Genomic DNA, 230,686 nt, shown 5'->3' with positions numbered 1-230,686 from the left:
CACCAACCTCTCCATACAATGGCACTATTACATTTTCTGTAGAAATAAAATCACTATACTTATTATAATACGCACTTAAATCTATTACAAACCGGCTGATCTTACCACGATACCCTACTTCGAAAGCAGTAATTTTTTCTGGCTGTACAAGAGCTGCTTCCGATTGCACCGGTGCTCCATTGATTACCGAGCTTGCAGAGAATGAATTTTCATAAGCCTCTCGACCTGTAACCGTAACGGTTTGATTACCTGTTACCGCTGCCCCATTGCCACTCAAATCATACGTTCGACGATCACGATCTAGATTGTCTGGCGCCGAACCTACCAAAACTGCACGCCCTACATCTAAACCAATATACAAATCTTGCGTGGTCGGGTTTCTGAACCCTGTTTGCACAGAAGCCCTTAGATTATGGTTCTTATCAGCTCCAAGGGTATACCCGACAGATAATCGCGGAGATAAATTTCCGTCAAATAATTCTGATTTGTCATAACGTAAAGAGCCGGTAAGTTTTAAACGTTCTTCTAAAAGTTTTTTCTGAATCTGCAAATATGCTCCGTACTCTGAATACCGAATAGGACCATCAAAATCTGTGAAGATGGTTCCAAAAGAATTTAACTTATACTCTCTAAAAGAACCTCCAACTTGAATATCAGCAATCTCACTTGTAATATGAGAAAAATTGTAGTTAACATCAGCATGGCGAAGTTGCGTTGCATCTCTAAACTGAGACCCGGAAGACAAGTCGGGATCCCTCGTAACCTCCTGAAACGTTTGTTGAAATGCCAGAGTTCCAGGTACTAATCTACCTGTATCGGCAGTTTGTCTCGCTAGCGCATGGGCATTTTCGGGCAATTGCCCAGCTAAGGTAGCTTGTACATACGCGCCGGCATATTCGCCAAACCAGGTCTGGTCATCTTTCCATTTCCGATTAATATTAATCCCAGTAAATCTAACATCGTAAGAGTCTCCTGCATCTTCATCGGTTAGGTATGCGCGTACAAAAAAGTTGTTGTTCTTGACTTCGATTTTATGCTGCTGTAAGAAAAAATTTCTAATCGAATAACGGTTTGCTCCTTGATAAATAGTTGTTCCTTTACCTATTTTACCTTGGTAAATAATTTCGAAATCATTAGCAAAAGGACGATAATGCATAGCTGCATCAAATTTTACACTTTCAGCCTTATAATCGTTCAATGCCTGTTCTTCGTAACCGGTTCTGCTGACATCTTCATTAGGAAGTAAGTTCTCTGCACCAGCCGGAAGAATTCCAGCAGAGACCAGTGCTACTCCTACGCCACGTATATTTGTACTCACTTCATCACCATACACATTGAGTCCATCATAGTTTGGGTCTGATCGATCTGTTGACGGATCCAAAACATTAATCGTATTGGTTGCGTACCAATCTGTTCCTCTCAAATAAGAGAAATTAGCCTTAGCTGCAAATTTATCTGAAAATGCATGTGCTACACGAATACCATAGTCATAATACTCATTATCTCCAGCCGCTTCTTGTGAAGTAAGTCCTCCTTTAAAATATGCGCTAATCCCTTGATGATCAAAAGGATTTTTACTCGTCATAAAAAGGATACCGTTAAATGCATTTGCACCATATAAAGCAGAGGAAGCTCCGGGCAATAACTCTACACTATTTACATCCAGCTCTGTCATCCCCAATAAATTACCAAGCACAAAATTTAATGCCGGCGCGGTATTATCCATACCATCCACAAGCTGTACAAATCGAGTATTAGCGAAGGTCGCAAATCCTCTGGTATTTATTGATTTAAACGTAAGACTATTGGTATTGACATCAACCCCCTTAAGATTCTCCAGGCCTCCGTAAAAGTCAGCAGCTGGAGTATTTTTTATTTCCTTAATTCCGAAGCGTTCGACACTTACCGGTGATTCAAAAATACGCTCAGGGGTCCTGGATGCTGAAATTACCACTTCATCCAGCTCTGTTCCCTCCTTTAAAACAATTATAAGATCTGTAACAGGACCCGTAATAACTCTATCAGCGGTATCGAACCCCACACTACTGATCTCAATAGTAAAAGGCAGCTCTTGTTCAATGGTAAGTGAAAATAACCCGTCAAAATCGGCCACAGTGCCTACTGATGCACCGACAACCGAGACATTAGCACCAGGTACTGGTTGATTACTCTCGTCGACAATTTTCCCTGAAATAGTTGTTTGTGATGACGCAGCAATTCCTAGACAAAGGAAAAGCATAAACGAAAATGTTCTCATACCCCAAAATGATTTAAGTTATGAGAACAATATACGTTTTTTTAGGTTTCGTTTGAAAAAAAGTTAAAAAACTATGATTTTAACAACAAAACTATTCTACTGTTACTGATTTAGCTAAATTTCTAGGTTGATCCACGTTTTTATCCAACATCACTGCAATGTGATAAGACAACAACTGTAACGGTATTGTTGTTAAAAGCGGAGATAAGAACTCCTCCGTTTCTGGTACTTCTATTACATGATCCGCCAAATCTCTAACTGTTTCATCACCTTCGGTTACAATAGCTATAATCTTACCTTTTCTAGATTTAATTTCCTGAATATTACTAACAACCTTTTCATAATGGCCTTTTTTAGTAGCAATGACTAATACAGGCATCTGCTCATCGATTAAGGCTATAGGACCGTGCTTCATTTCTGCCGCTGGATACCCCTCTGCATGAATATAAGAAATCTCTTTAAGTTTAAGTGCTCCTTCTAAAGCTACTGGAAAATTAAAGCCTCTTCCTAGATATAAAAAGTTTTTAGCATCTTTATAGGTATCCGCAATGAACTTTACATGATCATTAGATTCTAACGCGTGTTTGACCTTTTCAGGAATGCGCTCAAGCTCTTGAAGGTAGTAATGAAAATCACTGTTAGAAATTGTTCCCTTACGTTCGGAAAGCTTCAAAGCGATTAGAGAAAGAACAGTTATTTGAGTGGTGAATGCCTTTGTTGAGGCCACCCCGATTTCTGGTCCTGCATGTGTATAAGCTCCCGCATGTGTCTCTCTGGATATTGAAGAACCAACAACATTACAAACTCCAAAAACAAAAGCTCCTTTTTCTTTAGCTAATTTTATAGCAGCCATGGTATCCGCTGTCTCACCACTTTGAGAGATGGCGATTACCACATCATCCTGATGAATAACAGGGTTCCTGTATCTAAACTCTGATGCATATTCAACCTCTACAGGCAAACGAACCAATTCTTCAAAAATATATTCTGCTACCAATCCTGCGTGCCAAGATGTACCACAAGCTACGATTACAATACGTTTAGCATTTAATAGCTTCGCTAAATTATCGTCTATTCCAGCCATTTTAATGATTCCTTCTGCAACACGCATACGTCCTCTATAGGTGTCGCTGATTGCATTAGGCTGTTCATAAATTTCCTTCAGCATAAAGTGGTCATACCCCCCTTTTTCAATCTGCTCAAGATTTATCTGTAGTTCCTGTAGATAAGGATCTACAAGGCTGTCGTCTTTAATCTTTCTTACCTTAACTTCCTTATTCCGACGTACAATTGCCATCTCACCATCTTCAAGATAAATAGCATTGTTGGTATATTCAATAAACGGAGAAGCATCTGAAGCAATAAAAAACTCGTCTTCTCCCACACCTATCGCTAGCGGACTTCCTAGTCTCGCAACTACGATTTCATCAGGTTTATTTCTATCGAAAACTGCAATAGCATAAGCACCCACCGTTTGATTCAGTGCTTTCTGAACAGCCTTACCAAGCTTTACATTGTCATTTTTCTTTACATCTTCGATCAAATTTACCAGTACCTCAGTATCCGTATCAGACTTAAATGTATAGCCTCGATTAGAAAGCTCTTTTTTGAGAGACTCATAATTTTCAATAATCCCATTATGGATGATTACTAAATCACCAGAATTAGAATAATGTGGATGAGAATTGACATCGTTAGGAACTCCGTGAGTTGCCCATCGTGTGTGACCAATTCCGATTGATCCAGTCGTAGAAATTTCTTGTTCTAATTTTTGTTCCAGATCCGCAACTTTGCCTTGAGTTTTGGATAGTTTTATTTCATTCCCATCATATAAAGCAATACCGGCAGAATCATATCCACGGTATTCTAACCTTTTTAATCCTTTTAAAATAATGGGGTAAGCCTCTCTATGCCCAATGTATCCTACTATTCCACACATGTATAACGCAATTTATTGATTAGTTGTTTAGCGCGCTTTTGTATATAGAATTTCAAGCTTTAACTGCTTCTCTTCTGGAACGGCAGTGGTATTCCCATATATAACCGTTCCCTCATGAGCCACCACAGAAGTGAATGGAATTCTAAAGTCTTCAGCGCCGGACGAAGGTAAAGCTTTAACTCTATTGGTGATGTTAACATTCTGTGAAACCGAAATACCAATAGGTGAGTTTTCATCTAAACCCTCTAAAACTCTAATAAGATGCTGTGTTAAATTTATCTTATAGTAGTCTCCCGCATTATCACTCCCTCTGCTTATCCTACCTAAGTGATTTAATAGAGAGTTGACTGGATCTTCATCGTTATTAAGATTTAGACTCAAATCAAATCCATAATCTGCTAAAACATTTCCTGTTTCCAAATTAAAAACATATAATCTTTCGGGCTCAGACTCACCGCCGTTGACGATGGATTGATCAACATAAAGTTTTAAACTAGCTTCATTAATTAACCATTGTTGCTCTCTTATATAATCAAGTTCTGAAACGGTTGTTCCATCCTCCTTCGTAATTGTCTCATTAAATAATTTAACGGTAGCTATTCCTCCGCTCCCACCTTTGACAAACAATTTTTCATCACCAGTTTCTTTATCACCTTCAGGTATAGCTAATTTTGGTGTTTTTTCAATCTCATTAATAATGTTATTAGAAAAACGGAACTTTAACTCTTTATCCTTTAAGACATAATCTGTAGTATCTCCATCCCCATCTAAATCTGATGCATCCAACTCTTCAAAAGAATACAATACCGTAATATCAGCTTGGGACATATTAAAATACATTAATGTTCCTGCTCCGTTTCTAGGTTCAGCTTTCAGATACAATCCCCTAAAATAATTTCTGAAATTATTAGCATTACTAAGCTCCGCACTTCCTTCTTTGGCTAAGATCGTTTGTTGAAAATAATCAGCAGGAAGCTGGACACGTAGTCTCGGACTCACTCTGGAAATATCAGGGGCAGTGCCCTCATCATCCCCATCAGGCACAGTTATCGTAACTTCATTACCAGACGGCTCAAAAGATTCAACCATTACTAATAATGAATCTTCTACAGCGTTTCTATCAAGAGTTTGACCTATATCATTGTCATAATAAACCATACCATCTTCTGAATCAACTTGAAAATCTTTTAAAAAATAGTCTGATTTATAAACCGACAGCTTAATTGGCATACTTCCATAAACAGAGTCCAACTTATAATCAGTAAGAGTTTCGTTATCACTATTTTGAGCGGTACCAATAACCGTACTTTGATAAGGTAAATTCAGATATACAGATGTCACCTGAGCATTCCGACCAAATGTTGGGTTATCAACTGTGGGTTGTATTTGAGACAATATGCTGTAAGTTGACAATCCATACACGGGATCATCATAAACACCTAATTGATATCCTTGGAGACCACTAGTCTGCACCTTTTCCAATTTTGTAGTGTACGCCAAAGGCTGCATACTGTACACCTCGTCTGTGAAATTCACGTCCCCGATGACATCACTTCCAATCTCACTAAACTCATCATCACAACTAGTAAATGTCGTTACAATAGCTGCAGCACTAATTAGTCCAATTATCTTATTCTTCAATTTCATGTATGTTTATATGTTTGACCTAAGCTAGTACAACATTACTATAAAAATCCTCATAAGCATCAGCAAATTCATCAGGTCTTTTATACGCTAAGACTGGTTGATCAATAGCTTTAAGATGTTTTGTCAGATCTTCAGGGATTTCTTCTGAACCAACAATTATTGCATCCGAATTATCAATTGCAATTTTCATAAGGTTCGAATATGTTGGCTTTGCAAGATTTGCGATCGTTTCATCCTCAATTCCGTCAAATTTAATCTTACTCATCATATTTTTATCCAAGGTACCTTTATAACCATGATCATAAACCGAAGTAACTATTTTACTTTGATTAAATAACGGTTCATTGCCATAGTAATTTCTTAGATACAGAGGCAATAACGATGCTAACCAACCATGCACATGAATAATATCCGGAGACCAATTCAATTTTTTAACTGTTTCAATCACTCCTTTTGCAAAAAAGATCGCCCGTTCATCATTGTCAGAAAATAAATTCCCCTCTTCGTCTGTTAAGGTTGCTTTTCTTTTAAAATAATCTTCATTATCTATAAAATACACCTGCATACGTTCCTTTGGTATGGAGGCCACCTTAATGATTAATGGCATATCAAGATCATTAATTACCAAATTCATACCCGATAAGCGTATGACTTCATGCAACTGATGCCGTCTTTCATTAATGTTACCATATCTAGGCATAAATATCCTGATCTGACCGCCTTTACTATTTACCATTCTGGGTGCTTCAAAAGACATAGATGAAATTTCTGTCTCTGGTAGGTAAGGTATTACTTCTGATGATACATACAATATCCTCTTATCTTTCATATAATCGATACTTTTATCGTCTCCTTCGAATAAATTTTTGCGAAATTACGAAATTTTATGCAGTCTGCCAGTAATATCTTATTTTTGCACGCCTTTAACTAATTAAACTCATGCGGTTACACGAAAAAAGACAGGATATAGAAGAAGATGTTGCACGCATTTTAAAAGAAAAAAAAAGTATTGGATTCGTTCCCACCATGGGGGCTTTGCATGAGGGCCACATTGCTTTGGTGAAAAATGCTTTAGCAAATAATGACTATGTAATTGTCAGCATATTTGTGAATCCTACGCAGTTTAATAACAGTTCTGATCTCGTAAAATATCCACGTACTTTAAATTCCGATCTTAAACTTTTATCAGACACATCGCCTAATCTAATCGTTTTCGCTCCGGCACCGATTGAGGTATACGGTGTTAACCAAAGTGTTCTTTCTTATGATTTTGACGGACTAGAACATGTGATGGAAGGTGAGTTTAGACCCGGCCATTTTGACGGTGTAGGCACAGTTCTAAAGCATTTGTTTCAAATAACCTCACCTACACGAGCGTATTTTGGAGAAAAAGATTTTCAACAATTACAGATTGTTCGCAAATTAGTTTCTATTGAAAACTTACCTATTAAGATCATAGGGTGTCCAATTCACAGACACCTAGACGGTCTCGCCATGAGTTCCAGAAATAAGCGTTTAAAAGATGTCGAAAAAGAAAATGCATCGCTTATTTACAGTGTTTTACAAGAAGTCAAAAGCCATTTTGGCACAAAAAGTGTAGATGAATTAAAAGATTTGGTTGCCGAACGTTTTAAAAATAATGCTTTCTTTAAATTGGAATATTTTCAGATTGCCGATAGCAACACACTGCAACCTATCTTAGAGAGAAAAAATGATTGCAAATATCGAGCTTTTATAGCAGTCTTTGCGGGAGAAGTTCGACTTATTGATAATATTGCCTTAAACTAAAATTAACTACCTTTGTAACATGTTTGTACACGTTGTAAAATCGAAAATTCACAGGGTTAAAGTAACCGGTGCTGATCTAAACTATATTGGAAGTATTACTATTGATGAAGACCTTATGGATGCTGCTAATATCATTGAAGGAGAAAAAGTGCAAATCGTAAATAATAATAATGGTGAACGCCTGGAAACCTATGCTATTCCCGGACCAAGAAACAGCGGAGAAATTACGCTAAATGGTGCTGCTGCGAGAAAAGTGGCTAAGGGAGATGTTCTTATACTCATAACCTACGCTATGCTGGAAATTGAAGAAGCAAAACAGTTCAAACCTGCCATTCTTTTTCCTAATGAGGAAAATAATTTATTAAAATAATTCCTTGAATACCAAACTAAAGAAAATTTTAAAAATAACACTCCCATTAGCTTTGGGAGTTTTTTTAATTTGGTATTCTATTTATTCTGCCACGCCTGACGAACGCCAAATCTTGTGGACAGCAATAACGAATGCTGAGATAGAATGGGTTGTTTTATCCGTATTTCTTGGAATGTTATCCCATATATCACGAGCATACCGTTGGCAATTTTTATTAGATACCATAGGTTCCCGTACTACTTTTTATAACCGATTTTTTGCAGTGATGATTGGTTATTTAGCCAATATGGGAGTGCCACGATCAGGAGAAATATTGCGAGGTGCCACACTCACAACGTACGAAAAAGTTCCATTCGAAAAGAGCTTTGGTACCATTGTATCAGAACGCTTAGTTGATTTTGTGATGCTCCTTTTGATAACAGGAATTGCATTCATATGGCAATTTGATTTGCTTTACACATATTTTGACAAAAAAAATATTAATCCATTTACATCAATTGCAGTCCTGGTAGCGCTATTATTGATTGGAATACTTGTTCTTAAGCTGCTTAAAAAGGCAAACCACAATCTCCTTATCAGAATAAAGTCTTTTGCAGAAGGATTACTGGATGGTATCAAAAGTGTACTGCGCATGAAGAAAAAATGGTCTTTCTTATTTCATACCTTGGCAATATGGATCCTCTATATATTAATGATTTATGTTTCAAAATATGCCGTGTCTGGGACAGAAAATTTATCGTTTCAAGCTATTCTAGCTACATTTGTGGCAGGCTCTTTTGCAATGACGGTGACCAACGGCGGCATCGGTCTGTACCCAATTGCTATCGGTGCTATTTTACTTCTTTTTGACATCCAACAAGCGACAGGAGAGGCACTTGGATGGATCATTTGGGGATCACAAACATTATTGATACTATTTCTGGGCAGTTTATCGTTTATATTATTACCTGTTTTAAACAAAGCAAAATAATTTATATATTGCTCCTTGCTTAACCCTTATGCTATACTTATGAAAAGGATACTACTGTTACTACTACTTATGATTATAGGCACCGCTGTCCATAGTCAGGTCATTTATGAAACCTTTCGCTCTATAAAACTCGATCAAAATCGTGATTTAAAAATTCAACTACCGAGAAATTACGATACGAACGAAAAGAAAATTTACCCCTTGATTATCGTTCTCGACGGAGATTATCTTTTTGAACCGATGGCAGGTAATGTTGATTACTTTTCCTATTGGGAAGACATGCCAGAATCAATTGTGGTGGGAATTGTACAGGATAAAACTAGAATGGAAGATTGTCGTTATGATGAAGCTGAATTTTTACCTGTAAACAAGGGGGCTCAGTTTTTCGAGTTTATAGGGCAAGAGCTATTACCTTATCTCAACCAAACCTATCGCACAGCAGAATTAAAAATTATAGTTGGCCATGATTATACCTCAAATTTTATTAATTATTTTCTTTTTAAAGAAAATCCAATTTTTCAGGCGTATATTAATTTGAGCCCGGAATTAGCTCCGCCAATGGCTGATCGTATTTCAAATATATTAACAACGTCTTCTCAAGAACTTTGGTATTACTTAGCTACTGCAACTAATGATGCGGATAACATTAAAAAGAATCTAATCGCTCTGGATGAAAATCTAAGTGTTATAGAAAACCCCGAAGTTAATTATAGCTTTGACAATTTTAATGAATCCTCTCATTACACCCTTGTCGGAAGAGCTATACCGCGAGCGTTAGAAAGTATTTTTGAAATGTATCGACCTATTAGTAAAAGGACGTATAAGGAAGTTATTCTACCGTTGGAAACCTCTCCTTTTGAGTGGTTAGTTGATTTGTACAAAACCACAGAAAAACTCTATGGTATTAAAAGACAAATTCGTGTGAATGATTTTATAGCGGTTTCTACAGCATTGATCAAAAATGAAAACTGGGATGAGCTTGAACCTCTAGGTAAATTAGCAACCAAAGAACATCCTGAAACGATGCTTGGTCATTATTTTTTGGGAATGCATTATGAACAAATTGGAGAACCAAAAAAAGCTATGAGGGCCTATGAAAATGGTTTTCTACTCAATGAGGTTGCCTTTTTGACCAAAGATTACATGTTAGATAAGGTAAATAAGATTAAAGAAGATTTCGGCTGGTAAGGCTAAATCTATCCTTATGTACAAACTAGTGGGAGGCTCAAAAAAGGAGCCTCCTTTTTTTAACCTGTAATTTTCTAAAAACTAATTCAGTTTATCTTACTTTTATAATTTTAAGAAATATACCCTATGAGTAAAGTGAAGACCACTTTTTTTTGTCAAAATTGCGGCACCCAATATTCAAAATGGCAAGGCCAATGCTCTGCTTGTAAAGAATGGAATACCATTGTTGAAGAGGTCGTTCAAAAAGAAAATAAGAAAGATTGGAAAACTACCGACTCTAAAATATCTAGAACCTCTAAGCCCTTACGAGTATCAGAAATTGACGGGAGTAAGGAAATGCGATTCAACACCGACGACAATGAGTTAAATCGTGTACTGGGCGGAGGATTAGTTCCCGGGTCCTTAACATTATTGGGCGGTGAACCCGGCATAGGAAAAAGTACGTTACTGCTTCAAATTAGTTTAAAACTACCATATAAAACCTTATATGTTTCTGGTGAGGAAAGTCAAAAGCAAATAAAAATGCGTGCAGAACGCATCACTTCAAAAACTGATAATTGCTTAATTCTCACAGAGACTAAGACTCAAAATATTTTCAAACAGATTGAAGTTATCGAACCTGATATAGTAATCATCGATTCAATTCAGACCCTACATAGTGATTATATCGAGAGTAGTCCTGGTAGTATCTCTCAGATACGAGAGTGTACTGCTGAGCTTATAAAGTTTGCCAAAGAGACAGCTACGCCCGTACTATTGATAGGTCACATAACAAAAGACGGAACCATCGCAGGACCAAAAATCTTGGAGCATATGGTGGATACCGTATTACAGTTTGAAGGAGACCGTAATTATGTATACCGCATTTTACGAGCTTTAAAAAATCGTTTTGGGTCAACCGCAGAGCTTGGGATTTATGAAATGCAGGGTAGCGGATTAAGAGAAGTTAGTAATCCTAGTGAAATTCTTATTTCAAAAAAAGATGAAGAACTTAGCGGTACAGCAATTGCAGCTTCGATAGAAGGGATGCGTCCGTTTATGATCGAAGTACAGGCGTTAGTGAGTACAGCCGTGTACGGAACGCCACAGCGAAGCGCTACAGGATACAATCTTAAACGCCTCAATATGATTCTTGCAGTATTGGAAAAACGAGCCGGCTTTAGACTTGGTGCCAAAGATGTGTTTTTGAATATCACCGGGGGTATTTCGATCGATGATCCTGCCATAGATTTGGCCGTGGTTACCTCCATTTTATCCTCAAACGAAGATGTCTCGATACCGAGCAATTACTGTTTTGCTGCAGAAATAGGTTTGGCGGGAGAAATACGTCCGGTAACACGGGTTGAACAACGAATCCAAGAAGCAGAAAAACTGGGCTTCTCCACCATTTTTGTATCTAAGTACAACAAAATATCCCTTAAAAACACTCAAATCAACATACAGCTTGTGGCAAAAATTGAGGATATAGCAGCACATCTGTTTGGATAGTGAAACTAAGGCGCAGGATTTGGATTGTCATTGTGAACCTCCTGTATTGCCTCAATGATACTCCCTGATAATGAAAGCGTTGCACTTCCTGTATTCTCTTTTAATTGCTGTAAATTAGTGGCTCCAACAATTATACTGGTTACAAAAGGTTGACTTTGCACAAAAGCTAATGCCATTTGAGTCAGACTAAGTCCGTTTTCCTTGGCTATTTCATTATAAGCTCGTGTAGCTTCAAAAGACCGTTCATTGTGATATCTTGAGAATTGAGGAAATAAGGTTACTCTGGCATCTTTGGGCATCTCTTCTAAATATTTACCCGTTAGTTGGCCAAAACCCAAGGGAGAATAAGGTAAATAACCAACATCCTCTCTTAGTAGGATTTCTGATAATCCAATCTCATCCTTACGGTTTAATAGACTATAGGGATTTTGAACTGTACTTATCTTGAATTTACCGGCCCGGGCTTCTTCTACATAACGCATTACTCCGTACGGAGTTTCATTCGACACACCAATAGATCGTATCTTTCCTTCTTTTTTAAAAACTTCTAAATTATGTAGTATTTCATTAAAATTATCACTCCATCGTTCCTCCTCGTCATGTTCATATCCCAAAACTCCAAAAAAGTTAGTATTTCTCTCTGGCCAATGTAACTGATATAAATCGATATAATCGGTTTGTAAGCGTTGTAAGCTTTTATGGATAGCATCATCAAACGCTGCTTTGGTAAACCCACCCGTTCTAATATGTTTTACAAAATCACGCGGACCCACAATTTTCGACGCTATCACCACATCCTCTCTCTTATTTCTCTTTTTGAGCCACGTTCCAATAATTCGTTCAGTGCTACCCTGCGTTTCGCTAGTAGCAGGAACCGAGTACAACTCAGCTGTATCAATAAAATTCACCCCTTGATCAATTGCAAAATCCAATTGTGTATGCCCCTCATCTTCTGTGTTTTGTTGTCCCCAAGTCATAGAGCCAAGGCAAATCTTACTAATTTTAATCTTCGTATTGGGAAGTGTTGTATATCTCATAATGGATTTAATCTTATTTACAAAATTCGAATATAAAAATTAAAAAGTTGCAATCTGTAAAATTCATCTTAACTATTAAAGGTTAGAAAACAAGATCATGTAATATTTTTTGGTACGCTTTTTGGATTTTAAAAAATTAATTAGCTATTTTAAAGGCTTATTTTGCAAGCTACATTTTTGCAATAAAGTTTTTTTTATTTCGTTTTAGAATACGTGATATCAAATACGTAGTTTTGATAAATCAATTAATATACCCAAACATTATGAAAAAATTATTTCTACTTGTAATGGTGCTAGGCGCCACACTAACCACTCAAGCTCAAGAAGATTGGAGCGTTCTCAACGAAGTCTTTGATGATGTATACTCGCTTGCAACAGAAGTTGGAAAAGAAACTGACAAGGTAATTGCTCACGGAAATGTTATCTCAATCGTTAAGTCAACTGGTACTACGTCAATTCAAAAGAAGAAAGATAAATCTGTTCCTGTTGAATTTTATGATTATTTCTTATTAACCTCAACAGGTAGACAAATTGCTCTTACCAAAATGGATACTGAAAAAGTTATTGAGAAATTTCAAAAAGTATTGAATAGAGTAAAAACCAGTCTTAAAGAAGATAACAGTAAAGAAGTACAAAGTATTCTAAATAGTCTGTAATACCTTTAACTTTGTTGTATTAAAAATGCCGCTGAATCTACGTAGCGGCATTTTTATTTTATAGTGCTTTCAATAATAAGTTTGCTTAGATCTTATTAAGCAATTTACTAATCTCATCTAATTTTGGCGTAAGGATCACCTCAATTCTTCTGTTTTTAGACTTGCCTTCAGTAGAGTTATTATCTGCGATTGGTGCAAATTCACCTCTTCCCGCTGCGGTCAGATTCTTTGGATCAATAGCGTTATTCTCCAATAGTAACGTCACAATAGCCGTTGCTCGTTTGGTTGATAAGTCCCAGTTATCTTTGATAATTCCCGTACCTAGATAGGGATCGTTATCGGTATGACCTTCGATCAACACGGCTATATCAGGATTTTCACTAAGCACTTTTCCTAATTGATTTACAGCTTGCTTACCTTGTGTTCCTATAGACCAGCTACCTGAGGCAAAAAGAAGTTTATTTTCCATAGAAATATAAACCTTACCATTTCGTTCCTCTACGGTCAATCCTTTTCCTTCAAAATTACGCATAGCTTTAGATATCGCATTTTTTAAAGCTTGCATTTTTGCATCTTGTGCCATAATCAAGCCTTCCAATTCATCTACACGCTGGGACCTTAATTGTAAGTCACGTTCTAATTTTTCAAGTCTTGAACGCTCTGTGGCCAAAGCTTGTTCTTTCTGCTCTAACTGTGCTAATAAATCACGATTACGCTTGCTATTAGCGGCCATTGCTTCAGAGCTGTTTTTTTCTAAGGCATCATACGAATCTTTTAACGCATTGTAGTTTGTCAAAGTTGTTTCATATTTCTGTCTAAGGTCATCACGTTCGGCTCTTGTTTTATTGTAGGCATCATTGAGTTGCTCTGCAGCTAATTGATTAGCGTCAAAATCTCTCTGAAGAGATTTTAAATCATCTTTGGTTTTGCGGTTGTCTCTTTTAAGTCTGGCGTATTTACTTTCTAAATCTTTATGAACTTTGGAAGAAACACAAGAGGTGGCAAATCCGGCAATAAGAGCTAATATTATAATTTTACGTACCATGATTAAAATGTAGTTTTATAATTGGGGTTATGATTTAAATATAATTCAGATCTAATTCTACAAGAATTGGGCAATGATCGCTATGTTTTGCTTCGGATAAAATAACAGCTCGTTTTAAAGCATCTTTGAGTGGTTGTGCGACTAATCCATAATCAAGTCGCCACCCTTTATTATTATTACGGGCATTAGCTCTATAACTCCACCATGAATATTGATGCGGCTCTTTATTAAAATGTCTGAAGGAATCTATAAAACCATTTGACATGAAAGTATCAATCCACTCACGCTCTACAGGTAAGAATCCCGACACATTTTTATTACGCACAGGATCATGTATGTCAATAGCCTTATGACAAATATTATAGTCTCCACAAATAACCAAGTGAGGATGCGTTTCTTTCAATGTGGTAATATATTCTTGAAAATCGTCCATAAACATGAACTTATGGGCCAATCGATCTACATTTGTTCCGCTAGGTAAATACAGACTAATTACTGAAACTTTATCAAAGTCTGCTCTAATGACACGTCCCTCAAAATCCATGTGCTCTATACCTGTGCCATAGGTAACGTTGTCTGGTTTTGTTTTAGAAAGTATCGCGACACCGCTATATCCCTTTTTTTGTGCACTGTGCCAATACAGATACGGGTATCCTGCCTCTTTGAAGAGCTCTAAGTCCAATTGCTCCTCCATAGCTTTGATTTCCTGAAGACATATCACATCTGGATCCGCCTGTATCAACCACTCTATAAACCCTTTATTTATAGCCGCTCTTATACCATTTACATTATAAGAAATTATTTTCATCTATTCGTGTTTACTGTTTCGCTCTTAGAAAAAATTAATCCTAAACTTTTGCTATAGGCCATAGAAGCGACTTATTTAATATGTAGCTCGTAATAAATTGATTTTTTCACTTCAATCGAAACAAAGTATGTAATCTTTCTATTGTACTTAATCAACAAAATAACGAAGCTTTTAGTAGATAAAAAAATGTGTTTAGATAAAATAGTAATTCATCAAACTATAGTATAACATATCAGCCATTTAAATAAAATACACTACTTACGTGCCTCAATCTTGAATAATTTTGTAGATCTTTACTAAAATCCATATATGAAGCTATTACTTTTTCCAGGAATCGTCCTAATACTATCATCCATCTTATTATCATGCTTCCCTAAAAATCAACCGCTTAAAAATGCTGCATATAATTCGAGTGGACAAGGTTATAAGGGCACTATTATAATGTCCAGAAATCCCTCATGTCCTTATTTATTAGTGGTTTCTGGCCTTAAAGACACCTTAGACCCTATAAACTTGAAGGACTTTACAAAAAATGAAATCCCAACTAAGGTTTGGGTAACTTTTAGTAATTTAAAAATGAAAAACAGATGTAATCAAGGGCGCCCGGTTCTTATACAGACTTTAAAAAATAGATCTGCTACTGAACAATAATTTTGACAGCCCTTCCTTTCCTTTTATTTCCAATTCTTATAAAATACATTCCGGTACTACGATAGGATAAATCCAGATCAAAAATAAAATTGTTATTAGCATCAAGCTCCATGTTATCAATAAGTATTACCTGACCCGTGATTGAAAATACAATTATTTTTTCTTCCAAAACATCATCAGGGTTTCCTGTACTTACAATATACTTATTCTTCTCTCTCTCAAAAACGATGATTTCATCACCGGTTCCATTGCTCTCCCCAATCTCTACAGTATAATCATGAGTGGTTCCAAATTGCATTGCTTCGCATGGTTCATTTAAGGGTGCTCCATTATTAGTTTTTACATCGCCTGCACGTATACGCATCAAATGCTTTCCTAATGTACTACTTTGATCTAATGGAAAATTAAAAAATAAATCTGTGTCTTGCTCCTCAAGGATTTCGTTGTCAAAAATCAACTCAGCATCCTCATAGAGATTATTATCATTATAATCTACCCATAACGAAAAGCGTTCCTGGTCTCCTGATGCATACCCCGCTTTTAAGGTAAGAATATACTTCCCCTTTGAACGGTCCATTTTAATAACAAGATCAGTAAAATCTCCATACCCATTATCACAGAGGATATCTACATTAGAAATATTGGCCAGCTCAAAAGAAGTTATTCCGTCTCCAAACTTTTGACAGTCAGACTCTGGCATACACAATCTATGCTCTACGCTTACATTGATAGAATCATTAGACACATCCTCATCATTCCCAAGTGCAGTTCCAATTTGAAAGGTATAGTTGCCAAACGCTGTCATATTTACCGAACTGTTAAACGTATATCGTTCAGAAGTACCTGGAGCTATCGTTTCTGTAAACGTCTCTGTCACTCGACTGCCATTATTAAAAGAATAAAATACCGGAAAATTGGATTGTGCAACCGAACCGTAATTGTAGATCGAAATTGTAACAAACTCATCAGTTGTTAATCCGCCGCCACTTATAGGTGAAACTAACTGAACCACTCCCAAGTCATTGGCATAAATATTCTCTACAACCTTTGATATACAATCATTTTCAACCTCGGCGTCCCCCGCCAGATTTGTTTCTGCATTAACAGTAAAACTTTTATCCTGACTTAAATCTGCCACAGCTGCAAATGTAAAAAGAGCAGTCTCACCCGGGTTGATTGTTCCGGTAAAAATCTCATTAACGGGAGTACTATTATTGATAGTATAGCTAACAGGAATGTTACTTTGTGAAGTAGTTCCGAAATTTTGTATTTCCACCGTAATATTCTCAGCATTGCTAAAGGTAGCTTTTGCAAATGGTGCAGGGATACTTACTATTCCCACATCGTTAGCTATTACATTTGCAATTTTGAAAACACCTACAAAATCTCTGGCATTATCACCGATAGCTTCAAAATATTCACCTATATGATAAAATGTCTGATCATCTATAGGGTCAATAGTTATTTGCGAATAATCCCCATAACGTTCTCCTCCATTGCGTTGTATATCTGTACCAATCACAATGTCTTGTTCGGCAATGGTCATGCTTCCCAACGGATCTCCATCTAATCTCCCGGTATAGCGTAATGAGGCATAACTATCCACTGTAGCACCATTTTCGACAGTTCCCATGGTTGTATATCCCATACCTATATTTCCATATACATCCATAGCCATACTCGCACACCAAGCACTCTTACCATCTGGAGATGCATACGTACCTTCCTGATACACATACCACGGTTGTCCGTCACCATTTTGGCGTAGTTCGTACCATCGAACTCCGGCAACATTATCCAAATCAGGACGATCATCGATATCCACCACAAAATTAAGTGTCACCACATTATAATTACAAAATCTTCGGTAATTTGTTGCATACATGACCGCCCCTTGTAACGCATCAATATCCTGACCTTCAGTTCCCGGTTGAGGTATATTACTAAAAGAGGCTCCTCCATCAAAGGTAGAATCAAATGGTGTTATCTGACCTGAAGTCACATCCAGTACCTCAGCTTCAGTAATCGAAGATAGTTCAGGGCGAATCCAATTAACATTGATGCTCCATAGTTTTAATGCATCTTCATTGACGTTTACCCATTCATCATCCTGATAATAGATTATTTTAGCCTCTCCTCTTGGTGGCAATGTTTGTCCGATCGCATTGAAGGCAGCCGGACTATAAAACCCTCCTATATTTGCACCCGGTAATGGAAATCCCACCATTCTGGCGTTGAGCTCTCCAGCCACCATCTTATCTCGCTCGATGACAAAAACCACCTCGCTGGTTTGTTGCGCTCCCTGACTCTTGTTCGCTGTAACATAATAGCCATCTGACCAAACAGAAAATTTGGTGTAGTCAGGAAAGCTATCCGTAGTAAAGCGATACGTATACCATCCACTATTTACAGGATCGGTACCTTTGGACACTGCAACCAAAAAACCGTTGGGAGTATCGCTGAATTGCGTTATAACAAAACGGTCGGCAAAATTATCGTAAAACACTATGGGGTCTCCCAAAGCTTCTCCGGGAAATAAATTCTCCAACGAGGTCGAGGGTAGCAGCACATTTCCTACTTTATCATGTATTGCAAACGAATAATTCTTAGCACTCACATAATGATTGGGACCAACGGCTCCTGTAGGGTCAGTAGGAGCTCGATTTGCCGAAGCAACAGTGAATTTCTGAGAGGGAGCTTTGCCCGTCCTAAGTGTTCTAAGGCTTTTTTGCTTTACTAATAACTTATCTTGACCTCTGGGGTATCCCTTACCGGGAACAATCTTATTTACATTGGCTCTTCTGGGGTTTATCGGACCTACTCTTGGTTTTTGCGGAATAAGCTCTTTACCTACCAAAGGTGTAATTTCCTTCATATATGTAGCTTCTATAACTAATGTCGCGTTACTTGTTTGTGTTTTTTGTGAATAAGCCACAAAATTTAGCATGAATACAATAATTGCGACAATTTTTCTCAGCTTCATAGGTAGATCATTAAATATCAGGGTTCCGAATAAATTTTTGGATTTAAAAATACAACTAAAGTTTAAATTACAGCGAACTCAACTACATATTATATTCATACACTGGGTAATAAATTCTATCATCTATTATATAGCACAAATCCTTAAAAGACAAAAGCCACGTAAATACGCAGCTTTTGTTTAAAATATATACAATCTATTTACTTATTTGAGCCAATATTCCATATCAACCCGTTCAGAGATCAAAGTTTTTAAATCTTTGATCGCCACACGTTTTTGTTCCATTGTGTCGCGATCGCGGATGGTAACTGTTTGATCTGTCAACGTATCATGATCTACCGTAATGCAAAGGGGTGTTCCATTAGCATCCTGTCTACGATAACGTCGTCCAATTGCATCCTTTTCATCATACACTACATTAAAATTCCATTTTAGTTCATCAATGATCTGTTGTGCTATTTCTGGAAGTCCGTCTTTTTTGACCAAAGGTAACACTGCTGCTTTTACAGGCGCCACTACTGCCGGCAGTTTAAGCACCACTCGGGTTGACCCATCTTCTAATGTTTCATCTTGTAGAGCGGTTGAGAATACAGCCAAAAACATTCTGTCCAGCCCCACCGAGGTTTCTACGACATAAGGCGTATAGCTTTCTTTCAACTCCGGATCAAAAAACTGAAGTTTCCTGCCCGAAAACTCTTCATGAGCCTTTAAGTCAAAATCTGTGCGTGAATGAATCCCTTCTAATTCTTTGAATCCAAAAGGAAAATTAAATTCTATATCGGCAGCTGCATTGGCGTAATGAGCTAACTTATCATGATCATGAAAGCGGTAGTTTTCTTCACCAAGCCCTAAGGATAAGTGCCAATTGAGCCGAGTTTCTTTCCAGTAATCATACCACTTCATTTCATCACCTGGCTTCACAAAGAATTGCATTTCCATCTGCTCGAATTCTCGCATTCTGAAAATAAACTGGCGAGCAACAATTTCATTTCTAAAAGCTTTACCGGTTTGAGCAATTCCGAATGGAATTTTCATGCGTCCGGTTTTTTGCACATTTAAAAAGTTAACAAAAATCCCTTGTGCAGTTTCGGGTCTTAAATATAAATCAGTTGCAGTATCCGCAGATGCTCCTAACTTGGTACCAAACATTAAATTGAACTGACGTACATCGGTCCAGTTTTTAGAGCCTGTATCCGGGTCAGCTATTCCAAGTTCTTCAATTAAAGCTTTAACATCATTTAAATCCTCTTTTTCCAGCGACGCACCCATACGCTTAAGTACTTCCTCACGTTCTGAAAGATACTTAACTACTCTTGGGTTGGTCGCAGCAAATTGTGCTTCATCAAAAGCATCACCAAATCTCTTTTTAGCTTTTGCTATCTCCTTTTGTGCTTTTATATTTAATTTCTCAGCATAGTCCTCAATTAATACGTCAGCACGATATCTTTTTTTAGAATCCTTATTATCAATAAGTGGATCGGTAAAAGCGTCTACATGACCAGAAGCTTTCCATGTGGTGGGATGCATAAATATTGAAGCGTCTAAACCCACTATATTTTGGTGCATAAACACCATACTTTTCCACCAATATTCTCTGATATTTTTTTTTAATTCAGCTCCGTTTTGTCCATAATCATAGACCGCACTTAAACCGTCATATATTTCACTAGAACCAAAAATATACCCATACTCTTTTGCATGGGCTATTACTTTTTTAAATTTATCTTCTTGATTTGCCATTGGACAAAATTAATTCAATTTGCACAAAATAGAAACGAATTGAGTTATTTAATAAGGAAGTTGTTTGATTAATGTACTAAACACAAAAAAACCATCATAATTTTAAAAATCATGATGGTTAAAATGTTGTTTATTCTAAAATTATCTCAATTCGAACTTAGTGTTTGAAATCATTCTTGGTCCAGAGAAAACATTTACCACGTAGTTTCCTTCCATTAACTCACCTTCCATTGCATTGACAAGAACACATACATCAAGGGCGTCATTTTCATAGAACACCTTGTTGCGACCACTGTAAGTTAGTACTGCATCTTCAAAATTGATCGAAATCTTGTCTCCGATTAAATTATTTTTAGGATTGATAACTTGAACATATAATTCTTTATCTCCTTTTTCAGTCAGTTTATTTGGTGATAGTGTAAAACATACTCTTACCTTATCTGCTCTGCTAGCACGTGAGGTATTCGTTATTTTTCCACTATTACGCACTCGTACACCTTCTGCTTTTATACCAGAAGCTGTCAATGCAGAACCTCGCTCTACGATTTCAGCTAATTTTGAGTTTTGGGTCTGTAGGGAATCTGAGAATATAATTCTTTGATTTAAAGCTGTGGAAGTACTATCTAAATCTGTTGTAAGTTGTGAGTTGGCAGCTGTTAAACTATCTGCCAATTTGAACAAACGCTCTCTTTCTTGCTTTAGCTTACCAACCTCTCTTCTATATCTTGAAATCAAAGCTAAATTTGCATCATTATCTTTTACGCTATCCAATAGCACCACGATGCGCTCTTTTGCCTTCAATAAGTGATCATCCATAACTTCATTAAGGGCAATCGCATTATCATACTTTGTAATTAATTCCCCTAATTCACTTTCTATTAAATCTTTTTCCTGTTGAAGAATTGCTTTATTCTGCTTTTCTTCATTATAAAACTTGTAAGAAAAAATGGCCAAAATCAATAGCAATGCTGCTAATACACCGATTAAAATCTTAAGGGTTAAGTTATTGTTTTGAGTAGTCATAGTTAATTTTTAATTTTTGATGGTTACTTTTAAGGTAAATATAATAGTTAAATCGAATTATTAATGTTAATCGTATTATAATATGCTTTGTGATCTTGTTTATTTATTCTATCCTCAGCATTGTGCCGCCTGCGATAACAACTTAGATAGAAACGAACATGTATTGTGCACTTCTTGTCGTTATTACCTACCTCAAGGGAATTTTCACCTAGTTAACGTGAAAAATATCGAAAAAGTATTTTATGATCGTATCAAAATTGAAAATTTTGTATCGCTTCTCGTGTTCGAGAAGGAGGGCTTAGTGCAAAATCTAATTCATAATTTAAAGTATCGCGGACAACAAAAAATAGGCGTAACACTGGGAGCATGGCTTGGATCACAATTACTCAATGCCAAAAATTTTGACGGTATTGATGCGGTCGTTCCGGTACCACTTCACAAAAAAAGATTAAAAGAGCGGGGTTATAATCAAGTAGAGGAGTTTGGAAAAAAGATAGCCCAGCTACTCCAAGTGCATTATATTGATAATGTACTGATCAAGAAAAACTATACGGCCAAACAATCGAAACAAAAAAGAATCATGCGATGGCAAAACTCTGAAGCAACCTTTGGTTTACAAAACCAAGATGTTTTGACAGGAAAACACATCCTTCTGGTCGACGATATCATAACGACAGGTGCTACATTACAAGCATGTATTAACGAGCTAAAAGGTATTGAAGGGATTAAATTTAGTATAGCCACCATGGCTATAACAGAATAGTTTTTTGTTTATAGTAATTAGTTGTTTCTTTGTGAATCAAAACAAAATCGTTATAGCATTCATGAAAAATGGAGTTCTACTAGTCGCTTTAAGCGTTTCCTTATTACTTGCTGGATGTGCCAAAAAAGGTACAATTACGGGTGGCGAAAAAGATAGTATTTCTCCTGAGTTTGTTCGGGCTACACCTCCTAATTTTTCTACAAACTTTGATAAAAAAGAAATTCGAATTTATTTTGATGAGTATATCAAACTTGAAGATCCACAGCAACAGATCGTTATTTCTCCACCAATGGATCCTAAACCAACGATAACACCGTTGGGGGGCGCTAATAAATTTGTAAAGATCAAGTTTCTTGATACACTTTTAGAAAACACTACATACAGTATCAGTTTTGGCGAAAGTATTGTGGACAATAATGAAGGGAATCCGTTGCCATTCTTTAAATATGTTTTTAGCACAGGAGACTTTCTAGACTCTTTGAAAATAAAAGGCTCCATAAAAAATGCCATATCCAGAACACCAGATCCTTATACGACAATAGCGTTATACAAGATCGACGAAAGCTATACGGATTCTATTATTTATAATACAGTGCCTCGATACGTGTCCAGTACATTGGATAGCACCGCGTTTGTGATGGAAAATTTAAAGACCGGTAAGTACAGACTTATCGCCTTAAAAGATGCTGCTACTAACTACACCTATCAACCTAAACAAGATAAAATAGGTTTTTATAGCGATACTATTGCCATTCCTCGTGATACTGCAAAGGTATTTTCTATTAATTTGTTCAAAGAAACACCGGCATTCAAGTTTTTAAAACCAAAACAAAGTTCAAAAAATTCTTTGGTTTTTCCCTATGAAGGAGAAGCAGACAGTACTCGTATAAATATAGTCAGTGCTACACCTGATGAATTTGAGTACAGAACGATAAGAGACCTTAAAACAGACACCATACATTATTGGTTTCGTCCTTACTTTGAGGCTGACTCCTTACAATTTGCAGTTAAAGCTTCAGCTGCTTACAATGATACATTGACAACACGCTTTAAAGATCAATATAAGGATTCTTTGATTGTATCGCCAACCTCTCCAGCAATATTAACTCCCAATGAAAGTTTTCAGCTAGTTGCAAACATACCGATTAGTAAGATTGAAGATTCGCTTATCACGTTTATGCGTGATTCTCTTCCTGTACCTTTTACAACTCAAATCGACACCCTATATAATACCGTGGACTTCAAATTTGATCAACAAGAAGATCAAGTCTATACAATCAATGTATTACCAAATGCAATTGAAGATTTTATGGACAATGTTAATGACAGTCTATCCTTCACCTTCAGCACAAAAAAAATAACTGATTACGGTAAAATTTTTCTGGATTTGGAGAACGTTTCGTCTTTTCCGGTAATTATCCAGTTAACCAACGATAAGGACGAAATAGTTTCAGAAAAGAGCATCGACGAACTAGGCACTGTTACTTTTGAATATTTGGAAGCGGGAAAATATAATATTCGCGTGGTACTAGATCAAAATGCAAATAACCGCTGGGACACTGGTAACTTTCTTAAAGGCTTACAACCCGAAAAAATTATTTACTTTCCTAAAACCATTGATGTAAGAGCCAATTGGGAACTGAGACAAACGTTTATCCTAGACAACCTAGATTAGTTATCTTTTTTTAGGATAGTAAAAGGATCTGCATCCACGAGAAATGGCAATTTAACTCTTGTTTGCTGTATATGTGTTTTATCTAATGTTGCATATAATATGGTTTCCTTTTCAACCGGAGTATTTGAAGTAATTGGATTTCCTAAGACATCATATACCGCAGAATGTCCCACATAATTATATCCCTTACCATCAACCCCCACACGATTTACCCCGATACAATATGTCATATTTTCGATGGCACGTGCCTTAAGTAATGTATCCCATGCAAGCACTCTCTTTTCAGGCCAGTTCGCCATATATATTAACACATCCACCTCACTGGTATTTCTCGACCAAACGGGAAATCTCAGGTCGTAACAAATCAGCGGTTGAATACGCCATCCTTTATATTCAATAACTACCTTGTCTTCTCCCGGAGTATAAGACTTATCCTCTCCTGCCATCGTAAACAGCTGATGTTTGTCATAATATTCAATAGATCCCTCTGGAGACACAAAGAGTGCGCGATTGTAAAAGTTATCATTTTCCTTGATGACTATACTACCTATTAATGCAAAGTTCTTGGCCTTAGCCATACGTAGCATCCATTGTACTGTAGCATCATTCATACCTTCTGCAACAGCACTGGCATTCATTGTAAAACCGGAACTAAACATTTCCGGTAGCACGACTAAATCAACAGTTTGGGCGAGTTTATTTAATTTTTGTTCAAAATTAGTTCTGTTTTCACCTGCATGCTCCCATGATAAATTGGATTGAATTAAGGCTACTTTTAGCGTTTCACTCATAATTAAAATAGTATTCGGTATCAAAAATTAAGATGAAGGTACAAATAGAATTTGAAACCCAAAACGTTTCCATCTGGCTTAACATTTTCTTGTATTGAAATAAAAACTCAATTAGGTTGTGCGATACTCTATTATAGATAACAATATAATGAGTGTGCTTTTTAAATATAGCACAACACGTTTACCGTTAAAAATCACTATCTTTTTTCAATAAAATCCTTATTTTCGCACACTTAACAGAAAGAACGACCTCATGAGCACGAAGTTTCCTGAATACAAAGGACTTGACTTGCCAAAAACCGCAGAAGAAATACTGGATTTTTGGCAACAACATAACATTTTTGAAAAGAGCATTTCCGAGCGTGAACAATCAGCTCCTTTTGTATTTTTTGAAGGACCTCCGTCTGCCAATGGGTTACCTGGTATTCACCATGTCATGGCGCGTGCCATTAAGGACATCTTTTGTCGTTATAAAACTCAGAAGGGTTTTCAGGTAAAGAGAAAAGCAGGTTGGGACACTCATGGCCTCCCTGTTGAGCTTGGCGTGGAGAAGGAATTGGGTATCACGAAAGAGGATATTGGTAAAAAAATTACCGTAGAAGAATATAATGAGGCTTGTAAAAAAGCCGTGATGCGCTATACAGATATCTGGAATGATTTGACTGAAAAGATCGGATACTGGGTGGATATGGAAGATCCTTATGTCACTTACAAATCCAAATATATGGAGAGTGTATGGTGGTTGCTATCCGAAATATATAAAAAAGGATTGCTGTATAAGGGATACACTATACAACCCTATTCTCCAAAGGCAGGAACGGGATTAAGTTCTCATGAACTAAATCAACCGGGAACCTATCAGGATGTGACGGATACCACCGTTGTAGCACAATTTAAAGTAATCAGAGAAACATTACCTGCATCTCTGTCTGGACTGGAAGATAATTTATACCTTCTAGCCTGGACTACCACACCGTGGACCTTACCGAGTAATACTGCATTAACTGTTGGTGCAAAAATTGATTATGTTGTTGTAAAAACTTTTAATCAATACACTTTTGAGCCAATTCAAGTGGTGCTTGCCAAAAGTTTGCTTGCTAAGCAATTCACAGGAAAATACTATGCTGCAGAAGACGCTACAGTATTAGAATCCTACACTTCAGAAAATAAAAAAATACCGTATCAGGTGGTTGCCGAATGTAAAGGCGCTGACCTGGTTGATGTTCGATATGAACAATTATTAGATTATGTACAACCCTATCATAATCCTGAAAATGCTTTTAGAGTTATATCCGGAGATTTTGTAACTACCGAAGACGGAACCGGTATAGTACACACCTCACCAACCTTTGGAGCCGATGATGCATTAGTAGCCAAACAAGCGGTACCCGAAGTTCCGGCGATGTTGTTATTAGATGAAAATGATAACTTGGTTCCTACGGTAGATCTGCAAGGTCGCTTTATAGGTCAAATGGGTGAACTTGGCGGAAAATACGTCAAAAATGAATACTATGATGACGGAGAAGCACCTGAAAAATCTGTTGATGTTGAAATTGCCATTAAATTAAAAACAGAAAACAAAGCTTTCAAGGTTGAAAAGTATGTGCATAGTTATCCTAATTGCTGGCGTACTGATAAACCAATCTTGTACTATCCTTTGGATTCCTGGTTTATAAAAGTTACCGATTTTAAGGATCGTATGCATGAATTGAACTTAGGTATCAATTGGAAACCTAAAGCTACCGGTGAAGGTCGTTTCGGTAATTGGTTGGCCAATGCGAATGATTGGAACCTATCACGCTCTCGTTTTTGGGGAATCCCGCTACCTATATGGAGAACTGACGATGGAAAAGAAGAGTTAATAATAGGTTCTGTTGCTGAGCTAAAAAGCGAAATGGACAAAGCAATTAAAGCCGGTGTTCTTGCTGAAGATATTTTTGCTGAGTTCAAAGTCGGCGACATGAGCGAAGCAAATTACGATACCATTGACCTGCATAAAAATGTAGTTGATAAAATTACATTAGTGTCACCATCAGGCAAACCTATGCAAAGAGAAAGTGATTTAATAGACGTATGGTTTGACTCTGGATCTATGCCATATGCACAATGGCATTATCCTTTTGAAAATAAAGAAAAAGTAGAATCAGGAGCACGTAAAGCTGACTTTATTGCTGAGGGAGTAGATCAAACACGAGGATGGTTCTACACGCTTCACGCTATAGCCACCATGGTTTTTGATGATGTTGCCTACAAAAATGTTGTATCCAATGGTTTGGTTCTTGACAAAAACGGACAAAAAATGTCCAAACGTCTTGGTAATGCAGTAGATCCTTTTGAAACGTTAAAAACCTACGGACCTGATGCCACACGTTGGTACATGATTAGCAACGCGAACCCTTGGGATAATTTAAAATTTGATAGCGAAGGGATCGCAGAAGTGCGTCGTAAGTTCTTTGGCACCCTGTACAACACATATTCATTTTTTACACTTTATGCCAATATTGATAAGTTTACGTATGACGAAGATGACATTCCCTTGCAGGAACGTCCGGAGATTGATCGTTGGATTTTAAGCGAACTGCATACACTTATTAAGAATGTAGATACTTTTTATACCGAATATGAACCCACCAAGGCTACCCGTGCAATTTCAGATTTTGTACAGGAGAATTTAAGTAACTGGTTTGTAAGATTGAGCAGAAGAAGGTTTTGGAAAGGGGATTATCAAAAAGATAAAATATCTGCTTATCAAACACTCTACACCTGTATGGTTACCGTTGCAAAATTAGGTGCACCGGTTGCTCCGTTTTTTATGGATCGCTTGTATAAAGACTTAAATGCCGTTACAAGAAAAGAAAGTTTTGAAAGTGTTCATTTATCATTGTTTCCAGAGTATGATGCATCCTACGTAGATGTTGCATTAGAGCACAAAATGCAAAAAGCGCAAACCGTCTCATCGTTGGTACTTTCTTTACGTCAGAAAGAAAAAATCAAGGTTCGTCAACCCTTACAACGAATCATGATACCTGTACTTAATGAAGCTGAGAGAAAAGAAATACAAGAAATATCTGATCTTATTAAAAGTGAAGTTAACGTAAAAGAAATAGAGCTTATCGACGATGCTTCAGGTATTTTGGTAAAACAGATTAAACCAAATTTCAAAACTTTAGGCCCTCGTTTTGGTAAAGACATGAAGTTGATAGCCAACGAAATACAAGGTTTTGATCAAGAAAAAATTAAAATTCTTGAACAAACAGGAAGCTATGATATAAAAGTTAAAGATAAAATTATTACTTTAGGATCCGAAGATGTTGATATAAGTTCTCAAGACATCGAAGGTTGGCTTGTTGCAAATTCCGGAGCTTTGACAGTGGCTTTGGATGTAACCATAACACCAGATCTAAAGAAAGAGGGTATTGCTAGGGAGTTAGTTAATCGTATACAAAATTTACGAAAAGACAGCGGACTTGAGGTTACCGATAAGATTACCATCGTGTTTGAGAGCAATAAACAAGTTCAGGAAGCAGTTTTAACCAATGATGCATATATCAAAAGTGAAACGCTTACCGAAACCATCGAATTTTCAGAAACCATAATAAATGGTACCGAAATAACGTTTGATGACATTGCAACCCAATTAATAATTAAAAAAAATTAATGACATGGCAGATGATATAAAAGTAAGGTATAGCGATGCTGAGCTTGCTAAATTCAAGGAAATCATTCTTGAAAAAATGCAAAAAGCCAATAAAGATCTGGAACTACTTCAAAGTGCCTATAAAAATGATGGTAATAATGGTACGGATGATACCTCCCCAACTTTTAAAGCATTTGAAGAAGGAAGCGAAACAATGTCTAAGGAAGCCAATACACAATTAGCCATTAGACAAGAAAAATTCGTTAGAGATTTAAAAAATGCATTGTTACGTATAGAAAACAAAACATACGGAGTATGTAGAGTAACCGGAAAACTAATTAATCCGGAACGCTTAAAGCTTGTTCCTCATGCAACATTGAGTATTGAAGCTAAAAATATGCAGAGCTAGGCAACTAGATTTTCCTGAGAATAATAAGTAATGCTTTCTGTAAATGGAGAGCATTATTTATTTTATATCTACCGCAATGAATCATGTGCTTTTACTTAATCTTACTTTATTTTTTACCTTTTCATGTAGCTATGGACAAAGACGTGGTGAAAAAAAATTCTCAAGTGCCGATATAAGCGCAGTGTACATTCAAACTGATTTTGTTTCTACGATTGAAATTTTAAACACTTCAAGAAAAGAAATTAAAATTAAATATTCTTCAGAAGGTGAATATGAAAACATGTTCGTCATTCAATCAAAAAGAACTAAATCTACCTTGCACATATCAGATGATATACAACCCTTTCTTGAAAAACTTAATGATAAGCTCGCTGCACATAAAATAAGTGCTGCAAAGATGACAATTTTTGTTCCTGAAAACATAAGTATCTACTTGATATCTAAGCAAGCTAATTGTATCATTGATGCCAAACTACACTATCTGTTCGCCGAGCTCAATTCCGGAATTGTTAGAGCCAATTACTTTGAAGGAAACGCCGATGTGCATACAATTTCTGGTGCGATTACTTTGTATACCAAGAATGCTACCCTAACCACAAGAACTAATACGGGCAATATTTTGACAGAAAATATGCTGGGAAATCACTCCATAAACCTAATATCACTCAACGGTGATATTAATGTCTATAAAATAAAATAAAACATTATTTTTGTCGCTCTTATATAAGATCGGTGATCTTGTAAACTATACTTATGTCCTTAAAAAAATCAATTTTAGTAATATTCTTAGTCCTATTGATCGATCAGGTCTCTAAAATTTACATAAAAACACATTTTAGCCTATATGAAGAAGTAAAAGTTTTTGAGTGGTTTAGAGTGGTTTTTGTGGAGAACAAAGGTATGGCTTGGGGTTTTGAACTTCCAGGAATTTACGGAAAACTTGCATTGACGCTTTTTAGACTCGTCGCTATAACCGGTATTGGTTATTGGCTATACGATTCTGTACGTAAAAAAAGCCCGGATATTCTGGTATTTTGTATTGCATTAATTTTTGCAGGAGCCTTTGGAAATATCATCGATTCCATATTTTATGGTGTTCTATTTAGTGAAAGTACAAGTATCCAAATTGCAGAATTTTTACCGGTTGCAGGGGGATATGAAGATCTCTTTTACGGTAAGGTGGTAGATATGATTCAATTTACCCTGTATGATGATATCTTGCCAGAATGGATTCCTATATGGGGCGGACAACCATTTTCTTTTTTCGATCCTGTATTCAACATTGCAGACTCTGCGATAAGTATTGGGGTGTTTTTACTGCTTATTTTCAATAAAAAAGCATTTCCTAAAGAGTTTAGTAAAGCAGCCTAATTACTGAGAATTCTTTCAAAATCCTTAATTTTGATAGGTTTAGTGAGATAATCCCTAACAAAATCGATTGCTTTAGCACGATCAACATCGCGAGAATCAATAGACGAACTTACAACATATAAACTATAGCTCTCGACAATTTGATCTTTGATCTTCTGGAATTCTTGCAAAAACTCCCATCCATCCATAATGGGCATGTTCAAATCCAATAAAATTACATCAGGAAATATCTCTTTTTGATTACCGGGAAGTGCCTGAACAAAAAACTCAATGGCTTCTTTTCCGTTTTTAAAAATTAAGATCTCATCAGATAACGCTCTCATCTTAATTATCTTGCTAACAAGATTAACATAAATTTTATCATCATCAATGATGCATATTCTTCCTAATTTTTGGGACATAAGTGTATTACTATTAAAGAATCTAATATACTATAAAGAATCTCCAGATTCAAGCTAATTTCACTCGAATACATAAGTTTTATTGGGGGTGACGCAATAATCAAGTTTTATATCGGTAGATTCTACAAAACTAAATTCTGGTGCTGCTTCAAAAAAAGATAGCCCTACTTTGATCACCTTGTCATTACATTTGGCTAAGAATCGATCATAAAAACCCTTCCCATACCCTATTCTATTCCCAACTGTATCAAAGGCTAACAGGGGTATAAAAACTACCTCAATTTGATCAGAAGCAATAGGTATGCCGTCTACAGGCTCTGGGATATTATATTCATTCTTTATTAAACGGGTGTTATCAGTAAGCAGATAGTTGCTAAGTTGATTCGTTGTGAAATCACTTTTAGAAACCACTACATTTTTATCTTTCCCCTGTAAAACATGTAGTATAAAATCTGTATCCACCTCCTTTTGCTCTTCAATTGACAAAAAAATATGATAGAAACTAAAGCCCCATAAAGGCATTGTTAAGATGCGATTAGCAATTGCTAAACTATTTGACTCTATGGTGCTATTATCCAAATCAGCCCGTAATATTTTATAGTGCTGTCTCAGTGCTTTTTTATTCATTGGCATCCTCAAATAGTGCTGTGGTTATATGAAAAATCGCATCTCCTTTATGGATTATCGGAGCTTCATTCACATTAATAATATACCCCTCATTAGGAGCTTTTACCACGGTGCGCATTTTCCCATATGGATCCGTAATTGTGGCCAAAAACTCTCCTTTTTCAACATGTTTACCACAAGGAATTTTGATATGTAGCATGCCACTATTTTTAGCTCGGACCCAGTAGCTTTTCTTAATAACTATACTTTTGGCTCGGGCATTAGGAATTGAAAACTCCGGCATGAGCATTTCAAGGTGTTTTAGTATTCTCATTGTACCGATCACTCCTTCCTTCGCTATATCCTTATTGCTGTTTTGGGATTTCCCCCCTTCAAAAAGTAAAATTTTAATTCCTTTTTTTGAGCAGGTAGCTCTGAATGAGCCATCAACGTTTTTAGACAACAATGTAAAAGGTGCATTAAACGTTTCCGCCAATTTCATTAACTCAGCATTGGTAGGATCAACCCGAATATGAGCTGCATTAAAACGACTTCCTCCACCGGTATGAAAATCCAGACAATAGTCTGCAACGGGCAAAATCTCATTGGTAAACTGATAGGCAAATTGACTCGCTAACGAACCATTTTTGGATCCGGGAAAAACCCGATTTAAATCACGTCCGTCCGGAAAAAACCGATCCATATTTAAAAAGCCAAAAACGTTTAAAAGTGGAATACAAATAATGGTACCGCACTGGGGTTTATTGATTTTTTTAGAAATAATTTGTCGTACTATCTCCACACCATTTACCTCATCCCCATGAATTCCGGCTGTTATTAAAACAGTGGGACCCGATTTTTTTGAACGCTCTATTATAATTGGAATTTCAACTTTTGTAGAGGTATAAAGATTGGCTATGTTGAAATTAATCGTTCGGCTCTCACCCAATTGTATATGCTCACCTAAGATATTAAGAACATCTGATTTTTTCATAGTAGAAAGAATGAAATTATATACTTCGTTCGATATATCTGATTATTGATTTTGCAATATCCTTTCCTGTGGCTTGTTGAATACCCTCTAAGCCCGGGGACGAGTTTACCTCTAATATTAATGGACCTCGTTCACTTTGCAACATATCCACTCCTGCAACCCCCAACTTCATTGCTCTTGCCGCCTTGATAGCAGCATTTTCTTCTTCTTCACTAAGCGCAATAACCTCTGCGCTGCCACCGCGATGTAAATTAGATCTAAATTCACCGTCCTTACCTTGACGCTTCATCGCTCCTACCACTTGTCCATCAATTACCAAAGCCCTAATATCAGCGCCCTTAGCTTCTTTAATATACTCTTGAATAATCACTCTAGCTTGTAATCCATTAAAGGCTTCTATCACAGACTCAGCAGCATTTTGTGTATCTGCTAATACCACTCCCAATCCTTGAGTACCTTCCAATAGTTTTATGATTAAAGGAGCTCCACCCACATGTTCTATAGCCCCAGACACGTCTTTTGAATAGTTAGTAAACACCGTTTTAGGCAGGCCTAAACCCGCTTTTGACAATATCTGTAAACTACGTAATTTATCTCTTGACTGCACCAGTGCCTGTGATTGTACGGTAGTAAACACATTCATCATCTCAAACTGACGTACTACCGCAGTACCATAAAACGTAATGGAAGCGCCAATTCTTGGAATTACTGCGTCAACGTGATCTAATCGTTTACCTCTATAATAAATTTCCGGTTTTTTTTTCTCAATTACTATGTCGCAATTTAGCGGATCAATTACCTGTACTGTGTGTTTACGTTTTACCGCTGCCTGCACAAGCGCATCTGTTGAAAAAAGGTTTGCGCTTCGCGACAAGATTTTAATGTTCATTATGATTTATTATTATGTGATTGATCTTCTAATTGTGGATCAACTAAAAATTTTCCGCTCAAAAATCGTCTTCCCAGTAAAACCGGAAATCGCATGTCATCTCTTGAAGACAAGGTAAGTGTGATTGGATATGTTTTATTAAACAGACGTATTTTAGTTCGTATAGTATACCGCACTTCTATTTCCCCATTACTACTTTTAACAGCAGTAATATCATAGTTTGTAAAAACAAACTGTTTACCATTATACTCTGGATGTGTGGCATCCAGAAAACTACATTGTAACGTTTCGTCGATCTCTTCTATATCTTTGCAATGAATTGAAGAGGTATAGGCACCTGTATCGATTTTTACGTCGATTTCATTGATTTCCAAAAGTGGGAAATCGGCCTTATCTGTTCTTCCTATTATTCTTTTTTTTACTTCCAAAAAAATGGTGAATTAAATTATCATGACACAAAGATAAACGTGCTTTTCGAACTTATCCTTTTTTTTTTAATCTATGCGGAATCCTTTAATTTTTTAACATAAATTAAACCTTTTGAGCACCTTTTAACATGACACTATATCTTAAATTTACACTGTGAATATGCAGCAACTTCCTCTAGAAATACAATTAAAAACCCTGCCAAGTAATCCTGGGGTGTATCAATATTACGACAAAGATGATAAATTACTTTATATTGGTAAAGCTAAGAATTTAAAAAAAAGAGTTTCTTCTTATTTTACGAAAAAGCATGACAGCCATCGTATCGGGGTTTTAGTAAAAAAAATCCGTTTTATCAAACATATTATCGTCGAAACCGAAACTGATGCACTCTTACTAGAGAACAATTTGATTAAAAAGCATCAGCCACGGTTTAATGTTATGCTCAAGGACGATAAAACGTATCCATGGATTTGTATTAAGAAAGAACGTTTTCCAAGAGTTTTTCCTACACGAAATCTAATCAAAGATGGTTCCGAATATTTTGGTCCCTATACAAGTTTTAAAACGGTAAACACGCTACTCGAATTAATCAAAAATTTATACCAGCTCAGAACCTGTTCCTATGATTTAGCTGAAGAAAAAATTCAAAACGATAAATACAAGGTGTGTCTGGAATACCATCTAGGTAATTGTAAAGGCCCATGCGAAGGTCTACAAGAAGAAAATGAATATAACGAAAATATAGAAGCCATACGACAAATTGTTAAAGGAAACTTTAAAGACTCTTTGCAACAATTTAAAAATCTCATGCATACGCATGCCGAGAATATGGAGTTTGAAGAGGCTCAGCGTATAAAAGAAAAGATTGAAGTTCTTCAAAAATACCAAGCAAAATCCACAGTAGTTAACCCAAAAATTAGTAACGTAGATGTTTTCTCTGTAATATCGGATGAAGCTTATGGGTACGTCAATTTTTTACAGCTTTCCTATGGTTCTATCATTCGATCTCATACCACTGAGATCAAAAAGAAACTCGATGAAACCGATAAAGAACTGCTAGAACTAGCTGTAGTTGAGCTTAGACAACGTTTTAATTCTAATTCAAAAGAAATTTATCTTCCTTTTAAACTTAGCCTTGGCGAACATATTAAAGTTACCGTTCCGCAATTAGGGGACAAAAGAAAAATCCTCGATCTTTCTATTAGAAATGCAAAATATTATCGACAAGAACGTTTTAAGCAAATTAAAATTATTGATCCGGATCGTCATGAAAAAAGATTGATGGCTCAAATGAAAAAAGATTTGAGACTGCCCTCAGAGCCACATCATATAGAATGTTTTGATAATTCAAATATTCAAGGTTCTAATCCAGTCGCTGCTTGTGTTGTTTTTAAAAACGGAAAGCCAAGCAAAAAAGAATATCGCAAGTTTAATATAAAAACGGTGGATGGCCCTAATGATTTTGCTTCTATGGAAGAAGTAGTCTATCGTCGCTACAAACGTTTAAAAGAAGAAGGAGAGCCGTTACCACAACTTGTAATCGTAGATGGTGGTAAAGGACAGTTGTCCTCTGGACTAAAAGCCTTAGATGATCTCGACTTGCGAGGCAAGATTACCATTATTGGTATTGCTAAACGCCTTGAAGAGATCTATTATCCGGGAGATTCTATACCGTTATATTTGGATAAAAAATCAGAAACACTCAAAGTTATCCAACACCTACGTAATGAAGCGCATCGCTTTGGCATTACCTTTCACCGTCAAAAAAGGAGTAAAGCTGCACTGGACACCGAACTTGATAAAATACCGGGAATTGGAGAAAAAACAGTGATTGAGCTACTAAAGACTTTTAGGTCGGTTAAAAGGATACAAAAAGCCTCTATACAAGAACTTGCTCAAATTGTAGGAAATTCTCGCGCAACCAAAATTTATAATTACTATCTTTCTAAAAAGGATCCAACGTGAATCAATCAACTCCATTATCAAAGGTACTTTCGGTTTGCATCCTTGCCATGTGCTATTTAGGAAACTTTACCTGTCTTGCGCAAACCTCAACAGATACTATTGCTAATCAAAAAGATATTAAAGTTGGGATTGTACTAAGTGGCGGTGGTGCAAAAGGTTTAGCACATATAGGCGTTTTAAAGGTCATCGAAGACTCGGGCGTGCGTATTGATTATATTGGGGGTACGAGCATGGGAGCCATCATTGGATCTTTATATGCCGCCGGCTATAGCGCAACGACCTTAGACTCAATTTTTAGATCTGTAGATTTTAACGAACTTATACAAGACGATCTCCCGCGTCGTGCAAAAACTTTTTATGAAAGAGAAGACGCCGAAAAGTACGCCATAACCCTCCCTTTTGATAAATTTAAAGTTGGTTTACCCAAGAGCCTTTCCAAAGGGCAGAATTTTTATAACCTTTTCTCTCGATATACTTCTCACGTAAACAATGTGCGTGATTTTGACAGTCTACCTATTCCTTTTTTCTGTGTGGCTACTAATATTGAAAATGGAGAACAAGTAATTTTGGATAAAGGATATTTACCACAAGCTGTTTCTGCAAGCAGTGCACTTCCCTCCGTTTTTAGCCCTGTCGAAATTGATGGCGTGTTACTAACCGACGGTGGAGTTGCAAATAATTATCCGGTAGAAGAGATCAAAAAAAGAGGTGCTGATATTGTCATAGGTGTGGATGTCCAAGACAGTTTAATGACTGTAAACCAACTTAACTCTGTAACTAATATCATGTTACAAATCAGTAATTTTAGAACCATAAAAGATATGAGGGATAAAATTACAAAAACCGATATCTATATAAAGCCATCTATCGGAGATTTTACCGTTCTGTCCTTTCAGGATACTGAAAAAATTATAAAAGTTGGAGAAGAGGCAGCGCAAAATTCGATGCAATTATTTGAAGAAATTCGGAGTCAGCAGCAACCGAGAACCAACCTTACAAAAACAAAACAGCCAATTTCTAAAACATCAGACACCATACATATTAACAGTCTGCTTGTTTCTGGCAACACGCGCTATACGAGATCCTACGTCAAAGGAAAACTCAAAATGAAAATACCGCTTACTACAACCTATCAAAGACTTAATGAAGGAATTAATAACCTATCAGCGACCGGTAATTTTGATCGCGTAAGTCATCGTCTCATCGATAATGAAACCGGCAAAGGATTATTAGTAAACGTAAAAGAAAGCAAAAACAAAATGCTACTTCGCTTAGCAGTGCATTACGATGATCTGTATAAAACAGCTGCTTTACTAAATGTTACCCGCAAAAGTTTATTTCTTAATAATGATGTTTTATCTGCAGATCTTGCTTTAGGGGACAATATTAGATATAATGTAGATTACTATGTCGATAAGGGTTTTTACTGGAGTTATGGCTTTAAATTTCGCTATAATAAATTTGAAAAAGATATTCCCTACGGCTTTTTAACTGATATCACTGTTGTACCTAATATAGGTATTAATAATGTTGATGTAGAGTATAAAGATTATACGGCTCAAGTATACGCTCAGACTCTTTTAAAACAAGCCTTTTCCCTTGGTTTTGGCATAGAATACAAGAACCTGAACATTTTTACTGAAACGTTTGGTGAAGATGAAAATTTAGTCCCCCAAACCGTGTTTGACGATAGTGATTATATTGGCGCTTTTTCATCATTACGGTTTGACTCTTTTGACAACAAATATTTCCCTTCAAAAGGGTATTTGTTTTCAGCAGATCTGAACGGCTACTTCTATTCTTCAGATTATAACGATAATTTTAATGAGTTTTCTATATTCAAAGCTAAACTCGGATATGCGTTTCCCATATGTCACAACGTCTCTGTTCAAACCGAAGCCGAAGCCGGTACTAAAATAGGGAATACGGATCTTGATTCTTTTGATTTCTTTTTGGGAGGATTTGGCGCTAAGACTATTAATAATTTCATTCCTTTTTATGGGTATGACTTTATAGGATTTACCGGTCAAAGTTTTGCCAAAGTAGGCGTTACCGTTGATTACGAAATATTCCCAAAAAACCATATCAACCTTGCTGCGAACTATGCTAATGCAGGAAAAAAACTTTTTAGCACAGGTAAATGGTTTGAAAACCCTGAATTTACAGGCTATGCTCTCGGGTATGGTTTAGAAACCTTTGCCGGACCCGTGCAGGTCAAGTATTCGTATTCTCCTGAGTTGGGTGAAAGTGAGTGGTTTTTTAGCATTGGCTTCTGGTTTTAATACTTTGATGACACGAATCAGCAAAAAATTTACGACATTTGTAATGTTATGACTCTTTTTTGGCACAACTTATTGATACATCTTCACTACCTTATCAAGCGCAATCCTGAATAAAGGGAACTGTTAATTGATCCCTATTTTCAGAAGAAAGTTTAGTTATTTATTTAAAGTATTGAATTATGCCTTTTTATCATAGCCTGGGTAAGATCCCACCAAAACGCCATACGATTTTTAAAAAACCTGATGGCTCTCTTTATTACGAACAATTATTTGGAACTATAGGGTTTGATGGTATGTCAACAAATCTGTATCACAACCACAGACCCACGCAAGTTAAAGAGATTAAGGGAAGCTATGATGCGGCTCCCAAAATTGCTTTAAAGAACAATATAAAGTCTTATCGTCTCCATGGTTTCAAAATACAACCTGAAAAGGATTATTTAGAAAGTAGAAAAATTGTACTTACCAATGCGGATGTACATATTACGCTTGCTGCACCGCAGGAATCAGTAAAAGATTATTTTTACAAAAACACTGATGCTGATGAGTTACTGTTTATACACAAAGGAAGTGGTCGCTTTATCAGCCATTTGGGTGTCATAGACTTTAAATATGGAGATTATATCGTAGTCCCCAGAGGAACTATCTATCAAATGGACTTTGATACGAGTGACAACAGATTATTTATTGTAGAATCGAGAAGGCCGATTTATACTCCTAAACGATACAGAAACTGGTTTGGACAATTATTGGAACATTCTCCTTTTTGCGAAAGGGATTTGCGACCTCCTCACACCCTAGAAACCCATGATGAGAAGGGTGAGTTTCTTTTAAAAGTCAAAAAGCAAGATGAGATTTTTGATATGATCTATGCGACACATCCTTTTGATGTAGTCGGGTACGACGGTTATAATTTTCCTTATGCATTTTCCATTCATGACTTTGAACCTATTACAGGAAGAATTCATCAACCACCGCCGGTACACCAAACCTTTGAAACCGATGCCTTTGTAGTATGCTCATTTGTTCCCAGACTTTATGATTATCACCCGGATAGTATCCCCGCACCATATAATCACAGTAATATTGATAGTGACGAAGTTCTCTATTATGTTGATGGTGATTTTATGAGTAGAAATGATATCGATGCGGGGCACATTTCATTACATCCGGCAGGTATTCCGCATGGTCCACACCCCGGTGCCGTAGAACGAAGTATTGGTAAAACCAAAACAGATGAACTTGCGGTGATGGTAGATACGTTTAAACCTCTTATGGTGACCGAAGCTGCTATGAAAATTGCAGACGATGATTATCATACCTCATGGCTCGAACATTAGAGGTGGTAGTATCCCTGTGTGAGCTGGACAAACACAAGTTAAACTTAAGTTTCTTAACATCACAATTCTATAAACTATCAAAATTATGCTTAACTTCAGAGTAGATATTACAGCGCATATAAGAGCCATGTGGTAAGGAAGACTCTATGCGAGTATACAAAAATCAAGCATTATTTCAATTCTATTAAAATACAATCATGTCAACACATACAACACCAGAAAATTTAGAGAAAATCATTCCGCAAGCCGAAGATTTTTTACCCTTATTAGGAACAGACTATGTAGAACTATATGTAGGCAATGCAAAACAAGCTGCATACTACTATCAAACAGCCTGGGGATTTGAACCCATTGCCTATGCAGGTCTTGAAACAGGCCTTAAGGATCGTGTCTCCTATGTATTACAACAAGACAGAATTCGATTGGTACTAACCTCTCCATTACAACCGGATGGCGCAATAAACCAACACATTAATGCCCATGGCGACGGTGTTAAAGTTGTGGCTCTTTGGGTTGATGACGCTACAAAAAGTTATGAAGAAACAGTAAAACGCGGAGCTAAATCATATTTTGAACCAAGAACTGACAGCGATCAAAATGGTAAAGTGGTAACCTCGGGAATCCACACCTATGGGGAAACTGTGCATATTTTTGTTGAACGCAAGAATTACAACGGAGTTTTTCTTCCCGGATATACCAAATGGACTAAACCGTATAAAACCGAATCCACGGGTCTTAAATATATTGATCATATGGTAGGAAATGTGGGTTGGAATGAGATGAATAAATGGTGCGAATTTTACGCCAAAGTCATGGGGTTTGCGCAACTAGTGTCTTTTGATGATAAAGATATTTCTACCGAATATACCGCTCTTATGAGTAAAGTTATGAGTAATGGAAACGGTCGAATCAAATTTCCTATCAATGAACCTGCTGAAGGCCGCAAAAAATCTCAAATTGAAGAATATATTGATTTTTATAATGGCGCAGGCGTGCAACATATGGCACTGGCTACAGATAATATTATTGAAACAGTATCATCTTTAAAGGCAAGAGGAGTCGACTTTTTAACCGTACCTTCCAGTTACTATGATACCGTTTTGGATAGAGTTGGCGAAATCGACGAAGAACTTGAACCTTTAAAGGAATTAGGTATTCTCATTGATAGAGATGATGAAGGATATCTTTTACAAATATTTACCAAGCCTGTACTGGACCGCCCTACTATGTTCTTTGAAATTATCCAGAGAAAAGGTGCTCAATCATTCGGAAAAGGTAATTTTAAAGCCCTTTTTGAAGCTATAGAACGTGAACAAGAAGAACGTGGAACGCTGTAACTTAATGTTAATCAGTTTAATTTCACATATTCGCAACTAAAGCGCTAAAAAAACAGCAATTAATATATTATTATATTTATTTAACTAATTTTTTGTTAAATTTCATATTAAAAAAACGTTTTCGGTTGATAAATCAATAAAAAAAGCCCACTTTTGTATTAATAAGTGGAGTGGTTACCATTTATTATGAAAACAATAATTATTCTCATAATTTAAGTTTTTAGTTGGTTAATAAAAGTAAAAGAGAGCTGTGGTGGCTCTCTTTTTTTGTTTTTATATTTTTGCAACATAATTGTATTTTAAGTGTTTATATTAAACCTTACTTTTGGAATGGATATTGCAAATGACTTGATGATCATAGCTTTTAAATCCCAAATCTTTATGAGAAACATTTTTATATTGCTCTTATTCGTAAGCACCACCGCCATATCACAGCAAACCCATCAGGCGTTTCAGGATGGTGAATGGTTTAAGTTTAGAATTCATTATGGATGGTTTACCGCCAGCTATGCCACCTTAGAAGTCAAAAAAGAAATACTTGATGGAAAACCTGTACACCACATCGTTGGTGTAGGTAAATCGTCCGGGATACTTAGTGCCTTTTTTAAGGTAGAAGATTACTACGAAACCTACATCAATAGAGAAAAAGTCATACCCTATCGTTTTATTCGCAAAATAAACGAAGGTGGACATACTAAAGACATAGAAATTAATTTTGATCATGCTAAGAAAAAAGCTTTGGTCCACGACAAAAAACGAAATACCAGACGTACTTTTGACACCAAAGGTGATATTCAGGATTTGATGTCCTCTTTTTATTACTTAAGAAATAATCTTGACACGAGATCCTTAAAGATTGGAGACGAAAAATATGTGGACATGTTTTTTGACAATGAAAATTACAAATTCAAACTCAAGTTTCTGGGCAGAGAAGTCATTAAAACAAAGCTTGGTAAAATCTCGTGTTTAAAGTTTAGACCGTATGTTCAGGCCGAACGTGTATTTAAAGAAGAAGAAAGCATGACCGTTTGGATCAGTGATGATAAAAATCGAATGCCGGTTAAGATTAAAGCTGACATACTCGTAGGCTCTATAGAAGCAGATCTAGATGCCTTTAAGGGCCTAAAGCACCCATTCAAAATTATAATAGACTAATGGAAGAAAACATCCAACCCGAAATTACCGAAAAAATCAAGCAACTTGAAAAAAAATTCAAGAATTCAGGACAGGATTTAGGCGCTTATCTGGATGGCCTGCTACATGATAAATACCTGACTTATTGGGATTATATTCATCTTGACACACTCTTAAGTCTTCAAGTTCCACGAACCCATTTTCCTGATGAAGAAATTTTTATAACCTATCATCAAATTACAGAATTGTATTTTAAGTTAATCATTCATGAACTCAAACAGATCATTGACGATAAACTCCAAACCGCTACTTTTTTTACTGAAAAACTCGTTCGAATAAACCGCTATTTTGGAGTACTTATAGATTCCTTTGATGTTATGATCAAGGGTATGGACAAAGAACAGTTTCTTAAGTTTAGAATGTCGTTGCTACCCGCCAGTGGGTTTCAATCGGTCCAGTTTAGGTTGATAGAAATATACGCTACTCCCTTGCAAAATTTGGTTAGTGCCAAGAGAAGAGATCAATTTGATGAGGATACTGCACTAGAAGATCTTTATGAAAATCTTTATTGGAAATCAGGTGCAACAGATCTCGAAACCGGAGAAAAAACATTAACTCTTAAGCAGTTTGAATATCGATATACCCCCAGAATGATTCGAATTGCCCATCAGGTTGAAAACAATACTGTATATCATAAATATATGCAATTACCAGAAAAAGAACGCAATAACGCTGTACTCATTGATGCTTTGCGTACTTTTGATACCAATGTCAATATCAACTGGCTCTTGATGCATATGGGGGCAGCATATCGATATCTCAACAAAGGAAAAGGAGAAATTTCTGCTACCGGAGGCACAAATTGGAAAAGTTTTTTACCTCCAAGCTTTCAAAGAATCACATTTTTTCCTAATCTTTGGAGTCAAGAGGAAAAAGAAAATTGGGGTCAGCAATGGGTTACCCATCAGTTTAACAACAAAAAACAGCATTAATCAATTGAAGAAGTTTATTTATATACTGCTTGCTATCGCAGTATTTTACTCATGTAAGAAGGAAAATGAAAAAGCAAAAGTAGCCCCTGCTGCTGTTAAAGTTAAAAAAGAACTTCCGCCACCCGTGGTCAAGGAGTTTGGTTATGCTCTCAATGACTATCAGGTGATTAGGGATACCATTCGACGAGGTGACAGTTTCGGTGGTATTTTAGATAGTCATGGCATCACACGAGCTAAGGTTTTTGAAATTACCAATGCGATTAAAGATTCGTTTAACGTTGCACGCATAAGAGCAGGAAAACCCTATGTGGTTTTAAAACCAAAAGACACCACCAAGTCCGCAGAAATTTTTGTCTACATCAACAATAAAATCGATTATACGGTTGTGGATTTTACGGACAGTATTCAAGTTTACAAACGAAAAAAACCAGTTAAACTTGTCGAAAAAATTGCTTCAGGAACTATCCAGAGCAACTTGTCTCAAACCTTTGACGAGCTCAACCTTAGTTTTTTGGTAGCTTATAAACTTGCTGATATATACGCCTGGACTATCGATTTTACCAGACTTCAGGCAGGTGACCGATTCAAAGTTATTTACACAGAAAAATTTATCAATGACACCATTCCGGCAGGGATCGGTGAAATAAAGGCTTCTCATTTTGAGCATCGCGGAAAATCAGTATACGCTTTTAAATTTATCTCTGACAGTACAAAAGGTATTGCCGATTTTTATGATGAAAATGCAGATAACTTGAGACGTGCTTTTTTAAGAGCTCCCGTACAGTTTAGCCGAATCTCCTCTCGCTATAACCTAAAGCGAAGAATTAAATATTATGGCAACAAGATAAGACCGCATCGAGGAACGGATTTTGCTGCACCCATAGGAACGCCAATTCTTGCAACCGCCGACGGTATTGTAACAAAATCTGAGCGCCGTGGTGGCAATGGTAAATATGTGAAAATACGACACAATGCTACCTATGAAACACAGTATTTACATATGAGCCGACAGGCAGTTAGAAAAGGAGAGTATGTGAGACAAGGCGACGTAATTGGCTATATAGGTATGACCGGTAATACCGGCGGACCTCATGTTTGTTATCGTTTTTGGAAAAATGGTCGTGAGGTTGACCCTTTTAAACAGGATCTCCCTGCAAGCAAACCTCTTGCTGATTCTTTACAGCCGATTTTTACTACTCATATTACACCACTTAAATCACAACTGGACGAGATTACTTTCGAGACAGACAACGAAATTTTATAAATTATGACATTACCAACTATCAACCCAACCACCACCAAAGCTTGGAAAGCGTTATCCGATCATTATAATGAATTCCAAGACACTTCTTTGCAAGAGCTTTTTAAACAACACCCTTCACGAGGTGAAGAATTTGCGATTGAATGGAAAAACTTTTATGTAGATTATTCAAAACAGAGAATAAATAATACCACTATCAACTTATTGGTTGACCTCGCTAAGGAAACAGGTTTAGAACGTGCGATCAAAAGCTATTTTGATGGAGACGCTATCAATGTAACCGAAAATCGTGCGGTACTACATACGGCTCTTCGGGCTCCGGCATCACAAACCATTCAACTCGACAATAAAGATATTGTTGCCGATGTTCACGCTGTTAAACAAAAAATGAAAACTTTTTGTGATAAAGTGATCAATGGAGAATTAAAAGGACACACAGGTAAAGCATTTGACACTATTGTCAATATCGGTATTGGCGGGTCAGATCTTGGACCTGTTATGGTTACTGAAGCTTTAGAATTTTATAAAAATCATTTGAAGCTTCATTTCGTTTCTAACGTAGACGGAGACCATATCCATCAATGTCTTAAAAAGATAGATCCTGAAACTACATTATTCGTAGTAGTCTCCAAGACCTTTTCAACACAAGAAACCTTATCAAACGCTAACACAGCACGCGAGTGGTTTTTTAAAAATGCACCACAAGAAGCAGTAGCAAAACACTTTGTAGCCGTCTCAAGTAATATAAAAAATGTCACAGAATTCGGTATTGCCGAAGACACTATTTTTCCGTTGTGGGATTGGGTTGGTGGTCGCTTTTCGCTTTGGAGTGCCGTAGGACTATCCATTGCTTTATCAGTGGGTTTTAAAAATTTTGAAGCGTTATTAGAAGGCGCCCATGAGATGGATGAACATTTTAGGACCACACCTTTTGAAAAAAATATCCCTGTAATTTTAGGATTGTTGACTATATGGTACAATAACTTTTTTGAAGCAGAGAGTGAAGCTGTAATTCCTTATTCGCAATACCTACACCGATTACCAGCCTATTTGCAACAAGGTATTATGGAAAGTAATGGTAAGAGCGTTGATCGTAATGGAGAAAAAATAACGTATCAAACCGGATCAATTATCTGGGGAGAACCCGGAACTAATGCACAACATGCCTTTTTTCAATTACTCCATCAAGGAACAAAATTAATTCCGGCAGAATTTATTGGCTTCAAAAAGTCTCTTTTTAATGATCAAGATCATCAGGATAAGCTTATGGCTAATTTTTTTGCACAAACCGAAGCTTTGATGAACGGAAAGTCAGAAGAACAAGTTAGAAGAGAATTAAAAAACAAAAAACATACGCAAGAAGAAATCGACAAATTAACCCCCTTTAAAATCTTTGAAGGAAACAATCCCACCACCACTATTTTAATTGAACAACTCACTCCCAAAAGTTTAGGACAATTGATCGCCTTATACGAGCAACGTATTTTTGTACAAGGGATTGTTTGGAATATATATAGTTATGACCAATGGGGTGTAGAATTGGGGAAACAACTTGCAAGTTTTATCGCGTCAGAAATAAAATCTGAAGAAATTTTACATCACGATTCCTCTACCAATGCCCTTTTACGTAAATATCTAGAGTAAAGAATAAGGAAGTGCTTTATTTTTCATATTTTTAATTGATTTAAAATCAAGGAGGTGTAGATAATTTTTATTGTAAAGCCATAAACAAACTATGTGAAAATTTTTAACATTTACATAAAGTTGGTTTCAATAAAGATTCGTTCTTTTGCACCGAATAATAAACTCAATTCATTATAATGAAAAAGATTACATTTTTATTTGCTGTAATGTTGATGGCAGTGGTCACATCAACTTTTGCTCAGGGTACGGTTACGGGTACGGTTTATGATGCCGAATCTAACGCTCCGCTTCCTGGCGCAAATATTTTAGAAATGAGAACTTCAAACGGGTCAGTAACTGACTTTGATGGTAAGTTTTCAATTAAAACAAACAAATCTAAAGGTACAATCAACATTTCTTATGTAGGATTTGGATCCAAAAACATCGCATTTGATGTAACAAATGGAGATCAGGATTTAGGTGTTATTAAGCTAAATTTGGACAATTCTCTAGAAGAAATCGTCATCGTAGGTACCGGAGTTGTCGATTTAGCTGAAGACAGAAAGACACCTATCGCTGTATCGACTGTTAAAGGAGAAGACATTCAACTGAAAGCTGCTGGTAACGTAGAGTTTACTGAAACCATTAAAAACATACCGTCTGTGTATGTAGCTAATCAAGCAGGTGGATTTGGTGATAGTCAAATTTTCTTGAGAGGTTTTGACAATACGAATACTGCAGTTTTATTAAACGGACAACCAATTAATAGCCCAGAAGATGGTCGTGTTTATTGGTCAAACTGGGCAGGAATGTCTGATGTGGCGAATGCGGTTCAAGTACAGCGTGGTTTAGGGTCTTCTAAGCTAGCAATTTCTTCTGTAGGTGGGACTATCAACATAATATCTAAAACTACAGATCAAAAAGAGGGTGGATATGTTAGACTTCTAGGCGGAAATGATAGCTATGCTAAAGGTACTGTTAGTTATAATACAGGTCTAAATGAAAGCGGATGGGCCTTTTCGGTATTACTGGATCACTGGCAAGCGCACAGAAAATATGCTGAAGGTACTGCCGGAGGAGGACAAAACTATTTGTTTTCTGTAGGTTATAAGCCAAATGATAAAAACACGTTTAATTTCTTGGTAACAGGTGCTCCACAATGGCATGAGCAAAATTTCTCTCAAGATCTTGAGGTTTTTGAAGAATTCGGTGAAAAGCAAAATAGAAACTCTGGTTTCTTAGATGGAGAACGTTACACAGAAAGAAAGAATTACTATCACAAACCTGTTGCTAACTTAAACTGGGATTTTGATATCAACGAGACTTTGGATCTTTCAACAGTTGTTTATGCTTCATGGGGACGTGGAGGAGGAACCGGTGGTCTTGGTAGAGGTCGAGTTCGAGTAAATGATAATGACAACCAGAATATTGATTTTGATCAAATTGTAGAAAATAATATTGATTCTGCAGATGGAAATGGATTTGGAAATTTTGGAGATTCTTATATCAGAAGATCATCTGTTAATAATCATAACTGGTATGGCATACTTTCAAATCTTAACATAGAATTAGAAGAAAACTGGGCTTTCAATCTTGGATTTGACGGTAGATTATATCACGGAGATCATTTTAGACAAGTTAATGATCTATTAGGTCTAAATGGTTTTACTGACAACTTTAGAACAGATAGACCGGATGATTATGTATTTACAGAAGAATTCAAAGCAGATCCTTGGTCAGCCTTGTTTGATTTTGCGGACGAAGCTAATCGTACTCAATTTGATTATTCAGAAGATATTAACTATTTAGGAGGATTCGGTCAAGCAGAATATTCTACTGAGAAGTTTGCAGTTTTCGTTCAGGCAGCTGTATCAACTCAGTCTTACCAAAGAGAAGGGCGCTTTGTAGGCACAGGTGATGGCCTTGGAAAATCTGAAAAGCTTAATAAGATTGGTTATAATTTTAAAGGGGGTGCTTCCTATAATATTAATAGCCAACACACTATTTTTGCAAATGCTGGATTTTTCTCACGTCAACCATTTTTAGACAATATTTTTGTTGACATACGAAATTCTAATGAAATAGTTAAACCCGAAATTGACAACGAAGAAATCACTGGTTTCGAGGCTGGATACAGGTTTAAAGGTGGAAATTTCAAATTAAATGTTGATGTTTATAGAACTGAATGGGCAAATCGTTTCTTAAATACTAGTGGACCAGAGTTGTCCAATGGAGATTTTACAACGTATAGACTGACAGGTGTAGGCCAAATACATCAAGGAGCAGAATTTGATTTTGAATACAGACCGAATGGTGGAAAATGGAGATTAAAAGGTTATGGTTCTATGGGGAATTGGAAATTTGAAGGGGATTCTCCCTTCACCCTTACCAATGATCAAACTGCAACCATTATAAATTCAGGAAATATTTCCTTAACTGGAACTAAAGTGGGTAACGCTGCACAGACTTCATTTGGAGTTGGTGGCTACTATGATATTTTTGACAATTTATCTGTTGATTTAGATTATAATATCTACGCAGACCTCTATGGTTTTGTTGATCCAGAAGATGTTGTACAGGCTTCAATTGATGGTGATACGTACCAAGCTGATAGATTGCCATCTTATGATCTAGTAGATGCCGGACTTACATATAAGTTCTTTTTAGGTGAGGACAAGCTTACATTTAGAGCTAACGTCAAAAATTTATTTAATTCACCTTATATAAATCAATTAGACTCTTTCGGGTATTACTTAGGAATAGGCAGAACTTGGAATGCTAGTTTACGTTACAATTTCTAAAAATAACGAAAATAATATCTTTAAAACCTCACTCTTACCGAGTGAGGTTTTTTTATGCAATATGAGTATCTTTGAGTAAAATTATATCAACTATGTACGAAGCTATTCAAATTCTTCATTCCTATTGGGCCTATCTAGTAGTCCTGGTAGTGCTCTTAGCAACCATCAATGCGATCATCGGTGTTATTAGTAAACGTGAATATACCCCAAAAGATTTTCGCATCTCTTTATTCGCCTTAATTACAAGTCACATTCAACTTCTAATCGGTATTGTTTTATTATTTGTATCGCCCCTGGTAGTATGGTTTTCGGGAACGCACTCTATGGGTGAAATCATGAAAAACGCCACCCTAAGATTATACAACGTAGAGCATCCTTTAATTATGATTTTGATGATTGCGTTTATCACTATCGGTTACTCAAAACATAAGAAAAAACTGACTTCTACACCTAAGTTGAAGACTTTAGCCATTTTTTATACCATAGCTGCAGTTCTTATGTTATCCAGAATCCCTTGGTCTAATTGGTTTTAATTACGATAGAGCATCTTTAATATTTTCATTGCTCTGTGCTTCTATCTAAACGTCTATGGATTTATCCCAAATACAGCTTATCGCTACCGATATGGATGGCACCTTACTTAATTCTCAAGATCAGGTAAGCACTAGATTTTACGACGTATATCACGCCCTTAACGCTCAAGGTGTAACCTTCGTGGCTGCCAGCGGAAGACAGTATTATAGTCTCGCCCATAAATTGGCTTCTCTTAAAAAGGACTTATATTTCATTGCTGAAAATGGAGCTTTGCTAATGCATCAAGATAAAGAGCTGGGTGTTATCGAAATCAAGAAGGAAAAATATCTTGAATTACTACAGCAGATTCAAAAAATACAAGGTTCGCAACTTATTGTTTGCGGACGAAAAACAGCTTACTTAAATGACCATGGTCCTGAATTTCTTGAGTTATTTTCAGAATTTTATGAGCGCTACGAGATCATAGAAGATTTGACTCAGATAGACGACCAAATATTAAAACTGGCAATTTGTAATATCAAAGGTACTGAAACGCATGTATATCCACAATTGCAACATCTAGAAAGGGAATTAAAAGTAAAAGTATCCGGTAAAATCTGGCTGGATCTTTCCCATACTCAAGCTAACAAAGGAAACGCTCTTCAAAAATTACAAAAACTTCTAAATATAACCGCCGAGCAAACGATGGTGTTTGGAGATTACAATAATGATCTGGAAATGATGGAGGCTGCAACTTATAGTTTTGCGATGAAAAATGCTCATCCCAATATCCTTAAAGCCGCCAACTATAGTACCGAGAGTAACGATAACTATGGTGTAGAGCGCATTCTGGAAAAAGTATTGGAGGCAAAGCTTACAACACAAGCTCCCGTTTAAAATAAATTGAAAAAGCTGTTTTAGCACATACTAAAACAGCTTTTCTATAATGACCTTACTTAAGAATTAATCATTCAGCTTTAAAACGGCCATAAAGGCTTCTTGCGGAATCTCCACATTACCTACCTGACGCATACGTTTCTTTCCTTTTTTCTGTTTTTCCAGTAATTTACGCTTACGTGAGATATCTCCACCATAACATTTTGCTGTTACATCTTTACGTAATGCTTTCACCGTTTCACGCGCTATAAATTTAGCTCCAATAGCTGCTTGGATAGGAATATCAAATTGCTGTCTCGGGATGAGCTCTTTTAGCTTCTCACAAATTTTCTTTCCTATTTCGTAAGCATTATCCTTATGCAATAATGCTGACAGTGCATCTACCGTATTTCCATTTAATAGAATATCAACTTTTACCAGTTTGGATTCACGTAAGCCAATAGGAGAATAATCAAACGAAGCATAGCCTTTGGAAACTGTTTTCAAACGATCATAAAAGTCAAAAACAATTTCGGCAAGGGGCATATCAAAGCTCAATTCGACCCGCTCAGTGGTTAGATAGGTTTGATTTGTAATCTCTCCTCGTTTTTCAATACACAACGACATTACAGAACCTACAAAGTCAGATTTTGTAATAATGGTCGCTTTAATATAGGGTTCCTCAACTCTGTTTAGCGTAGAAGGTTCCGGCAGATCCGATGGGTTATTAACGATGATAACTTCATCGGGTTCTTTGTTGGTAAAGGCATGATACGACACGTTAGGCACCGTTGTGATAACTGTCATATTAAACTCACGCTCTAACCGCTCCTGTATAATTTCCATATGCAGCATTCCTAAGAACCCACATCTAAAACCAAAACCAAGTGCCGCAGAACTTTCAGGGACAAATACTAAAGACGCATCATTTAACTGAAGCTTTTCCATTGACGACCGCAGTTCTTCATAGTCCTCTGTGTCTACAGGATAGATCCCTGCAAAAACCATTGGTTTAACATCTTCAAAACCCCCAATTGCATTTTTGGTTGGACTTTTTGTATCTGTTACTGTATCTCCCACTTTGACCTCTCTGGCATCTTTGATTCCTGTAATTAAATAACCAACATCGCCTGTTTTAATAACCTGCTTCGGAACTTGTTTAAGTTTTAACGTACCGATCTCATCTGCAAAATAACTCTTGCCCGTAGCGACAAATTTAATTTGCTGTCCTTTACGGATTTCTCCGTTCATTACTCTAAAGTAGGTTTCAACACCACGAAAAGGATTATACACAGAGTCAAAAATTAAGGCTTGCAACGATTCATCCGGGTTGCCTTTTGGTGCAGGAACTCTCTCAATAATTGCCGTAAGAATCTCTTCAATACCAATACCGGTTTTTGCACTGGCAGGTATCACATCCGAAGCATCACAACCCAAAAGATCGACGATATCATCGGTTACCTCTTCAGGATTTGCACTAGGTAAATCTACTTTATTCAACACCGGTATAATCTCAAGATCATTTTCCAGTGCTAAGTATAAATTTGATATAGTTTGTGCCTGAATGCTTTGGGCAGCATCAACAATTAGCAAAGCACCTTCACAAGCCGCAATTGAACGGGAAACTTCATAGGAAAAATCTACGTGTCCCGGTGTATCAATTAAGTTGAGTATATACTGTTCCCCTTTATAGGTATAATCCATTTGGATTGCATGACTCTTGATTGTAATTCCACGTTCGCGTTCAAGATCCATACTGTCTAATAACTGTGCCTGTGCCTCACGAGCGGTAACAGATCCGGTAAAATCCAAAAGCCTGTCAGCCAACGTACTTTTACCATGATCGATATGTGCTATAATACAAAAGTTTCTTATGTTCTTCATCCTTCTCTAATTACACCGGTTTAATGCAGATACATTGAACTAGTGATGTATGTTACGTATAGATCCGATTAAAATATTTGTCGCAGCAAAAAGCTGTGATACTATCTGATCTTTCAGTTTGCAAATATAATCGATTTCATAGCATCTTGATCATCAGACGCAATTCATTTATGTTATAAGATACTGATTTAATCTAAACATGACTAAAAATAAAACCGGACAGCAAAAATAATTCGCTATCCGGTGAGAGTGTTGTGTTATGTTGTGTTAGTTTAGAAGGTATACGATAGACTTAAACCATGATACTCACCTGTAATAGGCATTAACCCAAGATTAGGATCTTTAAACAATTTATTTTTATGAAAATAAGGAACAAGAAAACCTGAAGCTGCACCAACCACGCTCCCTACAATCGCATCGGTAGGAAAATGTTGCCCGGCCTTTACTCTTAAATGTGCAGTAGCATAGGTAGAAGCACCGGCAAGTCCATACATAACCCATTTAAAGGCTGAATCCGGATGATAATCTGCATATACCTTAGCCATAAAAAACGTCGCCGTACCTACAAGTGCAGGGTGGCCGGCAATAAATGAGTTTTGAGAGGCCCCTCGTGTTCTCTCAGAGATATCTAATTCTGTATTGTACACATAAGGTCTGCGTCGATCATTAAGCTGATGGGAGGTACTATAGACTACTCCGGTAAATGACATGGCCTGAAGATATAGTAGACTAACGCGTAAATAATCTTTTCTAATTTTAGGATCGAGCCCAAAGACAAGCAATGGTACAGGAACTGATCCATAAAAAATCATATCACTTATTTTTTCGGCATCTTCATCAAAATTACCGGCAGCACCTCGATCAAATCGATTGACATCATTACGGTCTATGCGCATTACCCGCTCATCTGGCACCCGATCTTTGCTATAAATTTTTGTAAAGTTAAACAAAGTAACTCCGGCAGCTACCGCAGTTATCGGAAGTTCGTATTTGAAATTGTAATTATATAAATGTTGTTTTTCTTTCTTTTCAACAAGAAGAGAATCTGTTTGGGCAGCTCCATAAAAAAATGAAAAGAATAACGAATAAATAAGCAGGTTTTTGATTGGCATATAATTTGTTTTATAAGTATGTAGATGCAAAACTGCATGTTTTTAAGAATCAAAGCTCACAAGTACTTGTTAATTTGCACCATTTTAAGAGGAATTGTTAAGTTTTTCGGAAAAGAGATTTTATACGTAGTCTTCCTGAATATTTGTATTTTTGCGGGATAGTGGCTGTGTGTTTTAAGATGTTTGATGAAACAAAGACAAAAGACAGTCGTGTATCTAAATATAAACTAAAGAGAATTTGATTTGGCAAAAATAGGTGATATTAATGTAGGTGAATTTCCGTTGCTATTAGCACCCATGGAAGATGTAAGTGATCCGCCTTTTAGAGCTCTTTGTAAGGAACAGGGAGCTGATGTTGTGTATACTGAGTTTATCTCTTCTGAAGGCTTGATTCGTGATGCCGCAAAGAGCGTCATGAAATTAGATATTTATGAAAAAGAGCGTCCGGTAGGTATCCAAATCTTTGGTGCAAATTTGGAATCCATGCTTAAGTCAGTTGAGATTGTTGAAGCTTCAAATCCCGATATTATTGACATCAATTTTGGATGCCCTGTAAAAAAAGTAGTGAGTAAAGGTGCCGGTGCCGGAATTTTAAAAGACATCGATTTAATGGTCTCACTAACCGAGGCGATGGTGAAACATACCAACTTACCAATCACCGTAAAGACCCGATTGGGATGGGATCATGATTCTATCAAAATTGTGGAAGTAGCAGAACGACTTCAGGATGTAGGGACAAAAGCTATTGCTATCCACGGTCGAACACGCGCACAGATGTATAAGGGTTCGGCAGACTGGGCTCCTATCGCCGAAGTAAAGAATAACCCACGTATGCACATACCGGTTTTTGGCAATGGTGATGTCGATACCCCTGAACGCGCCATGTTAATGCGAGATCAGTACGGCTTAGATGGTGCTATGATCGGACGGGCAAGCATTGGATATCCTTGGTTTTTTAAAGAAGTAAAACATTATTTCAAAACCGGTGAACACCTGCCACCACCTACTATTCAAGAACGTGTAGACGCTGCCAGACGGCATTTGCAAATGGCCATTGATTGGAAAGGCGAAAAATTGGGAGTATTTGAAACCAGACGTCATTACACCAATTATTTTAAAGGAATTCCGCATTTTAAAGAATACAGAACCAAAATGGTTACCAATGATGCATCGCAAGATGTATTTGATGTATTTGAAGAAATTGAGGAGAAATTTAATGACTTTGTTTTTTCCTGATTTCTTACCGATATACTTATCGCAAAAGCTTTTGATTTATTCTACTTGATGCAAGATAGGAGGCGACACCACCTATCGTGGTAATCGTAAGAAATACAACGATAAAACTTAAGGGTGTAATTCGTGTTGGGTATGCCAGGCTTGGTGTAATCATCAGTAATCCATAATGCTGTTGCGCAAGGATTAAAATGAGTCCTAAAAATAATCCAAGTATGGTTCCCAATACCGTCATTAATAACCCTTGATAAAGAAATATTCTCTTTAATTCGGGTAAGGAAGTTCCTAAATTGTATAGCGTCTTAATATTCCCTTTTTTATCAATAATCATCATAATGATTGCACCTGCAACGTTAAATAATGCTATGACAGCTATTAATGTTATCACCAGATAAGAAACTAAGTTTTCGGTATTTAGCATACGATACAAAGTCTCATTGAGTTGAACTCTATTTTTAATAATAGCACGATCTTCAAAAATAGTAGCCAGCTTAGTTACGGCTTCGGACTCTCCTGTCTCATTTTTTAATTTGATTTCGATTGCAGAAACCTGATTTTCTGACAACGCTAATAAGTTGCGTGCCATTCCAATAGTTGAAAACACATATTTTGCATCCAACTCCTCATTCACGCTATAAATTCCTATAGGAACAACACGTTGTTTTCTAAAAGCCTTTGAAGCATCACTTGGAATTCCCTTACCGGGTTTTGGTACATAAATTCCCAAAAAATTAGTATAGGTACGCTCCACTCCCATTCCTAACTCCCTGCTGATCCCATTACCGGCAACAATCTGAAAATCATTTTTACCCAGCCAATCCCCGTAAATTAAAATACTATCGGGAGCTATTACCTGTGCATACGATTCACTTACCCCTTTTATATATGCAGTTTTTGGTTTATTTTTATACTCCAAAAACACGCGTTCTTCCACTACCTCAGCATAACTAGCAATTTCTTCTATAGTGTGTAGTTGCTCACGATCCTTTGGTGTTAAATCAAGTGTTTTTCCGCTGGACGGAGAAATTTTGAGATCAGGATCAAAAAAGGAAGTATATCGTAAACTGAAATCCTTAAGCCCAGCAAAGCCTGAGAGCACAAGAAACAATGACAATGCACCAATTACCACACCCATCGCAGCGATACCTGTTATGATATTAATCGCGTTACTACTTCCCGGAGAAAATAAATAGCGTTTTGCGATGTAAAGTGATATTTTCAAATTCTTAGAAAAATTTTGTAACTAGGTATAGGTCGTATAATTATTTCTATTTTTTCTTACGACGCTCTAACAAATCCGGGTTTTGCAATGGGTTATCGTCCCCTTTGACTGCTTTCTCGATATTTGCAATATATTCTAAAGAATCGTCAATAAAAAAAGATAATTCCGGCATACGACGTAACTGATGTTTGGTACGTAACGCCACTTGATGCTTAATTTGTGATTTTACTGAGTTAACCTCTTTTAGCACTTTATCTCCTTCAGCATGTGGAAAAACACTCATATACACTTTACCTATTGAAAGATCAGTGGTCACAGAAACTTTGGTTACAGAAACCAAAATCCCTTGAACTCCCGCATCACGTAGGGCTTGCTGAATCACATCTGCGATATCTCGCTGTAAAACTCCTCCTATTTTTTTCTGTCTATTTGTTTCCATAATGCAAAAATACATATTAATATGATGAAGATGAATGTCTACGATAATAATCGTAATTTTACCTCAGTGAAATATAAACACATGAATCATATAAACAAAATTGAACACCTGGGTATTGCTGTCAAAGATTTAGACACAGCAAATAAGCTTTATGAAAAACTTTTGGGAGTTGCCCCCTACAAAAAAGAAGTGGTAGAAAGTGAAGCGGTTACTACTTCCTTTTTTCAGGTAGGCGAGAGTAAAATTGAACTTTTGGCCAGCACTGATGAGAATGGACCGATTGGAAAATTTATAACCAAAAAAGGAGAAGGCATCCATCATATAGCTTTTGATGTTTCCGATATCAAACAAGAGTTAAAACGTCTGAAAGATGAAGGGTTTCAGCTAATCAATGAAGAGCCAAAACGAGGGGCAGACAACAAGCTTGTAGCTTTTATTCATCCCAAAAGCTCGAACGGTGTATTGATTGAATTATGTCAGGAAATATCAAAATAATATCAATTCGAACGAAGAAACCTTTTGATTCGCGCACTAAACCATTGATTTTAAAAGTTTAAGTGGTACCCATAAAAAAATTGTACTCAAAGTACAGAAAATGTTTGGCGTGTATCTATCTAATTCTTAAATTTGCGCTCCGTTTTAGGTCCCATAGCTCAGCTGGTTAGAGCATTTGACTCATAATCAAAGGGTCCTTGGTTCGAGCCCAAGTGGGACCACTTCTATAAAGAGTTGTGAAGTTTATGCTTCACAACTCTTTTTTTTATTCTTCGTTTCTCTTTAAAACCTATAGTCTATTTAATTTAAGGGATTCACAGTACTGCTACTTAGAGTGAACTCGAAAGCCATAACAGCACCCTTCTACGCTTAAGTAAATGCTGTCAGGCTCTCCTTTAAAAAAGGAAAAACACTGTTCAAAAAGGGGTCTTTGTCCTTAACACACTGCATATCAATTATTTAAACTTGAATTCAAAACATTCGAATACTTACTAAATTTTTACATCATGGACATACAAAGAACATTAAAAATGGCATTCCTCTTAGGTGGCATTTTAGGTATAACAACAAGTTGCTGTACACGTTTTGCTGATTCCAGGGTGCTTCCTGTAACACTCTGACCTCAATAAACCGGTCAATAGTACTGGGCAGCCAGCGGTCAAATGTGTATGGATTTTTTGGGGAACAACGTAGCTCAATGTACTCAGGCAAATAATCGCTTTGGAATGGCAAATTGTTGCAATTCACCAACACCTTCAACCTGCGTTACAGGTGGTTGGCCAGAGTTCAGTAAATATAATTTCACTTCCAAAAATACTGTTAACGCTGCTTTAACCCGGGATCAAATAAAAAGAGAAATTGATTGTAAAGATCGTCCTTTCACATACACATGGCATTGGGCAGGTGGCAGTGGACACATGGTTACTATTGTTGGTTATTCTGTTGGGGAATGTGATGGTGAGAAATATTTACATGTTCACAATCCCTTACCAGTAAATGTTGGCAGCTCCTATACCATAACATACTACGCCTACGTTGCCGGAAATCCAGGGTCTTCTCACTGGAATGATTATTACGCAATTATACCCACTCGTTAAAAAAAAGATATCATGAAAAAATTACTAATTACAATCATATGTATAACTGGCTTTGAGTATCAAACTATGAACGGACAAGATTTTGATTTCTCAGAGCTCTCGCAAACAACGATAGAAAATTTTAGATGTGTAATTACAGCTGAAAATTACACCTATTATGGATTATCGTCTGCAAAATCATTAGAACAAATAATCATTGATGAACCTATTTATCATTATGGTGTACAATTAAATGCACTGCAACGATATAATGAACAACAAAACCCTGAAGAATTAGTTTCAATGATGGATTTTGTTAGCATTCCTTTAATAGATAAGCAAACTAATGAAGTTGAAACCTTTCTAATGATTAATAAACGAAACGAACAATATCAAACAACCGGCATGGGAAAAATTCCTTTTGTAAAAGAATTTATGGGATTTAAAAAGGAATTCCAAGCAGACCGGGAAATGCGTCTCATAAGAGTGCCGGCAGTTAATATCGCTTACGCAGGAATTGTTGTTGACGGACTACTAAACCTGATTCCCATTTCTTATGTTCAAAAAGATGTCACACCACCTCCGGTATCGGTAATCTTTGCCGAATTAGCTAAAACTATTGAAGGGGGAGAGGATGTTCCTAATTAAGGAATACACGAGTCTCTTTAGATAAAAAAAGACGATACTAACACTAATTTCATTTCAAAATAGCGTTAGTATCGTCTTTATAACAATTACTTTGATACAATAATAAAATCGGATCTTCTATTGATCAGATGTTCATCTTCAGTACATTTTACCCCGTTTATACAATAATTCCGCAATTCGGTTTCACCATATCCGATAGCGCTTTCAATACGTGAAGGGTCAATACCATTGGCAATCAAATAGTCATAGGTAGAGCGAGCTCGCTGATTGGATAACTTATAATTCAACAAATCCGGCCCTCTACTATCTGTATGAGATTCTATACGGATACGGATCTTCGGAAAACTGTTCATTGCTAAAATAATTTTCTTTAGTTCCACCTCTGCTTGCGGAGTAATAGCATATTTAAATGACTCAAAGAAAATAGGGTTTACTTTGATCTTTTCAACGTTCCCTTCTTTTACGACAAATTGATCAAATGAAACCAAAAGCACCAGATTTTTTTTCGACTCCAGATTAGGCGTATTCATCGTTTTAACCACACTGGTATGCTGTGTATAGCCAGGTTTTATAAAAATTATTGTATACTCTGATTCTAAAGGTAATTTGAGACTATATTCACCTTTATCGTTTGCTACAATTTCCTTTTCTAGCACGTTACGCTCGTTATATACTTTTATCGTTGCAAAAGGAATCGGACTGTTAGCATCCTTATCCATAATTTGTCCGCTATATAACTGATACGCCTTGGGTGCTAGAAGCTCATAATAATAGATATCATCATCTCCTTTCCCCATGGCCCGGTTTGATGAGAAATAGCCCGAGGCTACACTTTCATTTTCAATATAGGCGAAGTCATCCATATTACTATTTATAGGTCTCCCCAAGTTGACCGGCATTGTATATTTAGTAAAAGACTTTTGTTCAGCATTAAAAATATCAAGCCCCCCTAACCCATAATGGGTATCGGATGAAAAATAGAGATCTTCTCCTATTACAAAAGGAAACATCTCTCTTCCCGGCGTGTTGATATAAGACCCCAAATTAATAGGAGTTCCCATAGTGCCGTCTGGTTTAATTTCTGACACATAGATATCACTACCGCCAAATCCTCCCGGCATATCGGAAGCAAAGTAAAGGTGTGTTCCACTAGGTGATAATGATGGATGCCCACAAGAATACTCTTTACTATTGAAATTTAGAGACACTACATCAATAATCTTCCCATCCTCTATCGTTCCTTTTAAGATTTGAATATTAGACACCCCGTTTTTATTTACTTTTAATTTGCGCTTGGTGGCATAATTACGCGTAAAATATACGGTTTTGAAGTCTGAAGAAAAGGTCATCGTCGCTTCATGAAATGAGGAATCCATATTCTCGAGAAACTTTTTAGTATTACGTAACTGACCGGTGCTTTGATCAATCATCGCTATGTATGGATCTAGAAAAGGTTGATTGTTCCAAGAATAATTACGCTGCATAAACTTAGTCGTATCCCGACTTGAGGCAAACACAATGCTGTTTTCATAATACGCCGGTGCAAAATCAGATTTGCTAGAATTAATTAGCAGATTCTCGACTCTAAACTGTGGTTCATTCGCTAACAAACTATCTAAGTGCTGCTGTTGAAATTCTATAAGTCGCATACGTTCTAAATTATCTTTGTAGTATGACTTTATCAATGCATCAGCAGCTTCGTACTCTTTGGATGACTTCAGACTCTGGATGTATCTAATAAAAGCAGGCTCATCGACAGCTTCAATATCATCAGCATACAATTTCTCATACCATTCTTTGGCTTTTTTATACTCAGCCACATAAAAATAGCTGTCAGCCAATCCTTTCATGACCTCCGGATCAACTTTTTTCCCTTTAGAGGCCGCTCGTTCATAATATACAATTGCTTTTTTAAATTTGAAATCTTCAAAATAGCCATCAGCTCGTTTGCGGTTACTCTGGGCAAAAGCGGTAATTTGAAACAGTATAACAATAAGTAGTACTATTCTTTTCATTAGAAATGATCGTTTTAAGGTTAAAAGAATCTTGGAGATCGTGCTTTACGCTTTCGATCATGCAGTGTATAGCGTAAAATGATTTCGTGAGATCCGCTGTTATATTTACTTAAGTTACTTATCGAATAATCATAGCCATATCCAACATAAAATGTATTACTGACCTGAAATCCAGCCAGCCCGCTTACCGCATCGTCAAATCTATAAGATGCACCCAAGGTTAACTTTTCCTGAATTAAAAAGTTTGTAGAAATATCAAACGTAATCGGAGCACCTTCGGTTAGTTTAACCATGGTTGCAGGCTTCATTTTTAATTGTGGCGTAATCTGAAATACATATCCTCCCAGTAAATAATAATGTACCGATCGCTCTACCAATATCTCTTCATTATCGTCATATCGTTGAGATTTTATAAAGTTAGAAGCTGAAATTCCGGCATACCATTGTTCACCAAAGATGTAACTTCCCGCTCCTATAATTGGTCGAAGCTTACTTATGTTTTCATTAAAAATAGAATCTTCATTTTCGTAAATTTCACCCTTAGACCAGTCGATAGACAATACATCCATCCCGGCATTCACACCCAAACCCAGTTTTACCGTAGCATTAAGTTTTAAGTGGTACGAAAAAGCGAAATTGATATCAATTTGACTTGAGGGTCCTATTTTATCATTAAAAATATTAAAACCAAGTCCGATCTTATCAAAAAACTTTCCATTAAGGGTCAGCACCTGCGTTTGAGGTGCCCCGTCAATACCCACCCATTGCGAGCGATGTAACAAAGAAGCCTCGATGCGATCATTTGACCCGGCGTACGCTGGATTAATACTCATAGTATTATACATATACTGTGTGTATTGCGGTAACTGTTGTGCATGAGAAACCATGCCATACAAAGCAACACAAAGCAGAAGTATAAGTTGATAACATTTTATGGAATGCATAAATAAAAATTGGTTTTGAGCGATTTGGGAGCTACGTTTTACAAAATTATCTTCCGATATAAATCCATCCGGTTTTTTCTTTAGCTGTAGGATCCACTTTCAGAACATAAAAATAAGTACCGGTAGGTAAAGTTTTTCCTTTTTGAACAACTCCACTCACATTAGACATACCATCCCAATCATTTTTATATGCTTGTGATTGATAAACTAAATTTCCATATCGGTTATACACCTCAAATGTCGATTCTGTATATTTTTCAATACAATCTATGGTCAAGAAATCATTAGACCCGTCATTATTAGGAGTAAACTCATTAAATACCCTTAGACAGCTAATTTCGAGTTCAATTTCTGAACTATTATTGGTGGCATCTTCATCTTCAGGTATAGAAGATTGTACGATTGCAGTATTAGAGTACTCACCCGATTCATTAACCTCTACAGTAATTGTCAATATCGCATTGGAACTTGGTTCCAGCGTAGGAATCGTCCATAGTGAACTGCTTAAATCATAGTTCCCGTCAGTAGCCTTAGCATTAGAGAAAGTAAACCCACTCTGAATTACTTCACTAATTTCAATACTATTAATCGTGGTCTGTCCAAGGTTTTGAACGGTAATGGTAAACACTACTGTTTCACCTGTAGAAGGATTCATGTTATCAACCTCTTTTATTACACCCAAATCCGTAACAAGCGACTCAGCTTTTGATGTTAAAGTAAGTTCATTAGTAGTTTGATCTGTAGCAACATTGCCGGCAGTATCTGTAGCCGTGGCTACAACATCATAGGTGCCTTCAGGTAATTCATTTCCTGCCGGAATCTGTAGTGCCCAGGTACCATCAGTGTTATCGGTTAAATTTCCGTCTCCTTCGGTATAGGTTACGCCGTTAACCGTTACGGTCAACGTATCAGTACTATCGGCCGTTCCTGTTATTAAAGGTGTTGTATCCGATGTTTCCTGCTCATCAACTGTCGGTGTTACCGGCATCGTTGTATTAATAACAGCTTCATCTTGTCCTTCAGCACTGGTTACAGCAGTAGCATTTGTGTAGGTAGCGATTACAGTTAGGGTATTCCCTTCACCGGGGCTACTATATGTCACTCGTATTTCACCTTCAGCCTCCTGAGAAGCTGTAATAGTTTGTGGTGTTCCATTGATAGTAACAGTTTCTCCAACTACCGCTCCTGCAGGTAACGTGATAGTTACATCAATAGCACCTTTCAGTTCAGTTTGATTGATAAATCCATCATTATTAACATCCTCTACAATCACTACAATAGGTGCTTCAACAGTACCAGAAGTAATAGTAATTTCGTCAGTCGTAGCATCATTCGAAACATTCCCAGCTGCATCTGTAGCCGTGGCTACTACATCATACGTACCTTCAGGTAATTCATTGCCTGTCGGAATCTGAAGTGTCCAGGTACCATCGGTATTATCGGTTAAGTTTCCGTCGCCTTCAGTATAAGTGACACCGTTTACTGTCACGGTAAGTACATCTGCACTATCCGCTGTTCCGGTAAGGATTGGTGTTGTATCATTCGTAGCTAAAACATCAACCGTGGGAACCGCAGGGTTCGTGGTATCGATGGTCAGCTCATTTGTCGTCGTATCATTCGAAACATTGCCAGCTGCATCCGTAGCCGTGGCTACCACATCATACGTACCTTCAGTAATTTCATTCCCTGCCGGAATCTGAAGTGTCCAGGTACCATCGGTATTATCAACTAAATTTCCGTCGCCTTCAGTATAGGTTACCCCGTTTACTGTCACGGTAAGTACATCTGCACTGTCAGCTGTTCCGGTGAGGATTGGTGTTGTATCATTCGTAGCTAAAACATCAACCGTGGGAACCGCAGGGTTCGTGGTATCGATGGTCAGCTCATTTGTCGTCGTATCATTCGAAACATTCCCAGCTGCATCCGTAGCCGTGGCTACCACATCATACGTACCTTCAGTAATTTCATTCCCTGCCGGAATCTGTAAACTCCAGGTACCATCGGTGTTATCCACTAAATTCCCGTCTCCTTCAGTATAAGTGACACCGTTTACTGTCACGGTAAGTACATCTGCACTGTCAGCTGTTCCGGTGAGGATCGGTGTTGTATCGTTTGTAGCTACAACATCAACCGTGGGAACCGCAGGGTTCGTGGTATCGATGGTCAGCTCATTTGTCGTCGTATCATTCGAAACATTCCCAGCTGCATCCGTAGCCGTGGCTACCACATCATACGTACCTTCAGTAATTTCATTCCCTGCCGGAATCTGTAAACTCCAGGTACCATCGGTGTTATCCACTAAATTCCCGTCTCCTTCAGTATAAGTGACACCGTTTACTGTCACGGTAAGTACATCTGCACTGTCAGCTGTTCCGGTGAGGATCGGTGTTGTATCGTTTGTAGCTACAACATCAACCGTTGGAACCGCAGGGTTCGTCGTGTCAATTACAAGCTCATTTGTCGTAGTATCATTTGAAACATTCCCAGCTGCATCTGTAGCTGTAGCTATTACATCATACGTACCTTCGTTGATTTCATTGCCTGCCGGAATCTGTAAACTCCAGGTACCATCGGTGTTATCCACTAAATTCCCGTCTCCTTCAGTATAAGTGACACCGTTTACTGTCACGGTAAGTACATCTGCACTGTCAGCTGTTCCGGTGAGGATCGGTGTTGTATCGTTTGTAGCTACAACATCAACCGTTGGAACCGCAGGGTTCGTCGTGTCAATTACAAGCTCATTTGTCGTAGTATCATTTGAAACATTCCCAGCTGCATCTGTAGCTGTAGCTATTACATCATACGTACCTTCGTTGATTTCATTGCCTGTCGGAATCTGAAGTGTCCAGGTACCATCGGTGTTGTCCACTAAATTTCCATCACCTTCAGTATAGGTTACCCCGTTTACTGTTACCGTCAAGGTATCAGCACTATCAGCCGTTCCGGTTAGTATCGGTGTGGCATCATTTGTCGCTAATGTATCAACCGTGGGAACCGCAGGGTTCGTTGTATCGATAGTTAGCTCATTTGTCGTAGCATCATTTGAAACATTGCCAGCTGCATCTGTAGCTGTAGCTATTACATCATAAGTACCTTCGTTGATTTCATTGCCTGCCGGAATCTGAAGTGTCCACGTGTTATCTGTGTTATCCACTAAATTTCCATCACCTTCAGTATAAGTGACACCGTTTACTGTCACGGTAAGTACATCTGCACTGTCAGCCGTTCCGGTAAGGATTGGTGTGGTATCGTTTGTCGCTAAAGCATCAACCGTGGGAACCGCAGGGTTCGTGGTATCGATGGTCAGCTCATCGGTTGTAGCATCATTCGAAACATTGCCAGCTGCATCGGTAGCCGTAGCTACTACATCATAAGTACCTTCGTTGATTTCATTGCCTGTCGGAATCTGAAGTGTCCAGGTACCATCGGTATTATCCGCTAAATTTCCGTCGCCTTCAGTATAGGTTACTCCGTTTACTGTTACAGTTAAGGTATCTGCACTATCCGCTGTTCCGGTAAGAATCGGTGTTGTATCGTTTGTTGTTAACGCGTTTACTGTAGGAATTGTAGGGTTCGTGGTATCGATTACAAGCTCATTTGTCGTAGCATCATTCGAAACATTCCCAGCTGCATCCGTAGCCGTGGCTACTACATCATAAGTACCTTCGTTGATTTCATTGCCTGTCGGAATCTGAAGTGTCCAGGTACCATCGGTATTATCCACTAAATTTCCGTCGCCTTCAGTATAAGTGACACCATTTACTGTCACGGTTAGCACATCTGCACTATCAGCTGTTCCAGTAAGGATTGGTGTTGTATCGTTTGTTGTTAATGTATTTACTGTAGGAATCGTAGGATTGACGATATCTACCTGATATGCTTCGGTATCAGTAACAATTCTGGAACAGATTCCATCGCTTGTTTCCAGAGAAGCATCTATCACCTTATCCGTATCTGCTACCAGATCACTTCCGCTAACGGAAATAGAAAATCTAAAATCACTTCCAACTAAGCCTGTGTATTCTGTCGAATTTATTATTAATTTAACCTCATCATTAACTTTTGCATCTCCACCCGCAGTACCTTCAATAATTACATTTCCTGAGGCTTCGCTGGCATTAATGATATCATCACTAGTGATATTGGCATCCAAAACTAAGGTTGGGGCCAGTGTGTTAGCTTGCACTGTTACAAGCACCGCTTGACGCGCAGACTCTTCTATACATCCCGATTTACTGGTCGCTACATAAAAAGTAGTATTTGCATTCAAAATGGGGGTATCAAAAGATTCTCCGGAGTTTACCGTAGCTAATAAGTTACCTCCTACTATCGCATCATACCACTTTAATTGCAGCGATGCTGGGTTTGCTGTCGCCACCAAACTAGCTGATGCTCCTTCACAAATAGTTACATTTTGTGAGGCAGCAGCTATTACCGGGAGTGCCGGAGTTTTTATAATATCAAATAAATCTAATCGCTGTGTAACAGAAGCGCTCACAAGTGAAGAAAACTCCACTGCTATACGATCTACCGGAGCACCCGGAGTAAAAGGAATTGTTGCTATTTGATTGCTCTGCAATAACGTTAGTAAATCTAGGTTTAAAAGTCCGGAAAGCACTGTAGATTGTACAAGCGTATCCCCGTTATATCCTTTTATAGTAATAGAGTTTGCCACTCCAACCGTTATTAACGAAGGGTCTAATCGCAAACGAATACTAAAATTATCAGTGGCCACAGAAGCCCCTTCAAAATATACAATCTGTTCGATTGAAGATCCTACTGCCAAAAGACCTAAACTTAATTCAGAGTAGGTGGCATCATTACCATCCAAAACATTTTCTGGATTTGTAACGCCGGCTCCACCGATCGTTAAAGCATCAAGATTGAGACCACTACCATCATAGGATGTAAAGCTTGCGTTACCGCAATTATTGGGGTCACTCACATAATAAGCTCCGTACACACCAAGACGTTTTGTTGTATCTAATCCAATTAAGGTACCGAGTCGATTGGTCAGTTTAATACGATTATATGGAAGCGTAGGTGTAATTGCGATATAATAATCGCCTGCAGCATCTACTACTATCTTCAGATTGGACTGTGCAAAATCGTTTTCTACGGCAGAATCTCCACTCAATACCACGGTGGTATTGTTTAAAGCTTCGACGGTGAACTCTTGTTCACCTATAAGAACTAACCCCAAGGCTTGTGCCAATACCCCTCCTAAATTCCCTCCTAATAACGCGGGAAATAGATTATCATCTGTATCTATTTTTATATAAGAAGTTGTATTTGCAGGCAATAAGGATGAAAACTGCATCTCCAACTCACCCGTATAAGCCGGTTGTGCCGGTAAGGGTAGTGGTCGTCCTGAATACGCACGAATTTCTGCTTTTGTAGAGAGGTCTCCATCAATGGCATTTGCAGCTACATCCACATTGGACTCACTAACAACAATATCCGCAAAAACTTGTGTTTGCGCAGTTAAAACATGAATTGAATTAAATAGAAAATATACAGCAATCCATAGCGTATTTTTCGCGAGCGTTTGAATAGTAAAAATTCCTCTCATAGATGTAGGTTTGGTCGTTCATATTATCTTCGTTTAGTCATGCAAGTGGGGTTGCATTTATGATTAAAGCTAATTAGATGAAAATGTCTTTGGGGAAACATTTATATCTCAAAAGTATATGTATAACGCCTGACAGACTAGTATACCCTAAAATTTTAACAGTTAAACTGTGTTAAAATCAATTATTTAGGTGTTTTTTACGGTTTAACCGTAATTTTAAAAAGGGTAATAACGTTGAGAATAATTGTTTTTACTTGTATCTTATTTAGCTCTGTGAAGACGGGCCACATACTTCCCAATAACATCAAATTCAAGATTTACTACAGAACCTGTTTCTAAAGTATTAAACGTAGTATGTTGGTAGGTAAACGGGATAATAGCCACGCTAAATTCTCCATCTTTTGAATTCACCACCGTAAGACTAACACCGTTCACTGTGATAGATCCTTTTTCTATGGTAACATTCCCCTGATCAGGATCATATGTAAATGTATAGTACCAACTACCTTTCGCTTCTTTAACGCTTTTGCAAATACCGGTTTGATCCACATGGCCTTGTACGAGATGGCCATCTAATCTGGCACCGAGCTTCATTCCGCGTTCAAGATTTACCCGATCCCCAACTTTAAGTGAAGACAAATTCGTTTTCATTAATGTTTCTTTGATCGCTGTAACTGTATAGGTATCATTATGAATTGCGACCACAGTAAGGCATATTCCATTATGCGACACACTTTGATCTATTTTTAGTTCACTGGCAAGGGTAGCTTTGATTGTGATATGAAGATTTTCTTTTTCAGACACCAATTGATGTACTTTCCCTAATTCTTCGATAATCCCTGTGAACATAATTGCGAAATATTTAGTTAAATTTGCGAACCGATTAATGGATCCGAATTATAAGACGCAAAAATAATCATAAACACGCTTAAAATGAAGAAAGAAGAAAGAATAAGAGTTGGCATATCAATTGGAGATCTCAATGGAATTGGTAGTGAGGTTATTATGAAAACCTTTGAAGACCCCCGAATGCTTGATTTTTGCACTCCCGTTATTTTTGCTTCTGTAAAAGTGTTGTCCTTTCTCAAAAAACAACTCAAAAGCAGTATTAACCTTCATGGAATTGATACTACCTCTCAAATTCTCGACGGAAAAGTTAATGTATTAAATGTCTGGAAAGAGCCTGTTTCAATAAGTTTTGGAAAAGAAGATCCCGCTATCGGAGCGTATGCTATCAAATCCCTAAAAGCCGCGACCCAAGCGTTAAAAAGCAATGAAATTGATGTATTGGTCACCGCGCCTATTAACAAAGCGAGCATACAAGCCGAAGACTTTAAGTTCCCCGGACATACTGATTATTTAAACCAAGAATTGGACGGAGACAGTCTGATGTTTATGATTACGGATGACCTTAAAGTAGGGCTGCTCACAGACCATGTGGCGCTCAAAGATATTACCCAAGCTATTACACCAGAGCTGATACAGAATAAAATCAATACTATCTATACCACATTGCAGCAGGATTTTGGTATTTCAAAACCTAAAATTGCCGTACTTGGAATCAATCCGCATAGTGGAGACAATGGTGTGATTGGTAAAGAAGATGATGAGGTATTAAAGCCAACCCTTGAAAAAATAAGAGCAGAAAACAAACTGGTTTACGGACCTTATGCCGCCGATAGTTTCTTTGGATCCAATGCCTATACTACCTTTGACGCTATCGTAGCATCTTATCACGATCAGGGTTTAATCCCTTTTAAAACACTATCATTTGGCAAAGGAGTAAATTATACCGCAGGATTGCATAAAGTACGTACCTCACCTGATCATGGCACCGCCTTCGAAATTGCCGGAAAAGGTATTGCCGATGCCGGCTCCTTTAAGGAAGCTGTCTTTGCTGCACTAACCATCTTCAAAAAACGTAATGAATATAAAACCCTCACCGAAAATCCTTTGAAAAAACAAGCGCGAAAGCCTGTGCAGCGAAAAAGGTAAAATCACATTCACTTATTTTATCCATTTTAAACCCTTGTAACTAGTACGTCAAAACAAGGTGCATACCATGTAAATTTTACGTAAACTACAACCGAGTAACATTCTGATATAATTTTATTTACAAAAGTATGCTGGTAACATTTTTTTGTTATCTTTGCACCCGCCTTTACCCATTTGGCAAATGGCCTGAAACTGATGATGAAATGAAACAACTAAAAGCGTATAACATCCCTTTTGTTGGACTGAAGCAAGGAGTACACCAGTTTGAATATCAAATTGACAATACGTTCTTTGAACATTTTGAGTATGATGAATTTAATGCAGCGACGGTAGACGTTCTGCTCGAATTTAACAAGAAAAGCACTTTGTTAGAGCTCAAATTTACAGCTACTGGTAGTGTAAATGTAAATTGTGATGTAACTAATGAACCTTTTGATCTACCCATTAATAATGAATTGATGGTAGTCGTAAAGTTTGGGGAAGTGTTTAATGATGAAAACGAAGAGCTTTTGATCATTCCCTATGGAGCTTATGAAGTCAATGTACAACAATACATTTATGAACTTATTGCTCTGGCGGTACCTTATAAAAGAGTGCACCCCGGTGTTGAAGACGGAACATTAAATTCTGAAGTACTTGAAAAGTTAGATGAACTTAGTCCTAAAGACAAAACAATAAAAGAAAACGATGAGGAAATAGACCCTCGTTGGAATAAATTAAAAAACTTATTAAACGATAAATAATACTTAGCAATGGCACATCCTAAAAGAAAGACCTCAAAAACGAGAAGAGATAAAAGAAGAACACATTATAAAGCTTCTGTACCACAAATTGCTATTGATCCAACTACTGGTGAAGCACATTTATATCACAGAGCGCATTGGCACGAAGGAAAACTATACTATCGTGGTCAAATCGTAATTGATAACACAGAAGAAGAAACAGCTGCGTAAGTAAACTGTTAAAATTCAAACTATAACTCTCACATAAGTGAGAGTTTTTTTGTTTTTAGTTGAATATGTGTCAAAATCCCACTATTTTGCGCCATATTTGCATATAATTTAGTAATTTCAACGGCTTTTTGAGAGCTTGTACTTCTCTAAGCACGGAAACTAAAACAAAGATATGAGTAAAATCTCAGCCGCTATTACAGCAGTAGGTGCTTATGTACCAGATTACGTCCTAACCAATGCTATCTTAGAGACAATGGTGGACACAAATGACGAGTGGATTACCAGTCGTACAGGAATTAAGGAAAGAAGAATCCTAAAGGATAAAGATAAAGGTACTTCATATCTTGGAATCAAAGCAGCAGAAGATTTATTAGCAAAACGAAACTTGGATCCCTCAGAGATTGATATGGTTATCTTTGCGACAGCTACACCAGATCTTCCAGTGGCATCAACCGCTGCATTTGCCGCTTCACAATTAGGAGCTGTGAATGCATTTTCATATGATTTACAAGCAGCTTGTTCCAGTTTTTTATACGGCATGTCTACTGCTTCCAGTTATATTGAATCAGGTAGATATAAAAAAATACTGCTTATTGGAGCGGATAAGATGTCTTCTATAATAGATTATACCGATCGGGCAACCTGCATTATTTTTGGTGATGGTGGAGGCGCTGTGCTTTTTGAGCCTAATGAAGAAGGCCTTGGATTTCAAGATGAATATTTACGAACTGATGGCGTAGGCAGGCAATTTTTGAAAATTGAAGCCGGTGGCTCTCTTTTACCACCGTCAGAAGAAACAGTCGCTCATAAACAGCATTTTGTACAGCAAGATGGAAAATCTGTTTTCAAATACGCTGTTTCAAACATGGCGGATGCAAGCAGTAAAATTATGGAGCGCAATAATTTATCCGGAGAAGATGTAGATTGGTTAGTGGCGCATCAGGCAAATAAACGTATCATTGATGCTACCGCCAATCGTATGAACTTGGACGATAAGAAAGTTTTGATGAATATTCAAAAGTATGGTAACACGACATCTGCTACCTTACCTTTATTATTAAGTGATTTTGAAAAGCAACTGAAAAAAGGAGACAATATTGTATTTGCCTCATTTGGTGGTGGCTTTACCTGGGGTTCTATTTATTTAAAATGGGCCTATAATTCCTAAACAACAACAAAACAAAACACAATACACTATATTATGGATTTAAAAGAAATTCAGAATTTAATTAAATTCGTAGCCAAGTCGGGAGCTAGCGAAGTAAAATTAGAAATGGATGATGTCAAAATCACCATTAGAACAGGATCTGAAGATAGTAAAGAGACTACTATCCTACAACAAATCCCAATGAATACACAAATGCAAGGACATCAGGTGGGACAGGCACCAGCACCAGCTGCTCCGATCCCAACTCCTGCAGCTCCGACAGAAGCTAGTCAGGCTGAAGAGGATAATTCCAAATATATCACTATCAAATCCCCAATTATTGGAACGTTCTATCGCAAACCTTCTCCGGATAAACCTACATTTGTTGAAGTTGGCGATACCATTAAAGAAGGTGATGTACTTTGTATCATTGAAGCAATGAAATTGTTTAATGAAATCGAAAGTGAAGTTTCTGGTACTATTGTTAAACTACTTGTTGATGACTCATCACCGGTAGAGTTTGACCAGCCATTGTTCTTAGTAGATCCATCATAACCCAACTCTTAGATGGCTGTGCTTTTTCTGTTGATTCTGTCAACAGGTACTTCGAAGTACCAAATAATCACAGCATCCAAGATTTTAAATTTAATTAGTTATGTTTAAAAAAATTCTAATCGCAAACAGAGGAGAAATTGCCATGAGGGTGATTCGAACCTGTAAAGAGATGGGTATTAAGACTGTAGCCGTTTATTCGACTGCTGATGCCGAAAGCTTACATGTACGTTTTGCTGATGAAGCCGTATGTATTGGCCCTGCCCCCAGTAATGAATCTTATCTTAAAATGGCCAATATAATAGCTGCAGCAGAGATTACGAATGCTGATGCTATTCACCCAGGATACGGTTTTCTTTCTGAAAATGCCAAATTTTCAAAAATTTGTGAGGAGCATGAGATCAAATTTATTGGTGCCAGCGCCGAGATGATAGAAAAAATGGGAGATAAGGCTACTGCCAAAGCGACGATGAAAGCAGCGGGAGTACCTACGATTCCAGGTAGTGAAGGTATTCTGGATACCTTTGAAGAAACTGAAGCCTTAGCCGATGAAATGGGCTATCCTGTTATGTTAAAAGCTACCGCTGGTGGTGGTGGTAAAGGTATGCGTGCTGTTTGGAAAAAAGAGGAATTACGCAAAGGTTGGGACAGTGCCCGACAAGAAGCAGCTGCCTCTTTTGGTAATGATGGTATGTATATGGAAAAACTCATCGAAGAGCCTCGCCATATCGAAATTCAAATTGTTGGCGATAGTAATGGAACCGCTTGTCACCTCTCTGAGAGAGATTGTTCTGTACAGCGTAGGCATCAAAAATTAACTGAAGAGACACCCTCTCCATTTATGACGAACGAGCTTCGGGAAAAAATGGGAGAGGCTGCAGTAAAAGCTGCAGAGTATATTAAGTATGAAGGTGCCGGTACTGTAGAGTTTCTGGTGGATAAACATCGTAACTTCTACTTTATGGAAATGAATACCCGTATTCAGGTAGAGCACCCAATAACGGAGCAAGTTGTAGATTACGATTTGATTCGCGAACAGATTTTGGTTGCCGCAGGAATTCCTATTTCCGGAAAGAATTATTTCCCACAATTGCATTCAATAGAATGTAGAATAAATGCAGAGGATCCTTACAAAGATTTTAGACCTTCACCTGGAAAAATCACAAACTTACATATCCCTGGTGGACATGGAGTTCGTGTAGACACCCATGTGTACAGTGGTTATACTATACCACCAAACTACGACTCAATGATTGCAAAATTGATCACCACAGCTCAAACAAGAGAAGAGGCGATAAATAAGATGAAAAGAGCGTTGGATGAATTTATTATTGAAGGTATCAAAACCACAGTACCTTTTCACAGACAATTAATGGATCATCCTGATTATGTAGCAGGAAATTATACCACAAAATTTATGGAAGACTTTGAAATGAAGGAGCCTGTAAGTTAAAATACTAAGCCTCAATATTGAGGCTTTTTTTATGAATTTAAGTTATTGGGAATATAAAAGCTGGATCTCTAATGTCGATATCACTGTTATTGGTAGTGGTATCGTCGGGCTTCATTGTGCGCTTCGGTTAAGGGAGCGTTTCCCAAAATCAAAGATTATCGTACTGGAAAAAGGTGTCTTACCCGAAGGTGCCAGTACAAAAAATGCTGGATTTGCTTGTTTTGGCAGCACTTCAGAGATCATAGACGATCTTACTACACACACAGAAGAAGAAATAATTCAACTCGTTCAAAAACGAGTTGACGGACTTCAACATTTGCGCAACACATTAGGGGGTACAACTATTGGCTACAAAGAATATGGGGGCTATGAAATCTTTAGCAAAGATGCCTTAGATAGCTACGCCAATTGTATAGCAAACCTTCCTAGAATTAACGAAATGCTCTATCCGGTCTTTAATCAGAAAGTGTTTTCAGAAAAAAAATCCACTTTTGGATTTAGAAACATTCAAGAGACGCTGATATATAACAATCTTGAAGGGCAGATTGATACCGGCGAGATGATGAGTTCGCTACTTACCAAGGTATACAAGAGTGACATAAAGATATTAAACAGTTGCGCTGTTCTTAAGTTGTCTGAAACCAATAATGCTGTAGCTATTGAAACTGAAAAATTTGCTTTTACATCTAATAAAGTCTGTATAGCTACCAATGGTTTTGCCAAACAACTCGGAATCGATAAAGTACAACCTGCGCGAGCACAAGTACTAATAACCAAACCTATTAAGGACTTACAAATTAAAGGCACCTTTCATATTGATAAAGGGTTTTATTATTTTCGCAATATCGATAATAGAATATTGCTCGGTGGCGGACGTAATTTGGATTTTGACACCGAAAACACGCATCTACCAGGGCAGACTCCGATAATTCAGAATGCCCTTGAAAAGTTGCTTGAAGATGTGGTGTTACCGGCACGCAAAATTGAAATAGAGCACCGATGGAGCGGAATTATGGGAGTTGGGAAACAAAAAAAACCCATCGTAAAACAGTTATCTGACAATGTGTTTTGCGGAGTTCGTCTTGGAGGAATGGGGATAGCCATAGGCAGTGGTATTGGTAAAGAATTAGCGGATTTACTTTAATATTTAACCCATCTTGTAAAAAATGGAAGCTACAAACATCAAAGAGGAACTTCTATTGCATTGCCAAAATTATGTTAATTCAAGACGCAAGCGTTTGACATTTCAAATCACTGATATACAGATGGCTCTGGAGTCAGAGACGAAAAGTTCTGCTGGAGACAAACATGAAACTGGTAGAGCAATGCTTCATATAGAGCGCGAAAAACTTGGCGTTCAGTTAGCCGAAGTCCAAAAACTTGACTTAATTTTATTAAAGATTAGTTTGACACCAGCGTCATTGATAAAATTGGGAAGCTTGGTTTATACAGATAAGGGTCTTTATTTTCTTAGTATTTCTGTTGGTAAAGTTGATACAAAAGGAATATCCTGTTTTGCTATAGCGGCAAATTCTCCAATCGGCAAACTGCTAATAGGTAAAAAAAATAATGACACTATTCAATTTAATGGTAACACCATCGTTATTGAAAACATACTTTAATAATTAAAAAGGTACCGCTGAATTTAGCAAATTTACGTACTTTTCATTCTGACAAACATTCATTTATGAGCTATCGGATTTTTACCCTTTTCATTTGTTTCCTATTTCTCTTTGGTTGTAAGCCTTATGAGACCACGAAAGTTCGTAAAAACCAAATTACCTACGAAAGCTTTAGAGAAAATCAGAGAACATTTCCTTCAGAAGATGGTATCATAAAATATATAGATAAAGGTAACGGACCTGTCATTGTTCTCCTTCATGGTGTCCCTACTTCAGGTTGGCTTTATCGTAAAATGATTGACCCCTTAGTTGCCGGTGGGTACCGCGTTGTAGTTCCGGATATGCTAGGTTTTGGATCCAGTGATTCACCAGAAGGTTTTGAATTATATAGTGAACAAAATCATGCCAGACGATTGCTGGAGCTTATGAACGGATTGGGTGTAGATACGTGGACACAGGTAGTGCATGATGCCGGTGGCGTTTGGACTTGGGAACTATTTAAAAGTCAACCAAATCGTATAGTGAATTTAGTTTTGTTGAACACGGTGTTATTTGATGATGGATTCTATCCAACCATACAATTACAACCGGGAATTGCCTCAAAAACCAAAATGTGGTCATACAGAAAAGGCATTGCAACTAACAACCTCTTCAAAAAGTTGTTTGACGAGGGTCTTCAACAAAATAAACTTAATCATTTGGATGTAGAAGGTTATAAAACGCCTTTAGTCGAAGGGAAAACCGATGCTCTTTATTATTATTATAGTGAGACTTGCAATCAGCTCCCTGATTATAGGACGACTTTTGATAGTATAAAAATCCCAACAACAGTTATTTGGGGTATCCATGACACCATGTTACAATGGCCGCCACAACAGCTAAGTGTTGCAAATAGTTTTGATGTAAAAAAGGAAAATATTCACGTTATTGATGAGAAACATTTTTTACAAGAAACCAAAGCAAAAAAAATCAGCTATATCATTCGGGATTTTCTTAGTTCAAACAAAGCGAAGTAATCCATTGCTTCATTTCTATTCTAAAAATAGTACCGTTTATCAGTTCCTGAATTTGTATGAGTTCTTCACTGCTTACGGCTAAGTCTATTTTATCTGAAGGTGTTCTCAATAAAAAAGTTTTACAAGACGAATGCGCTTTGCAAGCATTGCAATTTTGCGTGCTTAAGCTACTTGCACAAAAAGATGAAAAGTCTTTTAATTCGTTTAACGAAAGTAAAAATCCAGTATTCCTGAAAACTAGTTGGATTTTTGGTAGTAGTGTTTTGCGTTCTCGCGTCCAATAAAATGACATCCCAACTTCATTACTATAAATTTTGTCAACCGTATTCATACCTTTTGATTTTCATCAAAAATACTATTATTTATATTGAATCTAAATAAAAATAAGTTAATTTATATCTTTAAGAAGTAACTGAAGGTTAATCTCATTATTCCATTCGTTCTCACCGATAGCATAAACTGCATCAAATAATTTTTTTTCAAGAATTAGATCACATTTACTTCCAAGATTAAAACCGATAGCGCCAATTTGAATATTATCTTTTTTCAGCGTTGCTTTTAGATGTGTCCCCTCTGCTCCCACACACTTACCCCATCCCGTGTCCTGAACACCTTCTGTCAAAAAAACAGGAGCCATATTCCCGGGTCCGAACGGAGCAAATTGTTTTAATATCCTATAAAACTTAGGTGAAATTTGCGTGAGTTCAAGCTTCGCATCAATCAAAATTTCGGGTGTCATTAAAGCCGTATCCATGCTTTCTTCTACCACAGATTCAAATTTGTTCTTGAAAGCATCATAATGCTCTTCATACAGGGTAAGTCCCGCTGCATATTTGTGTCCTCCAAACTGATCAATATATTCTGTACAAGCCTCTAGCGCATTATAGACATCAAAGCCTTTGACAGAACGCGCCGACGCGGCTAATTTATCACCACTTTTCGTGAAGACTAAGGTGGGGCGATAAAAAGTTTCAATCAACCTAGAGGCAACAATACCGATAACGCCTTTGTGCCAACCGGCATCATATACTACGGTTGTATGCTTATTCTCTTCTTTTTTTTCTTTAATCTGTTGTAATGCTTCGATTGTAATGGACTGATCGGCCGCCTTGCGATCGACATTGTAGGTTTCAATTTCCTTGGCATATGCAACGGCCAATTCGTAATCGGTTTCTGTCAATAACGTAACAGCGTGTAAACCGTGCTTCATTCTACCCGCCGCATTAATTCTTGGAGCCAATAAGAAAACAACATCTGTAATAGTTAAGCTTTTCTTTTTAACTTGTGATAACATGGCTTGAAATCCGATACGCGGAGCTGAATTGAGCACTTGCAACCCATAATATGCCAAGATTCTATTCTCTCCGGTAATAGGCACAATATCCGCCCCAATTGCTGTAGCTACTAGATCCAGATACGGTAGGATAGCTTTTAATGCTCCACCCCTTACTCCATGTATTGCCTGAATTAATTTAAAGCCCACACCACAACCACACAATTCTTTGTAGGGATACGTGCAATCATCTCTTTTAGGATCTAATACTGCTATAGCATCCGGAATATGAGTTCCCGGTCTGTGGTGATCACAGATTATAAAATCAATTCCTTTCTTTTTAGCGTACGCAATTTTTTCAATGGCCTTAATCCCACAGTCCAACGCTATAATCAGTGTAATATCATTATCAGCTGCATAATCAATCCCTTGATAAGAAATTCCATATCCCTCATTATAACGATCAGGAATGTAGTTCGCCACCTGTGGAGTTAACGTTTTTAAGTAAGAAGACATGAGTGCTACAGAGGTAGTGCCATCCACATCATAATCTCCGTAGACCAAGATGTTTTCGTTAACATCTACAGCGTTTTTAATCCTATTTACAGCTTTATCCATGTCTTTCATCAAGAATGGGTCGTGAAGATCGTTTAAATCCGGTCTAAAAAACTTTTTAGCATCATCATAACTTTCCACCCCTCTTCGTACCAGTAGTTCTGCTAATACGTGATCAATTTTAAGAATTTCGGCTAGCTTTGAAGCCGTTTTTTGATCCGGTTTAGGTTTTAATGTCCAACGCATAGTACTGTTTTAAAAAAGTGGTCGATAAAGGTACAAGATTTTAACTGAGAAACGATATTGGTTTTCAGTATTGAAAATTGTACTTTCACCTAACCTAAAAAAACAATCCATGCCATTAGTTACACCACTGCCTGCAGATCATGATCCGGAAACAAAAGAACTTGCTGATTTTTTTAATGAAACGTTAGGGTTTTGTCCAAATTCTGTACTTACCATGCAACGTAGACCGATGATTTCTAAAGCTTTTATCAATCTTAATAAAGCCGTTATGGCCAATGAAGGTCGGGTAACCTCAGCATTAAAAAGAATGATTGCATGGGTAAGCAGTAATGCCACTGGCTGCAGGTATTGTCAGGCACATGCAATTCGCGCTGCCGAACGTTACGGGGCAGAACAGGAACAACTGGATAATATATGGGAATATAAGACGCATCCTGCATTTAACGATGCAGAACGTGCAGCTTTAGATTTTTCACTAGCCGCATCCATGGTACCAAACGCTGTTGATGAGTCTATTAAATTAGAACTATATAAGTACTGGGATGAGGGAGAAATTGTAGAAATGCTTGGCGTTATCTCTCTCTTTGGATATCTCAATCGATGGAATGATTCTATGGGGACAACTGTTGAAGAGGGTGCTATAGAATCCGGAGAGAAATATCTTGGAAAACATGGTTGGGAGAAAGGAAAACATAGCTAATCTATTTCTTTTACCCTCATTACGTTGAAGCCTTTCCCGTTAAAAAATTATAATTCTATAATCTTTTCTTGAATCGCTTTAATCATAAGCCCTGCAGTATTTTTAACGTTGAGTTTCCATAATAAGTTTTTACGGTGACCCTCAATAGTTCTTGTGCTCAAAAACAACTTTTCCCCAATTTCGGCAGTAGTTAATTCTTCTTTGATTAAATGTAACACCTCTAGCTCTCTACTGGTCAGTTTGTAATCTTTACCAAGTACTGGAGTATACTGCTTCTTGTTTTTGAGCCCTTTGAGTAAGGCCTCTGACACATAGGTGTTAAAATAAAACCCTTGATTGTGCACAGATTGTATTGCTTCTTCCAATTCTTTTTGGTTAGTATCCTTCAATAAATATCCGTTGGCCCCTATTTCCATAAGGTAAGAAATCATCCTTTCTTCTTTGTGCATGGTTAGGATGATTATCTTAATGTCAGGGTGAGAATGTTTCAGCTGTGTTATCGTATCGATTCCATTCATTTCTTCCATTTCCAGGTCCAGCAAAATAACATCCGGATCTGTATCTTCAAGCTTTACAAGCAAATCCCGTCCGCTTACAGCTTCCAATACAAGCACAATCCGTGGCATTTTTTTTATTAAAGATTTTATCCCTTCTCTAAAAAGATTGTGATCATCTACTAATCCAAGTTTTATATCATCCATAATCTTTTATTTATAATTTTACGATGCATCATAGGGAATGCTAACGTTCATTCTAAAACCTTTCTGTGTAGAAGGAAAATAAAACTTTCCTGACACGACAGATAATCGACTTTTAATATTTTTAAACCCTAAACCCTCAACCTCTTCCTCCGTATCCGGATTATAACCTTTACCATCATCCTCATATGCAATAACTAAATACTCCTTCTCAGTTTTTATGTTAATTAGAATCCTGCTTGCATTTGCATGTTTTAAAGTATTATTTAATAATTCCTGAACGATTCTATAGCAATTGAGTTCACTAGACTTAGACAAGCTTTGGATGGGCTGGTTATTAAAAGATATACTGACAGCACCTGTATCCTGTATCGACTGAACCAGACTTTGCACAGCCTCTATTAATCCCATTTTTTCCAGAATAACAGGTCTGAGATCCCTGCTGATAGTACGAACGCTCTCGATCATAGTATCTAAAAAACTAAGGCTTTTATTAGTTAAGCTTATAATCTCTGATTTGGGTAAATCCGGTGTAATTTGATTAAAATATAGTTTTGTTGTTGTTAGCAATGCCCCAACATCATCATGTAGCTCTTTGGCTATTCTATTCCTCTCTTTCTCCTGACTCAGTATCGCGGTTTTGAGTAGTTCTTTTTGATATCTGGTTTCTTTCTCCTGATGCCTCTTTTGCTGCGCTAATAATTTACGTTGGTAGAGAATAAAAAAGACAATCACTGCCAGTGATAAAGCAAAAATGACAGCCATTCCAATTACTAAGATTTTCAACGTTATTGCTTCTTCGGATTTACCCATACAGCGATAGTATAAAACATGATCAACACAATATTAACAATGGCATGGAGTCCCCATATTAAAAAACTAGCTTCTGTGGATTTCTCAAATAAATAATTATTGATAAAAAACAAAATCAGATTACTTGAAAAATAAATTAAAAAACCGGAATTAATCCAAAACATGGGATTCTTCTCTAGGGCTGTATACTCAACGTCCTTCAATGTTATGTAAAAAAAACTCAAGGAAAACAGAATCACCAGAATACTTAACAAAGTCGTTATATTAGAGTTAAATACATAAATACTTTGAAAAAAAATCGTGTTGAGTACTGCCAAAACCACAAAAATTACACTTATACCGACTAGCAGCTTTTTAGAAACTAATTGAGATAAAGTACTCCAATATATTCGAATAATCAATAAAAACTCAATGATGGTATACAAATGATAGACCGGTAAGTTATTTATTTTCTTACGCCACAATATGTTTGAAATCGATTCCACGATCAATACTAAAATTAATAAATGAACTAACTTTAACTGGACAGTCGTAAGTAATCTAAATCGTAATACAGATATCAGTAATGGAATAACTACTATAAAAGTTGACACGTTTCCTAAAATAAAGAAAAAATCTTCTCTCATGCATTTACGATTAGTCTATTTTTAAAATTATGGACAAGTTGGAGGACATGGCGTAGAATACTCTATTAACGTTTCTGTATCAGTGCTCTCAATCACACCCATTCTATCTACATTATGCGCTCCCTCATCATGAGTAAACCCTAAGACCGGAGTAAAAGAAATCATATGCTTTTGCTCGACCTTGTTCATATCTACACCCGGATATAAGGTTATTTTTCTTGTAGTGCTCTTGATCTGTTGTATTAACTGAATAACATCATCACTGAGCCAGAAAAAATTCACTCTTACCAAATAATCCTGATCTACTCCATTGTTTCCCCGATCCGGAATATTTTGACAATGAAAAAGATCATCTATCTTATTCATTTCAAGTTTGTCCCAATTATTCCAAATCATTTCTTTGAACACCCCTGGGACGATAGCTGAACTAAAATAGTCACTTCTCTTAGGTCGGCTAATGGAAGGGGTTAAACAAAATCTATACTTTTCATTAGTATTTACCTCTATATAAGGACAAAAGCTAATATTACTCTTCTTGTCTCTTTTTTCAAGAGCCATGCATATTTTGATAGAATTAATGGATGAAATAGCTTTAAAGCTGATAACGTCATTATCTGACATCTCAAAACAGGTTGCCCTATGGTATTGACCCTTTTCTAGTTTATGGAAATGATGAGCTAATTTTAATACATCCTCTCTTTCCCAACGTTGTGTTGAAACTTTGTCTACGGTGATTGTTGCTTCCATATCGACTTACTTTAACTATTGTTTACTCTTTAAATTTAATTAAATTTTAATTAAAATACTGATTTTTAGACTTTTATTACGTATAAATACGTTAGATGTACGTAAAAACAACGTTTCTACATTTTAAGGGTTTCAAGTCTTTTATTTTCTACTATAGTTGTTCAATTTTGATCAAAATACATGTTGAAACACTCTACTTCAATACTTTAAAATTTAAAACTATGAAAACTCACACAACCATTATGATCGTCTTAATCATTTTTAGCCTTTTCTTCTGGGGATGTAGTAAAGATGATGAAACACAAGATCCATGTATCGAACCTTGTAATCCTGTTGGTAGTCCTTATTCACCATTTAGCAGGGATAATGTAATAGCCGAAGGTGAAATTAGGGAATCATCAACAGGTTACTATGTTGATGGTAAACTTATCATAGAAACAGATTCTACAGATCAAATTGTCTTTGATAACGCAAAGCTAGATGTCACTTTTAATAACGATGGTACACTTGCCGCCGTTACAGGTACATCAGAAGTACCCCCCCCAACAAACTATTTTACGTTTATAGAACCTATTCAAGCAGATGTTAATTTTTATAGTGGGAAATACTTAAATGAAAACCATAACTTCAAAATTAAACTGGTCGACGAAAGATTCTATTTTTTATTTCACATTGCAGTTGCTATAGAGGTCACAATTGGTGCTAATGATGACCCCGAGGCTCACAAACCTTTGTCATTAAAACCTCCCGTGGGGGGGCACATCACCTATATTGCTGATTACACAGATCCTATGTACTTTTTTTCCGCAAGTCAAGATGTATTAGGTAGTGGCAGTATCGGGGTTTCAGAGCAAGGCTTTCTTTCTTATGTACCTACCCAAGCTGTTGATGACATACTCTCTTTCTCGGCAAAGTCTGTACGTGGAGGTAGTTTTTCTTTTTGGAAAATATTAGAAGCCAATGGGATGTATTATGAAAACAAAGAATTGAGTGCAGACCTACAATTTGATGAACCCATGCAATCTGATATAGGTTACAATTATAGATCAGGTATTAATGGAGCGCTGGAACTTAGTTTACCCATTAAATCATTTATTTCCTTTGGGTTTCCTATTGGACAAGGAAGTGCTGCCGTGATAGCTGAAGCCTCTGCACAAAACGGCGTGACTGCCAAGGCTTTTATTAATGGTTTAGTTGATCCAGATAGCTCTTGGTGGCCTAACTTAATTCCTCTCAAGCCGGATGGTCAACTTAAAGCCTATGGCTATATCGTTGAAAACGGGAATTTTGATGTGGGCTTAAGCGGTTCTTTTAGTATTCAAATGCCGGAAAAATCGCAGGAAGTCGCCGGTGCTTTACGCTTAACCGAAGATGCATTTACCATGACCGGTAAAGTTACCAGAAACGATGAAGTATGGAGTGCAAAAGCTACCTTCACCAAAGATGAAACTGAATATATTGCTATACCCCCTGAAAACTTTTCAGATCATATTGGTGATCTTGTAGGTCACAAAATTGATTCTACATTTGCTGTGGTAGAAAACGCTATTGAGAATCTTGAAGAGGCAACAAAAGACTACAAATTTGAATTAAGCTTACGAGGTCTTAGAGAAACACTACCTGCTGTCGTATCCAATAGTTTATCAATTATTGATGAGTCTGTAGCTGCAGGTATCGCTGATGGCAGAAGACAGGCAGATACATATCTAAGTCAAAATGGTAGGGTTTTGTGCAGTGATAATATCGCAAGTGTAGTTAACAATGTCACAGCACCTTATAAAGCTGCCCTGATTCGCTTGCGAAATGCAGTTAATGAATCGAACGACAATGACCAAACCAGAATGGAAATTGAAGCTGCATTAAGAGAGCTAGCTGCGTTACACACTATTGATAAACGTGTGGATGTGCGTATAACTCACGGAAATAAAGAGGTAAGAGTTTTAGGAGAAGTAGTTGTGCCAAAATGTACTACTACTGGAATAGTAACCAGATCAATAACTATCAAAGCCACGGTGTTGAATTCCGGACAGGTTAGTCAATTGCTTGAGGCTGCAAATAATGTGAAGTACATTCAGCAAACTAGCGACATCATGATAGCAGCGCAACATATCGTGGACGAATTGCCTAGTATAGAAGATTTACAGAACCTGAAAGATTCTATACAAGAATGTGTAAGTCAAATTTCGGATAACATAGGAGATCTTGGGTTCATAAAAAATAATACTACCAATAAATACACGTATTTTATGGTTATCAATGGAGAAAGAACAGAAGTTTCCGGCTTTGACATTTTTGATAGCTCTGCTGTGATTGATATCGCAATGCCTGAATTTGATCAATGCAATGCGGATAGCGCGTTAGAGAGACTGGTGAACGCTTCAAACTGATTTAATCTTAAATTGTTGATAAAAGGGGGTGCGATATATTTTATCTTACCCCCTAACTGTTTCATCTATTTTTTCCCACCCACCACAATCACAATCTCTCCTTTTGGAGGTTTGTTTTCATAATGTGCAAGCACTTCTTTTACCGTACCTCGTATCGTTTCTTCATGAAGTTTACTTAATTCTCTTGACACTGAAACTAAGCGATCTTCTCCAAAATATTCAACAAAACTAGTTAATGTCTTCAGCAGTTTATGAGGAGATTCATAAAAAATTATTGTTCGTTGCTCTTCTGCTAGCGCTAACAAACGCGTTTGTCTGCCTTTTTTAACAGGCAAGAATCCTTCAAAAACAAATTTATCGTTTGGCAAACCACTATTTACCAGGGCAGGAACAAAAGCAGTAGCTCCCGGTAAACAATCTACCTCGATACCACCCGCTACACAGGCTCTCACCAAAAGAAATCCAGGATCACTGATTGCCGGAGTACCAGCGTCACTGATCAATGCTATTTGCTCTCCCTGAGATAATCGATTAATTATATGTTCTACTGTTCTATGCTCATTATGCATATGATGACTTTGCATGGGCGTAGTAATCTCATAATGCTTAAGTAATTTGCCACTGGTGCGCGTGTCTTCTGCTAAGATTAAATCGACTGTTTGTAAGACTTCGATGGCGCGAAATGTAATATCTTTTAAATTACCTATCGGTGTAGGTACTATATATAGTTTTGACATAAATTTTTGTAATCATCTGCATGTTTTTGCACAAGTGAAAAAGCAAAACATAGAAAAAGGTTTAATATTTACTCGAACTTACTCATCACCAGATCAACAAAGCGTTCTTCATGCGCTTGTTTGCCTTCCCACTGATTGTGATCCGGCTTAACCATTGTCTGAATAAAATCATGAGCTTCCTCTTTACTACTGTAGGTATTAAGTTGAGATAATACCCGGTTATAATCAGCAGAGCTGCCATCAAATAAATGTTTTATAAAAGCTAAGCGATCATTCAAACCAATATGGATGCCTTTTTTTAACTGATCGTGCAATGACTTAGGCTTTTCTTTGGTTTCATTCTTGCTTCCTTTGTCCAATATTGGCAGTCCTTGATGTGCTCCCGTTATTTCCTCAAAGTCGTTTTTTTCATACTGTTGATCTGACAAAAGGGCCTTTCCATAAGACTCCTCCTCATTTGCTCTGACAAAAAGATCTCCAGTAACACGTGCATTGATTTCTTCAATAATAAGTTCCGGTTTATCCGAAATCTCATCAGATTTCACATCCTCAATGCGTATATCATCTTGCTTCTCCGTCACTTCCGGTTCATGGTCAACTGTAGGCTCTATTTCTACTGATGAAAGCGTATCTTTAACATCCTCAACTATGTCCTGTTTAACGCTACTAGACCCCTCTTTTACAGCTTTTTCTTCATTTACAACTGTTCGATCGGAAGGCACCTCATCTACAACATCATTTTTTTCAAGTTGCTCACGAACTTTACCAATAGTAGGTTGTGCACCTTCAAAATGTGTCTCAGCAAAGTTTAAGATCGTTAATTTTTCATATAGAACTCTCGACTGTTCTTGCAATACCTGCAAGTCAGACTTGTTTTTTAACTGTAAGATTTTATGGGCAATACTTATAAGTTCTGCTTCAAGTTTCTTCTTCATAACTTTCTTATTCGCGTTAGCAATGCTGATTGTTTTTTAATAAATTTGCCTGATCTTTAGGCAAAACAAAGACATCAATTGATTTGATGCTGAAAAATACAAAATGTTTCTCGAAAATACAGTAAATCATAAAGAGCAATTTGGTTGGATTGAAGTAATCTGTGGTTCCATGTTTTCGGGTAAGACCGAAGAGTTAATACGCAGGCTCAAACGCGCACAATTTGCAAAACAAAAAGTTGAAATTTTCAAACCTGCAGTAGATGTACGTTATGATGACGAGATGGTGGTTTCTCACGATGCAAATGAGATTCGATCCACTCCCGTTCCGGCTGCTGCCAATATCAGGATTCTTGCTGATACCTGTGATGTTGTTGGGATAGATGAAGCGCAATTTTTTGATGATGAAATTGTAACAGTATGTAATGATCTTGCTAACAAAGGGATTCGGGTAATCGTAGCAGGTTTAGACATGGATTTTAAAGGAAATCCTTTTGGCCCAATGCCTGCTTTAATGGCAACTGCCGAGTATGTTACCAAAGTACATGCCGTATGCACCAGAACCGGAAACCTTGCACAATACAGCTTTAGAAAATCCGCAAATGATGCCCTTGTGATGCTTGGTGAAACTGAAGAATATGAACCGTTGAGCCGTGGGGCATATTATAAAGCAATGCTACGAGAGCGGGTTAAGGAAATGAAGGTGAGTGATCCACAAGAGGTTAATAAGGAATCAGATGAATAGTGGTGTGCAGGAAACAACTTTAGAAATCAACCTGGCTTCTTTAACGCACAATTATACCTATCTCAAAAAGCAAGTACAACCAGGAGTCAAACTGCTTGGCGTAGTAAAAGCTAGCGCGTATGGAAGCAGTGCTGCACAGCTTGCGTTACACTTAGAAAAAATTGGTGTTGATTATTTTGCGGTTGCTTATAGCTCTGAAGGTGTAGCATTGCGCGAAGCAGGAGTTCAAACACCTATTTTGGTATTTCACCCGCAACCGATCAATTTTGAAGAAATCATTGCGCATAATCTGGAGCCAAGTTTATATAGCCTACGCATACTTTCTTTGTTTAAGACGCTTGCAATACAAAACCAACTTACTAGCTACCCTGTACATCTCAAGTTTAACACCGGTATCAATCGTATTGGCTTTGCTACATCTGAAACAGATGAAGTCATTACCGCGCTAAACGAAACAGAGACTCTGAAAGTTGTCTCAGTTTTTTCCCATCTCGCTGCAAGTGAAGATTTAAAGGAAAATGCATACACGCTTAAACAAATTAATCTTTTTAAGACCATAGCAAGCAATATTATTAAAGGCATCGGTTATCAACCCATATTGCATCAAGCCAATACCTCTGGTATTTTAAACTATCCAGAAGCTCATTTTGATATGGTACGTTCAGGAATTGGGCTCTATGGTTTTGGAAACGAAAGTAAATTTGATAAGAATTTAAAGCCCATCGCCTCCTTAAAATCTATTATATCACAAATTCACAGCTTACAACCCGGAGATTCTTTGGGCTATAATCGTGGTTTTGTTGCGACAAAGCTTACACGCTCTGCCACTATTCCTATTGGACATGCTGACGGGATCGGAAGAATTTATGGTCATAAAAAAGGGTATGTCATCATTAATGAACAACGTGCCTATATTTTAGGCATCGTTTGTATGGATATGATAATGGTTGATGTCACTGAAATTGATTGTCAAGAAGGTGATGAAGTTGTTATTTTTGACGAATCTTATCCCGCAAATATCTTGGCTGAACATGCAGGCACAATCTCCTATGAGCTGATTACTTCAATGGCTACTCGAATAAAACGTGTGTTTGTCGAAAAATAACGTAGTTTATCGACTTCCTCCTCTAAATATTTCTTAATTAGTTGGTGATTTATAACAAAAAGAACTTCTTTGATAAAACATTAAAAATTATAAGTATGGGCTTTTTTAAAGACTTTAAATCTTTCTTGATGAAAGGTGATATTATTGCACTTGCGACAGCGGTAATTATAGGAGGAGCATTTAACAAGATAGTGGGATCCTTAGCACAAGACATTATTATGCCATTCATAGGCTTATTTATGGGAGGGCAAAACGTTAATAATATGTTTATTGCTCTTGATGGTAGTAACCATGAGACACTTGCAGCAGCAAAAGCAGCAGATGCCGCGATTATGACGTATGGTAATTTCTTGCAAACCATTATCAATTTTATCGTTATTGGATTCGTAATTTTCATGATTCTTCGTTCTTATGAAAAAACTAAGAAAAAGGAAAAAGAAGCACCTGCAGCACCAAAAGGTCCTACACAAGAAGAAATTTTATTAGAAATCAGAGATGAATTAAAAAAACAAAATTCTTAGAATAATATAGCGTCACCGCTATGCTACATAGTTTTAACCCTAAAACCGTTCTATAAAAATGAGCGGTTCTTTTTTTGTTTTATATTTAACAATTAGAAGAAATAGATAGAAAAGTTATGAAAAAGGGTGAAATAGCTTAATTATTTATCACTTTTGTAATGTTCAAAAGAAGAACATTTCAAACATTTACATCAATATTTTAAAATTTAACAGGTGAAAGTAGCTGTTGTTGGTGCTACCGGATTGGTAGGAACCATAATCTTAAAAGTTTTAGAGGAACGTAATTTTCCTGTAACGGAATTAATTCCTGTTGCCTCAGAAAAATCCGTGGGTAATAAAATTACCTTCAAAGGTAAATCATACACTGTGGTAAATGCCACCACGGCAATCGATTTAAAACCAGCGATTGCGCTATTCTCTGCAGGTGGCGAGACATCCAAAGAATGGGCTCCAAAATTTGCAGATGCTGGTGTTATGGTAATTGACAACTCTTCGGCATGGAGAATGGACAAAACTAAGAAATTAGTGGTTCCCGAAATCAACGCCAACGAACTTACCGCAGAAGATAAAATCATAGCAAACCCGAATTGCTCTACCATACAGATGGTTATGGCATTGGCTCCACTACATAAAAAATATCAGATCAATCGTATTGTAGTTTCCACCTATCAATCAATTACGGGTACAGGGGTGAAAGCCGTTAATCAGTTGGAAAAGGAATACAAAAATGAAAAGGGCGAAATGGCATATCCATATCCGATTCATCGTAATGCTATCCCACACTGTGATGTTTTTGAAGAGAATGGCTACACCAAAGAAGAGATGAAACTGGTTAATGAAACCCAAAAAATACTGAATGACAAATCCATAGCGGTTACTGCAACTGCAATCCGTATCCCGGTAGTTGGTGGTCATAGTGAGAGTGTGAATTTGGAGTTCGAAAATGATTTCAACGAGAACGAGGTTCGTCAAATTCTCAATGAAACTCCCGGGATCGTAGTTCAGGATAATCCAGATACTAATACCTATCCGATGCCTATCTATGCCGAAGGCAAGGACGATGTATTTGTAGGACGTATTCGTAGAGACTATTCCAGAAAGAATTCATTAAACATGTGGATAGTTGCAGATAATCTGAGAAAAGGTGCGGCCACTAATGCTGTTCAAATAGCCGAATATCTAGTTGCCAAAAAACTTGTCAACTAGCTCACATATAAAATATTGTTTAAGTCCATGCTTCAGTGTCGAAGTATGGACTTTTTTATATGGAACCAATGCAAGATACCAGAATGTTACGGCGTAGATCCTTTAATTTTTAATAAATTTGTTAGATATCTTTAAATCATAGTTATGAAAAAAATCTTATGCTTACTCAGTACGATCGCATTAATCGTGAGCTGTACTAACGATAAAAAAGCTAAAAACAACAAACAAGAAAGTGCTGTGGTATATCCCGAAACCAAAAAAGTAGATACAGTTGATACTTATTTTGACACACAAGTAAAAGATCCATACCGTTGGTTAGAAGACGACAGGAGTAAAGAAACTGAAGCTTGGGTAACAAAACAAAACGAAGTTACATTTGAGTACTTAAAAAGCATCCCATTTAGAAATGATTTAAAAGATCGTTTATCCGCTCTTTGGAACTATGAGAAAATCAGTGCTCCTTTTAAGGAAGGTGATTACACCTATTTCTATAAAAATGATGGATTACAAAACCAGTATGTTTTGTACCGTTTTAAGAACGAAGGTGATGAACCTGAAGTTTTTTTAGATCCAAATACATTTAGCGAGGACGGTACTACCTCCCTTGGTGGCGCGAGCTTTTCTAAAGACGGATCTCTGCTCGCTTACTCTATTTCTGAAGGTGGTAGTGACTGGAGAAAAATTATTATCAAGAACACTGAAACAAAAGAAGTAATAGAAGATACGCTCATTGATGTGAAGTTTTCGGGAATGGCATGGAAGGGTAATGAAGGTTTTTACTATTCTAGTTATGATAAACCAAAAGGCAGCGAACTTTCTGCAAAAACCGATCAGCACAAATTATACTACCATAAACTTGGTACAGCTCAAAAAGATGATCAGTTAGTCTTTGGCGGCACACCAGAAGAAAAACATCGTTATGTAAATGGTCAGGTTACCGAAGACAATATGTACTTACTGATTTCTGCAAGTATTTCGACTTCAGGTAATAAATTATTTTTGAAAGATTTGTCAAAACCAAATAGTAAGCTAGTTACAATTCTAGATCATACCGACAGTGACACCTATTTAATCGATAACGTAGGTTCTAAGTTGTATTTGGTAACGAACTTAAATGCACCTAATCAAAAAATTGTTACAGTAGATACCTCAAATCCATCTTCAGATCAATGGACAGATTTTATAGCTGAGACAGAAAATGTACTAAGCCCCGGTAAAGGTGGTGGATATTTCTTCGCAGAGTACATGGTTGATGCATTATCAAAAGTTCGTCAATACGATTATGATGGAACATTGGTAAGAGAAGTAGCACTGCCCGGTAAAGGAAGTGTTAGTGGCTTCAATAGTAAAAAAGAAGAGAAAACGTTATACTATTCTTTTACTAACTATAATACTCCGGGTAACATTTATACCTATGATATAGAAAAAGGTACTTCTAAGCTTTATAAGAAACCTTCTATTGATTTTAACCCTAGTGAGTATGAAAGTACACAAGTCTTTTATAATTCCAAAGACGGTACTAAAATACCGATGATGATCACTCACAAAAAGGGGATCGAATTAAATGGAAAAAACCCTACAATTCTGTATGGATATGGAGGTTTCAACATTAGTTTAACTCCGTCATTCAGTATTACCAATGCTGTATGGATGGAGCAAGGAGGTATTCTTGCGGTTCCCAATTTAAGAGGTGGTGGTGAATATGGAAAGAAATGGCACGATGCGGGTACTAAAACTAAAAAGCAAAACGTATTTGATGACTTTATTGCTGCTGCTGAGTATCTGATTTCGAGTAAGTATACTTCAAATGATTATTTAGCAATACGAGGAGGGTCCAACGGTGGACTGCTTGTTGGAGCAACAATGACACAACGACCTGAACTGATGAAAGTAGCACTACCCGCAGTAGGTGTATTAGATATGTTACGTTACCATACCTTTACGGCTGGTGCAGGCTGGGCATACGATTATGGTACTGCACAGGATAATAAAGAAATGTTTGAGTATTTAAAAGGGTACTCACCTGTACATAACGTGAAAGAAGGGGTGTCCTATCCTGCGACCTTAATTACTACAGGAGATCATGATGACCGTGTAGTTCCCGCACACTCCTTCAAATTTGCAGCAGAGCTACAAGATAAACACGCCGGAGCATCTCCTGTTTTGATAAGAATAGAGACTAATGCTGGTCACGGTGCAGGGACTCCTGTCGCTAAAACTATAGAGCAATATGCTGATATTTTCAGTTTTACACTCTATAATATGGGGTTTGAGGTATTACCTGAGAAAGCAAATACCAATGTAAAAGGTTAAAAATAATTTTTTACTGTAAAAGATCCGTTTTTCTTAAGGAAAGCGGATCTTTTTTTATGTAAAGTTCAATATCTTTGAGTATGCTGACAGTAAAAAACATCTCTTTTGCGTATGACACTCAACCGGTATTGAGAAATATTAGTTTTACGGTAGCCCCGGGACAACATATTGCTGTAATTGGTGCAAGTGGCTGTGGCAAAAGCACCTTATTAAAAATTCTCTACGGACTTCTAGATGTCCATAACGGATCCCTCTTCTGGAAAGATCAGAAAATTCTTGGACCTGCCTACAATCTAATCCCCGGACACGAAAACATGAAGTACCTCGCTCAGGGTTTTGAACTGGCAGCATATCGCACTGTAGCCGATAATATTGGTCAATATCTATCAAATTTTGAACCTCAGCTCAAGCAAGGTCGTGTTCAGGAACTACTTGAAATTGTTGAATTGGTTCCGTATGCAGATACACCGGTCGAATTATTGAGCGGCGGACAGAAACAACGGGTCGCACTTGCAAGATCATTGGCTAAACGTCCGGAATTATTATTATTGGATGAACCCTTTGGCAATATTGACAATTATAGACGTAGTGCCTTGCGACGCAATTTGTTTCAATACTTGAGCAGAAATAAAATTACAAGCATCACAGCTACCCATGATAAAACTGACATTCTTTCTTTTGCCGACGAAACTATCGTGATAAAAGAAGGACAATTGTTACATAAAAAGAACACACAAGCACTATACACAAATCCTGTTGACCACTATACTGCTGCGTTATTTGGAGAAGTGAATACGGTAAGGGTGGAAGCCCTATATCCTGATTATCCAGAGCAAGCTCAGGTTTTACTATACCCTCATGAAATACAGCTTAACGAAGCTTCTTCTTTAAAAGTCAGAATAAAAGCCTCCTATTTTAAGGGTAGTATATTTTTACTGGAATGTGTGTTAGAAAATAGAATCATCTTTATTGAACATCCTCATGCCATAAATACTGGTTCACTGGTTGGTATTACCTTCTCAAAGGCGCTTATTGATGAGCGATTGAACACAAGTGCTTAGTTCTTTTTAAGCATCAAGGTCTTACCGTCAAATTCGGCATAGGTATAATGAACAATCCAATCTCCTAAGTTTACGTAGGTTGCCTTGTCGTCAAGTTCAATCTCCATTGGAAGATGCCTATGTCCAAAAACAAAATAATCTATAGGGCTAGTTTCTAATTTACGTTTACAGTATTGAACCAACCATTCGTTTTCTTCACCCAAAAATGTGACATCCTCGTCTCCTGATATGAGTTTATTTTTAACCGAAAGATATTGTGCCAATCGAACTCCCAGATCAGGATGTAACCAACGGAATAACCATTTTGAGAACGGATTGGTAAACACTTTTTTCATGCGTTTATACCCTTTATCACCAGGTCCCAAACCGTCACCGTGACCTATTAGAAATTTTGTAGTATTGAATGTAAATTCCTGAGGTGAATGAAAAACAGGAATGTTGAGTTCTTCCTCAAAATATCCATCCATCCATAGGTCATGATTTCCTACAAAATAATACACAGGAATACCGGAATCCGTTAATTCTGCTAATTTCCCCAAAGTCCTAGTAAATCCTTTGGGTACCACAGTTTTGTATTCAAACCAAAAATCAAATAAATCGCCTAGTAAAAAAATAGCTGCTGCATCCTTCTTAATCTCCTCTAACCAAGCAACGAACTTTTGCTCTCTGGGAAAACTTTGTTCTGGAGTGGGCGCTCCCAGATGATTATCGCTGGCAAAATAAATTTTCTTTCCTTCAGAAATAGTGAGGTGCTGTGATTGCGTTGATGTCATAAAAATTATAAATATAAGCCAATCTTAGTTATCACTTGCATACCACTCTGCATAAGAGGTTTCAGTTTCCTGAAGTTTTAATGAAAATAATCGTATATTCTGAGGTAATCTCGCCGTTATTTTCTTTGCAAAATCTATAACCATATTCTCACTTGTAGGTTGGTAATCAAGTAAGATTACATTATGTCCTCTGTCCTGAAGTTCTTTGGCAAGTTCAACATGAGGTGTATTTTTATTAAAAACCGTAGCGTGATCAAAAACATCTTCTACTTCTTCTTTTACTATTTTTTTGAGATCTCCGAAATCGATAACCATTCCGAGTTTGACATGATTTATTTCTGTAATGGGTTTCCCAATTACGGTAACACTTAGTTTATAACTATGACCATGAACATTTTTACACTTGCCATCATACCCATACAGTGCGTGACCTGTTTCAAAAGTGAATTGTTTTGTGATCCTGATATTGCTCATTACTAGAATTTTTGACAAAGTTAAGGAACATTCGCTTGTTTTGAACTTAATCAAGAAAGAAACCGCGTATACGTATGCTATATAGTACCAGTCAAATTGCAATAGTCTATGAAGTTACTCTTTGCTTGCTTCAATGTGGTGATAAAAATTCTTGGCAGCCGTTAATGCACTTTTCTCAAGAAGATTTGGCTTATAACTTTGCATTATCAATTTGTTGTCTTTTATAGTCTTCATAGCTTCAAGCGAGAATTGACTAAGCTCATTAAGAAAAAGCTCTAAGGCCTCATCCAGTTCGGATATTTTTTCAAAAACGCGATGGTATAGCCCCTTTTCTAGTGCCCAGTAAGCATTTTGCCATGTTTTTGGACTCCATACCAACCTATCAAATCCCGATGTACCAATACAATCTGTTAAGGGCAGCTGAGTGACCAGCGGAGCCAAACCTTTTTTCATTTGATTTATTTGTAGTGCCGACGCTTCTGTAGCAAACACATAATCGCAACACGCTATCAAACCCAGACCATCATTTACGATCTTTCCATCAACTCTTGCCACAATTGGCTTAGAATATTTAAGTAAGATTTTGAAAAGTTGGGCTAATTGTACTAGTGATGTTTGTATATCTGCTAATGAATTGTGATTAAGTACTTCGGGCAACAGACCCCTACAAAAAAAATCGCTCTTTTGAGATTTCAAAACAACTAAGGATACTTTTCTATCGTATTCAATCTCAACAAAAGCTTTTTCCAAACGTGTTAACAAGACACTATCCAGTTGGTTTTCATTCAGATGCCCAAATTCAATCGTAGCAATCTTATTTTCTACTTTGGTAAATACACTTTCTTTACTCCTCTCCATAGCATCTCGAAATTTAGCATATGTTAAACCGGAATCAATTTAGGACGGATCATTTTTCTAAATTTGATTACCAAAGCTACGCCGCGAACTAATGCCCAAACTACAAACGCAATCCAAATCCCACTTAGCTTAAAACCGAAAGATTCACTAAGGTATAAAACGGGAATGAATGCCAAAAACGTCGCAGCAAGAAGCACGTTTCTCAGGTAACTCATTTCGCCCAAGCCTTTGAAAATTCCATCAAAGACAAAGGCAATTCCATTGATTGGTTGTGCGATCAGAACAATAAAGAAAATGGTATAAAAAGTTTCGAGTACGAGAGGCTCTTTAGTAAAAACCGCTCCAATTTGATAATAAAAAATACTCCCTAATACGCCAAGCACCAGACTTACTACAATCCCATATAATGTAACTTTTTTACTGAGTTGCCACAATGTATTGTATTGTTGAGAGCCTAACAACTTACCGCTCAAAATATTTCCCGCAGCACCGTAACCATCAATAAAAAATGCTGAAAATAACCATATATTTAAAGCAATCGTATGGGCAGCAATATACTCTTTGCCATAATCCGTTGCGTGCGCGTTTGCAAAATAAATCGCTGTGTTGAGTGCGATGGAGCGCACAAACAAATTTAAACTCATGGCTATCAAACGACCCAATTCTTTATTTAAAGGTAGTTTTAGCTTCAGACTCACATTTGTTTTTACCACTAATAGTACAAACACAATTATAGCCATAAGTCCTTGAGATATCAAACTTGCCCAGGCAGCACCCTTGATACCCATCGGTTCAATGAACTGATCTAATCCATAAACTAAAATAAGGTCCAGACCAACATTAACACTTGCACCGATTATGGCCACGATCATCGGCCAAAATGTATTTTGTAAACCTCTGAAAATTCCGAAAACTGCAAAAGTAAATAAGGTTAAAGGAAAACCCCACACTCGTATCTCATAATATTGCACACAATACTCAAGTATAAGCCCTGAGGCATTATAGAGCTGAAATATTTCTTCGATAAAAAAAATGGTTGATACTAAAATAACGACACTCAAGCTCACATTTAGGAAAATAGCTTGTGCCGGTAAACTCTCTACTTCATCTAATCGACCTGCTCCAAGGTATTGCGAAATTATGGCTGAAATCGCACTACGTGTCTGTCCTAAAATCCAGATCAATGCGGACAAAAATGACCCAACAATCCCAACAGCAGCGAGCGACTCGGTGCCAAAATCAGGAATATTACCCACGATGGCTGTGTCAGTAATAGACAGTAAGGGTTCTGCAATACCCGCAACAATTGCCGGTATCGCTAAGCGATTGATATTCTTAAAGCTAATTGCATTTGTTACCATACCAATTCAAAGCAATAAAATGGAAACTCACTCTGATTCGGAAAGAATATTTCTCCCACCTGCTGATATCCTCTTTTTTTATAAAAGCTTTGGTTACGTGTATTTTGGCTAAAGGTATCTAAACGCACGGATTGATAGTTCTGTTCGCGAGCGTAAGCTTCCCCAAACTCCATTAGCTGTTTGGCAATACCATTGCCCCAGTAATCCGGGTGTACTGCTAACCGATGAATATAAAGGTTTGAATTGTTTTCCGTAAGCCAGTCAATGGGTTTATACTCTTCATCCATTACCGGGGTCAAGACGATAATACCCATTAGAACACCATCATTTTTAAATGTGTACATCTCATCACGCTCAATATCAAGTTCAAAACGTTTACGGGTGGGATAATGCTCATTCCATTGATAAATACCATTAGCAATCAAAGCTTTAGCACAAGCCTGTGTTAGCTGAAAAATTTGTTCAACATCGGATAAGGTCGCTTTTGCAATCATTTCTCAAATATAGGAACTTGAGTGTAATTTTATAGAATGAATACTTTAGTTTTTGATAGGTTATTAAATAAAAACGTTTATTTTTGAGGCTATAGCCGGGGATGTAGCTCAGTTGGCTAGAGTGCTTGACTGGCAGTCAAGAGGTCGTGGGTTCGAATCCCATCTTCTCCACAAAAGTTTTTATTTTATTTAGAGTAAAGAAATAGGGTTATCTTATTTTGATAAAGATTTCACGTATAGATTTTCTACTTTATCTCTGGCCCAAGGAGTTCTCCTTAAGAACTTAAGACTTGATTTTATTGAAGGATCAGTAGTAAAACACTTAATATTTATCAGCTTACCTAATTGTTCCCAACCGTAAGCCGCCACCAAATATTCTAAAATATCTGCAAGTTTTATTCCGTGCAATGGATTGTTGGGTTGTTCTTTCATGAAATTTACAATTCAAACGAATATACATAAAAAAACAACCCCCGGCTAACTACTTCCGAGGGTCTCAATTGAAACATAATTGTATTAACACAAACTCAACTTATACTAATTATGATGGTTTCAACTGTTTTTTTATTTCTTATGCTGCAAATATACTATCAAAATGAATCCTACATCTACATTTTTAAATTCGTAATTTAGAATTAACAAAAGAGTAAACAATTGTTAAAACAAATCATTATACCATGTTAATTCAATTCGAATCGTACCAACTATCTTAATGAATACTAATTATAAGACGCTTATTCTTACAAAAAGTTACAATGCAAAAATGATTTATACAAGTTTTAATTAAATCCCCGGGAACCGGTCCCGGAGATTTTGTCGAAACTAAGGTTACATGTTTATACACAAACTCAACTTGTACATGTTATAGTTTCAATCTAGCTAATTCTTATTTACTCTACCTTAACATCAAAACTGACTTCTATATCCGTTTCTCCTCCAAAATCATTACGTTCTGTCCCTACTTTTGTAAGCGGTTCGTGAATTAAAAAAGCAGTAACAATTCCTGATTCGATTGTCACCGGGCTTTGCCACGTAGTTATAATATTAATTGCAACACCATTGCTATCGATTACATCATTTGCCGCACTTTTGATGGACAACCCTTTTACTGTAGAGTTAAAGTAAACCAAATGTTCATCTTTTTCTGCAATTACCTCTTCGGTAATATTATTTACCGCATTGGGATCAGATTCGTCCAAGAATTGTATGGATACCTGATAGTTAGTATCCGCTTTTAGTGTAATAGCATCTATTTTATTTTCAGTCCATACCACCGTCTTAGTTTCTGAGGATCCGGCTTCGGTAAAGTTCAGTTTGACTGTGGTAATTGTTTCTTCTTCATTTATAACTTCCGGAAGATCATCATCGCTTCCACAAGCTGAAAATAATAAGGTTACTCCTGCTCCAAGGATAAGGTTCTTTAAAATGTTCATAGTTTTAAAATTTAAGATTTAAGTGAATTGAAATATTTCTGCCGAGCGCATCTGCGTAATAGCGTTGTCTGTTTAAATAGTCTCTATAAGAGGTGTTAAAAATGTTAGTTACTGAAAGTCCTACTCTAAAATCCTGAGGGTTTTTTAGAGTTAAGGTATAATTAGCCATCAAATCAAAAAGTGTATACCCCGGTGGTGGAGAAGATATATCGACCACCTCTGTAGTAAGTTCTTGGTTTTCAGTAAATTCTACTTCAAAGTTATTGTTAGGGAAATGAGATTGTTTCAATGCTGTTGTATTTATCAAAGAGAGTTCAAGCTGAGATACTGCATATGTAAGCGTAGATCGAAATACAGGTGCGGGCATTTGTGGTAAATCCTCGTTTAAAATTTCATCTTGTCCGCGAATGTATGAAAACGCACTTGCTACGCTCCAATTATTTGTCAAGCTAGCGCTAAGATCCACATCTACTCCGTATAATAACGCATCCGTTTGTCGATATTCCCATACTGGAAATGCGCCTCTAATCGTTAATTCAAGACCCGTGGGCTCTAGCAGTTTATAGTCTTCAATCTTACTAAGGTAGGGTGCTATTTTAACCGATAGGAAATCAAAGAGGTTTTTATGCTCTGAGGTAAAGGAAAATTTAAGTGCTTTTTCCTGATCCAAGTCCAATCTTCCTAGCTCAATAATCGCAGCACTGTGATGTAAACCATCACTGAACAATTCGGTAGGATTGGGAGCTCTCATGGCATATGAGGCGTTGAAAAGTAATTTATTATTATCAGCATATGTATACTTGACTCCAGCAGACGCTGCGATGCTATGATACTCATATATAGGGTTTGTAAGCCATTGATTCCCCTCGTCTCTTATGATAAGATTCGGGAACTCCTGATCGTATCCACGTGCTTCCCAAAAATCCTTTTTATAAAACTTTTTGGCATCTAAATGTATATAATCATATCGAATGCCCAGATCAGCTTTAAGATTATCGTAAAGACTAATTTCTGATATAGCATATACCCCCGCTGTATACTTCTCATAATCCGGAATCAGTCTTCGCACCCCTGTTCTCGGATTTGGAGTATTTGTTTGATACGTCAGTTGTACCCCAGCCGTTTTCTTAAAATTCTCATTAGCATCGAATAAAAAAGAGCTTTCAAGAGCGTGTGTAATTAACTCTAAATCCAAACTCGCTTTGTCACGATCTTCTCCCCGTCGTATATCAAATTCTTTTCTCTGATTTACTTGCAACGCATATTGAAGTTCCAGTTTTCCGAGGTTACGAAATCGATTGTACGCTTTTAGCTTAGCCAGATGATGTTGTGTTTTTTGCTTGGGCTCATTAATTGCATAGGTAAAATCTTCTTCGATGAGTGGTCGATCACTTTTTATTGCACGTACTAAATCACCCACATTCCCGATATGAGATGCCCTTAATATTCCTTGAGTGGCATTATAGAAACTATAATATCCCTCTATACCAAATTGAAAATTGGAGTAGCCTGTTCCAAATGAAAAACTTTGTTCTCTATGCCCCGTATTACTTAAGACATAATCAGGAGCTTCACTATCTCCAAAGTATTTGAGCGTCCCTTGTGCTCTTGCACTCCAACAGTCACTAAGACCAATATTAACCGTAGCATTTGACGCAGTTCCACGTCCATTAGAGCTAGCTGCAAATCCAGCAGAACCAAAAATTGTATCTCTTAGAGTAGTTAGTTTATTTTCTGCAACAACCACTCCGCCAATCGCATTCCCTCCGTATTGCAAAGCACCAGCTCCTTTAATTATTTTTATCTGATTAAACGCATTGATATCAACATTAGGAGCATGCTCTTCTCCCCATTCCTGGTCTTCCTGACGTACCCCATTGTTCATAATGATAATACGACTACTATGCAGCCCTTGAATAACTGGTTTTACAATAGTGTTTCCAGTAGATAAACTTGTTACTCCTGATACTTCTTTTAAAGCATCACCCAGAGATAAACTGCTATAGTTCTCAATATCCTGACTTGATAATTTATCCTCAGACAAACTATTTGTCACATTTTTACCATTTGAAGTGCTTATATCAACCTGGTCAAGATCAGTATAGTGATGCTCCAAATAGAAGTCAATTTCAGAGGTTTTACTCACGTCAATAGTCTTTACCTGGGTAATGCAATCCTGATGGGTAACTGTAAAAGCGTAAGCTGTAGGACAAAGATTCTCTATCCTAAACCTACCTTCGTTATCAGTCGTAAAAACCAAATTATTAAATGATATTCTTGCGTCTTCCAGCGGTAAGCCATCATGAAAATCAATAACCTGTCCTATTAAAACCTGGTTACAATCTTGTGCAATTAGCATCCCGTTACCTAAAAGAAACACAAGTACACATGCGAATCTTTTCATTGTAAAAATTAAAAAAGTGAAAAATCAAAGTCCCGCTAAAATTCGCACGACTGATTTGGAAAATTGAAAAGTAATTAAGCTACCGGAGGTGCTTTATTCTGAAGATTATCAAAACTCGTGTTTGTATAAACAACGACATGATATTGTAAAGGTAGCACCCCAGTATATACGTCAAGTGTCTGAGGAACCCCTATGTCCTGGGATGGCAAATAAGATTCTGCCTTCTGATCTGCAGCAAACTGACAAATTTTACAGTCCACATCATCCACCTCATGATCCAATGCATGTAAATCAGCTATTTGGATACAGCTGAAAAACACTAACAATAGTGACGCAATGATATTTTTATTTGCTAACATTAGTACAAATTAACGAAAAAAATTAGCATCAATTTCATTTTCTACTATGATAATTTGTTAAAGAATTACAAATTTCAAAGTTTCTTCACCAATTTTTATAAGATCCTCAGGCAAAACATCATGCTCCCAGGGATGTTTGGCACCAAAAACATGAGTTGCATTTTTTATGGTAATTAATTCGCTATGTGGTATCCAAGAGTGCAGTTTGAGCGCTTCATTATAGAGCACGGAAGTGTCCGCATCTCCATGTATAATTAAAGTTGGTTTAGTAATTCCTTTTGCCGCTTTTTCTATTGTCAAATGTTTTTCGTTTTGCATAAAATCCAAATAAAAAGAATAAAAATGTGGCATCTTCTGCAAGGTCCTGGCGTTGTCAACATACATAACTCCAGTTTCTTTCCATTCCTTAAGTGCTTCTCCTTGTGGAAATCTACTTTTAAAATCTGACACTCCAGCCCATGTAACTAATTTAGTAATTCTTGTGTCTGATGCTGCTTTTAAGGTTGCAATACCACCACCCCTGGAATGTCCGATCAATACAATCCTCGAAGTATCCATGTGTTGTGCATATGAATTGTCACTATCAAAAATCCAGTCTAACATGCTGTTCACATCCTTAAGTTCTTTGGAATACGTATTGTTGCCAAAACTTAATAAATCCGGAAAATCAACAGGCTGCTTTACCGTGCCCCCATTATGAGAAAAGTTGAATTTAATAAAACAACAGTCATTTTTAGCAAAAAAATTAGCTAACAAGTCCCAAGCACCCCAATCTTTGAACCCCTTGTATCCATGACAAAATAATATCACCGGTTTTGAACACTCCGTGTTTTTAAAAAAAACATCAGCTACCAAAGGTTTATCAAATTCACTGGCTATGATTATATTTTTTACTATTTCCATGGCTAAACTTCTTTTTCAATAAATGGTATATCGGTGGAAAAAATTTCTATAATCAGTTTCTTGAGCTGTTCGACATAAATTTCCAATGTTTCAGAGGTTATTTCATAATCTATTTTACCTCGGACGCTTTGCTTTGTACCAAATTTAAGAAATCCTTCTTTCAAATTTTTAAAAGAAATAATTCCTGCTTCAAAAGGAGTGCTTAATAGTCCGTTCTTTTGTTGCATCAATGCATATGCCAATACTTGAATAATCTTGCTATTATCATAAGTATCTGTCAAACCTTCCCACCCCATTAAAACAACGTCAGCTTTTGTGACTTTTCCGGTTTTATAATCAATAATTCGAGTTACCCCATTAAGTTGGTCAACCCGATCGACTTTTCCTTTGATAAAAATGTCGCTGTCTATTTCAGGAATATCAATTTTAGCCTTCAATGATTGTTCTATAAAAAGTATTTTAAGCTGGTTCCCAGCTTTTACCTGTTTGAGTTCAGATTTTAAGAATTTGAGAATGTAGCGCTTCGCCACTTCAAAAATTAACAGGTTTTTTCCTGCCTTAATGTCCAACGCCGTGTACTCCATTTTGAACTGGGCAGTAACCTCAGAATCAATTTTTGAGATCATTTCCTGAATGGTTTCTTCATTGAGAAATTCACCTTCTAAAGGTTTATAAAAATTTTCTAAAGTATTATGAATTACAGTTCCCAACGTATTTGCAGCTACGGTCTCTTCAACTTCGTCAGTCTCTGTTAAACCTAGGACATATCGATAATAAAAATCAACAGGATTTCTAATATACGTGGTTAACGCAGAAGGTGACAAACCGTAATTGGCAAGCTTGGAAAAAGCAGTGAGCATGTCCTCAGTTTTATCGAATTGTCGCGTCGTGTTAACTATTTTGGGTACATTTGAAGTAACCACTTGTTCTTTAACGATATGATTCGGACAGGTATCTAATACTAACTGGTGCAGGAATCTGCTTTTTTCTCCGCCACCTACTCCTTCGTTCTCGGTATTATACAATAGATAAATATGCTTAGCACGTTGTAACAGTCGATAAAAATGATACGTATAGATAGCATCTTTTTCTTTATACGTTGGTAAATTGTAAGCTTTTTTTAGATCAAAAGGGATAAAAGAATTTGAGCTTTTACCTGCAGGAAGCACCCCTTCGTTAACTGAAGTTAAAATAACAGTTTCAAAATCTAAGCATCTTGATTCCAACATTCCCATCAACTGTAACCCTTGAAAGGGTTCTCCCTCGAAGTCAAGAGTTTCTGAGGCTAGCAAATCCCTATACAGCCTGTGTAAAGCAGCAATGGTTGTGAGATGTGAAAAATCAGATTGTAATGTTTTTAATTTATTGAAGATCACGTAAAAGTGATAGCTATATTCAATCTCCAGTGCGTTCAGTTCAGGATCTAACTTCTCTTTTATCAATTGTATTAAGGTTGAACATTTGATCAACGCACTATCCACCGTGTTCCACGGTTCAAAAAGAAGTTCGATACTATCTGCTTTTTGGTCGCCAACAATATCCTTCAGCTTGGTCGTTGATACATAGACAAGGTTCTCCTTAATAATTGTATTTCGTATTACTGCAGCCTGATCACCTAACAACCAAAATGCAGCAGGAGTGCTTATTATGTTGTTAATCAACTTATAGTACCCTCCTTTCTGCTGAGCGGTTTTATGATACTCAAACAAATACTCAAAAAAGGCTGCGATAGGTGCTTCTTTGAGTGGCATACCCATTGTTATATTGAGTGCCGGTATTGAGTCGGGTAATGAATTAAGTGTGGGTAGCAGTAGCGACTCATCAGCTAATACTACTGCTGTCTGCTCTAGCGCATCTTTGGGGATTTTAGACACTAACTGCCCAACATATTTAGCTTGACCCACATTTTTGGGAACTCCGATAATTTCAAAAGTTTTATTTTGGCTAAAATGTTCTCCAATCCAGTTAAAAGGTTGTTTTTTATAAAACTCCCAAGAATTCTTGAAATTCCTAAGAAATAATGAGGCCTCGTGATAACTGTTTTCCATAAAAAAATTATCCGCATCCCAAAAAATAGTAGCCTGATTTCTCTCTAGCATATATTGGAAGATATGCTGCTCTGCATTATTAAGAGCATTAAAGCCAAGAAAAATATGAGTGTTTGAATGTTGCTGTGCATATCTATCAATTTGCGCAGCTGCCTCACGATACAGTAAGCCTTGATATCCTATGCTTTTTTTAATGAGTTGTTCACTAAAATTTTGATAATATCGATGTAAGCTTTTCCAAAATTGTAAATAATTCTCAACTAAGGGAGTCTTTTTTTCTTGCAGATACCAGTGATTAATGTCTTGAATATTTGATAAATATGAAAAAAAATCTTGGTGATCTACACAATACCGATCAATTTCATTGAAATCATGAATCAAGGTTTGCGCCCAAGCACTAAAATTTTCAAAGCTTTCTTTTTGCTGCTCTGGATAGGTTGTCAGATAAGTTTCATAAAATTCAAAAAGAGTAGCAATTGAATCTATCCCTTGCAATCCTGAGACCTCTTCAATAAAGTCTTCTATACTATAGATTTGAGGTGCAAAAAACGTACGATCTGAATAGAACGAAAGTAGTTCTTTCTTAAGAAACAATCCGGCTCGTTTACTTGGTACTACAAAGATAAGATCGCTAATAGTATCGTACTCTCGATCGATCTGAATTACAACTTCTTGCAAAAATGTTCTCATGTAGTATTTTTGATTAACTGGTAGATGCGGAAGTTAATCAAATATGAGATAACAATAAAAAACAGAACATAAAAAAAGCGTCCCGAATTATCGGGACGCTTTGATATATTTTAACAGTTTATCTGTTGAATTACTCTTTTACCAAGTTAATTTCAACACGTCTGTTTTGCGCTCTACCAGCTCTAGTTCTGTTAGAAGCAATTGGCTTATCTTCACCATATCCAACAGCAGATAATCTAAACTGATCTACACCATTTTCAGTTAAGTAGTTCTTAACAGAGTTTGCTCTAGAATCAGATAATCTCTGGTTAAGTTTGTTACTACCTGAACTATCAGTGTGACCTTCTACAGTAAACTTAGAGTTAGGATATTCTTGTAAGATTGCAATGATATCGTTAAGTACTCCGTAAGATTGTTTCTGGATAGAAGATTTACCTAAGTCAAACAAGATAGTCTTAGCATACTCATTTAAAGTCTTCTGAACTTCTTCAGTTACTTCAGGACATCCGTTGTTTGCAACAGTTCCAGCAACATCAGGACAGTTATCATCTTTGTCTAATACACCGTCACCGTCTTTATCTTCGTAAGGACATCCGTTGTTTGCAGCAGGACCAGCTTCGTTAGGACAACCATCTTTAGCATCAGCGATACCATCACCATCAGCATCAGGACAACCGTTAAGCTCAGCTAAACCAGCAACAGTAGGACACTCATCATTAGGATCCGCAATTCCGTCACCATCAGTATCAGGACATCCGTTGAATTCTGCAGTACCTGCAACATCTGGACAATCATCTTTACCATCAGTGATACCATCACCGTCAGTATCAGGACATCCGTTAAATTCTTTTAATCCAGGAACTTCTGGACACTCATCATCTTTATCATATACTCCGTCACCGTCAGTATCTTTACCTCCGAATGCGAATGTTATACCAGCAGAATGTTGAAAGTGAGTTGGAGGATAGTTGCTTACATCATACTCTTCGAATACGTGCTTGTACGTAGACTGTAAGTTAAAAGCTAAATTCTCAGTTAACCAGAAATTAAAACCTAAAGAACCATTTAATGTTCCAGCACCAATCTCATCTAACCAAGTGTATCCACCACCAACACCTAAATAAGGATCAAACCATTTAGTGTTTAAAGTGTTTTTGAAGCTATAAGAGATCATACCATCTACACCGTAGTACGATAAATCATCAACAGATACCTCAGTACCATCTTCAAGCTCACCTGCATTTTCAATTTTGTTAACTGTACCACCTACAGTAAAAGTAAATCCGTCACCGATATATCTACCCACAGATATTTTGGATACAGATGGAAGGATATTCCAATGATCAGAAGCATTGAAATACTCGTCAAAGATTTCACCTTGATTAGGTAAATCTCCTCCGGTAGGAAAAATGTCAACAGCATTAACGCCAATCGATACTGCCCAAGGGTTGTTTTGATCTTGTGCATTCGCAGTACTGAACCCAAGTACTAATAACGAAGCCACTAAAAATCTGCTAAGATGTTTCATATTCAATAATTTAATTTTTAAGTGTTAATTAGAGCAAATGTAATATGTTAAAAATTACTGTCAAAGACAAAACTAATAAATTTTTCTTAAAAGGCCAGTATCTATCACTGTTTACAAGCCCTTCAAGCAATTTTATCTTTACAATTTTAGATTTAAAAACATAAGATATTTAACCTAATAAACGACAAATTCACATATTTATTTTTAAAATTTTGCTACAAGTATACTATAAATTTCATTAGAAAAAATATTTTTGTAGGAAAAAATGCAGTATTTTATATGAATCGAAGCGCTATTTCTTCATCACTATATACTAGTATTCTATTCTTAATCTTATACCCCATTCTCTTCATAAGCTCCCCATAATCATATATTTGCTCGGCATGTGAGCCTGAATAAGTTCCCGTTTTGTAATCCATTATAGAGACATCAAGGCCTTTTAAAATTATACGGTCGGGACGATATGATTTACCATTAGAAAAAATTTCTTTTTCATTTAAAATCTCATATTCTTCACTAAAATATTCTGACAACTGGGGATGTTTTACGATTTTAATTAAATAGTTCTTCAAAAATTCTTGCTCGCTTTTAGTAATTAAACCTTCCTGTAATGCGCGATCTATTACAACCTCAACATCCTGTGCATACATAACTTTTGACATCAGATAATGCAAAAGATTCCCTTTTTCTATAGCAGCTTTCTGATTTGTATTCCAAAGGAGTCCGGAATTGGTTACAATTTTTACATTTTTACTTCTATTAGAGTAATAAGTATTTGTGGCGTGGGCGCTTTGCGTTACTGTAACTTCTCCTTCGGGAGATGGGCGTTCGAATTCTCCGAAAATATATTCCATCTGATCCGGTTTCCATAAGCCACGTTGTTCTAAGTAACCGATCAATTTTCCGGAAAACTTCTTTGAATTTGGTTCTTTTTTAGCACTCAACTCAAACTTTGACAAGACATATAATTGCTCTTCAGCTCTAGTAAATGCTACATATAAAAGATTAAAAGCATCTAGCTCAAGTTGCGCTTTTCTTTGTTCTACCAGTTCTTGACCATAGGTACTATACTCGGCAATCTCTGAGGAGTAGTTTAATAAAACTTCGGTAAACCCAGCTTCGTTATCTGGAAAAGGGAACCAGGTTTTTGGTTCTATTTCTCTATAAATATCCACGTTAGCGTATGGATAAATAACACATTTAAATTCTAATCCCTTAGCTTTATGAATTGTCATAATGCGTACCGCGTCTTCCCCTTCAGGTGCAACAATACTCAATTTGGTTTTTTTTGCACTCCAATAGGATAAGAATCCAAGTATCCCTTCTTCGTGCTGTTGCTGATATGAAAATACAGTGTCGAGAAAAAACTGAACATAACTTCCGCCTGTTTCATGTAAATTAAACGTACTTACTATATATTCTACCACCTCATAAAAGGGAAGTTTCAATAATTGATTAAAATCAAATTCAATTTGAAATGCGCTCAAAATCGTTGTCCATTCTTGTTGTTCTGCATGAATCGCCTCTTTGATAAACCTATGTGGATCCTCAATCCTATAATGTATTGCCAAAAAATGTAAAAGCTCAGTTTTGGTTATTAAATCTTGAGGATATAAACTCCAGGTAAGCATGGATACAATAAATTGTACTTCGGGTGCATTATTAATGAGTAAGGTTTCAGATGAAACTATAGTAATTGATCTTTCTGTGAGATAGTCCGCAATGTGTGTTCCCTCTCTTTGCCTTCGGGTAAGAATACAAATATCTCTTAAGGCGTATCCTTTTTCACAAAGCTCCAAAATGGTTTCATAGACAGCTTCAGGATACCTTTCATTCTCTTCATCTACATTTTTTGCTTCAATGAAAGAGAGATTTATAAATCCTCCTTCTTTTGAATTGTGTAATTGCTTATTCCCTTCTTCATACAGCTTTGTATGACTTGTATCGCTAAAGTCTTTTGACAAATACGTAAAAAAGTCATTGTTGAAATTTATGATTTCGGCACAACTTCTATAATTCGTTGGTAAATTTAACACCTCTTTATCCGAAGTAGAGAATGGAGTATGTTGCTGAGAAAGTTCGATAAATTGTTCTGCCCTGCCGCCTCTCCAACGATAAATAGCCTGTTTTGCATCTCCGACTATAGTCAGCTTTCCGCGTTTTCCAGTTAAGGTTTCTGTCGTAATAGCATTCTCAATTAGCGGAACTAGGTTGGTCCATTGTAAGGAAGAAGTATCTTGAAATTCATCTATAAAATAATCCCGATACCGCTCTCCTAACCGTTCATAGATAAACGGGGCAGGCTGATCCTGTATAGCATCACTAATTATCTCATTAAATTCTGAAATTAATAAAATATTTCTTTCTTTTTTGATCGCTGTTAACTCCTTATGTATTGCACTCAATATAGAAAGAGGCACTAGATTTTTGAGAATGTTCTGAACAAATTTCAGCTCATAGAACATGTTTTTGGTCGTCAAAAAGGCATTTACAATAAAGGGGCGAATTTCATCAATACTATCTTTTTTGGTTTGAACCAACGTCTTAGTATAGAAATCCGTTGTCTCTATTGCTTGTTTCCACCCGGCTTTAAAGTCTATCGCTCCATTCTTTTCGATCATTTTCTTAAAATGAGCAGGAACATAACCGTCTTTTCCCTTAAAATCAGTGGGATCTAAGCCACTGATCTCTATCAAGTTTAATACTTTCTCGGCAAGAGCTTTTATTTCACTCAGAAGTGTTTCCTGCTGTTGAAGCAGGAGTTTTTGAAAGCTTTTAAAATCCTCAGTACGCTTATTCGAAAGCTTCTCAAGATGTATTCTATCATTTTCACTAAAAAGAAGCTTCGCTACTTTGTTTAGCTCTATGGCGATATCCCAACTCTTGTCGTCATCTAATTTGTTAAAGGCAAAATCCAATATCGTTTGCGTCAGTACCCGATCTTCCCCAATTTTTGCAACCACTGCATCTACAGCTTCACTAACCAAAGTTTCGGTATCCATTTCAATTTCAAAATTGACGGGTATACTTAAGTCATGAGCAAACGTACGTATGACCCTATGGGTAAAAGTATCAATGGTCACAATATCAAAAGCTGCATAATTATGTAAGATGCTCTTAAGGATTTGGTTAGCTTTTTTTTGAAGTTTTTCCGTCGTTAGTCCTGTTTCCTGTGCTAACTCATTGAGTAATCCCTCGTACTTTTGTGATACTTGTTTAGATGCTATTCCTACCAGTGAATCCAGAATTCTGCTCTTCATTTCGGCCACTGCTTTATTTGTAAAAGTTATAGCCAAAATGTTTTTATACGCTTCTTTGTAGTCTGCCATTAGTAAACGCACCAAGTACTCACGTACTAAGGTGTAGGTTTTACCTGCACCTGCTGCAGCGTTGTATACTGTAAAGGAGGAAGTGGATTTCAATTTTTTTTTACTAAAATACTAAACCTCGTTTACCTAGTCGTCCTACTTCCTGATTATTCTGTATGAAAAAACTTAATTCTAGTAATCTGATCGCTTCCGCTTGACGGATAACCACATGCAAACAACAGTATTTGAGCTGATTCAAAGCATTTTTTTATTTTAGATAATTTATAACAGTTAATAGTTTTAAATCCTATACCTAATTGTTAAATTTGAGCTTATTATTTTTTTTAACTTAAAAAGTATACTATGTCATTCGAATTACCGAAATTAAACTACGCTTTTGATGCGTTAGAACCTAATATAGATGCACGTACCATGGAAATTCATCATGGCAAACATCATGCGGGATATACCAGCAAGCTGAATGCTGCTATTGAAGGTACTGATCTTGAAGGAAAGACTATTGAAAACATTCTTATTAATCTTGATCTTTCTAACAAAGCGGTTAGAAATAATGGGGGCGGATTTTATAATCACCGATTATTTTGGGAGGTAATGTCTCCAAACGGAGGAGGAAAACCAAGTGGAGAATTAGCTGAAGCAATTGATGCTACCTTTGATTCTTTTGAAGCATTTAAGGACGCATTTTCAAATGCTGCTGCAACTCAATTTGGTTCTGGTTGGGCATGGTTATGTGTGCATAAAGGTGGTAAATTGGAAGTATGTGCAACACCTAATCAAGATAATCCTTTAATGCCGGAGGTTGGCTGTGGAGGAACACCGATTTTAGGTATTGACGTTTGGGAGCATGCTTATTATTTAAATTATCAAAATCGTCGTCCCGACTATGTGAATGCATTTTTTAATGTAATCAACTGGGAAGAAGTAGCGAAGCGTTATGCTGAAAATAAATAAGAAGCTAGTTAGCGAATATAATAGAGAGACATCAATTTGGTGTCTCTTTTACTTTAAAAATCTGCCGCTTCGATGATAAAGGTTGCTTACCACCCGATGTATGCTCACCCATTACCCGCAGGACATCGTTTTCCGATGCAAAAGTACGAGCTACTGCCTAAGCAGTTACTTCACGAAGGTACCTGCATAAATTCAAATTTCTTTCTACCCGACTTTCCCGATCTTAATGCTATTTACGCGGCCCACTGTCCAGATTACGTAAAACAACTAATAGATTTAACCCTAGACTCAAAGTCCATCAGAAAAATTGGTTTTCCTTTAAGCAAGGAATTAGTTGATCGTGAATTATTAATAGCAGACGGGTCTATCAAGGCTGCTGTCTTTGCTCTGGAGCATGGTGTCGCTTTAAATATTGCAGGCGGCACTCATCACGCATACAGTAATCGAGGAGAAGCCTTCTGCTTACTCAACGATCAAGCCATAGCAGCCAGGTATCTGCAACGGCACCATGCTATTAAAAAAATGCTAATTGTAGATCTGGATGTGCATCAGGGAAATGGAACTGCCGAAATCTTTGCTAATGATACCTCTGTCTTTACCTTCTCCATGCACGGCGCTTCTAACTACCCTTTTAAAAAGGAAATTTCTGATTTGGATATTGCATTACCAAAGGAGACATCCGATAAGGATTATTTGCATATTTTAGAAAATACCTTGCCAACATTAATTGAAGAACAGCGACCTGATTTTATCTTCTACTTATCGGGTGTTGATATTTTATCCAGTGATAAACTTGGTAAAATTAATTGCACCCTTTCCGGATGCAAAGAGCGTGATCGGTTCGTTTTGAGTATATGCAAAGAATATCAACTACCTGTCATGTGCTCTATGGGTGGTGGGTATTCCCCCGATATTAAAACAATCATAGAGGCCCATGCTAACACATATCGGGTAGCTAAACATTTGTTTGACTGATTTTTGTAGCTAAAATTTTATTGTATCTTCGGTGTAAATTGCAAAGAAATATGGAAAAGAAATGTCCCGAATGTGGTGAAAAAATCATTGGGCGCGTTGACAAAAAATTTTGTAGTGATTACTGTCGTAATGCACACAATAATAAGCTCAACAAGGATACTACAAACCTTATTCGCAACATAAATAATCGGTTGCGAAAAAACTATAGAATTCTGGAACAGCTCAATCCTGAAGATAAAATTAGAATCCCCAAAAGTCGGCTTACCTCAAAAAATTTTGACTTTGATCATTTCACAAGTATCTATACCACCAAAACCGGAAATGTGTATTATTTTGTGTATAATCAAGGATATCTCGCGTTAGAAAATGATTTCTATGCATTGGTCAAAAGAAAAAGCTAGTCCTTTAAAAATCTCTCCAATGCTGACTATTCATCTTGAGAGCAGCTTTCATAACGTCCTTTTGACTAATCTGTCCGATTAACCTGCCCTCTTCCAAAATAGGAAAACGTCTCCTTTTAGTTTCTATAAATTTATTTGCAGCATCAAAAATGCTGGCATTACCATCTATAGTCTCCACATTTTTAACCATAAATTTATCTACCGTTGCATCATCAATTGGCATATTGTAATACCTGCTTTCGTTGAGTTGTTTTATACAATCTCCTTCAGAAATAATTCCCAATAATTCGTACCGATGATTCACAACAGGTCCCCCTGATATTTTATGCTTTACCAAGGTTTCAATAACCTCCATCACCGATTGATCCGGAGTAAAGGTTATCAGTTCTCTCGTCATATAATCAGAAACCTTAATTCGAGTTTCATCTTGTTTCTTTGTTTTAGATCGCGCCCCTATAAAACTTATAATTCCCATAATGTATCATATTTAGTTCATCTTAAATATAATGATTTTCAGTCATTTAATTAGTGTTAAAATTGGTTCTTGTAGGTAAAATCTTATTTATTATCTTTAGCTAAACCAAAAGTCAATGAAAAAATACCCCGCATTCTTTTCGACATTGCTTATTTTACTCTCCATTTGGTATATTTTTTATAGCAGTAAACCCCAGTCGATAACAGCGTATGATACTCCGTTAACCGAGTTCTCAACCATGAGAGCTTTGGATCATGTAAAACAACTTGCAAAAGCGCCTCACTATCTAGGCAGTACCGCACATACTGATGTGCAATCCTATATCATATCAGAATTAGACAAGCTCGGACTGAAAACAGAAACACAAACAGGTTTTTCTATATACAAATCGGGCGATATGAGTACGCCCGAGAATATAATTGCCCAAATAAAAGGCACCGATTCCTCGGCAAAAGCTTTATTGCTCTTAACACATTACGACAGCGCAACCCACTCATCTTACGGTGCAAGTGATGCTGGTAGTGGAGTTGCAACAATTTTAGAAGGGCTGCGTGCCTATCTGGCTACTAATCCACAACCTAAAAACAATATCATCATCTGTTTTACTGATGCCGAAGAAATTGGACTCAATGGAGCTGATTTATTTGTAAAAAAACACCCTTGGGCAAAGGATATTGGATTGGTGCTTAATTTTGAAGCCAGAGGCAGTGGAGGGAACTCTTTTATGCTGATGGAAACCAATGGAAAAAACGGTAATTTAATTAACGAATTCTCTAAGGCTTCGGTGCAATACCCGGTTACTAATTCTCTTGCTTATAGTATTTATAAGATGTTACCTAACGATACTGATCTAACGGTTTTTAGAGAACAAGGAGATATTGAAGGCTTTAACTTTGCGTTTATTGATGATCATTTTGATTATCATACGGCTAATGATACCTGGCAAAATCTGGATCTCTCCACACTACAACATCAGGGAAGTTATCTCTTACCCTTACTACGCCATTTTGCTACTACTGATTTATCAAAACTAAAATCAGATAAGGACTATATTTATTTTAATGCTCCGATAGTTAAGCTTGTCAGCTATCCATTCAGCTGGATTCATACCCTTTGGATACTAGCTGTTATAATTTTTATTCTCCTTTTGTTTTATGGCAGAATAAACTATCGTTTGGGTATCAAAGACGGGTTAAAAGGAAGCGCCGCTTTATTATTATGTATTCTATTAGCAGGGGGGCTTACTTATGGTGGTTGGGAGTTGCTCAAAGTTATTTATCCCGCATATAACGAAATTCAGCACGGTTTCACATACAATGGCTACAATTACATAATAGCTTTTACCTTACTCTCTGCTACTATCTGTTTTAAAATATTTGGATACTTATACAAAGAACGTAATCAAGCAAGTCTTTTAGTTCCTGTTCTAATTTTCTGGATATTCATTTCAATACTTTGCGCATTTTATCTTGAGGGAGCCAGTTATTTTATATGGCTAGTATATTTTGGTTTGATTCAGCTATTCGTATTAATTCGACAAAAGAAACCAAACAGTTTGTTAATGGTAGTACTGTCTTTTCCTGCATTATATGTGCTGCTTCCATTTATAGCTAGTTTTCCGGTAGCTTTGGGACTTAAAATGCTTCCGGTAGCATCGGTCTTGACCGTATTATTATTTGCACTTTTACTTCCTGTATTTGCTTTTTATAAAAATCAGAGTTGGTACAGCATCGTATTATTAATTGGTGCCGTAGGATTTTTTATCATTGCCCATAACGCTTCAGACTTTAATGAAGAACGTCAAAAACCCAACAGCTTGGTATATGTTTTAGATCACGATGAAAACAAAGCCAATTGGGCTACCTACGATCATATCTTAGATGCGTATACCTTGCCATATTTCTCTAATGAAAATAAAGATAACACAACACTCAATAAGACAATTATTACCAGTAAGTATGGTATTGGTTTTTCTAAAAGCAGTGAGGCTCCACTCAAAAATATTCCGGCAGCTACAGTGCAACTATTAAAAGATACGCTAGTGAATGACATACGTAGGTTACGTTTACATATTATACCAAATAGAGAAATTAACAGGTTGGATGTATATACTCAAAAGGTAATTAATTTTAATTCGCTCGCAGTTAATGGTGAAAATGCCTTAGAATTAAAACACAAGAATGAAACGTACCATATCTTTACTAAGCGGTGGAATAAAAAGCTATTTTCCTACTATGTGAAAGGAAATGAGCCCTTAGTACTTGATATCGAAATAGATTCGAATACTGATCCAAATTTTATTTTGTTTGAATCTTCTTATGATTTGTTACAACATCCCGAATTTGAAATTGCAGCCCGTACCCCAGCCATGATGCCAAAACCTTTTGTCCTTAATGATGCGGTCATTGTTAAAAGTTCATTTAATTTTGAACTGCTTAAAAAAGTAAATGATTCTATTGTTGAGATTGAAACAGAAGATACACCCACAAATGAATAAAGCACTAAGTATATTAGGTTTAGGTTGGTTAGGTTTACCGCTGGCGGAAGCGTTTTTAGCCAAAGGGCTTACTGTAAAAGGTTCTACCACCTCTGAAACTAAACTTGCAGCTATACAGAGCAAGGGAATTACAGCATTCTCGATTACGCTTTCCGAAACTGCGGTAAAAGGAGAGGTGAAGAGTTTTCTAAAAGATAGTGAAGTACTAATTATTGACATTCCGCCAGGGTTACGACGCGATCCATCCAGTGATTTCGTGAGCAAAATTCAAAGATTACTACCATCTATTGAAGCTTCCACAATTCAACACGTTTTATTTATTAGTTCAACCACGGTTTTTGAGGATGAAAGTAGGTTTCCTGTAGTCACCTCTCAGACAGTTCCCAATAGCGTATCAGAAGCTGGAAGGCAGTTAGCGCTAGTGGAGAAATTATTACAAGCTAATGATAATTTTACCACGACAATTTTACGTTTTGGGGGACTCATTGGTGGGGATCGACATCCTGCTACCATGTTATCCGGCCGAACGAATGTTCAAAATCCTGAAGCTCCGGTAAATTTGATCGAACGAGAAGATTGTATTCAACTTATTTTAAGAATTGTGGAAAATAATGCATGGGGTAAAGTTTATAATGCTGCCGCTCCCAACCATCCTACAAAAGCTGAGTATTACACGGCTGAATGTTTAAAGCGAGAATTGCCGCTTCCAAAATATGATTATATGAGTATTTCAAAAGGTAAAATTATTGACTCCAAAGAAATTCAGAAAGATTTGGAGTATGAGATTAAGTGTCTATAGGGAAGGGCTCACGCATAATACCTGCCCAAAGGTACTAAGGTGCATTTCTGAATTAAATATCAGCTTTTTTTCTCAATATAAATAAATCATATCCCAAATCTATTTCCTCCGTTATATCAAAACCAAATTTTTGATAAAAAGGAATATTAGTCAAAGAGGAGGATCAAAAATTATTGGATTATCTGGAGTTTAAAAAGAAATCTTTAGAAATCTGTATGAGTCTTACAGAAGATTCCCGTGAACAGGTAGGCGATGATCAGCAAAATATAAAGGATACAGGGTATGGTAGCAATACGTTAGGCAAAAACGTGGACGACCTAAGTCATGATACAAGTGTGACTAGTATAATGGCTGCTCTACGAAGTAATGACAAAGGAATCGATGGCATATCGAATGCTATTAAAATAATGCCTTTATACTTCTCAGCCGTTGGGGATTATACCGACAAAGATCTGGCACTAGCGATTCGCTATGCAGTAGATAATGGTGCTCAAATAATAAACCTGAGTCATACTAAAGATTTTTCTATGCAGGAAAAATGGGTAGACGAAGCATTATTGTATGCAAATGAAAACGATGTTTTAATAGTAGGATCTGCTGGTAATGATAATTTTAACTTGGATCAAGAAGGAAGTTTTGACGATCACTATCCCGATGATATCAATGAACAGGGCGAAGAGTTTATTCCAAATTTTATTAAAGTGGGTGCTATTAATCCTCAGGCCAACGATATCAAATGGGAATCATCTAATTATGGCAAAAGTTTCGTTGACCTCTTTGCACCCGGCATGTTTATCAAAGTAATTTATCCTAAAGATAAAACTAATTACGGTGGTGGCACCTCATGTGCCGCACCTATGGTAGCGGGAGTTGCCGGGTTAGTTAAATCCTACTATCCAAAGCTGTCTGCATTGGAGATCAAAAAAATCATCATGGACTCAGGCATTTCATATAACATAAATGTAGAAGTTGAACAAGAGGATGGTTTCAAAAAAACTATCCCATTCTCAGAACTTTCAAAATCAGGAAAAGTAGTAAATGCCTATAATGCCATCCTTATGGCAGAGGAAGTTTCTAAAGCTAAAGAGAAAACTAATTAATATTATAAAGCTCTTCGATTCTCTGTTTTAAAGCGGATCCAGAGCTTGGTAAGGGTAATTCGGCATCCAATAGAGTGCCTTTTGCATCAAACAACAAATATCGTGGTATACCGCTTATATTGGCGAGCTGCAATTCTTTTAAGTTTTGAACGAAAGCTTCGGTGCCTAAGAGATGATATCCGTTTAGTTTATACTTCTGAACTGCAGTTTTCCATTTTACGGCAGCGGTCGGATTATCTACAGAAACATATAAAACTTCAATATTCTTGTCTTTTAAAAAAGGTTTGAGTTCTTCAGTAAATTGAAATTCTTTTATACAGGGAGCACACCATGTTGCCCATACATCTATAAAAACCGCTGTATTTTTGAAGTTCTCTGCAAGAAGTACATCAAACTGTAGCATATCATTTTTATCGAGTATACTAAAGCTATTTGATTCTTCAGTGTATTTAGCCAATGATAAAGGTTTCAATAATTCGTTGTCATCTTTAAATTCAGAAAAATACCTGGATAATGGTTGGGTGTATACACTTTTGGGAAATACGGTTTTAAAAAGGCTGAAAGCTCGTTCATCTTCTTCTATAGAATTCATACCATAATGTCTGTTAAACATTATTGAAACAGCTTTCATCTTTTCCTGCAACTCTTTAGGCGCATACGTATTGTATTGCAACTGATCCTTCCATAGTCCAAATTCAATCTTTTTTCCTACTAAAAGTCCTTCTTCGATAAGCTGAGCTTTGTAAGAGGCGTTGGAAGTTCTGGAAACCAAATCGACGCTTTTGTATGTATCGTCAAACGGATCAAAAGTTTTAAAAATTTGTCTTAAGATGCTGTTGAGTGTATTCACTGATTGTTGTAAGCTATCTTCACCTCTTAAGTGTAATATCACATCTCTGGTAGCACCCAGAAACTTCATGTCACTTTGTGCTTTGGCTAGCGAATAAAATGATTTTGTTATCTTTTCTTGTTCGAGTAAAATGTCAAAAGGAGCGAATAAACTATCTTTTGTGGTTAAGAGATTAGAAAAAGATTGTTCGGCTTGTAGTGAATTTACTTTATCCAGTCCTTTTTCAATTGTAGGTGTTAGATAATTAGTCCCCTTAAATAATAACGATGTTTGCATCTCATTAAGTCCCTCAGCATTATTACCTACAAAAAACAGTGACTTACTACCATCTTGAAGAGTTTTCAAAGAGATAGCGATAGCATCACCAGGTTCGCAAATAACATAGGTTTTAGGAAGAAATTTATTAGGTGCCAGCGTTATGATTCCTGTCGCATCAAGCTCAAACTTTTTCTTAAAGCTTTTATTCATCACAACGACCGTGTCCAACATAAAAAAGTAATGCGCAGGATTGGCATCTACGAAACGACAAAATCCTAGGGATGTACTATCCGGAATAGCGAGTTGATTGCTGTAAATCGTAACCTCTTTAGTAATTTTTGCCTTTGGTTTCGAACTAGTACAGGATACTGCAAGTAGTAAAAAAACTATTGTTAATACTTCTAAAATTTTAAGTTTTCTAAGCATCATTTTAGATCTGGAAAAATTGATAAATCATTAAAAAAACTCGAAACGAGGTGTTTCGTTTCGAGTTCTTGACTTCTTAGCACTTATCCCAACACTCTTGAACAGTACTAACGCAAGAATGGGAACCATTACATGTGCAATGTATTCCTGTTTCACAGTCATGCATTATCACTTCTCGACCTCCGTTTAATGTTCTCAGTTCATCTTTTCCTAATACTCGTGTACCGAGTAATTGCAAGTTGGTTACATTCCTTTTTTTCATCGTTATATTCTTATAAATTAATATTCTCTAAAAATTTTGAGACATTTAGAGCTCCTGTCTATCCTTCGCGAAAGAATATTTTAACGGATTACATTAGGGAAGATATACTGTGTGTTTTAAGAGTATGCTGCCTTGTATAATCACTTAGTTTTATAGATTGGTATCTTACTATCAAATGATAGCCTGTTAAATATAGTACATTCTATTCAATAAAAAAACCTCCAAGTCTAAAACGACTTGGAGGTTTTATATAATAATTTTGAAAAGACTTATCCTTTAAGACTCGCTTTTAAATATTCTCTGTTCATACGTGCGATGTTTTCTAACGAAATCCCTTTAGGACATTCGATCTCACAAGCACCTGTATTCGTACAGTTACCAAATCCTTCTTTGTCCATTTGATTTACCATTGCTAACACACGATCTGTGGCTTCAACTTGTCCTTGCGGTAGCAAAGCGAACTGAGAAACCTTTGCAGAGGTAAACAGCATTGCAGAGGCGTTTTTACACGCTGCTACACAAGCTCCACATCCAATACATGTCGCAGCATAGAAAGAATCATCTGCTTTTTCCTTCTCAATAGGAATAGCGTTTGCATCAATGGTGTTACCTGAAGTATTAACAGAGATATAACCTCCTGCATGTTGTATGCGATCAAAGGAAGTCCTGTCAATTACCAAATCCTTTATTACCGGAAATGCTTTTGCTCTGAAGGGTTCTATGGTGATGGTATCACCATCTTTAAATTTACGCATATGCAATTGGCAAGTCGTTACCAATCTATCGGGACCGTGAGGTTCACCATTAATTTGTAAGGAACAAGATCCGCATATACCTTCTCTACAATCATGATCAAATTCTACCGGCTCATGACCTTCAACAATGAGTTGTTCGTTAAGAACATCCATCATTTCCAGAAAAGACATATCACCATCAATATCGGTAACCTTATACGTTTCTAGTTTTCCTTTTGAAGTGGCATCTTGCTGACGCCATATTTTTAATGTAAGATTCATAATTTTTAGTTTGTTAGCCCAGAGTCAAAAGGCACTAGTTTGCCTTGACCGCCTTAATAAAGGCATTTAACATTTTACTCTGTTCAGTAATTAAATCTTGAATTCTATTAAATTTTTCTGTTGAAATAAAGCTTAGTTCCTGTGCAATTATTAATTGAGTTTCTAATTCTAGCAGTGATCCTCTGGAATAACTCAAAAACTGAACATAACTTTTAGTATAATTTCTCCCCCAGCCTTCGGCTATATTTGAAGAAATTGAAATAGATGATCTTTTTAACTGACTTTGCAATGCAAAAATTTCATCTTTAGGCAACTCTGCACAGATTGAGTAAACTTCTTTGACAATTTCAATTCCTTTTTGCCAAATTAACAAATCTTTATATGATTGTACAGTTCCCATCCAGTGGCTTATGCCTAACTACTAATTCACTTTATTTATAACTTCTTGTTTTTAATTCAATGTTTTCATAAACCAGGTCTTCCTTATGAAGTACGGCATCTTTAGGTGCACCTTTATATTCCCAAGCTGAAACAAACTTAAAGTTTTCATCATCTCGTAGCGCTTCTCCTTCCGGCGTCTGGTATTCTTCTCTAAAATGACCTCCACAAGACTCATTTCTGTGTAACGCATCTTTTGCAAAAAGTTCTCCTAATTCTAAGAAATCTGCTACACGACCTGCTTTCTCTAATTCTTGATTCTTAGTAGCTGCACTTCCCGGAATTTTCACATTTTCCCAGAAATCTTCACGTAATACGGCGATCTCATCAATAGCTTCCTGAAGCTCTTTAGCATTACGAGACATACCACATTTGTTCCACATGATTTTACCAAGCTTCTTGTGATAATAATCAACAGAGTGTTGTCCGCTACCGCCCATTAATTTCTCAATGCGATCCGTAACTTCCTTCTCTGCAGCTTCGAATTCTGGCGAGTCTGTTGGAATTTTTCCTGTTCTAATATCATCGGCCAAGTAATCTCCTATAGTATAAGGCAAAACGAAATACCCATCAGCCAATCCTTGCATTAGTGCAGAGGCTCCTAATCTATTTGCACCGTGATCAGAGAAGTTGGCTTCTCCTGCTGCATAACAACCAGGAATCGTCGTTTGCAAGTTATAATCAACCCATAGACCTCCCATAGTATAGTGTACCGCAGGATAAATCATCATTGGAGTCTTGTATGGATTCTCATCCACAATTTTTTCATACATCTGGAACAAGTTACCGTATTTATTTTCTACGACTTCTTCTCCAAGTTTTATAATTTCAGCTTCTGATGGGTTTTTCATTCCCGAAGTTAATGCTTTCTCTTTTCCGTAACGCTTGATTGCCGAAGCAAAATCCAAGTATACAGCCTCTCCCGTTTTATTGACACCAAAACCAGCATCACAACGCTCTTTTGCTGCTCTTGAGGCTACGTCACGTGGCACTAAGTTACCAAAAGCAGGATAGCGTCGTTCCAAATAATAATCACGATCCTCTTCTGCTAATTGCGTAGGTTTTAATTTCCCTGCACGAATAGCTTCCGCATCTTCTTTCTTTTTAGGCACCCATATACGTCCATCATTACGCAGCGACTCAGACATCAACGTTAGTTTAGACTGATGGTCACCTGATACCGGTATACATGTTGGGTGAATTTGTGTAAAACACGGGTTTGCAAAATAAGCACCTCTACGGTGTGCTCTCCATGCTGCCATTACATTACTTCCCATTGCATTGGTACTCAAAAAGAATACGTTACCATATCCTCCTGAAGCAATTACCACAGCGTGAGCCGAATGTCTTTCTATCTTTCCTGTAACCAAATCCCTTGCAATAATACCTCTGGCTTTGCCATCAACTTTTACTAAATCCAACATCTCGTGTCGGTTAAAAGCTTGTATTTTTCCTCGGTTGATCTGACGGTTCATTGCAGAATACGCACCTAACAACAATTGTTGTCCCGTTTGACCCTTAGCATAAAAAGTTCTTGAAACAAGTACTCCACCAAAGGAACGGTTGTCTAATAATCCACCGTATTCTCTTGCAAAAGGTACTCCTTGTGCAACACATTGATCGATAATATTTGCAGAAACCTCAGCAAGTCGGTATACGTTTGCCTCTCTCGAGCGATAATCTCCTCCTTTTACCGTATCATAAAACAAACGATAACTTGAGTCACCATCACCCTGATAGTTTTTTGCAGCATTAATTCCTCCTTGTGCAGCAATAGAATGCGCACGACGTGGAGAATCCTGATAGCAAAATGTTTTTACGTTATAACCCAGTTCTGCAAGCGTTGCCGCTGCACTTCCTCCTGCAAGCCCCGTACCTACAACAATAACATCAATATTACGTTTGTTTGCAGGATTGACCAGGTCAACTGTGTTTTTATGATTTGTCCACTTATCTGCCAGTGAACCTTTAGGTATTTTAGAATCTAAAATTGACATAATAGCGGTAATTTTTAATGATTAAAATAATGTACTAAAGCAATCACAACAAATCCCAACGGAATAACGATGGCAAATGCTTTTGCAAATTTTGTGGCTGCAACAGAGTATTTATTATTGAATCCGACAGATTGGAATGAAGAAGCAAATCCGTGCCATAGGTGTAACCCTAAAAACACAAAAGAAATCACATACAATCCTGTACGAATCGGACTCTCAAATTTCTCTACCAACTCCCCATAATAGCGAGTTGCATCCTCTGGAGCAAATTCTATGTACTTGTGTACTATCTCGGGCACCCAAAAATCATAAAAATGCAATCCTAAAAAGGCCAATACCACCAAACCGGTGATAATCATATTTCTAGACATCCAAGAAGAGTTTGCCCCTCCATCATAACGAGCATAGCTCACATCTCTGGCATTACGATTACGAATTTCTAAAATGAATCCCATAATAAAATGAAATACTACTCCAAAAATCAACACTGGCTGAAGCAAAAATTGAACAACAAAATTTGTTCCCATAAAATGCGACAATTCGTTAAAAACGTCTGCGCTAATTATAGAAGTGAAATTTATAGTAAAATGTTGTAATAAGAAGAACACTAAGAAAAGTCCTGAAAGTGCCATAGCAACTTTTCTAGCAATTGAAGATTTTATCAATCCACCCATTAGTTAAAATATTTAAATTTTGAAAAACAAAAGTACGTCTCAAACATCTTTTTAACAACATTTTCCTACTTTTATCTAGTATTTATAATCAATATAAAAAACTTAATCCTATTAACACAGTAGTTTTTGACATATTCTGATTACTTCGTTTAAATCAAGCGTGGTACACTTTTAAATTAGTAACTTCAATTCCTATGAATCAACAGCTTTCTAAGCTTCCGGCAAGTCAGACTACTATTTTTACAAAGATGAGTAATTTAGCTCATGAGCATCAGGCAATTAATTTATCTCAAGGGTTTCCGGATTTTCCTGTGGATCCACAACTTATAGAACTCGTATCTAATGCCATGAGAGCAGGCAAAAATCAATATTCACCCATGGCGGGATTGATTCAATTACGCGAACGTATCGCAGAGAAAACGGCTGCTGCCTATGGTTACACCTATCATCCGGAAACTGAAATAACTATTACTAGCGGAGCTACTCAAGCAATCTTCAGCTGTATAGCAGCCTTTATACATCCTCAAGACGAAGTCATAATTTTTGAACCTGCTTACGATTGTTATGAACCATCAATCACCTTGTTTGGAGGAAAAACAATACCAATTCAATTATCGTATCCTAATTATACTATTGATTGGAAGATGGTTGCTAATAGTGTTACTCCCAAAACCCGGATGATCATTATCAATACGCCTCACAATCCTAGCGGAACAGTATGGTCTCAAGAAGATATGGCTCAATTAGAAAGACTTGTGGCAGACACCAATATTCTAATCTTAAGCGATGAAGTGTATGAGCATATTATTTTTGACAATATTGCGCATCAAAGCGTCGCACGGTACCCTAATCTAGCTTCCCGAAGTTTTATTATAGGTTCCTTCGGAAAAACATTTCACATCACCGGATGGAAAACCGGATACTGCTTGGCTCCCTCAGAATTGATGAAAGAGTTTAGGAAAGTACATCAATACAATGTTTTTTCTGGTAATCACCCTGTTCAGGAGGCAATTGCAAGGTATCTAGAGAACCCGTTTCATTATTTGAGTTTACCACAGTTTTATCAACAAAAACGGGATCTTTTTCTTTCTTTGCTAGAAGGATCATCTTTTAAAATGAATCCGACGAGCGGAACGTATTTTCAACTTTTGGATTATACAGCTGTTACTGAGGAAAATGACATAATTTTTGCCGAAAGACTAACCAAAGAACACAAGATTGCTTCGATACCAATTTCGGTGTTCAACACATCCAAACAAGATGATAAGGTATTGCGTTTTTGTTTTGCCAAAACAGATGATACGCTCAAACAAGCTGCTGAAATTTTACAAACCATCTAAACCTTTTACAGGTCAAATTTCAATTGAATTATTTCTACTTCCTCCTTCTTTTTTACTAAAGATTTTGCGGTATTTAAATTGGATAGTGAAATTCCCAGTAAACGAACAGAATTTTTCATTTTTTCCTGATACAATAATTCTTTAGCGGTTTCCAGTATGATAGCTGCGTCGTTCACAAAATAGGGCAGGGATTTACTGCGAGTTTGCAAAGTAAAATCACTGTATTTTATTTTTAATGTTATAGTTCTTCCTGAAACTTTACTGTTTTTTAAACGGCGTTGCAACTCTTCAGCAATACTTTCCAAACGTTCGATCATATAGATTTCAGATGCTATATTTTCTCTGAACGTTCGCTCAGCTGCCAAAGATTTACGTTCTCGATTTGGTTTTACCGGACTCGTATGTATGCCCCGTACAATTTGAAAATAATGTTTACCTGATTTGCCAAAATGCCGATTTAAAAACTCCTCAGTTTTTGATTTAAGATCCAAGCCGGTATAGATACCCATCTCATACATTTTGGCCTGGGTTACTTTACCCACTCCGTAAAACTTTTTTACATCCAGTTTTTCCAGAAATTCGATAACCTCTTCGGGATTAACGGTTTTTTGACCGTTGGGTTTGTTATAATCACTCGCTATTTTTGCTACAAATTTGTTGATAGAAATCCCTGCAGAGGCCGTGAGTCCTACTTGATCAAGAATACGTTGTCTGATATGCTGTGCTATCAAACTTGCACTCGGATTACCCTTTTTATTTACTGTAACATCTAAATATGCCTCATCCAGTGATAATGGCTCTACTAAGTCAGTATATTCAAAAAAAATCTTCCGTATTGCTGAAGAGATCTCTTTATATCGCTCAAATCTCGGTTTTACAAAGAGAAGGTCGGGACATAACCTTTTTGCCATCGCTCCACTCATTGCCGATCGTACGCCATAGACACGTGCTTCATAACTCGCAGCACTCACCACACCACGCTTTTCACTGCCGCCAACAGCCAGCGGTTTTCCTCTCAAATCAGGATTATCTAGCTGTTCTACAGAAGCATAAAAAGCATCCATGTCGACATGTATGATTTTGCGATGATCCACTTACTCTTATGAATTTTGATACTGCAAATTTATAGCTTCTTTGACTAATGTTCCCCGCATCATTACCTACCTTTACGTTAAAATTTAAAGGGTATGAGCAAAATTGCAATTGTTTTAGGCGCTACAGGATTAACCGGACATGCTTTACTACAGCAACTTTTAGAAGATTCGGATTATGACAAAGTAAAACTATTCTCCCGAAGTAGTTCTAATACAGACCACCCAAAGGTTGAAGAATATCTGATTGATCTTTTTAAACTTGACAATTATGCAGATGCGTTTACCGGTGATGTTGTGTTTTGCTGTATAGGTACTACCAAAAGTAAAACTCCGAATAAAAATTTATACAAAAAAATCGATTACGGAATTCCGTTAGCCGCTGCAAAGCTTTGTGTTCAAAATAAAATTTCAAGTTTTATGGTTGTTTCTGCCCTTGGCGCGAACCCTAAAAGTAAAATTTTCTATAATAGAATAAAGGGCGAAATGCAGGGAGCACTATTGAAATTAGCTATCGATAAAACTTATGTTTTACAACCTTCTCTTATCGACACAAAAAGAGAGGAAAGAAGAATCGGGGAGTATTTATTTATTCAATTTATGAGAATAATTAACCCGTTGCTTGCAGGAAACCTAAAGAAATATCGATCTATCAAACCCGAAACCATAGCTAAAGCCATGCGTTGGTTAGATAAAAATGATTACGACAAAGAAATTATCGAATCAGATACGCTGCAGGACATTGCTTTAAAAATGTAATTACATAATCAAACGGATCACATGCAGGAAATTGAACGAAAATTTTTAGTCACTTCTACCGCTTTCAAGAAAGAAGCTCTCACCTCTTACAGAATTGAACAAGGCTTTTTAAATACGGATCCCGACCGTACAGTTCGTATACGCATCAAAGGAAATACCGGGTTTATAACAGTCAAAGGGATTGGGAATGCTTCAGGCACTACCCGCTTTGAATGGGAAAGGGAAATACCAGTCAATGAAGCAGAACAGCTATTGGATCTTTGTAAGGCCGGTAGTATCGAAAAAATTCGATATGAAATCCCCGTAAACCAGCATAGGTTTGAGGTAGATGTTTTCTTTGGAGCTAATCAAGGACTCATTCTGGCCGAAATTGAACTAACTGAAGAAAACGAGTGTTTTAAAAAACCTAATTGGTTAGGCAAAGAAGTTACCGGTGATAAAAAATATTACAATTCTCAACTAAGTAAAAATCCTTTTACAAACTGGAAGAACATCCCTCTTTGAAAATTTAAAGACACAAATAAGGTTGAATAAATAACTTAGTCGTTTACGGAATTTGACAACAATTTTATACAATTGAGATGCATCCAGCAAAAGAATAATTCCTGTCAAGTATAGCCCTGCAGACCATACAAAGGATTAATAAAGAATACGCTCTTAGGTTTTTAGTTTATTTTTGACGCATCCTTTATTAATCAAATACCTTATCAATGAAAATCAACATATTCCTATTTGCTGTATCTTTTTTACTTATTGCCTGTGACAAAAAGATTAAAGCGACAGATCCTTCACCAACAACTGATAGCATTTTAACCTCCAAACCCGTAAGTGCTCTAAAAAAAGAACTAACTGATAAGGGGTTTCAGATTTTCGATTATGTAGATGAAAAATCGGGGGACACTGTTTTGATGCAACAATATTTTATGGTGTTTTTAAAAAGAGGTGCAACTGTTGATCAGGATAAAAAAACAGTAGACAGTCTTCAAAAATTACATCTTGCTCATTTAGGAAAAATGTATGAATTAGGGTATGCAGATATCTCCGGTCCATTTGGAGATGATGGCGACATTCGTGGTGTTACCATCTACAACACCCCATCCCTTAGGATAGCAGACAGCCTTGCTAAGTCTGATCCTATGGTACAAGCTGGTCGCTTAGAAATAGAAATTCATCCCTGGTGGGCAGCTAAAGGTTTTTCGTTACGATAATCTGTGAAGGTTTTTTAGGGTGCTCGTGTGTTCGAAACTTTGAGCGTGCGCGATGCTAAAAAAGTAAAACTTTTATAAAATAAAAAAAGGTGGAAGATCCACCTTTTTTTGCCCCAAATCTACCATGAACTTAACCTACTTATGCTATGGCTCTGCTAATATAAAGCGTTATTTCCTTGTGGAAAAATGTTTTAGACAAACGGTCAAAATACTTGTTGAACTACACAAAATTTAAAAATTTAACACAAATAATTTTTATCTTGTTAATACGCTCTTTCATTTTTTCCTTCGTAAAAATTGATAAACGCACGATTTACGACCCGATTTCCACCCACGGTTGGATAATCTCCTGTAAAATACCAATCTCCAAGATTTTTTGGACATGCTTTATGGAGGTTATCAACTGTTTGATAGATAATTTTTACATCTGTTGTTACTGATTCTTCGCTTAAAAGCTCTGCAATCTTATCACTAACCTCTTGATCTGAAAAGTTTGCATAGATTTCTTTTACATAATTCTGAACATCCGAATCTTCAAAGTTTTCTTGCGATTTACATTTTTCGTATACCTTTTCCACCAAATCATAGTTGCCATCCTCTTTCAGCAACTCAAGAGCTGCGTTAAACGCTATGAGCCCTTCCAAGTTAGCCATATCAATACCATAGCAGTCGGGATAACGAATTTGTGGCGCTGATGATACAACAATAATCTTCTTGGGTTGCAAGCGATCCAGCATTTTAATAATACTCTTCTTAAGTGTCGTTCCTCTTACAATACTATCATCAATAATTACCAAATTATCTTCAGCCTTGACAACTCCGTACGTAATATCATATACGTGTGCTACCAAATCATCTCGACTACTATCTTCTGTAATGAATGTACGAAGCTTTGCGTCTTTGATAGCTATTTTTTCGGTACGTAAACGATGTGATAAAATTTCTTTTAAACGTTCGTTTGTTAGCTGCTCTTTTTCCGCCAGAATGGTTTCGTTCTTCTGCTTGTTCAATTCATCCTGAGCAGCCTCGACCATGCCATAAAAAGAGGTCTCTGCCGTATTGGGAATAAAAGAAAATACCGTGTTTATAGTATCGTGATTAATTTCTTTGAGCACCTGAGGCATAATCAATTTTCCAAGCATTTTGCGTTCTTCATAAATTTCGGCATCACTACCTCTTGAAAAATAAATGCGCTCAAAAGAACAGGCCTTACGTTCTAAAGGCGCTATAATTCGTTGGATCGAAGTCTCTCCGCTCTTTTTTATAATAATTGCTTTACCCGGATCTAATTCCTTTACATTTTCAAAATCAACATTAAAAACTGTTTGTATAACCGGTCGCTCCGAAGCCACAACAACAACCTCTTCATCCTGATAATAGTAGGTAGGTCTAATTCCTGCCGGATCTCTCAAAACAAAAGCATCCCCATGTCCCAACATCCCTGCCATAGCATAACCTCCATCCCAATCACGAGATGATTTTTTCAAAATTTTAGCAACATTAAGTCGTTCTGCGATCTCAGGAGAGGCGTCCACTTTACTAAAACCTTCTTTCTTAAGTTTCTTATATAGTTTGGCTACTTCAGAATCCAGAAAATGGCCAATTTTTTCCATCACAGTGATTGTATCCACTCTGTCTTTAGGATGTTGACCCAGTTTCACTAAGTTTTTGAACAACAAATCATTGTTTGTCATATTAAAGTTTCCGGCAACAATTAGATTACGGTGCATCCAGTTGTTTTGTCTCAAAAAAGGATGAACACTCTCTACACTATTTTGACCAAAAGTTCCATAACGTACATGACCTAACAATACTTCACCGATATAAGGAACATTTTTTTTCTGCCAAGTAACATCATCACTATATTGCGGATTTGCAGTCAACTCCGTATTGATACGATCATTGATCTGAGAAAAAATATCTTGTATAGGTTGTGGTTCACTAGAACGAATTCGGCTGATATAACGTTCTCCAGGTAATGTATCTAACTTGATACTTGCTAGTCCGGCGCCATCCTGACCACGATTATGCTGCTTCTCCATCATCAAGTACATTTTATTTACTCCGTAAAATGCACTTCCGTATTTTTTCTTGTAGTATTCCAAAGGCTTCAGCAATCGGATCATTGCGATACCACATTCATGTTTTAAAGCGTCACTCATTATATATCTAAAATTCTAGTTGTTGTGTTTCCACTTAAATAAAAAACCCTAGTGCATAATGGCTAGGGCTTAAAATATTGCTATGTTAATTCAATTTCGAATTGTGTCAATTCTTTGAATTCCTGTAAGCGTTTTTTTATTTCCTCTCTTTCCAACTCTTGCATGCGTTCGGTTCCAAATTTTTCTACGCTAAAGGAAGCTAAATTGGAGGCATGGATAATTGCTTTTTTCATATTCTCAAAAGAGATGTCATTCGTTTTTGTAAGGTATCCAGAAAATCCACCTGCAAACGTATCCCCTGCACCGGTAGGATCAAAAACCTCTTCTAACGGTAGAGCAGGAGCAAAAAATATTTGCTCATTATGAAACAATAACGCTCCGTGTTCACCTTTTTTAATGATTACGTAGTTAGGCCCCATCTTTTCAATCGCACGAGCAGCTTTAACCAAAGAGTACTCTCCACTAAGCTGTCTTGCCTCTTCATCATTTATCGTTATTACATCTACTTTGGCAATTACTTTACGTAAATCCTCAATAAACATATCTTCCATCCAAAAATTCATAGTATCCAAGATAGCCAACTTTGGTTTTACAGTCATTTGCTCCAGGACACTAAGCTGTACCAACGGATTTAAGTTTCCTAACATCACAATTTCGGCATCTTTATAATGATCCGGAACGATAGGGTTAAAATCTGCCAACACATTAAGTTGCGTATCCAATGTATCTCTGGAGTTGAGGTCGTTATGATATTTACCACTCCAGAAGAAAGTCTTTCCTCCTTTAACAACTTCTACCGCTTCGGTATCGATGCTTCTATCCTGTAACATTTTTAAGTATTCTTCTGGAAAATCCTCTCCCACAACAGAAACAATAGCCGAAGGTATGTTAAAAGTAGAAGCGGCAAGTCCAATAAACGGTGCAGCTCCTCCTAAGATTTTATCAGTTTTTCCAAATGGAGTTTCAATGGCATCAAAGGCAATAGAGCCTACAATCAGTAATTTACTCATAAATAGCGTAATATTTTTTTGCAAATATAAGTTTTAGTTTTTAGAATAGATAAGAAATCAAATAGCTTGCCATTATTACATGGAATATCGATAAAATAAGAGAATTCGCGTTTGTAAATCACCCAGGGAGAAAGATAATTATACGATAAGTTTTTACCGCTAAGACTGTTTAATCAACATACTTTTGCTGCTTTCTGTGAAAAGAAAAAATAAAAAATGTTAAAAAATTGTGAAAAAACAGTAAAGCTGCTTCTCTTTGCCGCCTTAACATAAACTCATACTTAAATGAAAAAATTATTATTAGCTAAACTATTTGTAGTTGCGATCATGTCAACCTTTTTATTTAGCTGCGAAAAGGATTCTAAAGAGCTCACAGAAATCTCCTTAGATTCTGAAGTCATCAAAAATGCACATGTGTGTGTAGAAAAGTGGGATGCAAAACTTAATACAAAAGCAGCAAGTGTCAAAGCTAAAGAATGGGATGCAGGTCAAACAATCTATGTTAAATTCTTAAACGGAAACAATTTCGTACAATCCAAAGTACAACAGTATGCTAAAGAATGGGAACAATTTGCTAATGTAAAACTTGTATTTCTAGCATCAAACAGTAGTACGGCTGCAAACATTAAAATTACGTTCAAAGAAGGTGCATATGCAAATGACGGTGGATCTTGGTCTTATTTAGGAACAGATTCTAACAGTTATTCTCGAAGTATGCACTTTGGATGGTTTAACGATACCACTACAGATAGTGAATTTAGTCGAACTACCATTCATGAATTTGGACATGCGCTTGGGTTAATCCATGAACATCAAAATCCTGTTGCCGGAATCAACTGGGATAAAGAAGCAGTGTATGCGTATTATGCAGGACCTCCAAATAACTGGAGTAGAGCGCAGGTTGATAATAACCTGTTCAGACGTTATGAAGCTAGTTCTTCTAACTATAGTGTGTATGACCCTAAATCTATTATGCATTACCCAATTCCGGCAGAACACACATTAGATGGAGTTGCTGTTGGAAGAAATACAGTTTTATCGAGTACTGATAAATCCTTTATCGGAACTATTTATCCTTTTAGTGGAACTCCAAGTAACGACATATGCGATGGTGTAGCTCCCTATAATGGCAGTACTTCTTATGCTGTTGGTGATCAGGTTACTTATAACGGAGATTTATATGAAAGAACATCCACTGGGTGGAACAACCTTGGTGCATGTGGAAGCAGCCCGGTAGTTGATAAATGTGATGGTGTAGCTCCATATAATGGCAGTACTTCTTATGCTGTAGGAGATCAGGTTACTTACAACGGAGACTTATATGAAAGAACATCCACTGGATGGAATAACCTTGGTCCTTGTGGTAGTTAATACTAACCAACAATAAAACACATGGAATTGTTCAATAAGTCAGTTTCGTAAGAGAACTAAATGCCCTGAAGTAAATTTCAGGGCATTTTTTTATGTAGTATATATCAAAAATCTTTTAAAAGACTTTCTGAAAGTTAAACACATTAATTCTAAAAATTATTCTAAACCCAATATATCTAATAACTCAACAATATTTTGTTCTTCTGTTCTAGCATGTATATAGCTTTTACCAAATTTGTTAATGTGCATTCTATTTAATACAAAAGAAAATTTTTCAGCCTCCAAATTACCTTGCTCGTAGGCCTTTTTCAAATAGGGGTACACTAATAATTTATTGTTTGGCTGTTGGTGTAATGTCACAGTTGCAACCGCCGACCTAGCTTTTATACTTTTGATAGCATCATCATGATACCCATATGCCTCGAGGTATTGCATAATCTTTATAAAATTTTGATCGTCGACATAGTTCATTCTATTGACATATTGCCTGTACGAATAAGAATTTTATCAAAATTATTCTTTTTTAAAATCTCTAGCGCTACTTCTGGATCTCTCGCTTTTTGATCGTCTATAAAAATCTGTTCTAAAAATGCCTCCTTCTTTTTTACCGTGTTTAAGGCTTTAACTGAAACTTTCTGCTCCGATTCATTAGATTTGATTTTTTCTATATCAACCTTCTTAACTTCTTTACATGAACTTGCAAGAAGTAAAATAAACAATAAACTAAAAAATCTAATCATATGTAAGTCTAAGGATTATGAATCACTTCCTCCCAAAATCTGCCGGGATTTCGCCCAAGGGTTTGGCAGCCATTAAATTACTTAACAGTAATAACTTTATTTTCTTTTATCCAATCTACCATAAGTTTTAACACTTTGGAAGAAAAAGTTTGTTCTATCTTCTGATATTCAATTGGCAAACCTGTCTCGCTCTCTTGAAACAAATGATTTAAATCAGGTATTGTCTTTATATTATAATTTTTATTCTTCCCTCTACTTAGAGCTTTATCTATAGCAATTAAATTATCATAAGGGAGTACCTGCAAGTCATGCTCTCCGTTTATTGCCAAAACTGGACACTTCACCTTTTTTAAATGCTTTTCAGGGTTATATTTTACAAAAAAAGTGAACCATGGAGATGACATTTGGTTGACTAAGTTATCGATAAACTGTTGATCGCTAATCTGTGTTGGCTTTTGATATAAAAAATTATACTTTTTTAGTGCATTTTCCAAATGACTTTTCAGCTTCTTTCTCAATTTATTTCTTTTTTTAATTCTTTCTACATAGGAATAAGATTCGCGATTAATTCTTTCAATTTTTGCTATTTCAACATTACTCATTCCGCTTTTTTTAAGCAGTGCTTCTGACTGAGACAACAGTAGTTCTTTACCTTTTAAACCAGGAGAAGCCAGTAAAATTATAAAATCGACTGCATCTCTTTTGTTTGCGACCATCGCCGCTATAATTCCTCCTTCGCTATGACCAATTAAGCCAATTTCTTTGAAATTAAAATCCTTTCTACTAGAAAGATAATCAACGGCGGATGCTACATCATCAGCGAAATCTAGAGTAGTTGCTTTAGAAAAATCTCCTTGTGATTGTCCCACTCCACGATCATCAAATCGTAAAACAGCTATCTTATTTTTTACTAAATAATCTGTAATGACCAAAAACGGTTTATGTCCAAATACTTCAGAATCTCGGTTCTGCGGACCACTACCACTAATTAAGATAACTATAGGAAAGGTTTTATCTATTTCATCAGGAAAGGATAGTGTGCCCGATAAGTTTATACCTTCTTTATTCTGAAAAGAAATAAGTTCACTTTTATAAGTAAATGGTGGAATAGGCTCTTGTGGTCTGTTTACTCTTTGTTCTTGATCTTTTTTTTTAAAAGATTTAAAGGCAATACAGCACCAGACTGTTTAAACGCACCAGAAATTAAGCTGTCATTTTTAACCTTTCCTTCATAAGAAATACCAGCATTTTTAATTGAAAAGGTAATCACTTCTCCTTTTACCAATGTTGTATCTACGGGTATATCTTTTGCGCCTTGCGCAGGACTGTCCATAGTGGATACATATAGACTCCCTTTTTTATGTATCTTAAAGACTAAAGGCAATTTAGTGTTTTGAACTTCTAAAACCCCTTCCCAAATCCCTGTAATAACTTGTGCGTTGGAAACATAATAGCTTACACTACATAGTAGTAATAAAGTGAGTCTTTTCATTTTTTATTCAATCTTTTTAAATGCATTTCCGTTAATAATATCGTTACAAAAGAACTTATTAACCATAATCCCATAGCAATAAGTAAAGCCGCAGATAAGCTTATAAAAATTGATAAAATCAATAGAACTGCAACGGAAAATAAACTAAACCAAAATAATTTTTTCGGAAAATACTCTTGAGCGATATCCCAGTTTTTTTGATTTATCATAGATCTAGGTGTGCGATATCCATATAGGTTATTGATTTTTTTGGCTGGTTTGTATAAAAAGTAAATAGGAATAATCAGAATAACTCCTACAACACTAAGTGATATTATAATTAAAGGATGCATAAAAATAAGTTTGACTAAATTTATTGAAGGGCAAGACTATCTCACTTCCTCCCAAAATCTGCCGGAATTTCGCCCCAGGCTTTGGTTTCCCATTTGACTATTTTAGTTGTATATGCATTGTTTTTTAACCATTGTGTAGCTCGATCTATTAAATCAAAAACCTTTTGATTTTTACTGGTTTTGACAAGTTTGGTTTTACAAGTTTTTTGTCGAACCCAGCTCATGGCGATTCTAGAATCTGTATATAAAATACGATCACTATTTATCTTCTTTAAATAAGCAAGACCGTGTACCAGTGCTAGATATTCTCCAATATTATTCGTCCCCTGATCAAAAGGCCCTTGATGAAAAAGCTGCTTCTCCGTTTGTGTGTCCACTCCCCGATATTCCATTTTACCAGGGTTACCGCTTGAAGCAGCATCTACCGCGATAGAATATAAATTAGGTTCACCAATTTTTAATTTCTGGGCTTCAGATAATACTGGTTTGGCTTTACTTTTTCCTTTATAATCTTCATAATGGCCCTGATATGCTTTTTTAGCAACCTCAAAATTTTCAAAGGACTTATATTTCGCGCCAGCAAAACCATTAATAACTGCTTTACAGTCCTCCCATTTTGTATAGATGCCAGGTCGATGGCCCTCCCAAACTACATAGAATTTTTCTTTTTTAGCCATACTATAGTATACGTAATGGATTTTTATTCATCTTCCTAAACCGTGAGAACTTATCCTGCCAGCATTAAAACCTCTTGAATTTTTTCTATTTACTGTGCGTCTTCGGGATACAATAATTTTTCAATGACTGTGGGAAAATGCTTGTGCTCTAATTTATGTATTGCTTTAGCCAGATCTTTGGCGTTGTCATTTTCAGAAATAGATGTTTTTGCCTGAAATAAGATTGCACCATCATCATACTTTTCATTTACAAAATGGATCGTAATTCCGCTTTCTTTCTCTTGATTATTGATCACAGCATGATGAACATGGTCTCCAAACATCCCTTTTCCACCATATTTTGGAAGTAATGCAGGATGAATATTAATTACTTTGTCCGGAAACGCATCGATAATTTTCTTTGGAAAAATCCATAAAAACCCCGCCAAAACAATGAGATCCGGCTTGGCATCTTTAAGAATATTAAGCACCTCATTTGTTTCATAAAAAGAATTCCTGTCAAAATGTAACGCCTTTACTTTATGTTCATGAGCCCTTCGTAACACCTTGGCTTGTGGTCGATTAGAAAAGACATGTGTAACCTCTGCCAGTGCATTGGCTTTAAAATATTTGATAATATTCTCGGCGTTCGTTCCCGAACCTGAGGCAAAAATTACAATACGTTTCATATCAATAGAGTGCTAGATCATTTATAAGTACAAAAAAAATAATAATTATCCATTTAGACACAGCAAAAACACAATACTTCGTTATATTTGATAAAATACACAGACATTTTTAAGGGATTGTGGGGTTTTAAAATAAAGTTTTTTATTTTTGCCACTTAATTAAAAATTAAAATTAAACATTATGTCAGACATTGCATCAAGAGTAAAAGCGATAATCGTTGACAAATTAGGAGTAGACGAAAACGAAGTAGTAAATGAGGCTAGCTTCACAAACGACTTAGGCGCAGATTCATTAGACACTGTAGAATTGATAATGGAATTCGAAAAAGAATTTGATATACAGATACCAGACGATCAGGCAGAGAACATTGCTACAGTTGGTCAGGCAATATCTTATATTGAAGACGCAAAGTAATAACTTCACCACAAAATATGAGTTTAAAGCGAGTTGTAGTCACAGGACTAGGCGCACTAACGCCTATAGGTAACGATATTAATCAATATTGGGATGGATTAGTGAATGGTAAGAGCGGTTGCGCTCCCATTACTTATTTTGACACCGAAAAATTCAAGACTAAATTTGCTTGTGAGGTCAAAAATTACGTCCCAACAGATTATTTTGATAGAAAAGAAGCACGTAAGCTAGATAAGTTTGCCCAGTATGCGATTGTCTCTTCAGAAGAGGCCATTAAAGATGCTGCCATTGATATGGATAAAGTAGACAAGTTTAGAGTTGGCGTGATCTGGGGTGCTGGTATTGGTGGTTTAGAAACATTTCAGGAAGAAGTAATTAATTACGCAAATGGTGATGGAACTCCGCGTTTCAATCCATTTTTTATTCCCAAAATGATTGCCGATATAGCACCAGGACATATTTCCATCCGAAATGGTTTTATGGGACCCAACTATACCACAGTTTCTGCTTGCGCCTCTTCGGCTAATGCAATGATCGATGCACTTAACTACATTAGATTAGGGCATTGTGATATCATTGTTACAGGAGGAAGTGAAGCTGCAGTTACAATTGCGGGTATGGGAGGATTCAATGCAATGCATGCATTATCTACCAGAAATGATACTCCACAAACTGCCTCAAGACCTTTTGATGCGACCAGAGATGGTTTTGTTTTAGGTGAAGGTAGTGGAGCGTTGATACTGGAAGAATATGAACATGCAAAAGCAAGGGGTGCTAAAATCTATGCTGAAGTTGTTGGTGGCGGAATGTCAAGTGATGCATATCATATGACAGCTCCTCATCCCGACGGTATTGGTGTAGAACGCGTAATGCTTAATTGTTTAAGAGATGCTGGTGTGCAACCAGAAGAAGTAGATGCCATAAACACTCACGGTACATCCACTCCATTAGGAGATGTAGCAGAATTGAAGGCTATTACTAAAGTTTTTGGAAAACATGCACCAAACATCAATATTAACTCTACGAAGTCTATGACTGGTCACTTACTGGGTGCTGCCGGAGCGATTGAAGCGATTTCTTCAATCTTATCCATGAAGCACAGTATTGTACCTCCAACTATTAACCACACAACGGTTGATGAAAACATAGATTCTTCATTGAATTTAACGTTGAACAAAGCACAAAAACGCGAAATTAAGTACGCCATGAGTAATACTTTTGGCTTCGGAGGTCATAATGCTTGTGTGTTATTTAAAAAATTAGACGAGTAATAATGAGTGTTATTCGCAACATATTAAATTCCCGCTCTGAAAAGAACGGGAATTTTTTTTCCAGAATTCAGGAAATACTGGGTTTTAAACCTCGTAATATTGCGAACTATGAAAAAGCATTTACCCATAGATCCCTTAATCTAAAAGACAAAAAGGGAAATGCGGTGAACTATGAACGTCTGGAGTTCTTAGGTGACGCGATGTTGAGTAGCGTAATTGCCGCACATCTTTTTAAAGAAGTACCTGAAGGAAATGAAGGCTATCTGACCAAGATGAGAGCAAAAGTTGTAAGTAGAAAACATCTTAACGAATTAGGAAAAGATCTTAAACTCATTGAACTCGTGCGTACCAATATCCCTAAATCTCAATTTGGGATCAATATTCATGGCAATTTGTTCGAATCACTTATTGGAGCCATTTATCTGGACAGAGGCTTTAACTACTGTGAACGTTTTATACAAGAGGCGGTAATCAATCCATATGTAGACATAGAAAGTCTGGAAGGTCAAATAATAAGTTATAAAAGTCTGTTAATCGAGTGGTGTCAAAAGGAGAAAAAAGATTTTAATTACGAAATCTACGAAGACACCGGTAAAGATGAAATGAAACATTTTGCAGTAAAATTGTGGATTGATAATAAAGTCATCGCAAAAGCAAGAGCCACCTCAAAAAAGAAAGCTGAAGAAAAATCTTCAAAACGGGCTTATTTTGCACTACAATCAAAAATCAATGAGTACTAATTCTTGGAACTTATGACGGTAAAATTCCTTAAACCAGCGTGATTCTGTTGCTTTAAATGAAAAGATATTAACGCAATCGTTTTCGGTGTGTATCTTCACAAAGATTTAAAGTTCTTGGTAAAATTAATTTGTATATTTCCCATTGATTTTAACGAAACAATTCATTAAGTGGCTGTTCAAAGACTCGTTTTAGATACACTTGCAGAAGATGATTATGAACTTATTGCTATTCATTGTTCTCTAGAATCCTATCGATTAGCTTTCTTGTTGAATAAGATGCTCAAAATAAAGCTTTGTCGCAAAGAACGGGACATCCAGTTTAAATATGATGATGTAGTAGCCGATTATCCATTTTATCAGTTTTATGATGAATATCAGTATACAACGTATTCTTTTTTTGCAAATACCTTTCGTCATAAAAGCGTTACTAGCGATGTAGTTAATAGCGGACTTTTTGTTACCGAACAAAATCACACAATTAAATACCTGATTCCCGAATTAAAAAATGTTGATTATTTTTTAAAAATTGAATCAGATGCATCACAGTTTTCAAGCAAGACATTGCTTATGCATATTCAGAATATAATGCAAATTGTCACCGCCTATACTGTCGATTATAACATACTAAAATCTAAGAATAATTTAATCTTTGACTAATGCCAAAACGTAAAAAAACCAAAATTGTTGCAACTTTAGGTCCTGCAACAAGTACAAAAGAAGTGCTTAAAGATATGCTCGATGCAGGAGTTGATGTTTTTAGAATCAATTTTTCACACGCCGATTATGCCGACGTAAAAGAGCGTATCAAAATGATCCGGGAACTAAGCGATGAGCATGGCTATAATACAGCAATTCTTGGAGACCTGCAAGGTCCCAAGCTGCGTGTTGGGGTGATGAAAGGTGATGTCGTTGTAAGCAAAGGGGATACTATTGAATTTGTAACTGGTAAAGCGTTTGAAGGTACGGCAGAGCGTGTTTATATGAATTACGCTGAATTTCCTAAGGATGTAAAAGCTGGTGAAAAAATTCTGTTAGATGATGGAAAACTAATGTTTGAAGTGGTTGCCACTAATGGAAAAGATATCGTACAAGCTAAAGTTATTCAAGGGGGGCCTTTACGTTCAAAAAAAGGAGTAAATCTTCCTAATACAAAGATCTCTCTACCGGCATTGACCAAAAAAGATGTAAAAGATGCCATCTTTGCTTGCGAGCAAAAAGTAGATTGGATTGCACTCTCCTTTGTAAGACATGCTGAAGACTTGATGGAGTTACAGGAATTAATCAAAAAGAACAGCGATCATAAAATTCCTATTATCGCTAAAATTGAAAAGCCGGAGGGTGTTGAGAATATTGATAAAATTGTTTCCTATTGCGATGGACTAATGGTTGCCCGTGGTGACCTGGGTGTTGAAATTCCTGCACAGGAAGTACCTCTAATTCAAAAACAACTGGTGCTAAGAGCTAAAATAGCGCGTATTCCGGTAATCATCGCGACACAGATGATGGAAACGATGATTGATAGCTTAACTCCAACCAGAGCTGAAGTAAATGATGTGGCTAATTCTGTAATGGACGGTGCAGATGCTGTGATGTTATCCGGTGAAACCTCGGTAGGTAAATATCCGGTGCAGGTCATTGAGACCATGTCTAAGGTTATTCGAAGTGTTGAACATTCAGATTTAATAAAAGTTCCGCAAAATCCGCCACATATTAGAACGAATCGTTTTATAACAAAATCGATCTGTTATCATGCAGCGCATATGGCCGATGACATTGATGCGAAAGCAATTTGTACGTTGACCAACAGTGGATACACTGCGTTCCAGATTTCGGCATGGCGTCCTACCGCACATATTTTGGTGTTTACCAGTAACAAACGAATTTTATGTCAACTCAATTTGCTGTGGGGAGTCAAAGCATTTTTCTATGACAAATATGTAAGTACCGATGAGACTGTTGAGGATGTTAATCAACTAGCCTTAACTCGTGGCTTTGTAAGTGAGGGAGATATGTTAATTAATCTGGCAGCTATGCCTGTTTCTGATAAAGGGATGGTAAATACATTGCGTGTCTCTCAAGTCTAGGGGCAAATGAACACATAATACTGGAGCAGTTTGAACAACCGTTTGAGTATACAATTAAAAAAAGCCTCAAATGAGGCTTTTTTGTTTATGTGATTTAGAACTGAATAGTAAAGGTAGTTCCTACACCGACTTCGCTCTTAACTTTAATTGTGCCGCCCATAGACTCGATCTGATTTCTGGTGATAAATAATCCAATACCTACGGCGTCTTCATTTGCATGAAACGTTTTATACATCCCGAATATCTTTGATTTATTCACTTTCATATCAATACCACTCCCATTATCCGAAATCTTCAGATAATTTGCTCCCTCTTCCGAGTATGATTTAATATGAATTACAGGTTGTCGATCCGGATGCTTATATTTTATGGCATTTGTAATTAGATTAAGAAAAATACTCTCCATATACGCAGGAATAAAAGGTATCTCAGGAAGCAAGGTAAAATCGGCAATAATTTCAGTCTTTGTAGAGTTGATTATGTGACTAATACCATTGGTAACTAGCTCAAGTGCTTTGGTAAGACGTACGGGAACTCGTTCTTGCTGATTATTGGTATGAATCGTAACGATTTCATTGAGGTGATCTATAGTGGTGTTAAGGTTGTATGATATGTGGCGTACTTCATTAATTACCTCTTCTCGTTCCTTAGGATTTTCAAGATCATCAATAAGTTGAACTAATAATGATAAATTGCTCGTGTGTGATCGTAAATTATGAGAGACAATATGAGCAAAATTAAACAGCTTTGAATTTTGAGAGGCAATGATGTCCATTGATTTTTGAAGTCTCAATTCTTTTCTCTTGGCCTCATCAATGTCCTGAAAAACCCCTCTGATACCAATTATATCTTTATCTTTTCCATAGACAGGTTTTCCAATCGCTTTTACCCAAAACTCCCTTCCGTTGGAGGTTAGCATTTTAATTTCTGTATTAAACGCAGTACCTGACATCGCACACTTAAAAAATAAATCAGCCGCTTGCTGTTTGGAATCATCGGCATAATATTTAGCCGAATTTTTAAGTGACGGAATATAATTTTCGGGATATTCCAGTATTCTTCTGGTTTCAAAATCCCAATAACTTTGTTTTTTATTGAAATCCACATACCAGCTTCCGGTAGAGGTCATTTCTGCAGTCTCCCGATAATAAAAAATATCTTTTTTGAAGGTTTTTTCAGGTTCGAGTTTTACCTCAAAAAAGAAAATTAATTGAACCAGGGATTGAATATTTACTGGTAGCTCATCATTAGTCGCACACCTGAAAAGTTGATACGCTCCTTCTTTATTAAGTATCCGGATATGTTGTTTAAAATTATGATTGTGCGATCTATATGCTTCAAAATTCTTAGCAAATAGAGACGCGTCTTCTTTGTGTAATAATTGTTCAATAAAATAAGCATAACTCGGAGTGACATCCTTTTTTGAATACCCCAAAGCCGTAAAAAATTTCTTTGACCATACGATTTGAGTTGATGCCGGATCTAATTCCCAGTACCCGGTGTCAAAATCTTTTAAAACATTATCAAAAAGTTTGTTTTTTAGCACAAATCTATTTTAAGTGGTTTATTTATAACAAGATAAGGAATTCTTACTTATTTTTTTCTATTCTATCCAAACGTATTGATAAGGCTCTGGTAGATAATTGTACTTCGATAAATGATAGAGTTAACGAAATCATTAGTGATAACAGGCTTACTCCAAAGCTAATATTAGCTACTTGCAAATAATCTAAGTAAAGAAATGTCATCGTAACAACGCTTCCCAAAAAGCTCAAAATAGCAATCGCTTGCATATGCTGTATCAACCATAATCTCTTTCTCAAATTCTTAATCTGTAATTTAATATTATCTGACGAGGATGCCTCATATTCCTTGAATAATTGTCTGATCAAAGCGGATATTGCTAAGTACCTGGCATTGTACGCTAACATAGTTAGTGATATTGCAGGAAATAGCAGGGCGGGAATACTCATAGTTAGCGTCATGAATAAAATTTTTAATTGTTACAGTGGCTATGCGAGCAATATATTTAATATTTCCTTAGTAACCATACGGGTTAGATTTTTATACTTTTAAATAAAATAATGCACTAAATGGAGTTTATTGATTATTATAAAGTTTTAGAGCTTGATAAGAAAGCTACTGCCGCTGATATCAAAAAGGCATATCGTAAATTAGCCAGGAAATATCATCCTGATCTTAATCCAAACGACGCTGAAGCTAAAAAGAAGTTTCAACAGGTTAATGAGGCCAATGAAGTTTTAAGCGATCAAGAAAAGCGAAAAAAATATGATCAATATGGAAAAGACTGGCAGCATGCTGAACAATTTGAAGAGGCTAAAAAACGGCAGCAGGCACAAGGTAGTCCTTTTGGAAGCTATAGTGGTTCGGATTCAGGCTATTCATATTCAGGCAATTTTGATGACGATACTTTCTCAGATTTTTTTGAAACTATGTTTGGCGGAGCTAAGAGACAACAAGGCCGCGGACACAGACCTCAGTTTAAAGGACAGGACTATAATGCTTCGCTACGGTTAAATTTAGCCGATGTATACACCACGCAAAAACAAACCCTAACTATTAATGACAAAAAAATTCGATTAACGATTCCTGCGGGCGTAGAAAACGGACAAACTATTAAAATAAAAAATCATGGTGCGCCGGGAATTCAAGGAGGTCCTAATGGGGATCTCTATATCACTTTTGAGATTTTAAATACTTCAGATTTTAAACGAGATGGGGCTAATCTATATAAAAATGTTGAACTCAACCTCTTTGATGCGGTTCTGGGGGGCGAGATTATGGTGGAGACTTTTGATGGAAAAGTAAAACTGCAGCTCAAGCCCGGCACACAGAACTTAACTAAGGTGAAGCTAAAGGGTAAAGGATTTCCAAAATATAAAAAAGAAGGGCAGTTTGGAGACCTTTATATAACCTACACTATCAAAATTCCCGAAAAGCTAAGTCCTAAAGAAAAGGAATTGTTTACAACCCTTAAAAATTTAAACTCATGAGAACTACAGAATATATCCTGACCCAAGATTTATGTAACCGGTACAGGGTTGAAACTTCCTTTATCTCCTTATTAATAGAAAAAGAACTTATAGAAGTACATTATGTTGAGGAGCAATATTATTTACATGTGGATCACTTAGGTGATTTTGAGCGTTTGCTGCGCCTGAAAACCGAGCTGGGTGTTAATGTCGATGGAATAGAAGTAATACAACATCTGTTAAGTAAAATCGAAAAGCTGCAGCAGGCTAATAGACAATTGAAAAACCGACTGCAGCTTTTTGAATAAGCTTTTATTTAATTTCAAACATTTCTGAAGCAACAGTAGCTCCATTGGTTATTTGAACTTGATAGGTTCCAACCGGTAAGTAATATTTTTCGTTTTTACGTTTAGTGAGTTCATCATCAGGATACTCTTTTTCATATACCTTTTTACCTTCTTTTGGTATACTTAAATCATAGGGGACATATGTAAGACCCCGATCTGCTTTTGTAGTAAACTCGTACAGCTTCTTACCTTCTTTGGTATTAATAGTGATCACTAATTCTTCTGGTTTTTTAGAATAAACTTTCAATAAAGTCCCCGGTGTTTTAGGAGCTAACCATTTACTCCATGAATTACCCCAATTTTTTGAATAGGTAATATCCGAAATCGGAAAAATATGTAAGGGTTCCGTAAGCGCATTGGTTAAACCTTGAAGAGGCTCAACATTTGTCCGATAAATGCTTCTTCCGTGAGTTCCTATCAATAAATCATTCGATTTTGACTGAATAACCATATCGTGTACTGCAACTGGTGGGAGTCCTTTTGAAAAAGTCTCCCAAGAGTTACCCCGGTCAAAGCTAACATATGCACCATTATCTGTTCCTACATAAACAACATCTTCGTTCTTAGGATCTTCAATAATAACATTTACAGGAGACATCGGGATGGAATTCCCTATAGCTGTCCACGTTGCCCCACGATCCTCGCTACGATATACATACGGCGTAAAGTCGTCCCATCGATAACCATTCAAGGTTACATATACTCTATCTTTAGCATGCTGTGAAGCTACTATTCTAGACACCCATAAATCATTGGGCAAATCTTTTGAGAGTAAGGTCCAGCTACCACCGGCATTATCGCTACGATATACAAAACCATCATCACTCCCTGTATACAAAAGACCAAAATGAAACGGAGATTCGCTAATTGCTGTTAGAGTACCATAGGCAACGTTACCTTTTTTACCGCCACCTGTTAAGTCCTTTGAAATTGCCTGCCAATCTGTTCCCTGATTCATAGATCGCATCAGCTTATTACCTCCCAGATATAGGATGTCTTGATTATGAGGAGACAATAGTATCGGAGTCTGCCAGTTAAAACGATATCGAGATTCCCCTAACTCGTGTTTTGGTTGAATATAGGTAGATTCTCCAGTTGCACGATTAAGTCTATAGTAATTACCAAACTGAAATCCCGTATACACAATATCAGCATTACGAGTATCAACTTGCACCTGCATTCCATCACCTCCCATAATACTTTCCCATGGATACTGACCATTTTGATGCCAAGCTACATCTTCTTCTGCTGTACTGGATCCTACCCATACCCCATTATCCTGCAATCCTCCATAAATATTATATGGTTCTTCATTATCCACTTGTATGGCATAAAACTGTCCAACACTTGGTTGATTTGCTTTTAACCAATTGTATCCATCATCATAGGTAATATTAACACCTCCATCATTCCCGTTAATTAAATGTTTCGGGTTCTCAGGATTTATCCATAATGCATGATGATCGGCATGAACATTCTCTGCGCTTATGCTTTCAAATGTCTTTCCACCATCTTTGGACTTCACTATGGGTACTCCCGAGATATAAATATGCTCCTTGTTTGAAGGATTAACTTGTATTTGGGCAAAGTAATACCCATAACTATAAAAAATATCGTCGAGATAATCCTCGTGTGTTTTTTTCCAACTAGTACCTCCATCATCACTGCGGTACACTTCGGCCCCAATTACAGGTGTATCAAATAGTGCTGCATTCGCATTTTCAAGATACTTCGCCAAGTCGATGGGCTTGACGGTTCCACCACGTACCATATGCTTTACGTTTTCTGCTCTGTATTTTTCCTGAAATCCATTTCGTTTCAGGTACGCATTTAGTTTCTTGTCCTCGATCTCTAAAAAGACCTCCACTGACATCGTTTTAAAGTCTTCTTTAGTCAAGCTCTTGGTGTCTCCCTTCTCTTCTTTTACTTTTCTCCGATTTTGATTGTCATGAACCGCGTACACTGTGTTTTCATCAAATACAGCTATCCCTATGCGCCCTACACCATCACCCACTGGAAAACCACTCGTTTCTGTGCTAATTTTGGTCCAGGTATCTCCCGCATCGATACTTTTGTAAATCGCAGATCCTTCACCATTTCCTTTAAAATTCCACGCTTTACGATCACGCTGCCAAGTCGAAGCATATTGAATTTTAAAATTTTGAGGAGCTACAGCTACATCAATAATTCCGGTTTTCTCATCAATAAAGAGTGTTTTTTTCCAGGTTTTTCCTCCGTCTACAGTTTTATAAATTCCACGTTCTTCATTAGCAGAATACAAATGGCCTGCAACACCGACAATTACCTCATCCGGATTTTCGGCATTTATCACAATTCTTCCTATATGATGTGAGTCAGTCAGCCCAACATTTTTCCACGTTTTTCCTTTATCCTCGGATTTTAAAATTCCAGTGCCCGCATAGGAAGACCTGGACGCATTGTTTTCTCCTGTACCTACCCAAAGTGTTCCTGATTCCCAATGTACAGCGATATCACCCACATTAATAGTTTCGGCAGTATCCAAAACAGGTGAAAATGTAGTTCCATTGTTATTGGTATACCATAATCCTCCTGAAGCATATCCTACATAAAACTCTGTAGGCTGTTTGGGATTTACTGCAATGTCTACTACACGCCCACTCATTACAGAAGGTCCAATGTTCTCAAAAGGGATGTTTTTGACTAATGATGTTTTTTGGAGATTTTGTTTTTGTATAAGTGCTTGTTGCTGATCTTGTGCAGAGGTTGATGGTTGTTGTGCTTGTATAACACCTACAAGTGTCATCAATAGCGTTGCGGTCCAATTTAGTTTCATGAATGATTTGTTGTGGATAAAGTAAAAAGGATACATACTACATACCCTCTAAAAATTGGGCTAAGTTGTATCGTATCTTCTCTCAATATCTTAGGTTTGCATAGAATATTCTTAATTTTAGCGTATGAAATTATGTAATGTTAAAATAATGTCAAAATTTTTAGATATTGTTTAACAATACGTATTTATAGAATATAATCTGAGCCTAGTGGATCTGAAAAAAAATGAAAGTTATTTTGACTTCCCCTAGCGTATATAAATTAATAGATAATTACTAAAAAAAGAAAATGAAGTACGATCCAATTGATAAGCGTCTATTTATCAAAAACAGAAAAAATTTTATGGCTCAAATGAAGCCAAATAGTATTGCCGTTTTGAACAGTAACGATATATATCCTATCAGTGCTGATAGTACCATGCCTTTTGAGCAGCATCGTGATATCTTTTACCTTAGTGGTGTTGATCAGGAAGAGAGTATTTTACTGCTTTTCCCTGATGCTCCTAAAGAAAAACATCGCGAAATACTGTTCTTAAAAGAAACAAATGATCATATCGCTGTTTGGGAAGGTGAAAAACTTACTAAAGAAATGGCTTTTGAAACTTCAGGTGTAAAAACTGTATATTGGTTACAGGAGTTCGAAAAAGTTTTTTTTGAAATTATGACGCAATGTGAAACCGTCTACGTAAATACCAACGAACATTATCGAGCCAACGTAGAAACCGAAACTCGTGAAGATCGTTTTACCAAATGGTGGAAAGCAAAGTATCCTGCCCATACTGTTGCAAAAAGTAATCCTATTTTACAACGTTTACGTTCTGTAAAAGATCCCATCGAACTAGATCTTATGCAAACTGCGTGTAATATTACTGAAAAGGCTTTTAGACGTGTATTATCCTTTGTAAAGCCCGGAGTGTGGGAATATAATATTCAGGCAGAAATTATGCATGAGTTTTTAAATAATCGCTCTAAAGGTTTTGCGTACACCCCAATTATCGCCAGTGGTAACAACGCAAATGTTTTGCATTATGTGCAAAACAATCAGGAATGTAAGCCCGGCGATCTAATACTCATGGACTTTGCGGCAGAGTACGCTAATTATGCAAGTGACTTATCCCGTACTATTCCGGTTTCAGGAAGCTATACAAAGAGACAGAAAGAGGTGTACAATGCAGTGTTACGGGTAAAAAATGAAGCTACTAAATTATTAGTGCCTGGTGCCTACTGGGAGTCGTATCATGAAGAGGTAGGTAAATTGATGACTTCAGAATTATTGGGTCTAGGTCTTTTAGATAAAGCAGACGTACAAAATGAAAATCCAGACTGGCCAGCATATAAAAAATATTTTATGCATGGTACATCTCATCATATAGGATTAGATACTCATGACTACGGTATTCTGACTGAGTCAATACAAGCAAATATGGTGTTTACCGTGGAGCCCGGGATTTATATTCCGGAAGAAGGCTTCGGTATTCGACTTGAAGATGATGTAGTCGTTCAAGAAAAAGGAGAACCAATCAATTTAATGGAGAACATTCCTATTGAAGCAGAAGAAATCGAAAGTTTAATGAATCAAAAGTAACTGCTTTTTATTTCTATAATTTTAAACCCTTATATCCTAAAAATATAAGGGTTTTTCAAATACTAACTCGGCGGTATATCCGTAAGGTATTTCACGTGAATTTTTATAGCTTCGTAAATCAATAACACACAATTCAGTATTTATGAAAAAGTTACTCCTCAGCACATTTATTATTCTGGTATTTTATGCTTGCGCCGAAAAGAAAGAGTCAGCCTTAGTCGGCACCTGGCAATTAAGCGAAGTTTTAGTAGATCCCGGTAATGGTCAAGGCTCCTTTCAAAAAGCAAACCAGAATAAAGTAATTACTTTTCTGGCAGATGGTACGCTAAAGAGTACTACTTCCTACTGTCAAATGAGTAAGGATGCAACCATAGGCACTGCCGGATCGTATTCAATGAACAACTCAAAGCTTATGATCACTTGTGACACTACCGAATCAAGTATTAATTTTGAATTAAAAGATGGTGCGCTTATTTTAGACTATCCAATACAGTGTATTGAGGCTTGCAAGGAGAAGTATGTGAGGGTAAAGTAAAATAGTTGACTTTTACTATAATCATCTGACAACAATGTCAAGTCTATAATATTTTCAAAACCCACTCATACGCAAGTCGTTAAGCAATTTTAGAGATCAAGATATAAAAAAGCCGACCATAACAGTCGGCTTTTCAATTAACACTTGTTCCATTAAAGTTTAAAGAATTATTCTTTTACAATCTTTTCTATGTATTGTGATCCATTCTCTTTGTCGATTGCTTTAATTACGTAAATACCCTGAGGAAACGATTTCATGTCTACTTGCAGAATTGAACTTCCAAAGTTCATAACCGCTTGTTGTGTATATACTTCTCGTCCTGTTACATCGGTAATCGATATAAGTAAAGAACTTCGGTTTTTTGTGGTAAAGCGAACACTTAGTCTATCAGTCACAGGGTTTGGCGAAGCTACAATTTCAACACCTTCTATAGTATCGGCTTCAGTCAATAATTCGCTTTCGTAGTCAGTAGGTTTATCAATACTTCCACTTGCTTTTTGCAACGGAATGGTTTCTCCAGACTCCAAGCATACAATAGCGTCCAAATCATACCCGTCTGCAAACCAAGGAAACTTACTGCTATCGCTGGTGTCAACTACTTTTATAAATTTTGCACTACGCAAACCACCACTAGCCAGATCAAAAGCGCCGTCCTGACAGGTACTTCCAAGAGATACAAACGTTTCTCCATCTACAGAAGCAAAAACCTCAGCTTCTTCCGGAAAATAATGACAAGAAATATTGTCTCTAAATCCAGTAGATTCATACACCATAAATTCGTCGCTGTCAACATTGTCAAAAATTTCATTATTCAATTCAATAGTAATAGATCCACCGAATCCTAAACTCACAAAATTAAAATAACGTCGCTCATTAGGGCTACCCAATGCTTTCTGAGCGCGACTACGATGATAGGCTACACGGCGTCCATCTTTACGAAGGCCTTGATCGAATGCTACCATAGAGCCTCCAATACATTCATTTTCTACTATTGGTGGCGTCAATAAAAATCGGGCAGATACCGGTAAATGATCAGAGGTATTAAAAGCATAATCATTATCATATACATCATAATGTACCGTGACCGAATTTTCCAGATAACTTTCATCCAATTCATTTGTAATAGCAATGTGATCGATCATATTTTCTCTAAAAATAAAAGAGCGTAGACCTGCATCGCTGAGAGCTGATGATACTATGGTATAATTTGAACTATCCTGTATATATCGTTCATAACTTGATATAGTCGAACTAATATCTGCAACCGTCTCATCGACATCATCGTTATAGTCACCTAACAAAATAACTTTATTAGTAGCAAAATTAGCGTCTAAAGAATCCTTCAGCACCTCAACATCATATTTCCGCATATCGTAACGTGCCTGAGCATCAGTGCCACTGTTTGCTCGCGCATGTAATGCCACCAAATCAATACGCTCGGTGACTCCGTCAACTGTCACATCAGCAGTCATCAGAAACGGTAAACGACCACTTGCAAAAAATCGGGTGGTTTCATTTGGATAATCAGCTATTGCACTCGCATCACCCCCATTGTACAATGGATGTATTGTGGTAAACATAGCTCGGGTTGATACTACATTTACGGTTTCTGTATTATATATAAATCCTAATTTTTGAACATTTGAAGTAGAAGATGGATTTGAAAATGCATCCGATAAAATAAAATCATATCCCGGCAGCGTGCTTACCAGTTCTGCAAATAGTAAGTCATCTGCAATTTCTTGGACGGCATAAATATCGGCATTTAATTTTTTTAACACTACAGCTGTACTGTCTCGTTGTATAGCATCAGACATAGGGTTGTTTCCTACCGGAGAATTGGCTTCATCGCCAAACCATTCAATATTCCAAGTAACAACGTCAAAAGTTTCCTCTTTCGGAAAACTAATAGTATCACCTGGCGGAATAAATTCTAAAGCACAAGGCATATCGTCGGCATTACGAGGTAAGAGTTGATAAAATTCTCTGAAACGGCCTACGACTCCTGTAATCTGCGGACACGTAATTGGCTGTACTTTACCTACCAGCGTAGTTACATCATTATCTATACGTAGCTCTCCTGCTCCATTTGCATCGGTTAACGTAAAGTTGGCGTTTCCAAATAATAAATCTCCCGGATTAGGAAAGCTTGTATTTTGCACCACTACCAATTCTCCCGGATGATTGGCGAGTTCTGATAGTATAATGGGTAAGGGGGTGATAGGTTGCTGAGGTTCGCCATTGTCAACTACATCAACTACCGAGTCAATCTGCACCTGATCATTAAAAGCAACTCGCGTACCCGTAAGGGTTATTGAGTCACCAACCTGAAATGTATCTCCGGATTGAATCACCTGATCAAATACGGCTATACCCCCCGTAGCATCTTGAATAAACGCCGGTCCTCTAAAATTATCTGTTGCCGTAAGTACACCTGTAATCGTAACCGGAGTACCGATCGCTGCTGCACGAGCTGCGGCAATAGAAATAATCTCGCCCGGAACTACGATGACGCCATCATTGGATACTCCCGGTGTTGGATCCTTGACAACATAGGTTTGGGTATTACGGGGTCCGCCCGTTCCATTTGGCATACGCTGCAGAGATTCTCCATCCTTATTACCATTACTATTCTCATTCAACTGAGGTGCACCTTCATTTAATAAAGCCAACAGCTCTACATCATCAGCATCGTCTGTATCATAAACAATGGCATCAATAAGATTCGTAGTTGATAGTGCGGTCCCGTTCGGAAAACTACTAGCGTTATCAAAATATAAAGCTACAGCATCAGCTCCATTCTGAAAGCTATTACCCGGCACTACTAAGTTTACATTAGCCACATTTGCATTTCCTAAAACAAAATATCCCTCGGCATTTGTAGAAAAACCATCCAGATCAAAGGCATTATAACTTGTATCCCCGTTTCCATTATAATTAACCAATACATAACCATCTAATGCAGTGTTTCCAACCCCACCATCATATAGTTCTATAAACTCTAAGGCATCAGAACCTTGGGTGTCTGCATCGAGCTCATTAATGATGAGCGCGACTTCTTCCGTAGCATTCGTATTTGATGTCCCCGGAGTAGGCACTGCCTGTGTATAGGAACTCGTATTTCTTAATCCGCCGGAACCATTAGGAAAACGCTGCATAGAATGCATATCCTTGTTACCTTTAGCATCCTCATTAATTTGAAGCTCTCCCATAATAAGGAGTGTCAAAAGCTCGGCATCATCCGCATCATTAGTGTCATAAACCAGCGCATCAATAAGATTGGTAGTGGTAATTTCACTTCCATTAGGAAAATTGGCGGCATCAGCTTTGTAAAGCGCTACAGCATCGGCTCCATTTTGTACTCCGTTTCCGGGAAAAGTAATTGTTACATTGTTTACACCCGGGTTTCCTAATACTAAATATCCATTCGCATTGGTCGTAAATCCGGATAAATCGAATGCGGCATAAGATTGGTTATTTGACCCATTATATAAGACAACTGTATAACCATCTAACGCAGTGTTGCCCATACCACCATCATACAATTCAATAAATTCAAGTATATCAGAACCCTCAGTATCCGCATCTACCTCGTTAATCAAAACTACAACTTCTGCAACCTCATCTACAACTTGATTTTCACCACCAGGAGTATTGATAGCTTCTCCCGGTTCTGCATTGGCAAGAGGGAAGCTTGGTAATCCTTGTCCGTCAAAATCATTGCGTCTCCAATCCGAAGTAGCATCGGTGTCCGTACCATTAGGAAATCTAGAGGCTCCGCCCACAGTGAATGTACTGCCATCGAAGGACTGTGATAATGTTACGTTGCTATAATTAACATCAGCGGTTCCACCGTCATTAACTCCCACGGCATCTACTATTTGTTCCCATGGAGTACTGTCGAACACGCCATCATCATTAGTGTCTAAATCATCTCCCGGATTTCCTGTAAAATTCTTTACCAAAAGAAGTGAAAGGGTTCCGTTTTCGAACATATTTGCCGCAAAGTCGGTTGTAAAATAACCTAATGCATCTGTGGTTCCCAGTGGAATTACTTCGTCAATCATTCCCGCTGCATTACTGTCTCCTTCTATTTCCAGTACGGTATACATACTTAGATCTGTAGACGGTCCCGCTAGAATTTCGATAAATTCGTCAGTATCCGATCCCGTGTGATTCAGTACAAATTCATTGAGAACCGGATCGATTACCACCGTACCAAAGGTTTGATTCGTATTTACAGCACCGTAAGTATTTGTATCCAATGCTTCCCAAGTGAAATCGGTATAATTTGTTCCATTACCCGAAAGTTGTAACGAACTCCCCACCGCAGTGCTACTTGTTTCTGAAACTACAATATCAACACTTGTAAGACCCGATGCAGGTCCATCTACTGCTGTAAATACACCTTCATAACTCAAAAACTGAACAACAGTATTCGAATTATCAACTAAAGCAACGCCATCCGGAGCACCGTTCTGTAGACCGTTGGTGGGTAAAGTTTCGATCACCGTTCCATAACCATTTTGCTGATCCGAAATACTACCTGACAAGGCGATGGTGTTGTACATTTGACCATTAGAGCCATTGTATAAAACGAGGCTCCAACCGCTGAGATCTGTATCGGCGGGGGCGGCTATTTCGATAGCTTCGTCAACATCGGTACCTGAATTGTCGTAGTGAATTTCGTTTATAAAAACGGATTGTGCTGTACTACTCATTGTACAACATAGGGTAATGCTTACCGCAAGGGTGAAGAGTAATTTAAGATTCATTGTGTGTGTGTTTAAGTATATATTATACCACGGCAATTTTGAAAATCACAATAAATTTGGGTAGGTTTTTAGGTTATGAAACCTTTAAGCAATTAAGGTACTGTTTTATTGCTGAAAAATAAGTCATTTTAATGTAACTTTAAGGATATATATACAGGAAAATGATCACTATAGCCGCCTTGATAATTGGGTCCAGCGTAGGTACGAAAAGGGCTTCCTTTATATCTGCCTTCAAATACTCTAATATACTTTCTGTCAAATATATCAGCATGATCAAAACTATGTTTTCCTCGCTGAAATTTATGGAATGAATGACTTATGATTATCTGATCAAACAAATTCCATTGACTACGATAACTCAAACTGCCTCGATATCTAGTGTGTAATTTCATCATTGGGTTATAAAGATCTTGCTGAACCAAGTGATCCTTTACACTTTCACTATTAGGGTCGTCATTAAAATCACCCATGACGACAATTTTAGCTTCCGCATCATGTGCTTGAATTTGTGCTATAAGTTCTCTGTTTTTCTGAGCTGCTATAATTCTTTTATACGCAGTGTTTTCAGCCCCATCTCGGCGAGACGGCCAATGATTCACAAGAACATGAATTTTTTCTTCATTCATAAATCCTTCAACATGTAAGATGTCACGAGTATAATCCCTTATTCCAGGTTCATTATCAACGAGTACTGTAACTGTTTTAGAGGTTATGACCTTAAAGTGATCTTTCTGATATAATAAGGCAACATCAATGCCTCGTTCATCCGGAGAATTGTAATGAACAATACCATATTGATTAGACACCATTTTTTTAGTTGCTACCAAGTCTAGCAACACCTTTTTGTTTTCGACCTCAGCAACACCAACGAGAATCGGTGGTTTAGAGCTTTTAGATGTCCCAATCCTTGTAATAACCGAACTTAGCTTGTACAATTTCTTTTCATAACGCTTGCGGTTCCATCTGCGTTCAGAATGTGGAAGAAAATCGTCATCCAATGTTTTGAGATCATCCTCTGTATCAAACAGATTTTCGAGGTTATAAAAAGCTAGTGTGTATAGTGAATCGTTTTTAGTTGAACGAAATAATGGTAAATCCATGTAGGAAGAAATTATAAGAAACTCCTAAAGTACAAATTCAAACCCAGACAATGTTGTACCTTTGATAACTAATTACGCACTTATACGTGCAAGTAGATTAAAGCAAAATCGATGCTAGAAAAAAAAGACTTTGAGTACGAGAAAGCCATACTTATTGGTATCGTTACAAAACATCAAAACGAAGAAAAACTTAACGAATTCTTAGATGAATTAGAGTTCCTTACCTATACCGCCGGTGGAGAAGTGGTCAAACGCTTTACTCAAAAAATGGATATGCCCAATTCTAAAACTTTTATCGGTACCGGTAAAATGGAAGAGGTGCAAGCATATGTTGAGCAACATGATATTGGCACTGTAGTTTTCGATGATGAGTTAACACCTGCACAACAGCGTAACATAGAGCGTATTTTAAAATCGAAAATAATTGATCGTACGAATTTAATTCTTGATATTTTTGCGCAACGTGCGCAGACAAGCTATGCGAGAACTCAGGTAGAGCTTGCTCAATATCAATATTTACTGCCTCGACTTACCGGGATGTGGACACATTTGGAACGTCAGCGTGGGGGTATCGGAATGCGTGGTCCGGGTGAGACAGAGATCGAAACGGACCGCCGTATTGTGCGCGATCGCATCTCCTTATTAAAGAAAAAAATGCTAACCATCGATAAACAGATGGCTACACAGCGAGGTAATCGTGGTCAATTGGTACGCGTAGCCTTAGTGGGATATACAAATGTTGGTAAATCAACCTTAATGAACGTCATTGCAAAGAGCGACGTTTTTGCTGAAAATAAACTGTTTGCTACTCTGGATACCACGGTACGAAAAGTAGTCATTGGGAACCTTCCTTTTTTACTAAGCGATACCGTCGGGTTTATAAGAAAATTACCTACCCAGTTAGTAGAGAGTTTTAAGAGTACGTTGGATGAAGTTAGAGAGGCAGATTTGTTGCTTCATGTCGTAGACATATCTCATCCTCAATTTGAGGATCATATTGCTTCTGTAAATAAGATTCTGGAAGAGATTGCAAGTTTGGATAAACCGACAATTATGGTGTTTAACAAGATAGACGCGTATTCCCACGCAACTATCGAGGCAGATGACCTTACTACAGTTCGTACCAAAGCACATTATACGCTTGATGAGTGGCGCGATACCTGGATGAGTAAGATAGGGGATAATGCTTTGTTTATTTCGGCAATTAATAAAGAAAATATGGATGAATTTAGAAAACGAGTATATCAGGAGGTTCGGGAAATTCATGTAACCCGTTTTCCATACAATAATTTTCTATATCCGGAATTTATGGAACAAGAGGGAGAGAAATAATTTAAAAGGTATAGGTTAGACCAAAACCGAGGATCTCTCTGATCTGAAAGCCTCTTGTTGCATTATCATCATAAATTGCTTGAAAAGCCAATGTAGTGGAGATATACTTGTTTACTTTGAGTTGAAGGTTCATGGTATAATCAATATCGATGTTATAAGCTTCTTCAATATAGTTAGAATATAAGTTAAGAATATTTTCTAATGAAATATTCTTCATGATGGTAAATTTAGCATACATGGAGATAGATCCTCCAAATTCAAAACGTGAGGTCTCTCCCTTATCTAATCCAAAATAATCCCCATCCTCATACTCCTCACCATCAGTAAATTGATTGTCCACAAAAATCATTCTTGCGGTTATAGGCGCTATGTTTACATATAATAAATCACTTTTTTTCCATAAAATACCCGGTCCTGTTTGTATATAAGCAGGTGAGAAAAAACGTGTTTCTTCTATTCGTATTTCTTCTTCTGTGTCCGGAATTTTTACAAACCTAAACCCTTTATCAAACTGTGATTTAAAATTGATAAAATATGAATAATACCAATTGGTAGTTTTAATTCTCTTACTTAAAACTGAGTTTAACTCCATTCTATCATTTGTCTTACGGGTAAACTTCTTGTCCTTTATTTTTGTAAGTCCATAATCGGCTAAAAAACGATTATTCAATGTGAGACTACCTTGTCGATAATTGAATTCAAATTTGATAGTCACATTGCCCGCTACGTTGGTAGTACCCCCTCCTTGCCAATTATTATTAAAAGCTGCCTGATTGATTAAAGTTGCTACTTTTCCTTGCGTCTTCCAGCCATCAAGAGAATCCTTTTCAACATTCTTTTGTTGAGAATATGAGGCTACGCTGCATACGATGCTTATGATGTAAAGAAGATAATTTCTCATACTTCACTATTAATTCTATTTCAAAAATGCAAATATAAAGAGTGTGTAGGGCTTATAACGGTTATGGGATGATTTTATTAGGTTTATTCGAAGAAAAAAGCCTCCTAAATTAGGAGGCAAATTGAGAATATTTTGTAAAACTTTTTTTCTAGAAACCGTAGTTAATTCCTAATCCAAAAACCTCACGTATTTGAAAACCTTTAACAGCGTTATCATCGTAAATTGCTTGAAATGTAATGTTTGCTGACATGAATTTATTAATTGTCATTGCAATATTAGCGGTATAATCAATATCTACGTTTTGAGGGTCTTCCAAATAATTAGCATATAAATTTAAGATGTTCTCCATCGATACGTTTTTAACCAAATTGAATTTAGCATACCCATTTACTGCTGCACCAAACTCAAATCTGGTAGATTCATTGGCATCCACCCCAAAATAATCCCCATCAACATACCCTGGAGTACTAGTAAAGGCATCATCTACAAAAATTAATCTGGCTGTAGCAGGAGCAAAATTAACCTTAAAGTTATCGCTCTTTTTCCATAACAGACCTGGTCCCGCTTGCAAGTAACCCGGTGATAAAAAATGGGTGGTTTCGAGACGAGCTTCTTGGGTACCCACAACAACTCCATTTTCAAGCACATCTTCCTCAAAATACTCATATCCTGAGTCAAATTGTGTTCTAAAGTTTAGAAAGAATGAATAAAACCAATTTGATTCTTTAATTTGTTTTCCAACAATTGAGTTTAACTCTAACCGATCATTTGTCTTGCGCGTGAATTCCTGACCTTTTAACTTGGTAAGACCATAATCTGCCAATACTTTATTATCCCATGTTACATCACCCTTACGGTAATTAATATCGTAACTCAATGACAGGTTACCAGCGATATTAGAGGTTCCTCCACCCTGCCACTCCGCATTAAATGCGGATTGATTAAAAAGAAGACTTATTGTACCCGAATCACTCCATCCATCTTTTGGCGTTTCTTCTTGAGTTTCTTCTTGAGCATACATAAGCGTTGCACTCACTAGCAAAGCTAAGGTGATTAATGTTTTTTTCATCTTACTAATAATTTAAAATAGTTTTAAGTAGTGTTCATAGCGTGATATGCTATGAAGCGGTTCACTTCTATTTGGTTTATGTTTGCGTAAAGATACTAATGCCGCAATATTCATAATACAGTTTAAGAAGTCTATAGGGATTTTTTCGATGAATGCTGCGGTTTTTCGACAAACGGCTTAGGTCTGTTTGTAAAGAGGTACCGAAGAACAAGCCTCACCATAGCGCAAGCTTTTGACCAACGGTTGTAAATTTTGAATCGCCATAGTATATGCATTTGGCGGTACCGGCTTATTTGAACATCCTTTTATAATTACATATTTATCTTGAAAAGGCGTATAGTCCAGATGGCTCAAAATATCATGATAAAGATAGGTCTCGAGCATTTCTAGCGTACCCACAACCACCTCACTGGCGTAAGGCGCTAGTTGACTTGTCAATAAAAGATAGGCCCAGCCCGGAATAATGGCGTCTGTAGAGCATGTGAGGGCTACATATGTGTTCTTATATTGTGTCCAATCGTGATTGGCTATATGTGCTCTAAAATCATTTTCTTTTAAAATAAGTCCTTGATATAACCAGTCTTTTATGTCTAACGATACCCGTGACCCTGTTGGATAATAATCCTCCAAGTCAAAAGTTACAAGCTTTTGATTCTGTGTCACTCTATTGACAATTTCTTCTTTCATACCTTCAACTTCCAACAATTGTGCTTATTTTGAGTAGTTACTGTATTAACCTTTCAAAGGTTTTATAACATCCCCAATTCTAACTTTGCTTCTTCACTCATTAAATCTTGCGACCAAGTTGGTTCAAAAGTCAATTCTACCTCAACGTCATTCACAGCATTAAGAGATTTGACTTTTTCTCGAACTTCTTCAGGTAACGATTCTGCAACCGGACAATTTGGTGAAGTAAGTGTCATCAAAATTTTTACATCATAATCTTCATTTACAAAGACATCATAAATAAGTCCCAGTTCATATATATCAACAGGGATTTCCGGATCATAAATAGTCTTAATAACCTTTACAATCTTTTCTCCCAGTTCATTAGTATCTATTGTTATTTCGCTCATAATCTGTACTATTAATTTAATTGGGTTTGATACGCTACTGCATATAATTTGAGTTGCTTTATCATACTTACCAAACCGTTCGCCCGAGTCGGGGATAAATGTTCTTTCAATCCGATTTCATCAATAAACTTGGTGTCTGCATCGATAATATCCTGTGGATGCTGATTTGAAAATGCTCGAATTAAAATCGCTATAATTCCTTTTGTTATTATAGCGTCGCTATCGGCTGTAAATGCAATTTGATCATTCTTCATCTCTGCATGTACCCAAACTTTACTTTGACACCCTTTAATTATATTGTCATCTGTTTTATATTTATCTTCAATCAACGGAAGTGACTTGCCTAATTCGATCATATATTCATATCGTTGCATCCAATCATCAAACATACTGAACTCGTCTACGATTTCTTCCTGAATTTCTTGTATAGACATAAATTTTATTTTTTACAAAAGTACAACATCTATTACTCCTTTTCAACACTTTCTACCAATGAGAGTATGTGTTTTATTAATGGTTCTATTTGTTTAGGAGGTGCCCCATGATCGAAACTTGTGGATGTATACACACTATCGCCCGAACTAATTTTCAGTTGTGCATGTGCAGCTCCATCAAACAATCGTTTTCCGGTAGGAGCCTCCAGCGTATGGATCTCTTTAATTTTAATAGTATTTAAGAGACTCTGAACCTTTTCCCAGGCTTGCTTAGAGCAGGGTTTTGAGTTTGTTTCTTTTCGGTTTCTGTCATGACTTATTGTTACGGTCTCCTGCGTAATTATAGCCGCCAGATAAAAGCCTCTCGAGGTAGCCTCGTATTCGATAGTAACGGGTTGTTGCACTGATAAGTTTTTTGGTTTTATGGTTTTAGTTTTACTAAGTACTTTACTCAACCTATACCTAAGTGAAGAACCATCAGCCGGCGGGTTATCTATGGCGGTTACCTCCACTTCAATTTCATAAGAAAACCCTTCTTCGAATTCAAATCCTTCAATCTTGTCATAAAACAACGTCCAATCATCATCCGGGTTTTCTTTAATTAACATACATTGTTGTGATCCAACACCGGTACAATCGACAAGGTGATCTGCAACAAGAAGACGTTTTGTTTCTTTGCAGGAAGCAAAAAATAAGGTGAGTAGTACAACGCTGATAAGCTTTTTCATCATCATTAATTTTTAAATTAAATTACAAAAAAAGACGTCACACGGACGTCTTTTATCTTAATTATCTTAGAATTAATTTTATTGAGCAAATGCTGAACGATAACCGCCTGAAGCAAATAAAGCTCTCATTCTATTTTTCTGGCCTGTGGTAAACATATACATACAGCTATCATCTACATAATCCATGTAATTCATTGTCATATCATTTGAATTACAATGTTGCGTTGGATAACTTGGGCAACCATAGTTTGGAGTGCTGGATACAGGTGTATCAGAAACATAATCATCTACACTACATCCACCGTCACCCCAAATGTGACGCAAGTTCAACCAATGTCCTACTTCGTGCGTTGCTGTTCTACCTTTGTCAAATGGAGCACTTACATACCCTTGAGTTCCGAAATACTGCGGAGAAATCACTACTCCATCTGTAGAAGCACTACCTCCAGGAAATTGTGCATATCCCAAAATTCCTCCTCCAATATTACAGATCCAAATGTTTAGGTTTCTGCTTGTATCAATCGCATCCACGCCTCCACGTGATGAACGTTTCATTCGATCCCTTGTTCCCCACGAACGTCTGTTACTTTGCTTACGAGTCACTTGCTTTAAGGTAAACTGAACATCTACATCTGCCGTAAGATTTGAAAACTCATTAGGCACCAAGGAGACATCACTATTTGTTTTGCTAAAATCTCTGTTTAGTACGTCGATTTGAGATTGAATCTGAGCATTACTAATATTTTGCTGGTTTGTTCGATATCAGACATACGTTTTGCCATCATCGGATCTTCTTGCAGTTGCTTCTCAAGCATTTCGCTCGCATAGCATTTTCGTTTTGAAGCCAAAACTTCTTCGACATTTGCAAAATTTGATTCATCAAAAGATTGTTCTTCTTTTTCACACGAGGTGGTCAACATAAAACCAAGTGCTAAGGCGCACAATGTTAATTTTTTCATAGTGTTAAATATTTGAGTTTGTGTTATAATTACTTCCGAAATAGGATAAATTATTTAACTAAACATCAATATATTAACGCAAAATGAATTCTGAATCGCAATTTATTATATAACCTTTTTGGGGTTACGGAACTAACGTAACATGGTGGCCGCTTTTTTAACTGAATTTACCAAAATGTCAATTTCTTCTTTGGTGTTATAGAACGAAAAAGAAGCACGTACTGTTCCGGGGATTTTATAAAAATCCATTATAGGTTGGGCACAATGGTGCCCAGTGCGTACTGCAACCCCTAATTTATCAACAATAGAACCAATGTCGTAAGGGTGTATCCCTTCTATATTAAAGGAAATAACAGAAGTTTTGTTTACAGAAGTACCATAAATCTTAAGCCCGTCAATTTGTAAGAGTTGTTGCGTACCATAGTCAAGCAGTTCTTTCTCATAGGAAGCTATAGCATCAAACCCAATAGTATTCATATAGTCTAAAGCAGTCCCAAAAGCTATAACTCCACAAATATTGGGGGTTCCTGCTTCAAATTTATGTGGCAGACCTGCATAGGTAGTTTTTTCGAATGTTACCTGATCAATCATCTCTCCACCTCCTTGATATGGTGGTAGTTTGTTAAGCCATGCTTCTTTCCCATATAATAAACCTACTCCGGTAGGTCCACAAAGCTTGTGAGCAGAAGCAACATAGAAGTCAGCATCCAAAGCTTGCACATCCGGCTTTATATGAGGACAAGATTGGGCTCCGTCAATTAAAACAGCAGCTCCTACCTCATGTGCCTTATTAATGATATATTCGATAGGATTTATTGTTCCCAACGCGTTTGAAATATGATTTACAAAAACAAGCTTTGTTTTTTCAGAAAGTAACTGATCATAGCGCTCCATGAGTAGTTCTCCCTCTTGATTCATCGGGATTACTTTTAAAACAGCACCGGTTCGCTCGCAGAGCATCTGCCAAGGTACAATATTAGAATGATGTTCTAAGGCAGAAACAATTATCTCATCACCTTCAGAAAGCAATGTAGTAAATCCGGTAGCAACTATATTAATACTGTGCGTGGTACCCGAAGTTAAAATGATCTCGTGAGCGTGTTTAGCATTAAAATGCCTCTGAATTTTTTTTCTGGCTTTCTCGTAAGCGTCAGTGGCTTCTTGAGATAAACTATGTACTCCTCTATGTATATTTGCGTTGTAGTTACTATAATAATCAACAATTGCATCGATTACAACCTGAGGTGTTTGAGAAGTGGCAGCATTATCAAAATATACTAAAGGTTTCCCGTTTACCTGACGTTTAAGTATTGGAAAATCTTCTCTTATTTTCTGTACATTTAGCATAGCAATTTTCTTTTTGCAAAAATACTAAGTATTTCTTAGTACGGTTGTGTAAATACTAAATGATTTAAACCTCGCTTATGAAACGACGACAAATTATATTTCTTTCCATAATTATAGTGCTTATCGGACTGATTATTCTTGGGTTTATCAATTACCAAAAGCTCACTATCCTTTCAGGATATTCAGCAAAAAACACCTGTTCATCGGTGTTCCTGGCTAATAGATCGCTTGAATTTACCGATGCACACGATAATAATTTTGCTCCTGTCAATCTAGCCCATGATCAAATAGATCCCTCGCAAGAAAGTGCCGAGGCTTCTGTATTTGGTTTGATGAAAAGAACCGCCTTGTATCGCGAAGGTTTAGGCAGTGTTTTAGTGGATGACAATTATGCAAAGACTCCTTTTAATCTCAGGCCCAATAGAGCAAAGATCAGTAAGGCTCTCCCTTACCCTTATGGGGATTTACCACAAAAGGATACGGTATTTAGAAATGTCAATTACAAGAAAATAGCAAGGCTGGTTAATCATATTATTAAACAAGATTCATTAACAACTACCCGTGCTTTATTAGTCCTGTACAAGGATCAAATCATAGCAGAACATTACGCCGAGGGATACCATACAACATCCAAATTTCTCGGCTGGTCGATGACAAAAAGTATTCTGGCCACCCTAATCGGGATACGCCAGTTTGAAGGGAATCTCGACATTATGGATACCGCTCCTGTAGAGCAATGGAAGCAAGATGATCGAAAAAATATTACTATTCATAACCTATTGCAAATGAACAGTGGATTAGCATGGGATGAGGATTACGGTAGTATTTCTGATGTTACCCGCATGTTGTTTAAAGCTCGGGATATGACCACCATCCAGGCAAATAAAAAACTCTTACACGCTCCAGGTTCTCATTGGAATTACTCCTCTGGGACTACGAATCTGTTGTCAGGTATCTTACGAAAGCAATTCAGAACTACTCAAGAGTACTTGGACTATCCTTATAAAGTACTTATTGACAGAATAGGTATGCACAGTATGGTGCTCGAAGCAGATATGAAAGGTAACTATGTTGGATCATCATATGCCTGGGCTACTGTTAGAGATTGGGCCAAATTTGGTCTTCTCTATCTGCATGAAGGTAACTGGAACGGAGAACAAGTCTTTGATGCTCCCTGGAAAGACTATGTAACAACTCCAGCCAACGACTCTAATGGAGTGTACGGTGGTCATTTTTGGTTGCACGACCCTGAGATATTACCTGACGTACCATTGGATATATATTCTGCCAATGGATATCAAGGTCAACGTGTATTTATAATCCCTTCAAAAGAGCTTGTTATTGCCCGTTTTGGCTTAAGTGAAGATTTTGATTTTAATAATTTTATAGCAGATATAGTAAGTGCTATGAATTAGTGTCTAAAAAAAGTTATAATAGAATAAGAAAAGATACCCGGTAAAGGTATCTCTTCTAAATATGTTTGATAAGTATTAAACCAAGCACTAAAGAGCTAATGATGCTCTAGCACCTCCTGACTCTAAAACAGCACGCATACGTAATTTTTGACCGTTAGTAAACATGTACATACAGGCATCATTTGTATAATCCATATAATTCATTGTCATATCATTTGATTTACAATGGGTAGTAGGATATGATGGGCAACCATAATTAGACCGGTCAGAAGCTGGCGTATCATTTACGAAGTCATCTTGTCTACATCTTCCATCACCCCAAATATGTCTAAGGTTTAAATAATGTCCTACTTCATGAGTAGCAGTTCTTCCAAGATCAAAAGGAGCAGAAACATATCCTTCCGTTCCAAAATAAGGTGCTGCTATTACGACTCCATCTGTAGTAGCACTTCCTCCTGGGAATTGAGCATATCCTAAAATTCCACCACCTATATTACAAATCCATATATTAAGATAATTTGCAGGGTCAATAGGATCAACTCCACCTTGACTTGATTTTTTCATATCATCTCGCGTTCCCCATTCAGCTCTGGTAGAAAATTTTCTGGTGATCCCAGTTAAAGAAAATTGAATTTGAGTATCTGCAGCATTTCCTGAAAATTCAGATGGAACTAAGCTTGCATCCCCATTTGTCAATCTAAAATCTTTGTTTAAAACCGCGATTTGAGAGTTTATTTGTGCATCGCTAATATTTTCCTGACTGTTATTGTAAATTACGTGAACATATACAGGGATTGTTACCACAGGAAAATCAGATGAAGGCTCATCACCTCCGCCACTATTAGGAGGTCTTTTAGTTTGGATAAAACTTTTTGTTTTCGCTTCTATAGTTTCCATAGTTAAAGCGAGCTTTGGATTTTGTGCTAACTGAGAAGCTAGATTTTCAGCTGCAAAACATTTTCTGGTTTTCCCAAGCTGCTCTCCGTTATCAAGAACTATTTCTTGATCAGCTCCTTCTTGAGTACTTACTACTTCTTCTTTTGAACAAGAAATTAAAATTGTCGCAAGTGCCGCAACACTTAAAATAAATTTTTTCATATTATAAACTATTGAGTTTGTATTAGACGCGCAAAGTAGTTAAAAAGATCAATAAAATCAATCCAGTACTTCTCACAACTGAATATATCGTTATAAAATGAAGAAAAAATTGAAGTTTTGACATTTTAAAAGAGTGATTTTTGAGTATTAAAAAATGTTTAGTCTTGTGAGTATAACCATTTTGATGAATAATTTAACTATTTGTTTTTTAATGAGTTACATGTTCTATTTGTTCAGTACTAAAAAAAAACGTAACACTTAATCAATACGTTCTCAAAGGCAAATATTAAAACGAGATTTACTACTGTTAAAAAAAGAAAAACCTTCACAAATGTTTGTGAAGGTTTATAATTATGTTTTATTACTTGTAAGTCCTAGCGAATTAGCCATAAGATTTACAAGTCAAATCCAAGGTTTACGTTTAGTTTATTAGCAATCAACTTATTAATTCTTTGCTTCAATTGAGGAATTTTGACGGTGTCCAAAACATTATTGGCAAAGGCATACATTAAGAGTGCTCTGGCCTCCTTGTCACCGATTCCTCTGGTACGCATGTAAAACAAAGCGTTTTCGTCTAATTGACCTATAGTACATCCATGAGAACACTTTACATCATCTGCAAAGATTTCTAATTGTGGTTTTGAATTAATGCTCGCTTTATCATCTAATAAAATATTATTATTAGATTGAAACGCATTCGTTTTTTGGGCTTCTTTATTTACGATAATCTTTCCATTAAACACACCTACCGCCTTTTCGTCAAAAATCCCTTTGTAGTCCTGATGACTCTCACAATTAGGCTGCGTATGGTGCACTAAGGTATTATGATCAACATGTTGTTTACCTTCAATAATGGTAACCCCATTTAGCACCGAGTTGATCCCTTCTCCCAATTGGTAGAAGTTAAGATTATTACGAATAAGTTTACCCCCAAATACAAAAGTATGAACAGAAACCAAACTTTGTGTTAACTGTTGAATAAAAGTATTATCAATTAGCGAGGCGTTCAGATTATCATTTTGAATTTTATAATAATCAACAATCGCACGTTTATCAGCAAAAATTTCTGTTACCGTATTTGTTAAGACCGGATTATCTGTTAAGCTTTGATGACGTTCAATAATTTGAACATGAGAATTTTCATCAACTACAATAAGATTACGAGGCTGCAACATCTGTGAAGATTCGTTACCTGTAGAAAAATGAATTACCTGTATAGGTTTATCAGCTAATGTATTTTTTCGGATGTGAATGTAGGCTCCCTCTCTTGAAAAAGCTGTATTGAGCGAAGACAGACCGTCTTTTGGAGCAACTTTATTAAAATAATTGTCTATAACCGCTTTATACTTTTCATTAGTAAGGGCTGACGACATCAAACACACATCAATCTTGTCATGTGTAGTCTCAGAAAGATGAGAAGAGTATTGCCCGTCTATAAAAACAATTTTGTAGCTATCCAGATCGTGAATAAAGTATTTTTTTACATCCTTAAATTCGATAGCATCTTCTTTTTTAGGAAAAATGCTGTAGTCATGCTTTAGTATAGCATTAAGTGATGTGTATTTCCACGCTTCATCCTTTTTTGAAGGAAAACCTTTTTCCTCAAATATTTTGATCGCTTCACTGCGAATATCATGTACCGAAGAATCCATATCTACGGTTTCTTCAAATGCCATAAAGGAGGAAACTAATTTATCTTTCAAATCCATGTTCATTTCATTTTTAATAAGCTATTCGGATTAATAAGAATCCTTGTTTACCAAAGTAAAACAGCCTATTATGCGTTAATTTCTTCTTTTATCCAGTCGTACCCTTTTTCCTCAAGCTCCAGTGCCAATTCCTTAGTTCCGGATTTAACAATCTTACCATCATACAATACGTGAACAAAGTCAGGAACAATATATTCTAATAAGCGCTGGTAGTGTGTTATCACTACGATTGCATTGTTTTCATTTTTCAGTTTGTTGACTCCATTGGCAACAATTCTCAAAGCATCAATATCTAACCCTGAATCCGTTTCATCAAGTATGGCAAGTTTTGGCTCTAACATAGCCAGTTGAAAAATTTCATTACGTTTTTTTTCACCTCCTGAAAATCCTTCGTTTAATGATCTGGATAAAAACTTTCTATCTATCTCCAATAACTCTGACTTTTCACGGATTTTCTTTAACATATCCTTAGCCGGCATCTCTTCAAGACCTTGTGCTTTTCTGGTTTCATTAATCGCCGTTTTCATGAAGTTTGTTACCGAAACTCCAGGGATTTCAACCGGATATTGAAATGACAAGAAAATACCTTTGTGGGCACGCTCCTCTGCAGCAAGTTCCTCAATGTTTTCACCCTCAAGACTTATAGATCCATCAGTTACCTCATATTCTTCTTTACCCGCAATAATATTTGCTAAGGTACTTTTTCCTGCACCATTAGGTCCCATTATAGCGTGTACTTCTCCCGCATTCACCTTAAGATTAAGGCCTTTCAAAATTTCTTTATCCTCTACATTTGCGTGTAAATTCTTTATATCTAACATGCTTTTTATCAATTTTATCTTAACCAGATTATCTATTAACTTGTTTTGTGCAATACAGTCTTGAAACGTTGTTACAACGTGTCCTTAGACTGTACTTTTGTTGGTAAAAGGGACGTTGGTTGTTTCACCTCCACTATTTCCTTAATTTCTAAAATCTCCTCCCAGCCTTCTTCCGGGTTTGGTTTTATAATTCCTTTGACTACTACCGGCACCATATCGTATGCTTCTCTTTGTAAGGGTGCCACTTTTTCAGCTAATTCATGCATTGTTGCGTTGAGCTCGACCCCGTAAATAAAATCATTCCCTTTAATTACCGCCGCATCTGCCACGTAAATAAACTCTCCTTCTATTTGCACCGTATTTTGCGATGAATCTTTTCCATTCTTGTTAGCACAAGAAAAAGAAATAAAACTTACTATAAAGAGCAATAATAGATGTTTCATTTAATTTATGAATTTTGGTGATTTTGGCATTCTATTAAAATGCTTCGCATCGTGTTGAATATATACTTTTGCTCTCTTATCAGACACAAATTGCTCAAACTGCTCAATGCTCTGCTCTGTCTGAGGGATATCATGATTGAACTGAGGTATAATTTTGTTTTCTCTATTCTCTTCAAAATGATATACATCCCCACTCAGCAATATGGGTCCGCTATTTACTAAATCAAGAAATAATGCTTGGTGTCCAGGGGTGTGACCAGGATATGATTTTATAATCACTGTTCCATCATCAAAAACGTCAAAATCTCCTTTGAGTTGTTTTACGTTTTTCAACGCTTTAAAGTCATTTGTGTTATAAAAACCCTGAGATTTAATTTCTTCTCCCGTCGCAAATGCATATTCTGTATCTTGAATCAACCAAGTCGAATCTTTAAAGTAATTACCACCACCCGTATGATCAAAATGTATATGGGAAAATGCAATAAAGTCAAAATCAGAAGGAGTCAGTCCTATTTGGTCCAGTTGTACTGATAATGAATCTTTTCTGGATAAAACTAACGCGCCCTCATTGACAGATTTAGGCTCCTTACCAACAAGTTCTTCAGAAAGCCCTGTGTCCCATATTAAATTTCCCTTAGGATGTTTAATCACATAAAAAGCATCAGCCAGTACGATGGTATCCCCTTTGTAGGTGTCGCCCTGTGCAAAGAGATTTTTATTATTTACCTGAATCTCGCCTCCATTAAGGGTATATAGTTTCACTTCAGATTTCTGAATTGAATCTTCAACTAAAGCCGTATCTGATTTTGGTTCAGGTTTCTCAAAATTCTTACAAGAAATTAAACTAAGTACAGATAACGCAATCAATCCGAAATGTTTCATCATCAAAATTTAAAAATTTATCCTACTGATCCTTCCAAAGAGATTTCTAATAGTTTCTGAGCTTCCACAGCAAATTCCATAGGCAATTTGTTCAAAACCTCTTTACTGAAACCGTTAACAATAAGGGCAATAGCTTTTTCGGTATCAATTCCTCTTTGATTGCAATAAAAAATTTGATCTTCACCTATCTTACTGGTAGTTGCTTCGTGTTCTATTTGTGCAGTTTTATTCTTAGCTTCTATATACGGAAAAGTATGAGCGCCACATTCGTTACCCATCAACAAAGAATCACATTGAGAGAAATTACGCGCATTGGATGCTCTGCTATTAATCTGCACTAAACCGCGGTAGCTATTTTGAGATTTACCGGCAGAAATCCCCTTAGATATTATAGTACTTTTGGTATTCTTACCTAAGTGAACCATTTTGGTTCCTGTATCTGCTTGCTGATAATTATTGGTAACTGCTATCGAATAAAACTCACCTACAGAGTTATCTCCTTTTAAAATACAAGAAGGATACTTCCAAGTCACAGCAGATCCAGTTTCTACTTGCGTCCATGATATTTTTGCTCGCGTTTCACAAAGTCCTCGTTTGGTCACAAAATTATACACCCCGCCTTTACCTTCAGCATTACCCGGATACCAGTTTTGTACGGTAGAGTATTTAATTTCTGCATCATCCAGAGCTATTAATTCAACAACAGCGGCGTGTAATTGATTCTCATCACGCGATGGTGCGGTACAACCCTCAAGATAACTTACATAACTACCTTTATCGGCCACCACTAATGTTCTTTCAAATTGTCCTGTTCCTGCCTGGTTGATTCTAAAATATGTAGATAGTTCCATCGGGCAGCGTACCCCTTTTGGAATATAACAAAATGATCCATCACTAAAAACAGCAGAATTTAATGCTGCGTAGAAGTTATCTTTTTGAGGAACTACAGATCCAATATACTTTTTAACCAATTCGGGATGTTTCTGAATTGCCTCTGATATCGAACAAAAAATAATGCCTTTTTCAGCTAAGGTTTCTTTAAACGTTGTTGCTACAGAAACCGAATCCATTACAATATCAACCGCTACTCCTGCTAATTTCTTCTGCTCGTCTAATGATATCCCAAGTTTTTTGAAGGTGTCCAACAATTCCGGATCAACCTCATCAAGGCTCTCATATTTAGGTTTTTTATTAGGCGCAGAGTAATATGAAATTGCCTGAAAATCAGGTTTTTCATAACGGACATTTGCCCATTCAGGCTCCTTCATCTCTTTCCAAACGCGAAACGCTTCTAAACGCCAATCTGTCATCCATTGCGGCTCTTCTTTTTTCAAAGATATTGCGCGAACAATATCTTCATTGAGACCCACAGGAAATGTTTCGGATTCTATATCGGTATAAAACCCGTATTCATATTCTTTGGTTTCTAATTCTTTTTTTAAATCGTCTTCAGTATATGCCATCCTCAATATTCTAAACCTTTAGAATTTCTCTTTTAATTTTACAATGAAAAACTTTCTCCACACCCACAAGTTCTGCTGGCGTTTGGATTGTTGAAAACAAATCCAGTTCCGTTAAGACCTCCAGAATACTCAAGGGTAGTGCCTATCAGGTATAGAAAACTTTTCTTATCAACTATAATTTTTATTCCATTATCTTCAAAAACCTTATCCCCTTCTTCTTGTGCCTTATCAAACTTTAAGTCATAAGATAATCCTGAACAACCTCCACTCTTTACACCTACTCTGACATAGTCGGTGGAAGCGTTATAACCATCCTCACTCATTAGCGCTGCAACTTTCGTTTTAGCTGTATCAGATACTTTTATCATATGTTTATAATAGATTACTTCTTAATCAAATGCAAATATACTATTTATGTATGTTTTATGCACACAACCTTACATATATCTATGAGATGGTGGCATTGGTAAAAGTTATGGTGCAACTTTTATCATTTTGACGTTTATTAAGGCTAACTATCAGATCGTCATTTTATTATATAGTCACTATCACTTACATAAATTTTTAGATCAAGGTTCACCAATTTAAAAAATATAAAAACTGAGAGATTAATATTTATTGAAGTAAAATTAGGATACTATCAATTAAACCTTTGGAAGGATTTTGAGAAATATCCATGCTATGCGTTTCTCCCACCACTAATACTTCTCCATTTTCTTTCTTTAAAATATCGTGGCCAAAATCGTATCCGGAACCTCCAATACTTTTCTGCCATAATAAAGATCCATTTAAGTCAATTTGAAATACCCAAATATCATTATTTCCTTTATTGGTGGTCAGGTCGCCTGTAGAACTTTGTGAAGCACCTGTTATAAAAAATTCTTTATTATCTATGGTTGTTATACTATGTGCTGATTCAAAGCCCGGACCCCCAAACGATTTTTTCCAAATTACACCTCCTTGATCGTCAATACGTAGTACCCATGCGTCAGAATTCCCCTTATTATCTGTAATATCTCCATCGGAACTGATCGATTGTCCTACAATGATATAACTGTTATCAGCCGCATATGTTGCATCAAAAGCAATATCAATACCACTACCTCCATATGTTTTTTCCCATACTAATGCTCCTTTATCACTTATTTTTACGACCCACACATCATAACTCCCATTGGTACTGGTAACATCAAAATCATCACTCTCTGTAGCTCCAAAAAGCAAGTATCCGCCATCGGATGATTGCAAAACATCATATGCTCTGTCGTTATTACTTCCTCCAAAGTATGCTCGCCAAGCTAAAGAACCATCTTCATTTAATTTTTGACCCCAAAACTCCCCCACACCATGTTTTGCAAGACCACCCTGACCCTGTGAAGCTGTAATGTCTAAAAAGCCTGCGCTAAAATAACCGCCATCCTGTGTTTGTATGATTGAATAACTATGGTCATGCCCTGAAAAACCATAACTTCTCTCCCATTCAATAGCTCCTGTTGCATTTAATTTAACAAACCAATTGTCATGAAATCCTTCATTGAGACTGGCGTCCCCATCACTGCTCTGACTGTATCCCGTTACCAAAAAACCTCCATCTCTAGTTGCAATGAGATCCTGACCCTGATCATCCCCGCTACCTCCTATCGTTTTATTCCAAAGGAGATCTCCTTTGGCGTTTAGACGAATAATCCAATAATCATTCGAAGCATCTGTCTTATCTGAAATATCACCATTGCTACTCTTTGTATATCCAAGAATAGCAGAGCCGCCGTCTTCCGTTTGAATGATCGCTTTTGCGATGTCTTCATCAGAACCTCCAAAAATTTTTATAACATTAAGTGTTCCCGAAAAGCTCTTGTTAGCTTGTCTTCCGGTATCATCGTTAGCACAACTATTCATAAAGATTACGACACAACACAACACTCCAATAAAATAAAAATTTTTTAACGTCATTATTGCTATTTAGCTTTTACTATAAAAAGTCCAGAATCTGTATCACTTATCACAATATTGTTACTTTCAAAAAACGGATAGACACTCCATGATCCATTCAAATTAGCGGTATTTGCTGAAGGATAGGTATCAAAGAAGCCAATTTCTGTCATAGACTTGTTCGCTATATTCGTGAGATCAATCACCCGCATTCCAGATTCATAATTTGCTTGATAAAACTTATTATTTTTGATATAACCGTTATGGTCAGCTGCTGCTGTAGATCCACTATATTGCATGTGTTCTTTTGGATTATCCAGATCGGTAAAGTCAAAAACAATCGTTCGCGTTTTAAACCCAAATTGAGGTTCATCAAGTTCATCTCCCAATAGAAAATATTTCATGTCTTCTGTAAACCATCCTTGGTGCGTATATCCCACCTGACTATAGGATATAGTTGCTATACTTTTAGGATTATTCTTATCCGTAATATCAACCAGTGCTACCTGATTAGCATTACTACCAATCAGAATTTCCCTTCCAATGTATTGAATATCCGGACCTTTGTAAGTGACAGCCTGAGCATCATGGCTATATGCGCTTCCTGAGTAACCTCCTTCATTAATCGGATTTAATGGGTCCTGAATGTTTATAAAATGTGGCCCTCCATTATATAATAATTGCATATCATCCGGACTACGTGCACCTACAGCATAAGCATAACCACTTTCTGTATTGATAACAATATTATGAGCACTACCAAAATCTGAATACATAGCATCTGCCGTAAAATTCTGATTGCCACTTTCCACATTGCGTAATCTAGTAAGATCAAAGATCTGCATTCCATGTCCTTTGGCTTCACTTACTACAAACGCATAGTTCTTATAAACTTTTATATCACGCCATTTGCTGGGTTCCGTAGCTGTTGGTAGTTTACCTAAATACTTTGGGGTTGATGGTAAGGATATATCTATAAATGCAGTCCCATTATTCAATCCCAACAAAACATATTCTTTACCAGTATCGGGATCAGTCCACCCCCAACTATCATTTCCAGAATAAGCATCAAAAGTTGCCAATGATAATCGGGATACCAAATCAAATCCGTCACACGGGAATTTACCTTCTACCAAGCCGTTTATACAAGCATTACTAGAAGCTTTAATGTCGTTATTTGGTGATCCATCCATCTCGTTGTCATCATTTTTGCAGCTAGAAACTGCTTTAAGTGTCAACATTATAAGTAATATTTGTAAAAAAAATTTCATATTTTCTTTTTTATAAAGATAATAGAATTGTTATTATGCTCTGGTAATGACTATGTTGCTTTTCTTTCTAAGAGTTATAAACTACAAAAAAAACAACTATTATTATAACAAAATTGAGGGCACAATAATTTTCTTAAGTAACTTTGCCCCTATGATCGAAGATAAAAATACACCAAAAACCTCATTGTCTGAGTTGGGCGAATTCGGCTTGATAGAACATTTGACGAAAAATTTCGAAATTAATCAGAAATCTACCGTGCGAGGAATAGGCGATGATGCTGCTGTTCTTGATTTTAGAGATGAAAAATGCATAGTGACCACGGACCTATTAGTTGAAGGAGTGCATTTTGATCTAGCTTATATGCCTTTAAAGCATTTGGGATATAAAGCTGTAATGGTAAATTTATCTGATGTGTATGCGATGAATGCTACAGCATCTCAAATCACTATTTCTATAGCGGTTTCCAACCGTTTTCCTTTGGAGGCGATCGAAGAGTTATATGAAGGTATTTATGCTGCCGCAAAATTATATAATATAGATGTAGTTGGGGGGGATACCACCTCTTCTACCAAAGGATTGCTCATTAGTGTTACCGCTATTGGCCATGCAAATGAACATGTAATTGTCTATCGTGATGGCGCAAAAGAAAATGATCTTTTGGTCGTTTCTGGTGACTTAGGTGCTGCGTATCTTGGGTTGCAGGTTTTGAATCGTGAAAATGAAGTGTTCAAAGTAAATCCTAATGCACAACCTGATCTGGGTCCTTATAGTTATCTGGTGGAACGCCAGTTAAAACCAGAAGCCAGAAAAGATATAAAAGAGTTGTTGGCTGAATTAGAGGTTCTGCCCACGAGCATGATTGATATTAGCGATGGCTTATCTTCTGAAGTTATGCATTTATGTACACAATCCAATGTAGGTGTTAACCTCTATGAAGAAAAGATTCCTATTGATCCAGTAGTCATTTCAACCTGCGAAGAGTTTAATTTAAACAGTACTACAGTGGCGTTGAATGGTGGAGAGGATTATGAATTGCTTTTTACAATAAAACAAGAAGATTTCCCAAAAATTAAGGCAAATCCCAACCTTACTGTAATCGGGCATATGTTAGATAAAAAGAGCGGTATGGCATTGGTCACCCGAGCTAATGAACGTATTCAATTGAAAGCTCAAGGCTGGAATCCAATAAAAGAATAAGTTAATTATGAAGCGACCTGAAATATTTTGTTTTCATTTTTTCTAGCCATTTTTTTAGCGTGAACAAATGCCAGATCCTTGTTGATTTCTTTCAACTTGGGCGTCATCGTTTCTAAATGTCCTTTGCTATTTGTTGTTGCTTGTTCACCACAATTCGAACAGGTATATTCTTTTACATGATCCGTTACTGATTTGGATAAATGATAGTTATGCCCGAAAAGCGAACAGAACATTTTTGCAAACGAGAAAGATGGACTTGGGGTCGTTGAATTCATAGTTTTGGGGGTTAAAAGTTCATAATCAATACAATAATATAATTTTTTTAGTTATTAACAATATGTTTGTAAGAAAAACTTTAGGTTTTTAATAAAATTCACTATGAAATTACCTTAAAACTGTCCTTCATAGTATTAAAGATGTTTTTTATCCGATAATTTTACTTTCTACTATGACCCTTTATAGTTTAACTTACTAATCAATAGTAAACTAGCATACTCTTACAAAATTACTAATTTCTAAAGCACATTCTTTTTGATTTTCTATATGTAACATATGACCGCCATCAAGGGTGATGAGCTTAGTTTTTGTTATGTTACTTTCAGTCCTGCTTTGGTCATATGGTAGTACAGGGTCCTCTTTTCCTGCTATAATACATTTTGGAAGCGTTAGGCGCTTGAGCAATAATGACAAGTCTGGTCTGTCTTTCATTCCCTCAAGGGCTGCCAAAATACCCTGCAGACTCGTATTTGTTGCCTGTCTTTTTATCAAGGATATTTTTTTTTGGTGTTTATCGCGATTCGAAGGAGCAAATAAGTTTGAAATTGCCATACTCGTATACGCATTCGGGTTTTTTTTGACAATTTCGATAGCTCTTGTACGTGTAAATTTACGCTCTTCACTATCTGCATAAGATGTGGAGTTCAATAGAAGAATTCCTAACAGATGATTTCTGTATTTTTGAGTAAAAGCTAAACCTGCATAGCCTCCCATAGAGTGTCCTACTATAACAGCTTGATCCACTGCTAATACATCTAACACACTCTTTACGACATCTGCCATGATCTCCATACTATGCACATAGCCTAAATTTCCGGATTCTCCGTGACCCGGGAGATCTATTGCGATACATTGATATTGAACTGAAAGCTCAGGAATTAATGCATCCCACATAGTCAGGTTTTCTAAAAACCCATGAAGAAAAACAAGGGCCTTTCCCTCTCCCTGTGTCCTGTAATTAATATTGGTTTGTTTGTGTGCTAAAGTCATTATATTGCAAAGGTAATTTCTTACATAGCCATAAAAAAATAGTATAGATGAAATTTACTAAAGAGTCGTTGATAACCGGTTTTGCATTATTCTCCATGTTCTTTGGAGCTGGAAATTTAATTTTACCTCCTAGTCTTGGCTTTAAAGCGGGAGATGCTTGGTTCTTAGTAACCATAGGGTTTATGATTTCTGCTGTGATTTTACCTCTATTGGGAATTTTTGCACATGCCCGGTTACAAGGTACTTTAATGGATTTTGGCAAGAAGGTGTCTCCGGTTTTCAGCTTAATTTACTGTGTGCTTATCTACTTAATTTCGGTAGCGCTTCCTTCTCCACGTACCGCTTCCGTCACCCATGAAATTGCTGTAACACCTTTCTTTGGAAGTAGTCCGATACTGACCAGTACTATCTATTTCGTCTTGGTACTGATCTTTGTGCTAAACAGATCAAAAATTTTAGATGTCTTGGGAAAATTTCTTACACCTATAATATTTATTGTTATACTTTCAATAATCTGTGTGGGGATTTTTATACCACATCCCGCAATGAATGCCTCAACCATCAGCGAACCTCTGGTTCAGGGACTGCTAGAGGGATATCAAACTTTTGATGCAATTGCTGCAGTGGTTGTTGGAGGTGTTTTAATAATTTCACTTGACCTAAAAGGAGCGCAAGAATTTCAAAATAAGCGAATGCTCATTCGAAATGCTGGAGTAATTGCAGGTATCGGACTGTTTATTACCTATGCAGGACTTATTTTTAACGGTGCTTTATTCAACACCACCTTTCCTGAGGATATTAGTAGAACACAATTATTGTCCGGTTTAAGTTATGAAACCTTAGGCAATATAGGCTCTATATTTCTGAGTGTTCTGGTGAGTTTGGCGTGCTTTACAACTGCGGTAGGTATCGTAACAGGAACCTCTGATTTTTTTAAGGGAATTTTCAATAACTCTTCTGCTGTTTATGTAGGAACTGCGGTTATTAGTTGCGCTCTTGGAGTAGTTATGGGACAGTTTGATGTAAGCTATATTATTGATGTCGCGGTTCCGGCACTTTTATTTATCTATCCTATTACTATAGTTCTGATACTTTTAAATATTTTACCTGAACATTGGGGGACTCCTATAATGTTTAGAGCTGTTGTATTGGTCACTATGCTGTTCAGTATTCCTGATTTTTTAGCGTCTATAGGTTTTAAGGAAGAGGTTCAACCTATATTAAAAATTATTCCATTTGGTAACAATACTTTAGGATGGGTTCTCCCTGTTTTTATTACTTTTGTTTCACTTATCCTACTATCTAATGTATGGCGCCCCGCTAAAAATTAAATAGTACTTATATGAAAAGAATTTTTACCCTAATCTCTTTGAGTTTAGTAATGTTATCTTGTGGTGAAGATGACTACTACCCTATTGAATCAAGCCTCGACGCGGATTTGAAAAAGCAACTTATTGAAGTATCTGGAGGAAAAGGTTTAGGCTATTTTATACTGCCTGAAAGTGATGCATTTGATGAAATTCCGCAAGATCCTAAAAACCCAATTACCCCAGCAAAAGTTCAATTAGGTAAATTATTACTACATGAAACCGCCCTTGGACAGGTTCCAAAAATAGATCTAATGAAAGGCACCTACTCTTGTGCCTCTTGTCATCAGGCAGATGCCGGGTTTAGTTCTGGCTTGAGACAAGGCATTGGGGAGTGTGGTGTTGGATTTGGTTTTCGTGGTGAGAGTAGAACAATTAACAAAAGTGTTCCTGTGGATTCTGTGGATATTCAACCATTGCGTTCCCCAACACTACTACATGTAGCTTATCAGGAGGTAATGCTATGGAACGGTCAATTTGGCGGAACAGGAATTAATACCGGTACAGAGACCAACTGGGGTACTATACCAGAGAACTATTTAGGATATCAAGGGGTAGAAGTACAAGCAATTAAGGGTCAGGGAGTGCACCGTCTAATTATTGATGCAGACCTAGCTGAATCACTAGGGTATAAAAACTTATTTGATAGTGCTTTTCCGGAGGTGTCTGTAAATGAGCGATATTCCTCTTTGTATGCAGGTTTAGCCATTGCAGCATATGAGCGAACGCTATTAGCTAATCAATCACCATGGCAACGATGGTTAAAAGGTGAAACAGAGGCGTTGACCATGGAAGAAAAACAAGGCGTTAAAGTGTTTTTTGGTGAGGGTCGTTGCTATGAGTGCCATACAGGTCCGGCACTTAGTGATATGAATTTTTACGCTTTTGGTATGGGAGATTTTGATAACTCTGACGGAGCTGTTGTATTAAATGAAGTGGATATGGACGCTATCAAAAAAGGCAGAGGAGGCTTTACTAAAAAAGCATCAGATGAGTACAAGTTTAAAACACCAACATTATATAATATGATTGATAATGGTTTTTATGGTCATGGGGGTACGTTTACTTCCGTTAAAGAGGTGATTCATTATAAAAATGTTGGTATTCCTCAAAATAAGCAGGTGCCTTTACAAAATATGGCGCCACAGTTTGGTCACCTGTATCTTACCGATACACAAATAGAATCTCTAACACAATTTCTTGAAAATGGTCTTAGAGACCCTAATCTAAAACGCTATGTGCCTGAGGCTCTAAATTCTGGAAACTGTTTCCCAAATAATGATGAGCAATCACAACTGGATTTAAATTGTAGCTAGTTTAGCGTAGCAATCCACCAATTATTGTCAAAAGGATCTTTAAAACCTGCTTCTCTGGTGCCGTTGTCCTCCTCGCTTGGCTGCATTAGTGCCTTTGCTCCTAAATCGATGGCATTCATAAAAGTTAGGTCTGTATCCTCAACATATACATACATAGAGCCTGGGCGCGCCGGGTTATATGCCGTGGCCTCAGTAAGAAAGAGGGTGCTTTCTCCTATTTTAATTTCAGAATGTTGGATTTTGTGGTCGACATCTAGCCGTCGTAGCATTTCCTGAGCATTAAAAATTCTTCTAATAAAATCTATAAAATCCTCAGCCTTATCAACAACCAAATAAGGCATAGCCTGTTGGTGCCCTGCGGTAATCTTCATTCTCTGCATCATGTGTGTGAAAGTATATGCAAGATAAACGTTCGAGGCACCAACTTATTTTTTGTAACATCAAAAAGAAACGTTAAATATAAATCAAGATTATATTTGAAAGGTATGGCTAAAGGTGATCATTCATACTCTTTTTACTGTTTCAAATATTCTGTTTTTAAAATGGACATTATAATCTTATTCAGATACTTGCCGTTTTTAAAAACACTTTCTCTTAAAACACCTTCTTTAATAAAACCACATTTTAGATAGAGTTCTATCGCTCTGATGTTGTCTTCTTGAACAACTAAATATACACGGTGTAAATTTAGGTTATCAAATGCAAAAGCAACAGTTTGCAAGGTTGCCTCCTTTGCAAGCCCTTTACCGGTATATTTTTCATCTCCAATAAAAATAGCGAGTTCGGCAGTACGATGAATTAAATTAATGTCCTTGAGAAATGACATACCAATCAATATATTGCTCTCTTTTTGCTCTATTCCAAATGAGGATAAAGGTATATCTGATGTGAGTATTTTATCGAACCACGCTTGCTCTTTCTCCTCATTAATATAAAAAGGATGCCCCGCATAGAAGTCTCTAAGCGCATCTGCATTACGCCAGTTCCATGAAACAGTACTGTCACTTTTTGTCAAAGCTCGTAATCTAACTCTCCATTGCTCCATCGTTAATAAGTTTTAAGCCTTTTTAAATTTACGAAAATAATTATCCCTCATTTTAAAAAGAGCAGAATAAACTTACTTACCTGTTATTTTTATATTGTCAAGATGGTATCGGGTAGTGACTCCCGGCTCTCCACCTTGGTACTTAAACCCGATACGTATTTTACCCTCAAGACAATTTAATGCAATAGGGCCTGTAGGAGTCATCGATCCAAAACTATTGAGAGGACCACGTGGTATAAAAGCATCTAAACGCACCCAAGTAGCGGTTTTTATAGCATCTGTATAATCGTTTGTAACCCAAACACTGAGAATATTACCATTATCATATACAGCCTGAATATCCAGTGTTAGGTTTTCTTCAGTAGTCATTGTCATATCAATCTCTGGCGTAATTAACCAAACTTCATACACAGATTCTCTCGATTTAAATCCGGTAATCGAAGCATAAGAATCTTGTCCAAATTTACCTATAGCATAGTCTAAAACGCCTCCGGTGACATTTTGATTAATCCAGCCCAACGCTTCCAAGTCCTTAGTTTTAACTCCTGTAAAATTCTGGAAGAAGACTAGTGTGTCATTTGCAGTTTGACCCTCACAGGCTAAGTAAGATCTTTCACAACGCTTTTCGTCAGTAAAATTAACAGATAAAGGCGAGTTGAGTATTATATTGTACGCGTCTCCGTAGTAATTTTTTGTAAGTATTCCTGAAAGGTTTCCGCTCTGTTTCGGCAGTGGAAACCCTTTAAAACTTGCATAGGTACTTGTACTTACTACCGTACTCAGTTCTGATATACAGTTTTCAATCAATCTGTCCCCGGTATATAAATCTGTTGCCGCAGACGCATACGTATTGCGACGCTCATCAAACACTTCTTCTTCGACAAACTGTACGTTCTCTAAAGCAATCAGTTGGTTTATATGGGCTTCTGACAAATCTGATATTTGAATCGTTTTAGGTATTGGCTGCTCAATTTCCAGAGAGCGAATGATATGAATATCTCTTTTGAAAGCAGGTATTGCGATTATACTATTTTGATTTAAAACACCCAAGGTGGGAACTCCATTCTCTATTCCCAGCGTTAGTTCGTCAAGTCGGATTGTCACTTTTTGCCCTAATTCGTAAGAAACATATAACGGATTGACATCAATCATAAGTCGAATGCCTGAGATAGGATTCTTAAAATTATCCTGAATCACCAACTGCTTAAAGAAGTTACCATGTCGATCATCAGAAACCACAAAACCCTCAAGTAAGCTATGTGTTTCTTCAAAATAAATTTTGGCATGCTCTCCATCTTTATTTTGCGCCTGCTTCAAGGCTTCCAAAATAGATTGTATACTTATTATGTCACCCTCTATTTGGGGTTGGTTTATAACTATTTCGGGTGTTTCAAAATCATCGTTGGAAATACAGGAGGTAAACAACAAAATTATCAAAATGTAAATTGACTTGTTGACAAATAAGGTCATAGCAAATAGGTTTAAGAAGTATAATTATTAAAATCTACAGTAAAAATTAAGATAATATGAAGTGCTTGCTCCATAAAAGTAGCGAGATCCATAGATCGGAGTCTCTCGTTGTGATTCTTCTAACGCCAATCTATAATTAGCTCTGCGAGAAGATTCGAATCCCCCGGTTTTGTATAATTGATTCAGCACATTACTAATACTTGCAAAAAAACCGAATGTATAGCCTTTAATTCTCCAGGATTTACCCCCTACTGCATTCACCAGAATATAGTCGTCGAACCGTTCTTGCTGTAATAATTTTTGTGCAGTTTGTTGATCATACTCATTAAAAGGTAATCCATCACTATCCTTATAAAAATTATCGGTTCTGGCAAAAGAACTAATTCCTATATACGCCCCAGAGAAATAATTTACGCTCGTACCAAGCCACCAAAAATCTGGATCCCTATAATCAAAGCCAAGCTGCGCAACTGTTTGGGGTCCGCCCGATAATCGATAGTTCTTGAGATACACCTTTCCCATGTTTTTAATACCGCCATCTTTTACAAAAGCGCTACTGGTACTCGCTAACCAAAGATTAGGTGTGTTATCATAAGTATGTTGACCAAGTGCTGCAACAGTCCTTAATCGTAAGGTGGGTGTAATTTGATAGCTGACACCTACTTCTCCCCCAAAATATTGTTTATCAATACCGAACAAGAGTTCCTGTACCAATCCTGAGTCCTCTGCCTCAATAGCTTCAGTATAATAGTATGAGATATCAGTTGCTTTAAGAATCGTCGTATAATACCCAGATAAACGAATTTTTAATTTTTGGTTTTGCAGAATGTAACCGGCATCAATAGAAAGTATTTCTTCGGACTGATTTCCTTCTTTGGTAATATCTGATATGGATAAATTATTTTGTCTGGCATTTACAAAGCTATTTTCAAGGGTAGGTGCCTTAGTAAAATAGCCCATATTTGTTTCTAGGAACATGTTTTTCTGCAACTTAGCGGTCAGTCCTGTTTTGAAACCATAGTTTGTAAAAGAAATTCTATCAGAAGATCCAATCGATCTCTTTCCTGGAAAATATCCATTTTCATACAATCCGACTCGTTGATAAGAAGTAGCACTCAAAGCTGCGGCAATAGATACATTCATACGTTTATAATCCGCTTCCCCTTGGAAGAACCCTTTAGTTTCGCTAGCTAAAATTTTATAATTATATTTATAGGTATCCCCTTGGGTTACAACTCTGTTTGGATTTTTGAGATCGTTCTGCGCTCTTTTTACAACTTCTTTATTCGTTTGATTCTCACCAAATCTGGCAAAATTGTCGATATCGAGAAAGCCGGTTCCACCTAACATATTTCCTACCTCAGCATAATTTTGACTTACAAGATTACGGTACTGTACACCCCCACTAATTGAAACAGCCCTACTGAGTTCACTATTCATTAAACTACTTACAATTAATTGATTATCCTCTGTTTTATCCTGTAACAATACGTAGGTTGCGTTTTTGTTTTGATTTTTATTACGTTGGTTTGTGGTGAATAATTCATTCCACTCTATTTGTCCGCTGTTCAAAAATGCGTGTTCCGCGAGATATGCTTTCTGAAAATCCGTTACCTTATTTTGAGATTTTTGAAGATAAAAGCTTGGCAGATGTTCCGGGTGCATAGGATTTATTGTCTTACTCCTACCTCCTCCGCTATAGCCAACAGTTCCTTCTATATCTGTTAACAAATCCGTGCCCCCATTATCTAATCGTGTTGTATATCGATTTCCGGTTTGAAACCCTACTGATGTGTTCAAACTCGTTTTTTCTCCTACTTGCCAATAATAATTGAGCATAAAAACCGGTTCTTCTACAACTTGAACTTTGGCATTTATTTTTTCCCCATTAAGATATCCCCAATTAGGATTGTACTCTTTACCTTTCAATCTGAAAACCTCTTCTGTGATTGCTGTAGACTTGCCACGTTTGATTGGCGTATAAAAGCCTGTAAGATTGAGCGCATGTCTGTCATTAATTTGTTTTTCCACCGAAACAAAAAATGAGTTGGCATTATAGGCGGTTCCTTCAATTATTCCTTCATCTCCAAACCTTCTTGATATTGCTAAAGAGTACGCCCATCCTTTTTTAGTTAAACCCGAATGATAACTTCCCATTACACGTCCTGTATATGATCTATTTGCCAACGCATATGAAACTCTACCACCTCCTTTATATTGAGAAGCTCTCATGGTAATATGCGTTGACCCGCCAAGATCCCCAAAGGCGACTTCACTTGATTTCAAATTGCGATAGTAGGTTTGATTACGTAAAACATCGTTAAGTCCTCCCCAAGAACTCCAAAGCGGACGTCCATTAATCAATTTGTTCATCTCAAGACCATTTATCAATACTTTGCCATACTCATTACCCAATCCTCTCGGTCTAAAAAAAGTACTGCTAAAATCGTATGCTGCTGCTGAAAGAAAAACGTCTTTGGTGGCTTGCAACACACCGGAATGGTATATATTTACGTCTTCAGTACTAATTAACTGCTCATTGGATAAGGAAATAATTCCGATATTTTTATTGTCCGCAATGTGATCATATTGAAGGCTAATTCGGTCTAAGTCTAAGACTTCACCTTCTACAATATAAATTGGAAAAATCTTTTTGCTGTAGCCTGCACAAGAAAAGATTAAAATTTGATCACCAAATACATCATCAGGAATTCTAATGATAAAAGCTCCCTTATTATCAGATTTTGTAAAGATTGTGGTATTGTTGAGCGCAATCTGAACGTTTTTTAAAGGTGTACTTGTTTCTTGATCTACAACTGTTCCCTTTATTGAGCTTCGTTGTGAGTTGATCGTGTAAGTAAAACAGAAAATAAACAAATACGATGACCACCGGTTTGGTGATAAAAGATGTCTCATTTGAATGGATTAGGTTATTAAGAGTAAGTAATTGGAATGAATTAAACTATCACATATCAATTACTTATGACAAACATACTATATTTTTTCTGTTTTGCAACAGGGGAAAAATACCCTAATTATAGATATCTTCTTTGATTTATTTCTGCTGTCAAGAAAAAAACCGTCACATGAGAAACGCCTGTTCGTCTATGATATGTTGGATTTTACTATATAGTTAGATGCTAACTATATAATTTTTTTTTGATCGTTACTCTAATGATTGTTAATTTGGTTACCTCTTAAACCTAAACCTTATATGTATTTTAAAATTACGCTCATCCTATTATTTACTAACATTTTGTCTTTTGGGTATGCTCAAACTACTACTTCCTATAAAGTTATCACTATTGGTTTTTATAATTTAGAAAATCTATTTGATACTATAAACGATCCTAAGACCTTTGATGATGACCGCACACCTGATGGAAAAGATCATTGGACCGAAGCAATATATCGTAAAAAGCTCAAAAATATGGCCTCTGCAATTGTAGCTATAGGTAGTGATCTAACTAAAAGTCCACCGGCCATTTTGGGCGTTGCAGAAGTTGAGAATAAGAAAGTATTGGAAGATTTGATACAACAAGAAGCTATGGCATCCTACCGCTATGGTATCATTCATCATGATTCTCCAGATCGTCGAGGAATAGACGTGGCTCTGCTCTATAGAAAAGATATTTTTAGGCCCATTCAATCGATGACTCGCCCCGTTTTACTATATGACCAAAAGACAGGAAAACGTGTGTATACGCGTGACCAACTTGTCGTGACCGGATATCTCGAGAATGAACTTTTACACATCATAGTAAATCACTGGCCTTCACGAAGAGGAGGCGAAGCCAGAAGCAAGTACAAAAGAAATAAAGCAGCTCGCATTACACGTAACATAATTGATTCTTTGTTGTTCAAAGATCCTTATGCAAAGATTATCACCATGGGAGATTTTAATGACGGTCCTAAAAATGAGAGCATTCGAGAGGTTTTAAATACGTCAAATACAATAAATACACTTTCTGACTCAAGACAATTCAATCCTTTTGAAGAAATTCTGTCGAATGGCACTGGATCTCTAGCTTGGGGGGATAGCTGGAATTTGTTTGATCAAGTTTTGCTTTCAAAAGCACTTATGAAAACGGATTACAAAACGTTTCAATACTATAAAGCTCAAGTATATGCTAAAAAATTTCTAACTACTGCCAACGGTAGTTATAAGGGATATCCATTTAGAAGTTTTGCAAATGGTAGGTTTACAGGAGGATATAGTGATCATTTTCCTGTTTGCGTGTATTTGATAAAGAAAAAGTAAAAAGGCTCCGCTTGGAACCTTTTTATTTATATTATGAACAAGTAAGTCCTTCCAATTGCTCTCTAAAGGAAGCTTCTGACTGTTCGTCAGGGAAACAATTACCTTCAAGATAAGCCTCTAAAGATTGTTTATAGGCATTACAGTTTTCGGTAGTCTGATTTTCGGCATACGCTGAAGCCGCTGTGCTAACGTCAGTAGTTAGCTTTAAACAATCAAAGCCAGCATCATCATCACTTCCACATGAAGTGAGTCCAATGGCTAAGATACTAACACATAAGATTAAAATTTTTTTCATAATTAAAAAGTTAAATAGATTAGAGTTAAAAAGCTAAACTACTTAAAAAGTATTTAATTAACAAAAAATTAAGAAATTATACTGTATTATATCGATTTATTCGGTCGTTTTATCGATTACTGTTGCCGATTCTTCAACATCAATAGGCTTGCCAATATATGCCAAAATACTCTCGGGCTCTATACGTTTAACATCCTCGCTATGTGATGGAATAATTCGAATGGAATCCTCGGGAGTTTTAATAAACAATGGAATCATGTTCCCCTCTTTCTTAGATAATTCAATTAAGCTTTTGTAGTGTTCTTCATTTTCTATTTCAATTTCCATAATCATTGGGTACCGTTCTGCTAAATCCATGAGCTTATAATAATCATCTGTTTGAGAGAATAGACCTTCTTCCGGATTATTGTCGGGATCACTCATCTCCTCTGTAGTCACCAATCTAAAAGATCCATTCTCACCGAATTGATCTGCAAATTTTTTGATAGCATATTTATTTATATCACTGTTTCCGGTCAATGCCATTACAATTCCAATATCGCTTAACTCTATATTATCTTTGATTGTATTATTATAGATGTTACCTTCTATAGCGTCTAAGCCCAAATTTTTAGCTTTTTTGACATTACCTTTATTATTGTCCAAGAGTACAACGTGTCGGTCATTTGTTTTAAGATATGAGGCTATAAGACGAGAAACCTTTGATCCACCAACGATTAAAATACCCTCTGATTTTTTCAGAAAAACACCTACCAGTTTAGCGAATAACCTGGCAGTGGTAGCGTTTAAAAGTACTGTTCCCAACACAATCATAAAAACTAAAGGTGTTATATACTCTGCTCCAGGTTCACCGTCGGCAGTCAATTTTAAACCAAACAATGAAGCTATTCCTGCCGCAACTATACCTCTTGGTCCTACCCAGCTAATAAATAATTTTTCTTTCAGTTTTAAGCCAGAATCTATGGAGCTCAAAAACACACCGACAGGCCGGATAAAAAATACTACAGTGGCAAATAACAATACTGCTTCCCAGTTATATACCAATTCAAGTTCTTCAATATTAATATTTGCAGATAATAGAATAAAAAGAATCGAAATCAGCAGTACGCTTAGTGATTCTTTAAAATAAAGGAGTTCTTCAATATTAGGTAAATTTATATTTCCTAACACCATTCCCATAATAACAACAGATAATAAACCTGATTCGTGTGCAAATACATCAGAAAGTACAAACACTCCAAGGACTGTTGCTAGTGTGAAAACATTTAATAAATAGTGAGGAATTACATTTTTTTTGATTGCAAAAGCAAGTGCGTGTGCAAAAGTGAAACCAAAAGTGAAACCAAACAGAACGATTTTTCCAAATTCCATTAACGCAGTTTGCGTAAATTCTTGTCCTTCTCCTACACTTATGAATTCAAAAACCAGAACTGCTACCAAAGCTCCTATGGGATCAATTAGAATCCCTTCCCACTTAAGAATGGCTGAGACATCTTTTTTGAGAGGAATGTTTCTAAGAATAGGTGTAATTACGGTAGGTCCTGTCACAATAATTAGAGAGGAAAACAAAAAAGAAATCGGCCAACTTAGTCCGAAAATAAAGTGAGCAGCAAGGCCAGCGCCAAAAAAGGTGACGATTACAGCTACACTAATAAGTTTTATAATCACCGGGCCGATGTTTGAAATTTCCCCTCTGCGCAGCGTAAGTCCTCCTTCAAATAATATGATACTTATTGCCAGTGACACAAAATAAAATAGACTTTCGCCGGGAAATAAGCCTTGTGTTCCGTTCCAAATAGGTTGTATTAATTTTGTGCTATTCTCTGTAAATAAGGTAGATATAGGTCCAACAAGGAGTCCAATTAATATTAAAGGTAATATCGCGGGGATTTTAAATTTCCAGGCTACCCATTGCGCAAGTATTCCTAAAATTATTATTCCTGATAGCTCAATCATATGTTTTATGTCTTAAAAAGCTAGCAAGTTCGTCATTTTTTTTATGATGTATAAAATCGTTAACAATTTTTCACTTTTAAAAATTAATTCTATATTCTACCCTTAATGTAAAATTATATCATTTGAACCCTTGTCTATCTCAAAAATTTAAAACCGTTTTAATAGGTGTTGCTTTTTCACCAAATCTCCAAAATAACATTTTTGAAGCCATGCGATTGGTTGACTTTTTTGATTGCCGCCTAGTTCTAGTGCATGTTGGTGAGAAAACCAAAGAAAAGCAGGAGACTATTCGACATTTATTATCCGGGTTTGAGGATGACGATGACGGAAAAGTGAAAATGATATGGAAAGACGGTAATCCTGTAGAGGTTATTATTAAATCGGCTCAGAGTACAAATGCAGATCTAATTATGCTGGGAGCGACACCAAGAGAAGATATTTTAAAGTTTTATATAGGATCCATCGCACGTAAAATTGTTCGTAAAGCACCATGTTCAGTTTTATTGCTTATAAAACCTTCTGAAGATCTTCGACCGTGTCGACATATTGTAGTGAACGGTTTAAACAATAATAAAACACAGGAAACGTTATGCGCATCCTTTGAATTTGCACAGAATCTGGATAGTAAACAACTAACGATTGTTGAAGAAATTTCTAAGAAAGACGTTAAGGTAATTGTACAGGATAACAAGTCTTTACTCAAAAGTACCTTGATCAAAGAACAACTTTCCCAAAAACAAGCACTAAGAGTTCATGATGTTTTAAAAGAAATACCGTCACAACTAAAAAGTGCAGTTAAAATCAAAATTCAACCAATTTTTGGACAGAGAGGGTATTCCATTGGACATTATGCTAAGATTGTCGGTGCCGATTTATTAATAATGAACGCTCCGGAAAAGAGCACTTTTTTAGATCGTATTTTTCCGCATGATATGGAATATATCTTATCAGAGCTTCCAACCGATGTATTAATTGTAAGATAAATGATAAATTTTAAGAATACCTCAATGAACTTTCTTAGTAATCTGCCAAAAAACATGTTTTCGGGTTTTGTTGTTTCCTTAATTGCACTTCCTCTTGGGTTAGGATTAGCATTGGCGTCTGGCGCACCTCCGATTTCTGGCATTATCGCCGCAATCGTTGGAGGTATAGTCGTCGCAATCTTTGGGGGTTCACATGTTACTATTGCTGGACCCGGCAATGGTTTGGTGGTTGTATTATTGGGTGCGATCTCTACGCTGGCAAGCGGAGATCTCTATCAGGGCTATCTCTTTACGCTAGCAGCGATTATTTGCTCGGGAGCGTTGATGTTGCTTATAGGTTTTTTGCGGTTGGGTATTCTTAGTGATTTTTTTCCTTCCTCTGCAATTCAAGGTATGTTAGCTGCCATTGGTATAAGTATTTTAGCAAAACAGCTTCATGTCATGTTTGCTAATACTGATGCTCAGGGAGATACTATCGAATTATTACTCACGTTCCCTTCAGTAGTAGTTGGGCTTTTCTCTCAAGCAACTGCAAGTACCATAGCGGCCGCATCTATCGGTTTAATAAGTTTACTAATTATGCGATTTCATGGAGCAATTCGAAACCCATATTTAAAGCTAATTCCAGCACCCATGTGGATCGTAGTGCTCGTTATTGGGTATAGTTATTATTATGAATTTTTCTCTAGCGAAACATATCCAATAGCTACAGCTTTATTAGTTCAACTTCCTGACTCTGTTTTATCTGGTTTTCCTACACCGGATTTTTCTCTATTGTTTACGCCTCAGTTTATTGGAGTCGTTCTAGCAATAACACTAATATCAAGTATAGAGTCCTTATTAAGTATCAAAGCAATCGATCAGTTAGATCCTGAGCGACGTAGATCAAATGTGAATCGCGATTTAAAAGCTCTGGGTCTGGCCTCTATAGTGAGTGGTTTGTTGGGAGGTCTCAACGTTGTTACTGTAATTGCTCGTAGCTCTGTCAATGTAAACAACGGCGGATCTAATCGAAGTGCTAACTTCTTTCATGCATTTTTTCTAATTCTTTTTGTGTTATTATTCCAAGATCAACTTCGCAGAATTCCTTTGACCGCACTTGCTGCGATCTTAGTGTATACTGGATATAAGCTCGCTTCGCCTTCAACGCTTAAAAGCATTGCAAAAATTGGAAATGAACAAGTTTTTATTTTTTTCGTTACTATAATAGCCACGATCACAACCAATTTAATTACTGGTATTTTTATCGGAATTTTAAGTACATTAATTATCCATATTATCTTAAATAAAAGTGTGCTTCTGTTTCTTTCGAATGCTATTCGCCCCAACGTTTTAATGTTCAAAGAACAGGCGCAAGGGAATTATTTTGTGAGCGTCAAAAATTTTTCAAGCTTTATGAACTATTATAAGCTTAAAAACAATTTAGATGCAATCCCGATAAATGGAGACGTCATTGTTGATTTTTCGCTATGTGAGTTTGTGGATTTTACCGTACAGGAGCATTTGCTGGGATATCAAGAAATTTTTACGCGCAACGGCGGATCTTTTGATATCAACGGACTGGATATTCATGGTACTTCATCTACCCATCCGTTAGCAGTGCGCCGATTGCTCTCCTTTTCTAACGCTAAAAAAACAAAAACCAATCTTACAAAAAGACAGAAAGATCTACAAAATGTGGCTCATGACTTTGAGTGGTCCTATAACCCTGTAAAATTATATGAAGTAAATCCGCTTTATTCTTTTGTTTTCTTTAAACTAAAAAAAATCAATTTTATTCATAATCAATTAATTGATGAACATACAAATTTCAACGTTTTTGATACAGAATATACCGAAGGCGAATTTATATCTCAAAAGCAGTTGCGAGCTACTTTTTTAAGTATAAAATTAAAAAAAACTATTCCGAATTTTACATTGCATAAAGAAGACTTACTGAATTTTTTATATCGGTTTTCAGGATTTAAGGATATTGATATCAAAGATCATCCTGATTTTTCAAAACGTTTCTTTTTAATGGCTGAAAATAAAGCTGAAATAGAAGCTTTTTTTACGGATGCTTTAGTCTTATTTTTTGAGAGCAATCCTTACTATCACATTGAGTCTAATGGCAACGCTCTTTTAGTCATGAAAACAGAACGCTTGGCTAGCGTGAAAGAAGTAAAAGCGCTCCTGGATTTTGGAATTAGGCTGCACAAAATTGTTTCTAAGTTGAAATATGAGCCTAATCTGTTAAAAACTCTGTAAATAAAGTCAACTTCGCTGCCATTTTTTCTATTTTGCAAGGATAATTTGAGTCTTTATGAAATTATATCCTATAAACGCAGGAAACTTCAAACTAGACGGTGGCGCTATGTTTGGGGTAGTACCCAAAGTAATCTGGAATAAAACCAATCCGGCGGACGAGAAAAATCTAATCGATATCGCAGCCCGTTGCTTACTAATAGAAGATGGAGATCGATTACTACTTATTGATACCGGTATGGGTAATAAACAATCTGATAAATTTTTTAGTTATTACTCTTTATGGGGAGATGACTCTATTGATCGTTCGTTACAAAAATACGGGTTTCATCGAGACGATATTACGGATGTATTTATGACGCATCTACATTTTGATCATTGTGGAGGTACCGTACAATGGAATACGGATCGTACAGGGTATGAATTAGCTTTTAAAAATGCAAGGGTGTGGAGTAATGAGGAACATTGGCAGTGGGCTACTAAGCCCAACCCCAGAGAGAAAGCCTCTTTTCTAAAAGAAAATATTTTACCTATTCAGGAGAGTGGACACCTTAATTTTGTCAAGAGGTCAGGAGAAGCCTTTCAAACGAACTCAGAGCTTGGTTTTGATATTTTATTTGCCGATGGTCATACCGACAAACAAATGATTCCTCATATTCAATATCAGGATAAGACAATTGTTTTTATGGCAGACCTTTTACCGACAGCAGGCCACATTCCATTGCCTTATGTTATGGGATATGATACAAGACCTTTACTTACTATGCCAGAAAAAGCATTATTTTTGGAAAACGCTGCAAAAAACAACTGGTATTTATTTTTAGAGCACGATGCTCATAACGAAATAATTACCGTTCAGCAAACAGAAAAAGGTGTTCGATTAAAAGATGTATACACCTTCAATGAATTATTTAATTAATAGTACCATATGAATCTTTCAACACATAAAATAGCCGTGGCATTTGCTTCGGCAGTATTACTAACCGGTTGTGGAACTCCGGCAATTATCTCAACTCCAATAGAAAACATAGATACCGTTCCTCTGAAAACCATTCCTTTATCTGACACCCAATTAAAAAATTGGAAAGCTGCTGACTTAGTAAGCGACACTATCCCGGGGATGAGTGTTGATAAAGCGTATAACGAAATTATAAAAGGTAGAAAAGGGAAGACTGTAATCGTCGGTGTCATTGATAGTGGCGTAGATATAGAACACGAAGATCTGGATGGGGTAATTTGGACCAATCCCGGCGAAATTAAAGGCAATGGTAAAGATGATGATAATAATGGATACATTGATGATGTTCATGGGTGGAATTATCTTGGAGACAGCACCAATGAAAATTTGGAATTTGTACGAATAATTAAAAAACTAAAGCCAAAATATCAAGGAAAAACGTTGTCCGATGTGGCTGCATTAGATCGTTCGGAATATCAATTATATATTGAAGCAAAGGCAGAGTACGAAAAAGAATATCAGGAAACTAAGGGCAATAAAGATCAGTATGAACAAATATTTAACCAAATACAAGTTTCTCATAAAGCCTTAACCGAAGCCTTGGGGAAGGAAGATTATTCTAGTGCTGAAGTGGCTCAACTTAATCCAGAAACGCCCGAAATGAAACAGCATGCTGGGTTTATATCTCAAATGTTTGGTTTTGCTAACGGTGATGAACGTATTCCTGATCTAATAGCTAATCTTAAAGAAGGTATTGAGTACTTTTCAAGTTCATTAAATTACAATTTGAACCTTGAATTTGATGGGCGCAAAAATGTGGGAGACAACGTTGATGACCTTACCGACACTGCTTATGGGAATAACAATGTTATGGGGCCAGAACCAGATAAGAAAGGATTAAAGCACGGTACACATGTTGCTGGTATTATTGCCGGAGAGCGTGGGAATGACAAAGGTGTAGATGGTGTAGCACAAAATACTAAGATTATGGTCTTACGTGCTGTTCCTGATGGAGATGAATATGATAAAGATATCGCCTTGGCAATTCGATACGCGGTTGATAATGGCGCTAAAGTTATCAATACAAGTTTTGGAAAATACTTCAGCACACATCCGGAATGGGTACAGGATGCTATTAAATATGCGGCAGATAACGATGTTTTAATCGTGAATGCGGCTGGTAATGAAGGAATAAATCTTGATGAAAAGGCTGTATATCCAAACGATCAGGAAACAACCGGATCCGAAATTGCTAACACCTTTTTAACTGTCGGAGCTTTAAACTATGAGTATGGAGGTAATTTGGTTGCGAATTTTTCGAATTATGGAAAAAGTAATGTCGATGTATTTGCTCCCGGAGTTAAAATTTGGGCTACAACACCATTAAATACTTATGAATACTTACAAGGAACCTCTATGGCTGCACCGGCGGTAGCAGGAGTAGCCGCAATGATCCGTTCATACTATCCCAAATTGTCTGCAGCTCAAGTGAAACAAGTTCTTATGAACAGTGGCCTCTCTACAAAAGCAACGGTAGTGATTGGTGGTGATGCAGCTAATACAGGAAATTTTACAGAATTATCAAAATCAGGAAAAATGGTGAATCTCTATAATGCACTAATTTACGCTGATAAAATGTCTAAATAATCATTCTTATGACTAAACTATTTTCTTTAGTGTTTTCTTGTATGGGAATACTAGCAACTTATGGCCAAAATAATACAAGTTATTGGCAACAACATGTTTCATATACCATGAATGTGAATATGAATGTTGAGAATTTTCAATATAAAGGAACTCAGGAATTGGTATATACCAATAATTCACCAGATACCTTAACACAGGTTTTTTATCATTTATACTTTAACGCTTTCCAACCGGAAAGCGAGATGGATGTTCGCTCCCGTAATTTGCCGGATCCTGATAGTAGAGTTGAGGATCGCATAAGTAAATTAACTCCGGAGGAGATTGGATTTCTTAAAGTGGATGCACTTACTCAAGATGGACAAGAAGTAACATATATCACCGAAGGAACCGTTCTTGAAGTGACACTTACAGAACCGATTGCTCCAGGTAAAAAGGCAACTTTTGCAATGCAGTTCAATGGACAAGTACCAAAACAAATTCGTAGATCAGGACGCAATAATGCCGAAGGCGTTGCACTCTCAATGACACAATGGTATCCCAAAATGGCAGAATACGATTTTGAAGGATGGCATGCACACCCATATATCGCCAGAGAGTTTCATGGAGTTTGGGGAGATTTTGATGTAACCATCACCATAGATAAAAATTATGTGTTGGGGGGTACAGGGTATTTGCAAAATGCAGATGCTATTGGACATGGATATCAATCGGGTGACAAGAAGGTAACAACGAAAGAGAAAAAGCTCTCATGGCATTTTAAGGCACCTCAGGTGCATGATTTTGCCTGGGCTGCTGATCCGGAATTTATTCATGATAAAGTACAGGTTCCTAACGGACCCATGCTTCACTTTTTGTATAAAAACAAAAAGGAAATTCAAGAAAACTGGAAAAATTTACAGCCAAAAGCTGTAGCCTTGATGGAGTATTTCAACAAAAATATTGGCGACTATCCTTATGATCAATATTCTATCATCCAAGGAGGTGATGGGGGTATGGAGTATGCGATGTGTACGCTGATTACAGGTGAGCGTGAATTTGGAAGCCTTGTTGGTGTAACAGCTCATGAAATGGCTCATTCCTGGTTTCAACATATTTTAGCAACCAACGAATCTAAGCATGAATGGATGGATGAAGGGTTTACCAGTTATATTTCTGCTTTAGCAATGAATACAGTAATGGAGCAAAAAAAGGAAAATCCATTCGAAAACATCTACAAGGGATATACGTGGTTAGCTACTTCAGGTAAAGAACAACCGCAAAGTACACAAGCTGATCATTATGATTATAATGGTGCCTATGGTGCTTCAGCGTATTCTAAAGGAGCTGTCTTTTTAGCACAGTTGGGCTATATCATCGGCGAAGAAAATTTAGCAAAAACTATAAAAAGATACTATTCCGATTGGAAGTTTAAGCATCCTACACCTAATGACTTCAAAAGAATCGCAGAAAAAGTTTCCGGTATACAGCTTGACTGGTATTTAACTGATTGGACACAAACCACAAGTACAATTGATTATGGTGTCAAAAGTATAGAAGAAGAAGATGGTAAAGCTATTGTCAGCTTAGAAAGAATTGGGCGTATCCCTATGCCTATCGACTTATTAGTAACTTATAAAGATGGTACCAAAGAAGCTTACTATATTCCGCTGCGTATGATGCGTGGACAGAAAAAGAACCAACACCAAGATATTGATAGGGTAGTTGCTGATGATTGGGCGTGGACACATCCTATGTACAAACTCAACTTATCAAAGTCTAAAGCAACCATATCAGAAATTGTTATCGATCCATCTAAAAAAATGGCTGATATTAATGCTGGAAATAATACAATGAAACTATAATTTATTTTAAAGTTTCTAGGATCCGGACTTATTAATTAAGGCCGGATTTTTTTTACTCACATACTAATAAATCTTATCCTTATTTTTGCACAGTATGCAAGCAACTTTATCCAAAAAAGAGCGTTTAAAAAGTAAGAAAACCATTGAATTCCTGTTTTCTGAAGGGAAATCAGTTGCTCAATATCCAATTCGTTTAATTTACACTGTAGGACCGGATACCGAAGAAACAAATTTACGTGCTGCTGTGTCGGTAAGTAAACGTAATTTTAAAAAAGCAGTAGATCGTAATCATATAAAACGTTTATTGCGAGAATCCTACAGAAAAAATAAGTATCTTGTACAACAACAAACTACCCAATCTTATAATTTAATGATTCTGTATACTGGAAAAGAGTTTCCTAGCTCATCTCGTATAGAAAAAAGTGTAATGAAAGTGTTGCAGAAGTTTATGGATAAAGAAATTTCAAAAAGCAATTAAGCACATAACTTCCAACATCTTCAAAAGGATAGACCTACTATGAAAAAGAGAATTATATTCAGCAGCGCGGCATTAGTCTTATTTTTTGCTACCGTAAGTTTTAAATCCGATTTTTTTGAGATTGCCAAACAGATCGAGATTTTTACTACAATGTTTAAAGAATTAAACATGAATTACGTAGATGAAACCAATCCTGCAGAACTTATGGATACAGCCATTACTGCAATGTTAGATGATTTGGATCCTTATACAAAATATTGGAATGAACAAGATGTAGAAGCTTCCAAAATTCGTAATGCCGGAGAATATACAGGTATTGGCGCCACAGTAAAAACGGGTAAACATAGCATTGTAATTGTAGAGCCTTATAAGGACTATCCAGCGGATAAAGCAGGTTTAAAGGCCGGAGATGAAATTATTAAGATAGGAGATATCGACATATCGAATTTTGACGAAGATGCAGGAGAACTGCTTAAAGGTGCTGGTGGGACAAAAGTATCTATCACATACAAAAGACAAGGAGAGTTAAAAACAACCGTACTTACACGAGAAGAAATTGAGGTGAATGCAGTTCCATTTTATACCTTGCTATCAGATAACATTGGTTATATCGTCTTATCAAAATTTAATAATAAGGCATCAAGTGAAACTATCGCCGCCTTAGAAGCATTAAAAGCGAAAGGAGCTGATAAAATTATTCTGGATCTTCGAGGTAATCCAGGTGGATTGCTTAGTGAAGCAATCAATGTTACCAACATTTTTGTACCCAAAAATGCGTTAATAACTACTACAAAATCTGTGGTTAAAAAGTATAACAAGGAATATTACACTAAAAATCAACCCATTGATGTTACTATTCCTCTGGTTGTTTTGGTGAATGGTAGAAGTGCATCGGCCAGTGAAATTGTAGCCGGTGGTATACAGGATTTGGATCGTGGGGTGGTCATTGGAGCTCGTAGTTTTGGAAAAGGCTTGGTTCAACGTCCCAAAAAACTTACCTATGGAACACAAATTAAGATAACCATCTCAAGATATTACACTCCGAGTGGTAGATGTATTCAAGCGTTGGATTACTGGAACAGAGATAAAAATAATAAGGCGGTACGCTACGATAAAAACGAAAGCAAAGCGTTTAAAACAAAGAACGGTAGAACTGTATATGATGGTGGAGGTATACAACCAGATATTGAACTTGCTTCTTCGGGATATAGCAATATAACAACAGCTTTGTTAAAATCTGATGCTATTTTTGATTTTGCAACACAGTATTATTACTCACATTCTTTGAATAAATCATCAGATTTTGCATTTACTGATAGCGATTATGAAGCGTTTAAAAAATTTGTAAAGCAAAGTCAATTTTCTTTTGAAACTGAGACAGAAGCTGCCTTAAAAAAAGCCATGCTGGTTGCTAAAAAAGAAAAAATGGATGCATCGGTGTTTGATAGTTATCAAGCTTTATTAAAAACCATTCAAACTACCAAGGAGCAAGGTTTGGATACAGACAAACAAGAGATTAAAGCCCTATTAACCGATGAAATTATAAAACGCTATTTCTACAGAGAAGGCTTATATGAGTATTATGTAACACATAATCCTGAAGTCTTAAAAAGTGTAGAGATTCTTAAGGATAGTAAAGAATACAACAATATTCTTAACTAATTCTGCAAACTACGGATCATCTTTATATGTGGAATACCATCTTCAAGATACGTATCTCCTTTTTGCAGAAACCCATGTTTTTCGTAAAATTTTTTTAGATATAACTGCGCCGATATAGTTATGGTATCAGTAGCATAAAATCTTTTTATAGCCTTTAGACTTTCTTCGATAAGTTGATGTCCATAAGAAAATTTTCTTTGATCGGCTGCCACAATTACACGCCCAAGACTCGCATTGTCAAAATATGCCCCAGCATCAAATAATCGTGTGTAAGCAACGATATTACCCTCCTTTACACCAATAACATGCAATGCTTTTTGATCTTTATTATCCAAGTCCTGATATACACAATCTTGCTCTACAACAAAGATCTCTGTCCTTAGTCTCAAAATTTCATATAATTCATCAATAGACAACTCATTAAATTTTTTGACAAAAAAATTAATTTCAGACATAACTGCGAAGTTATTTTATGAGCATTGAGATATTTTGGTGACTCTATTTTGATGTCTGCCACCTTCAAATTCTGTGTCAATAAAAGTTTTGACCATTTCCAGCACTTGAGCTTCTGATGTATACCGTGCAGGAATACATAAAATATTAGCATTGTTATGTTGCCTGGATAAAGCAGTAATTTCTTTTATCCAACATAGACCAGCTCTTACATTAGTATACTTATTAGCTGTCATAGCCACTCCATTACCACTTCCACAAATCAAAATACCAAACTGTACTTGGTCTGTATCTACTGCCTTAGCGACCGGATGCACAAAATCAGGGTAGTCAACACTACTAGTATCATCAGTACCGTGATTAATGACTTCTATACCTTCAGACTCTAACAATGACTTTACAGCAAATTTATAAGCTGTTCCCGCATGATCATTACCAATAGCTATTTTCACAAGAATTCGATTTAAAGGTCCATATTTACTACAAAGATAGGGGTATAGCATAAAACGATGGCTAAAAACACACATAAAATGTTTATCTATACCGTTGTGTTCATAAGTAAGTCAACCCTGTTAACATCTTATGTGAATAACTAGTTTCTAAAATTCAGGAAGTTTATTTTGTACTATCAAAAAAAATAACAATACAAGGAAGATCCTCATATATCAAAATTATAACGTTACAATTTTTGGCTAAGTTTTGAACCAATATTTTGAGTTATCAACCGCTATAATTTTTAGAAAAATTTCACATTTTACCAATGTTAGTTTTATTAACAACTGTTTATTACTTTTTAAGATACTATGTAAATCAATCGTTTATTACAATTTATGTATGTTAATAGCTATTTGATTACAGGTTTTAACTTCAAAAGCAAGTTTAAAACATAAAAGTTTTACCGCTATTAACACCCTATAATAATAACCATTCAAGTTTTAAAAAATTCGAAAAAAGAAAATTTAATATAATATATGTGTTAACAAGTATAAAGAAATTAAACTATTTTAAGATGCTTAGGTAATTGAAGAGAATCTATAATTTCTCTTGCTAAAAGTACGTCGTTTGTGTGAACGCGCAAATGTATTCCGCCTAGGGCATTTGAGTAAAAGGGAAAAACGTTCGCCATTACTTCATTTTCAAAAAAATGATTGATCCCTTCTTGTTCTAATAAGTGTTTTAAAACTGCGTACTCGTAGGAATACGTAAAGGTCATTACAACTACAAAGTTTTTCATCGATACACTATTGTTTTACTTAAAGATACAAATTAGCTATAGGATTTTCGTTAAGATGATGTAAAAATTAAAGAAAAATAGTTTCAATAGCGCTTAGATATAAGCCATTTACCTAAGAATTAGGTTTGGAAGTGTTATGTAATTTAGTAGTATGAGATGAATCAATTTCCGTTTGATAATCCTCTGGATGAAACTTATTATTTTTATCTATAGAGTTACCTATATGAACCATAAAAATATACACCCCTACGATAAAGATGAATATAAAAAACAGAATTACTTTATGTACTTTACTAATTTTTAACATGTTGACAAGCTTGTATAAACTTACTTGGTAAAAGGTATATTAAAATTAAGAAAATTTTAAGAAATGGTAAAATAATTGGTTAAAATATTTTGTCACTGTGCAAAAGTTGGATCGTACAGGTTTTAGATTAACAAAAGTTTAATGCCAAATTCAATGATGTTAAAAGATTAGCCGTACATTTATAAGATTAAAATATAAATGACCTAAATGAAAAGAAAGAATAGCCGAAGAAAACAGTCAGCTAAAATTGAAAATCTTACACAGTCCATACTAAAAATACTCAAGGCAGATACTGATAAAACATTTAATTATAAGCAGATAGCATCAAAATTAGGTGTAGATGATCCTAGTAGTCGCAATCAAATAATTAAAAAGCTATCTCAGCTTACCGCAAAAAAACAAATAGAAGAAGTTGAACGTGGTAAGTTCAAGTTAGTACCAAATATTAATACCTACACAGGCACATTAGATGTAACAACAAAAGGTTCAGGATACGTAGTTGTAGAGGATTTGGAAGAAGATATTTTCATACCTAAAAACAATCTCAATAAAGCATTGGACGGTGATGAAGTTGAAGTTTATGTATACAAAAGAAAGCGCGGTGGTAAAAGTGAAGGAGAAATTTCTAAAGTAATCAATAGAAAGCGCGATGAATTTGTCGGGGTAATTGAAATTCAAAAAAATTACGCCTTTGTCAGTACTCAAAATTCCAAAATGTATACAGATATCTTTATTCCAAAAAATAAGATATTTGAAGCAGCTGATGGAGATAAAGTACTGGTTAAGCTTGAGGATTGGCCTGAAAAAGCAGATTCGCCGTTTGGAAAAGTTCTCAAAGTTTTAGGTAAGCCGGGAGAGCACAATACAGAAATTCATGCTATTCTAGCACAATATGGGCTACCCTATGAATTTCCTAAAGAAGTAGAGGAATATGCAAATGCAATCGATACCTCCATTCAGGAAAGTGAAATAGCAAAACGTCGCGATATGCGAGATACGCTTACTTTTACGATTGATCCAAAAGATGCAAAAGATTTTGACGATGCCTTATCGTTTAAAATTTTGGATAATGGAAATTACGAAATAGGCATTCATATAGCAGATGTTTCTCACTATTTGCAACCGGGTACTATTTTGGATGATGAAGCTTATGAGCGGGCTACCTCGGTCTATCTTGTCGATAGAGTTGTACCAATGTTACCGGAAATTTTATCAAACAATGCTTGTTCCCTACGACCTAATGAAGAGAAATATACCTTTTCGGCAGTATTTGAAATCAATAAGAAGGCAGAGATAAAAAATCAATGGTTTGGTCGTACAGTAACCTATTCTGATGCACGGTTTGCTTATGAAGAGGCTCAACATATCATAGAATCCAAATCAAATACAATTCCAGATGAAATTTCATTGAGTGGAACATCTTATGAAGTACCACAAGCTATAGCTGATGCCGTTATAACAATGAATGATTTATCCAAAATCATGCGTAATAAGCGTATGCGTGATGGTGCAATTTCTTTTGACAAGGTCGAAGTTAAGTTTAGTCTCAATGAAGCGTGTGAGCCAACGGGAGTGTTTTTTAAGACTTCTAAGGATGCTAATAAATTAATTGAAGAGTTTATGTTGCTTGCCAATAAAAAAGTAGCAGAGTTCATTGGAAAGCAAAATCCGAAGAAAACATTTATCTACCGAGTGCACGATGAGCCCAATGATGAAAAACTGGCAGCATTACAAAATATTATCAGTCGTTTTGGATACAAACTAGATTTAAAAGATCGTAAATCAACTACAAAATCATTAAATGGATTGTTAAGTGATGTTCAGGGTAAAAAGGAACAAAACCTGGTAGATACTTTGGCGATACGCAGTATGAGTAAAGCAGAGTATACAACACACAATATCGGTCATTATGGATTAGCATTCGATCATTACAGTCATTTTACCAGTCCAATTAGAAGATATCCGGATGTAATGGCACATCGTTTATTACAACACTATCTTGATGGTGGTAAATCGGTAGCAGAAGAGGAATACGAAGAAAAATGTAATCATAGCAGCTCGATGGAAGGGATAGCAGCTACTGCAGAGAGAGATTCTATCAAATACATGCAAATTAAGTTCATGAAAGATCATGAGAATGAAGAGTTTTTAGGTGTGATTTCTGGCGTAACCGAGTGGGGTATTTATATCGAAATTATAAGTAATAAGTGCGAAGGTATGGTACGACTTAAGGATATGAATGATGATCATTATGTTTTTGATCAGGACGAATATGCTATAATGGGTCAGAAAACTAAAAATGTGTATCAATTAGGGGATGAGGTTTACGTTAAAGTTAAAAATGCTGATCTAGTAAAAAGGCATTTGGACTTTACTTTGATTGGCTCTAAAGAAAGCGTAGAAGCATAATTAGGAATATACTATACGATAAAAATACAGAGAATGAACAGTAATACTATTTTTTATCTACTTTTTCTAGTTGGTTTAGGAGCTTTTGCGCAACAAAAAACAGCTAGTGAATTACAACCTTTTGAGGAGCTAAAAGTTTTTGATAAAATCAATGTAACATTAGTACAAGCAGATCAAAATAGAATAACTATTTCAGGTCCTCAAAAAGATGAAATCGCTGTAGTTGAGAAAGATGGGGTGCTAAAGTTAAAAATGTCATTGGACAATCTTTGGGATGAAAAAGATGCTACCAAGGTTACAATTTTTTATACTACAGTCAAAACAATTGATGCTAATGAAGGCGCATCTGTGCTTGTCAAAGACTCATTAGTACAAGAATCATTGAAGCTTAGCGTACAAGAAGGTGCTAAAATCAAAGGAAAAATTGTTGTCAAGAAATTAGTATCCAAATCTGTTACAGGTGGAGTTATCGAGGTCCACGGATCAAGCAATAGCCAAGATATTACTATTAAAGCGGGCGGCCAATATGAAACTCAAAAACTAGTTTCAGATTCTACGCACGTTTCTATAAGTGCCGGTGGGCGCGCTAGTATTAATGCAAAACTGTTTGTAAAAGCAACTACTACAGCAGGAGGGACCATAAAAATTTATGGAAGTCCCAGGCTGATCGATAGTAAAAAAGTATTTGGAGGCAAAATTATAGAGATTAACTAAGCATATTTATTAGATTTGTAAGAAACACGATTTAAATTTATGTTTCAAGACGCGCATGCAGCTATACCTCTAGGATTTTTATTAGCCTTTTTGATCGGACCTGTATTTTTTGTTTTATTAGAAACAGCTGCGATAAAAGGATTTAGAGCGGCAGTTGCTGTAGATTTTGGAGTGATTCTAGCCGATATTGTCTTTATACTCATTGCATATTTTAGTACCAATAAAATATTAGAAAAAATAAAAGATGATCCGGCTTTGTTTATTTTTGGTGGGATGTTGCTAGCTACTTACGGTATAATTTCATTTATTCAAGAACGAAAGAATTACAATAAACTTAGGGATACGAGTGTTGAAATTATTAATAAACACAACTACTTAAAACTTTTTATAAAAGGTTTTCTTCTCAACTTTATAAATATTGGGGTTTTAGGATTTTGGCTAAGTATAATCATTGTAATGGGACCTCAGTTAGACATGGATTCGAATCGAATTTTTTCGTTCTTTGCCATGGTTTTGCTAACGTATTTTATCATAGATGTTTTTAAAATGTTACTCGCAAAAAGATTAAAAAGAAAACTTACACCTAAGAGAACGTATGTTATCAAGCGGGTAATTAGTATTTTAATGATTGTTTTTGGTATGTTTCTAATACTTAAAGGGGTATTACCTGATAATGTTGAGCAACGTCTACAAAATGAAATAGAGAAGATTACTCCGGACTCAACTTTCTAGCAAAAAAAAATCCTGTTGTAAAAACAGGATTTTTGAGGTGTCGAGCGGATTCGAACCGCTGTAGATGGTGTTGCAGACCACTGCCTAGCCACTCGGCCACGACACCGTAATTCTTTCAGTGGGCAAATGTAAAAAAAATAATGATTACAAAAGAACGGATTATCAATTTAACAGAAGAAAAATCAAATTTTTTTATAAAATTTAGCTTCTATTTTTTTTACGTCGAATCGTTACCATTGCTACATTTCCACCAATAGGAGGGTTTATTTTAGAAACATCGACCACCACTTTATTTGCTAAAGGTAACTCCTTCAACACTCTAATCAAAATTCTTTCTGCTGCGTGCTCCAATAATTTGGATCGAATTGCCATTTCTTCCTTTACAATTCTATTTAAATGAACATAGTCGACAGTATCCGATAAATTATCAGATATCGCAGATTTTGTTAAATCCGCATATATGCTTAAATCAATACGATAATCGGATCCTATTTTACCTTCTTCTTCAAGACAGCCATGATTGCTGTATACTTTGATATTCTTTAATGTTATCTTTCCCAAAGTTTTTTGACAAAGATAAAAGATTACTGAGAATCATGATACCGTTAATTGCGCCAATTTTACTTCTTAACAAGCGCTACATAAAACAATAGTATCTCATTTGATATTGTATTTCTATTTTGGATTTGGGGGAGCAATGATTTTACATGTGTTTTGATGGATATATTCAGTTCTGAGTGCAGAATTTTAGTAATTTTGCGTTTTATTTTATAACGGATGACTGAAGAAAAAAAATCACTCAATTTTATTGAGCAATTGATCGAAGAGGATTTAAAGAATACCACCCGCAAGGAGGATTTACGTTTTAGATTCCCTCCTGAGCCTAACGGCTATCTGCACATTGGGCATACTAAAGCTATTGGTATAAGTTTCGGTTTGGGTCTGCGATACAATGCGCCGGTAAATTTGCGTTTTGATGACACTAATCCAGCCAAGGAAGAACAGGAGTATGTAGATGCAATCAAAAAAGATATTAGATGGTTGGGATATGAGTGGGATAAGGAATGTTATTCTTCAGATTATTTTGATACACTATATCAGTGGACCGTTCAACTTATAAAAGAAGGAAAAGCGTACGTTGATTCTCAAAGTGCAGAGGCCATAGCAGATCAAAAAGGTACTACAACTTCTCCCGGAACTAATAGTCCTGATAGAGATCGTCCTGTTGAAGAAAACCTTGATTTGTTCGAACGAATGAAAAATGGTGAATTTGAAGAAGGTTCGTATGTAGTACGTGCAAAAATCGATATGGCAGATCCTAATATGTTAATGCGGGATCCTTTGATGTATCGTATTCTTAAGAAAAAACATCATCGAACGGGAGATGATTGGTGTATTTACCCAATGTACGACTGGACCCATGGTGAGAGTGATTATATAGAAGGTGTTACCCATTCATTATGTTCGTTAGAATTTAAACCCCATAGAAAGCTGTATGATTGGTTTCTGGAACAGATTGCAGAAGAGGGTAAGGTTGTACCTAAACAAACAGAATTTGCACGCTTAAATCTCAGTTATACTATAATGAGTAAACGTAAATTATTACGTTTAGTAGAAGAAGGTGTTGTTTCAGGATGGGATGATCCAAGAATGCCCACCATATCGGCGTTACGAAGAAGAGGATATACTCCAAAATCTATCAGAAAATTTGTTGAAACCGTAGGTGTTGCCAAAAGAGAAAATGTTATTGATGTATCACTACTGGAGTTCTGTGTTCGGGAAGATCTCAATAAAATAGCTCCTAGAGTTATGGCGGTTTTAGATCCTGTTAAATTAATTATAGATAGTTATCCAGATGATCAGGTAGAGCTTTTGGATGCTGAGAACAATCCTGAAGATGAAAAAGCAGGGGAGCGTCAAGTACCATTTAGTAAAGAGTTGTACATAGAACGAGAGGATTTTAAAGAAGAAGCTGGAAGTAAATATTTTAGATTAACACTTGGTAAAGAGGTACGTCTTAAAAACGCCTATATTATTAAAGGGGAATCAGTGGTTAAAAACGATGAAGGTGATATCATAGAGATTCATTGTTCTTATGATCCAGCGAGTAGATCGGGTAGTGGTACAGAGGCTTCTAAACGTAACGTAAAAGGAACGTTGCATTGGGTATCAATAGCGCAGGCTATTCCAGCAGAAATCCGTGTATATGACAGATTATTTTTAGACGAAGCGCCGGATGGTCATAAGGATAAAGATTATATGGAATTTATAAACCCGGAATCCTTAAAAGTCATAAAAGGATTTGTTGAGCCACATTTGCGTACAGCCAAACCATTAGATCACTTTCAATTTCAGCGTTTAGGGTATTTTAATGTAGATCAGGACAGTACTCCAGAAAGTTTAGTGTTTAATAAAACCGTTGGGTTACGTGATACCTGGGCCAAAGAGGCACCGAAACAGAAAAAACAGGTGGTTAGTGCGAAACCAAAATCTACTAAACCGACGATCAAACCTATCGACGAGATTAAAAAATCAGGTAAAAAGTATACAAATTTACCCGATGAGAAACGCTTAAACTTAAGAGCTACCATTTTGCAGCTTGCCAAAGAAGTTTCTTATGAGGAGGTACTTCCGTTGTTTGGAACAGCGAAGAAGAAAATAGGTTCACGCATAGTTGCCTTGATGACTACAGGGGTGGTCTTGGAATGTAACAATTTAGATTTGGATGCGGATAGTAAAAAGTTCGTACTTGAAGCGCTTAATGATGACAACGAGTTACTTCAGTTTGAAGCTATGGTAATTTTGAAAAGGTATCCTGATGTAGTAAGTCAACATACGGATCGTATGTTACAAATTCAACAAGAGACAGAGAATCAAGCTATCAAAACTATGGTTCAAGAGTTATTGTGATGTTAATATTATTGGTATTTTTTAGTTATTTAAGGGTTTCTTTAGGATAATAGAATCGTTTTAGTCTTTATTTAGTAATTTTATGTAAATTTTGACATAGTAACAGGTTTAATTAACCCGTTGTTAACAGCCTAAGATGCATACGTATTGTAATTTAGCTTACTAATTATTAACCTAAAATCAATTCATATGTCAAGTTCAGGAAACACAGGAAATACCCTATTAGCATTAGTAACAGGCGCTATAATTGGAGCAGGAGTAGGATTACTATATGCTCCCGAAAGTGGCGATAAAACCAGAAAAAAGCTTAAGAAAGGAGCTAAGGATGCACAGCTTAAATTAAACCAAAAATATCAAGAGACTGCATCTATTATTGGTGAAAAAGCAGCAAAAGCTAAAGTAGAGTTTGAATCTAAACTGGAGGAAACTCTTTCTAATGCGAGCTATAAGGCTGATGATATCTTATTAGCAATGGAGAATAAGCTGGAGGAGTTGAGAAAAAAAAACGCGAAATTACATAAAGAAGTAACCGTTGAAAAAGCTAAAACGAGCGCTAATAAAGCAGTAGTTTAATAGAGGTCTATGGCGTTTGAAAATCTAACCGATAATGTAAAAGAGATTGATAAGAATGTTCGAAGTTATGTCGAGACTAGCATCGAATACTACAAGTTAGATCTTTTTAAGAAAACAATGAAAAGCACCATATCCTTGGCTAATACGTTAGTCATGGGTAGCTTATTGATGTTGATACTAATATTTCTTTCTGTAGGAGCTTCCATTTGGATAGGTCAAGCTATTAATCATTTACCAGCCGGATATTTCATTGTGGCTGGATTCTATGCAATTGTCATGGCACTGCTTGCTATTTTTGGTAAATCATATTTTAAGAAACGATTACTAATTAAATATTCAAGGATTTTCTTTAATGACTAATTAAGAATTGCAGTAAAAATTAAATTATATGAGTCAGTCTAATACAGGGATGAAAATTTATAGCAGTTTTGAAGAGATTAATAGAGATCTTAAGTTTTTAAAATTGCAGAAGGAAATTAATCTGGAAGAAATTAAAATTAGTTATCATACTACCAAAGAAAATTTTTCAGTTTTTAGAACCATCGGTAATATTGCCGGCGCAATTGCTAAAAAAGCGTTCGTATTAAAAGCTGTAAATAAAATGCTCGGCATCACCCGGGTGAAAAAAATAGAGTAAAAAAATCCCATCACATTGATGGGATTTTTTATTATAAACAGAATCTATTTAAGTTTATTATCAATAACTTTTTCTGATTAAAAATAGCTTCATCAGAAGCGATTTAATGGACTTTTTTTATTTTAACTTGTGATTCTACATTCATGCTAAATCAAATAGCATACAAGGCTTAAAAATAATTATTTATTAAATTTATGCTTTTTTCAGATGACTCAAAGATGGTTTACCAAAATTCTTTCCTAGCTATCATCAGATTTTTTATTTTTTAGTGATTTTTTTAGATTTTGTTTTTTCATTTCTTCACCAATTTGGTTGGATGCTGTAAAAGATGCAATCATGTTATTCAACATATCACTTCCTGCTTGTGGAGAATTTGGTAATAAAATAAGATTACTATTCGTTTCCTCACCGATAGATTGTAAGGTGTCGTAATGCTGTGTTACTACAATTAGTGCTGAGGCCTCCTGAGAATTAATTCCCACGTTATTAAGAACATCCACACTTTCTTCAAGTCCTCTTGCAATTTCGCGACGTTGATCTGCGATACCTTGCCCTTGTAGACGTTTACTTTCTGCTTCAGCACGTGCTTTAGCCACTATTTTGATACGTTCAGCTTCAGCTTCATACTCTGCGGCTATCTTTTCACGCTCTGCTGCATTAATACGATTCATAGCTTCTTTAACTTGCAGATCTGGATCGATGTCTGTAACTAATGTTTTGATAATATCATATCCATAATCAATCATGGCTTCATTTAGTTCGCTCTTAACCGCAATAGCAATATCATCCTTTCGTTCAAAAACATCGTCTAGTTTCATTTTAGGAACTTCTGCTCGCACTACATCAAACACATAAGATGTTATTTGATCTTGAGGGTTTTCGAGTCGGTAGAAAGCATCGTATATTTTTGTTTTTAAAACTTGGTATTGCACAGAAATTTTAAGACGAACAAACACATCATCTTTTGTTTTGGTTTCTACAATGACATCAAGTTGTTGAATTTTGAGATTAATTCTTCCTGCAATACGATCAACCATCGGAATTTTAAAATGCAGTCCGGAATTACGAATGCTTAGAAATTTTCCAAAACGTTCGACAACGGCAGATGTTTGTTGTTTCACGGTAAAGATACCGGACAGTAAAATGATAAAGCCTATAATGAATATAGGAATTAAAAAGAAAGTCATATTTTTTTGGTTATCGATTAGGTAGGTAAATTACTAATATTTTAAATAGTTTACATTATGAACGTTGAATAACAATGTTCCATGTGGAAAATAATAACCTTGTCCTTCTATATTTTTAACCATAAAAAAAGACAGCCTATACATATACAGGCTGTCTATCCAACATAGTTAGTTTGATTTTAGTTTTCCTGAGGAAGCTTTAGTAAGAAATCCTGAATAGCATCTACACCTGAGGTAATGGTAACGTTTTCCGCAGTTTCCATAGTATAGAAATTTGCTTCAGCTGTCACAGTGTAGGTTCCCGCTGATAATCCCATTACTTTATAAGTACCATCGGCATTAGTAAATGTCGTAGTATTTAAGGTATCAGCAGCAAATACAGAAATTTGTGCGCCCTCTAAAGCAATAGGAGCTGTTCCAAATTCAAAAGATTCGCCAGTTACGGTTCCAGAAAGAGAAGACGAGGTTGAGGAGTTAGACGCTTTAATTACAGGTTTAAAAATAAATCCTGTGATTCCATTTGTAGAATTAGGATTGCCTTGCGCTACAAATGATTTACTGATATCAAAATCTAATAAAATCTCTCCGGTAGTACCTTCTCCAACAGTAATAAATGGATCCACAAATACTTTTAATCCTGATTGTGCTCCACTTGGAACTTTTAGATTGTATACAGTACCATCTTTAAGCACTACACTGGCATCTTTTATATAGATTCTAAATAAGTTATAGCTACCAGATGGGATTTCGATATCTGCTAGCGTTTCGGTAAGACCATTGTTCAATTCTAATAAATTAATAGTCGCTTCTTTTTCAGTTAAAGTGACATAACTAGATTCAGAATCTTTGTTCTCACTTCTACCTTCTATTTTAGTAATAGTTACATTAGTTTCTTTAACTAAATCATATTGAAAAGGGGCATCAGTAACTCGAACTACCATTTTACCGGAAGCAGAGCTTTCATCGTTTGAGCAACTTGTTAAGGTTGTGACTACTGCTAATGCAGCAAGAATTAGGTTTTTAATTTTCATCATTTTGGGTTTTAGTTAATCCTTTATAAGAATTAGGTTTGTTACTGTTGGATAATACTATAACAAACTAAGCCCACTTTTCCCTTTAATGAATATGCTGGAAACGCAAAAAACCCAATCGCTCAGGATCGGGTTTTTTACTTTGGTGTTTACGGTTATATTATTTTAATGCTATGTTCAATGCGTTGTATAGTTTCATCTTTTCCAATGATGGCCGCTATCTCAAAAACATCCGGACCCTGTAAGGAACCCACAAGTGCAATTCTTAAAGGCATCATGATTTTACCAAAACTAATTTCTTGTGCTTGAATCCACGATTTTACGATCGTAGATATACTTGCAGCAGTAAAATCCGAGATATCCGTTAGCACTCTATTTAGTTCATGCATTAACATAGGTGTATCTTCTTTCCAGGCCTTTTTTAAAGCCTTTTCATCATATTCTTGAGGTGCAATAAACAAAAACGAACTTAGATCCCACAGATCCTTCGTAAATACCGCACGTTCTTTCACAAGATTTAAAATATTCTTGATATTAAGAGTGGTGGTAATTTCTTTTTCATAAAGTATCTCTTTGAAGGTGGTAACTAATTGTTCGGCAGGTACATCCTGTAAATGTTGTTGTTGAAACCATTTGGTTTTTTCTGGATCGAATTTAGCTCCTGATTTGTTTACCTTTTTTAAATCAAATTCTTCGATTAATTCAGTAAGTGTAAATATTTCTTGTTCAGTCCCGGGATTCCAACCTAGAAAAGCGAGCATGTTGATAACAGCTTCTGGTAAATATCCGTCTTCTCTATAACCACTGGATATTTCTTTAGTTTTTGGGTCTTCCCATAATAATGGAAAAACGGGAAACCCTAGTTTGTCTCCATCTCTTTTACTTAACTTTCCTTTACCTACGGGTTTTAGAATTAATGGTAGGTGAGCAAATTTTGGACTTTCCCAACCAAAGGCTCGGTAAAGCAACACATGCAACGAAAGTGATGGCAACCATTCTTCACCACGAATTACATGAGATATTTTCATAAGATGATCATCTACAATATTAGCCAAGTGATACGTTGGCATACCATCACTTTTAAATAAAATTTTATCATCTAATGTTTTAGTGTCAATGGTGATAGTTCCGCGAATTTCATCTTCCAAAAGTAACGGCTCGGTGCGATCACTTTTGAAACGTATTACATAGGTATCACCAGCTGCTAGTTTTTTATCGACTTCCTGCTTTGATAGAGAAAGTGAGTTATTAAGCGTAATTCGGTTATGCCAATTATAAATAAATGTTTTTCCTTCTGCTTCGTAGTTTTTACGAATGTTGTCTAATTCGGTTGTAGTATCAAAAGCGTAGTAGGCAGCGCCGCTATCAATAAGTTGGTTGGCATAATCTTTATATAAAGATTTTCGTTCACTTTGTCTATAAGGACCGTATGAACCCTCTTTACCGGGACCTTCATCGTACGGTATGGAACACCAATCTAAAGCGTTGCTAATATAGTTTTCTGCTCCTTCTACGTATCTGTTTTGATCAGTGTCTTCTATACGCAATATAAAAGCACCATTATTTTTTTTAGCAAATAAGTAATTAAATAGTGCAGTGCGTAGTCCACCGATATGTAATGGTCCTGTTGGACTGGGAGCAAATCGTACCCGTACATTGTTCATCGTAAAAATGATTTTTTTGTTAATGTTTTATGTGTGGTGCAAAGATACAATCTTCCTATTGCTTTTTAATTAATTATAAACATTAGGTGCAATGTTATCTTTGAGAGTATTGTACGGTCTTGGTATAATTCATGTAGCTAAGAGTATTAGAGTATTTTCGACTTTTGTAATAGAGCAGTTTACAAAATAAAATTGTAGTTTTAGAGGTTAAGTTGTCAACAGGTTATTTACATGAATCGATTTCAATATATAGAATCAAAGTTAGAAGGATTTATTAAGAAGTATTATCTCAATAAATTGATCAAAGGGGGTATTCTTTTTATATCCATAGGAACATTATACTTTATTGTTTCTGTGGCTGTAGAGCATTTATTGTATTTATCTCCAGCTAGTAAGACTTTGTTGTTTTATTTATTTGTACTGGTAGAGATAATTTTATTTATATTTTTTATTATACTACCTATTGTCAAATTATTACGTTTGTCAAAAGGAATTTCAAGTTCTTATGCTGCTACTCTTATCGGAAATCATTTTCCGGAAGTTGATGACAGGTTACTTAATTTACTTCAATTAAGCGATAACCGAGTTAAGAGTGATTTACTTCTTGCTAGTATTGATCAAAAAGCAAAATCGCTTAGTCCGGTTCCCTTTAAAAAAGCAATTACATTTAAGAGTAATGTCAAATACCTTAAATACATTATATTGCCCATTATTCTTTTCTTGTTCTTCTCTGCTCTAAGTGGTTTTGATTGGTTTACTTCTAGCTATGATCGATTCGTAAAGTATGATACATCTTTCGTACCACCGGCACCTTTTAATTACTTGATTGAAAATGATAATTTATCTGTGCATGAAAACAAGGATTATGTATTACGTGTACAAGTAGTTGGATCGACTATTCCTGAGATGCTAACCATACATTTTCATAATGAGAGTTATTATATGTCCAAAAAATCTATTGATGTTTTTGAGTTTTTGTTTGAAAAGATGTCAGAATCCAAATCATTTTATATTGAAGCAAATGGAGTTCGGTCAAGGGAGTATCTGTTACGTGTAATCAATGTTCCCAACTTGATTGAATTAAAAGTCTATTTGGAGTATCCTAACTATACAGGATTAAAGGATGAACAAATGCTTAATACAGGTAACTTTGTGGTTCCTGAAGGGACAAAAATACGTTACAATATTATTTCAAATAACACTGATGCTATATCTTTTATAACCGAGGATAGTATAAAGAAGTTTGTAAAAAACAATAATACCTTTACACGGGAACAAAGAGTGTACAACTCTTTTAATTACACCATAACCACCTCTAATACCAATGTTAGTAATTATGATGAATTAGCATATAAGATTACTAGTATACAAGATGAATTTCCCAAAATTACAGTTCAGGAACATATTGATAGCTTAAGAACAGATACGAGATATTATTATGGAAAAATAAGTGATGATTATGGATTAACTAAGCTTCGAATTGTATATCAAAATATAGATCGATCCACACCGGAGCAGTACCAAAACATAAAATTCGATAAGGGTAATTTTTCTGAATTTGTATATGATTTAGTTACATCCATCGAGTTTGAATCTGGTAAAACCTACGAGTATTTTTTTGAGGTTTGGGATAATGATGCATTACATAATTATAAGAATTCGGTTAGTAAAGTTTTTATGTATAGTCAATTGTCGGAACAGAAGAAGGAGGAGAAACGATTAGAAAATCAAAAATCCATATTGGAAAACTTGGATGCAACTTTAAATAAATTTGAGGATTCTGAAAATGAACTTCAACGCTTATCTAGGTTGCAAAAGGAGCAAACTAATATGGATTATGAGGATAAACAAAAGCTCAAAGATTTTTTGGAGAAACAAAAGATGCAAGAGCAACTGATGAAAAAATTCTCAGAGAAACTTCAAAATAATCTATCAGAAGAAACGCCGGAGGAAAATAAAGAACCATTTAAAGATGCCCTTAAAGAAAAATTAGAACGACAACAAGCGCGCTTAAAAAAGAACGAAGAATTACTGAAGGAAATTGAAAAGCTAGCACAGGATATTAACCGTGAAAAGCTGACAGAAAAATTAGATCAGCTAGCTAAGGAGAACAAAAATATTAAAAAGAATTTGGAGCAGTTACTAGAACTAACCAAACGATTTTATGTAAAAGAAAAGCATGATAAATTAGCTGATGATTTATTGAGGTTAGCAGAAAAGCAAGAAGAGTTAGCAGCAGGAGATAAAGAAAAAAATACTACGCAAGCACAAGACAGCGTGTCTAAGAATTTCGATAAAATAAAAGAGGCTTTAGATAAACTTGAGAAAGATAACGAGAGTTTAAAAAAACCAATGAACTTAGAGTTTGACAAAAAAGCTAAGGAACAAATTAGTGAGGAACAAGAAAAGGCTACTGATAATTTGAAGGAAGAAAAACAAGCTGAAGCAAAAAAAAATCAACAATCTGCTGCTCAACAAATGAAAAATATGGCTGCCAAAATGCACAATCAAATGCAAATGTCGGGAGAAGCACAGCAGGAAGAAGATGCTGAGATGCTACGTCAGATTTTGGATAATTTGGTAGACTTCTCATTGTCTCAGGAAACTTTGCTTACAGAGTTTTCAGAAATTTCTATCAATAATCCATCGTATTCCTATAAGCTAAAAAGACAGAGTGTCCTTAGAGAGAACTTTGTTCATGTGGATGATAGTTTATATGCGCTGGCATTACGTACACCTGAAATTACAGATGACGTTACCGATAAGTTGAGTGATGTTGAGTTCAATTTAGATAAATCAATCGAACGTCTTGCAGAAAATCAGCTTATTCAGGGCAAGGCGAGTCAGCAGTTTACAATCACCGGCGCTAATGATTTAGCCTATTTGTTAAGTAATGTTTTAGAACAGATGCAAAACAGTATACCATCGTCGGGTAGTGGAAAAGGTCAAGGTAAAGGATTTCAATTACCTGATATTATAAAGAGTCAGGAAGAGCTCAATGATCGCATGCAAAAAGGAAGCAAGGGGCAAAGTAAGGATGGTAAAGGAACATCAGAGAAAGAATCAGGTGAGCAAGGAGATGAGAAAAGCGGGAATTCCGATAAAGAGAAATCATCAGGTAAGGAAGGGGAGCAAGGAGAAAAGAGCGGTAATTCATCTCAAGCTGGTGACGGTAAAAAAGGTCCTAAGGGAAAGGGAAAAAACCGTAAAGGGGAAGGTGGTAATGAAAGTGGAGAAGGTGAATTCGGAGAAGAAGAAATGAATGGGGAGCTCTTTGAAATTTACAAAGCACAACAAGAATTACGAAAGGCACTTGAACAAAAAATGAATGAAGCAGGTGTAAAAGATAAAGGAATAAATGTTTTAAAGAGGATGGAAGGGGTAGAAAATGAATTGTTACAAAGGGGTTTTAATGAGCAAACATTACAGAGAATGATGGACTTAAAACATCAATTATTAAAACTTGACAAAGCAGCTTTTGAGCAGGGAAAGAAAGAAGAAAGAGAAAGTAAAACTAATCGTCAAAATTATAAGGGCGTCAATTCATTGAATAAAGAACAAATCAAACAATATTTTAAAACGACTGAAATATTAGAAAGACAAGTATTACCTTTGCGCCAAAATTATAAGGAGAAGGTTAAAACCTATTTTAATAAATCAAATGATTAGTTTTTACTACGAGGAAAATACCCAAAAACTGAAAGAGCAACCCTTAATAAATTGGCTAAAGAATGTTGCTGTAACAGAGAAAAAAACAATTGATGAGATTACGTATATTATTTGTGATGATGAATATCTTCTTGACATAAATAAGAAATTTCTAGATCACGATACGTACACGGATATAATTACATTTGATAATTCAATAGGTAAAATATTAAGTGCTGACATATTTATTTCGCAAGAGCGTGTTATCGAAAATGCAATAATTTTTGGATGTAGTGTGGAAGAAGAAATGAGAAGAGTGCTCGTTCATGGAGTTTTGCATTTATGTGGATACACCGACAAAACAGATGATGAACAAGCGTTAATGACAGCCAAGGAAAACGAAAAATTAGCATTGTTCCACGTGGAACAATAACATAATTTATAAATGTTCCACGTGGAACAAAAGAAGAATACTATGTTTGAAAAGGAATATGATGTTATTGTAGTAGGTGGTGGGCACGCAGGAAGCGAAGCCGCTGCAGCCGCTGCAAACTTAGGAAGTAGTACCTTGTTGGTGACAATGAATCTCCAAAACATTGCCCAGATGAGTTGTAATCCTGCAATGGGAGGGATTGCAAAAGGACAGATCGTAAGGGAGATTGATGCGCTTGGCGGATATAGTGGTATAGTGAGTGATCGTACCGCAATTCAGTTTAAAATGTTGAATAAATCAAAAGGACCTGCGATGTGGAGTCCGCGTGTTCAAAGTGATAGAATGCGCTTTGCAGAGGAGTGGCGCTTAATGCTAGAGCGCACTCCAAATCTTGATTTTTATCAAGAGATGATTAGTGGGTTGCTGATTGAAAACAATAAAATTACCGGCGTACAGACTTCTTTGGGAATAAAAATTAAAGCTAAATCTGTAGTACTAACAAATGGTACGTTTCTTAATGGTTTAATTCATATCGGAGAAAAAAACTTTGGTGGAGGTAGAGCAGGAGAAAGAGCCGCTACAGGAATCACAGAACAATTAATTGATTTAGGTTTTGACGCTGGTCGAATGAAAACCGGAACACCACCACGGGTTGATGGTAGATCCTTGGACTTTACTAAAATGATTGAACAACCAGGTGATGAACATCCTGAAAAATTTAGTTACACTAATTTAACCAAGCCTTTAAATAAGCAACGGTCTTGTCATATGACGTACACATCGTCATTAGTGCATGATGTACTTAGAGAAGGATTTGATCGTTCTCCAATGTTTAATGGAAGAATTCAAAGTCTTGGACCGAGATATTGTCCATCTATTGAGGATAAGATTAATAGATTTGCTGACAAAGATCGTCATCAGATTTTTGTAGAGCCCGAAGGTTGGGATACCGTAGAGATGTATATTAATGGGTTTTCAACATCATTACCAGAGGATGTACAGTTTAAAGCATTGCGATCAGTGGCTGGTTTCGAAAATGTAAAATTCTTTCGTCCGGGCTATGCTATCGAGTATGACTATTTTCCACCAACACAATTAACCCATACCTTAGAAACCAAATTAGTTTCAGGATTATTTTTTGCTGGACAAATAAATGGAACTACAGGATATGAGGAAGCAGCTTCACAAGGATTGATGGCGGGAATTAATGCAGCTTTAAAAACTCAAGAAAGAGATGCATTTATTCTTAAAAGAAACGAAGCGTATATAGGGGTGTTAATTGATGATTTAATTACCAAAGGGACGGAAGAGCCATATCGAATGTTTACTTCTCGTGCAGAATATAGAACACTCTTACGTCAGGATAATGCAGATTTTAGGTTAACACCCAAAGCATTCGAATTGGGATTAGCTGACGAACAGCGTATGCGTCGTATGGAAGAAAAGCAACAAAAGTCTGAAGCTTTTGTTCAGTTCTTTAAGGATACTAGTGTGACACCAGAAGAAGCGAATCCGGTTTTAGAAGAAAAGAATTCTTCTAAAATTAATCAAAGCGGTAAACTTTTTAAACTCTTTGCACGCCCTCAAATAACATTAGAGGATATTAAACACTTTAATACAATAGCATCGTATATCGAGGAACATAATTTGGATACCGAGATTCTTGAACAAACCGAAATCCAAGTTAAGTATGCCGGTTATATTGAAAAAGAAAAAAACAATGCAGATAAATTGAATCGTTTAGAGGATGTCAAAATCCCTTCTAATTTTGATTACACAAAACTTAAATCCTTGAGTTATGAAGCTAGGGAAAAGATGACCAAAATTAAACCCGCAACGGTTTCGCAGGCTTCCAGGATAAGCGGAGTATCTCCAAGTGATGTTTCTGTTCTGTTGGTATATATGGGAAGATGATATGCGTTCCACGTGGAACATTTGCTAGTGAAGTAGGTTTTTACCACTTAGATGTAATGGTATTAATTACGTGTATATATACTTTCTATCATATGAAACAGCTTGATAACACATATAATTCATCAAATGTATTTTAAAATCACCTTTTATTAAGGGCAAACGTATCAGCAATAGTATAAGTTGTTTTAACTATAATTGTCAGGTGTTCATTATCGGAAATCCAGAATACTTAAAATAATTATATAAAAATCAATTATATATATTTAAAGTGTACATAGGAATATTGAATTGAAAACAGGGTTTTCTTATAGCCGACTAGAGTAATAGTCTTTTACAAAATATAATTTCAAAAGTGATTTGTAGGAAATGTATAATATAAATAGGTTTGAAGTGGATAGGTTGTAACTTAGATCCATGGTATGTTACCGAGAGTTATCAAAAAAGTAAAAAAAAAAACGTAGTTAAATCATTTAAAAGAACACGTGTAAAAAGTAAGGATGACAGACGAAAAATTAAAACCTGTATATATAGAATGTAAAGACTACACAGTGAGTGGTGAAAAATTTGAGTTACTATATAATAAAAAGTATGATTCACTTGAAACTCACCCGCGCCCTTCGATAAAAGATTTACCTAATTATTATCTAAGTGAAGACTATATTTCACATACCGACGCTAAACGTAATCTTTTCGAAAAACTTTACCACGGTATTAAAAGCTATATGCTTCAAAAAAAAGTTGATTTAATTAACCAACGGGTATCCGTAAAAGGAAGACTGTTAGATATCGGAGCGGGTACTGGAGATTTTTTGGTAGCTGCAAACAAAGAAGGTTGGTCAACATACGGGGTCGAACCAAATATAGAGGCTAGAAATATTGCTCTAACTAAAAATATCAATCTGGTTGATGAACTATCTAACCTACCAGTTCAGAAATATGATGTTATTACCCTATGGCATGTTTTAGAACATATACCTGATTTGGATGTAACCTTCAATCAAATACAAAAGTATCTAGATACTAATGGAATCTTGATTGTTGCTGTGCCAAATTATAAATCGTATGATGCTACCTATTATAAAGAATTTTGGGCGGCCTATGATGTGCCACGTCACCTTTGGCATTTTTCGAAAAAGTCAATAAAAAATATATCTAAAGAGTATGGGTTCGAATTACTATCAACCAAACCCATGATTTTTGATTCATTTTATGTATCCCTTTTATCAGAAAAATATAAATCTGGTAAAATGAACTTTTTAAAGGGATTTTACATCGGTTTGTTATCTAATTTCAAAGCTATGAGGTCAAAAGAGTTTTCATCACATATATATATACTTAAAAAAGCCTAAAACTTATTTTAAAGCGATTTAAGGGGCGATTATATATATACATGAGATAATATATCAACGATTGTATTTTAACCATAAGAGCACGGTGAATTAAATCCGTTTTTTATAATTTCTAATTATCAATATTCGTTTATATATAAATTTTATTGATTTCAATAAATTATGAGAAGTGTCGTATTTTTACTTATAAACTTTAATATTTTTGCGTTAAACTAAAATTTAAGAAATGAGAAAATTTTTATGGATTGCATTAGCTAGTATTTCATTCGTAGCATGTAACCAAACATCAGAGAAAACGGCTTATGTTAATAACACCAAGGTTGTGTCTGAATTTGCTGAAATGAAAGTCGCACAAGAAAAGTGGACGAAAAAGAATAATGAGGTACGTGCAGAGTTAGAAGAAAAGGCAAAACAATTTCAAATAGAAGTACAAGGGTATCAAAATATCATGAAATCCATGTCTCAGGCTAATCGTACTAAGAAAGAGCAAGAGTTAATGGCTAAGCAGCAACAATTGCAAGGGGAGCAGCAGAGTCGTATGCAAGAGATTCAGCAAGGTAGCCAGACTGAAATAGATTCTATTATTGTAAAAGTTAAGGATTTCATACAAGAATACGGTAAAACTAATGGATATACCTATATTTTTGGAGATACAGAGGTGAGTAATATTCTTTACGGTAAAGAAGAATTAAATATTACTGATAAAATTATTAAAGAGCTTAATAAAGAAACGTCAGATTCAAATTAACAAGCTTTTAACCGTTCAAAAAACCCGATACTTGCTATCGGGTTTTTTTATGCCTGTTTGTCAGATTTTAAGTGATTATTTCCCTTAAATTGTAGGATACCAATAAACGTGTTTACTTTGCATTTGATCGTGTCTATCTGACGTTTTTTTATAGGTATAGGGCTATTTCAAATGTTAAATAGTTAACAATTAAGCTGTTTTTGGCTGAAATATCAGGTTGAATGGGATAGCTTTAATAGCCGTTATATAATGATGTGTATATAATTCAAGATACATTATTAGGTGTTAAATCACTGTTTATCAATATTATAAGATGTATGAAGTGGTGTTTTTATTATTTTATACAACCCCAATTTGATCCGAATTATTAAAGGTAAGAATATTATTACAAAAAAAAGTAAAATAAACGTTTGCCGTAATAATATAATTCATAATTTTATGTTTTTACTATAATTATATTAACAATATTATTAACATGCGTCCCAAATCGCAATGCTAATGTGCTGTTTTTCACCCTAATTTAAGTGTGAATTATGAAAAATAAGCTTAACCTAACATCTTTACTTCTATTGGCAGTGCTACTCATTTCTTCTCATGAGCTAGCAGCACAACGCGCTATAAGCGCTCCCGTATTTGAAAACGGCTCTACTCAAATTTGTGCAAGTCCTGGTAATAATACTTTTACGGTTATTGCAACGTTATCCGCTGGACCGGCATTAGATAACAGTAATCAATATATTTTAGAAGTTTCTGCACCTGATGGCACCTTTGCTGATACTGATCAGAATATAGAGTTAGCGCGAGTTACAGGACCGAATGATTCTAATGAAGGAGAAATACGATTTGAAAATTTCAGTGTGGACGAATCTTTGAATAGCGACACATATCGTTTGCGTATTAGAGCTTCCACAGACGATTCGGTTATTAGTTCAGAATCTGTTGAGATAGCAATGCACTATTTCCGTAACGATCTAACTGTTGTATTGAATAGTAGGGAAGATGTAATTCTTTGTAATACGGCTAGTATTAATAGAACTATAAACCCAGTAGTTCTTGACGATATTGGAAATGAATTAAATGTTGATGACTTCAAATGGCAATGGTATAGAGGAGATTTGGGTACCTCGGCTTTTGATGCCGTAGCGATACCAGGTGAAACCTCATCGAGTTATACTGTAACCCAGGAGGGTAAATATGTGGTAAAAATCTTTTATGGCAAATGTCAAATTGTTTATAACAAAGCTAGTTCCAATGCGATCGAAGTGTTTATTGTTGATGTAGCAGACGTCTTTATCAATGAAGGTGCTTCAGTAGCCTTTTGCCCGCAAGACGCTAAGGTTTTGACATCAAGTGAAACGAATACTGATTACACGTACCAATGGTTTAAAAATGATACAGCGATTGAAGGAGAAATCGCCTCTACAATTACTTTACCTGACAACGATTTCGGTGGTAATTATACATTAGAGGTACGCTACAGTGAGGATTGTACGGTAACAACAGATCCTATAGCGGTAACTAATAACGGCTCTAGTATCACAGAAACTTTACCTGAGAATTTAATAATATTACCAACACAAACGATAACGCTGCAAGTTACCACTGACGCTCCCGAGGGAAGTACTGTACAATGGTTTGTGGACACAAACCTTCAAAAACAAGAACCATTATCAGGAACTACATCTACTTTTGAAGCTAATTTTGTTGGTAGATACCGAGTTAGAATACAGGCTACCGATGCCTGTAATAGTGTAATCGAATCTCAAACTGAAATTTTTGCACCTATTGGTTTTGAAAGTACCATTGGTTCAGGATCTGATCTAACCTGTGATGATACTACGGTAGACATCGCACTTCAAGAAATGGTTGGTGTTACCGCTAGCGATTTGAGAGTACCCCTCACACAAGATCAATATTCCTTTTTTGATTTTGAATGGTTAGCTGATGGGGCAACAACCGGAGATACAGAAACAACATTAACAGTCGACACAGCTAACCAAGATGCGGTATATCAACTACAGGCGGATCTCAAAACGGGTGAATTTAGTAACATACTATCAAATGAAGTTTCTGTGAAGTATGTTGCTTCTGATACAGAAATAACATTGACACCCGATAGTCTCCCAAAAGACGGATCCATTACATTGACCGTTCCACCGGATGACAGTTACACTTATGAGTGGTATAGGGTCGTGGATGATGAAGAACAAGTAATTGAAGGAGCAACTACCAATGAGATCACCGTCAGCGAGACCGGTGATTACTTCGTTAGAATAGCTTCCGTTTTTTGTAGTTTGGATACACCAATAGTAACCGTTAGTGAAGAAGCTGCGCTCTCTGCTTTTATACCAAACATCGTTACTCCTAATAGTGACGGTATTAATGATACATGGAATTTACCTGATGAATTGACCGATTCGCCAGAGGTAGAAGTAATAATATATGATTCAAGAGGGCAAATAGCCTTACAAACCACCAATTATAGAAATGGAGACTGGCCTAATGATACGGATGTATCAAAGGAAACAGTTTACTACTTTATAATTACAAAAAACAATTCTGTTATCCGTAAGGGCTCAATAACGGTAATGAAATAATTTATGATTAGAAAGCTATTTTTATTAAGTATATGTTGCGTTTCCCTTCAGGTAGCAAAGGGGCAAGAAGAGAGCACCACGAATTATGGTAAGCTTCCTTCCGATATTCCTACGCATAATCTAGTGCGGTATAATCGATTTTATTTCAACCCAACATTTTCTCTTGTACGAGAGACTAAGAAATCTATCAATATTTATAATAGATTGCAGTATTCAACATTTAATGATAATCCGCAAACTTTTTTGATCAATTACACGAGTAATTTTGATGAGAAAACAGGAGTAAGTATAGGGTTGCACCAGCAAAATGAAGGTGTATATCGTTATTTTGGCGGAGTTGCCAATTATGCATACAACTTGGAGTTTGGCCGGGATATGAATTTTACTTTCGGATTGAATCTTGGTTTTTCACAAAGCGCTATAAAATCCAATCTGGATGAAGAGGGTGCAAACGGAAAATTTTTACAAAATAACGGTAACCAAATTAGTGACCCTTTAATCGTAAATTACGAGAAAAGCTCTGTGTTCTTGTTGTCCCCCGGAGTTAATTTTAATTATCAACAATTTGATGTAGGGGTAGCTGTAGGTAATCTTGTCGCCTATAATATCACAGCAAGTGAAATACTTACAGATAATATGGCTTTTACAGGTCATGTAATGTACACTCATAGTTTAGAAAGAAGATCTGATAAATTAGTACGTGGTATGGTCTATGCCAATATGCTGGCAGAAGCAGACTTACGTTATGGAGCAAATGCCATACTGGAACTACCTAGTTTAGGTTGGGCACAAGTTGGTTATAACAGTTTTTACGGAGCCTCTATCGGGATTGGAGCTAATATTACTCCAAACGTTTCTGTGGGCTATACTTATGAGAGAGGGTTCGGAGATGCAAGTATATTTAGTTCTACACATGAAGTTGGATTAGCGTATAACTTTAACGAAGACCGTAGACGAAGAAGTAGCAGAAGCAGAAATAATCGATCTACCTCTGATAAGGCTTTTCAAGCGAGGGATTCGGAAATCAGAAGACTCAAAAAAGAAATTTTACAACAAAATAAGTTAATAAGAGAACTGCAAGAGGGTGGAAACACACAACAAGTAACAGAAGCTGAACGCGCAATGAGCCGTTTGGAACGTTCTATCGAAGAGGCTAAAGAAGAAGAGGCACGCAAAGCGAGAGAGCTTGAACTACAACGAGAAGAAGAAGTCGCTTTGTTGAACAAGAAGGCCGAAGAAGAAGAAAGAGCTGCGAGACGTAGTCGATTAGAAAGAGAAACGGCCGAACAACAAGCAGAAGAAGAACGATTAGCAAGACAGAGTAGGTTAGAAAGAGAAACTGCTGAGCAGGAGGAAAAAGAACGATTGGCTAGACAAAGTCGACTGGAGCGCGAAACGGCCGAACAGGAACGCTTGGCGGCTAGAAGCAAGTTAGAGGCAGAAATGTCGCAAAAGGAAATCGAAGATCAACAAATTGCTAAAGAAGAAGCTGCAAGAGAAGCAGAAGCTGCAAAACAAGAAGCAGAAGCAGAAGCCTTGGCCGCAAGACAACGTTTAGAAAGAGAAACGACCGAACAACAAAATGAAGCGGCTAGACAAAGTAAACTAGAACGTGAAGTTGCTGAGCAACAAGCAGAAGAAGAGCGTGTTGCTGCACAACGTAAGCTAGAACGTGAGGTTGCAGAACAGAAAGCAGAAGAAGAGCGTGTTGCTACACAACGTAAGCTAGAACGTGAGGTTGCAGAACAACAAGCAGAAGAAGAGCGTGTTGCTACACAACGTAAGCTAGAACGTGAGGTTGCAGAACAACAAGCAGAAGAAGAGCGTGTTGCTGCACAACGTAAGCTAGAACGGGAGGTTGCTGAACAACAAGCAGAAGAAGAGCGTGTTGCTGCACAGCGTAAACTAGAACGTGAGGTTGCAGAACAACAAGAAGAAGAAGAGCGTGTTGCTGCACAACGTAAGCTAGAACGTGAGGTTGCTGAACAACAAGCAGAAGAAGAGCGTGTTGCTGCACAGCGTAAACTAGAACGTGAGGTTGCAGAACAACAAGCAGAGGAAGAACGTCTTGCTGTCCAGAAGAAATTAGAAATGGAAATGGCTGAGCAGAAACGTATAGAGGACGAAGCCGAAGCTGCACGATTAGCAGAAGAAGAGCGTCTACGTCAGGAGGCCGAAGCTGCACGATTGGCAGAAGAGGAGCGTCTACGTCAGGAAGCCGAAGCTGCACGATTGGCAGAAGAGGAGCGTTTACGTCAGGAAGCCGAAGCTGCACGATTGGCAGAAGAAGAGCGTTTACGTCAGGAAGCCGAAGCTGCACGATTGGCGGAAGAGGAGCGTTTACGTCAGGAAGCCGAAGCTGCACGATTGGCAGAAGAAGAGCGTTTACGTCAGGAGGCGGAAGCTGCACGGTTAGCAGAAGAGGAGCGTTTACGTCAGGAGGCGGAAGCTGCACGATTAGCAAAAGAGGAGCGTTTACGTCAGGAGGCGGAAGCAGCACGCTTGGAAGAAGAAGAAGCCGCACGATTAGCTGCAGAACAAGAGGAAGTAGTTCCTGAAGATATTCAAGAAATCAAAGAAGAGCTTGATAATAACAGCCGTATTACAAGAAAGTTATTAGCGAGACAAGACTCACTTTTATCGACCAGTACAAATGTGGACAAGAGAGATTTTAATAAATTATTAGAATCATTAGTTTCTATGAATGATGATGCCGACGAAGCAAAAAGAGATGTGGATCCTACAAGCTCCAAGCGTCTGGTAGCCAAAAATAAATTTATCAAGTTCGCAGAAACTTCCAGACCGGAAGCACAATATGCGACAAAGTATATTCCTGGATATGAAGAAGGTTTTTACCTTATCGGTAATGTGTTTAAAGGGGGTGGATACGCAGAAAAATTCAGTGATGGATTAAAAGATGTAGGATTCGATAATGCACAGATTATTTTAAATCCGGAAAATGATTTACAGTATGTATCCATAGCCAATTACAAAACTAAAGAGGAAGCTTCAGAGAAGTATTTCAGTAACATGGATAATAAATTCTTTGGAGACATGTGGGTATTACAAATTGCAAAAAGTAGAGTGGCATCATTCAAACGCTTATTACAAGAGACCCGTACAATTCAGGAAACTGTTCAAGATGATACCGTACTTTCTGAAACATTATCTTATATCGGAGGACATAATGTTAAGAATGGATATTACTTGATTACTAATATTTTCAAACGAGAAAATTATTTTGAACGTGGTATGGAGAAGTTGAGAGCACAAGGATTAGAGCCACAATATTTCAGGAACCCTAAGGATAATTACATCTACGTATACCTTAAACGCTATGAGAATCTTGATGATGCAAAGCAAGGTCTGTTCTCAAATGTGAACAATCAATACGATGGTGATTTATATATATTAAGAATACAATAACGGCAGCCCCAATGATGAACACAATGCCCCAAAATAAACTAACTTAATACACAGCTTATGAAAACAATTGTACCCATAAAGATAGTCCTGGTGATGTTTTTAGTGTTCGCCAGTACCATAAGCAATATATATGCACAGGAGATCGTACCTCTTAGTGTTCGACAGACTGCAGATAGAATCAATGGTAATCTAGTAATGACCGGAAATTCTATCGTAGGATTAAGACAAACCAGTGCCGGTTTTTTTGATCCAAATGCGGCCTATAACGGAACGTTAAATAATGGTAACAGTATCTCTGATTATATAGACATTGATGGAGATCCTTCCACTTTTAGTTCCAGTAGTGCAGATATAGAAACCCCACGTCCTGGGTGTACCCGTATTGTATATGCAGGATTATATTGGTCTGCTACCTACTATTTAGTTAGAACAGGAGATAGTGATTTTAATAATCCGGCCCCTAACGATGTAAATAATAGAAATGGTAATGAACAACGTACGGGCCTACCTGCACAAGATGCTCGTAAATTGGGAGCTAATGATTTTAGAGATGTAAAATTCAAAGTACCGGGAGGAACCTATGTAGATATTACAGCTAGCGATATTATCTATGATGGGTACCGTAATACTCCGACCAATCCAAGTAACACGGCGAATGATGATGTGCCTTACGTATGCTATGCAGATGTTACCAGTTTAATAGATCAGTCAAATCCTACCGGAACCTACACCTTGGCCAATATGAACGCCACCATTGGATTGACCTCCGGTGTATCGGGAGCTTCAGGTGGATGGGTCTTAGTAGTGGTGTATGAAGATGCGTTGGAACCAAGTCGCTATATAAGTACAGCGGATGGATTCATTCAAATTCAAAGAGGTGATGACCCTGTAGATTTTACCTACTCAGGGTTTACAACTTTACCCGGAACATTACCTGTTCGAGCACGTTATGGTGTTGCAGGTCTTGAAGGAGATCGTAGTATTTCCGGGGATCGATTACGTATGCGTAATCGATTCGGGACTTTCGTTTCGTTAGGATCTACAACAGGAGCTCCTAATGCTACCGGAAACTTTTTTGATAGTTCGGTTTCTTTTAATAATAATTATTTAACCAATCGAAATCCAAGTTCTACAAATACTTTGGGATTGGATGTTGACTTGTTTGATTTACCAAATACTGGAAACACTTTATTAGGAAACAACCAAACGAGTGCAACTTTTCGACTGACAACAGGGGGTGATACTTATCGTGTATTTTTGAATACATTTGCGGTGGATATCATTGAACCAGAGCTACAAGTAATTAAAAGAGTTTATGATACTGATGGTATTACAGATATCACCAATGCTAGTGTCGAATTAGGTGATGAACTGTTTTACGATCTCGAAATACAAAATGTAGGTAATGAAGATTTGGTGGATGGTTCTGTAGTAGTACGGGATATCCTTCCTGCCAATACAGATTTAGTTGGAGTTCAGGATGCTACCTTACCCCCTGGAGTTACCTATACATTTCCTTCACCTGGAATAGTTGATTTCAATATTCCTGCAGATTTAGTAGAGGCGGGTATTAATGGACTACCCGGAGACCTGCCGATCCATATACGTTTTAGAGCACGCTTGGTAAATAGTTGTGAGGATTTGAGGGACGCCTGTTCCAATACAATCCAGAACTCGGCATTAGCTACATTTACGGGAGCGATATCAGGAGCAACAAGAACTAATAACAGTAGTAGTGTTATTGGCGCTTGTGGGAATACAGATGGGGAAGCAACAAACTTCTTAGCGAATGTTCCGGCATGTAGCAAAAGTGTGTTGGCGTGTACCTCTGATTTACGATTAGAAGCTGGTGCAGGATATGACCGATATACTTGGTCTGGTCCTGGTATTTCGCCACCTATAGTTACAACGGTTAATTTTTTAAACGTTCCAGTGCCTCAAACAGGAACTTATTCTGTTGTAAAAGAAGATACAGATCCGTCTGATGGTACCTGTATGTCTCTTACCGAGGAATATGAAGTACAAAGTTTTAGTGATATTACTAATCCAATATCTAACTATGTAAACGGAACTACGGTTACAACCGAAAACTGTAGCGGTTTAGAGATACCTCAAATATCATTGTGTGGAAGTCAAACCATGTTTTTAGAAACTAACTTTTCTTCTAGTGGTTTTAGAAGTATTTCTTGGCAGCGCTTGGCACCTAGCGGTGCTTGCGTATCTGATCCAAATGACCCGTGTTCTTCAATTTCTAGTGATTGTACAGGAGCTAATTGGGTAGAAGAGCCAGGCGGAAACGTGGCTAATTTTACAGTGGGTACAGCAGGAGATTATAGAATTCTTGCAGAGTTTGATGGAGGATGTTTTATACCATTTTATTTTAGTGTATTCAAAAATGATTACCAACCATTGTTGGATATGACACCAATTGAGTGTGGTAATGACGGTAGTGTAACGGTAACCAATGTACCAAGTAGCGATTATGCTTTTAGTTTATCTCCGGGAGGACCTTATACAAATACAACAGGTGTATTTGCAATTACAACACCTGGTGATGTGACAGTGTATGGTATTGACACTACATTTCCGGGAGGATGTGAGTATACAGCAACTATTAATGTTCCTGAGATTAGCCCAACATATAGTGTTACAGCTTATGATCCATCATGTATTAACGATACAAATGGAACAGGTTTTGGTACTATTATTATTGCAGTAACTGGTGGTTCACCGGAGTATGAATATACTATTGACGCACCTAGTTTAGCAACTCCTATTGTTATTCCAAATTCTGGAGCAAATAATGGAAATTACACGCAAAACGGTCTACAGCCGGATACGTATACTGTTGAAGTAATTTCAAACAGACCAAATCAAGCACCAAATTGTATTTATAATGAAACCGTTACTATAAATCCTGCTCCGGATTTTAGAGCAGAGGTAGTGCTAGTCGCACCGGAAACCTGTGAGACCGGCGCTATAGTTGAAGTAAATGTTTTAGCAGGATCAGGTAATTATTTGTATGATGATGGTACTGGTAATTTTACGGCGAATAACCAATTTGAATTACCAATGCCCGTTGATCCAACGGCAACATATACTTTTTATGTTAGTGACGAAAATATTGCTGCAGGTGTGCCTGCCTGTATTATAGAAGCGTCAATAACTAATATTGAACCTTATCAGCCTATAGTAATTGACAACGTTACTGTTACCAGTCCTACATGTCCTGGTGATGGCGGACAAGTTAGAGTTGAGGTTTCTCCTGCAGTTTCTGGTAGAACCTATACATACGAACTCTTACAACGTGCAAATGCTACGGATACCGTACCTACACAGGTTGATTTAATTACGAGTCCGTTAAGAGATATAACCTTTACCAATATTCCTGCCGGTGATTTTTATTTGGCAAGAGTATCACATGAAAATACAACACCCCCGGGAACGACACCACCGACCATTTGTCCTGTCGATTCTACACCTGATTTTTCAATTACCGATGCCACCGCTGTAACCTTGACTGCTAGTATTACGCAGGAATATCGTTGTGATGCTGCTGGAACAGGGGTTCAAACAGCTACTATTACGGTAGCTCCATTACTCGGCGCAGGGTATTCTTATAGTATTGACGGCGTAGATTACTCCAATACTACGGGAGAATTTACCGGGTTAACCGATGGCACATACACTGTGTATGCACGTGATGCAAGTACCGTCGCTTGTCCTGTGGCTTCTACACCTATGGTGGTTGAGCCATTACAAGAAGTAAATAGTTTAAGCTTTACACAAACAGCTATACAATGTCCGGCTTTAACATCTACGGTTACTGTTTCTGCGACAGGAACTAATGGTGCTTCTTCATTTGAATACAGAATAGCTGCTCCGGCAGGAGACGCAACTACATTTGCGGCAACAGATACATATACATTAGCTGTAGGTACGTATACCTTTGAAGCAAGAACCACTACAGATGGATGTGTATACTCAGATACGGTGACTATAAATGCTATCGATAATATTACGGTCAACGGATCGGCTACGGCAGAACCAACCTGTAACGGAGATGTTGATGGTGCTTTGAGTTTTACGGTAAACGATATTGATCTTACGACAAATACCTATGAGTACACGGTTTCAGGAGGAACAATTGCTGCACCGACAACGGTTACAGGACAGAATACTACACCTATATCGGTTACAGGACTTGGAGCTGGAACATATACTATTTTAGTAAGAGATGAAGTAACCAACTGTACCAATACAGATACAGTTGTTATCACAGAGCCTGCGGTATTAGGATTTACCTTTACGACAGACGCTGCAGATTGCGGGAACAATACGGGATCTATAACAGTTACTGCTACGGGTGGTAGAGGTGGATATCAGTATGAATTAAGAGATGCTGCAGAAACCTTACCGGCTATAGTAGCTTACCAAAACAACAATACATTTGCTAATTTAGCACCGGGTACTTATACTGTTTTTGTACGGGATACGAATGATCCGACTACAGCTTGTGAGACGCCAAGTCAGACCGTTGTTATTGATCAGACACAATTACCGGTATTAACTGCAATTGCAGGCGGTGATGCATGTTATGACACGACAGATCAGGCGAGTCAATGGATTACGATTACTCCGGGAACTACGCCCACAGGTCCGTTCACTTATAGTTTAAACGGCGGAGCTCCTCAGGCGGTTGATTTTACAACGCCTGCAGGCTTACCGGCAGATTCTTTTGAGATTCCAAATTTAACACCGGGTACCTACACAGTAACGGTTCAAAATACGGCAAGTACATGTAGTTCTGCACCGTTGAGTTTTACTATTCAGCCAGAGCTTACTATTACGGCGGCCTTGACCAAAGAAATCACATGTGCTCCTACCGAGGACGCTACGATTACTTTTAGTACTACAGGAGGAAACGGTAGTAATGTAATTGCTATTCTACGTGATGGAGCTGTTATTGATGCAGCTTATGCGGGTGGCTCTCCTTATGCAACCAATGTTGCAGGAACCTATGAAATTAGAGTGACGGATGGAGAAAGTTGTGAGGCAACTTCTGCCCCTATAGTTGTGGCACCGTATACTCCGGTTACAGCTACTGCAACTCCAACAGATCCTACATGTCCAGGAGGCACAGGTTCTATTTTGGTTACAGCTACGGCAGGTTCAGGTCCCTTTACCTATGTATTGGATGGCACGACAAGTGTTGGACCAGTTGCAGCGACAAGCAACACCTTTACTGGAGTAGCTATTGGTGCGCATAGCATTGAGGTTAGCGACCAGTATGGATGTTCAGTAATGGTAAATGCAACGATTGCTTCACCCCCAGCACTAACAGCTGATATTGCGATTACAAGAGATTATAGTTGTGATGCAGCAGGTACAGGTATTATATTCGGTCAAATAAGTGTTACTAACCCTGCAAACGGAAATGGCTCATATGAGTATAGTATTGATGGGGTAGATTACACCAATGTTACAGGAGTCTTTGATAACCTTACTGATGGTACGTATACTTTATATATTAGAGATACCAATACGAGTGCATGTCCTGTAAACTTGGGAGATTTAACAATCGATCCCTTACAAGAGGTTACAGATATCGCTTTTGTACAAACACAAATGCAATGTCCTGCACTTACAACAGATGTAACATTAACCGCTACGGGGACTAATGGCGCTTCTTCATTTGAATATAGAATAGCTGCTCCGGCAGGAGACGCAACTACATTTGCAGCAACAGATACATATACATTAGCTGCAGGAACCTATACATTTGAGTCACGAACTACTACAGATGGCTGTGTGTATTCTGAGACGTATACGGTTGATCCTATCGATCAAATTGTAGTCAATGCAAGTGTTACTGCAGAGCCTACCTGTAACGGAGATACAGATGGAGCTTTATCATTTAATGTTACCAATTTAGGTACACATAATTATACCTATACAGTTACCAATGGAGCGGCAGTTGTTGTTGCTTCAGGAGGACCGATAGCAACTACCCCAACACCTATTACAGGCTTGGGAGCAGATACCTATACGGTAGAAGTTACGGATACCACTACTAACTGTACCAATACAGATACAGTTGTTATCACAGAGCCTGCGGTATTAGGATTTACCTTTACGACAGACGCTGCAGATTGCGGGAACAATACGGGATCTATAACAGTTACTGCTACGGGTGGTAGAGGTGGATATCAGTATGAATTAAGAGATGCTGCAGAAACCTTACCGGCTATAGTAGCTTACCAAAACAACAATACATTTGCTAATTTAGCACCGGGTACTTATACTGTTTTTGTACGGGATACGAATGATCCGACTACAGCTTGTGAGACGCCAAGTCAGACCGTTGTTATTGATCAGACACAATTACCGGTATTAACTGCAATTGCAGGCGGTGATGCATGTTATGACACGACAGATCAGGCGAGTCAATGGATTACGATTACTCCGGGAACTACGCCCACAGGTCCGTTCACTTATAGTTTAAACGGCGGAGCTCCTCAGGCGGTTGATTTTACAACGCCTGCAGGCTTACCGGCAGATTCTTTTGAGATTCCAAATTTAACACCGGGTACCTACACAGTAACGGTTCAAAATACGGCAAGTACATGTAGTTCTGCACCGTTGAGTTTTACTATTCAGCCAGAGCTTACTATTACGGCGGCCTTGACCAAAGAAATCACATGTGCTCCTACCGAGGACGCTACGATTACTTTTAGTACTACAGGAGGAAACGGTAGTAATGTAATTGCTATTCTACGTGATGGAGCTGTTATTGATGCAGCTTATGCGGGTGGCTCTCCTTATGCAACCAATGTTGCAGGAACCTATGAAA

The 230,686-nt window shown here is 36.6% G+C and carries 192 protein-coding genes and 3 tRNA genes (2 of these 195 only partly in view); 95 read left to right on the top strand and 100 right to left on the bottom strand.

All coding sequences use genetic code 11. The features are described from left to right. From BD809_RS01155 to BD809_RS01140, 4 genes are all read right to left on the bottom strand, one after another. Nucleotides 1–2,257: the 5' portion of a TonB-dependent receptor gene (locus tag BD809_RS01155; protein ID WP_148781115.1), read on the bottom strand. 503 nt of this gene lie to the left of the window's left edge; only the first 2,257 of its 2,760 coding nucleotides appear in the window; it begins with the start codon at nucleotides 2,255–2,257; the stop codon falls past the left edge of the window. A gap of 91 nt (nucleotides 2,258–2,348) precedes the next feature. Beyond that, nucleotides 2,349–4,196, bottom strand: a complete 1,848-nt coding sequence (gene glmS / locus BD809_RS01150; protein ID WP_148781114.1) for a glutamine--fructose-6-phosphate transaminase (isomerizing) — start codon at nucleotides 4,194–4,196, stop codon at nucleotides 2,349–2,351. A 27-nt stretch (nucleotides 4,197–4,223) separates the two neighbouring features. After that, nucleotides 4,224–5,843: a DUF4270 domain-containing protein gene (locus tag BD809_RS01145; protein WP_148781113.1), complete on the bottom strand. Its 1,620-nt coding sequence runs from the start codon at nucleotides 5,841–5,843 to the stop codon at nucleotides 4,224–4,226. 19 nt (nucleotides 5,844–5,862) lie between these two features. Then, nucleotides 5,863–6,672 (bottom strand): glycogen/starch synthase, encoded by an 810-nt coding sequence (locus BD809_RS01140; RefSeq protein WP_148781112.1) that lies wholly within the window; start codon nucleotides 6,670–6,672, stop codon nucleotides 5,863–5,865. Nucleotides 6,673–6,782: 110 nt separating this feature from the next. Here BD809_RS01140 and panC point away from each other — a divergent pair, with 110 nt between their 5' ends. From panC to radA, 5 genes are all read left to right on the top strand, one after another. Further along, complete coding sequence (panC, locus tag BD809_RS01135) at nucleotides 6,783–7,631, top strand: pantoate--beta-alanine ligase (RefSeq protein ID WP_148781111.1); 849 nt, start codon at nucleotides 6,783–6,785, stop codon at nucleotides 7,629–7,631. 19 nt (nucleotides 7,632–7,650) lie between these two features. Next, a complete protein-coding gene (gene panD / locus BD809_RS01130; protein ID WP_148781110.1) occupies nucleotides 7,651–8,001 on the top strand; it encodes an aspartate 1-decarboxylase in 351 nt (116 codons plus the stop codon). A 4-nt stretch (nucleotides 8,002–8,005) separates the two neighbouring features. Further along, nucleotides 8,006–8,971 carry a lysylphosphatidylglycerol synthase transmembrane domain-containing protein gene (locus tag BD809_RS01125; RefSeq protein WP_148781109.1) on the top strand — a complete coding sequence of 322 codons (966 nt, stop codon included), beginning with the start codon at nucleotides 8,006–8,008 and terminating at the stop codon, nucleotides 8,969–8,971. Between the two features lie 39 nt (nucleotides 8,972–9,010). After that, a complete protein-coding gene (locus BD809_RS01120) occupies nucleotides 9,011–10,159 on the top strand; it encodes an alpha/beta hydrolase (protein ID WP_148781108.1) in 1,149 nt (382 codons plus the stop codon). A gap of 126 nt (nucleotides 10,160–10,285) precedes the next feature. After that, nucleotides 10,286–11,647, top strand: coding sequence for a DNA repair protein RadA (gene radA / locus BD809_RS01115; RefSeq protein ID WP_148781107.1), 1,362 nt, complete (start codon nucleotides 10,286–10,288; stop codon nucleotides 11,645–11,647). A gap of 5 nt (nucleotides 11,648–11,652) precedes the next feature. Here radA and BD809_RS01110 read toward each other — a convergent pair whose 3' ends face one another. Beyond that, the gene (locus BD809_RS01110; RefSeq protein WP_148781106.1) at nucleotides 11,653–12,684 is read right to left on the bottom strand and encodes an aldo/keto reductase; all 1,032 of its coding nucleotides are present in this window, start codon (nucleotides 12,682–12,684) and stop codon (nucleotides 11,653–11,655) included. A 263-nt stretch (nucleotides 12,685–12,947) separates the two neighbouring features. Between BD809_RS01110 and BD809_RS01105 the strand changes: the two genes are divergently transcribed. Then, complete coding sequence (locus BD809_RS01105; RefSeq protein ID WP_148781105.1) at nucleotides 12,948–13,340, top strand: hypothetical protein; 393 nt, start codon at nucleotides 12,948–12,950, stop codon at nucleotides 13,338–13,340. 85 nt (nucleotides 13,341–13,425) lie between these two features. On the opposite strand, the gene BD809_RS01100 is transcribed toward BD809_RS01105, so the two are convergent. Both BD809_RS01100 and BD809_RS01095 read right to left on the bottom strand, forming a co-directional pair. Next, complete coding sequence (locus BD809_RS01100) at nucleotides 13,426–14,385, bottom strand: OmpA family protein (protein ID WP_148781104.1); 960 nt, start codon at nucleotides 14,383–14,385, stop codon at nucleotides 13,426–13,428. A 34-nt stretch (nucleotides 14,386–14,419) separates the two neighbouring features. Further along, the gene (locus BD809_RS01095; protein WP_148781103.1) at nucleotides 14,420–15,193 is read right to left on the bottom strand and encodes an exodeoxyribonuclease III; all 774 of its coding nucleotides are present in this window, start codon (nucleotides 15,191–15,193) and stop codon (nucleotides 14,420–14,422) included. 309 nt (nucleotides 15,194–15,502) lie between these two features. Between BD809_RS01095 and BD809_RS01090 the strand changes: the two genes are divergently transcribed. Continuing rightward, nucleotides 15,503–15,844: a hypothetical protein gene (locus BD809_RS01090; protein WP_148781102.1), complete on the top strand. Its 342-nt coding sequence runs from the start codon at nucleotides 15,503–15,505 to the stop codon at nucleotides 15,842–15,844. Here the strand turns inward: BD809_RS01090 and BD809_RS01085 are convergent. From BD809_RS01085 to BD809_RS01075, 3 genes are all read right to left on the bottom strand, one after another. Further along, nucleotides 15,831–18,827: a GEVED domain-containing protein gene (locus BD809_RS01085; RefSeq protein ID WP_148781101.1), complete on the bottom strand. Its 2,997-nt coding sequence runs from the start codon at nucleotides 18,825–18,827 to the stop codon at nucleotides 15,831–15,833. The genes BD809_RS01090 and BD809_RS01085 overlap by 14 nt on opposite strands. Before the next feature lie 204 nt (nucleotides 18,828–19,031). Then, nucleotides 19,032–20,567: a glycine--tRNA ligase gene (locus tag BD809_RS01080; protein WP_148781100.1), complete on the bottom strand. Its 1,536-nt coding sequence runs from the start codon at nucleotides 20,565–20,567 to the stop codon at nucleotides 19,032–19,034. Between the two features lie 141 nt (nucleotides 20,568–20,708). Next, a complete protein-coding gene (locus BD809_RS01075; protein ID WP_148781099.1) occupies nucleotides 20,709–21,590 on the bottom strand; it encodes a hypothetical protein in 882 nt (293 codons plus the stop codon). A gap of 217 nt (nucleotides 21,591–21,807) precedes the next feature. Between BD809_RS01075 and BD809_RS01070 the strand changes: the two genes are divergently transcribed. Then, nucleotides 21,808–22,353: a ComF family protein gene (locus BD809_RS01070; protein WP_246131389.1), complete on the top strand. Its 546-nt coding sequence runs from the start codon at nucleotides 21,808–21,810 to the stop codon at nucleotides 22,351–22,353. 61 nt (nucleotides 22,354–22,414) lie between these two features. Further along, on the top strand, nucleotides 22,415–24,028 hold the full coding sequence (locus tag BD809_RS01065) for an Ig-like domain-containing protein (RefSeq protein ID WP_148781097.1): 1,614 nt from the start codon (nucleotides 22,415–22,417) through the stop codon (nucleotides 24,026–24,028). Here BD809_RS01065 and BD809_RS01060 read toward each other — a convergent pair. Then, on the bottom strand, nucleotides 24,025–24,819 hold the full coding sequence (locus BD809_RS01060) for an amidohydrolase (RefSeq protein WP_148781096.1): 795 nt from the start codon (nucleotides 24,817–24,819) through the stop codon (nucleotides 24,025–24,027). The two genes, BD809_RS01065 and BD809_RS01060, sit on opposite strands and share 4 nt — an antisense overlap. Before the next feature lie 253 nt (nucleotides 24,820–25,072). Between BD809_RS01060 and ileS the strand changes: the two genes are divergently transcribed. Genes ileS through BD809_RS01040 form a run of 4 tightly spaced genes read left to right on the top strand, consistent with a single transcriptional unit; the run spans nucleotide 25,073 to nucleotide 30,236 of the window. Next, the gene (ileS, locus tag BD809_RS01055) at nucleotides 25,073–28,477 is read left to right on the top strand and encodes an isoleucine--tRNA ligase (RefSeq protein ID WP_148781095.1); all 3,405 of its coding nucleotides are present in this window, start codon (nucleotides 25,073–25,075) and stop codon (nucleotides 28,475–28,477) included. Nucleotides 28,478–28,481: 4 nt separating this feature from the next. Next, nucleotides 28,482–28,865, top strand: a complete 384-nt coding sequence (locus tag BD809_RS01050) for a TraR/DksA family transcriptional regulator (RefSeq protein ID WP_148781094.1) — start codon at nucleotides 28,482–28,484, stop codon at nucleotides 28,863–28,865. A gap of 43 nt (nucleotides 28,866–28,908) precedes the next feature. Next, entirely contained in the window at nucleotides 28,909–29,565 is a 657-nt protein-coding gene (locus BD809_RS01045; RefSeq protein WP_148781093.1) for a DUF4097 family beta strand repeat-containing protein, read from the top strand. Nucleotides 29,566–29,618: 53 nt separating this feature from the next. Then, complete coding sequence (locus BD809_RS01040; protein ID WP_148781092.1) at nucleotides 29,619–30,236, top strand: lipoprotein signal peptidase; 618 nt, start codon at nucleotides 29,619–29,621, stop codon at nucleotides 30,234–30,236. Here BD809_RS01040 and BD809_RS01035 read toward each other — a convergent pair. Genes BD809_RS01035 through BD809_RS01015 form a run of 5 tightly spaced genes read right to left on the bottom strand, consistent with a single transcriptional unit; the run spans nucleotide 30,233 to nucleotide 33,554 of the window. After that, nucleotides 30,233–30,637 carry a response regulator gene (locus tag BD809_RS01035; RefSeq protein WP_148781091.1) on the bottom strand — a complete coding sequence of 135 codons (405 nt, stop codon included), beginning with the start codon at nucleotides 30,635–30,637 and terminating at the stop codon, nucleotides 30,233–30,235. The genes BD809_RS01040 and BD809_RS01035 overlap by 4 nt on opposite strands. Before the next feature lie 60 nt (nucleotides 30,638–30,697). Continuing rightward, the gene (locus BD809_RS01030; protein ID WP_170251716.1) at nucleotides 30,698–31,264 is read right to left on the bottom strand and encodes a 5-formyltetrahydrofolate cyclo-ligase; all 567 of its coding nucleotides are present in this window, start codon (nucleotides 31,262–31,264) and stop codon (nucleotides 30,698–30,700) included. Then, nucleotides 31,257–32,237, bottom strand: a complete 981-nt coding sequence (locus BD809_RS01025; protein WP_148781089.1) for a succinylglutamate desuccinylase/aspartoacylase family protein — start codon at nucleotides 32,235–32,237, stop codon at nucleotides 31,257–31,259. The genes BD809_RS01030 and BD809_RS01025 overlap by 8 nt, the downstream gene beginning before the upstream one ends. A 16-nt stretch (nucleotides 32,238–32,253) precedes the next feature. Further along, on the bottom strand, nucleotides 32,254–33,126 hold the full coding sequence (gene rimK, locus BD809_RS01020; RefSeq protein ID WP_148781088.1) for a 30S ribosomal protein S6--L-glutamate ligase: 873 nt from the start codon (nucleotides 33,124–33,126) through the stop codon (nucleotides 32,254–32,256). Next, nucleotides 33,126–33,554: an ATP-dependent zinc protease family protein gene (locus BD809_RS01015; protein WP_148781087.1), complete on the bottom strand. Its 429-nt coding sequence runs from the start codon at nucleotides 33,552–33,554 to the stop codon at nucleotides 33,126–33,128. The genes rimK and BD809_RS01015 overlap by 1 nt, the downstream gene beginning before the upstream one ends. Before the next feature lie 160 nt (nucleotides 33,555–33,714). On the opposite strand from BD809_RS01015, the gene uvrC reads away from it, so the two are divergent. The 11 genes from uvrC to BD809_RS00960 all read left to right on the top strand — a co-directional run bounded on the left by uvrC (nucleotide 33,715) and on the right by BD809_RS00960 (nucleotide 49,700). Further along, complete coding sequence (uvrC, locus tag BD809_RS01010) at nucleotides 33,715–35,520, top strand: excinuclease ABC subunit UvrC (protein WP_148781086.1); 1,806 nt, start codon at nucleotides 33,715–33,717, stop codon at nucleotides 35,518–35,520. Beyond that, nucleotides 35,517–37,802 carry a patatin-like phospholipase family protein gene (locus BD809_RS01005; RefSeq protein WP_317130837.1) on the top strand — a complete coding sequence of 762 codons (2,286 nt, stop codon included), beginning with the start codon at nucleotides 35,517–35,519 and terminating at the stop codon, nucleotides 37,800–37,802. Before uvrC ends, BD809_RS01005 begins: the two co-directional genes overlap by 4 nt. Before the next feature lie 179 nt (nucleotides 37,803–37,981). Beyond that, nucleotides 37,982–39,142 carry a homogentisate 1,2-dioxygenase gene (locus tag BD809_RS01000; RefSeq protein WP_148781085.1) on the top strand — a complete coding sequence of 387 codons (1,161 nt, stop codon included), beginning with the start codon at nucleotides 37,982–37,984 and terminating at the stop codon, nucleotides 39,140–39,142. Between the two features lie 197 nt (nucleotides 39,143–39,339). Continuing rightward, entirely contained in the window at nucleotides 39,340–40,479 is a 1,140-nt protein-coding gene (hppD, locus tag BD809_RS00995) for a 4-hydroxyphenylpyruvate dioxygenase (RefSeq protein WP_148781084.1), read from the top strand. Between the two features lie 381 nt (nucleotides 40,480–40,860). Then, complete coding sequence (locus BD809_RS00990) at nucleotides 40,861–41,634, top strand: DUF3108 domain-containing protein (RefSeq protein WP_148781083.1); 774 nt, start codon at nucleotides 40,861–40,863, stop codon at nucleotides 41,632–41,634. Further along, on the top strand, nucleotides 41,634–42,605 hold the full coding sequence (locus tag BD809_RS00985; RefSeq protein WP_148781082.1) for a tryptophan 2,3-dioxygenase family protein: 972 nt from the start codon (nucleotides 41,634–41,636) through the stop codon (nucleotides 42,603–42,605). Before BD809_RS00990 ends, BD809_RS00985 begins: the two co-directional genes overlap by 1 nt. A 4-nt stretch (nucleotides 42,606–42,609) precedes the next feature. Continuing rightward, the gene (locus tag BD809_RS00980; protein ID WP_148781081.1) at nucleotides 42,610–43,869 is read left to right on the top strand and encodes a peptidoglycan DD-metalloendopeptidase family protein; all 1,260 of its coding nucleotides are present in this window, start codon (nucleotides 42,610–42,612) and stop codon (nucleotides 43,867–43,869) included. Nucleotides 43,870–43,872: 3 nt separating this feature from the next. Then, complete coding sequence (pgi, locus tag BD809_RS00975) at nucleotides 43,873–45,510, top strand: glucose-6-phosphate isomerase (protein WP_148781080.1); 1,638 nt, start codon at nucleotides 43,873–43,875, stop codon at nucleotides 45,508–45,510. A gap of 176 nt (nucleotides 45,511–45,686) precedes the next feature. Beyond that, nucleotides 45,687–48,290 (top strand): TonB-dependent receptor, encoded by a 2,604-nt coding sequence (locus tag BD809_RS00970; protein WP_148781079.1) that lies wholly within the window; start codon nucleotides 45,687–45,689, stop codon nucleotides 48,288–48,290. A 92-nt stretch (nucleotides 48,291–48,382) separates the two neighbouring features. Next, complete coding sequence (locus BD809_RS00965) at nucleotides 48,383–48,823, top strand: hypothetical protein (protein ID WP_148781425.1); 441 nt, start codon at nucleotides 48,383–48,385, stop codon at nucleotides 48,821–48,823. Between the two features lie 55 nt (nucleotides 48,824–48,878). Next, on the top strand, nucleotides 48,879–49,700 hold the full coding sequence (locus tag BD809_RS00960; RefSeq protein WP_148781078.1) for an HAD family hydrolase: 822 nt from the start codon (nucleotides 48,879–48,881) through the stop codon (nucleotides 49,698–49,700). Between the two features lie 66 nt (nucleotides 49,701–49,766). On the opposite strand, the gene lepA is transcribed toward BD809_RS00960, so the two are convergent. Together lepA and BD809_RS00950 are read right to left on the bottom strand one after the other, a co-directional pair. Next, complete coding sequence (gene lepA / locus BD809_RS00955; RefSeq protein ID WP_148781077.1) at nucleotides 49,767–51,563, bottom strand: translation elongation factor 4; 1,797 nt, start codon at nucleotides 51,561–51,563, stop codon at nucleotides 49,767–49,769. Between the two features lie 272 nt (nucleotides 51,564–51,835). Further along, on the bottom strand, nucleotides 51,836–52,675 hold the full coding sequence (locus BD809_RS00950; RefSeq protein ID WP_148781076.1) for a phosphatase PAP2 family protein: 840 nt from the start codon (nucleotides 52,673–52,675) through the stop codon (nucleotides 51,836–51,838). Nucleotides 52,676–52,918: 243 nt separating this feature from the next. On the opposite strand from BD809_RS00950, the gene dusB reads away from it, so the two are divergent. After that, a complete protein-coding gene (gene dusB, locus BD809_RS00945; protein WP_148781075.1) occupies nucleotides 52,919–53,911 on the top strand; it encodes a tRNA dihydrouridine synthase DusB in 993 nt (330 codons plus the stop codon). A gap of 16 nt (nucleotides 53,912–53,927) precedes the next feature. On the opposite strand, the gene BD809_RS00940 is transcribed toward dusB, so the two are convergent. Then, the gene (locus BD809_RS00940) at nucleotides 53,928–55,130 is read right to left on the bottom strand and encodes an ABC transporter permease (RefSeq protein WP_148781074.1); all 1,203 of its coding nucleotides are present in this window, start codon (nucleotides 55,128–55,130) and stop codon (nucleotides 53,928–53,930) included. A gap of 46 nt (nucleotides 55,131–55,176) precedes the next feature. After that, nucleotides 55,177–55,569: a 30S ribosome-binding factor RbfA gene (rbfA, locus tag BD809_RS00935; RefSeq protein WP_148781073.1), complete on the bottom strand. Its 393-nt coding sequence runs from the start codon at nucleotides 55,567–55,569 to the stop codon at nucleotides 55,177–55,179. A gap of 81 nt (nucleotides 55,570–55,650) precedes the next feature. Between rbfA and mce the strand changes: the two genes are divergently transcribed. From mce to BD809_RS00915, 4 genes are all read left to right on the top strand, one after another. Continuing rightward, nucleotides 55,651–56,064, top strand: coding sequence for a methylmalonyl-CoA epimerase (gene mce / locus BD809_RS00930; RefSeq protein ID WP_148781072.1), 414 nt, complete (start codon nucleotides 55,651–55,653; stop codon nucleotides 56,062–56,064). 147 nt (nucleotides 56,065–56,211) lie between these two features. Continuing rightward, nucleotides 56,212–56,285: transfer RNA gene (locus tag BD809_RS00925), tRNA-Ile, on the top strand. Nucleotides 56,286–56,732: 447 nt separating this feature from the next. Beyond that, nucleotides 56,733–57,161 (top strand): hypothetical protein, encoded by a 429-nt coding sequence (locus BD809_RS00920; RefSeq protein ID WP_211356679.1) that lies wholly within the window; start codon nucleotides 56,733–56,735, stop codon nucleotides 57,159–57,161. Between the two features lie 12 nt (nucleotides 57,162–57,173). Further along, a complete protein-coding gene (locus BD809_RS00915) occupies nucleotides 57,174–57,788 on the top strand; it encodes a hypothetical protein (protein ID WP_148781070.1) in 615 nt (204 codons plus the stop codon). An 86-nt stretch (nucleotides 57,789–57,874) separates the two neighbouring features. On the opposite strand, the gene BD809_RS00910 is transcribed toward BD809_RS00915, so the two are convergent. From BD809_RS00910 to BD809_RS00895, 4 genes are all read right to left on the bottom strand, one after another. Beyond that, complete coding sequence (locus BD809_RS00910; protein ID WP_148781069.1) at nucleotides 57,875–59,803, bottom strand: OmpA family protein; 1,929 nt, start codon at nucleotides 59,801–59,803, stop codon at nucleotides 57,875–57,877. 20 nt (nucleotides 59,804–59,823) lie between these two features. Further along, nucleotides 59,824–60,747: a PorP/SprF family type IX secretion system membrane protein gene (locus tag BD809_RS00905; RefSeq protein ID WP_148781068.1), complete on the bottom strand. Its 924-nt coding sequence runs from the start codon at nucleotides 60,745–60,747 to the stop codon at nucleotides 59,824–59,826. A 46-nt stretch (nucleotides 60,748–60,793) separates the two neighbouring features. Next, the gene (locus BD809_RS00900; RefSeq protein ID WP_148781067.1) at nucleotides 60,794–66,319 is read right to left on the bottom strand and encodes an Ig-like domain-containing protein; all 5,526 of its coding nucleotides are present in this window, start codon (nucleotides 66,317–66,319) and stop codon (nucleotides 60,794–60,796) included. 261 nt (nucleotides 66,320–66,580) lie between these two features. Next, the gene (locus tag BD809_RS00895; protein ID WP_148781066.1) at nucleotides 66,581–67,168 is read right to left on the bottom strand and encodes a riboflavin synthase; all 588 of its coding nucleotides are present in this window, start codon (nucleotides 67,166–67,168) and stop codon (nucleotides 66,581–66,583) included. 84 nt (nucleotides 67,169–67,252) lie between these two features. On the opposite strand from BD809_RS00895, the gene pdxA reads away from it, so the two are divergent. From pdxA to BD809_RS00850, 9 genes are all read left to right on the top strand, one after another. Beyond that, nucleotides 67,253–68,314: a 4-hydroxythreonine-4-phosphate dehydrogenase PdxA gene (gene pdxA / locus BD809_RS00890; protein ID WP_148781065.1), complete on the top strand. Its 1,062-nt coding sequence runs from the start codon at nucleotides 67,253–67,255 to the stop codon at nucleotides 68,312–68,314. Between the two features lie 203 nt (nucleotides 68,315–68,517). Then, entirely contained in the window at nucleotides 68,518–69,057 is a 540-nt protein-coding gene (locus BD809_RS00885) for a YceD family protein (protein WP_148781064.1), read from the top strand. A 9-nt stretch (nucleotides 69,058–69,066) separates the two neighbouring features. After that, entirely contained in the window at nucleotides 69,067–69,267 is a 201-nt protein-coding gene (gene rpmF, locus BD809_RS00880) for a 50S ribosomal protein L32 (protein WP_148781063.1), read from the top strand. Between the two features lie 172 nt (nucleotides 69,268–69,439). Continuing rightward, a complete protein-coding gene (locus BD809_RS00875; protein ID WP_148781062.1) occupies nucleotides 69,440–70,435 on the top strand; it encodes a beta-ketoacyl-ACP synthase III in 996 nt (331 codons plus the stop codon). A gap of 33 nt (nucleotides 70,436–70,468) precedes the next feature. Further along, a complete protein-coding gene (gene accB, locus BD809_RS00870; RefSeq protein WP_148781061.1) occupies nucleotides 70,469–70,969 on the top strand; it encodes an acetyl-CoA carboxylase biotin carboxyl carrier protein in 501 nt (166 codons plus the stop codon). Between the two features lie 100 nt (nucleotides 70,970–71,069). After that, complete coding sequence (gene accC / locus BD809_RS00865; protein ID WP_148781060.1) at nucleotides 71,070–72,419, top strand: acetyl-CoA carboxylase biotin carboxylase subunit; 1,350 nt, start codon at nucleotides 71,070–71,072, stop codon at nucleotides 72,417–72,419. A gap of 31 nt (nucleotides 72,420–72,450) precedes the next feature. Next, the gene (locus BD809_RS00860; RefSeq protein ID WP_148781059.1) at nucleotides 72,451–73,563 is read left to right on the top strand and encodes an NAD(P)/FAD-dependent oxidoreductase; all 1,113 of its coding nucleotides are present in this window, start codon (nucleotides 72,451–72,453) and stop codon (nucleotides 73,561–73,563) included. A gap of 22 nt (nucleotides 73,564–73,585) precedes the next feature. Then, nucleotides 73,586–74,041 (top strand): 3-oxoacyl-ACP synthase, encoded by a 456-nt coding sequence (locus BD809_RS00855; protein WP_148781058.1) that lies wholly within the window; start codon nucleotides 73,586–73,588, stop codon nucleotides 74,039–74,041. Between the two features lie 65 nt (nucleotides 74,042–74,106). Beyond that, nucleotides 74,107–75,057, top strand: a complete 951-nt coding sequence (locus tag BD809_RS00850) for an alpha/beta fold hydrolase (RefSeq protein ID WP_246131387.1) — start codon at nucleotides 74,107–74,109, stop codon at nucleotides 75,055–75,057. Here the strand turns inward: BD809_RS00850 and BD809_RS00845 are convergent. Beyond that, entirely contained in the window at nucleotides 75,035–75,388 is a 354-nt protein-coding gene (locus tag BD809_RS00845; protein ID WP_148781057.1) for a hypothetical protein, read from the bottom strand. The two genes, BD809_RS00850 and BD809_RS00845, sit on opposite strands and share 23 nt — an antisense overlap. Nucleotides 75,389–75,445: 57 nt before the next feature. After that, nucleotides 75,446–77,131, bottom strand: coding sequence for a single-stranded-DNA-specific exonuclease RecJ (recJ, locus tag BD809_RS00840; protein ID WP_148781056.1), 1,686 nt, complete (start codon nucleotides 77,129–77,131; stop codon nucleotides 75,446–75,448). Nucleotides 77,132–77,240: 109 nt separating this feature from the next. Between recJ and BD809_RS00835 the strand changes: the two genes are divergently transcribed. After that, on the top strand, nucleotides 77,241–77,831 hold the full coding sequence (locus BD809_RS00835) for a carboxymuconolactone decarboxylase family protein (RefSeq protein WP_148781055.1): 591 nt from the start codon (nucleotides 77,241–77,243) through the stop codon (nucleotides 77,829–77,831). A 47-nt stretch (nucleotides 77,832–77,878) separates the two neighbouring features. Here the strand turns inward: BD809_RS00835 and BD809_RS00830 are convergent, their stop codons facing one another. From BD809_RS00830 to BD809_RS00815, 4 genes are read right to left on the bottom strand one after another with little or no spacing between them, the layout of a single operon-like run. After that, nucleotides 77,879–78,532: a response regulator transcription factor gene (locus tag BD809_RS00830; protein WP_148781054.1), complete on the bottom strand. Its 654-nt coding sequence runs from the start codon at nucleotides 78,530–78,532 to the stop codon at nucleotides 77,879–77,881. A gap of 18 nt (nucleotides 78,533–78,550) precedes the next feature. Then, a complete protein-coding gene (locus BD809_RS00825; protein ID WP_148781053.1) occupies nucleotides 78,551–79,342 on the bottom strand; it encodes a sensor histidine kinase in 792 nt (263 codons plus the stop codon). Then, on the bottom strand, nucleotides 79,318–79,968 hold the full coding sequence (locus tag BD809_RS00820; RefSeq protein WP_148781052.1) for a hypothetical protein: 651 nt from the start codon (nucleotides 79,966–79,968) through the stop codon (nucleotides 79,318–79,320). Before BD809_RS00820 ends, BD809_RS00825 begins: the two co-directional genes overlap by 25 nt. 27 nt (nucleotides 79,969–79,995) lie before the next feature. Beyond that, a complete protein-coding gene (locus BD809_RS00815; protein WP_148781051.1) occupies nucleotides 79,996–80,715 on the bottom strand; it encodes a hypothetical protein in 720 nt (239 codons plus the stop codon). Nucleotides 80,716–80,936: 221 nt separating this feature from the next. Between BD809_RS00815 and BD809_RS00810 the strand changes: the two genes are divergently transcribed. Beyond that, complete coding sequence (locus BD809_RS00810) at nucleotides 80,937–83,102, top strand: hypothetical protein (RefSeq protein ID WP_148781050.1); 2,166 nt, start codon at nucleotides 80,937–80,939, stop codon at nucleotides 83,100–83,102. A 65-nt stretch (nucleotides 83,103–83,167) separates the two neighbouring features. Here BD809_RS00810 and rsmI read toward each other — a convergent pair whose 3' ends face one another. Then, a complete protein-coding gene (gene rsmI, locus BD809_RS00805) occupies nucleotides 83,168–83,839 on the bottom strand; it encodes a 16S rRNA (cytidine(1402)-2'-O)-methyltransferase (protein WP_148781049.1) in 672 nt (223 codons plus the stop codon). A gap of 68 nt (nucleotides 83,840–83,907) precedes the next feature. Further along, nucleotides 83,908–84,774: a hypothetical protein gene (locus BD809_RS00800; protein WP_148781048.1), complete on the bottom strand. Its 867-nt coding sequence runs from the start codon at nucleotides 84,772–84,774 to the stop codon at nucleotides 83,908–83,910. A gap of 103 nt (nucleotides 84,775–84,877) precedes the next feature. Between BD809_RS00800 and BD809_RS00795 the strand changes: the two genes are divergently transcribed. The 6 genes from BD809_RS00795 to BD809_RS00770 all read left to right on the top strand — a co-directional run bounded on the left by BD809_RS00795 (nucleotide 84,878) and on the right by BD809_RS00770 (nucleotide 91,722). Further along, complete coding sequence (locus BD809_RS00795) at nucleotides 84,878–85,516, top strand: thymidine kinase (protein WP_148781047.1); 639 nt, start codon at nucleotides 84,878–84,880, stop codon at nucleotides 85,514–85,516. Then, entirely contained in the window at nucleotides 85,509–86,621 is a 1,113-nt protein-coding gene (gene alr, locus BD809_RS00790) for an alanine racemase (RefSeq protein WP_148781046.1), read from the top strand. Before BD809_RS00795 ends, alr begins: the two co-directional genes overlap by 8 nt. Before the next feature lie 95 nt (nucleotides 86,622–86,716). Continuing rightward, the gene (mscL, locus tag BD809_RS00785) at nucleotides 86,717–87,142 is read left to right on the top strand and encodes a large conductance mechanosensitive channel protein MscL (protein WP_148781045.1); all 426 of its coding nucleotides are present in this window, start codon (nucleotides 86,717–86,719) and stop codon (nucleotides 87,140–87,142) included. A gap of 213 nt (nucleotides 87,143–87,355) precedes the next feature. Then, nucleotides 87,356–88,348, top strand: a complete 993-nt coding sequence (locus BD809_RS00780; RefSeq protein WP_148781044.1) for an aspartate-semialdehyde dehydrogenase — start codon at nucleotides 87,356–87,358, stop codon at nucleotides 88,346–88,348. Nucleotides 88,349–88,492: 144 nt separating this feature from the next. Then, nucleotides 88,493–90,661, top strand: coding sequence for a prolyl oligopeptidase family serine peptidase (locus tag BD809_RS00775; protein ID WP_148781043.1), 2,169 nt, complete (start codon nucleotides 88,493–88,495; stop codon nucleotides 90,659–90,661). A gap of 80 nt (nucleotides 90,662–90,741) precedes the next feature. Further along, nucleotides 90,742–91,722 (top strand): ABC transporter ATP-binding protein, encoded by a 981-nt coding sequence (locus tag BD809_RS00770; protein ID WP_148781042.1) that lies wholly within the window; start codon nucleotides 90,742–90,744, stop codon nucleotides 91,720–91,722. Here BD809_RS00770 and BD809_RS00765 read toward each other — a convergent pair. The 5 genes from BD809_RS00765 to BD809_RS00745 all read right to left on the bottom strand — a co-directional run bounded on the left by BD809_RS00765 (nucleotide 91,719) and on the right by BD809_RS00745 (nucleotide 95,682). Further along, on the bottom strand, nucleotides 91,719–92,495 hold the full coding sequence (locus BD809_RS00765; RefSeq protein ID WP_148781041.1) for a UDP-2,3-diacylglucosamine diphosphatase: 777 nt from the start codon (nucleotides 92,493–92,495) through the stop codon (nucleotides 91,719–91,721). The genes BD809_RS00770 and BD809_RS00765 overlap by 4 nt on opposite strands. A gap of 24 nt (nucleotides 92,496–92,519) precedes the next feature. Next, on the bottom strand, nucleotides 92,520–92,969 hold the full coding sequence (locus tag BD809_RS00760; protein WP_148781040.1) for a 6-pyruvoyl trahydropterin synthase family protein: 450 nt from the start codon (nucleotides 92,967–92,969) through the stop codon (nucleotides 92,520–92,522). A gap of 114 nt (nucleotides 92,970–93,083) precedes the next feature. After that, the gene (locus BD809_RS00755; protein ID WP_148781039.1) at nucleotides 93,084–93,827 is read right to left on the bottom strand and encodes an enoyl-CoA hydratase/isomerase family protein; all 744 of its coding nucleotides are present in this window, start codon (nucleotides 93,825–93,827) and stop codon (nucleotides 93,084–93,086) included. Nucleotides 93,828–93,850: 23 nt separating this feature from the next. Next, nucleotides 93,851–95,188, bottom strand: coding sequence for an MATE family efflux transporter (locus BD809_RS00750; protein WP_148781038.1), 1,338 nt, complete (start codon nucleotides 95,186–95,188; stop codon nucleotides 93,851–93,853). Continuing rightward, nucleotides 95,182–95,682 carry a GNAT family N-acetyltransferase gene (locus BD809_RS00745; protein WP_148781037.1) on the bottom strand — a complete coding sequence of 167 codons (501 nt, stop codon included), beginning with the start codon at nucleotides 95,680–95,682 and terminating at the stop codon, nucleotides 95,182–95,184. Before BD809_RS00745 ends, BD809_RS00750 begins: the two co-directional genes overlap by 7 nt. A gap of 97 nt (nucleotides 95,683–95,779) precedes the next feature. Between BD809_RS00745 and BD809_RS00740 the strand changes: the two genes are divergently transcribed. Beyond that, a tRNA-Ala gene (locus BD809_RS00740) sits at nucleotides 95,780–95,853 on the top strand. Nucleotides 95,854–95,895: 42 nt separating this feature from the next. On the opposite strand, the gene BD809_RS00735 is transcribed toward BD809_RS00740, so the two are convergent. The 8 genes from BD809_RS00735 to BD809_RS00700 all read right to left on the bottom strand — a co-directional run bounded on the left by BD809_RS00735 (nucleotide 95,896) and on the right by BD809_RS00700 (nucleotide 108,469). Next, complete coding sequence (locus BD809_RS00735) at nucleotides 95,896–96,114, bottom strand: VF530 family protein (protein ID WP_148781036.1); 219 nt, start codon at nucleotides 96,112–96,114, stop codon at nucleotides 95,896–95,898. Between the two features lie 458 nt (nucleotides 96,115–96,572). After that, a complete protein-coding gene (locus BD809_RS00730) occupies nucleotides 96,573–97,115 on the bottom strand; it encodes a hypothetical protein (protein WP_148781035.1) in 543 nt (180 codons plus the stop codon). A 4-nt stretch (nucleotides 97,116–97,119) separates the two neighbouring features. After that, on the bottom strand, nucleotides 97,120–99,519 hold the full coding sequence (locus BD809_RS00725; protein ID WP_148781034.1) for a TonB-dependent receptor: 2,400 nt from the start codon (nucleotides 99,517–99,519) through the stop codon (nucleotides 97,120–97,122). Between the two features lie 74 nt (nucleotides 99,520–99,593). Then, nucleotides 99,594–99,878: a hypothetical protein gene (locus BD809_RS00720; protein WP_148781033.1), complete on the bottom strand. Its 285-nt coding sequence runs from the start codon at nucleotides 99,876–99,878 to the stop codon at nucleotides 99,594–99,596. Nucleotides 99,879–99,935: 57 nt separating this feature from the next. Further along, nucleotides 99,936–100,781 (bottom strand): alpha/beta hydrolase family protein, encoded by an 846-nt coding sequence (locus BD809_RS00715; protein WP_148781032.1) that lies wholly within the window; start codon nucleotides 100,779–100,781, stop codon nucleotides 99,936–99,938. A gap of 2 nt (nucleotides 100,782–100,783) precedes the next feature. Continuing rightward, entirely contained in the window at nucleotides 100,784–103,519 is a 2,736-nt protein-coding gene (locus BD809_RS00710) for a PD-(D/E)XK nuclease family protein (protein WP_148781031.1), read from the bottom strand. Between the two features lie 130 nt (nucleotides 103,520–103,649). Continuing rightward, nucleotides 103,650–105,047, bottom strand: coding sequence for an OmpA family protein (locus BD809_RS00705; RefSeq protein ID WP_148781030.1), 1,398 nt, complete (start codon nucleotides 105,045–105,047; stop codon nucleotides 103,650–103,652). 275 nt (nucleotides 105,048–105,322) lie between these two features. Continuing rightward, complete coding sequence (locus tag BD809_RS00700; protein ID WP_148781029.1) at nucleotides 105,323–108,469, bottom strand: UvrD-helicase domain-containing protein; 3,147 nt, start codon at nucleotides 108,467–108,469, stop codon at nucleotides 105,323–105,325. Nucleotides 108,470–108,718: 249 nt separating this feature from the next. Between BD809_RS00700 and BD809_RS00695 the strand changes: the two genes are divergently transcribed. The 3 genes from BD809_RS00695 (at nucleotide 108,719) to BD809_RS00685 (ending at nucleotide 110,703) form a co-directional block, all read left to right on the top strand. Further along, the gene (locus tag BD809_RS00695; RefSeq protein ID WP_148781028.1) at nucleotides 108,719–109,327 is read left to right on the top strand and encodes a superoxide dismutase; all 609 of its coding nucleotides are present in this window, start codon (nucleotides 108,719–108,721) and stop codon (nucleotides 109,325–109,327) included. A 72-nt stretch (nucleotides 109,328–109,399) separates the two neighbouring features. Further along, complete coding sequence (locus BD809_RS00690) at nucleotides 109,400–110,302, top strand: histone deacetylase family protein (protein WP_148781027.1); 903 nt, start codon at nucleotides 109,400–109,402, stop codon at nucleotides 110,300–110,302. Nucleotides 110,303–110,352: 50 nt separating this feature from the next. Continuing rightward, complete coding sequence (locus BD809_RS00685; protein WP_148781026.1) at nucleotides 110,353–110,703, top strand: hypothetical protein; 351 nt, start codon at nucleotides 110,353–110,355, stop codon at nucleotides 110,701–110,703. A 4-nt stretch (nucleotides 110,704–110,707) separates the two neighbouring features. Here BD809_RS00685 and BD809_RS00680 read toward each other — a convergent pair whose 3' ends face one another. Continuing rightward, nucleotides 110,708–111,178, bottom strand: coding sequence for a CBS domain-containing protein (locus tag BD809_RS00680; RefSeq protein ID WP_148781025.1), 471 nt, complete (start codon nucleotides 111,176–111,178; stop codon nucleotides 110,708–110,710). Between the two features lie 115 nt (nucleotides 111,179–111,293). On the opposite strand from BD809_RS00680, the gene BD809_RS00675 reads away from it, so the two are divergent. The 3 genes from BD809_RS00675 (at nucleotide 111,294) to BD809_RS00665 (ending at nucleotide 115,574) form a co-directional block, all read left to right on the top strand. Further along, nucleotides 111,294–113,675 (top strand): M20/M25/M40 family metallo-hydrolase, encoded by a 2,382-nt coding sequence (locus tag BD809_RS00675; protein ID WP_148781024.1) that lies wholly within the window; start codon nucleotides 111,294–111,296, stop codon nucleotides 113,673–113,675. Further along, nucleotides 113,668–114,474 (top strand): NAD(P)H-binding protein, encoded by an 807-nt coding sequence (locus tag BD809_RS00670; RefSeq protein ID WP_148781023.1) that lies wholly within the window; start codon nucleotides 113,668–113,670, stop codon nucleotides 114,472–114,474. Before BD809_RS00675 ends, BD809_RS00670 begins: the two co-directional genes overlap by 8 nt. Before the next feature lie 215 nt (nucleotides 114,475–114,689). Further along, a complete protein-coding gene (locus BD809_RS00665) occupies nucleotides 114,690–115,574 on the top strand; it encodes a S8 family serine peptidase (RefSeq protein ID WP_148781022.1) in 885 nt (294 codons plus the stop codon). Here BD809_RS00665 and BD809_RS00660 read toward each other — a convergent pair. The 5 genes from BD809_RS00660 to BD809_RS00640 form a co-directional block, all read right to left on the bottom strand. Continuing rightward, the gene (locus BD809_RS00660; RefSeq protein ID WP_170251714.1) at nucleotides 115,567–117,108 is read right to left on the bottom strand and encodes a TlpA family protein disulfide reductase; all 1,542 of its coding nucleotides are present in this window, start codon (nucleotides 117,106–117,108) and stop codon (nucleotides 115,567–115,569) included. The two genes, BD809_RS00665 and BD809_RS00660, sit on opposite strands and share 8 nt — an antisense overlap. 531 nt (nucleotides 117,109–117,639) lie before the next feature. Continuing rightward, a complete protein-coding gene (locus BD809_RS00655; protein ID WP_148781020.1) occupies nucleotides 117,640–118,386 on the bottom strand; it encodes a succinate dehydrogenase/fumarate reductase iron-sulfur subunit in 747 nt (248 codons plus the stop codon). A 34-nt stretch (nucleotides 118,387–118,420) separates the two neighbouring features. Continuing rightward, the gene (locus BD809_RS00650) at nucleotides 118,421–118,786 is read right to left on the bottom strand and encodes a four helix bundle protein (protein WP_148781019.1); all 366 of its coding nucleotides are present in this window, start codon (nucleotides 118,784–118,786) and stop codon (nucleotides 118,421–118,423) included. 31 nt (nucleotides 118,787–118,817) lie between these two features. Further along, the gene (locus BD809_RS00645) at nucleotides 118,818–120,821 is read right to left on the bottom strand and encodes a fumarate reductase/succinate dehydrogenase flavoprotein subunit (RefSeq protein WP_148781018.1); all 2,004 of its coding nucleotides are present in this window, start codon (nucleotides 120,819–120,821) and stop codon (nucleotides 118,818–118,820) included. A gap of 14 nt (nucleotides 120,822–120,835) precedes the next feature. Beyond that, nucleotides 120,836–121,495 (bottom strand): succinate dehydrogenase cytochrome b subunit, encoded by a 660-nt coding sequence (locus BD809_RS00640; protein ID WP_148781017.1) that lies wholly within the window; start codon nucleotides 121,493–121,495, stop codon nucleotides 120,836–120,838. A 194-nt stretch (nucleotides 121,496–121,689) separates the two neighbouring features. Here BD809_RS00640 and BD809_RS00635 point away from each other — a divergent pair, with 194 nt between their 5' ends. Then, nucleotides 121,690–122,835 carry a methionine aminotransferase gene (locus BD809_RS00635; protein ID WP_148781016.1) on the top strand — a complete coding sequence of 382 codons (1,146 nt, stop codon included), beginning with the start codon at nucleotides 121,690–121,692 and terminating at the stop codon, nucleotides 122,833–122,835. 5 nt (nucleotides 122,836–122,840) lie between these two features. Here the strand turns inward: BD809_RS00635 and dinB are convergent, their stop codons facing one another. Then, a complete protein-coding gene (gene dinB / locus BD809_RS00630) occupies nucleotides 122,841–123,929 on the bottom strand; it encodes a DNA polymerase IV (protein WP_262712873.1) in 1,089 nt (362 codons plus the stop codon). Between the two features lie 93 nt (nucleotides 123,930–124,022). Here dinB and BD809_RS00625 point away from each other — a divergent pair, with 93 nt between their 5' ends. The 3 genes from BD809_RS00625 to BD809_RS00615 all read left to right on the top strand — a co-directional run bounded on the left by BD809_RS00625 (nucleotide 124,023) and on the right by BD809_RS00615 (nucleotide 125,893). Beyond that, nucleotides 124,023–124,685 carry an NAD(P)H-binding protein gene (locus BD809_RS00625; RefSeq protein ID WP_148781015.1) on the top strand — a complete coding sequence of 221 codons (663 nt, stop codon included), beginning with the start codon at nucleotides 124,023–124,025 and terminating at the stop codon, nucleotides 124,683–124,685. A 21-nt stretch (nucleotides 124,686–124,706) separates the two neighbouring features. After that, a complete protein-coding gene (locus tag BD809_RS00620; protein ID WP_148781014.1) occupies nucleotides 124,707–125,189 on the top strand; it encodes a CYTH domain-containing protein in 483 nt (160 codons plus the stop codon). A 206-nt stretch (nucleotides 125,190–125,395) separates the two neighbouring features. Next, complete coding sequence (locus tag BD809_RS00615; protein WP_148781013.1) at nucleotides 125,396–125,893, top strand: YciI family protein; 498 nt, start codon at nucleotides 125,396–125,398, stop codon at nucleotides 125,891–125,893. Between the two features lie 263 nt (nucleotides 125,894–126,156). Here BD809_RS00615 and BD809_RS00610 read toward each other — a convergent pair whose 3' ends face one another. Beyond that, on the bottom strand, nucleotides 126,157–128,055 hold the full coding sequence (locus BD809_RS00610) for an amidophosphoribosyltransferase (RefSeq protein ID WP_148781012.1): 1,899 nt from the start codon (nucleotides 128,053–128,055) through the stop codon (nucleotides 126,157–126,159). Nucleotides 128,056–128,135: 80 nt separating this feature from the next. Then, complete coding sequence (locus BD809_RS00605; RefSeq protein WP_148781011.1) at nucleotides 128,136–129,065, bottom strand: PfkB family carbohydrate kinase; 930 nt, start codon at nucleotides 129,063–129,065, stop codon at nucleotides 128,136–128,138. Nucleotides 129,066–129,350: 285 nt separating this feature from the next. Between BD809_RS00605 and BD809_RS00600 the strand changes: the two genes are divergently transcribed. Next, the gene (locus tag BD809_RS00600) at nucleotides 129,351–130,436 is read left to right on the top strand and encodes a M12 family metallopeptidase (protein WP_148781010.1); all 1,086 of its coding nucleotides are present in this window, start codon (nucleotides 129,351–129,353) and stop codon (nucleotides 130,434–130,436) included. Nucleotides 130,437–130,592: 156 nt separating this feature from the next. Here BD809_RS00600 and BD809_RS00595 read toward each other — a convergent pair whose 3' ends face one another. The 7 genes from BD809_RS00595 to purN form a co-directional block, all read right to left on the bottom strand. Then, on the bottom strand, nucleotides 130,593–130,907 hold the full coding sequence (locus BD809_RS00595; RefSeq protein ID WP_148781009.1) for a hypothetical protein: 315 nt from the start codon (nucleotides 130,905–130,907) through the stop codon (nucleotides 130,593–130,595). Continuing rightward, on the bottom strand, nucleotides 130,904–131,176 hold the full coding sequence (locus tag BD809_RS00590) for a hypothetical protein (RefSeq protein WP_148781008.1): 273 nt from the start codon (nucleotides 131,174–131,176) through the stop codon (nucleotides 130,904–130,906). Before BD809_RS00590 ends, BD809_RS00595 begins: the two co-directional genes overlap by 4 nt. A gap of 77 nt (nucleotides 131,177–131,253) precedes the next feature. Next, a complete protein-coding gene (locus tag BD809_RS15785) occupies nucleotides 131,254–132,177 on the bottom strand; it encodes an alpha/beta hydrolase family protein (protein WP_394348842.1) in 924 nt (307 codons plus the stop codon). A 125-nt stretch (nucleotides 132,178–132,302) separates the two neighbouring features. Then, nucleotides 132,303–132,668 (bottom strand): hypothetical protein, encoded by a 366-nt coding sequence (locus BD809_RS15775; RefSeq protein WP_246131385.1) that lies wholly within the window; start codon nucleotides 132,666–132,668, stop codon nucleotides 132,303–132,305. Then, nucleotides 132,665–133,000, bottom strand: coding sequence for an SdpI family protein (locus tag BD809_RS00580; protein WP_148781007.1), 336 nt, complete (start codon nucleotides 132,998–133,000; stop codon nucleotides 132,665–132,667). The genes BD809_RS15775 and BD809_RS00580 overlap by 4 nt, the downstream gene beginning before the upstream one ends. Before the next feature lie 41 nt (nucleotides 133,001–133,041). Then, complete coding sequence (locus tag BD809_RS00575; RefSeq protein WP_148781006.1) at nucleotides 133,042–133,677, bottom strand: ribonuclease H1 domain-containing protein; 636 nt, start codon at nucleotides 133,675–133,677, stop codon at nucleotides 133,042–133,044. Nucleotides 133,678–133,766: 89 nt separating this feature from the next. Further along, the gene (gene purN, locus BD809_RS00570; RefSeq protein ID WP_148781005.1) at nucleotides 133,767–134,345 is read right to left on the bottom strand and encodes a phosphoribosylglycinamide formyltransferase; all 579 of its coding nucleotides are present in this window, start codon (nucleotides 134,343–134,345) and stop codon (nucleotides 133,767–133,769) included. A gap of 181 nt (nucleotides 134,346–134,526) precedes the next feature. On the opposite strand from purN, the gene BD809_RS00565 reads away from it, so the two are divergent. From BD809_RS00565 to pyk, 5 genes are all read left to right on the top strand, one after another. Then, nucleotides 134,527–134,760: an acyl carrier protein gene (locus tag BD809_RS00565; protein ID WP_024768509.1), complete on the top strand. Its 234-nt coding sequence runs from the start codon at nucleotides 134,527–134,529 to the stop codon at nucleotides 134,758–134,760. 17 nt (nucleotides 134,761–134,777) lie between these two features. After that, the gene (fabF, locus tag BD809_RS00560; RefSeq protein WP_148781004.1) at nucleotides 134,778–136,031 is read left to right on the top strand and encodes a beta-ketoacyl-ACP synthase II; all 1,254 of its coding nucleotides are present in this window, start codon (nucleotides 134,778–134,780) and stop codon (nucleotides 136,029–136,031) included. A 2-nt stretch (nucleotides 136,032–136,033) separates the two neighbouring features. Beyond that, nucleotides 136,034–136,771, top strand: a complete 738-nt coding sequence (gene rnc, locus BD809_RS00555; protein ID WP_148781003.1) for a ribonuclease III — start codon at nucleotides 136,034–136,036, stop codon at nucleotides 136,769–136,771. 168 nt (nucleotides 136,772–136,939) lie between these two features. After that, entirely contained in the window at nucleotides 136,940–137,428 is a 489-nt protein-coding gene (locus tag BD809_RS00550; RefSeq protein ID WP_148781002.1) for an IPExxxVDY family protein, read from the top strand. Beyond that, complete coding sequence (gene pyk / locus BD809_RS00545) at nucleotides 137,428–138,855, top strand: pyruvate kinase (RefSeq protein ID WP_148781001.1); 1,428 nt, start codon at nucleotides 137,428–137,430, stop codon at nucleotides 138,853–138,855. Before BD809_RS00550 ends, pyk begins: the two co-directional genes overlap by 1 nt. 94 nt (nucleotides 138,856–138,949) lie before the next feature. Here the strand turns inward: pyk and BD809_RS00540 are convergent, their stop codons facing one another. After that, nucleotides 138,950–140,401 carry a PAS domain-containing sensor histidine kinase gene (locus BD809_RS00540; protein WP_148781000.1) on the bottom strand — a complete coding sequence of 484 codons (1,452 nt, stop codon included), beginning with the start codon at nucleotides 140,399–140,401 and terminating at the stop codon, nucleotides 138,950–138,952. A gap of 43 nt (nucleotides 140,402–140,444) precedes the next feature. Beyond that, the gene (locus BD809_RS00535) at nucleotides 140,445–140,840 is read right to left on the bottom strand and encodes a DUF2721 domain-containing protein (RefSeq protein ID WP_148780999.1); all 396 of its coding nucleotides are present in this window, start codon (nucleotides 140,838–140,840) and stop codon (nucleotides 140,445–140,447) included. A 108-nt stretch (nucleotides 140,841–140,948) separates the two neighbouring features. Between BD809_RS00535 and BD809_RS00530 the strand changes: the two genes are divergently transcribed. Together BD809_RS00530 and BD809_RS00525 are read left to right on the top strand one after the other, a co-directional pair. Continuing rightward, nucleotides 140,949–141,869 carry a DnaJ C-terminal domain-containing protein gene (locus tag BD809_RS00530; protein WP_148780998.1) on the top strand — a complete coding sequence of 307 codons (921 nt, stop codon included), beginning with the start codon at nucleotides 140,949–140,951 and terminating at the stop codon, nucleotides 141,867–141,869. Further along, on the top strand, nucleotides 141,866–142,156 hold the full coding sequence (locus BD809_RS00525; RefSeq protein WP_148780997.1) for a chaperone modulator CbpM: 291 nt from the start codon (nucleotides 141,866–141,868) through the stop codon (nucleotides 142,154–142,156). Before BD809_RS00530 ends, BD809_RS00525 begins: the two co-directional genes overlap by 4 nt. A gap of 4 nt (nucleotides 142,157–142,160) precedes the next feature. Here the strand turns inward: BD809_RS00525 and BD809_RS00520 are convergent, their stop codons facing one another. Continuing rightward, complete coding sequence (locus tag BD809_RS00520; protein ID WP_148780996.1) at nucleotides 142,161–145,010, bottom strand: VPS10 domain-containing protein; 2,850 nt, start codon at nucleotides 145,008–145,010, stop codon at nucleotides 142,161–142,163. Nucleotides 145,011–145,297: 287 nt separating this feature from the next. Here BD809_RS00520 and BD809_RS00515 point away from each other — a divergent pair, with 287 nt between their 5' ends. Then, entirely contained in the window at nucleotides 145,298–146,593 is a 1,296-nt protein-coding gene (locus BD809_RS00515) for an aminopeptidase P family protein (RefSeq protein ID WP_148780995.1), read from the top strand. Between the two features lie 142 nt (nucleotides 146,594–146,735). Beyond that, entirely contained in the window at nucleotides 146,736–147,128 is a 393-nt protein-coding gene (locus BD809_RS00510; RefSeq protein WP_148780994.1) for a lipocalin-like domain-containing protein, read from the top strand. 167 nt (nucleotides 147,129–147,295) lie between these two features. Here BD809_RS00510 and BD809_RS00505 read toward each other — a convergent pair whose 3' ends face one another. Both BD809_RS00505 and BD809_RS00500 read right to left on the bottom strand, forming a co-directional pair. Further along, nucleotides 147,296–151,903 (bottom strand): T9SS type A sorting domain-containing protein, encoded by a 4,608-nt coding sequence (locus tag BD809_RS00505; protein ID WP_148780993.1) that lies wholly within the window; start codon nucleotides 151,901–151,903, stop codon nucleotides 147,296–147,298. 128 nt (nucleotides 151,904–152,031) lie between these two features. Beyond that, nucleotides 152,032–153,003: an endonuclease/exonuclease/phosphatase family protein gene (locus BD809_RS00500; protein ID WP_148780992.1), complete on the bottom strand. Its 972-nt coding sequence runs from the start codon at nucleotides 153,001–153,003 to the stop codon at nucleotides 152,032–152,034. Between the two features lie 111 nt (nucleotides 153,004–153,114). Between BD809_RS00500 and hflX the strand changes: the two genes are divergently transcribed. Further along, nucleotides 153,115–154,335: a GTPase HflX gene (gene hflX / locus BD809_RS00495; RefSeq protein WP_148780991.1), complete on the top strand. Its 1,221-nt coding sequence runs from the start codon at nucleotides 153,115–153,117 to the stop codon at nucleotides 154,333–154,335. 1 nt (nucleotide 154,336) lies between these two features. On the opposite strand, the gene BD809_RS00490 is transcribed toward hflX, so the two are convergent. The 9 genes from BD809_RS00490 to BD809_RS00455 form a co-directional block, all read right to left on the bottom strand. Continuing rightward, the gene (locus tag BD809_RS00490) at nucleotides 154,337–155,236 is read right to left on the bottom strand and encodes a DUF3078 domain-containing protein (protein ID WP_148780990.1); all 900 of its coding nucleotides are present in this window, start codon (nucleotides 155,234–155,236) and stop codon (nucleotides 154,337–154,339) included. Between the two features lie 148 nt (nucleotides 155,237–155,384). Further along, a complete protein-coding gene (locus BD809_RS00485; protein WP_148780989.1) occupies nucleotides 155,385–156,305 on the bottom strand; it encodes a DUF3078 domain-containing protein in 921 nt (306 codons plus the stop codon). A gap of 177 nt (nucleotides 156,306–156,482) precedes the next feature. Then, entirely contained in the window at nucleotides 156,483–156,992 is a 510-nt protein-coding gene (locus tag BD809_RS00480; protein ID WP_148781422.1) for a DUF2480 family protein, read from the bottom strand. A 62-nt stretch (nucleotides 156,993–157,054) separates the two neighbouring features. Further along, a complete protein-coding gene (locus BD809_RS00475; RefSeq protein ID WP_148780988.1) occupies nucleotides 157,055–157,381 on the bottom strand; it encodes a DUF59 domain-containing protein in 327 nt (108 codons plus the stop codon). An 11-nt stretch (nucleotides 157,382–157,392) separates the two neighbouring features. Then, on the bottom strand, nucleotides 157,393–157,815 hold the full coding sequence (locus BD809_RS00470; protein WP_148780987.1) for a SufE family protein: 423 nt from the start codon (nucleotides 157,813–157,815) through the stop codon (nucleotides 157,393–157,395). A gap of 32 nt (nucleotides 157,816–157,847) precedes the next feature. Continuing rightward, the gene (locus BD809_RS00465; RefSeq protein ID WP_170251712.1) at nucleotides 157,848–158,543 is read right to left on the bottom strand and encodes a DUF4377 domain-containing protein; all 696 of its coding nucleotides are present in this window, start codon (nucleotides 158,541–158,543) and stop codon (nucleotides 157,848–157,850) included. A gap of 78 nt (nucleotides 158,544–158,621) precedes the next feature. Beyond that, the gene (locus BD809_RS00460) at nucleotides 158,622–159,206 is read right to left on the bottom strand and encodes a zinc metalloprotease (RefSeq protein WP_317130836.1); all 585 of its coding nucleotides are present in this window, start codon (nucleotides 159,204–159,206) and stop codon (nucleotides 158,622–158,624) included. Between the two features lie 38 nt (nucleotides 159,207–159,244). Beyond that, nucleotides 159,245–159,502, bottom strand: a complete 258-nt coding sequence (locus BD809_RS15980; protein WP_211356678.1) for a hypothetical protein — start codon at nucleotides 159,500–159,502, stop codon at nucleotides 159,245–159,247. A gap of 132 nt (nucleotides 159,503–159,634) precedes the next feature. Further along, nucleotides 159,635–160,849 carry an aminotransferase class V-fold PLP-dependent enzyme gene (locus tag BD809_RS00455; protein WP_148780985.1) on the bottom strand — a complete coding sequence of 405 codons (1,215 nt, stop codon included), beginning with the start codon at nucleotides 160,847–160,849 and terminating at the stop codon, nucleotides 159,635–159,637. A gap of 77 nt (nucleotides 160,850–160,926) precedes the next feature. Between BD809_RS00455 and BD809_RS00450 the strand changes: the two genes are divergently transcribed. Further along, complete coding sequence (locus BD809_RS00450; protein WP_148780984.1) at nucleotides 160,927–162,264, top strand: serine hydrolase domain-containing protein; 1,338 nt, start codon at nucleotides 160,927–160,929, stop codon at nucleotides 162,262–162,264. 87 nt (nucleotides 162,265–162,351) lie between these two features. On the opposite strand, the gene BD809_RS00445 is transcribed toward BD809_RS00450, so the two are convergent. The 9 genes from BD809_RS00445 to BD809_RS00405 all read right to left on the bottom strand — a co-directional run bounded on the left by BD809_RS00445 (nucleotide 162,352) and on the right by BD809_RS00405 (nucleotide 171,880). After that, a complete protein-coding gene (locus tag BD809_RS00445) occupies nucleotides 162,352–163,362 on the bottom strand; it encodes a zinc metalloprotease (RefSeq protein ID WP_148780983.1) in 1,011 nt (336 codons plus the stop codon). A 395-nt stretch (nucleotides 163,363–163,757) separates the two neighbouring features. Continuing rightward, nucleotides 163,758–165,071: a Fe-S cluster assembly protein SufD gene (sufD, locus tag BD809_RS00440; RefSeq protein WP_148780982.1), complete on the bottom strand. Its 1,314-nt coding sequence runs from the start codon at nucleotides 165,069–165,071 to the stop codon at nucleotides 163,758–163,760. Between the two features lie 68 nt (nucleotides 165,072–165,139). Continuing rightward, on the bottom strand, nucleotides 165,140–165,892 hold the full coding sequence (gene sufC / locus BD809_RS00435; protein WP_148780981.1) for a Fe-S cluster assembly ATPase SufC: 753 nt from the start codon (nucleotides 165,890–165,892) through the stop codon (nucleotides 165,140–165,142). 71 nt (nucleotides 165,893–165,963) lie between these two features. Further along, complete coding sequence (locus tag BD809_RS00430; RefSeq protein ID WP_148780980.1) at nucleotides 165,964–166,335, bottom strand: hypothetical protein; 372 nt, start codon at nucleotides 166,333–166,335, stop codon at nucleotides 165,964–165,966. Beyond that, nucleotides 166,336–167,220, bottom strand: a complete 885-nt coding sequence (locus tag BD809_RS00425) for an N-acyl homoserine lactonase family protein (protein WP_246131384.1) — start codon at nucleotides 167,218–167,220, stop codon at nucleotides 166,336–166,338. 14 nt (nucleotides 167,221–167,234) lie between these two features. Next, on the bottom strand, nucleotides 167,235–168,680 hold the full coding sequence (sufB, locus tag BD809_RS00420; RefSeq protein ID WP_148780979.1) for a Fe-S cluster assembly protein SufB: 1,446 nt from the start codon (nucleotides 168,678–168,680) through the stop codon (nucleotides 167,235–167,237). A gap of 38 nt (nucleotides 168,681–168,718) precedes the next feature. Next, the gene (locus BD809_RS00415; protein WP_148780978.1) at nucleotides 168,719–169,048 is read right to left on the bottom strand and encodes a HesB/IscA family protein; all 330 of its coding nucleotides are present in this window, start codon (nucleotides 169,046–169,048) and stop codon (nucleotides 168,719–168,721) included. A gap of 247 nt (nucleotides 169,049–169,295) precedes the next feature. After that, nucleotides 169,296–170,630 (bottom strand): hypothetical protein, encoded by a 1,335-nt coding sequence (locus BD809_RS00410; protein WP_148780977.1) that lies wholly within the window; start codon nucleotides 170,628–170,630, stop codon nucleotides 169,296–169,298. Nucleotides 170,631–170,635: 5 nt separating this feature from the next. Then, entirely contained in the window at nucleotides 170,636–171,880 is a 1,245-nt protein-coding gene (locus BD809_RS00405; RefSeq protein WP_148780976.1) for a choice-of-anchor B family protein, read from the bottom strand. Nucleotides 171,881–172,031: 151 nt separating this feature from the next. On the opposite strand from BD809_RS00405, the gene thiL reads away from it, so the two are divergent. Continuing rightward, nucleotides 172,032–173,078: a thiamine-phosphate kinase gene (thiL, locus tag BD809_RS00400; protein WP_148780975.1), complete on the top strand. Its 1,047-nt coding sequence runs from the start codon at nucleotides 172,032–172,034 to the stop codon at nucleotides 173,076–173,078. 5 nt (nucleotides 173,079–173,083) lie between these two features. Here the strand turns inward: thiL and BD809_RS00395 are convergent, their stop codons facing one another. Then, nucleotides 173,084–173,353: a hypothetical protein gene (locus BD809_RS00395; RefSeq protein ID WP_148780974.1), complete on the bottom strand. Its 270-nt coding sequence runs from the start codon at nucleotides 173,351–173,353 to the stop codon at nucleotides 173,084–173,086. Nucleotides 173,354–173,564: 211 nt separating this feature from the next. After that, a complete protein-coding gene (locus BD809_RS00390; protein ID WP_148780973.1) occupies nucleotides 173,565–174,344 on the bottom strand; it encodes an alpha/beta fold hydrolase in 780 nt (259 codons plus the stop codon). Nucleotides 174,345–174,391: 47 nt separating this feature from the next. Here BD809_RS00390 and brnQ point away from each other — a divergent pair, with 47 nt between their 5' ends. Together brnQ and BD809_RS00380 are read left to right on the top strand one after the other, a co-directional pair. Beyond that, nucleotides 174,392–175,675 carry a branched-chain amino acid transport system II carrier protein gene (gene brnQ / locus BD809_RS00385; protein WP_148780972.1) on the top strand — a complete coding sequence of 428 codons (1,284 nt, stop codon included), beginning with the start codon at nucleotides 174,392–174,394 and terminating at the stop codon, nucleotides 175,673–175,675. A gap of 11 nt (nucleotides 175,676–175,686) precedes the next feature. Further along, nucleotides 175,687–177,027: a cytochrome-c peroxidase gene (locus BD809_RS00380; protein ID WP_148780971.1), complete on the top strand. Its 1,341-nt coding sequence runs from the start codon at nucleotides 175,687–175,689 to the stop codon at nucleotides 177,025–177,027. Here the strand turns inward: BD809_RS00380 and BD809_RS00375 are convergent. The 4 genes from BD809_RS00375 to BD809_RS00360 all read right to left on the bottom strand — a co-directional run bounded on the left by BD809_RS00375 (nucleotide 177,024) and on the right by BD809_RS00360 (nucleotide 182,458). Beyond that, nucleotides 177,024–177,410 carry a VOC family protein gene (locus BD809_RS00375; RefSeq protein ID WP_148780970.1) on the bottom strand — a complete coding sequence of 129 codons (387 nt, stop codon included), beginning with the start codon at nucleotides 177,408–177,410 and terminating at the stop codon, nucleotides 177,024–177,026. The genes BD809_RS00380 and BD809_RS00375 overlap by 4 nt on opposite strands. Before the next feature lie 131 nt (nucleotides 177,411–177,541). Then, a complete protein-coding gene (locus tag BD809_RS00370; protein ID WP_148780969.1) occupies nucleotides 177,542–178,072 on the bottom strand; it encodes a GNAT family N-acetyltransferase in 531 nt (176 codons plus the stop codon). A 72-nt stretch (nucleotides 178,073–178,144) separates the two neighbouring features. Next, complete coding sequence (locus BD809_RS00365) at nucleotides 178,145–179,542, bottom strand: DUF5689 domain-containing protein (RefSeq protein ID WP_148780968.1); 1,398 nt, start codon at nucleotides 179,540–179,542, stop codon at nucleotides 178,145–178,147. Between the two features lie 27 nt (nucleotides 179,543–179,569). Beyond that, nucleotides 179,570–182,458 carry a carboxypeptidase-like regulatory domain-containing protein gene (locus BD809_RS00360; RefSeq protein ID WP_148780967.1) on the bottom strand — a complete coding sequence of 963 codons (2,889 nt, stop codon included), beginning with the start codon at nucleotides 182,456–182,458 and terminating at the stop codon, nucleotides 179,570–179,572. Between the two features lie 298 nt (nucleotides 182,459–182,756). Between BD809_RS00360 and BD809_RS00355 the strand changes: the two genes are divergently transcribed. Next, the gene (locus BD809_RS00355) at nucleotides 182,757–183,803 is read left to right on the top strand and encodes an endonuclease/exonuclease/phosphatase family protein (protein WP_148780966.1); all 1,047 of its coding nucleotides are present in this window, start codon (nucleotides 182,757–182,759) and stop codon (nucleotides 183,801–183,803) included. A gap of 31 nt (nucleotides 183,804–183,834) precedes the next feature. Here BD809_RS00355 and BD809_RS00350 read toward each other — a convergent pair whose 3' ends face one another. Then, nucleotides 183,835–184,098: a hypothetical protein gene (locus tag BD809_RS00350; RefSeq protein ID WP_148780965.1), complete on the bottom strand. Its 264-nt coding sequence runs from the start codon at nucleotides 184,096–184,098 to the stop codon at nucleotides 183,835–183,837. 96 nt (nucleotides 184,099–184,194) lie between these two features. Then, entirely contained in the window at nucleotides 184,195–186,054 is a 1,860-nt protein-coding gene (locus BD809_RS00345) for a cation:proton antiporter (RefSeq protein ID WP_148780964.1), read from the bottom strand. 122 nt (nucleotides 186,055–186,176) lie between these two features. Between BD809_RS00345 and BD809_RS00340 the strand changes: the two genes are divergently transcribed. From BD809_RS00340 to BD809_RS00310, 7 genes are all read left to right on the top strand, one after another. Next, a complete protein-coding gene (locus BD809_RS00340; RefSeq protein ID WP_246131383.1) occupies nucleotides 186,177–187,037 on the top strand; it encodes a universal stress protein in 861 nt (286 codons plus the stop codon). Between the two features lie 24 nt (nucleotides 187,038–187,061). Then, nucleotides 187,062–189,284: a SulP family inorganic anion transporter gene (locus BD809_RS00335; RefSeq protein ID WP_148780963.1), complete on the top strand. Its 2,223-nt coding sequence runs from the start codon at nucleotides 187,062–187,064 to the stop codon at nucleotides 189,282–189,284. Nucleotides 189,285–189,339: 55 nt separating this feature from the next. Next, the gene (locus tag BD809_RS00330) at nucleotides 189,340–190,200 is read left to right on the top strand and encodes an MBL fold metallo-hydrolase (protein WP_148780962.1); all 861 of its coding nucleotides are present in this window, start codon (nucleotides 189,340–189,342) and stop codon (nucleotides 190,198–190,200) included. Nucleotides 190,201–190,209: 9 nt separating this feature from the next. Then, nucleotides 190,210–191,886, top strand: a complete 1,677-nt coding sequence (locus BD809_RS00325) for a S8 family peptidase (protein WP_148780961.1) — start codon at nucleotides 190,210–190,212, stop codon at nucleotides 191,884–191,886. Between the two features lie 8 nt (nucleotides 191,887–191,894). Continuing rightward, nucleotides 191,895–193,727 carry a M1 family metallopeptidase gene (locus tag BD809_RS00320; RefSeq protein ID WP_148780960.1) on the top strand — a complete coding sequence of 611 codons (1,833 nt, stop codon included), beginning with the start codon at nucleotides 191,895–191,897 and terminating at the stop codon, nucleotides 193,725–193,727. A 94-nt stretch (nucleotides 193,728–193,821) separates the two neighbouring features. Further along, nucleotides 193,822–194,205 (top strand): ribonuclease P protein component, encoded by a 384-nt coding sequence (gene rnpA, locus BD809_RS00315; RefSeq protein WP_148780959.1) that lies wholly within the window; start codon nucleotides 193,822–193,824, stop codon nucleotides 194,203–194,205. A gap of 39 nt (nucleotides 194,206–194,244) precedes the next feature. Continuing rightward, on the top strand, nucleotides 194,245–195,867 hold the full coding sequence (locus tag BD809_RS00310; protein ID WP_148780958.1) for a S41 family peptidase: 1,623 nt from the start codon (nucleotides 194,245–194,247) through the stop codon (nucleotides 195,865–195,867). Here BD809_RS00310 and BD809_RS00305 read toward each other — a convergent pair. From BD809_RS00305 to BD809_RS00295, 3 genes are all read right to left on the bottom strand, one after another. After that, nucleotides 195,864–196,322, bottom strand: coding sequence for a GNAT family N-acetyltransferase (locus BD809_RS00305; RefSeq protein ID WP_394348839.1), 459 nt, complete (start codon nucleotides 196,320–196,322; stop codon nucleotides 195,864–195,866). The two genes, BD809_RS00310 and BD809_RS00305, sit on opposite strands and share 4 nt — an antisense overlap. Before the next feature lie 15 nt (nucleotides 196,323–196,337). Next, nucleotides 196,338–196,772: a ribose 5-phosphate isomerase B gene (gene rpiB / locus BD809_RS00300; protein ID WP_148780957.1), complete on the bottom strand. Its 435-nt coding sequence runs from the start codon at nucleotides 196,770–196,772 to the stop codon at nucleotides 196,338–196,340. A gap of 542 nt (nucleotides 196,773–197,314) precedes the next feature. Beyond that, nucleotides 197,315–197,554: a putative signal transducing protein gene (locus BD809_RS00295; protein ID WP_148780956.1), complete on the bottom strand. Its 240-nt coding sequence runs from the start codon at nucleotides 197,552–197,554 to the stop codon at nucleotides 197,315–197,317. A gap of 514 nt (nucleotides 197,555–198,068) precedes the next feature. Between BD809_RS00295 and rnr the strand changes: the two genes are divergently transcribed. From rnr to BD809_RS00280, 3 genes are read left to right on the top strand one after another with little or no spacing between them, the layout of a single operon-like run. After that, nucleotides 198,069–200,270, top strand: coding sequence for a ribonuclease R (gene rnr / locus BD809_RS00290; protein ID WP_148780955.1), 2,202 nt, complete (start codon nucleotides 198,069–198,071; stop codon nucleotides 200,268–200,270). Nucleotides 200,271–200,303: 33 nt separating this feature from the next. Beyond that, nucleotides 200,304–200,984: a head GIN domain-containing protein gene (locus tag BD809_RS00285; RefSeq protein ID WP_148780954.1), complete on the top strand. Its 681-nt coding sequence runs from the start codon at nucleotides 200,304–200,306 to the stop codon at nucleotides 200,982–200,984. Between the two features lie 39 nt (nucleotides 200,985–201,023). Next, entirely contained in the window at nucleotides 201,024–201,716 is a 693-nt protein-coding gene (locus tag BD809_RS00280; RefSeq protein WP_148780953.1) for a LysE family translocator, read from the top strand. Nucleotides 201,717–201,751: 35 nt separating this feature from the next. On the opposite strand, the gene BD809_RS00275 is transcribed toward BD809_RS00280, so the two are convergent. Together BD809_RS00275 and folB are read right to left on the bottom strand one after the other, a co-directional pair. Continuing rightward, nucleotides 201,752–201,822: transfer RNA gene (locus BD809_RS00275), tRNA-Cys, on the bottom strand. A 95-nt stretch (nucleotides 201,823–201,917) separates the two neighbouring features. Beyond that, nucleotides 201,918–202,277 (bottom strand): dihydroneopterin aldolase, encoded by a 360-nt coding sequence (folB, locus tag BD809_RS00270; RefSeq protein ID WP_148780952.1) that lies wholly within the window; start codon nucleotides 202,275–202,277, stop codon nucleotides 201,918–201,920. 216 nt (nucleotides 202,278–202,493) lie between these two features. Between folB and BD809_RS00265 the strand changes: the two genes are divergently transcribed. The 4 genes from BD809_RS00265 (at nucleotide 202,494) to BD809_RS00250 (ending at nucleotide 205,836) form a co-directional block, all read left to right on the top strand. After that, nucleotides 202,494–204,626 (top strand): glutamine--tRNA ligase/YqeY domain fusion protein, encoded by a 2,133-nt coding sequence (locus tag BD809_RS00265; protein ID WP_148780951.1) that lies wholly within the window; start codon nucleotides 202,494–202,496, stop codon nucleotides 204,624–204,626. Nucleotides 204,627–204,815: 189 nt separating this feature from the next. Further along, a complete protein-coding gene (locus tag BD809_RS00260) occupies nucleotides 204,816–205,199 on the top strand; it encodes a YtxH domain-containing protein (RefSeq protein ID WP_148780950.1) in 384 nt (127 codons plus the stop codon). Between the two features lie 9 nt (nucleotides 205,200–205,208). Then, nucleotides 205,209–205,559 carry a phage holin family protein gene (locus BD809_RS00255; protein WP_148780949.1) on the top strand — a complete coding sequence of 117 codons (351 nt, stop codon included), beginning with the start codon at nucleotides 205,209–205,211 and terminating at the stop codon, nucleotides 205,557–205,559. 28 nt (nucleotides 205,560–205,587) lie between these two features. Then, complete coding sequence (locus tag BD809_RS00250) at nucleotides 205,588–205,836, top strand: DUF6327 family protein (protein WP_246131382.1); 249 nt, start codon at nucleotides 205,588–205,590, stop codon at nucleotides 205,834–205,836. Nucleotides 205,837–206,075: 239 nt separating this feature from the next. Here BD809_RS00250 and BD809_RS00245 read toward each other — a convergent pair whose 3' ends face one another. The 3 genes from BD809_RS00245 to gltX form a co-directional block, all read right to left on the bottom strand. Continuing rightward, nucleotides 206,076–207,023 carry an SPFH domain-containing protein gene (locus BD809_RS00245; RefSeq protein ID WP_148780948.1) on the bottom strand — a complete coding sequence of 316 codons (948 nt, stop codon included), beginning with the start codon at nucleotides 207,021–207,023 and terminating at the stop codon, nucleotides 206,076–206,078. 179 nt (nucleotides 207,024–207,202) lie between these two features. After that, nucleotides 207,203–208,054 carry a DUF4382 domain-containing protein gene (locus tag BD809_RS00240; protein WP_170251709.1) on the bottom strand — a complete coding sequence of 284 codons (852 nt, stop codon included), beginning with the start codon at nucleotides 208,052–208,054 and terminating at the stop codon, nucleotides 207,203–207,205. A gap of 155 nt (nucleotides 208,055–208,209) precedes the next feature. Next, nucleotides 208,210–209,718, bottom strand: a complete 1,509-nt coding sequence (gltX, locus tag BD809_RS00235) for a glutamate--tRNA ligase (protein ID WP_148780946.1) — start codon at nucleotides 209,716–209,718, stop codon at nucleotides 208,210–208,212. 231 nt (nucleotides 209,719–209,949) lie between these two features. Here gltX and BD809_RS00230 point away from each other — a divergent pair, with 231 nt between their 5' ends. From BD809_RS00230 to BD809_RS00195, 8 genes are all read left to right on the top strand, one after another. Then, nucleotides 209,950–213,387: a DUF4175 family protein gene (locus tag BD809_RS00230; RefSeq protein ID WP_148780945.1), complete on the top strand. Its 3,438-nt coding sequence runs from the start codon at nucleotides 209,950–209,952 to the stop codon at nucleotides 213,385–213,387. Further along, complete coding sequence (gene ybeY / locus BD809_RS00225) at nucleotides 213,380–213,799, top strand: rRNA maturation RNase YbeY (protein WP_148780944.1); 420 nt, start codon at nucleotides 213,380–213,382, stop codon at nucleotides 213,797–213,799. The genes BD809_RS00230 and ybeY overlap by 8 nt, the downstream gene beginning before the upstream one ends. A gap of 42 nt (nucleotides 213,800–213,841) precedes the next feature. Further along, nucleotides 213,842–215,713, top strand: coding sequence for a tRNA uridine-5-carboxymethylaminomethyl(34) synthesis enzyme MnmG (mnmG, locus tag BD809_RS00220; RefSeq protein WP_148780943.1), 1,872 nt, complete (start codon nucleotides 213,842–213,844; stop codon nucleotides 215,711–215,713). Between the two features lie 497 nt (nucleotides 215,714–216,210). Continuing rightward, nucleotides 216,211–217,062 (top strand): class I SAM-dependent methyltransferase, encoded by an 852-nt coding sequence (locus BD809_RS00215; protein ID WP_148780942.1) that lies wholly within the window; start codon nucleotides 216,211–216,213, stop codon nucleotides 217,060–217,062. A gap of 226 nt (nucleotides 217,063–217,288) precedes the next feature. Continuing rightward, complete coding sequence (locus BD809_RS00210) at nucleotides 217,289–217,810, top strand: OmpH family outer membrane protein (protein WP_148780941.1); 522 nt, start codon at nucleotides 217,289–217,291, stop codon at nucleotides 217,808–217,810. 533 nt (nucleotides 217,811–218,343) lie between these two features. After that, nucleotides 218,344–220,407, top strand: coding sequence for a T9SS type B sorting domain-containing protein (locus BD809_RS00205; RefSeq protein ID WP_148780940.1), 2,064 nt, complete (start codon nucleotides 218,344–218,346; stop codon nucleotides 220,405–220,407). Between the two features lie 3 nt (nucleotides 220,408–220,410). Next, nucleotides 220,411–223,833 carry a PorP/SprF family type IX secretion system membrane protein gene (locus BD809_RS00200; protein WP_148780939.1) on the top strand — a complete coding sequence of 1,141 codons (3,423 nt, stop codon included), beginning with the start codon at nucleotides 220,411–220,413 and terminating at the stop codon, nucleotides 223,831–223,833. Between the two features lie 57 nt (nucleotides 223,834–223,890). After that, a protein-coding gene (locus BD809_RS00195) for a T9SS type B sorting domain-containing protein (RefSeq protein WP_148780938.1) crosses the window boundary here: on the top strand, nucleotides 223,891–230,686 show its beginning. It continues 11,087 nt past the right edge of the window; only the first 6,796 of its 17,883 coding nucleotides appear in the window; it begins with the start codon at nucleotides 223,891–223,893; its stop codon lies beyond the right edge, outside the window.

The sequence above is a fragment of the Aquimarina intermedia genome (assembly GCF_008124785.1).
GTDB lineage: Bacteria > Bacteroidota > Bacteroidia > Flavobacteriales > Flavobacteriaceae > Aquimarina > Aquimarina intermedia.
Note: the sequence above shows the minus strand (reverse complement) of the source record. Positions and strands in the feature narration are given on the sequence as shown.

Excerpts from the sequence above, each read along its gene's own strand:
- BD809_RS00265 (WP_148780951.1), top strand. The coding sequence starts at position 202,494 with ATGACTGAAGAAAAAAAATCACTCAATTTTATTGAGCAATTGATCGAA.
- BD809_RS00490 (WP_148780990.1), bottom strand. The coding sequence starts at position 155,236 with ATGAGAAATTATCTTCTTTACATCATAAGCATCGTATGCAGCGTAGCC.
- BD809_RS00750 (WP_148781038.1), bottom strand. The coding sequence starts at position 95,188 with ATGGTAACAAATGCAATTAGCTTTAAGAATATCAATCGCTTAGCGATA.
- BD809_RS00915 (WP_148781070.1), top strand. The coding sequence starts at position 57,174 with ATGAAAAAATTACTAATTACAATCATATGTATAACTGGCTTTGAGTAT.
- BD809_RS00515 (WP_148780995.1), top strand. The coding sequence starts at position 145,298 with ATGAAGTACGATCCAATTGATAAGCGTCTATTTATCAAAAACAGAAAA.
- BD809_RS00335 (WP_148780963.1), top strand. The coding sequence starts at position 187,062 with ATGAACTTTCTTAGTAATCTGCCAAAAAACATGTTTTCGGGTTTTGTT.
- BD809_RS00565 (WP_024768509.1), top strand. The coding sequence starts at position 134,527 with ATGTCAGACATTGCATCAAGAGTAAAAGCGATAATCGTTGACAAATTA.
- uvrC (WP_148781086.1), top strand. The coding sequence starts at position 33,715 with ATGCAGCAACTTCCTCTAGAAATACAATTAAAAACCCTGCCAAGTAAT.
- BD809_RS00970 (WP_148781079.1), top strand. The coding sequence starts at position 45,687 with ATGAAAAAGATTACATTTTTATTTGCTGTAATGTTGATGGCAGTGGTC.
- glmS (WP_148781114.1), bottom strand. The coding sequence starts at position 4,196 with ATGTGTGGAATAGTAGGATACATTGGGCATAGAGAGGCTTACCCCATT.
- BD809_RS00965 (WP_148781425.1), top strand. The coding sequence starts at position 48,383 with ATGTACGAAGCTATTCAAATTCTTCATTCCTATTGGGCCTATCTAGTA.
- BD809_RS00875 (WP_148781062.1), top strand. The coding sequence starts at position 69,440 with ATGAGTAAAATCTCAGCCGCTATTACAGCAGTAGGTGCTTATGTACCA.
- BD809_RS00860 (WP_148781059.1), top strand. The coding sequence starts at position 72,451 with ATGAATTTAAGTTATTGGGAATATAAAAGCTGGATCTCTAATGTCGAT.
- BD809_RS01100 (WP_148781104.1), bottom strand. The coding sequence starts at position 14,385 with ATGGTACGTAAAATTATAATATTAGCTCTTATTGCCGGATTTGCCACC.
- BD809_RS01030 (WP_170251716.1), bottom strand. The coding sequence starts at position 31,264 with ATGAATAAAAAAGCACTGAGACAGCACTATAAAATATTACGGGCTGAT.
- BD809_RS00410 (WP_148780977.1), bottom strand. The coding sequence starts at position 170,630 with ATGACGTTAAAAAATTTTTATTTTATTGGAGTGTTGTGTTGTGTCGTA.
- BD809_RS00255 (WP_148780949.1), top strand. The coding sequence starts at position 205,209 with ATGGCGTTTGAAAATCTAACCGATAATGTAAAAGAGATTGATAAGAAT.
- BD809_RS00295 (WP_148780956.1), bottom strand. The coding sequence starts at position 197,554 with ATGAAAAACTTTGTAGTTGTAATGACCTTTACGTATTCCTACGAGTAC.
- BD809_RS00415 (WP_148780978.1), bottom strand. The coding sequence starts at position 169,048 with ATGATAAAAGTATCTGATACAGCTAAAACGAAAGTTGCAGCGCTAATG.
- BD809_RS00695 (WP_148781028.1), top strand. The coding sequence starts at position 108,719 with ATGTCATTCGAATTACCGAAATTAAACTACGCTTTTGATGCGTTAGAA.
- BD809_RS00905 (WP_148781068.1), bottom strand. The coding sequence starts at position 60,747 with ATGCATTCCATAAAATGTTATCAACTTATACTTCTGCTTTGTGTTGCT.
- BD809_RS00590 (WP_148781008.1), bottom strand. The coding sequence starts at position 131,176 with ATGATTAGATTTTTTAGTTTATTGTTTATTTTACTTCTTGCAAGTTCA.
- BD809_RS00825 (WP_148781053.1), bottom strand. The coding sequence starts at position 79,342 with ATGGGTAAATCCGAAGAAGCAATAACGTTGAAAATCTTAGTAATTGGA.
- mnmG (WP_148780943.1), top strand. The coding sequence starts at position 213,842 with ATGTTTGAAAAGGAATATGATGTTATTGTAGTAGGTGGTGGGCACGCA.
- hflX (WP_148780991.1), top strand. The coding sequence starts at position 153,115 with ATGCTAGAAAAAAAAGACTTTGAGTACGAGAAAGCCATACTTATTGGT.
- BD809_RS00985 (WP_148781082.1), top strand. The coding sequence starts at position 41,634 with ATGGAAGAAAACATCCAACCCGAAATTACCGAAAAAATCAAGCAACTT.
- BD809_RS00795 (WP_148781047.1), top strand. The coding sequence starts at position 84,878 with ATGTTTCTCGAAAATACAGTAAATCATAAAGAGCAATTTGGTTGGATT.
- BD809_RS00205 (WP_148780940.1), top strand. The coding sequence starts at position 218,344 with ATGAAAAATAAGCTTAACCTAACATCTTTACTTCTATTGGCAGTGCTA.
- BD809_RS00720 (WP_148781033.1), bottom strand. The coding sequence starts at position 99,878 with ATGTTAGCAAATAAAAATATCATTGCGTCACTATTGTTAGTGTTTTTC.
- BD809_RS00770 (WP_148781042.1), top strand. The coding sequence starts at position 90,742 with ATGCTGACAGTAAAAAACATCTCTTTTGCGTATGACACTCAACCGGTA.
- BD809_RS00730 (WP_148781035.1), bottom strand. The coding sequence starts at position 97,115 with ATGAACATTTTAAAGAACCTTATCCTTGGAGCAGGAGTAACCTTATTA.
- BD809_RS00330 (WP_148780962.1), top strand. The coding sequence starts at position 189,340 with ATGAAATTATATCCTATAAACGCAGGAAACTTCAAACTAGACGGTGGC.
- BD809_RS00745 (WP_148781037.1), bottom strand. The coding sequence starts at position 95,682 with ATGATTGCAAAAGCGACCTTATCCGATGTTGAACAAATTTTTCAGCTA.
- BD809_RS01085 (WP_148781101.1), bottom strand. The coding sequence starts at position 18,827 with ATGAAGCTGAGAAAAATTGTCGCAATTATTGTATTCATGCTAAATTTT.
- purN (WP_148781005.1), bottom strand. The coding sequence starts at position 134,345 with ATGAAACGTATTGTAATTTTTGCCTCAGGTTCGGGAACGAACGCCGAG.
- BD809_RS01095 (WP_148781103.1), bottom strand. The coding sequence starts at position 15,193 with ATGAAAATAATTTCTTATAATGTAAATGGTATAAGAGCGGCTATAAAT.
- mce (WP_148781072.1), top strand. The coding sequence starts at position 55,651 with ATGAATCATATAAACAAAATTGAACACCTGGGTATTGCTGTCAAAGAT.
- BD809_RS01145 (WP_148781113.1), bottom strand. The coding sequence starts at position 5,843 with ATGAAATTGAAGAATAAGATAATTGGACTAATTAGTGCTGCAGCTATT.
- BD809_RS00680 (WP_148781025.1), bottom strand. The coding sequence starts at position 111,178 with ATGGGAATTATAAGTTTTATAGGGGCGCGATCTAAAACAAAGAAACAA.
- BD809_RS00245 (WP_148780948.1), bottom strand. The coding sequence starts at position 207,023 with ATGACTTTCTTTTTAATTCCTATATTCATTATAGGCTTTATCATTTTA.
- BD809_RS00635 (WP_148781016.1), top strand. The coding sequence starts at position 121,690 with ATGAATCAACAGCTTTCTAAGCTTCCGGCAAGTCAGACTACTATTTTT.
- panD (WP_148781110.1), top strand. The coding sequence starts at position 7,651 with ATGTTTGTACACGTTGTAAAATCGAAAATTCACAGGGTTAAAGTAACC.
- BD809_RS00775 (WP_148781043.1), top strand. The coding sequence starts at position 88,493 with ATGAAAAAAATCTTATGCTTACTCAGTACGATCGCATTAATCGTGAGC.
- BD809_RS00520 (WP_148780996.1), bottom strand. The coding sequence starts at position 145,010 with ATGAAACTAAATTGGACCGCAACGCTATTGATGACACTTGTAGGTGTT.
- BD809_RS00735 (WP_148781036.1), bottom strand. The coding sequence starts at position 96,114 with ATGAAAGAACAACCCAACAATCCATTGCACGGAATAAAACTTGCAGAT.
- BD809_RS00430 (WP_148780980.1), bottom strand. The coding sequence starts at position 166,335 with ATGAAACATCTATTATTGCTCTTTATAGTAAGTTTTATTTCTTTTTCT.
- BD809_RS00885 (WP_148781064.1), top strand. The coding sequence starts at position 68,518 with ATGAAACAACTAAAAGCGTATAACATCCCTTTTGTTGGACTGAAGCAA.
- BD809_RS00755 (WP_148781039.1), bottom strand. The coding sequence starts at position 93,827 with ATGGAGAGGAGTAAAGAAAGTGTATTTACCAAAGTAGAAAATAAGATT.
- BD809_RS00820 (WP_148781052.1), bottom strand. The coding sequence starts at position 79,968 with ATGAGAGAAGATTTTTTCTTTATTTTAGGAAACGTGTCAACTTTTATA.
- pdxA (WP_148781065.1), top strand. The coding sequence starts at position 67,253 with ATGAAGAAAGAAGAAAGAATAAGAGTTGGCATATCAATTGGAGATCTC.
- BD809_RS00810 (WP_148781050.1), top strand. The coding sequence starts at position 80,937 with ATGAAAACTCACACAACCATTATGATCGTCTTAATCATTTTTAGCCTT.
- BD809_RS00305 (WP_394348839.1), bottom strand. The coding sequence starts at position 196,322 with ATGTCTGAAATTAATTTTTTTGTCAAAAAATTTAATGAGTTGTCTATT.
- brnQ (WP_148780972.1), top strand. The coding sequence starts at position 174,392 with ATGAAATTTACTAAAGAGTCGTTGATAACCGGTTTTGCATTATTCTCC.
- BD809_RS00280 (WP_148780953.1), top strand. The coding sequence starts at position 201,024 with ATGTTTCAAGACGCGCATGCAGCTATACCTCTAGGATTTTTATTAGCC.
- sufC (WP_148780981.1), bottom strand. The coding sequence starts at position 165,892 with ATGTTAGATATAAAGAATTTACACGCAAATGTAGAGGATAAAGAAATT.
- BD809_RS01040 (WP_148781092.1), top strand. The coding sequence starts at position 29,619 with ATGTCCTTAAAAAAATCAATTTTAGTAATATTCTTAGTCCTATTGATC.
- BD809_RS00610 (WP_148781012.1), bottom strand. The coding sequence starts at position 128,055 with ATGAGTGACGCTTTAAAACATGAATGTGGTATCGCAATGATCCGATTG.
- lepA (WP_148781077.1), bottom strand. The coding sequence starts at position 51,563 with ATGAAGAACATAAGAAACTTTTGTATTATAGCACATATCGATCATGGT.
- BD809_RS00395 (WP_148780974.1), bottom strand. The coding sequence starts at position 173,353 with ATGAATTCAACGACCCCAAGTCCATCTTTCTCGTTTGCAAAAATGTTC.
- BD809_RS00285 (WP_148780954.1), top strand. The coding sequence starts at position 200,304 with ATGAACAGTAATACTATTTTTTATCTACTTTTTCTAGTTGGTTTAGGA.
- BD809_RS00640 (WP_148781017.1), bottom strand. The coding sequence starts at position 121,495 with ATGGGTGGATTGATAAAATCTTCAATTGCTAGAAAAGTTGCTATGGCA.
- BD809_RS00210 (WP_148780941.1), top strand. The coding sequence starts at position 217,289 with ATGAGAAAATTTTTATGGATTGCATTAGCTAGTATTTCATTCGTAGCA.
- BD809_RS00370 (WP_148780969.1), bottom strand. The coding sequence starts at position 178,072 with ATGGAGCAATGGAGAGTTAGATTACGAGCTTTGACAAAAAGTGACAGT.
- rsmI (WP_148781049.1), bottom strand. The coding sequence starts at position 83,839 with ATGTCAAAACTATATATAGTACCTACACCGATAGGTAATTTAAAAGAT.
- BD809_RS01035 (WP_148781091.1), bottom strand. The coding sequence starts at position 30,637 with ATGTCCCAAAAATTAGGAAGAATATGCATCATTGATGATGATAAAATT.
- BD809_RS00595 (WP_148781009.1), bottom strand. The coding sequence starts at position 130,907 with ATGAACTATGTCGACGATCAAAATTTTATAAAGATTATGCAATACCTC.
- sufD (WP_148780982.1), bottom strand. The coding sequence starts at position 165,071 with ATGGATTTGAAAGATAAATTAGTTTCCTCCTTTATGGCATTTGAAGAA.
- BD809_RS00465 (WP_170251712.1), bottom strand. The coding sequence starts at position 158,543 with ATGAAAAAGCTTATCAGCGTTGTACTACTCACCTTATTTTTTGCTTCC.
- BD809_RS00325 (WP_148780961.1), top strand. The coding sequence starts at position 190,210 with ATGAATCTTTCAACACATAAAATAGCCGTGGCATTTGCTTCGGCAGTA.
- BD809_RS00485 (WP_148780989.1), bottom strand. The coding sequence starts at position 156,305 with ATGAAAAAAACATTAATCACCTTAGCTTTGCTAGTGAGTGCAACGCTT.
- BD809_RS00655 (WP_148781020.1), bottom strand. The coding sequence starts at position 118,386 with ATGAATCTTACATTAAAAATATGGCGTCAGCAAGATGCCACTTCAAAA.
- BD809_RS01065 (WP_148781097.1), top strand. The coding sequence starts at position 22,415 with ATGAAAAATGGAGTTCTACTAGTCGCTTTAAGCGTTTCCTTATTACTT.
- BD809_RS00345 (WP_148780964.1), bottom strand. The coding sequence starts at position 186,054 with ATGATTGAGCTATCAGGAATAATAATTTTAGGAATACTTGCGCAATGG.
- BD809_RS00665 (WP_148781022.1), top strand. The coding sequence starts at position 114,690 with ATGAGTCTTACAGAAGATTCCCGTGAACAGGTAGGCGATGATCAGCAA.
- BD809_RS00375 (WP_148780970.1), bottom strand. The coding sequence starts at position 177,410 with ATGATGCAGAGAATGAAGATTACCGCAGGGCACCAACAGGCTATGCCT.
- BD809_RS00950 (WP_148781076.1), bottom strand. The coding sequence starts at position 52,675 with ATGCCAATCAAAAACCTGCTTATTTATTCGTTATTCTTTTCATTTTTT.
- BD809_RS01090 (WP_148781102.1), top strand. The coding sequence starts at position 15,503 with ATGAAGCTATTACTTTTTCCAGGAATCGTCCTAATACTATCATCCATC.
- BD809_RS00575 (WP_148781006.1), bottom strand. The coding sequence starts at position 133,677 with ATGGCTAAAAAAGAAAAATTCTATGTAGTTTGGGAGGGCCATCGACCT.
- BD809_RS00990 (WP_148781083.1), top strand. The coding sequence starts at position 40,861 with ATGAGAAACATTTTTATATTGCTCTTATTCGTAAGCACCACCGCCATA.
- gltX (WP_148780946.1), bottom strand. The coding sequence starts at position 209,718 with ATGAACAATGTACGGGTACGATTTGCTCCCAGTCCAACAGGACCATTA.
- BD809_RS00475 (WP_148780988.1), bottom strand. The coding sequence starts at position 157,381 with ATGAGCGAAATAACAATAGATACTAATGAACTGGGAGAAAAGATTGTA.
- accB (WP_148781061.1), top strand. The coding sequence starts at position 70,469 with ATGGATTTAAAAGAAATTCAGAATTTAATTAAATTCGTAGCCAAGTCG.
- BD809_RS00260 (WP_148780950.1), top strand. The coding sequence starts at position 204,816 with ATGTCAAGTTCAGGAAACACAGGAAATACCCTATTAGCATTAGTAACA.
- BD809_RS01000 (WP_148781085.1), top strand. The coding sequence starts at position 37,982 with ATGCCTTTTTATCATAGCCTGGGTAAGATCCCACCAAAACGCCATACG.
- radA (WP_148781107.1), top strand. The coding sequence starts at position 10,286 with ATGAGTAAAGTGAAGACCACTTTTTTTTGTCAAAATTGCGGCACCCAA.
- BD809_RS00615 (WP_148781013.1), top strand. The coding sequence starts at position 125,396 with ATGAAAATCAACATATTCCTATTTGCTGTATCTTTTTTACTTATTGCC.
- BD809_RS15980 (WP_211356678.1), bottom strand. The coding sequence starts at position 159,502 with ATGAAAAAATTAACATTGTGCGCCTTAGCACTTGGTTTTATGTTGACC.
- rpmF (WP_148781063.1), top strand. The coding sequence starts at position 69,067 with ATGGCACATCCTAAAAGAAAGACCTCAAAAACGAGAAGAGATAAAAGA.
- BD809_RS00650 (WP_148781019.1), bottom strand. The coding sequence starts at position 118,786 with ATGGGAACTGTACAATCATATAAAGATTTGTTAATTTGGCAAAAAGGA.
- BD809_RS00600 (WP_148781010.1), top strand. The coding sequence starts at position 129,351 with ATGAAAAAATTATTATTAGCTAAACTATTTGTAGTTGCGATCATGTCA.
- BD809_RS00625 (WP_148781015.1), top strand. The coding sequence starts at position 124,023 with ATGAGCAAAATTGCAATTGTTTTAGGCGCTACAGGATTAACCGGACAT.
- BD809_RS00425 (WP_246131384.1), bottom strand. The coding sequence starts at position 167,220 with ATGATGAAACATTTCGGATTGATTGCGTTATCTGTACTTAGTTTAATT.
- BD809_RS00960 (WP_148781078.1), top strand. The coding sequence starts at position 48,879 with ATGGATTTATCCCAAATACAGCTTATCGCTACCGATATGGATGGCACC.
- BD809_RS00815 (WP_148781051.1), bottom strand. The coding sequence starts at position 80,715 with ATGGAAGCAACAATCACCGTAGACAAAGTTTCAACACAACGTTGGGAA.
- BD809_RS00510 (WP_148780994.1), top strand. The coding sequence starts at position 146,736 with ATGAAAAAGTTACTCCTCAGCACATTTATTATTCTGGTATTTTATGCT.
- BD809_RS00240 (WP_170251709.1), bottom strand. The coding sequence starts at position 208,054 with ATGAAAATTAAAAACCTAATTCTTGCTGCATTAGCAGTAGTCACAACC.
- BD809_RS01110 (WP_148781106.1), bottom strand. The coding sequence starts at position 12,684 with ATGAGATATACAACACTTCCCAATACGAAGATTAAAATTAGTAAGATT.
- ybeY (WP_148780944.1), top strand. The coding sequence starts at position 213,380 with ATGATTAGTTTTTACTACGAGGAAAATACCCAAAAACTGAAAGAGCAA.
- BD809_RS00685 (WP_148781026.1), top strand. The coding sequence starts at position 110,353 with ATGGAAAAGAAATGTCCCGAATGTGGTGAAAAAATCATTGGGCGCGTT.
- rnc (WP_148781003.1), top strand. The coding sequence starts at position 136,034 with ATGAGTGTTATTCGCAACATATTAAATTCCCGCTCTGAAAAGAACGGG.
- BD809_RS00670 (WP_148781023.1), top strand. The coding sequence starts at position 113,668 with ATGAATAAAGCACTAAGTATATTAGGTTTAGGTTGGTTAGGTTTACCG.
- BD809_RS00725 (WP_148781034.1), bottom strand. The coding sequence starts at position 99,519 with ATGAAAAGATTCGCATGTGTACTTGTGTTTCTTTTAGGTAACGGGATG.
- BD809_RS00675 (WP_148781024.1), top strand. The coding sequence starts at position 111,294 with ATGAAAAAATACCCCGCATTCTTTTCGACATTGCTTATTTTACTCTCC.
- BD809_RS01080 (WP_148781100.1), bottom strand. The coding sequence starts at position 20,567 with ATGGCAAATCAAGAAGATAAATTTAAAAAAGTAATAGCCCATGCAAAA.
- BD809_RS00690 (WP_148781027.1), top strand. The coding sequence starts at position 109,400 with ATGATAAAGGTTGCTTACCACCCGATGTATGCTCACCCATTACCCGCA.
- BD809_RS00705 (WP_148781030.1), bottom strand. The coding sequence starts at position 105,047 with ATGAAACATCTTAGCAGATTTTTAGTGGCTTCGTTATTAGTACTTGGG.
- recJ (WP_148781056.1), bottom strand. The coding sequence starts at position 77,131 with ATGCGTTGGACATTAAAACCTAAACCGGATCAAAAAACGGCTTCAAAG.
- BD809_RS00710 (WP_148781031.1), bottom strand. The coding sequence starts at position 103,519 with ATGAGAACATTTTTGCAAGAAGTTGTAATTCAGATCGATCGAGAGTAC.
- BD809_RS01060 (WP_148781096.1), bottom strand. The coding sequence starts at position 24,819 with ATGAGTGAAACGCTAAAAGTAGCCTTAATTCAATCCAATTTATCATGG.
- panC (WP_148781111.1), top strand. The coding sequence starts at position 6,783 with ATGCGGTTACACGAAAAAAGACAGGATATAGAAGAAGATGTTGCACGC.
- BD809_RS00855 (WP_148781058.1), top strand. The coding sequence starts at position 73,586 with ATGGAAGCTACAAACATCAAAGAGGAACTTCTATTGCATTGCCAAAAT.
- BD809_RS00350 (WP_148780965.1), bottom strand. The coding sequence starts at position 184,098 with ATGAAAAAAATTTTAATCTTATGTGTTAGTATCTTAGCCATTGGACTC.
- BD809_RS00505 (WP_148780993.1), bottom strand. The coding sequence starts at position 151,903 with ATGAATCTTAAATTACTCTTCACCCTTGCGGTAAGCATTACCCTATGT.
- BD809_RS00380 (WP_148780971.1), top strand. The coding sequence starts at position 175,687 with ATGAAAAGAATTTTTACCCTAATCTCTTTGAGTTTAGTAATGTTATCT.
- BD809_RS01120 (WP_148781108.1), top strand. The coding sequence starts at position 9,011 with ATGAAAAGGATACTACTGTTACTACTACTTATGATTATAGGCACCGCT.
- BD809_RS00580 (WP_148781007.1), bottom strand. The coding sequence starts at position 133,000 with ATGCATCCTTTAATTATAATATCACTTAGTGTTGTAGGAGTTATTCTG.
- BD809_RS00445 (WP_148780983.1), bottom strand. The coding sequence starts at position 163,362 with ATGAAAAAATTTATTTTAAGTGTTGCGGCACTTGCGACAATTTTAATT.
- accC (WP_148781060.1), top strand. The coding sequence starts at position 71,070 with ATGTTTAAAAAAATTCTAATCGCAAACAGAGGAGAAATTGCCATGAGG.
- rnpA (WP_148780959.1), top strand. The coding sequence starts at position 193,822 with ATGCAAGCAACTTTATCCAAAAAAGAGCGTTTAAAAAGTAAGAAAACC.
- BD809_RS00830 (WP_148781054.1), bottom strand. The coding sequence starts at position 78,532 with ATGGATGATATAAAACTTGGATTAGTAGATGATCACAATCTTTTTAGA.
- BD809_RS00480 (WP_148781422.1), bottom strand. The coding sequence starts at position 156,992 with ATGAAAGAAGAAATTGTCAATAGAGTGACACAGAATCAAAAGCTTGTA.
- rnr (WP_148780955.1), top strand. The coding sequence starts at position 198,069 with ATGAAAAGAAAGAATAGCCGAAGAAAACAGTCAGCTAAAATTGAAAAT.
- BD809_RS01025 (WP_148781089.1), bottom strand. The coding sequence starts at position 32,237 with ATGAAAAAATCAGATGTTCTTAATATCTTAGGTGAGCATATACAATTG.
- BD809_RS00920 (WP_211356679.1), top strand. The coding sequence starts at position 56,733 with ATGGATTTTTTGGGGAACAACGTAGCTCAATGTACTCAGGCAAATAAT.
- mscL (WP_148781045.1), top strand. The coding sequence starts at position 86,717 with ATGGGCTTTTTTAAAGACTTTAAATCTTTCTTGATGAAAGGTGATATT.
- BD809_RS00230 (WP_148780945.1), top strand. The coding sequence starts at position 209,950 with ATGAATCGATTTCAATATATAGAATCAAAGTTAGAAGGATTTATTAAG.
- ileS (WP_148781095.1), top strand. The coding sequence starts at position 25,073 with ATGAGCACGAAGTTTCCTGAATACAAAGGACTTGACTTGCCAAAAACC.
- BD809_RS01045 (WP_148781093.1), top strand. The coding sequence starts at position 28,909 with ATGGAGAGCATTATTTATTTTATATCTACCGCAATGAATCATGTGCTT.
- pyk (WP_148781001.1), top strand. The coding sequence starts at position 137,428 with ATGCCAAAACGTAAAAAAACCAAAATTGTTGCAACTTTAGGTCCTGCA.
- hppD (WP_148781084.1), top strand. The coding sequence starts at position 39,340 with ATGTCAACACATACAACACCAGAAAATTTAGAGAAAATCATTCCGCAA.
- BD809_RS00525 (WP_148780997.1), top strand. The coding sequence starts at position 141,866 with ATGAGAACTACAGAATATATCCTGACCCAAGATTTATGTAACCGGTAC.
- BD809_RS00500 (WP_148780992.1), bottom strand. The coding sequence starts at position 153,003 with ATGGATTTACCATTATTTCGTTCAACTAAAAACGATTCACTATACACA.
- BD809_RS00835 (WP_148781055.1), top strand. The coding sequence starts at position 77,241 with ATGCCATTAGTTACACCACTGCCTGCAGATCATGATCCGGAAACAAAA.
- pgi (WP_148781080.1), top strand. The coding sequence starts at position 43,873 with ATGACATTACCAACTATCAACCCAACCACCACCAAAGCTTGGAAAGCG.
- BD809_RS00530 (WP_148780998.1), top strand. The coding sequence starts at position 140,949 with ATGGAGTTTATTGATTATTATAAAGTTTTAGAGCTTGATAAGAAAGCT.
- BD809_RS00765 (WP_148781041.1), bottom strand. The coding sequence starts at position 92,495 with ATGACATCAACGCAATCACAGCACCTCACTATTTCTGAAGGAAAGAAA.
- BD809_RS00200 (WP_148780939.1), top strand. The coding sequence starts at position 220,411 with ATGATTAGAAAGCTATTTTTATTAAGTATATGTTGCGTTTCCCTTCAG.
- BD809_RS00405 (WP_148780976.1), bottom strand. The coding sequence starts at position 171,880 with ATGAAATTTTTTTTACAAATATTACTTATAATGTTGACACTTAAAGCA.
- fabF (WP_148781004.1), top strand. The coding sequence starts at position 134,778 with ATGAGTTTAAAGCGAGTTGTAGTCACAGGACTAGGCGCACTAACGCCT.
- BD809_RS00645 (WP_148781018.1), bottom strand. The coding sequence starts at position 120,821 with ATGTCAATTTTAGATTCTAAAATACCTAAAGGTTCACTGGCAGATAAG.
- BD809_RS15775 (WP_246131385.1), bottom strand. The coding sequence starts at position 132,668 with ATGAAAAGACTCACTTTATTACTACTATGTAGTGTAAGCTATTATGTT.
- BD809_RS00365 (WP_148780968.1), bottom strand. The coding sequence starts at position 179,542 with ATGACCTTATTTGTCAACAAGTCAATTTACATTTTGATAATTTTGTTG.
- BD809_RS01075 (WP_148781099.1), bottom strand. The coding sequence starts at position 21,590 with ATGACTACTCAAAACAATAACTTAACCCTTAAGATTTTAATCGGTGTA.
- BD809_RS00470 (WP_148780987.1), bottom strand. The coding sequence starts at position 157,815 with ATGTCTATACAAGAAATTCAGGAAGAAATCGTAGACGAGTTCAGTATG.
- BD809_RS00355 (WP_148780966.1), top strand. The coding sequence starts at position 182,757 with ATGTATTTTAAAATTACGCTCATCCTATTATTTACTAACATTTTGTCT.
- BD809_RS00660 (WP_170251714.1), bottom strand. The coding sequence starts at position 117,108 with ATGCTTAGAAAACTTAAAATTTTAGAAGTATTAACAATAGTTTTTTTA.
- BD809_RS00845 (WP_148781057.1), bottom strand. The coding sequence starts at position 75,388 with ATGAATACGGTTGACAAAATTTATAGTAATGAAGTTGGGATGTCATTT.
- thiL (WP_148780975.1), top strand. The coding sequence starts at position 172,032 with ATGATCGAAGATAAAAATACACCAAAAACCTCATTGTCTGAGTTGGGC.
- BD809_RS00715 (WP_148781032.1), bottom strand. The coding sequence starts at position 100,781 with ATGGAAATAGTAAAAAATATAATCATAGCCAGTGAATTTGATAAACCT.
- BD809_RS00620 (WP_148781014.1), top strand. The coding sequence starts at position 124,707 with ATGCAGGAAATTGAACGAAAATTTTTAGTCACTTCTACCGCTTTCAAG.
- BD809_RS00535 (WP_148780999.1), bottom strand. The coding sequence starts at position 140,840 with ATGACGCTAACTATGAGTATTCCCGCCCTGCTATTTCCTGCAATATCA.
- BD809_RS00450 (WP_148780984.1), top strand. The coding sequence starts at position 160,927 with ATGAAACGACGACAAATTATATTTCTTTCCATAATTATAGTGCTTATC.
- BD809_RS00605 (WP_148781011.1), bottom strand. The coding sequence starts at position 129,065 with ATGAGTAAATTACTGATTGTAGGCTCTATTGCCTTTGATGCCATTGAA.
- BD809_RS00390 (WP_148780973.1), bottom strand. The coding sequence starts at position 174,344 with ATGACTTTAGCACACAAACAAACCAATATTAATTACAGGACACAGGGA.
- alr (WP_148781046.1), top strand. The coding sequence starts at position 85,509 with ATGAATAGTGGTGTGCAGGAAACAACTTTAGAAATCAACCTGGCTTCT.
- BD809_RS00895 (WP_148781066.1), bottom strand. The coding sequence starts at position 67,168 with ATGTTCACAGGGATTATCGAAGAATTAGGGAAAGTACATCAATTGGTG.
- BD809_RS00215 (WP_148780942.1), top strand. The coding sequence starts at position 216,211 with ATGACAGACGAAAAATTAAAACCTGTATATATAGAATGTAAAGACTAC.
- BD809_RS01105 (WP_148781105.1), top strand. The coding sequence starts at position 12,948 with ATGAAAAAATTATTTCTACTTGTAATGGTGCTAGGCGCCACACTAACC.
- BD809_RS00910 (WP_148781069.1), bottom strand. The coding sequence starts at position 59,803 with ATGAAAAGAATAGTACTACTTATTGTTATACTGTTTCAAATTACCGCT.
- BD809_RS00800 (WP_148781048.1), bottom strand. The coding sequence starts at position 84,774 with ATGAAGAAGAAACTTGAAGCAGAACTTATAAGTATTGCCCATAAAATC.
- rimK (WP_148781088.1), bottom strand. The coding sequence starts at position 33,126 with ATGAACATTAAAATCTTGTCGCGAAGCGCAAACCTTTTTTCAACAGAT.
- BD809_RS01140 (WP_148781112.1), bottom strand. The coding sequence starts at position 6,672 with ATGAAAGATAAGAGGATATTGTATGTATCATCAGAAGTAATACCTTAC.
- BD809_RS00320 (WP_148780960.1), top strand. The coding sequence starts at position 191,895 with ATGACTAAACTATTTTCTTTAGTGTTTTCTTGTATGGGAATACTAGCA.
- rbfA (WP_148781073.1), bottom strand. The coding sequence starts at position 55,569 with ATGGAAACAAATAGACAGAAAAAAATAGGAGGAGTTTTACAGCGAGAT.
- BD809_RS00310 (WP_148780958.1), top strand. The coding sequence starts at position 194,245 with ATGAAAAAGAGAATTATATTCAGCAGCGCGGCATTAGTCTTATTTTTT.
- BD809_RS00360 (WP_148780967.1), bottom strand. The coding sequence starts at position 182,458 with ATGAGACATCTTTTATCACCAAACCGGTGGTCATCGTATTTGTTTATT.
- BD809_RS01050 (WP_148781094.1), top strand. The coding sequence starts at position 28,482 with ATGGCAGATGATATAAAAGTAAGGTATAGCGATGCTGAGCTTGCTAAA.
- sufB (WP_148780979.1), bottom strand. The coding sequence starts at position 168,680 with ATGGCATATACTGAAGACGATTTAAAAAAAGAATTAGAAACCAAAGAA.
- BD809_RS00850 (WP_246131387.1), top strand. The coding sequence starts at position 74,107 with ATGAGCTATCGGATTTTTACCCTTTTCATTTGTTTCCTATTTCTCTTT.
- BD809_RS00900 (WP_148781067.1), bottom strand. The coding sequence starts at position 66,319 with ATGAGAGGAATTTTTACTATTCAAACGCTCGCGAAAAATACGCTATGG.
- BD809_RS00455 (WP_148780985.1), bottom strand. The coding sequence starts at position 160,849 with ATGCTAAATGTACAGAAAATAAGAGAAGATTTTCCAATACTTAAACGT.
- BD809_RS00760 (WP_148781040.1), bottom strand. The coding sequence starts at position 92,969 with ATGAGCAATATCAGGATCACAAAACAATTCACTTTTGAAACAGGTCAC.
- BD809_RS00250 (WP_246131382.1), top strand. The coding sequence starts at position 205,588 with ATGAGTCAGTCTAATACAGGGATGAAAATTTATAGCAGTTTTGAAGAG.